The following is a 230,686-nucleotide window of genomic DNA, read 5'->3' as shown; positions in this document are numbered from 1 at the left end:
TCGGCACGATGCCGGTGCCCTGCGGTCCGTCGACCGGCATGTGGGTCGAGCAGACCACGGCCTCGGTGGGGCCGTAGTGGTTGCGCAGTTCCGCGTCGAACTGGGTGGCGAACCGGTCGGCGACCTCGCCCGGCAGCGCCTCGCCGCCGACGGGCACGTGGCGCAGCGTGCGCCAGTCGTTGACCTCCGGCAGCACCAGGAAGGTGGCCAGCATCGAGGGCACCATGTGCAGCACCGAGATGCCGTGGCGGGTAACCAGATCCGCGACGTACGGAATGTCGCGGTAGGCGTTCGGCTTGGGCACCACGACCCGCGCGCCCGCCGCGAGCGTGACGAAGATGTCCATCAGCGAGGCGTCGAAGCTCACCGAGGTGGACTGCAACACCCGGTCCTGCGGCGTCAGGTCCCATTCGGCGTTGAAGCAGGCCAGGTGCTCGGCGATGGCGTCGTGCGGCACCGGAACGCCCTTGGGCTTGCCGGTGGAGCCCGAGGTGTAGATGACGTAGGCGCTGTTCGACGGGCGCAGCGGCGATCGGCGATCGCTGTCGGACGGGTCGGCCTCGGAACGGTCGGCGGCCTTGCCTTCGGCGTCGGCGAGTGCGTCGGCGTCGAGCACGAGCTCGGGCTCGGCGTCCGAGAGCAGGTACTCGATGCGGTCGGCCGGGTAGGCAGGGTCGATCGGCAGGTAGGCCGCGCCCGCCTTGAGCACCGCGATGGACGCGACGATGAACTCGACGGAGGTCGCCATGCGCAGCGCGACGATGTCCTCCGCGCCGACACCGAAGCCGATCATCCAGTGCGCCAACCGGTTCGCGCGCCGGTTCAGCGCGTCGAAGGTCAGCTCGACGTCGTCGGAGACCACCGCGACATGGTGTGGCGCCGCGGCGACGCGCTCTTCGAGCACGGCGACCAGGGTGGTCACGGGCGTCTCGACGAGCGGGCCGTGCGAGGCGGCCAGCAGCTCGGCGCGGTCGGCGTCGCCGAGAATGTCGATGTCGCGCAGGCGAAGCCGGGGATCCCGCAGCGCGCTGTCGAGCAATTGCACGTAGTGGTCGAGGAATTGGGCGACCAGGTGCTCGTCCAGCACGTCGACCAGATAGGTCGCCTCGACCCGCGCGCCCGCGCTGTCGAGCACCACCATCAGGCCCAGTTCCTCCTGGGCCACGCCGCTGCCCAGCGGCAGTTCGGCGGATTCGACACCAGCCAGGTCGAAGCCGTTGGCCTCGCCGCGCACGCTGAAGCTGAGCTGCACCAGCTGCGCCATGGCGTCGCGACCCGCGACGCGCTCCGGGCCGACCTCGCGGACCACGCGGTCGATGCCCACGCCCTGGTGGCCGAACGCGCCGACGCACGCGGCGCGGGTCTGCTCCAGCAGCGTGGCGAAATCGGCGGAGCTGTCCAGGTCCGCGCGGACCAGCACGGCGTTGCCGAAGTAGCCGATGAGGCTTTCCGCGCCCGCGCGCCGGTTGACGACGGGCACCGAGACGAGGAAATCGGTCGCGGCGGTGTACCGGTGGACCAGCGCCTCGAACGCGGCGAGCAGCACCGTGAACGGCGTGGCCGAGTGCTCGCGCGCGAGCTCGACGACTCGCGCCATCAGTTCCGGCGCGAGGGGCCTCGTGCGCTTGTCGGCGTTCTTGGACGGGGTGGCCACCGCCGCTTTGCTCGGCAGTTCGAGGCGCTCGGGCAACGGCGTCAACGTCTCGCGCCACCAGGCCAGATCGGCATCCGAGCCACCGTCCGCGCCGACCTCGACATCGATGTACTGGGCGCGCGGTTCGGGCAGGTCCGCGCCGCGGTAGGCGGCGTTGACCTCGGCGAAGAACACCGGCCACGAGTCGTCGTCCCAGCCGACGTGGTGCACGACGAGGATCAGCACGTGCTCGTCGGCCGCGGTGCGCGCCAAGGTCGCGCGCAGCGGCAGGTCGGTGGTCAGGTCGAAGGGGCGCGCGAACTCGCGGCGCGCCAGCACCTCGACCCGCAGGTTCCGGCTCGCCTCCGGCAGCGCGCTCAGATCGTGTTCCTGCCAGGGCAATTCGACGTCATCGCGGGACACCTGGAACGGCTCACCGTCCGCGTCGACGCCGTAGGTGGTGCGCAGCACCTCGTGGCGGGCCAGGACGGTGGCGCAGGCCGCGCGCAACCGCTCGGCGTCCAGCGCTCCGGTCAGCCGGTAGGCGACGCAGACGTTCAGCGTGGTGTCGGCCGGTTCGAGGCGCTGCACGAACCACATGCGGCGCTGGGCGTCCGACAGCGGACTCGGCTCGCCGCTGACGCGGGTACGCACCGGGGCGGGCGCGTCGGCCTTGACGGCGTTTTCGCGCAATCGGCGCTGCAGCAACTGCTTACGACGCTCGAGAATGTCCTCTGACATGGTGGTCCTTCGATTCGGCTGACGGTCTTGGGGTTCCGGGTTCACGCGGGCGTCGCGGGCGGTCCACCGACGGCGACGGGCGCGATCGCGCGCGCCAGCGCCGCGATGGCGGCGTGCCAGATCTCGGCGAGCCGCGCCACTTCGGCGGCGGTGAACAGGACGTCGCTCCACCGCAGGAGGGTGACCAGCTGCGGTCCGGCGTCGGTGGGCTGCACGCCCGCGATGACGTCCATGGCGTACCGGAGGGGGAAATCGGGTTCGGGCGCGGTCGGCAACTGGGTGAACAGCTCGACCTCGTGGACCGGCGACCATGGCTTACGGGTGACGGCCAGGTCCATCCGGCCCAGGTAGTCGAACAGCACCTGCGGCTCGGGAGCCGCGGCGAGTTCGGCGTCGGCCTGGAGATAGCGCAGCACGCCGTAGTCGACGCCGTTGTTCGGCACCGCGGCCAGCGACGCGGCGACCGAGGCGAGCAGTGCCCGCGCCGCGGCCGGGTCCTGTTCCGCGGCGGCCACATCCACCGCGTCCGCGCCCGCGCCGAAGCGCGCGGGGAAGACACTGGTGAACCAGCCGACCGTCTGGGCGGTGTCGACGTCGGCCCCGAGCACCTGATCCTCGCGACCATGGCCCTCCATCGCGAGATACGCTCCGCCGCTGGCGTCCTGGCCGCGTTCCCGGCGCCAGGTGGCCAGCGTCGCGGTCAGCGCGGCGAGCAGGAACTCGCGCGCGCCGAGCTCGCCGGTGAGTCCGTCGAGCACCGCCGCGGTCGTCTCCGGCGCGGTGAACAGCGGCTGCACCCGGTAGGAGGACCAGGTGTCGGTGCTCGGATCCGGCCGCCGGGCGGCCAGCACCGGGTCCGGCGCGGTCGTCTGCGCGATCCAGTAGTCGCGCTGCGCGGCGACCTCCGCGCTGCCCGCGCGGGCACGAGTCAGCTCGGCCCAGGTGCGGTAGGACGTGTACTCGACCGGCGGAGCGAGTTCCGACGCACCCGCCGACAGCTCCTCCCACGCCGCGGCCAGGTCCGCGCAGATGATGTGCCAGGAGACCGGGTCCACCGCGAGGTGGTGGATGTTGAGCAGCAGCAGGCCGGGGCCGTCGGCGCGGGTGAACCAGACCGCGCGCACCAGATCGCCGGTGAGCGGGTCGATCTCGTCGGCCACGGCCAGCGCGTGCGCACCGAGTTCCGTCGGGAAGTTCGGTCCCGCTTCGATTCTGGTCAGGATGTCCGCGGCGCGCACCACACCCGGCTCGCGGGTGACGACGTCGTATCCGGCCGCCGTCTCGACGAAACGGGCGCGCAGCATGTCGTGACCGTCGAGCAGAGCTTGCAGCACCGCTTCCAGGCGCGGGCCGTCCACCTCGGCGGGCAGTTCCAGCAGGGTGTTCAGCGCGAGCCTGCGGTAGTTGCCGTGCTCGTGCATCCAGGACAGGATCGGCACTTGGCCGACCGCGCCGTATTCGGCGACGGCGCCGCTCTTTTCGGTACCCGCGCCCGCGTCGATGGCCGCCGCGAGTTCCCGGATCGACCCCGCGGTCAGCACCGCGCGGGGACTCGTCGCGATTCCCTTGCGGCGCAAGGCATTCACCAGCGAGATGGCAACGATGCTGTCCAGACCCAATTCGACCAGGTGCTCGTCGATACCGGGTTCGGCGCCGCCGGTGAGTTCTGCCACGGTCGCGCACAGCGTGCGTTCGGTGTCGGAGGTCGGCGCGGTACTCGCCGCCGCGCTGTCCAGCGCCGTGGTCGCCAGCGCCTCGAGCTGCCGCGCGTCGAGCTTGCCGTTGCCGGTGACCGGCAGTCCGCCGACCGCGAGGATGCGGTGCGGGACCATGTAGCCGGGCAGCCGTTCGGCGAGTTCGGCGCGCAGCCGGGCGGATTCGAGTTCCGCGCCCACCGCGAAGCCGACGAGCACCGGCCCGCTCGGGCGGCGCAGCACCAGTACCGCGGCCTCACGGACGCCGGGCAACGCGTGCAGCGCGGCCTCGATGTCGCCGATCTCGATGCGGTAGCCGCGGATCTTCACCTGGTCGTCGGCGCGGCCGAGGTAGGCGAAATCGCCGGAGGGCAAGCGGCGCACCAGGTCTCCGGTGCGGTACATGCGCTGGCCCGGCCGGAACGGGTCCGCGACGAAACGCTCGGCAGTGATGGCCGGCTTGCCCGCGTAGCCGCGCGCCAGCTGCGCGCCGGAGAGGTAGAGCTCGCCGATGACCCCGTGCGGCGTCGGACGCAACCGCGAATCGAAGACGTAGCCCGTCATTCCGGTGGTGGGCGAGCCGATGGTCGGCGTCGCCTTCGGGTCGGCGACGGAGGCGACCACCGCTTCGACCGTGGTCTCGGTGGGGCCGTAGCAGTTGTGCACGGCGGTGTTCGGCAAGGCGCACAGCTGTTTCCACAGCGGCACGCCGATGGCCTCGCCGCCGAGGGCGAGCACCGCGAGGTCGGAGCCGCCGTCGTGCACCAGGCCCGCGGCGGCCAGCTGGGCGAACATCGACGGCGTGGTGTCGATCATGTCGATGCCGTGCCTGCCGATACCGTCCACCAGGCGCTGCGCGTCGCGCATCTCCTCCGCGTCGAACAGGTGGATCGACTGACCGTCCAGCAAGCCGATCATCGGCTGCCAGGACGCGTCGAAGCTCAGCGACCAGGCGTGCGCGATCCGCAGCGGCCTGCCGAGCCGAGCCGTCGCGGGCCGGTACACCCGGTCGCGGTGGTCGGCGAAGTAGGAGGCCAACGCGGCGTGGGTGCCCATGACGCCCTTGGGTTCTCCGGTCGAGCCGGAGGTGAAGATGAGATACGCGCACTGTTCCGGGTGCCCGGACACCGGGGCCGTGAGCGCCGCGGAGTCGGTCACCACCGCGCCGAACGACTCGACGGGAGGCAGCGACTCGATCTCGTCGAGCGCGGGCACACCCGCGCCGTCCACCACGATCAGTCGTGGGTTCGACTGACGCACAATCGATTCGATCCGCGCGGCGGGCAGCGTGATGTCGACCGGCACGTAGGCCGCGCCAGCGGCGAGCACACCGAGGATGGCCGCGATGGACTCGGCCGAACGCGGCATAGCGAGGGCGACAACGTCTTCCGAACCGATGCCGCGCGCGGCCAGACCACCGGCCAGGCGCAGTGCGGCTTCGGAGAGCTCCCGATAGGTGTAGCGCTCGTCTTCGGTGCTCAGCGCCAAGGCGTCCGGCGTCGCGGCCACCTGGCGGGCGAACAGCTCCGGCACCGTCACGCCCAGGACGTCGGCGGCGGGCGACACGGGCGGTCGCGGCCGCTCTCCCGGCAGCAGCACGTCGAGCGAATCCTGGCCCGCGTCACCGATATCGGGCAGCTGGCGCAGTACCTCCACCAGGCGAGCGCCCAGGTCGGCGGGCGAGATCTCGCCGAGCACCGCCTCGACGGCCTCCACCACCACGGCCAGCTCGCCGTTGAGCAGGTAGGAGACGACCGCGAGCGGGTAGTGGGTCAGGCTCTCCGACGCGGTCGGCCGGAAGGTGGTGCCGTCCGCGGTGCTGATCGCCTGGAGCACGTCGGCGACCGGCGCGTTCTCGTAGACGAAGAGCGTGTCGAACAGGGCGCCGCGCCCGGTGGCCCGCTGAATGGCGGACAGGCTCAGATATCCGTTGTCTCGCATGGTCGCCGACGCGCGCTGCAACTGGGCGCAGCCTTGCGCCACCCCGCCCGCCGCTTCCAGTTCGTCGAGCCGGATGCGCACCGGAATGGTGTTGATGAACAGGCCGATCATGGTCTCGACACCGGCCAGCTCGTCCGGCCTGCCGGAGACGGTGGTGCCGAAGACGACGTCGGTGCGGTCGGTCAGCCTGCCGAGCACGATCGCCCACGCGAACTGGACGACCGTGTTCATGGTCAGCCCGTTCGCGCGGGCCCAGCGCTGCACCCGGTCGGTGTCGGCGCCGTCGAGGACCACCTTGTGGATGGTCGGCACGATCGTGTTCACCGCCGCGTCGGCGCGGTCGGCGAGAATCAGCGGGTCCACCTCGGCGAGGTAATCGGCCCAGCCGCGCAGGGTGGCCTCGTTGTCGCGGGCGCCCAGCCAGCCGATGTAATCGCGGTAGGGGCGCGGCGCGGGCAGTGCGGCCGCCGAGCCGCCCGCCTCGTAGACCGCGAAGAGTTCGCGGAAGAACACACCGAGCGACCAGCCGTCCATCAGGATGTGGTGGGCGGTCACGATCATTCGGTGCGACCCGTCGGGCAGGGCGACCATCGCGACGCGCAGCGCCGGACCGCGGGACAGGTCGAAGCCGTGACGGGCCTCGGAGGCCACGATCGCTTCGAGTTCCCGTTCGTCGGCTGTCCGTTCGAACCACGGCAGCTCGACCGAGGTGGGCACGATCTGCACCGGCTTGGGCACGTCGCGGTCCCAGAACGCGGCGCGCAGGTTGGCGTGCCTGCGCAGGATCGCCTCGACGCTGCGGCGCAGCAGCGCCACGTCGACCGGGCCCGCGACCTCGATCACGAACTGCATGTTGTACAGGTCGTCGTCACCGGCCAGCTTGGCGAGCGAGAACAGGCCCTCCTGCAACGGGCTGAGGGCGAGCACGTCCTCGATCTGCGGCGGCGCCGCCTTGCGCTCGGTCGCCTGCGTGGTCTCCGACATTCCAGCGGACTCCTCAGCCTTTGTTCTCGGACATCAGCGACACGACGTCATCCAGGGACGCGCCGCCGAGAATGGCGGCGACCGGAAGGTCGCGGTTCAATTCGGCCTTGAGCCGTTTGCGCAGATCGAGCGCCTGCAACGAGTCCATGCCCAGCGAGACGAGCGGGACCGAGCCGTCGATGGCCTCGCCGCCGTCGGAGAGCATGACGCGGTCCAGCTCCTTGCGGATGCGTTCGGCGAAACCCGCTTCCGGAACAGACGGCGCGGAAATCACTGGGGCCGATACCGTCTCGGCGCGCATCGGCTCGGCGGCCGGTGCGGTCGTCGGCTCGGGAGCCGGAGCCAGTTTCGCGAGCACGTCGAGCGCGGGTGCGAAAACCTGTTCGAGCCCGACGGTTTCGGTGACGCCGCGCAGCTTCGACCAGTCCGCCGCGAGGACCAGGCTGTTGGCGGAGGTGTCGGCCAGCCCGGCCGCCACCGCGTCGGCCGCCGCCATCGGCAGCAGACCCGAGCCCTCGATCCTGGCCTCGACCGCCGCGTCGGCCTCGGCGGGCAGCACCCACAGCCCCCACTGCACCGACGTGCACGCGCGGCCTTCGGCGCGCAGCCGCCAGGCCATGGCGTCGAGCATGCGGTTGGTGCCCGCGTAGAGCGCCTGGCCCCAGCCGCCGAGGGTGGCGGCGAAGGACGAGCACAGCAGCACGGTGGCCGTGGGCGTCGTCGGCAGGGTGCGCAGCACCTCGCCGAAGCCGACCACCTTGGCCGCGCCCGCCTGGGCGACGGCCGCGGCGTCGGCGTCGGACGCGGCGGAGTACACGTAGTCCACGGCCGCGTGCGCCAGCAGGCTCACCGGGCGGTCCGCGTACCGGGCGGCCAGCTCGACGACCGCCGCGGGATCGCTGATATCGCAAGCGAACACGTCGATCTCGGTGTCGGCCAGCGCGCGGACGGGGCGCAGCCGTTCGGTCAGCGCGGCCGTCTCGCCGCCGCGGTTCACCAGGGTGATCCGGCGCGCGCCGTCGCGGACGAACTGCGCGCAGAACTCCAGGCCGACGTGCCCGGTGCCGCCGAGGATCAGCACCTCGCTCAGGTCGGATGCGGCGGCCGTCGGGGCCTGCTCGGCCACGGCGAGTCGCTTGGCGTGCAGCTTGCCGTCGCGCATCGCGAGGTCGGGCTCACCCGCCAGTTGCACGGCTTCCAGAATCTTGTCGGCGGGCAGCTTCTGCTCCAGCGCCGGGTAGTCCGCGGGCAGGTCGATACGGCGGAAGGTGACGCCGATACGCTCCAGCGCGACGCAGCGGAAGGCCGCACCGGCCGCCGCGGCGGCGAGCGCGGGAATCTCGTTCTCGCCCACCGCTTCCGCGCCCGCCGTCACCAGCCAGCACTCGGTGACGCGCGGGCCGAGCGCCGCGAGCCAGCCCTGATCGGTGGCGAAGTCGGCGAACTCGGCGACCGCGGCCGCCTCGTCCTGCGCGCTGCTCGGGGGCAGCAGCACCACGACCGTGTCGGCCTGCTCGACGGGCGAACCGTCGAACATCGTCACCGTCGCACCGTGCCGTTCGGCGCGCTCGCGCAGCGCGGCGGCCAGCTCGGCGCAGCGACCGTCACGGTCGACGAGGGCGACCGTGCGCGGCGGCGTCAGCGTGCGCCGGGAGAGCCGAGTCCAGTTCTCCACCAGACGAACCGGCGCGACCTCGGCCGGACCCGTCGTCTCAACGGACCGGTACGGCGCCCACAGCCGCTTCGGCGACATCTGGGTGTGCGGGAAGTTCGGCAGCGGGAGCCGGACGGCGGAGCCCGCCACGCGCAGGCTCTGCCAGTCGTAGTTCAGGTCGTGCACGGCGAGGGTCGCGAGGTTGCGCGTGAAATCCTCCAGCCCCACCGCGGTGCGCCGCGAGGTGCCGAGCACCTGGAAGTCGCGCGGTCCGGTTGCCGGGTCGTCCGGCACGGTGGCCAGGTTCTCCTGTAGCGCCAGTTGCAGCGTGGGGTGTTCGGCCACCTCGATGAAGGTGTCGACCTCGGCGGTGGCGGCCACGACGGCGCGGTCGAAGCGGACCCGGTTGCGCAGGTTCCAGTACCAGTACTGCCGGTGCGTGATGTCCGGTGTGATCGGTCCGCCGAGAGTGCCGCCGTAGCAGGTGATCTCGGTGGGCGAGAAGGTCGGCGCGCTCATCTCGTCGCCGAGCACCCCCTCCATCTCCTTGCGGATTTTGATCAGGAACGTGGTGTGCGCCGGGTAGGCGACCTTGATCTCCTTGGCGAACTTCCCCTCGGCGTTGGCCATCGCCACCATGTCGGCGACGGTGTCCTGGTCGCCGGAGATCGCGAGAATGTGCGGCGCGTTCACGACGGCGAGCTCGGCCCAGCCGGAATGCCTGGCCAGCATCGCCTCGCACGCCTCGCGGTCCATACCGAGCACGGCCATCGAGTACTGCTCGGGGTAGACGATCTCGTCCACGAACCGCGCACGGTGGGTCACGGCCAGCACCGCGTCGCGCCGGGTCATGACGCCCGACACCCAGCCCGCGGCCAGTTCGCCCTGGCTGTGGCCGACGGTCGCGACCGGGCGCACCCCGTACGCCTGCCACATGGCGGCCAAGCCGGACATGTGGAACATCAAGGCGGGCTGCACTTCCCAGACGGTGTCCTGGTATTCGCCCTCGTTGCCGAGCAAATAGTGGAACGGCGCGATGTGGCCGTAGCGCTGCTCGTGGATCTCGACGCAGGCGTCGACCTCGGCGCGGTACTCCGGTGAGTTCTCGTAGTAGGAGCGGCCCATGCCCGGCCGCTGACTGCCCTGACCGGGGAAGACGAAGCCGACACGGCGCGGCGAAGCGAGTCCGACGGTGCTCACCACCGCGGGGTGCGGGGCATCCGCGACGACGGCGCGCAGCGCGTCGAGCAGGTCGTCGCGGGTGCGCGCCATCGCGAGCGCGCGGCGGCGGCGCGCGATCCTGGTGCGGAAGAGCATGTCCGCCACGGCATCCGGCGTCACGCGCTCGTGGCGCTCCAGGTAGGAGAGCACGGCGGCGGCTTCGGCGCGCAGCCCGTCGGCGGTGTCGGAGGACAGCAGCACCGGAACGGCGCCGTCCGGGAGACGGTAATCAGGCATCGATATCCTCCAGAACCGGCATGGCCAGGATGGCGTGCGCGTTCGTGCCCGCGACGCCGAACGACGAGACCGCGGCGTAGCGGACGCCCTCGTGCGGTTCCCACGGCTCGAACTCCGTGGCCAGACGCAGCCCGGTCGCGTTCCAGTCCACCGCGGCGGCGGGGTCGTCCGCGTGCAGTGTCGGCGCGATGTGGCCGTTGGCGCCGCACAGCAGCACCTTGATCAGCCCGAGCATGCCCGCGGCGGCCTGCGCGTGGCCGACATTGGTCTTCACCGAGCCCAGCCGGGGACCGCGCTCCGGGTCGGCGCCGTAGGTCTTGCACAGCGCGGTGAGCTCCAGCGGGTCGCCCACCGGAGTTCCGGTGCCGTGCCCCTCGACCAGGCCGACCAGGCTCGGGTCGATGCCCGCCGCGTCGATCGTCTTGCGCACCAGCGCTTCCTGCGCCTGCGCGCTGGGCACCGCGATCGGCGCGCCCTTGCCGTTGTGGTTGACCCTGGTGGCCAGCACCCTTGCGTACACGCGGTGGCCGAGTTCGCGGGCCCGCGACTCGCGTTCCAGCACGACGACTCCCGCGCCCTCACCCCACAGGGTTCCGGTCGCGCTCGCGGAGTAGGCGCGCAGGTGACCGTCCACGGCCAGCGCGTTGTTCTTGGCGAACTCGTAGAACGCGGCGGGCGAACCCATCACGCTCACGCCGCCCGCGAGCGCCCAGTCGCACTCGCCGTTGCGGATCGCGGCGGCGGCCTGGTGCACGGCGGTCAGCGACGACGCGCACGCGGTGTCCACGGTGATCGACGGACCGACCAGACCGAGACCGTGCGAGATGCGCCCGGCCACCGCGCCCAGCGCGGTGCCGACGGCGCGATAGCCGTTGTACTCGTTGACTTCGCCGGCGCGCGGGCCGTATTCGATGAACGAGGCGCCCATGAAACAGCCCACCTCGTCACCGGCGAGTGCGCCGGGGTTGATCCCCGCGTGCTCGAGCGCGCGCCAGGCCACCCGCAGCGCGACCCGCTGCTGCGGATCCATGGCGACCGCCTCGCGCGGCGTGATCCCGAAGAATTGCGGATCGAATTCCGTTGCCCCGGTGAGGAATCCACCGGCGTCGGGCACCGAACCCCAGCCTTCGTCGCGGTGCAGGGAGAAAACTTCCCGCAGCGGCCATTCCCGGTCACGGGGAAAAGGACCGATCAATTCTCGCGATTCGGCGAGTGCCGACCAGAAATCGTCCAGATTGTCGACGCCCCCCGGCGCCTCCACCGCCATACCGGCGATGACAATGTGATCTTCTTCCCCCGAAACAGCGCGTGCCATGCCAAACCTAACGTGCGAATTCGCGAACTATCTCGCGGAAAGAACTTCGGACGTCAGCAATTCAGCGATGCCGTCCACGTGGTCGTTCAGGTAGAAATGTCCGCCGTCGAAAAGGGTGACGGTGATGTCCTGCTCGCTGTGCGTCGCCCACTCCTGCAGGTGGCGCGCGGTGACGTGCTCGTCGTCGGAGCCGCCCATGACGTGCAGCCTGGCGCGCAACTTGACCTCGGGCCCGCACACGTAGCGGTCGAACGCGGCGTAGTCGGCCTTGAGGGCGGGCAGCGTCATGCGCATGATCTCGCGGCTGCCGAGCACGTCCGAGCCGGTGCCGTTGAGCCCGGCGAGATGATCGAGCAGCGCCTCGTCCTCGGTGGGATGCTGCGGCATGTCGACGACGCGGTACGGCGCGACCGCGCCCGATGCGCCGAACAGGTTCACCTCGACACCCGCGGCCTCGGCCTGGCGGACGAATTCGAAACCGACCATCGAGCCCATGCTGTGTCCGAAGACCGTGACCGGTTCGCCGCGGTGGTATTCCGACTCCAGGAACGCGCTCAGCGCGCCCGCCGCCACCTCGGGCAGGGTCGTCGGCATCGGCTCGGCGGCCCGGTCCTGACGGCCCGGGTATTGGAAGACGATGACGTCGAAACTCTCGCTGAGCGCCTTGGAAAAGGTGCGGTAGGCGGAGGCGCCGCTGCCCGCGTGCGGGAACATCAGCAACGTCGGGCTCGAGTCCGAGCTCGGCTTGTGGAATTTGCGAATCCAACCAAGGGTTTTCGGCATTACGGCTCCTGCATCACGGTATCGCTGCGCTAGCCGCTCGACTCCGTCCGCCAACTGGCGACGGGCCGGGCTACGCTAACCCAGCGACGTTAGCATAGGGTAACCTTACCGATGTAAGCCTAGGGTAACCTTACGACGCACTGCGCCGAAAAGCCGAGCGAACGGGAGCCCTAGCACGATGAACCAGACCGGGACGCCGTACGTCCTCAAGCGCGAATTGACCGATGTCGCAGAGGAGGTCCGCAGCGCACCGGCCCCGGTTGTTCCCGGCTTCGACGAGCCCTTCGAGCTACGGCTCGCCGATCCCGAGGGCGACGATCCGCAGATGCTCGCCGAGTGGATGGCGCTGCCGCACCTGCTGGAGACCTGGGAACAGGACTGGCCCGCGGACCGCCGCAAGCTCGACTTCCTCGCCCAACTGGCCGGAACCTATTCGCGGCCCTGCATTCTCAGCTACGACTTCGCCGCGATCGATCGCCCCGACCTCGGCCGTCGTGACATCGCGTACGTGGAGATCTACCGCGCGGCCAAGGACGAGAACGGCCGCCTGTACGACGCGGACCCGCTGGACATGGGATTCCACGTCGCCACCGCGGATCTGAATCTGATCGGACGCGGCATCATGTCGGGCTGGATGGACCAGCTGGCCGCCGCGCTGTTCGCCGCCGAGCCGGAGTGCAGGCGCTTGATCTGCGATCCCGACTACCGCAACGCCCCGATGCGCAAGGCGCTGTCGAAGAACGGCTGGGTCGAACTCGGCGAGTTCGACGTGCGGCCGGACCGCCGGATCGCGCTGCACATCCTGCCGCGCACGGCGGCGGACATGCCCGCGATCCGGCTCTGAATCTCAGCCGAAGGCCCGGTCCCGGTTTCTCGTCGCCGCGGACCGGGCCTTCGCCGATTCGGTGCGCAGCACGCGGTCCGAGAGTTCGCCGAGGCAGCTGAGATTCGGGAAACCCGGTCCCTGCGCCAGCGCGGCCAGGTTCGGCAGGTACAGCTTCGCGTCCAAGCCCGAGACCGCGAGGTCGTAGCCGATCGACGCCTCGATCCTGGCTTGGGTCAGCTGTCCCCCGACCGCTAGTTCCAGCAGATCGGCGGCGTTGGCGTCGAACATCTCCAGGAACCACAGCGGCTGTCCGCCGGTCGCGTCGATCACCAGGTCGAAGTTGTGAATCTGATCGGGGCGCATCTCGTTGCGCAGCGTCAGCGCGACGCCGTCGCCGAGGTCGGCGACCCGCACGACCCGGCCCTGCATGTGGTGCACCCGGTTGTCGGCGAGCAGGCTCTCCTGCACGCGCACCGAGAACACACCGCGGTCGGTGCGCCTGATGACGTCCCTGCGCTCGTCGGTGCTCAGCGATCCCCACTTGATCGGATCGCTGAACAGCGAGTTCTCGAAATAGCTTTCGCCGCGGGTGTAGATGGTGGCCATCGGGGAGATCACCGAGATGGACAGCATGCCGTGGCGGACCAGTTCGTCCAGCGCCGAACCGGCCGTCTCGCCGCCGCCGATGACGGCAGCGCGCGAGGAGACGGGCAGCTTGCGCTTGCCCGCGAGGTCCCAGAATTCCGCGACGCTGAGCACCTTGGGGTGCTTGGCGAGCGCCTTCTCGCTGCGGCCGGGACCGGTGATCATCAGTGCGTCGGCGTCGATTTCGGTCGGAATGCCGTCGGCGTCGACCGCGGTGATCAGCCAGCCGTCGGCCGCTGCGGCGATGGTGCGCACGGTGCCGAGGACGAGCTCGAAATCGGTTCGCGCGGCGACCCACTGGAGGTACTTGGCCCAGACGTGATGCTGCGGACTCGGACGCCCACGGTCGATCCACTCGGCGTAGGTGCCCTGGTCCACCAGGAAGGAGGTCCAGCTGAACGCCGTCATGGCCTCGTTGATCGCGCGGTTGTGGCCACGCGCCCAGGTGGAGTGGTACGGGAAGCCCACGTCCTTCTCCGGGCTGGTGCCGAGCCGGTGCTGGCCGTCGGTCCAGCCGCCGCTGGGCAGCCAATTGCCGCCCACCGTCTGCGCTTCCACCACGACGACCCGCGGCGCGGGCAGCCCCAGTCCGCGCAGTACGTGCGCCTTGGCGGCGACGGCCATCGCCTTCGGACCCGCGCCGATCACCACAAGTGTTTCCACCGGTTCTCCCACTCTCACATCGCGCGTATCCGTGTTCGCGCCCACATCGACGAGCCCCCGCCTTCATGTTTGCATAGGCTTACCTTACAGTGAACCGCAGTGTCGATCCCCACAGCGGGGAAGCACTCCGGCACGAGAACGATGGGAAGTACTTTCATGATCAGCACCCGAAAGAAGCTGGGCGCGGTCGCCTTTGCCGCCGCCACCCTGGTCGGCGCGTTCGGCACCGTCACCACCGCCGCGATCGCCGAGGCCGCGCCGATCACCGCCCCGCTGCGCGCCAACGCGCCGAGCACCGGTGAGCTGCGTGCCAAGATGGCGCTGCTGTTCAACGCGGGCGCACCGCGCGCCGCGCGCGCCGCCGAGCTGGAGACCGGCGCGGCGGGCCTCGGCGTCTTCGACACCGCGGCCACGCTGATCGCCATCGCCCCGCCGAGCTGGCGCTGGGACGTCACCGGCCCGGTGACCGTCAACGGCGACACCCTTTCGGCCGTGCTGTACACCGCCACCGACGGTTACGAGCCGTGGACCTTCGACCTGACCTGGAAGCAGATCGACGGCACCTGGAAGCTGAGCCGCGAATCCGTCTGCACCATCGGCAACTTCGTCGGCCAGGGCTGCTGAGCGGTCCCGCGCGATTCGGCCCCCGCTTCGGCGGGGGCCGCTGTCGTTTCGCCGCGGTCGTGACATTCGACTCAGCTTAGGCTAACCTCACTTTATGGGCAGAGGTTTCAACGGCGTCATCGTCAAGGCGTGGGGCGGTCAGGACTACCGGCTCACCGTCACCGCGACCGAATACGTCACCGACAAATACATTCGGCTCGGCTTCGACGCGGGCGGGCTGCTCGCCGACCATCCGGTGCACCCCACCCAGTGGATCCGCCTCTGGATTCCCGACCTCGAGACCGAGAAGCTGCACCACCGTGGCTACACGCTGGTGGACCCCGACCCCGAGGGCGACAAGTTCGCCATCGAGTTCGCCGTACACGACGGCCCCGCCGCGCAGTGGGCCGTCAACGCGACGGTCGGCGATGTGCTGGACGCGACGGTGCTCGGATCCAGTTTCGAACTCCCCGAAACCGCGCCGAGCGAATACCTGATGTTCGGTGACACCGCCTCGCTGCCCGCCATCAACTCCCTGCTCGACGCGATCGGCGACGCACCCGCCCGCGTCTGGCTGGAATGGCAATACGAATCCGACCAGACCCTGCCCGTGCGCAACAAGCCACACCACCAGGTCACCTGGCTCCAGCGCATCGACGACGGCCGCCTACTGCGCGAACAGTCACAGGAAATCTCCTGCGCGGCAGACGCTTTCGCCTGGGTCGCCTGCGACGGCCACACCACCCGATCGATCGTCAAAACCCTCGAGCAGACCCACAACCTGCCGAAAACCCAGCTGAAGTACCAGGCCTACTGGAAGTAAGGGCGCACCTCCGCCTCCGCTCCTGCCATGCGCGACTCCGTCCGGCAGCGTGAGATTGCGTACTCGCGGTCATTCGTTCGGATGATCACGTCGCGACCTGCTGCCGACGCGCGATGACTCGATCACGCGTCAGGCTCGACCTCGAATCCGTTGTCCGAGCGGAAGCGAGGCAGGTATGTCGCTCATCGACGCGTTGATCCCGATGGCCACGATCGGGTGCGCGGTGTTCGTACTGTGCACCGGCCGGATCGGGCGCGCGCCCGCGTTCGCCGTGCTGGGCGCGCTTGCGCTCGGGGCGGCGATTCAGTTGCTGCTCGAAGGGTTCTACTGGCAGTTCGTTCCGACCTACCTGCTGGTGGGCGCGACCGCGTGGTTCGTGGCGGCGCGGCCGAGCGGGCGGGTCGGCCGGATCGCGGCGCGCGCTGGGATCGGTTTGCTCGTCGCCGCGGCGGCATTCGCGTGGGTGCCAGTGCCGGTACCGACGCTGCCCGCGCCGAGCGGGCCGTATCCCGTTGGCACCGAGACGTTTCGCTGGATCGATCCGGACCGGCCGGAAACCGCGACGGACGACCCGGCCGATCGCCGCAACGTCATCGCGCAGGCCTGGTATCCGGCGGCCGAGCCGACCGGGAACGGCTCGCGTTATCTCGACGGGCTCGACAGGCTGCCGAGTCGAGTCGCCCAAATTCCCAGCTTCCTCATGCGCGGCTACGACCGCATCGACACGCACGGCGATCACCGCGCGTCGCTCGGGCGGGACCGCGATCGCTGGCCGGTGGTGCTGTTCTCGCCGGGCTACGGTGCGCCGCGGGCGTTCTACACCGGACTGGTCACCGACCTGGCCAGCCGCGGGTTCGTGGTGCTCGCTGTCGATCATCCCTACGAGGCGGACGTGACCGAGCTCGCCGACGGACGGATCGCGACGCCGGTACAGGACTTTCCGGCCGACGAGGCCGAGGGTGAGCGGTACATGATCGAGCAGCAGGCGGTGCGGGCAGCCGACCTGCGGTTCGTCATCGACCAACTCGACCGGCCCGGCGCACTCGGCCCACGGCTCTCCGGTCGTCTCGACACCGAACACCTCGCGGCCATCGGGCATTCGTTCGGTGGCGCCGCCGCTGCCGCCGCGGCCGCCGACGACGAGCGCGTCCGCGCCGCCGCGAACATCGACGGCACCCTGTACGGCGACCTGCCCGGACGCCCACTGCGCCAACCGTTCCTGCTGGTGCAGAGCGAGTACGCCGAGACGGGACACTCCCCGCAGTTCTTCGATCGCAATGCCGCGCTGCTCGGCGGGCTGCGTTCGGGCGGCTTCCGTTTCGAGATCGGCGACGCCAATCACTACAGCTTCACGGATGTTCCGCTGTTCCTCGCCGCACCTGGGCGGTTCGCGCTGGCGCAGATGATCGGCGGATCGCGCGGCCCCGTGGCGACACAGCGGGTGACCGTGGACATCTTGGTCGCGTTTCTGAGCGGGCCGCTCGGTGGATCAGACGCGGACGTCGTGGCGGCGGCCGGGAAACACCGCGATGTTCGCGGCCGGCCTGTCGGGCGCTGAGCGGGAGTTCGGCCGGGATGCGCCCATTCCGTACCCAGCGGGCGACAACCGAGTTTCGTTAGGCTAACCTCATATCTCATGGGAAGAGGGGCGAACGGCGTCATCCTGAAGGTGTGGCGTGCCGATGACTACCGACTGCGCGTGACGTCGACCGAGGCGATCACCGACAAATACCAGCGGATCGGATTCACTGCGGGCGGGTTGCTCGCCGACCACCCGGTGCACCCGACGCAGTTCATCCGGCTGTGGATCCCGGACGCGGAGACCGACAAGCTGCACCACCGCGGCTACACGATCGTCGACCAGGATCCCGAGGGCGACCACTTCTACATCGAGTTCGCCGTGCACAGCGGCCCGGCCAGCGCGTGGGCGCAGCGGGCGAAGGTGGGCGACGAGATCGAGGCGTCGGTGCTCGGGTCGAAGTTCGAGCTGCCGCAGACGGCGCCGAGCGAATACCTCCTGTTCGGCGACACCGCCTCGCTGCCCGCCATCAACTCCCTGCTCGACGCGATCGGCGACGCACCCGCCCGCGTCTGGCTGGAATGGCAATACGAATCCGACCAGACCCTGCCCGTGCGCAACAAGCCACACCACCAGGTCACCTGGTTGCAGCGTGTGGACGACGGCCGCCTACTGCGCGAACAGTCACAGGAAATCTCCTGCGCGGCAGACGCTTTCGCCTGGGTCGCCTGCGACGGCCACACCACCCGATCGATCGTCAAAACCCTCAAGCAGACCCACAACCTGCCGAAAACCCAGCTGAAGTACCAGGCCTACTGGAAGTAAGGCGTATCCGAACGGGCCGCCGCGGAACATCCTCCGCGGCGGCCCGTTTCGTTGTCGCCGGATCAGACGGCGGCCGGTTCCAACCGCCATCCCGACGCGCGACTGCGCTCGTTCCAGAAGTCGGCGTAGCGACCGCCCCGCGCGAGCAGCTCGGCGTGCGTGCCGCGTTCGACGATGCGACCGCCGTCGACGAACAGGATCTGGTCCGCGTGGGCGATGGTGGCCAGGCGGTGCGCCACCACGATCACCGTCTTGCCCCTGGTGAGCTCGTGCACGCCGCGCACCACCACGGCCTCGCTGTGCGGGTCGAGCGCGCTCGTCGCCTCGTCGAGCAGCACGATCGGCGCGTCTTTGAGCAGGGCGCGGGCGATCGAGACCCGTTGTCGCTCACCGCCGGACAGCGCGGCGCCGCCCTCGCCGACCGCGGTGTCGTAACCGTCGGGCAGGCGCTGGGCGATCTCGTCCACCCGCGCGGCCTCGGCGGCGCGCAGCACCTCGGCGTCCGTGGCGTCGAGGCGGCCGATCCGGATGTTGTCCGACACCGACCTGTCGAACAGGTAGACGTTCTGGAAGACCAGCGACAGCTGGTTCAGCAGCGTTTCCGACGGCTGTTCCCGCACATCGTGTTCGCCGACGGCCACCCGCCCGGCGTCCACGTCGTAGAACCGCGCGGCCAATCGCAGCAGCGTCGTCTTGCCCGCGCCGCTCGGTCCGACGATCGCGGTGGTCGTCCCGGCCGGGACGCTGAAGGTGATGTCGGAGAGCACCGGCTCGCCGGGCCGGTAGCCGAAGCTCACGTTGTCGAAGACCACGGTCGGCACACCCGGCGTCACCGGCGAATCGGCCTCGGGCAGTGACTTTTCCGCGAGCAGACCCGTGACGCGGTCGACGGCGGCGGCCGCCGAACGCAGACCGTTGCCCAGTTGCGCGGCCTGGTTCAGCGGCTCGATGAACCGCGAGCTCACGGCGATCAGCGCGATCGCGACGGCCGTCGAGACGGCGCCGTCGGTCACCCTCGCGATCACCACGTAGACCAGGACCAGGAACACCGCCTGCACGAACAGCGCGAAGACGATCAGGCTCGGCACCGACGTGAAGACCATCCTGGTGTTCGCCGAACGCTGCTGCCGCAGGGCGCCGTCCAGCGCCTTGTTGCCCGCGCCGACGGCGCCGAACGCGCGCAGCACCGGCTGCGCCTGCGCGAATTCCACCACGCGCGAATCGGCTTCGACCGCGGCGGCGTGCAGGCCATCGTCGGCCCGCTGGTACGCGCGGTGGGCCAGACCGTTGACGAGGAAGAGCACCGGAGCCGCGAGCAGCATGGCCAGCGCGATCCGCCAGTCGATGAACAGCATGCCGACCGCCACACCGAGCGGGACCACGATGCCGGTGACCACCTTGGCGACCAGATAGGCGACGGCGCCCTGGATCTCGCGCACGTTCTCCACCGTGATCCGCGAGAGCGGCCCGGCGCTCCGGGTTTCGAACCAGCCCAGCGGCAACGCGTTCAGATGGTCGCCGAGCCGGGTTTGCAGACCGCGCTGCATGCCGATCGCGATACGCAGCCCGAGCGCGACCTGGAGGTAGCCGAACACCGCGACACCACCGACGGCCACGAGCATCAGCAGCGCCCAGAACCAGGCTCGTCCGAGGTCGTCGTCGAACAGCGCCTCGAGCACCGGAACCAAGAGCAGATAAGCGACCGCCTGGCTGATCGCCTGGCCGAGGATGGCGGCGAGCAACCGCGGTGTCAGCGGGGCGAATTCGGTGGGCACCAAGCCCAGCAGTTTGCGAATCATCGGGCCGCCTCACTTTCCACGAGCGAGACCGCGCCGAGGGCCGCCTCGTTGATCTCCCAGAGTCGCTGGTAGGTGCCGCCCGCCGTGTGCAGGCTGCGGTGGTCGCCATGCTCGACCAGGGTTCCGTTCTCCAGCACCAGAATCCGGTCCACGCCGGTGATGGTGTGCAACCGGTGCGCGATGACCAGCACGGTGCGTCCGGCCACCAGCGCGGCCAGGGCGTCCTGCACCGCCGCCTCGGACTCCGGGTCGGCGAAGGCCGTCGCCTCGTCGAGCACCAGAACAGGTGTGTCGGCGAGCAACGCACGCGCCACCGAAAGGCGTTGCGCCTCACCACCGGACAGTGTCGCGTCGACGCCGATCTCGGAGTCGTAGCCGCGCGGCAGCGTGAGAATGCGGTCGTGGATCTGCGCGGCGCGGGCGGCCCACTCCAGCGCGGCGTCGTCCGCGTCCGGGGCGGCCAGCCGCAGATTCTCGCGGATGCTGCCGCGGATCAGCCGGACGTCCTGGAAGACGAAACCGACGGTGCGGTAGAGCTCGTCGCTCGGGTAGTCGCGAATATCACGGCCACCGATGGTGATTCGACCCGAGCCGACGTCGTAGAAGCGGGGCAGCAGCTTGGCCAGCGTCGACTTGCCCGAGCCGCTCGGTCCGACCAGCGCCGTGATGGTGCCGGGCCGCAGCTCCAGGTCGATGTCGCGCAGCACGTCGTGGCCCTCGCGGTAGCCGAACCCGACGGACTCGAAGCGGACCAGGCCCGGTTCGGCACCCGCACTCGGCTCGCCGGGTTCCGGTGCGCCGGAGGCGAGTTCGGGGCTCTGCTGCAACTCGTACAAGCGCTCGGCAGCCGCTCCTGCCGCGCGCAGGGCCTGTCCCCCGTAGCCCAGACCCATCAGCGCGCTGCCCAGGCCGAGGCCGACCAGCAGGAAGGGCAGCATGTCGAGCGGAGCCAGCCAGCCCCAGCCGACGCCGGCCAAACCGGCGGCCACGATCACCAGCATGACGCAGACCGGCGAGATCACGATGTCGGCGACCGCCTGGAGCCGGATCATCGGTGTCTTCCAGCGGCCGAAACTGTCGGCTTGGCCGTCCACCGCGTCCTGGAACTCGCGGTGCGCCTTGCCCGCCTGACCGAATGCCCGCACCACCTGGATGCCGTCGACGAACTCGATGGTCGCCTGCTGCACCCGGCGCTCCCAGCGGGTGTAGACCGCTAGGCGGTCCATGTTCTCGCGGTCCATCATCTTGCGGAAAGCCAAGGCGTAGGCGATCAACGGCAGCAGCAGGACCAGCGTCAGCCGCCAGTCCACGGTGAACAGATAGCCGAGCGAGACCAGCGGCACCAGCAGCGCCCCGACGAACTCGAGCCGCGCGTGCGCCACCAGGTAGTGCAGCGCCTCGACGTCGTCCTGGAGGTACTTCTTCACCTCGCCGGAGCCGTGCTCACCGAACCAGCCGAGCGGCACCCTGGTGAGCTTGGCCGCGAGCGCGCGGCGCACGGCGAGCTGGTAGCCGCCGTCCACCAGGTGCGTCCAGGTCAAGGCTGCCGCCTGCAACAGCGCGCGCACCAGAAGCACCAGCATCGCCAGGCCGAACAGCCGCCACACCCGATCGGTGTCCACCGGATCGTCGAGCAGTTCGCGACATGCCTCGACGATCAGCACGAACGGCACGACGGTGCAGACCGAGGCGATCGCCATCACGACGCTGGCGAGCGTCAGCGCTCCCCGCACTGGCGCGAGAATCTCCTTGCGCGCCGTGGCCTGCTGTTGCTTGCGCTGTTTCGCCACCGCCCGCGGCGGCCGGTTCCCCGTCTCCGCCGCTGCGTGCGGCGTGACCTCCACCGTCATATGTCCTCGCCTTTCGACATCCCTGGCGCATCTCGCCGGAAATCCGCCCCATCATCACACAGGAAAATAGGTAAGGCTAACTTTCCCCGGCCCTAGGACGAACGGACGCCAGGCGAACGGCGGTCGACCGCCGGTGGCGGCACGAGACCTGGCCTTCCGCTGTTCGACGCGGCGTGGAAGCTTGCGTGCACACCGCTTCGTCTCGACTCCGAAACACCAACGCGGAAACTAGGTTTGCTCGTCATCTACCCGTCTCCCGAGTTGCATGACGCTCGGCGAACGCGCCGAGCCCTGATCTCCCGACCGGTTTCCAGCCGACCGGAATCGCGGCGCCTGTGGCGGTGTTGTGCCGGACATGACCACAACAGCATCCGATCGTCCCACCGCACCTGTCCTCGACACCGGCACCGAATTCGGCGCCAAAGTCGCCGAACGGCTCGGCCGCGAATCCGTCATCTGGCTCACCACAGTCGGCCCGTCCGGCACGCCGCAGCCCAACCCCGTGTGGTTCCAGTGGCGCGACGGCGAATTCCTGCTGTTCAGCCAGCGGGACAAGGCGAAAGTGCGCAACATGGCCCGCAACCCGCGCGTCTCGCTGAATCTCAACAGCACCGAGTCCGGCGGCGACGTCATGGTGTTCACCGGTACCGCGCGGATCGTCGAGGAGTGGCCGTCCGACGACGAAATCGCCGCGTACAACGAGAAGTACGCCGGGGGGTACGTCGAAATCGGGATGACGGCCGAGGAGTTCTACGCCGAATACTCGGTGCCCGTGCGGATCACGCCGGACCGGTTGCGCGGCTTCTAAAGGAGACCACCCGCCGTCCGTCGCGCCGGGCCGGGTTACACGAGCCCGGCGACCTCGGCTGGCCGGGGCAGGGAATCGACGGAGTCATATGGTCGCATCGCAAGGCGGCCATCTGACTACCGTCGGATCCGGCGGCTCGGAGATCTGGGGCGACGCGGGCCCGGTGAGCAGCGGCGATTAGAGTTGTCGCCGATGAGACGAAGGCAGCAGCCGCCGCTGCCCAAGCGGTACGGCTTGGATCCGGCCCGGCTGCGACTGCCGGAGACGGGCGAGTGGGCGACGATTCGCGACCACCTGGTCGAGCGACTTCCCCGTGTCGCGCCGGAACGCATCGATGAACTCCTGCACGCGGGCGACATCGTCGATCTCGAAGGGCCCATCGCGCCGGACGCGCCTTATGCCCCCGGCGGCGCGGTGTGGTTCCACCGCGACCTGCCGGACGAGACCGACGTCCCGTTCGACATCACCGTCGTACACCGCGACGAGAACCTGCTCGTGGTGGACAAGCCACACTTCCTCGCCACCATTCCGCGCGGACAGCACATCCGGCAGACGGCGCTGGTCCGGCTGCGCGAGGAGTTGGGCCTGCCCGATCTGGTGCCCGCGCACCGGCTCGATCGGGTGACTGCCGGGCTGCTGCTGTTCATCGTCAACCCGGCTCGCCGCGGGGCTTACCAGACCATGTTCCACCGCCGCGCGGTACGCAAGGAGTACGAGGCGATCGCCCCCTACCGGCCCGACCTCGAACTGCCGCGCACGGTGCGCAGCCGCATCGTCAAGGAGAAGCAGGTGCTCGCGGCCCAGGAGGTCGAGGGCGAGCCCAACGCGGAGACCGTTGTCGACCTGGTCGAGCACCGCGACGGACTCGGCCGCTACCGACTGCGGCCGCTGACCGGGCGGACCCACCAGCTGCGCCTGCACATGAACGGCCTCGGCGTGCCGATTCTCGGCGACGATTTCTATCCGGTCCTCACCGACAAGCCGGTGCACGATTTCACCCGCCCGCTGCAACTGCTCGCCGCGTCGCTCGAGTTCACCGATCCGGTCACCGGGGAACCGCGACGGTTCGAGACGACCCGCAGTCTGCAGGCGTGGACCGACCACGCCTCGTGGTCGGGCTGACAAAAGAAAGGGGGCCGGTCGACGGAACAGGGGATGTCGACCGGCCCGAGCGCCCGCGGTGGTGGCTACGGCACCGCGAGCGCGGCTCTCAGGAACCCATCCAGGCCAGGGGTCCGGCGCCGCAGGTGGCGCTGCCGGTGAGGGTCGGTTCGGCCACGTTCACCTTGATCTCGTAGGCGAGGCCTTGCAGCGCGGCCAGGGTGTGGGTCCCGGACTTCTTCGGCTTCCATTGGATGGTGGCCTCGCCGTTCACCGGCTTGACCGGGCTGCCCGCGATGACGAGCGCGTTGTCGTAGAACCAGACCTCGAACCAGTGGTTCACCTTCGCGGTGATCTGGTAGGTGCATCCCGCCTGGAGGTTGTTGGACGAGACGGTGAGGTTGTCGACCGTCGCGGACGCGTAGGGCGCGGTCAGCACTGCCGCACAGACCGCCGCGGCCAGCGTCGTGAGGCCGACGCCCAGGCGACGACCGGCCCGGTTCTGGGATCTACTCATTCGGATAACTCCTCTTCGAAACGCACATCGGTGCGAATGAGCGGACTGTATCGACCGTTCATTTCCCTGCGGGCCGGTTTCCGGAAAAAACTGAAACATGTGTCATTCAGATGCGGAACAGCGCCGCCGATTCGATCTTCGCGGGGTATTCGGCGGCTGTGATCAGGCGCTCAACCGGCGGCGAGCCGCATGACCCGCCCCTACACTGGGCCGGGTGTTTCGAACGGACCTCGAGGAAGCGGCCCAGGCCCGCGGCAAACTGCATGCCTATATCGATGTAGCGGTCGTGATCGTCGTCCTGGCGGGCACCAACCTGATCGCGCACTTCACCACCGCGTGGGCCAACATCGTCACCGTTCCGATCGCCGCGATCGTGCTGCTCGTCCTGGTCCGCAGACGCGGGCTCGGCTGGGCCGAACTCGGACTCTCCCCCAGGCATTGGCGGCGCGGGTCGCTGTACGCGCTGGCCGCCGTCGGCATCGTCCTCACGGCCGTGGCCATCGGCGCGCTACTGCCGGTGACGCGCCCGTTCTTCCTCGCCGACCGGTACGCCACCATCTCCGGCGCGCTCATCGCGTCGATGATCGTCATCCCGCTACAGACCGTCATCCCCGAGGAACTCGCCTTCCGCGGCGTGCTGCACGGCACCCTCGACCGCGTCTACGGCGCGCGCGGAGTGTTCGCGGCCGGTTCGCTGCTCTTCGGCCTCTGGCACATCGCCTCGTCCTTCGGCCTCACCACCAGCAACCGCGGACTCACCGGATTCCTCGGCGGCGGTCTCCTAGGCCAGATCGTCGGCATCCTGCTCGCCGTCGTCGCCACCGCCGCCGCGGGCGTCGTCTTCACCTGGCTGCGCCGCCGCAGCGGCAGCCTCCTCGCCCCCATCGCCCTGCACTGGTCCGTCAACGGCGCGGGCGCCCTCGCCGCCGCCCTCGTCTGGCACACAACCCTGGCCTAGCGCCACGGGCGTGTCGGCCGACCACGGAATATCGTAGTGACCATGACCGCGACGTACGCCTACGACGATCAGCCGAGCAGCGGCCACCCCCTGCGTCCGGGCGCCTCGCCGCATGCCATCCGAGCCGGACTACTGCCGGACGACCGCCCGAGTTTCGACGAAGCGTACGAACACGCGCTGACGGAAGCTCGCGAGACGCTCGACCTCACGGGACTGTTCCGAGTTCTGGAGCATTGGCGTCGCGTCGCCTTGATGCAGAGCGACCGCGACGCATACCGCCGAGCGGTGCGCCGGGCGGCGAAATTGGCCACGGGCGAAGAGAGCCCGACCGACGAGCCATTGTCGGTCACCCGGACGAAAGCCGGGATGTAGGTGTACCGAGTCCACACGGATTCAGACGTTCACCAGCAAATTGAAGCCCTTCCCCCAAGCGCCCTACCCAACTACGCGGAGGCGTGCACCTTCCTAGAACTCAGTCCATGGAACGGCGATTCGGTCAATGCCGGAAATCCGGACGCACCGGTTCGCAACATGGTTTTCGGCACGGAGAACGACGGTCTGATCACTTACCTGATCGTGGAGGAGCGCCGGGAAGTTCACGTGCTGATGGTCCAGTGGGTCGGCGGCAGCTGACACTTTCGCTCGGCCGTTCGACCTCGGCGCATGACGCTTCGCGTTGACCGCGGACGGCCGTCGGTTTAGTCTCATCGCGTTCACACATATGTTCGAGCACACTTGTCGACGCCGAGTGATCGGCCCGATATCGGCTCCAGGGAAGGCTCGCGATGCCCGACGAACCGTCGACCGGCAATTCCGAGATAGCGGCACTGGCACAACGGGTCGCGACGGCGCGCGGGAAACTGCCGCTGCAGCACGACACCGCCTTGGTCGAGGTGCTCTCCGATGCCGAGATCGCCGCGGAACGTGAACTCGCCGAGTGGATCCGGGCCCAGCGGCGCGGCCAGCGACGCCGCGCCGTCGAGGACGAGCTCGCCGCCGAAAAGCGCGATCGGCGCACCTCGGCCGCCATCCGTCGCGCCGACGAGGACGACGCGCGCTGGCACCGCCGCGCCCTGGCGGCTCGCCGCCGCGTCGCCAATCAGGATGCGCGACTTGCCCAGCTGTACCGCCGCGCCGAATGGTCCTCGCGAGCGTTGATCGGCGTCGTCATCCTCGGCATGGTGTGGGCGGGCGTCAACGTGCAGCACAACCTCGTGCCCAGCGGCGACATGTCCGATCCGCTGTACTGGCTCAGCTACGGCATCGAGGCGATGATCTCCATTCCGATCATCACCATCATGGTGGTCGCGACGACCGCCGCCCGCTGGGGACGGGAACTGCCGCGCGGCAAGGTGATCGTCTTCGAGGCGGCGCTGCTCGGCACCACCATCGCACTCAACACCGGGCCGCACTTGGCCGCAGGCGATCTCGGCAGGGCCGCCGAGTACGCGATCGCGCCCGCGATGGTCGGCGTGGTGATCTGGTTGCACGCGTGGGTCGCGGCCCGATACGCGCAGCTCATCGATAGCGTGCCGATCGTCGACGACACCGCGGTGCCGAAATTGCGCGGGTCTTATCAGGCCGAGGAGTACCGGAGGGCCGTCGCGGAGCGGGAGGGACTTGCGCTCGGCTCCAATGGATTCGGTGCGGGTGACCTGTTCCAGGTGGGCCACTCCCTCGAGTCGGAAAGTGCTGTCGGCGCCGAAACTGCCACGGCGAGAGGCGGAAACGATCCGCTCGGTGTGCGCGGCGAGACCCGGCTGACATCCTCGAGTAGCGCTACCGCGCCGTCTTCGGGCAGTGAACCGGCATCCACACTTGGTCGAGCCGACCGTCCTTCCGAGAACGACGCGACCGTACCGACCTCGGCGGACGGCAACGGCCCGTCGAGCCGCCCAACCGGTCGACCCGCCGAGAGCGACGCGCCCATACCGGCTTCGGCGAACAGCCACCCCGATCTGTCGATCGGCCGAACCGATCAGCCTGCCGAAAACACCATAAGCACTTCGGCCGACGACGACTTGCCGGATGCGAACCGGAGAGTCTTCTCGCCGACCGCAGGAAGCGTAACCGGCCCGATGTCCGCGAGCGACCGCGCTGGCGGCGAGCCTGCCACTGACCATGCTCCCCAACCCTCGGCAGCCGATGCCGAGTTGGAAGCCGACGAGAGCCCCAACGCGAGCGAGGATTCCGACACCCCCGCTCCTGGACGAAGCATCTCGTACGCCGTCCCGCTCTCCCTGCTGACCGGCGGACTCGCCGAAGAGGACGACGTCACACCACCTTCTCACCGCCGCAACGGTTCCAGCAACGGACGCGCCAATCACGCTGCCGCCCAAGCGGTTCCCCTGTCCCAACCGCGACTTCGACCGATCAACGGCACCGGTCGCACCAACGGCAGCGGCCACACCACGTCGATGTGGGCCGGATCCCACGCCCTGAACACCATCGCGTATCCCCAACCGGACGCTCCCGAAGCAACGGATGCCCTGAGCACCGCGGATGCCGTCGATCTCGCCGAGCAGCTCACCTTGGAGCCCGAGCCGGAACCCCACCGCCCACGCAGCACCGAAATCATCCTCGCCACCCAGCGCGCCATCGCCGAGGAGGACGCCGAGGACGACTTCGACCAGGAACCGGACAGCGCCGAGGACGAGGTCCGCATGGTCGCCAGGAGCATCGCCGAGCAGGGCCTGTCCAAGCTGCCGGTCGAGCAGATCGCCGACATCCTCACCCTCGCCGACCAATCCTGGTCCGGCACCGGCATCGCCAAGGAAGTGGGCGTTTCCAGTTCCGCGGTCGCCCGCGTCATCGACTCCGCCCACAAGGTCCGCCGCCCCTACGCGACGAACGGCTGAGGCCTGTCCCGCGGCGGATCGACCCGCGAAGACGTCCGCCATGCCCCACCGCCCAAGCCGAAAGGGCTGTTCGCCGAACACTTTCGACGAACAGCCCTTCGGTCCACAGCTAGCTATCGATCGAAGACCGCTTCCACCCGCGTGGCATCGGCGGAGGTCGTGTAGTACGACCCGGATTCGTGATCGGCGCCCTCCGAGCCGCCCGACTTCCCGCCGCGGTCACCGTGTCCCGGCCACCAGGCGCGGTGGCCGAGCAGCGCGGTGATCGCGGGCGTGAAGAACATCGCCATGACGAAGGCGGCGATGGCGATGCCGACCGAGATCGCGAAGCCCATCTGGGAGAGCATGCTGTTGCCCGCCAACATCATCGCGGCGAAGGTGCCCGCCAGGATGACGCCCGCCGCGGCGACCGTCGGACCCGTGTGCCGCAGGCTCAGCGCCGCCGCCTCGCGCGGGTCGCGACCCTCGCGGGTCTCCTCGCGGAGCCGGGCGATCATCAGGATGTTGTAGTCGGTGCCGAGCGCGACGACGAACAGATACATGATCACCGGCAGCGTGAAGATCAACCCGGAATCGCCCTGGATGTTCTGGAAGACCAGCACCGTGGCGCCGAGCGTCGCGGCGAAACCGAGGAAGACCGAGGCCATCAGATACCACGGGGCGACCAGGCTGCGCAGCAGCAGTGCCAGCACGATCATGATCAGGATTGCCGCCACCGGGAACACGATGGCGTAGTCGCGGTTCATCGCGTCCTGGAAGTCCACGAACACCGCGGTGATTCCGCCGACCGCCGTCGTCGTGCCCGCGGGCGCCGCGTCGTGCGCCGCCGTGCGCAGCGGTCCGCGGACGGTGTCCAGCGCGGCATCGGATTCCGGCGCGTCGGCGAGAGTCACCTGGAAGTTCGCGATGGCTCCGTCGGCCGACAGCAGCGGCTCGCCGACCATGCCCACGCCGGGCACCTCGGCCAGCGCCGCGCGGTATCCCCGCAGCTGATCCTGGCTCAGCTGTCCGTTCGGCGCGTGCAGCAGCACGTCCGAGGGCTGGGTAGCGCCCGCGGGCATGCCCTTCAGCAATTCCTTGTTGTAGACGACGGATTCGGATGCGTCCGAGGTCGAGCCCGAGCCGAGGTCGAAGGTCGGGTTGAACCCGATGGCGAAGACGCTCAGCGCCACCAGCACACCGCCGGAGACGACGGCGAACACCCCGGGCCGGCGCCCCATGGCCGCGCCGATCGCGGTGAACCGCGCGCCCTTCGGCTCCACCTGCCACGCCTTCGACGGCCAGAACACCTTCGTCCCGAGCAGCGACACGATCGCGGGCACCAGGGTGAGTCCCGCCGCCAGCGCCACAGCGACCGCGATCGCCAGCGCGGGGCCGAGCGAACGGAACAGGCCGAGGGTGGAGAGGGTCAGCGCCATGAAGGCGATGATCACCGCACCCGCCGCCGAGGTGATGGCTTCGCCGACCCTGGCGACCGCGCTGACCATCGCGGTCTTCGGATCCTCGCCAGCGCGCAGCCGCTCCCGGTACCGGAACATCAGGAACAGGATGTAATCGGTGCCGACGCCGAACAGCACGACCACCAGCATCGAGTTGACCGAGGTATCCATTTCCAGGTCGAATGCCTTGCTCACCATGGCGATCAGGCTGCCGACCATGCTGGAGATACCGCCGATCACGATCACCGGAAGCAGCGCGATCACCGGACTGCGGAAGATGATCAGCAGCAACACCAGAATCAGCAGGATGGTCGCCACGCCGATGATGGCCATGCCCTTTTCGCCGGACTCGGTCTGGTCCAGGGTCTGCGCCGCGGCTCCCGTGATGCCGGCCTTCAGATCGGTGTCGCGCACCTGCTCTTTCAGGCTGTCGCGCAGGCTCTTCACCGCGTCGCCCTGGGTCTTGTCGGAGGCGTTGGTGACCTTGGTCATCTGCACGGCGATGACCTGGATCAGGCGATTGTCCGAGGGCGGCGTCGCCTGAATCCCGGTGACGCCCTTGATGTTCGCACCGCTGAGTTCCGTCGCCGCGGCCGCCACCGCCGCCGAGTTCTGCTCGGTGAGCGGCCCGCCGTCCGCGCGGGCGAAGACGATCAGCGCCGCCGGCGCGGAGTTCTGCGGAAACGCCTTCTCCTGCAACTCCATCGCCTTGATGGACTCGTAATGCGAAGGCAGGAAGCTGGATTGATCGGTGGTCGAGGTGAATTCGGGGGCGGAAGCCACCACCGCTATGGCGGCGATCAGCCACAAGCCGATCACCTTCCACGGGTGGTGGACGACGAGACGCCCGAGACGGCCGAACATGCGAGTTCCTTTCGTTGAACCGGGAGCGGCTCAGATGTCGAGGTCTTGGTGACGGCCGTGCTGGGCGATGTCGGCGACGGTGCGGTAGACCCGCACCACCTCGGCACCGTCCTTGGTGATCTGCCGCGCCTCGGCGAGCCGCCGACCGTGGAAGCGCTGGAGGCGCCCGCCGCCCGGCCCGGCCTTCAGCACGATCTCTTCCAGATCGTCGGATTTCTCCATGTCGATGGGCGCGGCCTCGATGAGGGCAGGCTCGGCGACTACGTCGTCAGCCTGCTGATCGTTGGTCATGATGTCCCCGTTTTCATTCGTGAATGCGCATACAGGCATGGTTCAACTAGCGGCGAACCCCCATTCGGTCCGTCGTAGTCGGCTGCTGTGCGGTTGTGGATGACGTCGTGCGCGTTCCCGGCACTCGGTACCGACATACTATAAGTAGATGTATACGTATAGCGCAAGAGGTGTGCGATCAGGGCAGATCCGGGCACCCACGCCCGAAGCCCTTACGTCGGACCGCAGCCCGGCCACCAAGCACCACAGGCGAACTCACAGCACACGCCAACGCGCCCACCGCAGCCAAATGGCGGCCAGGCAGGCTGGATTCTCGCCTCGACGAAGTACGAGCTATCCGAGGGCGCGCGCTGCAAGAAGTACGCCGTAAGCGGCTGGTAAACGATGGGATCGAGGCCACTGTCGAGACAATCGGCTCGACATGACTAGAGGCCGACACGAACTCGACCGGCCTGCCGATCGCCCATGACCTTGCGGGCTATGGGCACAGGTCATCCGGCAAGATGCGGAATGCAGGATAGTGATCGAGGGGGCGGAGGGCGCGGAAGTCCCGTCGGTCGAGGGTAAGGATCGCATCGGTATCGAATTCGTCCGCCAGGGCCACACACATGGCATCCACCATGTCGAGGTCCAGACCGTCGTATTTCGTCCTGACGCTGAGAGCCGTACGAATCTGCGCAGCATCGACGTTCGCCACGACCACACGGGTAGCCGCAACTCGATCGGCGAGCAGACCGAGGATGCCGTCGGCCACTCGGCGCCCAGCGCGCACGCTCGCCACATGGTGCACCTCGGTCAACGCAAGCGGACTGATGACGAGTGCACTGGCTGAATCCGCCGCCCGACGCGCGCCGAAGTGGTCGGGATCGGAGCGGTTGAACAAAGCGAGGATTCCCGATGTGTCGGCTACGACGATCATGCGGATCGGTTCATCGCGTCGCGAATTTCTTCCTTGCCGATAGGTCCGCCAAGGTCGAAAGTTTCATCATCGCGGAGCAAGGGCTCATTCCACTTGCGGTGGCGCATCAGGTACGCGCGTACGGCATCGCGGGTGATCTCGTGCTTCGAGCGCCCCTCGGCTTCGGCTTGCGCATTGAGCGCCGCCTCTTCGTCCTCGGGAAACCGCATGGTCCACGCCATGTGGTCATGGTATCAGTGGTGATACCAGAGAGGCCAGGACGACTCCGAAAACGACGACGGCCCGCTTCCCAAACGGGAAGCGGGCCGTTGTGCTTCGACTCTCAGCCGTGGAGCAGGCTTACTTCGCCTTCTCCAGAACCTCGACCAGACGCCAGCGCTTGGTGGCCGACAGCGGGCGGGTCTCCATCAGCTGAACGCGGTCGCCGATGCCGGCGATCTCGTTCTCGTCGTGGGCCTTGACCTTCGAGGTGGTGCGGATGATCTTGCCGTAGAGCGGGTGCTTCACCCGGTCCTCCAGCTCCACCACGATGGTCTTGTTCATCTTGTCCGAGACGACGTAGCCGATCCGCACCTTGCGGCGGCCGCGCACCTCAACGTTCTCGCTCATGCCGCATCTCCCTTGCCAGCGGGTCCGGTGGCCAGACCGAGCTCGCGCTCACGCATGACCGTGTAGATGCGCGCGATCTCGTGACGGACGACGCGCAGACGACGGTTGTTGTCCAGCTGACCCGTCGCCATCTGGAAGCGCAGGTTGAACAGCTCTTCCTTCGACTCACGCAGGCGGGAGACGAGTTCCTCTTCGGTGAGCTCGCGGAGCTCTGCGGCCGGTGTACCGGTAGCCATCAGAACTGCTCCTCCCTGGTCACGATCCTGCACTTCATCGGGAGCTTGTGCATCGCGCGGCGCAGCGCCTCGCGAGCGATCTCCTCGTTCGGGTAAGACATTTCGAACATCACGCGGCCGGGCTTGACGTTCGCGACCCACCACTCCGGCGAACCCTTACCGGAACCCATGCGGGTCTCGGCGGGCTTCTTGGTCAGCGGGCGATCCGGGTAGATGTTGATCCAGATCTTGCCGCCACGGCGGATGTGGCGAGTCATCGCGATACGCGCCGACTCGATCTGCCGGTTGGTGACGTAGGCAGGCTCGAGCGCCTGGATACCGAAGTCACCGAAGGCCACCGACGTGCCGCCCTTGGCCATGCCCGAACGGCTCGGGTGGTGCTGCTTGCGGTGCTTGACCTTGCGAGGCATCAGCATGCGTCAGCCCTCCTGATTCTCTGCCGGAGCGTCCGCCACCGCGGTAGCGGCGGAGCGCCCGGCCTCGACACCGGTCGCGGTGGTGCCGGCGGAACCGGAACGACGCGGGCGGCTCGGCCGCTCCCGGCGCGGGCGATCGCGATCGCCGGCCGGAGCGCTCGCGGCGGTCAGCTCACGCTTGCCACCGACGATGTCGCCCTTGTAGATCCAGACCTTCACGCCGATGCGACCGAAGGTGGTCTTGGCCTCGTAGAGGCCGTAATCGATGTCGGCGCGCAGCGTGTGCAGCGGCACCCGACCCTCACGGTAGAACTCCGAGCGCGACATTTCGGCGCCGCCGAGGCGGCCCGAGCACTGCACACGGATGCCCTTGACGTTCGGCGAACGCATGGCCGACTGGATGGCCTTGCGCATCGCGCGACGGAACGCCACGCGGTTGGACAGCTGCTCGGCCACACCCTGGGCAACCAGCTGCGCATCCGACTCGGGGTTCTTGACCTCGAGGATGTTCAGCTGAACCTGCTTCTTGGTGAGCTTCTCCAGCTCGGCGCGGATGCGATCGGCTTCCGCGCCGCGGCGGCCGATCACGATGCCCGGACGCGCGGTGTGGATGTCCACCCGCACGCGGTCACGGGTGCGCTCGATCTCGACCTTCGAGATGCCCGCCCGCTCCATGCCGTTGGCCAGCAGCCGACGGATGGCGACGTCTTCCTTCACGTAGTCCGCGTACTGCTTGTCCGCGTACCAACGCGACTTCCAGTCGGTGGTGATACCGAGGCGGAAGCCATGGGGGTTGATCTTCTGTCCCATTTACTTTGCCCCTCCCTTCCGGCGGCTGCGAGCAGCACCGGCGGTGGGCACGCTCTCGACCTCGATGGTGATGTGGCTGGTGCGCTTGCGGATCCGGAACGCGCGGCCCTGGGCACGCGGCTGGAAACGCTTCATGGTGGCGCCCTCGTCGACGTAGGCCGTCGAGATCACCAGCGTGGCCGGGTTCAGACCGAGGTTGTTCTCGGCGTTCGCCGCGGCGCTGGCGACGACCTTCGCGACCGGCTCGCTCGCGGCCTGCGGCGCGAACTTCAGGATCGCGAGAGCGTCCTCGACTCGCTTGCCGCGGACCAGGTCCACGACGCGGCGAGCCTTCATCGGGGTGACGCGCACGTGCTTGGCGGTCGCCCGGGCAGTGGGGTTCTGAGTCTCAGTCGTCGTCATCGCCGCTTGCTCTTCCGGTCTTCCTTGACGTGGCTCTTGAACGTCCTGGTCGGCGCGAACTCACCGAGCTTGTGTCCGACCATGGACTCCGAGACGAACACCGGGACGTGCTTGCGGCCGTCGTGCACCGCGAAGGTGTGTCCGATGAAATCCGGGATGATGGTCGAACGACGCGACCAGGTCTTGATGACCTGCTTCGTGCCCTTCTCGTTCTGCACGTCCACCTTCGCGAGGAGGTGGTCGTCGACGAACGGGCCCTTCTTGAGGCTGCGTGGCATTTCTTACCTCCTCCTTCAGCGCTTCTTGCCGGTCTTACGACGGCGGACGATGAGCTTGTCGCTCGGACGGTTGGGCTTACGGGTGCGGCCTTCCGGCTGACCCCACGGCGAGACCGGGTGGCGACCACCGGAGGTCTTGCCCTCACCACCACCGTGCGGGTGGTCGACGGGGTTCATGACGACACCACGGACCGTGGGACGACGACCCTTCCAGCGCATGCGGCCGGCCTTGCCCCAGTTGATGTTCGACTGCTCGGCGTTGCCGACCTCGCCGACGGTGGCGCGGCAGCGCACGTCGACGCGACGGATTTCACCGGAGGGCATACGCAGCGTGGCGTAGGGGCCTTCCTTACCGAGCAGCTGGATGCTCATGCCCGCGGAACGGGCCAGCTTGGCGCCGCCGCCCGGACGCAGCTCCACCGCGTGGATGGTGGTACCGGTCGGGATGTTGCGCAGCGGCAGGTTGTTGCCCGGCTTGATGTCGGCCGTCGGGCCGGACTCGATCGGGGTGCCCTGCTGGATACCCTTCGGCGCGATGATGTAGCGCTTCTCGCCGTCCACGTAGTGGAGCAGCGCGATGTTGGCGGTCCGGTTCGGGTCGTACTCGATGTGCGCGACCTTGGCGGGGATGCCGTCCTTGTCCAGACGACGGAAGTCGATCAGACGGTAGGCACGCTTGTGACCGCCACCGCGGTGGCGAGTCGTGATGCGGCCGTGCGCGTTACGACCACCGGTCTTGGTCAGCGGACGAAGCAGCGACTTCTCCGGGGTGGACCGGGTGATCTCGGCGAAGTCCGAGACGCTGGAGCCACGGCGGCCCGGCGTTGTCGGCTTGTACTTGCGAATTGCCATGAGTTCTTCTCTGCTTTCTGGATTCCCGCTCGCTTACGCGACCGGGCCTCCGAAGATCTCGATGGGCTTGCTGTCGGCCGAGATGGTCACGAGCGCACGCTTGGTGTCCTTGCGCTTGCCGTAACCGAAGCGGGTCCGCTTGCGCTTGCCCTGACGGTTGGCGGTGTTGACGCTGGTGACCTTCACACCGAAGACCTTCTCGACGGCGATCTTGATCTGCGTCTTGTTGGAGTCCGGGTGCACCAGGAAGGTGTAGGTGCCTTCCTCGATCAGTCCGTAGGACTTCTCCGAGATGACCGGCGCCAGCAGGATGTCGCGGGGGTCGGCGATGGTGGTCACTTGCTCTCCTCCTGTGCCGCCTCGGCGGGACCGTGAACGAAGGCGTTCAGGGCCTCGACGCTGAACACCACGTCGTCGCTGTTGAGGACGTCGTAGGTGTTGAGCTGATCCGGGGCGATCGGCTGCACGTTCTGCAGGTTCGCCACGCTCTTCCACGCGGCGATGTCCTCGCGGCCGACGACGACCAGGAACTTCTTGCGGTCCGACAGCTCGGCCAGGAAGGTCTTGGCGGTCTTGGTCGACGGGGTCTGACCCGCGACCAGTTCGGTGACCACGTGGATGCGCTCGTTACGGGCCCGGTCCGAGAGGGCGCCACGCAGGGCGGCGGCCTTCATCTTCTTCGGGGTGCGCTGGCTGTAGTCGCGCGGCTGCGGGCCGTGCACGGTGCCACCGCCGGCGAACTGCGGCGCGCGGGTCGAACCCTGGCGGGCGCGACCGGTGCCCTTCTGGCGGTACGGCTTCTTGCCACCGCCGGAGACCTCGCCGCGAGTCTTGGTCGCGTGGGTGCCCTGACGGGCCGCGGCCAGCTGCGCGACGACGACCTGGTGCATCAGCGCGATGTTGGCGGTCACGTCGAAGATCTCCGCGGGGAGGTCGACGGTGCCGTTGGTCTTGCCACCGATCTCTTTGACCGGCAGCGTCAGGTTGGCCTTCTTCTCGAGGCTGGTCATGCGTGCGCACCACCCTTCACGGCGCTCTTGACGATCACGACGCCGCCCTTGCGACCCGGGATCGCACCCTTGATCAGGAGCAGGCCGTTCTCGGCGTCCACCTTGTGAACCGACAGGTTCTGAGTGGTGACGCGGTCGTTACCCATCCGACCCGACATGCGCATGCCCTTGAACACGCGGCCGGGGGTGGCGCAGCCACCGATGGAACCCGGGCGACGGTGCACGGCCTGCGCACCGTGCGAGGCGCCCTGACCGGCGAAGCCGTGACGCTTCATGGTGCCGGCGAAGCCCTTGCCCTTGCTGGTGCCGGTGACGTCGACGTAGGCGCCCTCTTCGAACACGTCGGCGCTGATCTCCTGGCCGACCTCGAAGGTGGAGGCGTCCGCGACGCGGATCTCGGCGACGTGGCGGCGCGGGGTGACGCCGGCCTTGGCGAACTGGCCGGAGGTCGGCTTGTTCACCTTGCGCGGGTCGATGGCGCCGAAGGCGACCTGGACGGCGCTGTAGCCGTCGCGCTCCACGGTGCGGATCTGGGTGACCACGTTCGGGCCCGCCTTGACGACGGTGACCGGGACGACGCGGTTCTTCTCGTCGAAGACCTGGGTCATGCCGAGCTTGGTGCCCAGGATGCCGGCCGCGGGCCGGTTCTTGTTGTCAGTCATGTCTCGAGTCCCCGTCACTGAATGTTGACGTCGACGCTGGCCGGCAGGTCGATGCGCATGAGCGCGTCGACCGTCTTCGGCGTCGGGTCGAGGATGTCGATGAGGCGCTTGTGCGTACGCATCTCGAAGTGTTCGCGCGAGTCCTTGTACTTGTGCGGCGAACGGATGACGCAGTACACGTTCTTCTCGGTCGGCAACGGCACCGGCCCGACCACGCGGGCCCCAGTGCGGGTCACCGTCTCCACGATCTTGCGCGCAGACGCATCGATCGCCTCGTGGTCATAGGCCTTGAGCCTGATGCGGATCTTTTGTCCCGCCACGCTAAGTGTCCTTTTCTCCGCTTTCCTTCGTGATCCGGAAGCCGGGCTTCCGCACCACCCTCAATTTGCACAGCCCGAACACACGAAGACGTCTCAGTTGGAGACCACGACCGGGCACGCCCGATCCTCGCCGCTGTTCATCTGTCATGGTTCTCCGGTCCACGCGGTCGGGCGTGTCGCCTTCCCGCTTATTCCTCGGCCCGGATCTAGAACTTCATCTCAGGCTCGGAACAACGTCCCGGACGTACTCACACCGGGAACCGGTGAAGCACTCGATTGGGTACTGCTCGCCTCGCCGGTCACGCCCCGTTTCATCCGAAACAGGCACGACCCCGTGCAAGGCAACCCGAACAGTATGCCCGAGACCCCCGAGCCACTTCAAATCGCCCCCGCTGTCGTCCGCGTCACCCCGGCGCGGGCCGCGACTTCGCAGGTCGCCCGTACGCCGCGCAGAGGTTACCGGCCCTGCCAGGCGTCCCGAAAACTCTGCGAGAAACCCGAGCAGCACAGAACTTACTTTTGAGTAATATAGCGGCATGAGCAAAGAGACCGCGACTCTGCGCGGGTGGAAGAAGCTGCCGGACAACCGGCTGGGGCACGCGCTGTTCTCGCTGGGAATGGTGGCAAGGGTGCCGTACTTCGGCACGGTGCTGCCCAACGTCGTGCGGCTGGAGCCGGGACTGTGCGAGGTGACCTCGCCGAAGTGGTTCGGCATCCACAATCACCTGGGCACCTTCCACGCCATCGCGGCGTGCAACCTGGCCGAGGTGGCCATGGGCATGCTGAGCGAGGCCACGGTGCCGACCACGCACCGCTGGATTCCCAAGGCGATGAACGTGCAGTACCTGGCCAAGGCCGAGACGGGTCTGCGCGCGGTGGCGAAGCTGCCGGAGGTTCCGGACTTCACGAAGATCACCGAGGGGCGCGACCTGGTGGTGCCGGTGTCGATCTACGACAAGCAGGGACTCGAGGTCGTGCACGCGGATATCACGACTTGGGTCACGCCCTGTTAGTTGGCGCGCGCGTGTTCGTAAGACTCGCCTCGGGGTGGCTGGGAGCGCGGGGCGGTTCGACCTTCGATGCCCGCAGGGCTAGCACGGTGGAGATGGACACTGGCGAACCCCTGATTGGTTGCACCGGGGTCAGGGCAGCGGATTGAATGCGGATATGAGTGGCGGTGCGGTCCAGGCGGCCGATCTGTGCGTCGTCGGGCTCGGTCCGACCGGGCGGGCGCTCGCCCACCGGGCGATGCGGGCCGGGCTGCGGGTCATCGCGATCGACCCGCGACCGGAGCGGCTGTGGCCGCCCACCTATTCCTGCTGGATCGATGAACTGCCGAAGTGGTTGCCGCCCAGCGCCATTGGGTCCCGCATCGAAACACCGACGGTGTGGACGAAGACCGAGCACCGCATTCCGCGGCCGTACTGCGTGCTGTCCAAGCAGGGTCTGTACGACGCGCTGCCGCTGGACGACGCCGAGGTGATCGCCGGACGCGCCACCCGCGTCGACGCGCACGAGGTGGAACTGGCCGACGGCACGGTGCTGCGGGCCGACACTGTCTTCGACACCCGCGGCCTGCCCGCGCTCGGACAGCGCAGGGCGGCCAGCGCGCACGGCATCTTCGTCGACGCGGAGACGGCCGCGCCGATGGTCGCCGAGGGCGAAGGGCTGCTGCTGGACTGGCGTCCGGAGAACGGCGCGGGCCAGGACGCGCCACCGTCGTTCCTCTACGCGGTGCCGATCGGCGACGGCACGGTGATCTTCGAGGAGACCAGCCTCGGCCTGCGCGGCGGCATGCCGCAGCACGAGCTGCGCGCACGGACGCTGAACCGGCTCGCCGCGCACGGCATTCGGCTCACCGGCGCGGAACCGACCGAGGCCGCGCACTATCCGCTCGACCAGCCGCCGCCGAAGAAGGGCGTCGCGCGGGCGGTTCCGTTCGGATCGCGCGGTGGCATGATGCACCCCTGCACCGGCTACAGCGTCGCCGATTCGCTCGCCCTGGTCGACACCGCGGTCACGGCGTTACAAGAGGGTCGCGACCCGATCGAGGCGCTGTGGCCGTGGCGGGCCCGGCTGGTCTACTGGATGCGCATGCGCGGTCTGTGGGGCCTTGGCAGGCTGACCACCGAGCAGTCGATCGCCATGTTCGAGGCGTTCTTCACCGAATCCGAACGCGGCCAGCGCGCGTTGCTCACCGCGCACGACGACTACGCCGCACTCGGCGCGGTGCTGTTCAACACCGTGGCGCACACCTGGCCGTTCCGCTGGCGCTACGACCTGGTCGGCTGGACGAACCGAAACCGCTGGGTAAGTTACGGATTTGCTGCGACCGCCGATCGCGAGCAACATCGCGCCCATTGATTCATCGCAGGTCGCCGGTCTCGAGCGTGAACGAGAAAGGGCCAGGGAGATCAATCGGCTTTCCGAACGGCACGCGGACGTCCTGCCGGTAGTCGATCAGGTCGGCGGCGCCACCAGGCTCGGCGAAAAGCGTGACGGTTTTCTCTACTCGATCGATCAACAGGTAGAAGGGCACCCCGCCGCGCGCGTAGCAATACCCCTTGGCCTTGCGATCGCGGTCCGGCTTCGAACTGGTGACCTCCACCACCATCACGACCTTGTCCACCGCCATCCACGACGGCTCATCCCAAAACGAGTCCGCATAGGCGACGACGACATCCGGGATCAGACGGTTCTTCGGGCAGAGTCCGCCACGATCCAGCAGTAGCCCCTTGTTACCCGAGAAGTCCAAATCCTCCGCTGATTTTCGGATTATCTGACGAACGATCGCGGAGATATTGCCCTCATGATTCCCCTCGGGCGGCGGTGACACGACGATCTCCCCCTCGATCAGCTCGGCTCGGAATCCTTCAGGAAGCTCCAGCGCTTGGAAGCCCTCGAGCAGCACATCCGCAGGGTCCCTCGGCGGCTCGTGCGCGGCTGCTGCGGTCACTGATGACACCTCCTCTGCTCCTGTCACACAGCATACGGACCAGGGTCGACCGGAATCGCGGATCGAAGCCCGCCTCACGCCCCGGTTTCGGCGGCGCGGCGGTAACCGCGGATCGCCGGGTACGCGAACACTGCGACCATCCCGACGGTCCACGCGATCGTCTTCAGCAGCGGTTCCGCGACCGGCCCGCCGTAGGACAGACCGCGCATGGCATCGATGGCCGTGCTCATCGGCTGATTGCCGACCACGTCCTGCAACCAAGTCGGGTAGGCGAACACCGGAACGAAGCCGGTGTTGAAGAACATCAGCAGCGTGTTGACGATCGTGATCAGGCTGACCAGCAGCACGCCCTCGGTGAGCGTCGCGAGCGCCGTGCACAGCACCGCGAAGCCGATGCCGAACAGCACCGGGATGCAGATCAGCGCCACCGCCGCGAGCGGCCCCTGGCCGAACCGGAAGCCGAGCGCCATGCCCACCGCGATGACGAACAGCGTGGTGATCAGCACCCGAACCGCCTCGGCGAGCAGCCGTCCCGTCAGGCTCGCCGCCCGGTTCATCGGCATGGTCCAGAACCGGCTCAGCAGGCCGGTGGCCTTCTCCACCTTGAAACCGAGCGCGCTCACCACCGCGCCGGACATGGCCGCCACCAAGGTGATCAGCGGCACCTGACCGTAGATGGCGTCCATACCGGTGTTCCTGGTGATGGTCCCGCCGAGCACGACGTCGAACATCAGCAGGGTCAGCGCCGGATAGACCAGCGTCTGGATGGTGGTCGCGGGATCGCGCATCCACCCCATCAGCAGTCGCTTGCACTGCAACAGGCTGTGCTGCGCCCAGGTGCCGATCGCCTGCTCCGAGCGCGGCGTCACCGTCGGCAGCGGCGCGAACTCCGTGCCCTTCTCCTCGGACTCCGTCGTCACAGTCATGACCGCCTCACACTCGCCCACACCGCGAACGGCGTGAACACCACCGTCAACCCGATCAGCCACAGCAGCGGCACCCACAGCACGCCCCAGCTCACCCCGTCGCCCGCCATGTCGCGCAGCGCGAAGGAGAACTGCGAGATGGGCTGGTTGCGCACGAACGGCTGGATCCACTCGGGGAAGCTCTTCTCCGGCACGAAGCCGCAGGACAGCATGCCGAAGATCAGCGTCGGCAGGGTCAGCGCCTGACTGAGTTGCTCCGGACTCTTGGTGAGGCTGCCGAGACCGTCCGCGCCGATGGCGAGCACGGTGCCGATGGCCAGGGAGAACGCGCAGAACAGCACGGCTTGGCCGAATCCGGCGCTGAATTCGAAGCCGATCAGGTACCCGAACAGCACGGCGCCGGTCAGCGAGGTCACCGAGCGGACCAGACCCGCGCAGATCCGTGAGGTGAACGGCACCAGCGTGCCGATCGGCATGGTCTGCAGGCGGCTGCTCAGGCCGGTCATCGCCTCGAACGCGGCGAGCTGCGCGTTGGACAGCATGGTGAACGCCATGGTCTGCAGCACGATGATCGGCATGACGAACTGCGCGTAGTCGATGCCCTGAAGCTTCATCACGAAGCGCAGCGGCAGATAGAAGCCGAGGGTGAACACCAGCGGCGTCACGAAGGCGACGATCAGCTCGCCCTTGGTGGCCATGGTCTTCACCACGCGACCGGTCAGCGCCTGCCACTGCGCGAAGGAGGACGGCCGGGCCACGGGTAGCTCGGCGAAGAGTGCGGCCCGGTGGTCCGGTTCGGTGGCGCTCGCGGTCACGAGTGGCCGCCCGAATGGCCGGTGAGGGAGAGGAAGACGTCGTCGAGCGAGGGCCTGCGCAACGCGATGTCGGCCAGCGTGACTCCCGCGCTGTCGAGCCTGCGCAGCGCCTCGGACAGGGTGGTCGCGCCGTGCGGGGCGGGGAACGAGAGCCGGTCGCTGCCGTCGAGTTCGGCCATGACGGCGGCGGGCACCAGGTCGCCGAGCGCGTACCCGGCGGTGAGCACCTGCTTCGGATCGAGCGGCACCACCTCGCAGTAGCTGCCGCCGGTCTTCTCCTTGAGTTCCTCGGCGGTGCCCTCGGCGATCACCGTGCCCTTGTCGATGACGATGATGTTGTCGCTGAGCACGTCGGCTTCCTCGAGGTACTGCGTGGTCAGCAGCACCGTGATGCCCTGCTCCTTGAGCACGTTCACCAGATCCCAGACGCCTTGGCGGCTGCGCGGATCCAGACCGGTGGTCGGCTCGTCGAGGAACACCACCTCGGGACGCACGACGAGGCCGCAGGCGATGTCCACCCTGCGCCGCATGCCGCCGGAGTACTGGCGCACCGCGCGCTTGCCCGCGCTCACCAGGTCGAACTCCTCGAGTAGGGTGTCGGCGCGCTTGCGGGCGGCGGACCTGCCCAGACCCATCAGCCTGCCGAACAGTTCGAGGTTCTCGCGGCCGGAGAGGTTCTCGTCCAGCGCGGCGTACTGCCCGGTCATCATGATCGAGCGCCGCACGCCCGCCGGATCCTCGCGCACATCGTGGCCCGCGACGACGGCGGTGCCCGAGTCGGGGCGCAGCAGCGTGGAAAGGATCTTGACCGTGGTGGTCTTGCCCGCGCCGTTGGGGCCGAGGATGCCGAGCACACTCGCCTTCTCGGCGGTGAAGCTGATCCCTTGCAGTGCGTGCACGTCGCCGAACGACTTGCGGACGTCCTCGACGCGGACGGCAGGCTCGTGCTCCGTCGCTTTCGATTGACGTGCCGGCGATTCTGCTTGGTTCAAGCTCGGCATCAACTCTCCACTATCGGCCGGGGGCGGCGATCCGATCGCCGAACGCACACGAATGCGTCGGGGTGGTGATCCCTGCCGCCTGGCGTGATGTTACCGGCATCGCGCGTCCCGGAACGACGACTGCTCAGTACCCACTAGCGAACCCGGATAAGTGTGTGCTTCATCACATTCCGAGCCTCGTGCGCACGCCACGCCCGATCGGCGCTGGTCGAGGCGTGACAAGGGCAGTGCAAGGGCGGTGACGCAGTCTTGTCGGCCGGGGGCGACCGACCATAGTCTGCTGAACGGGGGCATACACGCACTCACTCGTCTGTGGCGGGACCGCGCTGGGAGCCGGTCCGTCAGGGGTCGGCTCGATTCGGGTGGGAGCAACGCGGGTCGAGACTGCGAAGAGGTGACCATGGCCGAGTCCGCGCAGCCACGTTTGGCAGCGCATCCGGGAGGAACGGGCCGATCGAACGTGCTGATATCCCATGATCCGCGCACCGGGGAGGTAGTCGGGAATTACGCCGTGATGGGCGGCGGCGAACTCAATCGCACCGTCCGCGCCGCACGCGCGGCCGAAAAATGGTGGGCCGATTTGGGTTTCAGCGGCCGCAAACGCTGGCTGCTGGACTGGAAACGCAGCATCGCAAGGCGGGCAAGCGAATTGGTGGAGCTGGTCTCCGAGGAGACCGGAAAACCCGCGGCGGACGCCGCGATCGAGGTGATGCTCGCCATCGAGAATCTGGATTGGGCCGCGCGCAACGCTTCTCGCGCGCTGCGGCGGCGCAGGATCGGTTCGAGCTGGCTCAGCCGCAATCAACAGGGTTCGGTGGGTTATCTGCCGCTCGGCGTGGTCGGGGTGCTAGGGCCGTGGAACAACCCGGTCTTCACGCCGATGAGCTCGATCGCCTACGCCATGGCGGCGGGCAACGCGGTGGTGTTCAAGCCGCACGAGCTGACCACCGGCGTCGGGGTGTGGCTTGCCGAGAGCTGGGCCGACCTGGCCCCGAACCAACCGGTGCTCCAGGTGGTGACCGGCGACGGCGGCACGCGGACCGCGCTGTGCCGGGCCAAGCTGGACAAGATCGCCTACGCGGGCTCGGAAGCGGGTGCGCGGGAAGTGATCTCGTTGTGCGCGCAGACCATGACGCCGGTCGTCGTCGAGCGCGGCGGCAAGGGCGCGATGGTGGTGCACGTCGACGCCAAGCTCGACGAGGCCGCCGAGGCCGCGGTGTTCGGGGCGATGGCCAACGCGGGTCAGAATCCCTCCGGCTTGCAGCGGGCCTACGTGGCGGATTCAGTGTACGACAACTTCCTCGGGCTGGTCGTCGAGCACGCCGAGCGGCTGCGTCCCGGCGCGGACAAGCGCGCGTCCTACGGTCCGATGATTCTGGAAGCCCAGGTCGACGTGGTGCGCAGACAAGTGCGCGATGCGCTCGCCAGGGGTGGTCGCGCGGTGGTCGGTGGGCTGGAATCGATCCGCGAGCCGTACGTCGAGCCGATCGTGCTCGCCGAGGTGCCGGAGGAGAGCATCGCGGTCACCGGCGAGGCGATCGGACCCGTGCTGATCGTGAACCGGGTGCCGAATATCGAGGAGGCCGCCAAGCGCATCAACGCCACCGGCAACGGTGTGGCGGTCTCGGTGTTCACCAGGGACGTGCACAGCGTGGAGTCCTTCGCGGAGACGCTGCGCGTCGGCGTGGTGACGATCAATTCGACCACCGCTCACCTCGGCATTCCCGCGCTGCCCATCGGCGGCGTCGGCGAATACGGCCAGGGCCACAGCCACGGCGACCACGGGCTGCGCGAGTTCAGCAGAACGCTGGCCGTCGCCCGCAAGCGCTATCGCGCGCCGATGAACCTGGCCACCTTCGACCGGCACCCGCGCCATCTTCGGATGGCCAAGGCGCTGTTCCGACTACGCCACGGACGCCCCGGCTGAGCGAGATTCGCGCCTCGAGTTCGCGCAGGCAGGCCACGGACAGGGATGGGGCGGTGTGGAAGAGCCTCGCCCGCCGGTCCATCCGCGGCGTCTGCGCGGACGGCGGCGACCTCAGCCGAGGAGAACCGCGTCCATCAGCGCCGTCACCCTGGCCAGCTGGGCCGGGCGGGCGTCGAAGCGGATGAGCCTGCCGATGTCGATGACCTGGCCGATGGCGGCGTGCACGCGGAAGCGGGCCTCGACCGCGTCGCCGTCGAGCAGGTTGGCCCACTCCAGGACGTTCTGGCGCTGGATGGCGCGCAGCTTGTGTTGCTCGGCCTGCGGCAGGTTACTGAACTCCGCGTAGTAGACCGGCATGATCTCCGGGGTGGAGAAGGTCAGCTTGGCGTAGCGCGCGGCGATCAGGCGCACGGCTTCGGGCCTGCTGGTCGCCTCGGCCAGCGCTTCGGTCATGGCGACCGAGACACGGTCGCCGGTCCGGTGGAACGCGGCGGCGAGCAGATCGGACTTGCTGCTGAAGTACCGGTAGACGCTGGACGCGTTGATCCCGACCGCGGCGCCGATCTCCTCGATGCTCGCCTCGTGATAGCCCTGGCGACCGAAGATCCGGATGGCCTCGGCGAGCAGCTGTTCGCGCTTGGAGGTGACCGGCAGGCCGCGCGCGACGGGCCCCTGGTCCGGTTGCGTCGGCGCGGGCGGCAGCTCGGCGCGCAGGACCGACCAGCACATGTCGCGCAACAGCGGAAGCAGCCGCGCACCGGACAGCGCCGAGCGGTGCGCGGAGATGCTGGCCACCACGCTGAGCACCGAGGCGGCGAGCATCCGCAGGTCGGCCTCGGGAGCGTCCGGCCGGAGTTCGGCGATGGGCGCGGCGATGGTGTCGTTCAGATCGTCGTAGATCTTGCGGATCCGGATCCGATCTTCACGCTCCAGGTAGCGGCGCTCCCACCGGTACAGGCCCGCCTCGCGCCGGATGTCGATGGTGTGTTCGGCGATCGCCTTGATCAGTCCGTCGAGCCGCGGTTCCGGGTCCAGCTCGGGATCGTCGGCATTGCGCGCGACGGTGAGCAGGTGTCGTGCGCCCTCCTCGGCGGCGGCGACGAGCAGCGCGTACTTGTTCGCGAAATGCCGGTACAGGGCGGGGCCGGAAATGCCGACGTCGGCGGCGATCTCGTCGACGCCGACCGGGTAGTACCCGCGCTCGCTGAAGGCGCGCGCGGCGGCCCGGATGATCTGCGCCTTGCGGTCCTTGGGGCGGCGGCGAACACCGGCGTTCTCCGCTCCGGCCCTTCCCCCGTTTGGTTCGGGCCGCGCGGGCGCGAGGTCTACCTCGCCGTGTTCCGCGACCATGCACCTCTCCGTTCTGGGACGGCGCCGCCTGGTTGACAGCGCCGGACAAGTCCACATAAGTTAACCACAATTCGCAAAGTTAACCACCATTCACAGCCCGGCGTCCGCCGAATCGCTGACCAGGAGCGAAAAATGAGCAATACCGATTCCGCATCCGCCGCGACGGCTCCCGCCGGCTTCACGGCGGTGCAGGACGGCAAGGTACTGCGTATCACCCTCACCAAGCCCAAGCGCAAGAACGCCATCGATTACGACACGATGGTCGCGCTCGGCGACACCTTCGTGGCCGCGGCCGAGAACCGCTCGGTGCGCGCGATCGTGCTGACCGGCGCGGGCGACGACTTCTGCACCGGCGCGGACTTGGCCGCGGGCCCCGGCGAGGCGCAGCGCGGCATCACCTCCGACATGGTGATGGACGCCGCCAACCGGTTGGTGCGGGCCATCGTGGACGCGCCGGTTCCGGTAGTCGCGCGGATCAAGGGCGCGGCGGCCGGTGTCGGCGTCGGCATCGCGCTGGCCGCCGACCTGGTCTACGCGAGCGAGGACTCCTACCTGCTGCTGGCGTTCATCAACATCGGCCTGATGCCCGATGGCGGCGCGGCCGCGCTGGTGGCGGCGGCCGCGGGACGCCCGCTGGCCGCGGAGATGGCACTGCTCGGCGAGCGCCTGCCCGCGCCCGCCGGGAAGCAAGCCGGACTGTTCACCGCCGTGCTGCCCGACGAGGAGCTCGACGCGGCGGTGGAGGCCGCGGTCGCCAAGCTCGCCGCGGGCCCGCGCCGCGCGCTGGAACTCACCAAGAAGGCGCTCAACCAGGCCACGCTGACCGCACTGGACGCGGCGCTCGCGGCCGAGAAGACCGGCCAGAGCGAGCTGCTCGCCTCCCCTGATTTCCGCGAGGGAGCCACCGCGATGCTGACCAAGCGCAAGCCGGTCTTCGCCGACTGAAAATGCCTCTCGGCGCCGCGGCGATCCCGCGGCGCCGACGGAAATCCCGGACACAGCTGGGTGCGCGGGAACGGTCGTTCGCGGGTGGCAAACCGGTAGCTCGGGCCCGCGAACACCACCCTCCCTCGGCAAGGTGCCCATGTGCGTAAACGGCGCACAAAGCAGACACGGCATTTTCCGTTGGCAGGTGCTCACACGGACAACCCCAGGCACACCGCTCCCAGCAGGTCCCTATATGCGTAGACGGCCCACGAACAACCCGGTCATATCCGTTGGCAGGTGCTCACACGGAGAACCCCGCCATGGGCAGGCACACCCGCCCCCACTATGTTGATCCGCTATGACTTACCTGGTTACCGGAGCAACTGGGTTCATCGGTCGTTTTCTGATCCCCCAGCTGCTCGAGCGCGATACGGACATCCACGTGCTGGTCCGGCCCGGTCAGCAATCGGCCGACCGGTACGCCTGCTGCGCCAGGGAATGGGACGCGGGCGATCGGGTGCGTCCGGTCCGGGGCGACCTCGGCGCGCCGAGCCTGGGCATCGACAGCAACTGGCTGGCACAACACCGCGGCGCCATCGACCACGTCTTCCACCTGGCGGCGGGCTACGACCTGACCGAACGCGGAGCGGGCACCCGCAATGTGGTCGACGCCGCCGAGGAACTGGGAGCCGGTCTGCTGCACCATGTCTCGACCGTCGAGGTGGCGGGCTCGTACGAGGGCTTGTTCACCGAGGAGATGTTCGACAAGGGACAGGCGCTGACAACTCCGTTGCAGCAGGCCAAGTTCGAGGCGGAACGCATCGTGCGGGACTCGAATCTCGCCTGGCGGATCTACCGGCCCTCGATCGTCATCGGCCACTCCAGGACCGGCGAGATCGACCGCATCGACGGTCCCTACTACTTCTTCCGTCTGCTGCGGATGGCGGCGCAGCTGCCGCGCATTCTCCCGGTGCTGGTGCCCAAACTCGGCGAAACCAACATGGTCCCGGTCGATTTCGTGGCGCGGGCCCTCGACCACATCGCGCACCAGCCGGGCCCGGCGTCGAGCACCTACCATCTGGTCGACCCGCGCCGGATGAGCGCGGTCGAGGCGCTGAACCTGTTCGCCGACGAGGCGGGGGCGCCGCATCTGGTCGAGGTGATGCCCAAGCGCGCGATGAACATGCTGCTGCGGGTGCCGGGCGCCAACTGGATGTTGCCGCGCGTCGGCGTCCCGCTCGACGTGCTCGAGCACAGTGAGTTCACCTGCTGGTTCGACGCCAAGCGCGCCACCGACACGCTGGCGGGCACCGACATCAAGGTGCCGCCGCTCGCCGCGTACGCCCCGCTGATCTGGAAGTACTGGATCGAGAACTGGGTGTAGCCGTAAACACGACCGCCCTGGTCACACGAGGGGTGTGACCAGGGCGGTCGATGCGAAGCGGGTGGTCTCAGAGACCGAGGCCCTTGGCCAGCACCGGCCAGGAGCGGGGGAACTCGTCGTTCCAGTAGCCCCACGAGTGGGTGCCGGTCGGACGGAAGTTGAAGGTCGCCGGGATACCCAGCTCGTTCAGCTTGGTCTGCAGGTTGTGCGTGCAGTAGTTGGTGCCCGCCTCGATCACGCCGCCGATCAGGACCTGGTTGGCCAGACCGTAGGCGCCGGGCAGGGCGTACTCACCGTTCAGCACGTCGTGCTCGCCGGGAATACCGGTGCCGGTGGAGATGTAGAGCTCGAGACCGCGCAGGCCCTCGGCGTTCACGTACGGATCGTTCTTGACCCATCCCTCCGAGCCCTGCGGACCCCACATGTTCTCGGTGTCGCCGCCGCCCCAGGTCTCGACGGTGAGCTTCACGAACTCCGAGCCGACCGGGTCACTGGTCTGGGCGCAACCGCTGTAGGCGGCGGCCGCCTTGTACAGGCCGGGCTTGGCGATCGGCAGCGCCAGCACGGTGGTGCCCGAGGTGGACAGGCCCGCGATGGCGTTCACGCCGTTGGTGCCGAGCGCTCCGTCGACCAGCGGCGGCAGCTCCTCGGTGAAGAAGGTCGTCCACTTGTTGCGGCCCAGCGTCGGGTCGTCCTTGATCCAGTCGGTGTAGTAGCTCCACTTGCCACCGATCGGCTGGATCACATTGACGTTCTTGTCCTTCAAGAAGTCCAGCGCTTCGGAACGGGCCACCCAGGACGCGTCGTCCTCGCCGCCGCCCGCACCGTTGAGCAGGTACAGGGTCGGCCGCGGCTCCGAGGCGTCGGCCGGACGCTGCACGTCGATGATGACGTTCTCGTCCATCGCGGCCGAGTACACGTGCAGCCGGATGTTGCGGGAGTCCTTGATTTCCGCCTTGACGATCTTCGAGCCGTCGGAGGAGACCGGGTTGGCCAGCAGCGCCTTCGACTCGATGATCGGGTCAGCAGTGGCCGAGGATGCGCCGAATCCGGACATGAGTCCCGCGAACACCGCAGTAGTCGCGATCATCGCCGCGGCACGCGTGCCACGGCGCCGGGTCTGTCGACGTATCAATTTCGCACCTTCACTTCGTATCGGGATCACGGATGGGCTTCCCCTGGCCGCCGGACGTCCACGCGTTGGCGCCACGCCCAGACCATACGGCCTATGTAGTCGTCAGAACAGGGGGCATTGTTACCTACCCGTTGCCCCATCATGCCTGACCAGCCGGATTGTGATCTTCTCCGGCCCCGGGAACCAATGACGAAAGTCTCGGTCCGATCTCGGCTAGCGCCATCTGCGAGGTCATCTCGTCGTGCGTCGTCTGAATCGGGTGATCGGCGACGACGCCGTCGACGAACGGTTGCCACTTGTTCGCCGAGGTCTCCGGGTCGATGCCGTGCACCAGGTTCGCCCCGAGGATCCGGGCGCTGAAGTACTCCAGCCTGCCCCGGAACACGCCGGGCCGATGCTCGGCGATCAGCTCCGCCGAACGGACCGCGCTGCGGTAGATGCGGCGCAGCCGTTCCGGCGTCAGCACGGCCAGCTCCGGCGGGATGGTGGCGTGCAGCGCGGCGAGCGAGGCATCGCTGAGATCGTGCACGTCACCGCCGCCGAGCAGGTCGTCGGCGCCGATGCCGATCTCGGCGAGCGCACCACGCAGCGCGTCGCGGAAATCACCGGCGCCGATGTCGTGGTGGCTGTCCAGCATGGCGAGCAGCGCGACCCGCTCCCCCGCCGCCTGCAACCGCACCGCGACCGCGTGCGCCAGGATGCCGCCGAGCGACCAGCCGAGCAGGTGGTACGGGCCCTGCGGCTGGACCGAGCGGATCTCGGCCAGGCAGCGCGCCGCCATCGCGTCGAGCGACTCGGGCAGGTAGTCGTCCTCGGAGAGCGCGGGCGACTGGAGACCGATGATCGGACGCGACCGATCCACGTACGGCACCAGGCCGGCGTAGCTCCACGAGAGTCCGGCCATCGGATAGAAGCAGAACAGCGGCTCCGCCGAACCGGTGCCGCGGATCGGCAGCAGCGGGCCGAGGGCGGCGGCCGAATCGGCCGAGTAGTCGACGCCGTTCTCCTGCGCGGTGCTGATCTTGGCGGCGAGCGCGGCGACCGTGGAGTCGGTGAAGAACCACTGCACCCGCACCTCGGCGCCGGTCAGCCCGCGCAGCCTGCCGACCACGCGGGTCGCGACCAGCGAGTTGCCGCCGAGATCGAAGAAGTCGTCGTCGGCGCCGACCCGGTCCACGCCGAGCACCTCGGCGAAGACCGCGGCGACGGCCTGCTCCATCGGCGTCGCCGGTGCGCGGTAGTCGCGGGACGCCAGCTGCGGCTCGGGCAGCGCCCGGCGATCCAGTTTGCCGCTCGCGTTCAGCGGCATCGCCGTGAGCGGCACGATCGCCGAGGGGACCATGTACGCGGGCAGCGCGGCGCGTGCGTACGCGAGGAGGTCATCGATGTCCACGGCCGAGCCGGGCACCGGAACGACGTAGGCGACCAGCCGATCGCCGGTGGCGAGCCGGACCAGCGAGACCGCGACGTGGCGCACCTCGTCGTGATCGGCGAGCACGGCCTCGATCTCGCCGAGCTCGACACGCTGACCGCGCAGCTTGACCTGGAAGTCGCTGCGGCCCAGGTATTCCAGCGCCGCGCCGTCGCCGACCGGACGCCAGCGCACCACGTCGCCGGTGCGGTAGAGCCGCTCGCCGTCCTCGTGCGCGACGAAGCGTTCCGCGGTGAGGGCGGGCGCGCCGTGGTAGCCGCGGGCCAATTGCACACCCGCGACGTACAGTTCGCCCGCCGCGCCGAGCGGCACCGGGCGCAGCTGGCGGTCGAGCACGTGCACCTTGGTGTTGGCCACCGGCGTACCGATCGGCACGGCCGAACCACCGTCCGCGTGGCCGGGGTGCGCGGTGACGACCGTCGCCTCGGCGGGGCCGTACCAGTTCACCAGCTCGGCGTCGGGCAGCGCGGCGGCGAAGGCCTCGGCCGTCTCCGCCGAGAGCGCCTCACCGGCCGCGAAGACCCGGCGCAGCGCGGGGAGATGGGCGTCCTCGTCCGCACCGTCCAGGAACGCGTCGAGCATCGAGGGCACGAAATGCACCGTGCTGACGCGATGTTCGGCGATGACCCGTGCCAGGTAGGCCGGATCGCGGTGCCCGTCGGGCTCGGCGATCAGCACCGCGGCGCCGGTCTGCAACGGCCAGAACAACTCCCACGTCGAGATGTCGAAGGTGATCGGCGTCTTGTGCAGCACCACGTCGGAGCCGTCGTGCGGGTACGCGCGCTGGGCCCAGCGGAACTGGTTGGCCATCTGCCGGTGCGTGATCGCCACGCCCTTCGGGCGGCCGGTCGAACCGGAGGTGTAGATGACGTAGGCGACGTTGTCGGCCCGCACCGGCGCATCGGCGGTCGCGACAATGCTCGGGGCGTACTCGAGCGCGTCCACCGCGACCACCGGCACACCGGTGGCCGTGCCGAAACCGGTACGCGCCGTGGTCAATACGCACACCGGCGACGCGCCCGCCAGCACGTACTCGCTGCGCTCCACCGGATGGTCCGGGTCGACCGGCACGTACGCGCCGCCCGCGCGCAGCACGGCGTAGATGGCGACGACCAGGTCGACGCTGCGCCGCATGGCCACGGCCACCAGCGATTCCGGGCCGACGCCGCGCGCGGACAGCTCCCGCGCGAGCCGCCGCGACCTGGCGTCGAGTTCGGCGTAGCTGACCTTGGTGTTGCCGAAGATCAGCGCTGTCGCGTTCGGTGTCTTGGCGAGCTGGGCGTCGAACAGCGAGAGCAACGTCGAATCGTCCAGCAGCTCGGGCACTTCGGTGGCATTGCGGGCGGTCAGCGCGGCTCGTTCCTGACCGAGCAGCGCGTCGACCTCGGCGACCCGCGCGCGCGGCTCGGCGACGAACGCGCCGATCAGCGCGGCGAGCCGGTCGGCGAGGGTCCGCGCGGCGGCCTCGTCGAACAGGTCGCGCAGGTACTTGATCCCGACGTGCAGCTGCTCGCCGAGCGCGACGATCACCGACACCGGGTAGTGCGTGCCGTCGGCGACGTGCACGCCGCTGACGCTCATGCCGTCGATCGCACTGGCGCGGCGCAATCCCTCCCGGTCCACCGGGTAGGACTCGAACACCACGAGCGAATCGAAGAGGCCGTCCACACCGATGGTGTTCTGGATCTCGCTCAGGCCCAGGTAGTGGTAGTCGAGCAGGGCCGCCTGCTCGTCCTGCAGCGTGCGAAGCAGCTCGGCGAGCGTCTGCGTCGCGTCGAGGCGCACCCGCACCGGAATGGCGTTGAGGAACAGGCCGACCATGGTCTCCACGCCGTCCAGCTCGGCGGGTCTGCCGGAGACGGTCGCGCCGAAGACCACGTCGTCACGGTCGGTGACACGGCCGATGAGCAGCGCCCACGCCGCCTGCACCACGGTGTTCACGGTGACGCCCGCGCGCGCGGCCGCGCCGGTCAGTGCCGCGGTCTGCTCGGGCGAGAAGACGAAGTCGACTTCGCCGATGCCCGCGGCGATCTCGCGGTTCGCCGCGCCGACCAGCGGGGTCGGTTCGGTGACGCCCGCCAAGGCCGAGCGCCACGCCTGGCGCGCCGCGTCCGGATCCTGTGCGACCAGCCACTCCAGGTAGTCGCGGTACGGCCGGATCTTCGGCAGATGACGGGAGCGGACGCCGAGCGCGTAGACGGTCAGCAGCTCACGCATCAGCAGCGGCACCGACCAGCCGTCGAGCAGGATGTGGTGGCTGGTCACGATCAGGTGGAACCGCTCGGTGGCCGTGCGCAGCAGCGTGAAGCGCAGCAGCGGCGCGGTTCGCATGTCGAAGTGCTGCGCCATGTCGGCGGCCTTGATCCGCTCCGCCTCGCTCGCGGCGACGGCCGGATCGAGGTGGTCGAGCGCGATCTGACGCCACGGCGCCTGGACCGAATCCGGCACCACCTGCACCGCGCGGCCGTCGCCGGTGTCGGCGAAGGCGACCCGCAGGTTGGCGTGCCGATCGAGCAGCGCCTGGGCCGCGGCGTGCAACCGCGCCGCGTCCACCCTGCCGTCGAGGTCGAGCACGAACTGCAGCATGTACGCGTCGATGGAGGCGTCGGCGAGCTGCGCGTGGAACAGCATGCCCGACTGCAACGGCGTCATCGGCCAGACGTCGCCCAGTTCGGGGTACGCGCCGCCGAACCGGTCCAGATCGGACTGGGTGAGCCGCACCAGCGGGAAGTCCGACGGCGTGTAGCCGCCCGCGCCGGGGCGCAGGGCGTGCTCGGCGAGACCGCCGAGGGCCCTGACCCAGTGCTCGGCAAAGGTTTTCACGTCGTCACCGGCGAAAACGGCTGCGGCGAAGTCGAACCTGGCGCGCAGGCCCTCGCGGGTGGCCTCCACGACGATGTCGAGCAGCAGATCCTCGGCCGCGGCGTCGGTGTGCATCTTCGCCGGGCGCACGTCCCGGTAACGCAACCGAATCAGGCCCGCGGCGGGCAGTTCGGCCGCGCCGTTGAGGTAGCGCAGCAGGCCGTAGCCGACACCGCCCGAAGGCACCGAGCGGCGCAGCTCCTTGATCTGCCCGAGCGCGACGCCCGCGGCCGGACCGCCGACCAGTGCGTCGGCGATGTCGACGCCGGACAGCACCAGCGGCAGCGGGTAGTCGGTGGTGAAGCCGCCGACCAGGTCCGAGTGCGCCCGATCGCGTGCGTCGGCGGTGAGCCGGACCACCGGACCCGCGGCGCGCGCGAGGGTTTCCTTCCCTGCCGTGCGCATGGCGATGGCCAGCGCGGTGAGCAGCACCTCGTCGACGGTGGCGTGGTAGGCCTGCGCCATCGTCGTCACCGCGGCCGCACCCTCGGAGGTGATGGTGAGCGAGACGCGCGAGCGAATCGAGAGATCGGCTCCCGCAGGCGGTTCCGCCGTCACATCCGCCAAGGTCTGCTGCCACCAGGGCAATTCGGCGAGCGTCGCCGGGTCCTCGGCCTTCGCGGCGAGGGCGCGCAGCACCGTGCCGAGACCGGATTCGGTCGCCTCGGGCGCGGCGTGGCGGTGCCGCGACCAGCCCGCGGTGAGCTGATCGATGACGGTGCGCCACGAGTGGTCGTCCAGCACGAGCCCGTTGGCGACGACGACCAGTTGGGCGGCCGTGTCCGGACCCATGCGGACGAACCGGATGTTGCGCCCCTGCGTCGGGTCGAGCGCCGCGGCGGCGGCCTGCACCACGTCGTCCAGCGGGACGGCGGCGGCCGCGGTGTCCTCCAGCAGGTAGAACGGCTGGTCGTCCGGCGTCGGCGCGGCGGGCAGGTCGAAGGCCGCGGGAACGCCGTCGGCCGCCGGGCGCAGCCGCACCCAGAGCATCGGATTCTGCTGCAGCACCGCGTCGATCGCGGCCCGCACCATCGGCACCGGGCGGTCGGCGGGCACGTCGAGCACGATCGCGCGCACCTCGACACCGTCCGGCCGCGCCGCGAGCAGGCGGGCGGCCTCCGGGGTCAGCGGCAGCTCGCCGGTCTGCTCGGCGACGGCGGCTGCGGCCGAGGTGGCGACCGTGGCGAGCGCCGCGACGGTGCGCGCCTCGAAGACGTGGCGTGGGGTGAACAGCACGCCCTTGGCCCGCGCCCGCGCCACCACCTGGATGGAGACGACGCTGTCGCCGCCGAGGGCGAAGAAGTCGTCGTCGACGCCGACGCGCTCGATGCCGAGCACCTCGCCGATGACCGACGCGATGACCTCTTCCTCCGCCGTGCGCGGCGCGCGGTACTCGCGGGTCGGCAGCACCGGCTCGGGCAGCGCCGACCGGTCCACCTTGCCGACCGAGGTGAGCGGCAGCTCGTCGAGCACCACGACCGCCGCGGGCACCATGTAATCCGGCAGCTGGTGGCCCAGCTGCGCGACGAGCGCGTCGGGGTCGAGCCGCGCGCCATGGAGCGGCACCACGTAGGAGACGAGAGTCGTCGCGCGCCCGCCGGTTTCGCGGCCGACGGTGATCGCGAAGTCGACGCCGGGCTGCGCGGTGAGCGCGGCGTCGATCTCGCCGAGCTCGATGCGGAAACCGCGGACCTTCACCTGGAAGTCGGTGCGGCCCCGGTACTCCAGCTCGCCGTCGGCGTTCCAGACCACCAGGTCGCCGGTGCGGTACATCCGCGCGCCCGCGTCGCCGGAGACCGCCGCGGCGATCGGATCGGCGACGAAGCGGTCGGCGGTGAGACCGGGACGCGCGAAGTAGCCGCGCGCCAATTGCGCACCGGCCAAGTACAACTCGCCGGGCACGCCCGCGGGGACGGGGCGCAGCATGGCGTCGAGCACGTAGACACGGCTGTTCCACTCCGGCACGCCGATCGGGACGGAGCCCGCATCGGCATCGGTGACCGGGTGGTTGGTGATGGACACCGCCGCCTCGGTCGGACCGTACAGGTTGAACAGCTCGGTGCCGCCCGCGCGGACCCGCTGGGCCAGCGCGGCGGGCAGCGCCTCGCCGATCGCCAGCACCCGCCGCAGCGACTCGGGCAGCCGCCCTTCGGAGTCGGTGAGCAGCGCGTCGAGCATCGACGGAACCACATGCAACGTGGTCACACCCGTCGAACGCATCAACGCGTTCAAATACGACGGATCCCGATGGCCATCGGCGGAGGCGACGACGAGGCGACCACCGCTGACCGCCGCGGACCAGAACTCCCACACCGACAAGTCGAACGTCGCCGCCGTCTTCAGCAGCACCACGTTCTCGCTGTCGAGACCGAATTCGTCCGACTTCCACAACAACTGGTTCACGATCGCCGCGTGCGGCACCGCCACACCCTTGGGCTGACCCGTCGAACCCGACGTGAAGATCACATACGCCGTATTCGCCGCAACCAGAACACCATTGCGCTCGTTCGCCGCGATCGGCGCGGGTGAGAAGGCCGTCAGGTCCAGCGTCTCCAGCGACACGGTCGCCGCGGCGGTGCTGGCGAAGCCATCGGCCGCGGTGGTCAGCACGCAGCGCGGGGCCGCGGTGTCCAGGATGTAGTCGACACGCTCGGCGGGCTGACCCGGATCGATCGGCACGTACGCCGCACCGGCCTTGGCCACCGCGTACATCGCGATCACCAGATCCGTCGACCGGCGAATGGCCAACGCCACCCGATCCTCCGGACCCACACCACGACCGATCAGATACCGCGCCAACCGGTTGACCCGAGCGTCCAGCTCGGCGTAGGTCAGCTCGAGCAGGCCCGCGCCGGTGTCGGCGACGAGCGCGGGGGCATGCGGCGAACCGGCCACGGTCGCGTCGAGCAGCGACACCAGGGTCGCCGCGGAATCCACCGGGTGTCCGGTGTCGTTCCAGGACCGCAGGATTCGCTCGCTCTCCTCGGCGGAGAGCAGATCGATCTCGCCCACCGACACCGCGGCGTCGGCGATCACGGCATCCAGCACGCGCTCGAACCGCTCCGCGAAGCCGCGCACGGTGGCCTCGTCGAACAGGTCGGTGGCGTAGCTGAAGTCGGCGACCAGCTCCGCGGGCGCGCCGTCCACGGCGTAGCGGTCGGTCACCGTCAGCTGCAGATCGGTCTTGGCCAGCCTGGCGTCGAAATCCACCGCGCCGACCGTCATTCCGGGCAGCTCGAAGGTGGACTCGGCGAGGTTCTGGAACGAAAGACCGATCTGGAACAGCGGATTGCGCGCCGTCGACCGCGCCGGGTTGAGCACCTCGACGAGACGCTCGAACGGCACGTCCGCGTTGGCGAACGCCTCCAGGTCGCGTTCGCGGACCTCGGTGAGCAGGTCGGCGAACCGCTCGCCGGGGCGCACCTTGGTGCGGAACACCACGGTGTTGACGAACATGCCGATCAGGTCGTCGAGTTCGCGCTCGCCGCGACCCGCGAGCGGGGTGCCGACGGCGATGTCGTCGGTGCCCGAGAGCCGCGCCAGCAGCACCGCCAGCGCCGCGTGCACCACCATGAACAGCGAGGCGTGGTTGGCACGCGCCAGCTCGTGCAGCGCGGCGTGCCGGTCCGCCGGGATCACCGTGCGCAGCGTGGCGCCGCGGAAGGACTGCACCGGCGGCCGCGGACGGTCGGCGGGCAGCTCCAGCTGATCGGGCAGCCCGGCCAGCGCCGTGCGCCAGTAGGAGATCTGCTGAGCGGCAATGGATTCCGGATCGCTCTCGGAACCGAGCACCGCGTCGTGCCACAGCGCGTAGTCGGCGTATTGCAGGGGCAGCGGCGCGAAGCTCGGCGCCGCGCCCGCCGCTCGGGCCGCGTAGGCCGTCATGACGTCGCGGGCCAGCGGGTTCATCGAGGCGCCGTCGGCCGCGACGTGGTGCACCACGATCGCGAGGACGTGCTCGGTGGGGGCCAGCCGGAACAGCGTCACGGCGAACGGCACCTCGGTCGTCACGTCGAAGGTGGTCAACGCGAAATCGACCACCGCGGACTGCAGATCGCCCTCGGTGATGTCGATCGGGACCAATTCGGCGGGCTGCTCCGACGCGGGATGGACGAGCTGGCGCGGCGCCTCGTCCGAGCCGGGGTAGGTGGTGCGCAGCACCTCGTGCCGCGCCACCACGTCGGCGATCGCCTGGCCGAGCGCGTCGACGTCGAGCGCACCGGTCAGCCGGACCGCGAGCGGGATGTTGTCGACGGCCGACGCGGCGGTGTCGAACTGGTTGAGGAACCAGTAGCGCCGCTGCGCGGGCGAGAGCGGAATCCGCTCCGGGCGCGGACCGGCGACCAGCGCCGGTCGAGCGGGTGCGGCTCCTGGGCTCTGCGCCAGCCGCGCGGCCAGACCGGCCACGGTCGAGGCGTTGAACAGTTCGCGCACCTCGAGGCGGCCGCCGAGCGCGCTGCCGAGGCGGGCCATCACCTGGGTAGCGATGAGCGAGTTGCCGCCGAGCGCGAAGAAGTCGTCGTCCGCGCCGATCGGCTCCTCGGAACCAAGAGCCTCGCCGAACAATTCGGCGATGAGCTGCTCCAGCGGCCCGCTGGGCGCGCGGAACTCCTTGATCTGCAACTGCGGTGCGGGCAACGCGCGACGGTCCAGCTTGCCCGCCGGTGTCAGCGGGATCTCGTCGAGGACGGTGATGGCGGTGGGCACCATGTGGCGCGGCAGCGTCTCCTCCGCGAACGCGGTCAGCGTCGCGACGTCCACCAGCGCGCCGGGCGCCGCGTGCACGTAGGAGGCGAGAATCGTGCTGCCGCTGTCGAGTTCGTGTCCGACGGTGACCACGAAGTCCACGCTGTCGTGCGCCGCGAGCACCGCGTCGATCTCACCGAGCTCGATGCGGAAGCCGCGGACCTTGACCTGGAAGTCGTTGCGACCCAGGTACTCCAGATCGCCACGCGAGGTCCAGCGGACCAGGTCGCCGGTGCGGTACATGCGCGAGCCGCCCGCGGCGAACGGATCCGCGACGAAGCGGCTCGCCGTAAGGCCGGACTGGCCGCCATAGCCGCGCGCCAGCTGCGCGCCCGAGACGTACAGCTCACCCGCCACGCCGGTCGGCACCGGGCGCAGCCGCTCGTCGAGCACGTACGCGGCGATGCCGCGGATCGGCGCGCCGATGGTCACCGGCAAGTCCGGCATCATCGACGACGTCACGTTGGTCATGACCGTCGCCTCGGTCGGACCGTAGGCGTTGAAGAACTGCCGCATGCCGTGCGCGACCGGAATCACCCAGCGCCGCACCAGTTCCGGCGGACACGCCTCGCCGCCGGTGATCAGCACGCGCAGTTCGTCCAGACCGGCCGGGTCCATGGACGCCAGCGCCGCGGGCGTGACGAACGCGTGCGTCACCCGCTCGCGGCGCAACAGCTCCGCGAGACCGGCGCCGCCGTAGACCTCCGGCGCGGCGACCACCATCGTCGCGGCGCCGCCCACCGCGAGCAGCAGCTCGAGCACCGAGGCGTCGAAGGACGGGGACGCGAAGTGCAGCGTCCGCGAACCGGGCGTCACCCGGTAGCGCTCGCGCTGTTCGTCGCAGAAGCCCGAGAGACCGGCGTGTGTGACGACGACACCCTTGGGCGTGCCGGTCGAGCCGGAGGTGTAGATGACGTAGGCCGGGTGCTGGGGCCGCAGCGGACGCACCCGGTCGGCGTCGGCGATCGGCTTGGCCGAGTACACCGCGAGCCCGCTGACGAATTCGATGTCGTCGAGCAGCAGCCATTCGACGAGCCCCGGCAGCGCCCGCTGGGCGTCGGAGACCGTCAGACCGAGCACCGCGCCCGAATCCTTGACCATGTGGCCGATGCGCTCGGCCGGGTAGTTGGTGTCCACCGGCACGAAGGCGGCGCCGGTCTTGGCCACCGCCCAGACCGCGAGCACCGACTCGACCGAACGCGGAATGCCAACGGCCACCACGTCGTCCGGGCCGATGCCGCGATCGATGAGCAGCCGGGCCAGCAGCGTCGAGCGCAGATCCAGGTCGGCGTAACGGAGTTGGGCGTAATGCTCGGCGGCGTCGGCGACCACGACGGCGATGCCGTCCGGGTTGGTCTGCACCGCGGTGCGCAGCAGCTGCGGCAGCGTGATGTCGCGCGACACCGGAATACGGTTGGGGCGCAACCGGTCCCGCTCGACCGGCTCGAGCAGGTCGATCGCGCCGACGCGCTGGTGCGGGTCGGCGGCGACCGCGCTGGCCACCATGGCGAGGCGGCGCGCGAACGAACGCACGGTCGCCTCGTCGAAGATGTCGATGGCGTAGGTGAAGACGGCGGCCAGCTCGGCGGGCGAACCGTCCTCGCGGTGGCGCGGCTCGACGTTCAGCAGCAGGTCGAACTTCGCCGCGATCGACTCCGAGTCCAGCACGCCAACGGTCAGGCCGGGCAGCTCCAGGGTCGGCCGCTCCAGGTTCTGGAAGGCCAGAACCGCTTGGAACAGCGGGTTGTTCGTGCCCGCGCGACCGGGTGCGACGGTCTCGACGACGCGCTCGAACGGGATGTCGGCGTTGGCGAACGCCGTCAGATCCGTCTCCCGCGCCGCCTGGACCAGTTCGGCGAAAGTGGCGTCGGGATCGACGGCGGTGCGCAGCGTCAGGGTGTTGACGAACATGCCGACCAGGTCGTCGAGCGCGCGGTCGCCGCGGCCGGCGATCGGAGTGCCGATGGCGACGTCCGAGTCGCCGGTGAGGCGCGCGAGCAGCACGGCGAGCACGGCGTGCAGCACCATGAACAGCGACGAGTTCTGCTCCCGCGCGAGGCGGGCGAGTTCGCCGTGCACGTCCGCGGGCAGCCGGAAGCCGACCGAGGCGCCGCGCATCGACGGCACCGGCGGGTGCGGGCGGTCCTGCGGCAGCGCCGCGGCGCCGGTGAGACCGGCGAGCTGTTCCGACCAGTACGCCAATTGCCGTGCGGCGACGGAGTTCTCGTCCTCCACCACGCCGACGACTTCGCGCTGCCACAGCGCGTAGTCGGCGTACTGCACGGTCAGCGGCGCCCAGCCCGGCGCCTCGCCCTCGGTGCGGGCGATGTAGGCGGTCATGAGGTCGCGGGCGAGCGGCGCGAGCGAGGCGCCGTCGGCGGCGATGTGGTGCGTGACGAGGACGAGCAGGTGCTTGTCCGGAACGCCGCCGTTGAGCAGCGCGATCCGCACCGGCGGCCGCTCGGTGACGTCGAAGCCGCCCGACATGAGTTCGACGACGCGGCCCATGATGTCGGTCGGCTGCTCCACCGCGAGCCCGCCGGGCAGCGTGTCGGCGACGGTCGAGATCTCTTGGTGCGGAAGCTCGCCCGCGGCGGACACGGGGTAGCTGGTGCGCAGCGCCTCGTGCCGCTCCAGCACGTCGAGCACGGCCTGTTGCAGCGCGGCCACGTCGAGCCTGCCCGCGAGCTGGATGGCGAACGGGATGTTGTAGGCCGCCGAATCCGGGTCGATCTGGTTGATCACCCACATGCGCTGCTGGGCGAGCGAGAGCGGCACCAGGTCCGGACGGACAGCGGCCACGAGCGGCGGCCGGGCGTCGCCGGGCTCGCCAGGCACGACGCGCGCGGCGAGCGCGGCCACCGTGGGAGCCTCGAACAGTTCGCGGACCTCGATGTTCGCGTCCAATGCCGCGTTCAGCCTGGCCACCACCCTGGTGGCGAGCAGCGAGTTGCCGCCGAGCGCGAAGAAGTCGTCGTCGAGGCCGATCTCGTTCGCGCCGAGCAGGGCCGCGAACACCTCGGCGACGGTCTGCTCGATGGGCGTGCTGGGCGCGCGGAACTCCGAGCCGCCGCCGAACACGGGCGCGGGCAGTGCCTTGCGGTCCAGCTTGCCGGAGGGGTTCAGCGGGAAGGCGTCCAGCACGACCAGCGCCGCGGGCACCATGTAGCCGGGCAGCACGGCCGCGAGCTCCTTGCGCACGGCCTCGGCTTCGAGCGACGAATCCGGCTCGGCGACAACGTAACCCACCAGCTGATCACCGGCGTGCGGATCGGTGCGCAGCACGACCACCGACTGTGCGACACCCGGCTGCGCCAGCAGCGCCGCCTCGATCTCGCCCAGCTCGATACGCAGACCACGCAGCTTCACCTGGAAGTCGGTGCGGCCCAAGTACTCCAGCTCACCGTTCGCGTTCCAGGTCACCAGGTCACCGGTGCGGTACATACGCGAACCAGCGGCGCCGTAAGGATTGGCGACGAAGCGATCCGAAGTGAGGTCGCTGCGGCTGAGGTAGCCCAGCGCCAGCTGATCGCCCGCCAGATACAGCTCACCCGCGACACCCGGGGCGACGGGGTGCAAACGCGAATCCAGCACGTACAGCTGGGTATTCCACACCGGACGGCCGATCGGCACCGAGGTCTCGTCGGCGTCGATCACCTCGTGGTAGGTGACGTCGACCGCGGCCTCGGTCGGGCCGTACAGGTTGTGCAGGCGCGCACCGGTCAGCTCACGCAGGCGCTGTGCGGTCGGCGCGGGCAGGGCTTCACCCGAGGCGAACACCTGACGCAGCGGCGGCACCGGCGCACCGTCGGCCAGCGTCGAGACGAACACCGAAAGCATGGAGGGCACGAAATGCGCCGTGGTGACGTTCTGTTCGAGCATCACCGTGGCCAGGTACAGCGGGTCGCGGTGACCGTCCGGCTTCGCCACGACCAACCGCGCACCGACCTGCAAGGGCCAGAAGAACTCCCACACCGACACGTCGAAGGTGGCCGGAGTCTTCTGCAACACCACGTCGTCGGCGCCGAGCGGGTACTCGTACTGCATCCACAGCAGGCGGTTCACGATCGCGGCGTGGGTGACGGCCACGCCCTTCGGGCGGCCGGTGGAACCCGAGGTGAAGATGACGTACGCGGTGTCGCCCGGCCGAATCGGGCGCGCCCGTTCGAAATCCGAGATCGGCGCGGATTCGTAGCCGTCGAGTTCGAGCGCGTCCACCGCGAGGACGGGCGCGGCGGAGGTGTCGAAACCGTCCCGCTGGGTGGTGAGGACCAGGGCGGGACGGGCCGTCTCCAGGACGTAGTCCACGCGCTCGGCGGGCTGGTCCGGGTCGAGCGGAACGTAGCCCGCGCCCGCCTCCAGCACCGCGTACATCGCGACGACCAGCTCGGTCGAGCGTCGAATAGCCAGCGCCACAAGCGAACCGGGACCGACACCGGCGGCGAGCAGCAGCCGGGCCATGCGGTGCACCCGGGCGCCGAACTCCGCGTAGGTAAGCCGCTCGTCCTCGAACACCAGCGCGGTCGCGTACGACGTCGCGGCCCGGCGGCGCTCGAACAGCGAGACCAGGGTGGCGGCGGGCACCGGGTACGCGGTGTCGTTCCAGCCGGTGAGCACCGCGGCGCGCTCCTCCGGCGCGAGCAGGTCGATGTCGCCGATCACGGCGGTGGGATCGCCCGCGATCGCCGCGAGGACCAGCGCGAATCGGTCGGCGAACCCGCGCACCGTCGCGGGATCGAAAAGGTCTGTGGCGTAGGTGATCTCGGCCGAGATGCCCGCGGGGGCACCACTGGAATCGACCCGCTCGGCCATCGAGAGTTGCAGATCGAACTTGGCCAACGGCACCGTCATGTCCACGCCGGACACGGTCAGGCCGGGCAATTCCAGTTCGGTGCGTGCCAGATTCTGGAAGGTCAGCATCACCTGGAACAGCGGGTGCCGCGCCGCCGAGCGCACCGGGTCGAGCAGCTCGACGAGCCGCTCGAACGGCAGGTCGGCGTGCCCGAAGGCGGCGAGATCGCCCTGCCGGACCGCAGCGAGCAGCTGATCGACCGTCGCGGCCGGGTCGACATCGTTGCGCAGCACGAGCGTGTTGACGAACATGCCGATCAGATCGTCGAGCGCGGCGTCACCGCGGCCGGCGACCGGCGTGCCGATGGCGATGTCCCTGGTGCCCGACAGCCGAGCCAGCAGCACCGCCAACGCGCTGTGCACCACCATGAACAGCGTCGCGTGATGGCGTTGGGCCACCCCGGCGAGCGCGGTGTGCAGTTCGGCGTCGATCTCGAAGCGCAGCACATCGCCGCGGTAGGAGGCGACCGACGGACGCGGACGGTCCGCGGGCAGCTCCAATTGTTCGGGCAGCCCGGCCAATTCCGCGCGCCAGAACGCGACCTGCTCGGCGAGCACCGATTCCGGGTCGTCCTCCGCGCCGAGCACCTCGCGCTGCCACAGCGTGAAGTCGGCGTACTGCACCGCGAGCGGCGCGAGCTGGGGCGCGCGCCCGGCGACGCGGTCCGCGTAGGCGGCCATCAAGTCGCGGGTCAGCGGGCCCATCGAGAAACCGTCGCCCGCGATGTGGTGCACCACGCAGACCAGCACGTGCTCGGTCTCGCTCAACGCGAGCAGGCGCAGCCGGATCGGCGCCGCCGCGGTCACGTCGAAGCCCTCGGTCACGGCCGCCGCCACCAGGTCGAACACCTCGGCCTCGGTGGCGGTCTCGGCGACCAGCTCGGGCAGCGCGCGCGGGTCGTCGGCGGGCAGCACGAGCTGGTAACCGGCGCCGTCGAATTCGGGGTAGACGGTGCGCAGCACCTCGTGCCGCTGCACGAGGTCACGCACCGCCGCGCCGAGCGCGGTCACATCGAGCGCACCCGAAAGCCGCACGGCGACCGGGATGTTGTTGACCCCGCTGGCCGGATCGAAGCGGTTCAGGAACCACATGCGCTGCTGGGCGTACGACAGCGGGATCCGCTCCGGACGCGGCTGCGGCTCCAGCGCGCGGCCGAGCGCCGACCCGGCATGCTGCTCCAGCAGCGCGGCAAGCCCGGCCACCGTGGAGGCGTCGAAGAGCAGCTGCATCGGCACCCGCGTCCCGAGGGCCGTGCCGATCCGCGCGATGGCCTGGACGGCGAGCAACGAGTTACCGCCCAGGTCGAAGAAGTCGTCGTCCGCGCCGACGCGGGCGTCCGGGTCGTCCGTCAGCAGCAGGGCCGCGAACACCTCGGCGACGATCTCTTCGGTCGGGGTCGCGGGCGCGCGGTACTCCTTGACCGCGAAGACGGGCTCGGGCAACGCGTTCCGATCCAGCTTGCCGACCGGCGTGAGCGGGATCTCGTCGAGCACCATGATCACCGCGGGCACCATGTAGCCGGGCAGCGACCGGCCGACGAACTCCGTGAGCGCGTCGGTGTCCACGCTCGCGCCGGGCCGCGCCAGCACGTACGACACCAGCGCGGTCGCGCCCGAGGGCAGCGACCGGCCGAGCGTCGCGGCGAAGTCGATGTCCGGGTGGGCGGTCAGCGCGTTGTCGATCTCGCCGAGCTCGATGCGCAGGCCGCGGATCTTCACCTGGAAGTCCGAGCGGCCCAGATACTCGATGGTGCCGTCGATCTCACTGCGGCGCACCAGGTCACCGGTGCGATACAACCGCGAGCCCACCGGATCGGACTCCCCGCCGAACGGGCTGGCCACGAAGCGTTCCGCGGTGAGGCCGGGACGGTTCAGGTAGCCCTGCGCCAGCGCGGGGCCGGAAAGGTACAGCTCGCCGACGACACCGGCGGGCACCAAACGCATCCCGCTGTCCAACACGAACGCGCCCATCCCGGAGATGGCCGAGCCGATGGTGATCGGCGCGTCGGCGTGCAGCGGCGCGGTGCTGGTGGCGACGATGGTGGCCTCGGTCGGGCCGTAGGCGTTGTAGACCTCGCGCGTGCCGTCGGCCCAGCGGGCGACCAGTTCCGGGCCGATCTTCTCGCCGCCGGCGATCACGACGCGCAGGTCGTCGAGTCCGGTGGGGTCCACCGACTGCAACGCACCGGGGGTCATCAGCATGTGCGTGACACCCTCGCGGCGCAGCAGATCCGTGAGTTCGTCGCCGCCGTACACCTTCGGCGGCGCGATCACCAGGGTCGCGCCCGCCGCGAAGGTCAGCAGCATTTCGAACACGGACGCGTCGAAGTTCGGCGACGCGACGTGCAGCATCCGCGAGTCGCCGTCGAACCCGAAGTGGTCGCGTTCGGCGGCCACCAGACCCGCGAGACCGGTGTGGGTGACGACGACGCCCTTCGGCTTACCGGTCGATCCGGAGGTATAGATGATGTAGGCCGGGTGGCGCTCGTCCAGCGCGCGAACCCGGTCGGCGTAGGTGATGGGCCGCTCTTCCCGGTGCAGGATGCGCTCGGCCACCACCGGGTCGTCCAGCTCGATCCAGTAGACGCCGGTGCCTAGCGCCCGTCGGTGCGCCGAGGTGGTCAGGCCGAGCGCGGCCCCGGAGTCGGAGACGATGTGCGCGATGCGGTCCGGCGGGAAGCTCGGATCCACCGGAACGTAGGCCGCGCCGGTCTTGGCGATGGCCCAGACTGAGAGCACCGACGCGACGGACCGCGCGATACCGATGGCCACCACGTCGCCGGGGCCGATGCCCCGCTCGATCAGTTCCCTGGCCAGCCGAGACGAGTCCTCGTCCAGCTGACGGTAGGTCAACTCGACTGCGGTCTCGGGGTTGTTGGCGGGGTCGAAACGCACCGCCACCTCATCGGCCGCGGACTCCACCGCGGCAGTGAGCAACTGCCCGAACAGGAGACTACCTGGCCTGCGGCGACGACTACCACGCGTAGAGCGACGGGCAGTTTCCATTCGAGCGTATTCACCTCTCGCGTCGAGCTATCACCGCACGACCGAAAGCAGATCAGTCCCCGCCCATCCTGAACTGCCGTGGGTCGGCGCGGTCCGAGCAATCACATCAGTGTAGGCGGGCGGCCGCAACAGGCCGACCGGTCTGATCTACTCGGTTACCAGACCAATCGTTGACGCTTGCGCCGCGTTACACCCTGGTCGAGGCTACCTTCACCCTTTTGTGGCAGCTCACAGCCACCCTCGGCGGGTGGCTTGTACACCGGCCTGGAAGCGAGTACTCGCACCGAGGCGTTCCAACAGGCGGGCGGTGCGGCGGACCACCGTGCGGCGGGACATGCCGAGCCTGCGGGCGATCGTGTCGTCGGTGGCGCCGAGGCCCATGAGGGTGAGGATCGCTTTGTCGCGGTCGTCGAGTTCGTCGGCGCTCGGGTTCACCGAGATCGGCGCGGCCAGTGACCACAGCACGTCGAAGGTGCGCACCAGCAGGCGCAGCGCCGGGGATCCGGTGAAGCGCAGACCCATCGGGTCGGGACGGCGTTCGTCGGCGTGCAGCACCAGGTTCGCCCGCTCGTCGTCGACGATGATCAGTTTGAACGGCGGTTCGGGCAGCGTGCGCGCTTGAGCGCCGCTTGCGTTGGTGGACAGCGCATGCCGTAGTCGTTCCGCGTCCTGGTAGATCGTGTCCTGGTAGAGGGTCTGATAGCGGATGCCCTCGCCGAGCCTGGCCCGCTTCAGCAGGTATTGCTGGTTCTCGCGCTCGATGTCGCTGAGGTAGGGGCCGCGTTCGATGATCTTGACCGAGGTGCGCGCCGAGGTCTGCATCTCCTCGAAGTCGGCCAGCATCTCCAGGCGTTCGAAGACCGGGACCACAGATCCGTTGCCGCGCGGCGAACGTCGCACCGAGCGGAACGTCTCGCTGAGACGCGCTGCCGCGGCGTGCATCTGGTTGATCTCGTGCTGGCGGCGCCGAGCCTCGGTCTCGGACAACGATTCCGGGGCGTGCGCGTCCCAAACCGGTTCACCTTCGGCATCTTCGAGCCGGACCGCGGCCTGCAACGCACAGAGAAGTTCGAGGGTGGCGGCGGCCTCTTCCGGCGTCACGTCGAGGTAGCGCGCGATATCGGCGAGGCCGGATCGGGGGTGGTGCACCAGCACGGCGTAGGCGCGCCCGTGCGGTGATCCCGGCTCGAAGATATCGCCCAGATCGGTCACGAAGCGAGCCTAACGGGCGCTGTCGGACGCCAGTCCGACGTCAACCGGCGCACGGCCAGAGCGAAGGCGGCGGTACCCCAAATCGATACTGCCGAACGCCGATCCGTCGTCAATCCGCGCATGGCCGCAGCGAAGGCGGAAGTACGCCCGACCGGCGCTGCCGACGGCGGGATCAGACCGCGGATGGCCGCGGCGGAGGCGGAGCTACGCCTGAATCGCACTGGTGGACAGCGGAATCAGTGGGCGGAGGGGCCCCAGTGCATCGGGACGCCCTTGGAAGCGAGGTACGGCAGCGGGTCGATCTTCGCGCCGCTCTGGTCCCAGATCTCCAGGTGCAGGTGCGGGCCGGTGGACTGGCCGCGGTTGCCGACGGAGGCGATCACGTCGCCAGCGCGGACCCGCTGGCCCTCGGCGACATACATGTCGTTGACGTGGCCGTAGACGGCGGTGGTGCCGTCGTCTTGCAGCACCCGCACCCACAGGCCGAAGCCGGAGGCGGGACCCGCCTCGATGACGGTGCCGTTGCTGACCGAGTGGATCGGCGCGCCGAGCTGGTCGGCGAAGTCGATGCCGTAGTGGAACTGGCCCCAGCGGGTGCCGTAGCCGGAGCTGATCGCGCCGGCGACCGGGCGCACCGCGGGCGCGGGAGCGACCTGCTGGTGCACGCCCTTGAGGATGTCCTCGACCTGGGCCAGCGGGCCAGCGATCTCGGGCGGCAGGTTGTTGAAGCCGAACGGGGCGGCGACGGGCGCGGCCACCTGGGTCGCCTCCGGCGCGGGGGCAGCGATCTCGGCGACCGGCGCCGCGACCTGCTTGGCCGCCGCGACGTTCTGGATCTCGGCGGTGCCCTTGAAGGTGATCTCGTCCGCGGCCTGGTCGGCGTCACGCGAAGGCGCCAGCGGGGAGGCGTTGGCGATGGCCGGGGCGACCTGGGCGACACCGCCGATCAGCGCACCGGCGGCGACGGCCGCACCCGCGGCCGCACGAACCCGCTCGACCTGCGACGACTCGGCGCGGTGCCGCGTCGGCCGACCCGTCACGCCATCGCCGATGAGGCTCTCGACCGTAATGGAACTGGGGCCTACCCGGTGCTGCGACAATGCTTCGTCCTAGCGTCCGACTACATTTCGGAACGAAGGCCGCCGCGTCGCGAACGAGATACCGGTGAAGTCGTGAGGCCCGAGGGCTCAGATTTCCCGGTGACCGAAGTTTGTAACGTTTCGGCATCCGTTGTGACGGGAACTCTACCCTGTCGTGACCATTCCGCAACCTTCGATCGCGAAGTCGCAGGTGAGGGCTGGATCACAGGTCTCGATGGGCGAGACTTGGACCGTGATCATCGACGAATTGCGCGTCCCGATCGTGCTCGCCCCGATGGCGGGCGGCCCGTCCACCCCCGAGCTGACCGCCGCGGTCGCGGAAGCGGGCGGACTCGGCGTGCTGGCCGCCGGTTATCTGAGCGCGGCCGACACCGCCGCCCGGATCGCCGCCACTCGCACCCTGACCGACGCGCCGCTCGGCGTGAACCTTTTCGCGCCGGGACCGCCGACCCCGCCCGCCGAGTACGCGGACTACCTCGCCGAACTCGGCGCCGACCACGAGCTCGGCGCGGCGAAGCACGACACCGACGACTGGGACGCCAAGCTGGACCTGCTCGTAGAGTCGCCGGTCGCGGCCGTCACCTGCACCTTCGGCTGCCCCACCGCCGCCGAGGTGAACCGGCTGCACGCGGTGGGCTCGGAGGTCTGGGTGACCGTCACCTCGGTCGCCGAGGCCGAGACCGCGGTGGCGGCGGGCGCCGACGTGCTGATCGCCCAGGGCGCCGAGGCGGGCGGGCACCGCGCCACCTTCGTCGACCGGGTGGCCGACGACGCCGCCGATCCGCTCGGCCTGCTCGCCCTGCTGCAACTGCTCACCGCCGCGGTGGACCTGCCGATCGTCGCCGCGGGCGGCATAGCGACCGGCGCGGGCATCGCCGCCGCGCTCGCCGCGGGCGCGTCGGCCGCGCAGCTCGGCACCGTCTTCCTGCGCTGCCCCGAGGCGGGCACCAACCCGGTGCATCGCGCCGCACTGCCGAGCACCGCCGCGACCATGCTGACCCGCGCCTTCACCGGACGGCGCGCCCGCGGCCTGCGCAACGAGTTCATGGACTCGCACAGCGCGACGGCGCCCGCCGCGTATCCGGAAATCCACTACGCGACAGGGCCGTTGCGGGCCGCCGCTCGCGCCGCGGGCAACCCCGAGGAAGTGAACCTGTGGGCTGGCCAAACCCAAGCGCTGACGCCGGAGCTACCCGCCCGCGAACTGATCGCCGAGCTGGCCGTCGCGACGAAAACCGCACTGAACTCGGCACTTTCGCGACGAATCCAGGATTGTTGACAACCACTTTCGATTAGACTTCAGGGGCATCGCACCGCCATCCACCCCTTCCCAAGGAGGAGAGCGCTATGTCCCTCGATGTTCCCGCCGCACTGCTCGAACGCGCCGAGCGTGGCGAAGTCGACGACGCCGAATTCGTCGAATGTGTCCGGAACTCGCTGCCCTACGCCTGGGAAGTCGTGAGCCGGGTGGCCGGTGAATTGAAGTCGGGCGCGGCCGAATTCGCCGACAACGTGGTCCCGCCGCCGGACGAGGTGGCCCGGGGTCAGCTGCTGCGCGCCCTGGCCTCGGACGCCATCCGCGGCGGCCTGGAGCGGCACTTCGGTGTGAAACTCGCCTTCCAGAACTGCCACCGGGTGGCGGCCTTCCCGATCGCGGCGGTGGGCGGCGAGACCTACCGCACCTTCATCGGCACCAGGGCGCAGCTACTCAACCAGAGCCCGGAGCTGCGCAACTGCTGAGGTGTCGCTCGGGGCAGTCCTCCGTGACGCGCGCATGGCGGGATCGGAGGAACGCCTGGAGACGTGGCGCTGTCGGCGGTTGGGGCCGACAGCGCCCGTCGGACAAGGGGATTCGCCCCCGCTCGGTCGGTGCAGGAGGACGACCGAACGGGGGCGTTTCGCGTTCAGACGCCGACCCGAGCCTCGTCGTAGTCGGACGGCTCGAAAGTCCTTGTCTTCCAGCGATACAGGACCGTGGCCCCGGGCCAGTTGTTGGTGATGCGCCCCGCCGCGTTGCGGTACCAGCTGGAGCAGAAGTTCCACGGGGTGTCCTTCAGCCGCCGCTGCAGCCAGTCGTCCCACCGCTGTTCGACCTGCGCGCTGGCGGCGAGGAAGCGGCCGGGATGCTCGGCCAGATATTCCACGACCTGCCGGATGTAGCGGGCCTGCGACTCCAGCATGTAGATGATCGAGCCGGAGCCGACATTGGTGTTCGGCCCGTACATCATGAACATGTTCGGGAAGTTCGGGACCGAAAGGCCCAGGTACGCACGGGCTCCCGCGTCACCCCAGACATCGGCGAGCTTGCGGCCGCCGAGGCCGTAGATGTTCATGGGGGCAAGGAACTCGGTGCCCTTGAAACCGGTGCCGTAGACGATCACGTCGACCGGGTGCTCGACGCCGTCGGCGGTGCGGATGCCGGTCGGCGTGACGGCTTCGATCGCCGTCGTCTCCACCGTGACATTCGGCTGCGCGAGCGCGGGAAAGTACTCGTTGGAGAACAGGCCGCGCTTGCAGCCCGCCGCGTAATCGGGGGTCAGCTTCGCGCGCAATTCCGGGTCGGGGACCTGCTTTTCGCGGTGCCGGTCGGCCAGCGCGATCACCGGGGACTTGATGGCCGGGATGTCGGTCAGCGCGAGTGCGAGCACCTCGAAGAACGACCAGATCGCGAACCGCTCGGCCCACCGGCTCGGCGGAAAGTACTTGAACAGCGCGTGGTGCAGCCCGTTGTACTCGACATCCGGCTTGGGCAGCACCCAGGCCGCGGAACGCTGAAAGAGCGTGAGGTGCTCGACCTTCGGCTGGATGCGCGGAATGTATTGAATCGCACTGGCTCCGGTGCCGATGCAAGCCACCCGCTTGCCGGTCAGGTCGACCTCGTGGTTCCACTCGGCGGAGTGGAAGGCCACGCCGGTGAAGGTGTCGATGCCGGGCAGGTTCGGCAGCGCGGGCCGGGACAGCTGGCCGACCGCGGGAATCAGGACGTCGGCACTCAGCTCCGCGCCGTCCGCGGTGGTGACCCGCCAACGGGCGGTGCCCTCGTCGAATTCGGCGTCGGTGACCTCGGTGCCGAAACGGATGTAGCGGGCCAGGTCGTGCTTGCGCGCGACGCCGCGCATGTAGTCGTGGATGTCACGCTGTTCGGAAAAGCGCCGCGGCCAATCGGATTTGGGCTCGGAGGACCACGAATACAGCGGTGAGGGCACATCGCAGGCGGCGCCCGGATAGGTGTTCTCCCGCCAGACCCCACCGAGATCGGCGGCCCGTTCCAGGATGGTGAAGTTCTCCAGCCCGGCGCGCCGCAGCTCGAGCGCCATGCCGAGCCCCGCGAACCCGGCCCCGATGATGATGATGGACGGCGTTGACATGCTTCGAGGGTAAAGCGGGCGACGTCCGCCACCGAGGCATCAGCGGTCACCAAATCGACATTTTCGGCCACGCTGTCCATGGCCGCTGGGGACATGCTGTTCTATTATCTGCGTATGAATGCAGATAGCGACCAATCGCGGTTGCCGCTCGCCGAGGACCAGGTCGGGCTGGTCGTCGAGGTGTTCCGGATGCTGGCCGAGCCGACCCGCGTGCAGCTGCTGTGGGCGCTGGTCGATCGCGAGCTGTCGGTGAACGACCTGGCGGGCGCGGTCGGCAAGCCCGCCCCGTCGGTCTCGCAGCACCTGGCGAAGCTGCGGATGGCCCGGCTGGTGCGGCCGAGGCGGGCGGGCACCACGATCTTCTACAGCTTGGAGAACGAGCACGTCCGCCAGCTGGTGGTGGACGCTGTGTACAACGCCGAGCACGCCGGACCCGGCATCCCGCCGCACCACCGCGGCGACGGCGCGGTGGTCGAACTGCCGAATCGGAATCGAGCGGCGCGGTGACTCATACGAAACGGCAAGCGGGACAGAGCTCGTCGGCGGCCACCGGCGAGAACCGTGAGGCCGAGCGCCACGGGCACGAGCACGGGCCTGGGCACGGCCATGAGCACGAGCACGCCGGCGGCCCCGAGCACCGGCGCGAGCATGAGCACGACGACAGCCCCGAGCACCGGCGCGAGCACGAGCACGACCGCGAGCACGGGCACGGGCACGGGCACGGGCACGGGCACGGGCACGGGCACGGCAACGAGAACGGTTACGACCACGGTGACGAGCACGGGCACAAGCAAGGCCACGGGCATCGGCGCGGCCACGGGCATCGGCACGGCCACACGCACGCGCACGGCCACACGCACGAGGACGGCCATGGGCATGTAGGCGGCCTTCGGGGCGCGCTCCGGGAGATCTTCGTCCCGCACAGCCACGACGCCGCCGACAGCATCGACGACGCGCTCGAGGCCAGCGCGGTCGGCATCCGCGCGGTCAAGCTCAGCCTCGCGGTCCTCGGACTCACCGCCGCACTCCAGGCGGTCGTCGTCGCGGCCTCCGGGTCGGTGGCGCTGGCCGCCGACACCATTCACAACTTCTCCGACGCGCTCACCGCGGTGCCGCTGTGGATCGCGTTCGCACTCGGCAGGCGCGCGGCCACCCGCCGCTACACCTACGGCTTCGGCCGTGCCGAGGACCTCGCCGGGCTCTTCGTCGTCGCGATGATCGCGCTCTCGGCGCTGATCGCCGGGTACGAGGCGGTGCGCAGGCTGATCAATCCGGTGCCGATCGACCACCTCGGCTGGGTCGCGCTGGCCGGGCTGATCGGGTTCCTCGGCAACGAGACCGTGGCGCTCTACCGCATCCGGGTCGGGCGGCGCATCGGGTCGGCGGCCCTCGTCGCGGACGGATTGCACGCGCGCACAGACGGTTTCACCTCGCTGGCGGTGCTATTCGGCGCGGGCGGTGTGGCACTGGGCTTCCCGCTCGCCGATCCGATCGTCGGCCTGCTGATCACGCTGGCCATCCTGGCCGTGCTGCGCACCGCGGCGCGCGACGTCTTCCACCGGCTCATGGACGGGGTCGAACCGAGCCTGGTGGCGAGCGCGGAGCGGGCGCTCGCGGCCGAGCCCGGCGTCGAGGGCATCCGCAGCCTGCGCATGCGCTGGATCGGGCACCGGCTGCACGCGGATGTCGAACTGGACATCGAGCCGACTATCACCCTGGCCGACGCGCACCGTCTCGCGCACGAGGCCGAGCACACCCTCACGCACGCCGTGCCGAAGCTCGACACCGCCTTGGTACACGCGTATCCGGCCCATATCCATTGACAGCTCACGCTTTTCGACGGCCGCGCTGACCTGGGAAAACTGAGGGCATATGCCCCGGCTTTTGATTTCGGTCACGGCCGGTCGCGGTGTGACGACGGTTCGGTAGCATCGCCGATGTGACGTGGCTCATGCCGGCCACGAGGATAAGGAGTACCCGATGTTGAGCACCATGCAGGACGAGCCGCTCTCGCTCGCGACGCTGCTGAAGTACGCCGCTACCTTCCAAGGCGACAGCACCGTGTCCACCTGGACCGGCACGGGCGTGCGCACGATGACCTACCGCGAGATGGGCGCCGAGGCGGCTCGGCTGGCGAACGCGCTGCGCGGGTTCGGCATCGGCGTCGGTGATCGGGTCGGCACCTTCATGTGGAACAACAACGAGCACATGGTCGCCTACATCGCCGTGCCCGCCATGGGCGCGGTGCTGCACGCGCTCAACATCCGGCTGTTCCCCGAGCAGGTGGTCTACGTGGCCAATCATGCCGAGGACCAGGTCGTCATCGTGGACGGCACCCTGGTGCCGATGTTCGCCCAGCTTCTGCCGAACCTGAAGACGGTGCGCCACGTCATCGTCGCCAACGGCGACGCGTCCGCGTTGCAGGCTCCCGAAGGCGTGCAGGTGCACTCCTACGCCGAGCTGCTCGCCGCCCAGCCCGACACCTTCGACTTCCCGGTGATCGACGAAAAGTCCGCCGCCGCAATGTGTTACACCTCGGGCACCACCGGTGATCCGAAGGGCGTCGTGTACTCGCACCGCTCCAACTGGCTGCACGCCATGCAGGTCTGCTCCCCGATGGGCATGGGCTTCACCGGAGCCGACTACGTGCTCGCCATCGTGCCGCTGTTCCACGCCAACGCCTGGGGCCTGCCCTACGCGGCGCTGATGTCGGGCGCGAACGTGCTGATGCCGGACCGTTTCCTGCAGCCGGGACCGCTGCTGGAGATGATGGCCGACCAGCAGCCGACCTTCGCCGCGGCCGTCCCGACCATCTGGGGCGGCGTGCTGGCGGGTCTGGCCGCCAAGCCGCAGGACATCTCGCACCTGCGCACCGCGGTGGTCGGCGGTTCGGCGGTGCCGCCGTCGATGATGCGCGCCTTCCAGGAACAGCACGGCATGCGCATCCTGCACGCCTGGGGCATGACCGAGACCTCGCCGCTGGGTAGCGTCGCGCACCCGCCCGCGGGCGTCACCGGCGAGCAGGAGTGGGAATTCCGTTACACGCAGGGCCGTTTCCCCGCCAGCGTGCAGGCCCGGCTGGTCGGCGACGACGGCAGCGTGGTGCCCAACGACGGAGAATCGCTGGGCGAGTTGGAGGTTCGCGGGCCGTGGATCACCGCCTCTTACTACTCCCCCGACGGCGGGGTGATCGACCCGGACAAGTTCGACGACGGCTGGCTGCGCACCGGCGACGTCGGCAAGATCAGCCCGAACGGCTACCTCACGCTGGTGGACCGCTCCAAGGACGTGATCAAGTCCGGCGGTGAGTGGATCTCCTCGGTGGACTTGGAGAACGCCGTCATGGGCCACCCGTCCGTCGCCGAGGCCGCCGTCATCGGCGTGCCGGACGAGAAGTGGGACGAGCGGCCGCTGGTCGCGATCGTGCTGAAGGAAGGCACCGAGGCCAAGGCCGAGGAGCTGCGCGACTTCCTCGCCGACAAGTTCGCCAAGTGGCAGCTGCCCGAGCGGTGGACGTTCATCGCGGAGGTGCCCAAGACCAGCGTCGGCAAGTTCGACAAGAAGCGCCTGCGGGCCCAGTACGCGGATGGTGATCTGACCGTCACCACGCTGTCCTGAGTTGGTCGCGAAGCCCGGTTCCGTTGTGCGCCAACGGAGCCGGGCTTCGCGCTGGCAGCGAGAGGTTCCGCCCCCCGCGCGCGATCGGAATCCGGCTTCGCTGCGTGCCACCAATCAGGCCTCGCGCGGTCAGGAACCCCGGTCTCGCTGCGCGCCACCGGGTCGAGCCTTGCGCTAGTGCCGCGTCGAGAATGGCCGCGTTGCCGACCGAAGGCCCCTTCATCCCGCCAAACCGACTGGAGTGACCTTCATTCACCCGCCTGCGCGCCCCACGAATTGGCCGAGGGCGACCTTCACCGCCGTAACCGGAGCCTGTGCAAGTCGCTGAAAGCGGGCAAAAGGCTGTCAGGGCGCTGGATCGGCTCCGACTCGACGGGCGCGTTTGGCCTGGGCGCGGTCGATGCGCGGATCTTCCGTGACCTCATAACGTTTCAAGTACAGGCTCACGAAGGACTGCACGGTGGCGGTGGCCGGGATGGCGAGCAGCGCACCCACCGCGCCAAGCAACGCGCCACCCGCGAGCACGGCGAGCAGGGCGACGGCCGGGTTGACGTCGACGGTGCGCGCGGTGAGCTTCGGTTGCAGCACGTAGTCCTGGAACTGCTGGTAGACGATGACGAACAGAATCACCCAGACCGCGTCCAGCGGCCGGATCGTGAGCGCGACCAGCACCGGAAGCACCCCGGCGAGATAGGTGCCGACGGTCGGCACGAACGAGGCGACCACGCCGAACCAGACGCCCATGGCGATCGCGTTGGGCACGCCGAGCACCGCGAGGAAGACGCCGTGCGCGATCGCGGAGATCACCGCGAGCAGCGCGCGGGAGTAGAGATAGCCGCCCGTCTTCTGGATGGCGAGATCCCAGGCGCGCAGCACCGCGTCCTGCCTGGTCGGCGGCAGCAGCGAGCACAGCGACCGCCGCAGCCTCGGCCCTCCCGCGGTGAGATAGATGCTGAACAGAGCGATCAGCAGCAGTTTGGCCAGCCCGCCGACGATCGTGGCGGACAGGCCCCAGGCATGGTTGGCCGCGCGCTCGGCGTAACCGGTGAGGGTGTCGGTGTCCTTGGTCAGCTGTTCGCGGAGCTGGTCGAGGGTGAAGTCCTGGTCGAAGGTGCGGTTCACCCAGTCGACCAGGTCGTCCACCAGCCGCGGCAACTCGATCACCAGGTCGTGGACGGTCTCCACCAACAGGATTCCGAGCGCGAAGACGAACCCCGCGACGAACAGGAACACCAGCACGAACACCACTGCGGTGCCGAGTCCACGGGACATGCCGCGCGCGTCCAGACTGTCCACCGCGGGTTCCATCGCCAGCGAGACGAAGAACGCCACGAACAGCACGAGGAACAAGCCGATCAGCCGGTGCGCCGCCCAGTCGAGCAGTTGGAAGGCCCCGAGCAAGAGGAAGGCGAGCACCAGCGCCCTCGGCAGCCAGGCGGGCATCCGGGCACGGTCTCGCGTGGAAACCGGCTCCTCGCGCGCCGCGACCTCGGAGCCCGTGGGCTCCGATGCCTCGGGACCCGGCTCGGCGTCGGGCGGGTGGGCGGCCACGAGCCCAGTGTTGTCCATCCCGCCGTGAATCCCGGGTTGCGACCCGCGCCGGATTCGGGCCGTTCGCTTTAGCTGTGCTGTGTCCCTTGGCCGCTATGCGGTGTGGTTCAGCGCTGGGCTCTGTCGCCCGTCAGGAATGCGGAGATGGCCGCGCCGACCGTATCGGGTTGGTCGAGCATCGACAGCACGTAGGCGTCCTCGATCTCGATCAGCCGGGCGCGCGGGATCAATTCGGCCAGACGGCTGCCGTGCTCGCGCGGCATCACCTTGCCCGCCGAGGACCACAGGATGAGCGCGTCGCCCGAAAAGTTGCGCAGCGCTTCGGTGTTCGCGATGAGATCGGGCTTCGGGAAGCCGGATTTGGTGTAGGCGAGCAGGTCCCGGCGGATCCGCTTGTCGCGCAGGCCGGGCTCGGTCCAGCCGCGCATCAGTTCGTCGGATAGTGGAGTGCGCGCCATCCAGCCGAACAGCAGCGGCGAGGCGCGAAGCCACGGTACCCGTAATTGCCGCAGCGCCAGCGTTATTCCGCCGGGCACAGCGGTCGCGAGGGCGGCCATCTTGCCGGGCAGGCCGGGCGGGAAGTTGTCGAACGCCTCGCACGGCAGCACGATCAACCTGCCGACCCGCTCGTCCAGGCCGTAGGCGGTGAGGAACAGGCCGCCGCCCCAGTCGCTGTGCACGAGGGTCACATCGCGCAGGTCGAGCGCGGCGAGGAAGTCCGCGATGAGCTGATTCAATCCGCGCAGACTCAGGTCGACGCCCGGCTTCAGCGGAATCGGATGCGCGCCGAGCGGCAGGTCCGGCAGCACGTACCGGAACCCAGCGGGCAGCCGGTCGAGCACCGAGTCCCAGACCGTGTGGTTCATCAGCAGCCCGTGCAGCAGCACCACCGGCGGCCCGTCGCCGCGCTCCACATAGTGCAGTTGACCAGCGGGAAGATCGACCGTCGGCATCGGTTTCCTCCATTCGAGCGATCGCTCTAGAGTATTTGCTCTAGTCTGGAACGGTGACCGAGAAGATGTCAACAGGCACCCGCGACCGCCTGGTCACGGCCATGGCGGAACTGATGCGCACGCGCGGCTACAGCGCGACCAGCGTCAAACAGATCACCGTGGCAGCAGCCGCGCCGATGGGCTCGCTCTACCACCACTTCCCCGCGGGCAAGCCGCAAATCGCCGCCGCCGCCCTGCGCACCTCCGGCGCCGCCTACATCCAGCTACTCCCCCTGCTCATGGACCCCTACGACGACCTACGCGTAGCAGTGCCCGCCGCCTTCACCGCCGCCGCCGAACAGATCGAGCAGACCGACTGGATCAACATGTGCCCCGTCGGCACCGTCGCGGGCGAGATCGCCGACAGCGAGCCGGAATTGCGCGAGGTCGCGGCGGAGGTCATCGGATTCTGGATCGAGAAAGGGACGGACTACTTCGTCCGCCGCGGCGTCGACACCGGCGCGGCCCGCGACCTGATCCTTGCGATCCTCGGTGCGCTGGAGGGAGCTTTCGTGCTCAGCCGGACGCTGCGATCGGCGGAGCCGTTGCATTCGGCCGGGCGGGCGATGGGGGCGCGGGTGGAGGAGATGCTGGCCCAAGCAGGTGCGGCGGCCCGGCCACAGTAGGAGCACGTCGGCGGCGGTTTGCGACGTCGTTCATGCCAGACCGGTAGGCCGCGCAGCCCTCGGGCCGAAATTGATGCAGTCGGCGGCTGCCGCGATCCCACCAACATCGATGCGGTGGAGCGCAGGACGTCCCTCCCCACTTTCCGCCAGGCCTCGGGCAGCGCGCGAATCGGCGGCAATCCGGTGGTCGGCGGTCAAGCCTCCCGTAGCCATGGATCGCCGATCCGCAGGATTCGCGGCCGGTCGTCCAGCAGTATGCATTTCGTTGGGTCGAAGCCAACTAAATGCACACTCTCTGGGGAAAGGTGTGGCTGGGCGTCGTAGCTCCTTGTTGCCCAGTGAATCTGGCGGGCACCGTTGCGGACCGTGCGGCCGCAGGACTTGGCTGGCATCTACGCTCAACCGCGGCCCGAGGTCGCGTGGTTCGTCGACCAAGATGTGCTGCATCGCATTGCTCTGGCTGCCGGGGCTCGAGGTGGCCGCCGCAGGTATTGCGTCGTCGTTTTACGGGCGGATCAGGCGATTGTCATGGGCATCAGCGCAGCGCGCATGCCGGGAGCCATACCTCGTGCGCTTGCGAACGCGGTGATCGCGGTTCCGAGTCAGCACAGGCCGATCAAACTGACCGACCGCTCGGCACAGGTTCGTTTCGTCCGTCGCGATACCGACGCACTCGATGCTGAGCGCGTCGAAACACCACTGGACCCAGCGCTGGTCACTACTCCGGAACAGACCGTTCTCGATCTTGCCCGTCGCTCGGAGCTGGGCAATGCCGAGGCGGCGGTTCATTCGGCGATCGCGACGCTCTACCGTCATAGCGATTCGTCGAGACTTACACAGCTCGCCGCAGATCAGCGTCTAGGTGCGGCACTTCGACGTGTGGAACGTTGGGTGGGGCATGAGCATCGACGAACGTGGCAGTGTCGCAGTTCGATTCGGCGTTTCCCCGGAGCAGGTCGAGCGTGTGTTCGCCCGCAAAATGAACCGTTCGGTGTGACGGTTGGCCAGCGATGATGAGGGGAACGAGCGATCGCTTCAGCGACCTTGGGTCCGATTGGGTCGGCTTTCGTGGCCCGGGCAAGGTTGGCGTGGTGGATCAGCCCCACGCAGGGCGTCGGCGATCTGGGCGGGCCAGCGCTACCTCGGCATCCCAAGGCTGGTTGCCCATGAGATGAAAGCACCTTCTTCATTAGATTTTGGCGTCAGCGGGCGTTTGCAGTAGTTGAGGATGTTCACAGCCGGGCCAAGTGTCGCGCCCAGCATTGCCTTGAAAGCAGCGTTTTGGGATGAGAAGTATTCGTTGAAGATGACCAGCGTGGTCTTCTCGAAGACTTCGAGGTCTATCTCGTACATATCGCTGGCGATCGCCGTTAGGCCAGTTGCCACGTTCAAAACCGAACAAATATCGGTGTGTATACGTACGAACAGTTCGCCCACCCGCAATGCCGGGCTCCATACTGTCTGGTCATCGACGTCGAATACGTAGCTCATAATGTCCTAGCTGACTAGCCCCGACCGCGAACAGTGCATCACACCCCAGGCCATTGGCGAAGCCGCAAGGGGCGGCGGTGGGCGTCCTGGAGACGATCGGGTACGGATGTCCCGTTGACCGATGCGTTTCCATGTTCGCTGTGCCCTACCACTCCACAGGGGTGAACGCGACTGACCGGGGCTTTCGTGATGAGACTTCCTCGGAATCACGAAGTAAGAAGCCGATGACCTGAGGAAATCGTTGTCATAGGTTTGTGCCCTCGGCAGGATTCGAACCTGCGACACCCGCTTTAGGAGAGCGGTGCTCTATCCCCTGAGCTACGAGGGCTGACCTGGTGGTGGTGTGCCGACCCGGACGGCGGGGAGTCTACCGGGTGGCGGGCTGAGGAACAGCATGGGCTTTGGGGCGGGACGCGCTTGGCGATGGCGTGTTCGAACTCCGGGCCGATGGCCGCCGGTTCGGATTGGTCCCGTTTTGGTAGTCGCGCGGTGGCGCCGCGCGACTACCTTCGGGTCAGTCCAGGAGTTCGGCGAGGCGCGGGCCGATGACGGCCAGCGCTTCCGGTGCCGTCATTCGCCAGTGGGTGACGGGGACCTGTTCGACGTGGACCGGGCCGTCCACCGCGTCGCGCCAGCTGGCGGGGCCGCGGGTGGCGGTCGGGTCGTCCTGGGCCGCGTTGAAGTACAGGACTTCACCGCGATAGGGACGGGGGCGGTAGGCGCTGCTCAGCTCGAGGGATCGCACCGCGGCGTCGATGACTCGGTCGAGGCGGGCCGCGCCGAAGGAGGCGAATGGTTCGCCCAGTTCGGCCAGCCTTTCGCCGAGCCCGTCCCCATCGAGGGTCGCGTCGAAGTCGGCCGCGTGCTCGCCGAGCAGTCCACCCAGCAATTCGGTGACGGTCGTCTCGGTGCCGCCGATCGGCTGGGCCTCTGTCGCGGCGGGCAGGTGGCTGTCCAGCATGACGAGCAGCGCCACCGACTCCCCCTCGTCGCGCAGTTGCACCGCGATGGCGTGGGCGAGCACGCCGCCGAGCGACCAGCCGAGCAGGTGGTACGGCCCCTCGGGTTGGACCGAGCGCATCTCCTTCACGTACAGGCGCGCCCACTCCTCCACCGACTCCGGCATGTCCTCGTCCGCCAAGGCGGGCGACTGCAAACCGAAGATCGGGCGGTCGGGGTGGATGTGGGCCGCGAGCCCGGCGAACGACCACGAGATGCCGCCGACCGGGTGGATGCAGAACAGCGGTTCGCGCGTCCCGGCGCCGCGCAGCGGCAACAGCATGTCGAACGCCGTGGTGGTGTCGATCCCACCGGCGGGGCGCAACCGGTCGGCCAGGGCGGCCGGGGTTGGCGCGAGGAAGATGTCCATCACCGTGACCGGACGGTCCAGGTCCGCACGGAGGCGAGCGACGAGAGTCGTCGCGGACAGCGAGTTGCCGCCGGACTCGAAGAAGTTGTCGTCCAGGCCGAGACCCTCCGCAATGCCGAGGACTTCCGCGAAGGCGGCCACGACGGCGTGCTCGACCGGCGTACTCGGGGCGCGGTATTCGCGAGCGGCGAACTCCGTCTCCGGCAACGCTTTACGGTCCAGCTTGCCGTTGACGTTCAACGGCAGCGCGTCCAACACCACGAACGCCGACGGCACCATGTACGACGGCAACGCCGCCGACAACGCCGACTTCACCTGCGCCACATCGACATCCGCGACACCAGGCACCAGATAGGCAACCAACCGATCACCCATGCGCTGATCGGACTTGGCCAACACCGCGGTCTGGGCGACCTCCGGCAACGCCAACAACGCCGCCTCGATCTCACCCAACTCGATACGGAAACCACGAATCTTCACCTGGAAGTCCGTACGACCCCGATACTCCAGCTCTCCATCGCCGCGCCAGGCCACCAGATCACCGGTGCGATACATCCGCTCACCCGCCGCGAACGGGTCTGCCACGAACCGATCCGCGGTCAGCTCCGCGCGACCGAAATAACCGCGCGCCAGCTGAGCACCCGCGAGATAGAGCTCACCCGAAACCCCGTCCGGCACCGGTCGCAACCGACCATCGAGAACATAGACCCGGCTGTTCCATTCGGGCGCGCCGATGGACACCGAACCGGTGTCGGCCTCGGTCACCAGATGGGACGTGATCGACACGGCCGCCTCGGTCGGACCGTACAGATTGAACAGCTGCACGTCCGGGTTCGCCGCACGGAATCGCTGCGCCACCGACGACGGCAACGCCTCACCGATCGCCAGCACACGCCGCAACGAATCAGGGAGCACTCCACCGGATTCGACCAACAACGCATCCAGCATCGACGGGACCACGTGCAACGTCGTCACCCGCTCACGAGCCATCAACTCGTTCAGATAGCTCGGATCACGATGACCCTCAGCCGAAGCGATCACCAAACGACCACCCGACACCGCGGCCGACCAGAACTCCCACACCGACAGATCGAACGTCGCCGCGGTCTTCAGCAACACCGCGTCGTCCACGTCGAGATCGAATTCCGCTGCCTTCCAGAGCAACTGGTTGACGATCGCCGAATGCGGCACCGCCACGCCCTTCGGGCGCCCCGTCGAACCCGACGTGAAGATCACATACGCGGTATTCGACGAACGCAACCGCGCGACCCGCTCGAAGTCGGTGACCGCGCCGCCGTACACACCGGACAGATCCAGCTCGTCGAGCGAGATCAGCGGCGCTACCTCGGTGGCGAAGTCCGCTGCGGCATTGGTGAGCACACACACCGGCTCGGCCGTCTCGAGAATGTAGGCCGTACGCTCGGCGGGCTGATCCGGATCCACCGGCACATACGCACCGCCCGCGACGGACACCGCGTACATCGCCACGACCAGGTCCACCGAACGCCGCAACGCCAGCGCGACGCGCTGCTCCGGACCCACACCCAGCGAAATCAGGTGCCGCGCCAGGCGATTCACCCGCCGACCGAGCTCGTCGTAGGTCAAGGACGGGCCATAGGGCCCGACCAGCGCCACCGCGGTCGGCTCGGCCGCGACGGTCGCCGCCAACATCGACGCCAACGTCGCCCCGGCGTCGGTCCGGTGCGCGGTCGCATTGCGAGCCGTGAGCAGCTCGGCCCGCTCGGCCGCGGCCAGCAGCTCGATGTCGCCGACCGGCGCCGTCGGCGCAGCGACGATCTCGCCGAGCAGTCGCACGAACCGATCCACGAAACCCTGCACCGTCTCGCGCTCGAACAGGGCCGTCGCGTAGGTGACCGAGCCATCGATGCCGCACGGCGCGCCCGACTCGTCATAGTGATCGGCCACGATCCAGTGCAGATCGAACTGCGACACATCGGCCAGCGCGTCCACACCGGACACGGTCAGGCCGGGCAGCTCCAGGCTGGACCGCACGAGGTTCTGGAACGACAATCCCACCTGGAACAGCGGGTGCCGCGCCATCGAACGCGCGGGGTTGAGCACCTCCACCAACCGCTCGAACGACACATCGGCGTGGGTGAACGCCTGGAGGTCGCCTTCCCGCACCCGTGCCACCAGATCGACGAAACTCTCGGCCGCGTCGACCCGCGTGCGCAGCACCAACGTGTTGGCGAACATGCCGATCAGATCGTCGAGTTCACGCTCACCACGCCCGGCGATCGGTGTGCCGACGGCGATGTCGTCGGTGCCCGACAGCCGAGCCAACAGCACCGACAGCGCGGCGTGCACCACCATGAAGATGGTCGCGTTGTGCGCGCGCGCCAATTCCGTGAGCGCGGCGTGTGTTTCGGCGTCGACTCGCACCTCGACGCGCTCGCCCGCGAAGGACTGCACCGCGGGACGCGGCCGATCCGACGGCAGCTCCAGCTGGTCCGGAAGTCCGGCCAGAGCCTGCTTCCAGTAACCGAACTGCTTGGCCGACAACGATTCCGGATCGCGCTCGTCGCCGAGCAGCTCGCGATGCCAGACGCTGTAATCCGCGTACTGCACGGGCAACGGAGCCCATCCCGGCTGCGCACCCGCCGACCGCGCCGCGTACGCGACCATCAGATCGCGGGTCAGCGGAGCCACCGACGAACCGTCGGCGGAGATGTGGTGGACCACCATCGCCAGCACGTATTCGTCCGCCGCGCCGTCGATCTGGAACAACTCGACCCGCAGCGGCACCTCGGCGGTGACGTCGAAGACGGTGGCGCCCAGCTCCCGCACCGCACGCTCGATCTGGTCGGCGGGCACCACACGTACCGCCAACTCGGGGACCGAGTGCCCCGGAGACAGAATCGACTGCACGGGCCCACGGTCGGTCTGCGGGTACACGGTGCGCAGGATCTCGTGCCGGGCGATGAGATCCGCGACCGCGGCACGCAGGGCGTCGACATCGAGCGCACCCGACAACCGCACCGCCACCGGGACGTTGTAGGCCGCGGAATGACCATCGAGCCGGTTCAGGAACCACATGCGCTGCTGCGCGGGCGACAACGGAATGAACTCCGGACGAGTGACCGACGTCAACGCGCGACGTCCGCCCGCACCGGCCAGCTTGCCGACCAGCACGGCGAGCCCGGCCACGGTGGAGGCCTCGAACAGCGCCCGCACCGGCACCCGCGTATCCAGCGCCGCACCGATGCGCGCGGCCACCTGGGTGGCCAGCAGCGAGTTGCCGCCGAGACCGAAGAAATCGTCGTCCGCGCCGACCCGGTCGCCGCCGAGCACGTCCGCGAACACGCCCGCCACGATCTCCTCGATCGGAGTCGACGGTGCGCGGAAAGCCGTCGACTCGAACTCCGGCTCCGGCAACGCCTTACGATCCAGCTTGCCATTGACGTTCAACGGCAGCGCGTCCAACACCACGAACGCCGACGGCACCATGTACGACGGCAACGCCACCGACAACGCCGACTTCACCTGCGCCACATCGACATCCGCGACACCCGGAACCAAGTAGGCCACCAGACGATCACCCGTGCGCTGATCCGACTTCGCCAACACCGCCGTCTGCGCGACCTCCGGCAACGCCAACAACGCCGCCTCGATCTCACCCAACTCGATACGGAAACCACGAATCTTCACCTGGAAGTCCGTACGCCCCCGATACTCCAGCTCACCGTCACCGGTCCAGGCCACGAGGTCACCCGTGCGGTACATACGGGAACCGTCGCCCTCGAAGGGATTCGCGACGAAACGATCCGCGCTGAGGTCCGGGCGGGCGAAATAGCCGCGTGCCAACTGCGCACCCGCGAGGTACAACTCGCCGGATACGCCTACCGGCACCGGCCGCAGCCGGGCATCGAGGACGTACACCCGACTGTTCCATTCGGGAGCACCGATGGACACCGAACCTTGATCCGCGTCCGAGACCAGATGCGAGGTGATCGACACTGCCGCCTCGGTGGGGCCGTACAGGTTGAACAGCTGAGCGTCCGGGTTCGCCGCACGGAACCGCTGCGCCACCGACGACGGCAACGCCTCACCGATCGCCAGCACACGCCGCAACGAACCAGCCAGCGCCCCACCGGATTCGACCAACAACGCATCCAGCATCGACGGCACCACGTGCAACGTCGTCACCCGCTCACGCGCCATCAACTCGTTCAGGTATCCGGGATCGCGATGCCCATCGACGGACGCGATCACCAGACGACCACCGGATACGGCCGCCGACCAGAACTCCCACACCGACAAGTCGAACGTCGCCGCGGTCTTCAGCAACACCGCGTCATCCGAACTCAAACCGAAGTCCGCGGTCTTCCAGAGCAACTGGTTGACGACCGCCGAATGCGGCACCGCCACACCCTTCGGCCGCCCCGTCGAACCCGACGTGAAGATCACATACGCGGTATTCGACGGAAGCAACGGCGCGATCCGGTCGGAATCCGTAATCGGCTCAGCGGCAAAGGATCCCAGATACAACTCGTCCAGGCGCACGACCGGCGCGAGATCGGTCGCGAAGCCGGACGCGGTATCGGTGACCACGCACACGGGCGCGGCGGTCTCGAGGATGTACCCGGTCCGCTCGGCGGGCTGATCCGGATCCACCGGCACGTACGCACCACCGGCGACCGACACCGCGTACATGGCCACCACGAGATCCACCGAACGCCGCAACGCCAACGCCACGCGCGTCTCCGGCCCCACGCCCACCGAAATCAGATACCGCGCCAGGCGGTTGACGCGATTCCCGAGTTCGCCGTAGCTCAGCGCGAGCGTCCCCTCGGACGTGTCCGCCGCCAAGGCCACCGCGTGCGGTGTCGCCGCGGCGCTCGCCGCCAGCAGCGACGCCAGAGTCGCGGAGGTGTCCACGGCCTGTGCCGTGTCGTTCCAGTGGTCGAGGATGCGCACACGCTCGTCCGGAGCAAGCAGTTCCAGCTCACCCACCGGCGCGTCGGGCGCCGCGACAATGGCCTTCAGCAGCCGCGTGAACCGATCCACGAAGCCCTGCACCGTATCCCGGTCGAACAGCGCGGACGCGTAGGTGACGGCGCCGCCGATACCGCGCGGCGCGCCGGACTCGTCGTAGCCGTCCGAGACGACCCAGTGCAGATCGAACTGCGAGATGTCCGGGAAGATATCGAGCCCGGACACCGCGAGCTCCGGCAGTTCCAAGCTGGACTCGGCCAGGTTCTGGAAGGACAGACCCACCTGGAACAGCGGATGCCGCGCGGTGGAGCGCACCGGGTTGAGCACCTCCACCAGACGCTCGAACGGCACGTCGGCGTTGGCGAAAGCCTCGAGGTCCTGTTCGCGCACCCGCGTCAGCAGAGCGGTGAAACTCGCCCCCGCGTCGACCTGGGTGCGGAAGACGACCGTGTTGACGAACATGCCGATGAGGTCGTCGATTTCGCGTTCGCCGCGTCCGGCGATCGGGGTGCCGACGGCGATGTCATCGGTGCCCGAGAGCCGGGCAAGCAGCACCGACAGCGCGGCGTGCACGACCATGAACATGGTGGCGTTGTGCTTGCGTGCCAAATACGCGAGCGCACCGTGGATTTCGGCAGGTACCCGCACCTCGACACTGCCGCCGTGGAAGGATTGCGCGGCCGGGCGCGGACGGTCGGTGGGCAGTTCGAGCTGATCCGGAAGTCCGGCCAGCGCCTGCTTCCAGTAGCCGATCTGCTTGGCAGACAGCGACTCCGGATCGCTCTCGTCGCCCAGCAGCGCGCGCTGCCAGATGCTGTAGTCGGCGTACTGCACGGGCAGCGGCTCCCACGCGGGTTCCTGTCCGGCGGCCCGCGCGGAGTAGGCGACCATGAGGTCGCGGGTCATCGGCCCCGAGGAAGAGCCGTCGCCCGCGATGTGGTGGATAACCATGGCGAGCACGTATTCGTCGGCGGCGTCCTCGATTCGGAAGATCGCGACGCGCAGCGGAACTTCGGCGGTGACGTCGAAGGTGGTGGAGAACAACTCCAGCACAGCCGATTCCAGGTCCGCGGCGGCCACGGTGTGCAGCGGAAGTTCGATGGCCACCTCGCCGACCGGCAGGATCACCTGCACCGGCCCGTCCTCGGTCTGCGGGTAGACGGTCCGCAGGATCTCGTGGCGGGCGATCAGATCCGCGAGCGCGCCGCGCAACGCGCCGATATCGAGCGCACCGGTCAGGCGCACCGCGACGGGCACGTTGTAGGCGGCCGAGGTGTCGGTGTCGAACTGGCTCAGGAACCACATGCGCTGCTGCGCCAGCGACAGCGGAATGCGCTCCGGGCGCGGCCCGGCCACCAAGGCCTTGCGATCACCGGCGCCGGCCAGCTCACCGAGGCGAGCCGCGAGCTCGGCCACCGTGGCGGCCTCGAACAGCAGGCGCACCGGCACCCGGGCGTCGAGCTCCGCGCCGAGTCGCGCCATCACCTGGGTGGCGATGAGCGAATTGCCGCCGAGTTCGAAGAAGTCGTCGTCCGCGCCGACCGGCTCGGTGCGACCCAGCGCTTCGGTGAAGACCGCCGCGACCCGTTCCTCCATCGCCCCGCTGGGAGCGCGGAATTCCTTGGCGCGCAGCACAGGTGCGGGCAGCGCGGCGCGATCCAGCTTGCCGACGGGGGTCAACGGGATCTCGTCCAGCACCGTGACGACGGTCGGAACCATATGGGCGGGCAGGCGGCCAGCGGCATGCTCGGTGAGCTCGTCGGCATCGGCCCGCGCACCCGGCGCGGCATGGACGTAGGACGCCAGAATGGTCGCGCCGGTCTCGAGGGTGTGCCCGATGGTGACCGCGAAGTCGACGCTGTCGTGTCCGGCCAGCACCGCGTCGATCTCGCCGAGTTCGATACGGAAGCCGCGGATCTTCACCTGGAAGTCGTTGCGCCCCAGGTAATCGATCTCCCCACCCACGAGCCGACGGACCAGATCTCCGGTGCGGTACAGACGGGAGCCGGGCGGTCCGAACGGATCGGCGACGAAGCGCGCGGCGGTCAGGCCGGGCCGCTCGTGGTATCCGCGCGCCAGCTGCGCGCCGGAGATGTAGAGCTCACCCGCGATCCGGTCGGGCACCGGATGCAGCCGGTCGTCGAGCACGTACTCGGTGATCGCGCGGATCGGCGCGCCGATGGTCACCGGTTCACCCGGCGTCAGCGGCGCGCTGATGTTGGTCATGATGGTGGTCTCGGTGGGCCCGTACCCGTTGAAGAACTCCCTGGTACGGCGACCTGCGGGAATCGCCCAGCGCCGCACCAGTTCCGGCGGGCACGCCTCGCCACCGGCGATCACCACGCGCAGCCGGTCCAGCCCCTCCGGGTCGACCGAAGCCAGCGCAGCGGGCGTGATGAAGGCGTGCGTCACCCGCTCCCTGCGCAGCAGCGCGGCCAGATCCGCGCCGCCGTAGACGGTGGGCGTGACGACGACCATGGTGGCCGCGCCGCCCACGGCGAGCAGCAGTTCCAGCACGGAGGCGTCGAAAGACGGCGACGCGAAATGCAATGTGCGCGAACCGGTGGTGACCCGGTAGCGCTCCCGCTGCTCGGCGCAGAAGCTACTCAGACCGGACTGGGTGACCACTACGCCCTTGGGCTTACCGGTGGAACCGGAGGTGTAGATGACGTAGGCCGGGTGCGCGGCGCGCAGCGGGCGCACCCGATCGGCGTCGGTCACCGGTGTGGCCGGATAGCCGCCGGTGTCGGCGGCAACGATATCGATCCAGTCGATGCCCTCGGGCAAGTCGGCGCGCACCGCGCCGACGGTGAGCCCTAGTACCGCACCGGAATCCGTGACCATGTGCGCGACGCGGTCGGCCGGGTAGTTCGGGTCCACCGGTACGAAGGCCGCTCCGGCCTTGGCGACCGCCCACACCGCGAGCACCGATTCGATCGAGCGCGGAATTCCCACCGCCACCGTGGTCTCCGGGCCGACACCGCGGTCGATCAGCAGTCGGGCCAAACGGGTCGACTGCTCGTCGAGTTCGACATAGTCGATCTCGGCCAGGGTTTCGGTGGCGTCGGCGAGGATCACGGCCACGCCGTCCGGGTTCTCCTCTACGGCCGCCTCGAGCAGCTCAGGCAACAGCCGTACCGGCGCGGATTCGACCGGGACACTCGGTGCGACGGCGGCCGAAGCCGGACGGCGCTCCTGGGCGTCGAGAATGTCGATGTCGCCCACCGCGATTCGCGGGTCGGCGACGACGGCCGTGAGGATGCGTTCGAAGCGGCGGGCGAAAGCGCCGACCGTCGATTCGTCGAAAAGGTCGGTGGCGTAGGCGAAGACGACAGCCAATTCGCCCGTAGCACCGTTGGCGCCGAGACGGGGCTCGACATTCACCTGAAGGTCGAACTTGGCCGCGACCTCGCCCGTATCGAGGGCGGCGACGGTCAGGCCCGGCAGTTCCAGGCTCGCCTGTTCGGTGTTCTGGAAGGCCAGCATCACCTGGAGCAGTTGGGCGCCTGCGCGATCGGGAGCTACCGCCTCCACGACCCTCTCGAACGGAACGTCGGCGTTCGCGAAGGCGTTGAGGTCGATATCGCGAACCTGCTCCACCAGTGCGTCGAAGGAGGCAGCGCGGTCCACCTCGGTACGCAGGGCGAGTGTGTTGACGAACATGCCGACGAGCTCGTCCAACGCCCGCTCACCACGACCCGCGATCGGGGTTCCGATGGTGATGTCGGAAGTCGCCGAGAGGCGCGCCAGCAGCACCGCCAGCGCGGTGTGCACGACCATGAAGAGGGTCGAGTTGTGCTCGCGGGCGATATCGGCCAGTCCCGAGTGCACCGGCGCGGGCACCGTGAATTCCACCGCGGCGCCGCGCATCGAGGCGACGGCGGGGCGCGGCCGGTCCTGCGGCAGCGGAAGCAACTCCGGGATCCCGGACAGCTGTTCCCGCCAGTACGCCAATTGCTGTGCGGCGACGGAGTTCTCGTCGTCGTAGGAGCCGAGCACCGCGTGCTGCCACAGCGCGAAGTCGGCGTACTGCACCGAAAGCGGCTGCCAGGCTGGAGCGGTGGCCGCGGTGCGAGCGATGTAGGCGGTGACCAGATCCCGCGCCAGCGGAGCCAGCGAGGACCCGTCGGCGGCGATGTGGTGCACCACGAGCACCAGCAGGTGGTCGCCCACGGCCGGATCGGTGAACAGCGCGACGCGCAGCGGCGGTGCGGTGGTGACGTCGAAACCGCTCGCCATCATGGCGGCCACGGCCTCCATGACGTTCGCGACGCCGTCGTGCACCGGCAGTCCGCCGGGCAGCGTGTCGGCAACCGACAGGATCTCCTGGTGCGGCGAGCCCGAGTCACCCGCGGGGAAGCGGGTGCGCAGCGCCTCGTGTCGTTCCAGCACATCGGCGACCGCCGCGCGCATCGCGGCGGCGTCGAGCGCGCCGGTGAGCCGAATGGCGAAAGGCAGGTTGTAGGCGGGCGATTCGGGGTCGATGCGGTTGATCACCCACATGCGCTGCTGGGCCAGCGACAGCGGCAAACGGTCGGGGCGCGGCGCCGCGACCAGGGGCGGCCGGGCGTCGTCACCCGCGCCGGGCACGATTCGGGCCGCGAGCGCGGTCACGGTGGAGGCTTCGAACAGCTCGCGCACGGCGACCCGCGCGCCGAGCGCCTCACCGATGCGCGCCACCACGCGGGTGGCCAGCAGCGAGTTGCCGCCGAGAGCGAAGAAGTCGTCGTCGGCACCGACCTGCTCCACACCCAGCAGCTCTGCGAAGACGTCCGCGACGGCCTCCTCGACCGGTGTCGCGGGAGCACGGAACGCACGGGCCGCGAAGGTCGGTGCGGGCAGCGCTTTGCGATCCAGTTTGCCGCTCGCGTTCAGTGGGAACGCGGCGAGTGCCACGATGGCGGCCGGAACCATATAGGCGGGAAGGACTGTCGCGATAGCGGCGCTCAGCTCGGCCTGATCGATGACCTGTCCCGGCGTCGGCACCGCATACGCCACCAGCTGCTCGCCCAGCGGCGTGGCCACCACGAGCGCGGCGGCCTGGGAAACCGAAGGCTGTGCCAGCAACGCGGTTTCGATCTCGCCGAGCTCGATCCGCTGGCCGCGGAACTTCACCTGGAAATCGGTGCGGCCGATGTACTCCAGCCGCGGAGACAGGTCGCCGCTCTGCGCCCGCCACACCACAAGGTCGCCGGTGCGGTACATGCGCGCACCGCCGCCGAACGGGTCGGCCACGAAGCGATCCGCGGTCAGATCCGGGCGGCGCACATAGCCGCGCGCCAGCTGGTCACCGGCCAGGTACAGCTCACCGGGGACACCGGCCGGAACCGGGCGCAAGCGCGCATCCAGCACGTACACCCGGCTGTTCCACTGCGGCAAGCCGATCGGCACGGTACGGGTGTCGCGGCCGTCGGCGAGCCAATAGGTGATCGACACCGCGGCCTCGGTGGGGCCGTACAAGTTGTGCACACGAGCCGCGGACATGGCATGCACCGCGGCCACCGTCTCCGGCGGCAACGCCTCACCGATGACGAAGATGTCGCGCAGCGTCGGCACACTGCCCGCCGGAACGTGCGCGGCGAAGACCGTCAACATCGACGGCACGAAGTCGGTGACAGTAACACCTTGCGCGGCAATCGTTTCGGCGATGTAGGCCGGATCGCGGTGACCGTCGTGGGTGGCCACGACCAGTTTCGCGCCCGCCCGCAGCGGCATGAAATAGCCCCACAGCGAGACGTCGAAGGTGGTGGCGGTCTTCTGGAAGTACACATCCGAAGGACCGAGCGGGTACTGCGCCAGCATCCATTCGGTCTGATTGTGGATGGCGGCATGCGATACCGCCACGCCCTTGGGGCGACCGGTCGAGCCCGACGTGAAGATCACGTACGCGGGGTTCTCGGGGCGGACGGGGCGCAGCAATTCCTCCGCCCGTACCGGAGCGGCGTCGACGACGGCCGTATCGAGGGTGTCCAGGTAGAGCACCGGCGTTTCGTCCGGCATCGCGACGGCGTCGGCGGTCGTGGTCAGGACGCAGGCGGGCCGCGCGGTATCGAGGATGTGCGCGATGCGCTCGGCCGGATGATCCGGATCCAGCGGTACGTACGCACCACCGGCCGTCACGATCGCGTACATGCCGACGACCAAATCCAGCGAACGCCGAACGGCCAGACCGACCAGCGATTCGGCGCCGACGCCCTGGGCGATGAGCACCCGAGCCAGGCGATTGACCCGCTCGTCGAATTCCCGGTAGGTGAACTCACTGCCCTCATAGGCCACCGCGATACGGTCCGGATGAGCCGCCACCGCCCTGCGGTAGCCGTCCAACAGCAGTTCCGGGACGACCGGATGACCAGTGTCGTTCCAGCCCACCAGCATTCGCTCGCGTTCGGAGTCGGCGAGAAGTTCCAGGTCGCCGATCGGACGCTCCGGCGTGGCCGCCACGGCGACGAGCAGGTCCCGCAGCCGCCGCGCCAGCAGGGCCACGGTGGTTTCGTCGAACAGGTCCACCGCGTAGGTGATGGACGCCGACATGCCCTCGGGCTTGCCGTCGGTCTCGCGCGGCGCCACCGTGAAGTCCAGATCGAACTTCGCCAGCGGCACGTCCATGTCCACACCCGTGACGGTCAGTCCGGGTAGTTCCAGTTCGGTGGGTGCGAGGTTCTGGAAGCTCAGCATCACCTGGAACAACGGGTGCCGAGCCGCCGAACGGGCGGGCTCGAGCAGTTCCACCAGTCGCTCGAACGGCACGTCGGCATGGGCGAAGGCGGCGATGTCCGCGCGGCGCACCTCGCGCAGCAGTTCGTCGAAGCCGAGCGCCGGATCCACCCTGGTGCGCAGCACGAGGGTATTGACGAACATGCCGATGAGATCGTCCAGTTCGGCTTCGCCGCGACCGGCCACCGGGGTGCCGATGGCGATGTCGTCGGTACCCGACAACCGAGCGAGCAGCACCGACAGCGCCGCGTGCACCACCATGAACAGCGTCGAATTGTGCTGCTGCGCCACGGCGGACAGCGAGGCGTGCAGATCGGCGTCGATCTCGAAGTCGAAGGTCGCACCGCGCCCGGACGCCGTCGCGGGCCTCGGCCGGTCCGACGGCAGATCCAACTGCTCCGGGACACCGGCCAGCTCATCGCGCCAGTACGCGATCTGACGGGCGAGCAGCGAGCTCTCGTCGGATTCGGACCCGAGCGCCTCGCGCTGCCACAGCGCGAAATCCGCGTACTGGATCTCGAGCGTATTCCATTGCGGCGCAACATCATTCGTGCGCGACGCATACGCCGTCATGAGGTCGCGGGTCAGCGGGACCAGCGAAGCGCCGTCACCGGCGATGTGGTGCACCACGCACACGAGGACGTATTCGGTGTCGTCCAGACGCAGGACGCGCAGCCGGACGGGCGGCGCGGCCGTGACGTCGAAGCCCGCGACGACGGCGGCGGCTATCCGTGCCCCCAACTCGTTCTCGGCGCAATCGATGACCGAGATATCCGGCCCCGCAAGGGGATCCGAGGCAGCCAGGACCTCCTGGAACCCCTCGCCGTCCACCTCGGGGTAGCGGGTGCGCAGCACTTCGTGCCGCTCGACGAGATCCGAGGCGGCGGCACGCAGCGCCGCCAGATCGACCGCGCCGGAAAGCCGCACGGCCAGCGGGATGTTGTTGATCGCGCTGGCCGGGTCGAAGCGGTTGAGGAACCACATGCGCTGCTGCGCGAACGACAGCGGAATGCGTTCGGGGCGCGGCATGGGTCGCAGCGCAGGACCCGAGGCGGTCTCCTGCGCCTCGGCGTAGCGCGCCAGCGCCGCCACCGTGGACACGTCGAACAGGGCATGGACCGGCACCTGGACGCCCAGCGCCGTCCCGATCCGGGACACGGCCCGGGTCGCGAGCAGCGAGTTGCCGCCCAGTTCGAAGAAGTCGTCGTCCGCGCCGACCCGGAGCGGGTCCGCGCCGGGCGGGGTGAGCAGCGCCGCGAAGATCTCCGCGACGACCGTCTCGGCCGGGGTGGACGGCGCACGGAACTCGCGTGCCGCGAACACCGGTTCCGGCAGGCGAGCACGGTCCAGCTTGCCCGCCGGGGACAGCGGGATCTCGTCGAGCACGATGATCGAGGCCGGAACCATGTAGGCGGGCAACGATTCTCCGACGAAGGAGGCGAGCGCCGCCGGATCGACCTCGCCGCCGGATCGCGGCAGCACGTACGCCACCAGCGCGGCGGCGCCGGTGGGCAGGGTAACGCCCAGTGTCACAGCGAAATCCACATCCGGATGCGCGGTCAGCGCGGAGTCGATCTCACCGAGTTCGATGCGCAGACCGCGAATCTTGACCTGGAAGTCGGTGCGGCCCTGGTATTCGAAGACGCCGTCCTCGGTACGTCGCACCAGGTCACCGGTGCGATACAGCCGCGAGCCCGGCTGCTCGAGCTCCGCGCCGAAGGGGTTGGCCACGAACCGTTCTGCCGTCAGGTCGGGACGGTTCAGGTAGCCGCGTCCCAGCGCCGCACCCGTCAGATAGAGCTCGCCGACCACGCCCGTCGGCACCGGACGCAGATGCGAATCCAGCACGAACGCGCCGATTCCCGGCAGCGCGGCGCCGATGTGCGTGCCCTCGCCGGGCCGCAGCGCGTCGGTACCGGTAGCGATGACGGTGGCCTCGGAGGGGCCGTACTCGATGTGGAAGGCACGGCCGTGCACCGCCCAGCGGTCCACCAGCGTGGGGCTGACGCGCTCGCCACCGCTCATCACGACCCGCAGGTCGTCGAGCCCGGCCGGATCGAGCGATTCGAGCGCGGCCGGGGTGATGCACAGGTGCGTGATCCGCTCCCGCCGCAGCAGCTCGGCGAGTTCCTCACCGCCGAAGACGGTGGGCGGCACCACGACCAGCGTCGCACCCGCCGAGAAGGTGTACAGCAGTTCCACGATGGAGAAGTCGAAGCTCGGCGTGGTCAGGTTCGTCAGCCGCGACTCACCGGTCACCTGACGGCTCTCGCGCTGCGCCGCCAGCGCGCCGACACCGGCATGGGTGATCGCCACGCCCTTGGGCTTACCTGTGGAGCCCGAGGTGTAGATGACGTAGGCGAGGTGCTGCTCGTGCAGCGGCCGCACCCGGTCGGCGTAGGAGATGGGATGCGCGGGCCGCGCCGCGATGCTCTCCCGTCGCACTGGATCGTCCAGTTCGATCCAGTCGATCGAGGAGCCGAGCGAGCCGCGGTGCGCGGAGGTGGTCAGACCGAGGGTCGCGCCCGAATCGGTGAGGATGTGCTCGATGCGGTCGGCCGGATAGTTCGGATCCACCGGCAGGTAGGCCGCGCCGGTCTTGGCGATGGCCCACACCGAGAGCACGAATTCCACGGAGCGCGCGATGCCCATGGCGACCAGGTCACCCGGGCCGACTCCCCGCTCGATCAGCTCGCGCGCCAGCTGCGAGGACCGCTCGTCGAGTTCCCGGTAGGTGAGTTCGCGTTGGTCGGCCGGGTCCCCCGTGGGGTTGTACCGGACCGCGATCGAGTCCGCCGCCGAGTCCACCGCCGCGGTGAGCAATTGCCCGAAAGACAGGGTGCCGGAACGGCGACGCCTGGCTCCACGCGCGGAACGGCGAACAGTACTCATCAGGTGTCACTCCTTGATTTCCCCATCCCCCGCCAATGGCGCAAAGCCACGGGGTACCCACAAATCCTATCCAGGACACTTGACGACGCGACCAGCGCGTCCGGGCCGTCGCCGGTAGGTACACATACGCTGGGGAAACGATGTTGATATGACATGCATCACACGCTGAGCGAACATGCGCCGTATGGAACCGCGTACCGGCGGCGTGCTTTCGAGCAGGTTAGCGAGAGACGCACCGGTGTGCGACTCGACACTCCGGCTCGCCGTCGATCACTCTCGGCCACGAGCATCGGGTTTTCGAATCGGCCCACCCGACGAGGATGCGCCGGTAACACGGCCTTTGGCGGCGCTGCTTACGAGAACACTTGTGTAGCAACAGATTTCGCCCGACACGTTCGGCGGGGCCACGACCGGCGCCGCCACCGCAGCGGACGGCGACACGATCCAGGGTGCCCTCGGCAGGATTCGAACCTGCGACACCCGCTTTAGGAGAGCGGTGCTCTATCCCCTGAGCTACGAAGGCCGATTAGGCGGGACGGTCGCAGTCTACCGGGTCGGACGCTCGGGAACAGCATCGCGCCGCTCGCGCCGCTCAGAATCCGCCGTCGAAGCCGCCGCCTCCGTCGAAGCCCCCGCCGTCATAGCCGCCACCGTCGTAGCCGCCACCCTCATACCCGGCGTCGTATCCGCCCCCGTCGTACGGCGCGGTATCCGATCCCCACTCGTCACCCGCCGCGACGCCATCCTGGTAGCCCTCCCCGTAACCGCTCTCGAATCCCTGCGCGCCGTATCCCACGCCCGACATTCCCGCGAACAGCGAGGTGAACAAGAGCACGGAGCCGATTCCCCACGCGCCGCCGATGAGCGCGGGCTTCCACCAGGGTTCGGAGTACCAGCCCGCGGGCACCGGCCGCCCGGCGACGCGGCCGCCGGGATAGTAGTTCGGCGTGGCCGAGGACGGATTGGGTGATGCGGCGATCTCTCTGCCCTCGTAGGCGATGACCCGATCCTCGCTCACCCGCCCGGCCACGGCCTGGCCGTCGAGCTCGGGAATCGACGGGCCCGGGTCCATTCCCATCGCGGAGCGGGCGGCCCGGATGTAGTAGAGGCCTTCGAGTGCAGTCTGTTTCGCGAGTCTGGCCTGGGCGGGCGTTGCGGCCTGGTCCAGCTGCGAACCCGCGGCGGCGTATCGCTCCGAGGCGTCCACGAGAGCTTGCTTCGCCGCATCGTTGCTGGCGCTCAGGTGGTAGATCTGACCCCCGAGCCGCTCGTTCACCTGACGGGCGTCGGCGAGCGCGTCGGCCAGCTCGGTCGCCGTCCGTTGCTTCCCCTCGCGCCCACGCATGAGCAGCAAGATCGCCACGGCCACGACCACTATCAGAACCAGCAGCCACTCCATCGTTCGCCCGCCTTCCGTATACGGATGGCCCCGAAATCGAGTTTACTGACGGCTTGCCGATTGGGGGGTTGGCGTCCACGCCCCGCACTGCCCACAAGCCGAGCCACCAGGCGACCATCAGTATCGGCGGGCGCCCGCGTAGGGCATCGAGGAGATCGGCGACATCACGACACCCGTGCCGTACGTCGACGCGTGGATCACTTGACCGTCCCCGGCGTACAGGCCCGAGTGGCCGCCGCCGTAGAAGGACACCATGTCACCCGGTTCGAGTTCGTCTCGCGACACCGGCGTGCCGGAGGACAACTGTTGATAGCTGGTGCGCGGCACGTCCACGCCTGCCTGCTCATACGACCACTGCACGAGGCCGGAGCAGTCGAAGGCGTCGGGGCCTGTCGCACCCATGCTGTAGTTCGAGCCGATCTTGCTGCGCGCGGCCTCGACGGCGACCTCGCCGGGCGACGGCTCATCGACGACCTGCGGCGCGAATGGGGCGAACGGCGCGGGCAGCACCGGTTCGAGCAGTTCGGCGAGGTACGGGAGATGGGTGCGCAACAGATCGACGGGCGTCGTCGGCGCGGTCTCCGGTTTCGCCGGTTTCGCGGGGGACCCCGGGGTGGCCGCGAATTCGATCACCGCGATCGGCGTGGTGTAGACGACCTCGGCGGGTTCGACGAGGGCGGGCGCCGGTGTCACCGGCAGGGCTGGCGGTTCCGCCACGTAGATGATGTCCGGCATGACCACCGCGCCCGGGAGGTCGGCGGCCGGGATCTCGATCAGCGTCGGAATATCGGTGGAGCGATCCACGACGGCCGGAACGACGACGGCCGGGTCTACCTGAATATCGGGGTAATCGATTTGGGAGAAATTCGGTGGTACCGGAATGACATCCGGAACTTCGAAAGCTCCGATGCCGGGAATTTCGATCGGTTTGGCCGATGCCTGTCCGGCGCCCAGGAACAGGGCGCCGATCGCCGCCGCGGCGGCAGCCAGGCTCCAGAAAATCGCGCGTCGCATGAAGCGCGAATATCGACCCTCAGCGGTTGATGCCATGATGCGGTCCTCCGATGCTCATATCGAAGACCTTCGGCTCAGGCCGTGCGGCGCCGGTGCTCCGGCGGGGCAGGACATCACCCAGACCTTCGAATTCGATTCGAAAAACATCACGGTGTTCAGTCCAGCGGATCCGAGCGTCCATCTTTCACAGATAAACGGTGTTCGTAAACCCCAACACGCAAATTGATGATAACAAAACAATAACCAAGAGAAACAATTTCTTCGCCACCGAAATACGACGGCGCCCCGCGCGGAATTGGTAATCCGTAGCGGGGCGCCGTTTCGCGAGGAATCAGGCGGTGATCTGCTCCTCGATTTGTTCGGCGAGCGTGCGCAATCGGGCCGCGAATTCGCGGGCCGCGGCCGGATCGCCGCTGGAACCCTTCACGACCCGCCTGCTCAGCGCGACCAGCCGTGATTCCATCGTGGAGAACAGATCGACCGACCGATCGCCGCCCGTTTCGATCACTTCGCCGCGCAGCCAGGCCTGCAATCGCTCGACCACCTCGGCCTCGTCGAAACGCTCCGGCAGCAACGCGATCGCCTCGCGCAGCTTGCCCGCCGTGACCTTTCCGCCCGGGCCGCCCGCGATCGTGGTGTACACGGTGACCGCCGCGTCCTCGCCGTGCTCCGCGGCCACCGGGAGCAGCTCGCGAACCTGCCCCTCGTTGATCGTCGGCGCGACCGGGTGCAGCCGGGCGGCCAGCGGCCACGCGCGAATCAGCTTGTGCGCGTACGACCGCTGCATATCCCAGCGCTGCTCGACGTAATCGTCGAAACTGGAGTACCGAGCGCGGTAGAGACGCCCGTCCCGCACGATCTGCAACGCGCGGCCCGCCGCCCAGAACGCGATGCGCAGCGAGTCGATCGAGGACTCGCACGCGCTGAGCTGCTCCTGTTCGCGCCGGTTCAGCGGACCGTCGCCCGCGGCGGGTAGCGGCATGGTGAGCACGTCGGCCAGCTGCTCCGTCGCCGTCGACATCGGATTCGCGACGACCGGTTGCACCGACGGCGAATTCGCGGTCCCGACCACATGCGGTTGCGCCGCAGGACTGTTGGGTATGGGCGCGGCCTGCCGGAGCGATTGCGCCGTGCCGGGCAGCTGCGCCTCCGGCCCGCGGGACGGCGAATCCGGGACAACCGGCGGTGTTTCCGTGCCGCGCGATTCCGTGAGCACCTCCGCGACCGGCCGGAGCCGCTCGGACCGCCATTCGGCGTCGCGCAGCGGCGAGACGGGCGGTGTGTGTTCGGCGTTGTCGGACAGTGGATTAGCGGACCCGCCGATGGAACCCTTCCTACGTTGCGGAGGCATCAGGCCGGCACCTCCACCGCGACCCGGTACGGAGCGACGAGTTCGTCTCCGACCTGCCGGTACTCGCCGAGATCCGCGATCGGGTTCTCGGCGCCGTCGCCGACCTCACCGTCGGCGGCCTCGCGATACCACTTCCACGCGCTCAGATAGGACGCGAAGACGTCGTACCCGGCGTCTTCCAAATTGCCGCGCTGCGTGCGGTATTCGGTGGAGACGTTGACGCCGTTCTTCATGGTGACCGGCACCTTCGTCATCAGCACTCGCACCCGGATCTCCCGGTCGGTCCCGGCGGCGGCCTCCGCGGCGGCCCGATAGGTACTGGGCACGCGCTTCACCTCCGACGGACTCACACTGGTCAGCAATACCAATTCGTCGCTGGCCGGAATGGCCGCCTTGAATATCTCGGCCGATTCACCGCCCGCGTCGACGATGACGACGTCGTATTTGTTCGCGTTGTCGTGAATGCAGTCGTCGACGTGCCGGGACGGAAAGGCGATCAATTCGAACGGCACTGCGACCCGCCCCTTGAGCAGCCTGCGATACCAGGAATAGCCGGTCTGGCTGAGCGGGTCCGCGTCGATGACCAGCACCCGCAGCTCGTGCACTCTGGCGAAATAGCACGCCAAGAAGAAGGCCGAGGTCGTTTTTCCGACACCGCCCTTGAGATTCCCCAATGTGATCACCAGGGGTTTGGGCAGTTCTAACGGCGCAACAGAATTCGTCATGGACAGTCCTCCGAGTGTGAGGAGTGCAAGAAACTCTGGCGGAACGAGTCTTACACAGTTCGAGCGAAGTACCGTTGATTTGAGGCACTTCTTTTTCGGAGACCGTGTCCAATTGGACACAGCGGCCCCGGCGGCCGGTCCGCGATCGGAGTGGCCGGAAACTGCCCGGCGGACACCGCCGAGGGAATTTAATTAGCAAAGCTAATAATATCGGTCTATCCCCAGGTCAGCCAGCGATTAGCCCGCTACGCAGCGGGTAGCTCCCGATCATGGACCACTCACAAGCTCCCCTGGTGGACGCACTCGCCGCGTATCACCGCGTGGGCCGGTACGGGTTCACCCCGCCGGCTCACCGGCAGGGACGCGGCGTCGACGAGCGCGTGCTCGACGCGATCGGGCGCGACGCGTTCCGCTCCGATGTGCTGGTCGGGCCCGGTCTGGACGACCGACTGGCCCGCGGCGGCTATCTGAGCAAGGCCGAGGAACTGATGGCCGACGCGGTGGGCGCCGACACCGCCTTCTTCTCCACGTGCGGCAGCTCGCTGTCCGTGAAGGCCGCGATGATGGCCGTGGCGGGCGGCCAGGGCGGCGGTTTGCTGGTGGCCCGCGACAGCCACAAGTCCATCGTCGCCGGGCTGATCTTCGCGGGCGTGCGGCCGCATTGGATCACGCCGCGCTGGGACGCCGAGCGGCACTTCTCGCATCCACCGTCGCCCCAGCAGGTGCGCGAGGCGTGGGAGCGCAATCCCGACGCGGCGGGCGCGTTGATCGTCAGCCCGAGCCCGTACGGCACCTGCGCCGACATCGCGGGCATCGCCGCGGTCTGCCACGAACGCGGCAAGCCGCTGATCGTCGACGAGGCGTGGGGCGCCCACCTGCCGTTCCATCCGGAGCTGCCCACCTGGGCCATGGACGTCGGCGCGGATCTGTGCGTGGTGAGCGTGCACAAGATGGGCGCGGGCTTCGAACAGGGTTCGGTGTTCCACCTCCAAGGCGACCTGGTCGACTCGGCACGGCTCAGCGCCTGTGCCGACCTGCTGATGACCACCAGTCCGAGCGTGCTCGTCTACACCGCGCTCGACGGCTGGCGCAGGCAGATGGTGCAGCACGGGCGCGAATTGCTCGACGCCGCGCTGCGCGTCGCCGACCAGGCCCGCGTCGAGCTGGACCGGATACCGGGCATCGAGGTGATGGAAGACGAACTGCTCGGCGTGGAGGCCTCGCACGATTTGGATCGGCTCCAGGTGCTGATGGATGTATCCGGCACGGGCGCAATGGGTTACGACGCCGCCGACTGGCTGCGCGAACACCGGAACATCGATATGGGACTCGCCGATCATCGCCGGGTCCTCGCGACGCTGTCGATGGCCGACGACAAGGACACCGTCACCGCGCTGGTCGAGGGCATGACCGCGTGGCGCGACCAGCTGAAAGACCCGCGGCCGCCGCAGATCCGGCTGCCCTCCCCCGAAGAGTTGCAGCTCGAAACCGTCGAACTGCCGCGCGACGCGTTCTTCGGTGAGGTCGAGGTCGTCCCGATCGAGAAGGCGCCGGGCCGGATCGCGGCCGAGCAGCTCACACCGTATCCGCCCGGTATTCCGGCGGTGGTGCCCGGCGAGCGGATCAACGAGGCGGTGATGGACTATCTGCGGTCCGGTCACGAAGCCGGTATGAACGTCCCGGACGCCGCCGACGGCAGCCTCGACACGGTGCGCGTCGTTCGCGAGTGAGACGCCGCGCCAGGAGGGATTTGCCGCATCGGGTGCCCACGCACGGTTGGCACGACGCCCTCCGCGCGCTCCTGTGACGTCCCCCAACGCTGCGACTATGGCCTCCACCGGCGCGCGGCGTGGCCGTAAGGTGGCGATCATGTCGACGACCGAGATTTCCGAGCTCGTCCAGTCCGTCGTGGAGGCGCACCTGCTCGACGGCGAGCGCAAGTACAACCGCGCCGAGGTGGCCGAGCGGTCCGGGGTGTCGCCGTCGATCTCCAAGCGGTTGTGGACGGCGCTCGGCTTTCCCGAGAATCCCGACAACGCAGTCGATTACACCGATGCCGACGTCGACGCGGTGCAGCACTTCCGCGGGCTGAAGGTGGTCGCCGCCTCCGATGTGCGTCAGCAGGCCGCGGCGGCGCGCACCCTCGGTCAGTCCATGGCCCGGCTCGCGGAATGGCAGGCCGACCTGGTGCTGGCCGAGATCGCGGCCAAGGTCGCCGACGCCTCCCGCGACGGCGCGACCGACCCGGCCGAGATCGCCAGGATCGCCACCCAGGAGACGGTCTCGGTGCTCGAGGAGTTGCAGACCTACGCCTGGCGCAGGCACCTGGCCGCCGCGCTGGCCCGCTCCTTCGACAACGAGAGCCCCGCCGAGGATTCCACCCGGGAGCTCGCGGTCGGCTTCGCCGACATGGTCGGATACACCAGGCTGACCAGGCACCTGCACCCCGACGAGCTGTCCACGCTGCTCGAGGCCTTCGAGTCGACGACGACCGAGGCCATCAGCGAGAACGGCGGCTGGGTGATCAAGCACGTCGGTGACGAAGTGATGTTCGCGGCGGAGACGGCGCAGGCGGGCGCGCGCATCGCGCTGGCCATCCAGGAGTCGACCATGATGGTCGGCGGCACCCCGGATTTGCGCGTCGCGCTGGCTTACGGCCCGGTGCTGCAACGCTTCGGCGACTTGTACGGCTCGGTGGTGAACATCGCGTCGCGCCTCACCGGCGTCGCCCGCCCCGGCACCGTCCTCATCGACGACTCGGCCGCGGCGCAACTGGCCGACGACCCGGAATTCGCTGTGCGCCACCTCCGCAGCGTCCGAGTCCGCGGCTTCAACCGCCTCCGCCCCCACGCCTTACGCCGCCCCTGAGCCCGCGCCCGGCCGAGCCCCACCTCGGAGCACTGGCTGCGGCCGGATACCGCCCGGCGGCTGCGCGTTGCGGCGGCCCGAGCACCGAGTACCCGGCCGAGCACTGCGCCGCCGCCGAGCACCGCCATGCGGCTTAGCACACTGCGCCGCAGCCGCGCTCAGCCTGCGGCAGGGTGCCGCGCGGCAGTCGGCTCCGCCCGCAATCGGACACAGCGCGGCAATTCGGCACAGCAAGCACCACTCCGGCACCGCCGCCGAACCCAGGCCTGCGGTCGGACACAGCCCCGCAGCCAAGCACTACCCGGCACCGCCGCCGAACTCAGGCCCGCGGTCGGGCACAGCCCCGCAGCCGAGCACTACCCGGCACCGCAGAGCTGAGCTGGCGGTCGTGCACCGCCCAGCGATCGGGCACTGCCGCGGCCGAGCGAGGCACCGCGGCCGAGACCCGCGAACGCCGAGCGAGGCACCGCGGCCGAGACCCGCGAACGCCGAGCGAGGCACCGCGGTTCAGCACCGTGTCGCGGCTGGGCGTCGCTACCTTTCCCTATCGCGGCACACCGCCGAAGCCTGAATGCCGCGTATGCGCGACGGGTGGGGGCGGCGGGGCGACGTAAGGTCGTGCGGGTGGAGACCGATTGGTTGCGGTTGCGGGAGCGCTGCTCGATCGCGGAGGACGAGGCGATCCTCGCGCTGAACAAGCCCGCGGGGATCTCGGTCACCGGGGAGCGGCACGACACCGACATCGTGGAGCTGGCGGCGGCGACCGGCGAGACGCTGTACCCGGTGCACCGGATCGACAAGGTGACCTCCGGGTTGGTGCTGCTGGCCAAGGAGCTGGGCGCGCACGGCCAGCTGACCAGGCAATTCAACAAGCAGACGGCGGAGAAGACGTACTTGGCGGTCGTCGATTCGACCGGGTTGCCCGAGCACGGTGCCATCGATCTGCCGTTGAGCGTCGGCCGGAAGAACCGGGTGCGGATCGCCGCGCCACGCGAAAGCATCAAAGCTGAAGACGACCGCTGGTTCGTCGACGACGCCGACCTGCTCGACACCAAGAACTATCCGTCGCTGACCCGCTTCGCGACCGTGTTGCGCACCGAGCGGCGCACCGTCCTCGCGCTGCGCCCGGTGACCGGCCGCCGCCACCAGATCCGCGTGCACCTGGCCTGGATCGGCCACCCGATCCTCGGCGATCCGCTCTTCGACAAGTCCGGCGCCTATCCTCGCGCCCATCTGCATTCATGGCGACTCGGACTTGCCGCGTCCTGGCGCACCCCGCCCGAACTGAATTTGGACGCTCCGCCCGGCGAGGACTTCTGGGCCCCGGTGTCCCCGACCGATCCCGGCGAACTCCTCGACCGCGCAACGGAATTGCTCCGCGCGAATTCCTGACCGCCCGGCACAAACCGGGCCCACCTTCATCGCCTACCGGAGGCCGCGCCAGTGCTTGCGCAGACGACGCCCGAGGCGGCCCCTGGCCTCGGTCTCCCCCACCGATCTCGGCGAGCTACTCCCCACATCGGAACTCCCCCGCGTGAACTCCTGACCGCCCCGGCACAAACTGGGCAGACCTTCGCAGCCGACCGAAGGTCGCGCCAGCACGGGCTCAGACGCCCGAGGCGGCCCCTGGCCTCCGTCTCCCCCACCGATCCCAGCGAACACCTCGACCGCGCATGCAACCTGCCCCGCGTGCATTCTCGACGGAAGCTCGCGGATTTACGCGCGCGCTGAAGTCGGCGTCCACTCGGGCGAGCGGCCGAGCTGTCGCAGCACCCGATCCATGGGCGAACCCGAGTCGGCCCCCGCGACCACCGGCGCGAACGCCGCGCCCGGCTCCGATCGGGAAGGCCCGTGCGGAACCGCCTCCGCGATCTCCAGCGCCATCAGCGCCACCTCCGGGTCCGGGTCGATCGTCTCGCCGATCGATCGCGCGACGTCCCACGCGTGCACGACGCTGTCGACCAAGTGGAACCCGATGACGGTTGCGGCGGGAAAGCGGTGCTCGCTCGACAGTTCCGCCAGCAGCACGGTGCGCTCGAAGACGTCGGGCTCGGCGAATGCGGCGACTACCTCGTCCGCGGCCGCGAGGTAGTCGGCGACCGGATCCGCCGCGACCCGCACCTCCCACGCGCCAGGGTCCTCCGAACCGCGCGCCGCCCCCGCGAATCCGCGGTCCTGAGTCGCCATGTGCGCCAGCAGGGCGCGCAAATCCCATTCCGAGCATGGCGTTTCGACCGAGAGATGGTCGGGTTTCACCTGCGAGACGGCTTCCGCGCACAGCCGGACGGCACTGGCGTGCAGTCGGCGGAGCCGCTCGTTCGATTCGGTCGTGCTGGCATCTTGTTCGAATATCGTACTCATGCGCTTATCGTAAGCATCTACATATCATCTGCCAAGCACTATTTTCTAGACATGCCAGACCCTGACCGACCCGATCTCGCGGCAATGGTTGTTCCGCTCGGCCGCGCCCTCGTCGCCGCGGAACTACCCGTCCTGGAACGCAACGGCCTCACCATGTGGGCCTACGGAGTGCTGCTCGGCCTGGAACCGGAGCCGGTGTACACCCAGGCCGCGCTTGCCAAATCCATCGGCGCGGACAAGACCCGGATCATCGGCGTCCTCGACGACCTGCAACGCCGCGGCCTGATCGAACGCTCGCCCGACCCCGCCGACCGGCGCGTCAACCTCGTCTCGCTCACCGAGGAAGGCAAGGCGGCCCTCGCCCGCGCTCGGCACGAGATCCGCGAACAGGAGGACGAGCTGCTGGCGGCACTCCCCCAGGCCGACCGCAAAGCTTTTCTCCGCGCCCTGCACACCCTGTGGTCGAATACCACCGCCGAGCGCGGCTCATAGGCGTATCTCCGCCCTCGCTCCGGCAATGCGCAGTTCGATGGCGGCTGTCGCCCGCCCGCACCGGTCGGGCGTACCTTCGCCTTCGCGCTGGCCATGAGCAGCCGAGGTCCGACCGGCCCGGAAGCATCCATTCAGGCGTACCAATTGTGACCGTCACCACTGCGGAACGAGGTCCTCCCATGCGGTGGCGAGCCTCATGGAGACGGACAATGCGCAGGTCATCTAGCCTGAGAAAGTGCCGGGCACACGATGCGGGCACCCTCTGACGCAACGGAGCGATCCCTCAGAGAAAGCGAACGCCGATGATCCTGGTGGCTCAGGTCAGCGATACACACTTCGATCTCGGCACCCGCAACGCCGAACGCGTCGAGCGGGTGATGGCCTTCCTCGCCGACCTGCGCCGCAAGCCCGACGCCATCCTGGTGACCGGCGACATCACCGACTCCGGTAAGGCCGAGCAGTACGCCGAGGCGCGCGTCGCGCTGGCCGCCGACATCCCGGTCTTTCCGATGCCGGGCAACCACGACGACCGCGCCCACTTCCGCACCGCGCTGCTCGGCGAACCGGCCGCGATCACCCCGATCAACAACGCCCACCGGATCGGCGAATTGACTGTCGCCCTGCTGGATTCGAGCGTTCCCGGGGAAGCGGGCGGCGCGTTGAGCGAGGAGACCTACGACTGGCTGGGCGGCGTGCTCGCGGACGCGCCCGCCGACGGACCGATCCTGCTCGCCATGCACCATCCGCCGGTGCACCTGCACAGTCCGATCATCGACGGCATCACCCTCGCCGACCCCGAGCGCCTCGCCGCGCTGGTGGCCGGGGACGACCGCATCCTCGGCGTGCTCACCGGGCATGCCCATTCCGCGGCGACCACGACATTCGGCGGCCGCCCGCTGCTGGTCGCGCCGAGCACGGCCTCGGTGCTCGGCGGCGAATGGGAGCTCGAATTGCCGCATCACGTCATGGATTACGCGCCGGACCCAGCCGTCGCGCTGCACCTCATCGACGAGAACCGCAATCTGACAACACATTTCCGCCCGGTCCCGATGGGCGGCTATCTCGGCGTTCAGCCGGACTGACTCGGCGTTCAGCCGGATCGCTCAGCGCAGCGAAATCCGTTCGCGCCGATACGCGGCGGGTGTCACCCCGGTCCAGCGCTTGAAGGCGTAGATGAAGGTCGAGGACTCGGCATAGCCGAGTCGGATCGCCACGTCGCTCACCGAAAGCGGTGTGGCGGTGAGCATTTCCTCGGCGAGCGCGCGGCGTACCTCGTCCAGCAGGGCGCGATAGCTGGTCCCCGCGGCGTCGAGGTGCCTGCGCAAAGTCCTGGTGCTCATGTTCAATTCGCGCGCCACCAGATCGATGCCGGGTGGCGCGGCGAAACCGTCGGCGCCGCCGGGCACCAGCAGTTCGCGCACCTCCGCCGCGATGCCGGTGCGGGCGCGGCGGCGGTCGACCAGCTGACGGCACTGCGCGAGGCACATGGCCCAGGTGTGCTCGTTGGCCTGCGGCAGCGGCTGTTCCAGCATCTCCGGGTCGATGGTGAACACGTTGTGCGCGCGGCCGAAACCGGGGCGGACGCCGAACACCTCGGTCATCCGGTCGGCGTATTCCGGTTCGGCGAAACGGAATTCGGCGCGCAGCAGCGGCACCTGGCGTCCGAGTAGATCGCTCATCACCTGGTACATGGCCGTCACGTCGCGCTCGACGAGGAACTGACGCACGTCGGCGGGCACCGACTCGTCGTGCACCCGCGCGACGAACTCCCCCGCCTCCCAGTGCGCGACCGGCAGGCAGAAAGTGAAACTCAGATCCAAGAAGCGCAGCGCGAAGGAGATCGCCTCGCCGAGCGTCGGGCTGCTCACGCAGGCGAAGCCGAAGATGCCGAAGGTGGTGATCCGGTATCGCCTGCCCAGCTCGACGCCCAGCGCGGGCGCGTCGACCTCGCGGACCAGATTGCGGATCACCGCGAGTTCGGTGTGCGCGTCGATCTGGGCGTCGGGATCGCGCAGCAGGGGCTCGGTCAGTCCGGTACCGGCCAGCATCCGCGCCGCGGGCACCCCGCGCTCGCCCGCGTACCCCACCATCAGGGCCACGCTGGCGATGCCGCGCGGGAAGTTCCAGTCGCGGATTCCGGTAGCCAGTACCCGCTCCACAGCGCACATTATGGCCGAAAGTCTCGATGCACCCGGTGGCACCGGTTCTAGAGTGGAGTTCATCGAACGTGGTGAGGAGTGTCACATGACAGCTGGTGACCGGCCGTCGGTTCTCATCATCGGCGCGGGTTTCGGCGGCATCGGCATGGCGATCGAGCTGCGGCGCAACGGGGTCCGCGACATCACGATCCTGGAGCGGGCCGCCGATCTCGGCGGGGTATGGCGGGAGAACACCTACCCCGGCGCGGCCTGCGACGTGCCATCGCCGCTCTACTCCTTCTCCTTCGAACCCAAGCCGGATTGGCCGCAGCGCTACTCCGGCCGCGAAGCCATCCACGACTATCTGCGCGGCGTCGCGCGCAGGCACGGGCTGCTCGCGGACATCGTCTTCGGCGCCGAGGTGACCGACGCCGAATTCGACGAGCGAACCGGCCGCTGGACGGTCCGCACCGGCGACGGCACGGCGCGGACCGCCGACGTGCTGATCTCCGCGGTCGGCCAGCTCTCCCGGCCCGCGCTGCCGGACATTCCCGGCATCGACACCTTCGCGGGCGCGTCCTTCCACTCCGCCGAGTGGAACCACGACGTGGAACTGGAGGGCAAGCGGGTCCTCTGCGTCGGCACCGGGGCGAGCGCCATCCAGTACATCCCGGAGATCCAGCCGAAGGTCGAGCACCTGACGCTGTTCCAGCGCACCGCGGCCTGGGTCATCCCCAAATTCGACACCGACTACAGCCCGCTCCAGCACAAGCTGTTCGCCAAGGTGCCCGGTGCGCTCCTGGTGGAGCGGTTCGGCTGGTGGTCGACCGGGGAGTTCGTCTCGCTCGGGCTCGTCGAGTTCCCCGCGATCGCGCGCGGCGTCGCCAGGATCGCCGAAAAACACCTGCGCATGCAGGTCCCCGATCCGGAGCTGCGGGCCAAGCTGACCCCCGACTACCCCATCGGCTGCAAGCGCGGGCTCTTCTCCAACGATTACTACCCCGCGCTCACCCAGCCCAATGTCGCGGTCGAGACCACCGCGATCAGCGAGATCGTGCCCGAGGGCGCGCGCACCGCGGACGGACGACTGCACGAGGCCGACGTGATCATCTACGGCACCGGTTTCAAGGGCACCGAATTCCTCTGGCCGATGCAGATCTACGGCCGCGGCGGTCGCAAACTCGCCGACGCGTGGGCCGACGGCGCGCACGCCTACCTCGGCATCGCCGTGCCCGATTTCCCGAACCTCTTCCTGGTCTACGGTCCGAACACCAACCTCGCCGCGGGCTCGATCATCTACATGATCGAATCCCAGGCCCGCTACATCCGGCAGGCCGTGCGGCTGCTCGCCGAGCACCCCGGCCACTGCCTCGAGGTGCGCGGCGAGCAGGAGCGCGAATTCAACGACGCGCTCCAGCGGCGCCTGGCCCGCACGCCGTGGAACTTCTGCACCAGCTGGTACCGCACCGCCTCGGGACGCATCACCAACAACTGGCCGGGGACGGTGTCGAGCTACCGGCGCCGCACCCGCAGACTGAACCGCGACCACTACACCCTCACCAGGGCCGCCTGATCCGGCGAACCCGCCCTCCGCCGCCACCCCTGGCAGACTTGTCACGTGAGTGATCTGCCCACGGCCGACGGCCGGACCGGTTTCGAGGAGCGCGGGCCGCTGCGCCCGATCGAACTGGCCACCGGCGCGGTACTGGGCGGCGTGACGGTCGGGTTGGTCACGGTCGGGTCCGTTGTCCCGCTGGCAGCGGCCCTGCAAATCGTCGCGGCCGTGCCGATGGGGATGCTCGCGCACCGCTACCGGCCGCGCGTGCTCGTCGCCGCGACCGCCTCCGCCACCCTGGTCACCTTCGTCGCGGCGGGCGTCATGCCCGCGCTCGGTGTGATCGCGGCGGCGACGATCGGCGGCATCATCGGCGGGGTCAAGCGCCGCGGCGGCGGGCTGTTCTCGGTCTTTCTGCTCGCGTCGCTGGCGGGCACGCTGTGGGGCGCGTTCAGCATCGGCTCGCTGCTGGTGGCCGGGCGGACCCGCGAGCTGCTGTTCGACGCCATCCGCAACACCGCGAACGGTGTGCAGCGGATCGCCGCGAGACAACCCGCGCTGGAGCCGCTCGGGCGGGCCGCGGCGGATGCCACCGACGCCGTGCTCGCCTGGTGGTGGGTCTATGTCGGCGGCGGCGTCCTGCTCAGCGTGGTGGTGAGCGCGCTGTTCTCCTGGTTCGTGCTGGGCTCGGTGCTGGACCGACTGGCCTGGCTGCCCACTCGGGACCGTCTCGACGCGCCGGTGGACGATCGACCGATCGCGCCGCTTCCGGTGACGCTGCACGCGGCGGGTTTCCGCTACCCGGGCGCGAACACCGACGCACTGCGCGACATCGACCTGAGCGTGCGGGTCGGCGAGTTCGTCGCGATCGTCGGCCACAACGGCTCCGGCAAGTCAACCCTCACCCGGCTGCTCGCGGGTCTGCCGCCGACCTCGGGCACGGTCCAGCGTCCCGGCTCCGCGGGCCTCGGCCACCTCGGCGGGACGGCCCTTGTGCTGCAACGACCCGAGAGCCAGACCCTCGGCGTCCTGGTCGCCGACGACGTGGTCTGGGGGCTGCCGCCGGACCTGGCCGCCGAAGTCGACACCGAGGCGCTGCTGGGCGAAGTCGGCCTGGCAGGCATGGGCGACCGCGAGACCGCCACCCTCTCCGGCGGACAACAGCAGCGCCTCGCCGTGGCGGCGGCGCTGGCCCGTCGCCCCGCGCTGCTCATCGCCGACGAGGCCACCTCGATGATCGATCCCGAGGGCCGCCGTGAACTCGTCGCCCTGCTCGGCGAACTGCCGCGCCGCCATCCGATGGCCGTGGTGCTGGTGACCCACCACGAGGCCGACGCCGCGGCCGCGGACCGCGTGGTGCACCTGGCGGGCGGCCGCACCGTAGAGCACTTGCCCCGCTGGCCACAGCCGGTGCGCGACGCTCGCCGCAGGCCCGTCGGGCAGACGATCCTCGAACTGCGCGACGTCCGGCACACCTACAACCGGGGCACGCCGTGGGAGGCGCCCGCCCTGCACGGTGTCGACCTGGTGGTGCGCCGCGGCGAGGCGCTGCTGGTCGTCGGCGGCAACGGGTCCGGTAAATCGACGCTGGCCTGGATCATCGCGGGCCTGATCCACCCGACCTCGGGACGCTGCGATCTCGGCGGCCGCCCGGTGACGCGCCAGATCGGCCGGGTGGAGCTGGCCTTCCAGCACTCCAGGCTGCAATTGCAGAAGCAGACGGTCGGCGCGGAGATCTCCGACTGGGGCGGGCGTGCCACCGGGTCCGGCGCGGTCGGCCGTGCTCTGGACGCGGTCGGCCTGGACCGCGCGCTGGCCGCCCGCTCCATCGAGGAACTCAGCGGCGGGCAGGCCAAGCGCGTGGTGCTCGCCGCCATCGTGGCGAGCCGCCCGCAGGTCGTCGTGCTCGACGAACCGCTGGCCGGTCTGGATCCGGAGGGCCGCGCCGACATCGTGGAACTGCTTGCCCGCCTGCGTGATTCCGGGCTGACGCTGATCGTCATCTCACACGACGTGGCGGACATGGCCGCCGTGTGCGATCGCACCGTGCACCTCAGTTCGGGTCGCATCCTGGAGACGCAGCCGGTCTCCGACGCCGCGCCCGCGGCGCATCGCTTCGATCCGCGGTCGGCCGCACCGCCACGGCCGGGCGACCCGGCGTGGCGCTTCGGACACGGGGGTGCGGAATGAGCGAACGCAGTGAGCGAATCATGTGCCAGCGCGCCGTGCGCATGCCGGAGCCGAGCGTCAGCGAGGCGCAGGCATGAGCACAGTCCTGCTTCGTCAGGTGCCGGTGTCCAGCCCGGTGCACAACCTCTGGGCAGGCACCAAGATGATCGCCGCGTTCCTGATCAGCCTGCTGCTGATGTTCTGGCCGACCTGGCCGGTGCTCGGCGCGATGGTCGTCTTCCTGCTCGCGATCGGCCTGCTCGCCCGGCTGCCGCTCGGCACTCTGCCCAGGCTGCCGTGGTGGTTCTGGGCGCTGCTCGGCGCGGGCGCGCTGATCAATCTGCCGGTGGGCGGCGCCGCGTTGCTCCGCTACACCCAGGTGGTGATCTTCGGCCTGATTCTGGTGGCCGCCTCGTTCTTGATCGCGTGGACGACGCCCATGGGCGAGATCGCCCCCGCACTGGCCAAATTGGGCGCGCCGCTGCGCAAACTGAAAATCCCGGTGGACGAATGGGCCGTCGTGGTGGCGCTGACGCTGCGCGGACTGCCGCTGCTGCTCGAGGAGATCCGGGTGCTGCGCGCGGCCCGCAAACTGCGGCCCAAGGACCGGTTGCTGGACCGCGCGTCCGACAGCCCGATCATCGACATCCTCACCGCGGCCATGGCCGTCGCCACCCGCCGCGCCACCGAACTCGGTGAGGCCATCACCGCCCGCGGCGGCACCGGGCAGCTGACCGCCCGGCCGAGCGCGCCGGGCCGCCGCGACGCGGTCGCGCTGAGCCTCGTCGTGCTCGTGTGCGCGGGCTCGGTGCTGCTCGACGTGCTGATCTGAGCGGCCTCGGAGGCTGGGACGACAGCGCGAACCGCGACACGGCAGACTGAGGGGAACCGATCATCGGCGCGGCGCGTCGAAATCCATGACGGACCGGAACTCGAACGAGCGGGGGTGGCCGATGCCCGACAGTGAACGCGCGGCGCAGCTGGCGCGCAACGAGGCGCTGCGCGGCGAGATCGACGACCTGATGGAGGTTTTCGAGCAGCAGCGCAGGGAGCTGGCCGAGGCGAGCGCGCGGCTGGCCGCGGCCACGGTGACCGCGTGGTCCTCGGACAATCTGGTCCGGGTCACCAGCAATTCCGCGGGTGTGCCGGTCGAGGTGCACGTCGAGCCGGACGCCTTCAAACGCTCGACGCCGCAGAAGCTCGGCGCGGCGATGACCGAGGCGACCCAGGCCGCCGCCCGCTTGGCCAGCGAGGAAGCGCAGCGCACCTTCGGCGCGTTCGAGCAGGTGGGCGCCGACATTCCCGATCTGCCGGACCTGGTGCCCGGTGCGCCGAGCATCAAGGACCTGGTGAATTCCCTGTTCCCCGAACCGGTCTCGGTCGAGGCGACGGTCCAGCCCGCCGAGCTGGACGACGAAGCCGAGGACGAGTACTACCGGAACCGTGGGTATTTGGAGGGCGGTAGATGAGTAGCTTGCAGGTCGACCCCGATGCCCTTCGCTCCACCAAGCCCGGCTTCGCCGCGGCCGCGGAAAAGGTGCTCGAGGCGGTAAAGAACGTGCAGACCACGGTCGCGGCCGAGGGCGAGTGCTGGGGCGGCGACGAGATCGGCCAGAACTTCGCCAAGGAGTACACGCCGGGCGCCGAGGACGGCATGAAAGGCATCGAGGGCCTCGGCAAGTCGATCGAGGCGCTCAGCGGCGGCGTCGACGCGATCGCGTCGGCCTTCCAGCAGCAGGACGAGCTGAACGCGAAGGCGATCGAGAAGATCAAGAGTTCCGTCGAATAGGAGCTCTCCGCATCGGCGAGTCACGTACCGCCGGTTGTAGCAAACCTCCAGTGCGACATACCTTCACGCGGCTTCGGCCGCGTGCGCCTTCGACGGACTTCGTTCGTAAAGGCGCACTGGGCCAGGGATGACGCTTTGACGTGCCCGTATAGCCAAGTGGCATAACACCTTCGGCAATGGCGCGACAACCGATAGCGATAAGAAACGGGAATACCCCCCAATTTCAGGGTCCAAACGGGCAATCGCCCAGTAGTGTGGCAGACGGCGCAGCTGTTCTCTGGATCACATCAAGGCTTCGCACGCGTTGAGGGGGAAGGTTTTTCGGCGTGCGGGGCGTTCGTAGGGCATGAAAACCTGATGCAGATTGGAACTCTGGAAATGATTCTCCGCAAGATCACCGCGGCAGCCGTACCGCTCGTCGCCGCCGTCGCCGTCGGCGCGGGCACTGTGCACGCACAACCGGCCGCCGCCCCCGTCCCGAACATCGGGTACGAGGCGAAGCTGGTCGGCGACAAGATCATCACCACCCTCACGGACGGTTCTTTCGAACTGACCGGCAACTCCGTGGACATCAACGACTCCGCCGGGAACGCGGTCCTCACCCTGCCGCTCTCGGTCCGGCAGGACGGGCTGGAATTCCCGCTGCCGCACGAGATCCGCGACGGCGGCCGGGTGCTGGAGCTGACGGCGGTCGCAAACGTCGCGCAGGCGCGTCCGGCGCAGGTGTTGCCCGTAGCTTCGCCTATCGAGAACCAGCGCGCCATGGACTCGTTCCTCTCCCAGTTCAGCATCGCGACCGCGATCGGCAGCTTCATCGGGTTGGTCATCGGCGGCGCCGTTGGACTGATCGGCTTCGCGGGCGGTGTGCTCGGCATTGCCACGGTTCCCGTCGCCGCCGCCATCGGCGCGATCATCGGCACCATCGCGGTCGGCGGACCGACCTTGCTCGTCGCGGGCATCGACCTGATCAACACCCTGAATGCCCCGCCGGGCACCACCAAGTGGGCGGAACAGGCCGGATCCCCGGCCAACTGAGCCACCCTTCCCGAACGCGGCGCGCACCGACGACCCCTCGAGTCGGTGCGCGCCGCTCTTCGTCCAGCGTCCTCAGCGAGGGTGGCACCCCGCCGCTACCGGTACCCCCGCGAACCGATCGGCGAGATAGTTCATCGCCCCGATCGCCTCGACGATCGCGGTCGGATTGTGGCCGGGCAGCGTCGAATGCGTGAAGGTGATGTCCGCGCCGAGCGCGCAGTAGCGGTCCAGCAGCGCGGTGAAGCCCGCGACGGGAATCACGTCGTCGGTGGTGCTGTGGTAGAGGTAGGACGGTACCCGCGGCGGGCTCGCGCCCAGCTCCTGCGCGTCCGTCGCCGCGCGGAAGGCCGGATGCGCCAAGAGGTCCGGCTCGATCGTGAAGTCGTCGACGCGCGTGCCGTTGTACTTCAGTATCAGGTCCAACCCGCAGGCCGAGCCGTCCTCGGCCAGCATCGCGTGCCCGCGCTCGTTGAGCAGCTCCGCCACGCCGTATCCCGGATGGTCGCGGGCGATCGCGAGCACGATCAGCAACGCCAGCCCGGCCTGCACGCCGCCGTCCACGCCGCGGGCGATGGCGGGCCAGTCGGCGGGCACTCCGCCGGAGGTGATCCCGGCGAACGCGACGTCCGGTGCGTAGTCCGGTTGCAGCTGCGCGGCCCACAGCGTCGCGTAGGCGCCGCCCGAATACCCGTACGCGCCGATCGGACTCGTCGGCCCGACGCCGCCCGCGCCGAACGCCCTTGCCGCCCGGATGCCGTCGAGCACGCCACGCCCTGAGTTCACCCCGTCGAGGAAGCGGGACCACGGCCCCTCGTAGTCACTGACCACCACCGCCCAGCCGCGGCGCAGCGCGTCCGCGAGGAAGGGCGTGTCGATATAGGTGGTCACGCCGCTCAGTTCCCACCCGCCGCGCAGCGCGTAGGAGGGCGCGCAGTGGCTGCCGAGACTGTCCTCGGGCACTTGATAGGACAGCAGCGGTCGCTCGCCCTGGCCCCACCACGGCAGGATCGGGGCCAGCACCGTGGCCATGCCGGGGATGGGCTCGTCGTTCGCGTCGTTGGTTCGGTACTGCACCTGCCAGGCCGAAATCGGCAGCGGCAGACCGAGCGGCGCGATCGGCCGGGATCTGATGACGGCGCCCGCGGGATACGCGGCGAGATCGGCGGGCGCGGCGTAGAACGGGTCGGCGTCGGGCCGTGGAATCGCCGCGCTCGGGGCGACATGCGCGAGCAGACTGAGCGACACCATCGCGGCGACCGCGAATCCCCGCAGCAGCGCGCCGAATGCCAGGACCGAACGGCCGTTCTTCGTCCTCATCTCGAGCTCCAGGTTTCACCGAGGCGCACCCGACCTCGCCTCGAGTCAATCGACGGTACTGCCGCGGCGGCCGCCCGGCAACATTCTTGGCGCGCGTGGTTACAGTGGTGCGAAAGTGCCCTCAGCGCAACCGAATCGCCGCTCAACACGGCCCGGCGACGCGGTCATCGAGAAGGAGAGCTGACCATGCGGTACGGCAACGGACTGGACATTCCCGAGGGGCTCGCCGATGTGTGCGGTCCGGACCGGATGGCGGTGATCGTCTACGACATGCAGGTGGGCGTGCTGTCGCAGCTGCCGGACGGCCCCGAGATCATCCAGCGGGTGGTGCCCGTGGTCGAGGCGGCGCGGCGCGGCGGCTACCCGGTCATCTTCCTGCGGCACTTCTTCCTGCCGCACCGGCTCAGCGGCAAGTTCGCGCTGCGGATGGCGATGAGCTGGCAGGGGGTCGACTCGGCCGACGAGGTGAAATCCATTCTCCAGCGCGATACCCCGCCCTTCGAGCTGGTGCCGGAGCTGCGGCCACGGCCCGACGAGGTGGTCTTCGACAAGACCTCGATGTCGGCCTTCGAGGGCACACCGCTGGCCAGCACGCTGCGCGACCTCGGCATCGGGGCGTACGCCATCATGGGCGTCGCGATGGAGATCGGCATCGCGCCGACCATCACCCACTCCACCGATCTCGGGTTCGTCCCGGTGGTGATCAGCGACGCGTGCGGCGGCCGGGATCAGGACGCGATCGCGCGCGCCTACGCGGATTTCGAGTTCCAGGGGCACGCGATCGTGACGGATTCCGCGACCATCACGCCGCTGCTGGCGGGCGAGAAGGAGTGAACCGGACCCTGTCGGCCCGGCGCGCGCCGGGCCGACAGGTATCGGTCAGCCTTCTTTCCGAACGGCCTTCTTCGCGGCATCCTGGGCCGAGTCGACCTGGCCAGGCCTTGGCAAACCCTTAGCGAACGGCGTCACACCGTCATTCGGATTCACCGGCCCAGCCCGGATGCCACAGCCGTCCGGTCTCGGTCCAGTTCATGAAGCGCACGGTGCCCACGATCTTCGGCGACACCCACACCGCTTCCTTGCGTTCCTCGGCGGTCAGCGGATTGTCGAACGGACTGGTCTTGCGTTCCAGCTTGCGCAGTCGTGCGGCCAAGTCCCGCATCCCCGCGTCGTCGAAACCGGTGCCGACCCGGCCCACGTAGATCAGCCGGTCCTGGTACGGAATGCCGACGAGCAGCGACTTGAACTCGCGCGCCTCGCTGCGCCGCCAGCCGCCGACCACGACCCGCTGGGTGCGCCAGTTGCGCTGCTTGACCCACGAATGTCCGCGCTTGCCCGGCAGATACACCGAGTCCTTGCGCTTGGCGACGACGCCTTCCATGCCGTGCTGCTGGCTGTAGCGCAGGGCGGTGGCGCCCGGACCGTCCAGCCGGGGCGGCACGCGCAGCGACGGCGCGTTCGCGGCCAGCGCCTCCAGCACCCGCCGACGATCCGAATAGCGTTTGCGGACCAGCGAGGTGCCGTCCAGATACAGCACGTCGAACGCGACGAAGACGGCCCGGGCGGCATCCGCTTGCAGCAGGCCCAGATTCGCGACGCCGTGATCGTCGAACACCACCGCCTCGCCGTCCAGGACGACGCGGTGACCGTCCAGCTCCTCGGCCAGCACCCCGATGCCGGGGTAACGGGAGGTCACCACGTTGCCCGCGCGGCTGCGCAAAAGCACCGCGCCGGAGTCGATCTCGGCGATGAGCCGGAAGCCGTCCCACTTCGTCTCGAAGCACCATTCGACCTCGTCCAGCTCGGCGACGTCACCGGAGACCGCGAGCATCGGCGCGAGACCGCGGGGAAAGGGCGCGGAACCGCCCGCAGGTACGGCCGTTTCGATCGGTGCCCTGTCGGCCGATTCGTCCGCGGGGCCGGGCTCGCCGCGCGCACCGTCGGCCGACTCGGCAGCCGAATCCGGCTGGTCCGCAACGGCTTCCGCGCCCTGCTGCTGATCGCGCATGAGGTGCATCAGCCACTGGTTGCCGTTGGTCTGGATGAGCGCGTAACGGCCGGTGAGCCGTTCGCCGTGGAAGCGGACGATCACCTCGTCGTCGCGCCACTTCTCGGTCTCGTAGGTGCCGGTATCCCAGATGGTCATCTCCCCCGCGCCGTACTCCCCCTTCGGGATCTCGCCGTGAAAGTGCAGGTACTCCAGCGGGTGGTCCTCGGTGTGCACCGCGAGCCGGTTCTGCCGCGACGAGGTCGGCGGACCCTTCGGCACCGCCCAGGACACCAGCACGCCGTCGCGCTCCAGCCGGACGTCCCAGTGCAGCCTGCGTGCGTGATGCTCCTGCACCACGAACCGGTCTCCGGCGCCCGGTGCGGGCGGCGCGGACGGCACCGGCTCCGGTGTGCGCGCCGGATCGCGCATCGAGCGGTACTTGCTCAGCGCGTCGGTGCCGCCTCGGGAATCCGGCGGGTCCATCTCGGCGAGCAGATCCCCGTCGTCCCGCCAGCGCGCGAGCACTTCCTCGAAACGCAAGTGCCGCAGTTTCTTCCGGTTCTCGATCTCGGCCCAGGTGCGTGGCGCCGCGGCGTTGGGCTCGGCGCGGCCGCGCAGCGAATAGGGCGCGATGGTGGTCTTGGCCGGGTTGTTCTGGCTCCAGTCCAGGAAGACCTTGCCGCGCCGCACGGATTTGGCCATCGTCGCCGTGACCAGTTCCGGGTGCAGCTTCGCCAGATTGGTGGCCACCTGTTTGGCCACCGTCGACGCGCCACCGGAACTCAGCACCCGGTCCAGCGGGACGTAGAGGTGAATGCCCTTGCTGCCGCTGGTGACCGGGAACGCGTGCAGTCCGATCCCCTCGACCATCTCCCGCACGGCGAGCGCGACCGTCGCGCATTCCGGCAGACCGGCTCCGGGTCCCGGATCGAGGTCGAAGACGATTCGGGTCGCCGGACCCATCTCGTCGCCGTCGAAGCGCCATTGCGGCACATGGACTTCCAGCGAAGCCTGCTGCCCGATCCAGGCCAGGCCGGCCTCGGAGTCGATCAGCGGATAAGCCACCCGCCGATCGGAGTGCGCGAGCGTGCGGCGCTCGATCCAGGACGGTGCGTGTTCGGCGAGGTTCTTCTCGAAGAAGGAGGGTTCGTCGACCCCGTTGGGCCAGCGCTTTCGGGTCACCGGACGCCCGGCGATATGCGGCAGCATCGCCGGGGCGATGGCCGAGTAGTAGGCGATCACCTCGCCTTTGGTGGTCCCGGTCGCCGGATACAGCACCTTGTCGAGGTTGCTGAGTTCGACCTCGATACTCGGTCGGCCAGGACCACCACCGAATGCACGGCGGGACACCATGACTCGATACTACGGCCGGGGACCGACAGGTGGGCGGTCCCCGGCCGTGCGTCCTCAGGCCTTCGGTGTCGGACCCGGCTGGCCGGGCTGCCCGGGCTGGCCGGGGTGTTCGGGCGGCACCACCTTCTTGGCGGCCTCCTTGCCCTTCTCGATCTTGTCCGTGTACTTCCCGTGCGTCTTCTGGTCGATGAAGTCACCGGCCTTGTCGACCGCCTGGTTGATCTTGTCGGCGTTCTTGGCCGCCGCGTCCTTTCCCTTACCGACCAGGCCTTTCAAAGTGTCCGCCAGGCTCATCGCCGTCGTTCCTTTCCTGTCGCCAATCGGGATGTCGGAGATACCGACAGGTCAACCTACATTTTCCCACCACGAATCGCGGGGAGGGAGGGCATGCGGCAACAAACGCTGTCCCGGCATCGGCACCGCGACCGAGGTGCCCGCCCGCTGCGCCGCGTCGACCATCCGGTGCACCGGCTCCGACCATCCGTGGAAGGCCAGATTGAACGTCGCCCAGTGGATCGGCACGAGCAAGCCGTGGCCCGGATCATCGACGCACAGGTCGGCGTGCGCGCGCACCGCCTCCTCCGGGTTCATGTGCACGTCGGCCCAGCGCTCGTCGTACGCGCCGATGGGCAGCAGCGTCAGATCGAACGGCCCCAGCGCCGCGCCCGCCTCGGCGAACGCCTTGGTGTAGCCGGTGTCGCCGCCGAAGTAGACCCGCCGGGTCGGACCCACGATGGACCAGGACGCCCACAGCGTGGTGTTCCTGACCAGTCCGCGGCCGGAGAAGTGCCTGGCCTCGGTGCAGGTGAGCACCAGATCGGTCCCGTCCCGTTCCCGGCCCAGGGCGGCGAGGGAAACCGAACCGCCCCAGTCCAATTCGACGATGCGATGCCCGGGAACGCCCCAGTGCCGCAGGTGCGCGCCGATACCCATCGGCACCAGGAACGGCGTGGACTGGCCGACCACCAGCGCCCGGATGGTCTCCTTGTCGAGGTGGTCGTAGTGATCGTGCGAGATGATCACCGCGTCGACCTGCGGCAGGTCCGCGAGCGGCACCGGAACCGGATGCAGCCGCGCGGGCCCGATCAGCGGGGAGGGCGAAACCCGTTCGCTCCACACGGGATCGGTGAGAATCCGGTATCCGTCCACCTCGATCAGCGCCGACGCGTGGCCGTACCAGGTCACCGCCAGATCGGCGGCCTCGGCGGGCGGCTGCGGCTTCTGCAGCGGAACCACCCCGCGCGGGCGGCCGATATTGCGCTTGGTGAACGCCGAATACAGCAGGGAGGGAACCGAACCCGCGACGATCTGGGTGCTCGGCTCCCTGTTGTGGAATTGGCGATCGCGGTAACTCACCGATCCGGCCGCGTATGGCTGGATGGCCGACATGGAGGCGCCGATCGCTGACGGTATGTCCCACGCGGCACGCACCACCCAGGTGAGCCCGACCGCGCCCGCCGCGTAACCGAGCAGTCGTTTGATCCGCATCATCGCCCCACGAACTTCGCCGCGCGCTTCTCCTGCCGTGCCACGCGCCCTTCCTCAGCATCGGCGCTGGTCCACGCGGCCTCCAGGGCGGCGCGCTGCTGCGCGGACTCCGGATCGCGGGTGCCATCGTCGTTGAACACCAACTTCAGGTGCCGCAGCGAGAGCGGCGCCAGATCCGCGATCGACTTGGCCCACGCCTGCGCGTCGGCCAGGGTGCCGATCTTGTTGGCGAAACCGAACGAGTAGCAGTCGGCGGCCTGAATCGGTTCGGCGCCAATGAGAATGGTGCGCGCCGGGCCGCCGCCGATCAGCGAGACCAGCCGCCGCACGGTCCAGCGGTCCACGGTGATGCCGAGCTTGGCGGCCGGGATGGCGATGTAGGCGTCCGGCGAGATCACCCGCAGGTCCGAGGCGAGCGCGATTTGCACGCCCGCGCCGAGCGCGCCGCCGTTGATGGCGGAGATGATCGGCACCGGGGCCGACTCGATCGTGTGCAGCATGTCGAGCAGGCCGGAGAGGAAATCGTCGGAGTAGACGCCGGACAGATCGGCGCCCGCGCTGAAGATCGGGCCGCGCCCGGTCAGCACGATCACCCGTGCGCCATCGGCGACGGCGGCTAGGACGGCCTCGCGTAGCCGGGTCACGAGTTCGCTGTTGAGCGCGTTGCGTCGCTCCTCGCGTTGTAATTCGATGGTGACGACATCACCATCTCGGCTAACACCGAGCATGCATCCTCCCCAACTGAACGTGTCGTTTGGTTACTCTCACTCTGCCACAGGCGGCCGCGGGAGACGCCGAAGGCGATACGATCGGCGGCTGTGCCGACCGACTTCGACATCCTGGTGATCGGCGCTGGTCAGGCGGGGCTGTCGGCCGGCTACCACCTCCGCCGCCTCGGGTTGCGCCCCGAACGGGACTTTCTCATCGTCGACCACGCGCCGGGACCCGGCGGCGCCTGGCAATTCCGCTGGCCATCGCTGACGCTCACCACCGTCAACCGGGTGCACGACCTGCCCGGCATGTCGTTCGCCGAGACCTTGCCGCCCGGCTCGGAAAGCGCGCCCGCCGCCACGGCCGTCCCGCACTATTACGAGCTGTACGAGAAGCGCTTCGATCTTCGGGTGCGCAGGCAGGTGTCGGTCGACGTGGTCTGCGACCGCACCGAGGACGGGCAGCGCTGCGACGGGCGCGGCGCCGTGCTCAACGCGGAGACCGACAGCGCGGGCACGCTCCGGGTGCGCGGGCTGATCAACGGCACCGGAACGTGGGAGCGGCCGTTCGTCCCGCGCTACCGCGGTCAGGAGAGCTTCGCGGGACGTCAGCTGCACACCCGCGACTATCGGACCGCCGAAGAGTTCGCCGGGAAGCACGTCGTGATCGTCGGCGGCGGTATCTCGGCGGTGCAGTTGCTCGACGAGATCTCGAAGGTCACCGCGACCACCTGGGTCACGCGGACCGAACCGGTGTTCCGCGACGCGGAGTTCACCGACGAGGCGGGCCGAACCGCGGTGGCGATGGTGGAGGACCGCGTGCGCGACGGGCTCCCGCCCGGCTCGGTGGTCTCGGTGACCGGGCTGCGCTGGGACGATCGCCTGCGCGCCGCCGACGCGCGCGGCGTGCTGCGCAGGCGGCCGATGTTCGACCACATCGAACCCGACGGCGTGCGCTGGGCGGACGGAACTTTCCAGCGGGCCGATGTCATCCTGTGGGCCACCGGTTTCCGCAGCGCGCTGGACCATCTGGCCCCGCTGCGGCTGCGCGGGCCGGGCGGCGGGATCACCATGACCGGGCGGCTCGCGACGCAGGTTGCCGTCGATCCGCGCGTCCACCTGATCGGCTACGGCCCGTCGGCGAGCACCATCGGCGCGAACCGCGCTGGTCGCGCCGCCGCCGTCGAGCTGACGGAGTTTCTTTTCAGAGACCGGCGGTGAAGGTGTCCGGGTTCGGACCGATTCGGCCGCCGCGGTCGAGTTCGTTGATCGCGTCCATCTGCTCGGGTGTGAGCTCGAAGCCGAACACGTCGAAGTTGGCGGCCATCCGCGACGGGGTGACCGACTTCGGAATGACGATGTTGCCGAGCTGCAAGTGCCACCGGATGATCACCTGAGCGGGCATGCGGCCCAGCTCGGCGGCGATCGCGGTGATGGTCCGGTCTTCCAGCAGGGTGCCCTGGCCGAGCGGGCTCCACGCCTCGGTGGCGATCGCGTTCTCGGCGTGGAAGTCACGCAGCTCGCGCTGGACGAGACCCGGATGCAGCTCGATCTGGTTGACCGCCGGGATCTCGCCGGTCTCCTCGATCACCCGGCGCAGGTTCGCCACGGTGAAATTGGACACACCGATCGACCGGACCCGGCCCTGCCGCTTGAGCTCCTGGAAGGCGCGGAAGCTGTCGACGAACTTGCCGGCGATGGCCACCGGCCAGTGGATCAGGTAGAGATCCAGGTAGTCCAAGCCGAGCTTGTCCATGCTCGCGTCGAAGGCGCGCAGCGTGGCGTCGTAGCCCTGATCCGAGTTCCATAGCTTGGTGGTGACGTAGACCTCGTCGCGCGGCAGCCCGAACGCGCGAATCGCCTGCCCCGTCCCCTGCTCGTTGTGGTAGGCGGCGGCGGTATCGATGCTGCGGTAGCCCGCCTCGAGCGCGGCGGTCACGACATCGAACACATCCTCGGGCGGCACTTGGAACACGCCGAATCCGAGTTGCGGGATGACGTTGCCGTCGTTCAACACGATCGACGGCACGGCGGAGGTCTCGCTTCGGAAGCTCACCCGATCGACCGTAGAAGTGCGGGGGCGAACCGTCAACGACGCTTATGCGCGTGTTGACACCCGGTTCAAAACGCGTGCACCAGCCATTTCGCTCGACGGTTCGGGTCGAATGGGTCGTCTGGGCCTCGGTCCGGGGGTGGTTCAGCGGCCCGCCGGAAGGCCGAGTCTGCGGTAGCGCTGGTGCCGTGCGCGTTCGAGATCGTGCAGGGGCAGGCCGCGCAGGAGGCTCAGCTCTTCGCCGATGGCGGCGACCATGCGGCGGGCGAAGTCGACAGGTTCGTCGGCGGCGTCGGGATGTTCCGCAACGATGCGGTCGACGATGCCGTCGGCGAGCAGCGCGGGGGCGCTGATGCGTTGGGCGGCGGCGAGTTCCGGCGCGTGTTCGGTGTCGCGGAAGACGATCGCGCTGGCGCCTTCCGGGGGCAGCGGGGCCAGCCAGGCATGCGTGGCGGCCAGAACGCGGTCGGCGGGTAGCAGCGCGAGCGCGCCGCCGCCGGTGCCCTGGCCGAGCAGCACCGAGACGGTCGGAGTGTCCAAGGTCACCAGATCGGCTATGCAGCGGGCGATTTCCGGGGCGAGTCCGCGCTCCTCGGCCTCCTTGGACAGCGCAGCACCGACGGTGTCGATCACCAACACCAGCGGTATCCGCAACTCTTCGGCCAACGCCATGCTGCGCCGCGCCTCGCGCAGCGCGGCCGGTCCCATCGTCTCGCCGAGGCGTCCGGCGCGATCGTGCCCGAAGACCACGCACGGCTGTCCGCGGAACCTGGCGAGCGCGTGCACCACGCTGCGATCGGTCTCACCCTGTCCGGTGCCGCTGAGCGGAACCCGTTGCGTGACATGGCGCAGCAGATCGCGAAGGCCGGGGCGGGCGGGGCGGCGGGATGCCCGCACCGACTGCCAGGCGGCGTCGGCGGTCGAACCGGCTCCGTCCGCTGCCGATTCGGGCCGTCCGCTCGAGCTCGCGCGTGAGACGGCGCTCTCCCCCGAGGAGGACAGCAATGCGTCGGGCCGCCCGATCGTCACGGTCGGTTCCGCGTACCGAGGATTGTTCGCGATCGCGTCGTCCGCCCGCACTTCTCCGCTGAGCACGCTCAGCGCGCGATGGGCGATCCTGCGGAAGACGTGCACCGGCACCACGCCGTCGATGACGCCGCGGTGGTACAGGTTCTCCGCGATCTGCACGCCCTCCGGGAAGTCCTTGCCGTACAGCGCCTTGTAGACGCGCGGACCGAGGAACCCGATCAGCGCGCCCGGCTGGGCGAAGGTCATGTGGCCGAGCGAACCCCACGACGCGAACACACCGCCCATGGTGGGGTCGCGCAGGTACACGAGATAGGGGTGTCCGGCGGACTTGTGCGCGGCGACCGCGCCCGCGATCTTCACCATCTGCACGAAGGCGACGGTGCCCTCCTGCATGCGAGTGCCGCCGGAGGTCGGTGACGCGACGAGGGGAAGCCCCAGCTCGGTCGCCCGTTCGACGGCGTCGACGATGCGTTCGGCCGCCGCGACGCCGATCGAGCCCGCGAGAAAGCCGAACTCGCAGGCGATCACGGCCACCCGGCGGCCGCGCAACAGTCCTTCCCCGGTGAGCACCGACTCGTCGGTGCCCGCCGCGGCGGTCGCCTTGCGCAGATCCTCGCGGTAACGCGGGGACGCGGCCACCTCGAGCGGTGGCCGATCCCAGCTGACGAAGGACTCCGCGTCGAGCAGTTGCCCGAGCCACTCACGCGCCGAAATCCGCATCGCGCGAGCATATCGGCACGATCGGACGGCGTAGCCGCCCGCTGCGGAACGGTCGGTGAGAGACAGCCGCGGTGAGCCGCGGCCGCCCCCGCGATCAGTAGCCCTGCATCACCTTGCGCAGGGCGTATTCGGTGAGCGACACCAGCGCCTGCTTGGCGGGCTCGCGCCGACGCGCGTCGATGGACAGGATCGGCACATCCGCGGGCACCGCGAGTGCCTGACGGATGTCCTCGATCGGGTATCGCGGTGCGTCGTCGAACTCGTTGAGCGCCACCAGGAACGGTAGGTTGCGCGCTTCGAAGTAGTCGACGGCCGCGAAGCTGTCCTCCAGCCTGCGGGTGTCGACGAGGACCACGGCGCCGATGGCGCCGCGGATCAGGTCGTCCCACATGAACCAGAACCGGTACTGGCCCGGCGTACCGAACAGATAGAGCACCAGATCGTCCGCGAGGCTGATCCGGCCGAAGTCCATGGCCACCGTGGTGGTGGACTTCATCGGAATGCCGGTCAGGTTATCGATTCCGGTACTGGCATTGGTCACCAATGCCTCGGTACGCAGCGGAACGATCTCCGAGACAGCACCGACCAACGTGGTCTTGCCGACACCGAAGCCACCAGCGACCACGATCTTCGCCGACGTGGGCTTGCTGGTGCGGGTATCGACCTGTGCCGTCGAATCAAATACGCCGGAGTCCACTGAGAACCCTTTCGATCAGCTCGCGACGTTCATCGTCGCTGGAATCGTCTTTCAAAGTCGCGGAAACGCGTACATGACCGGCCTCGATCAGGTCGGCAACGAGTACTCGTGCCACACCTATCGGAATTCCCAGTCGAGCCGCTACTTCGGCAACGGACGGCGATTCTCTGCACAACTCCACGATTGACGTTTCGATGTTGGTCAGTTCGAACTGCCGCTCCAGGGCGACCGGATGCGATGCGACGAGCGCCTCCAACGCCAACTCGACCGTGGGCCTGGTACGGCCCGCGGTCAACGAGTATGGGCGAACGAGGCTCGGCTCGGCGCTCCCCACGCGGTGATCTTCTATGTCCATCCCACCATCAGGAACCCATCGTGACGCGTGGCGTGGCCTGCACAGTCTGGCCAACACGCTCGACCAACAGAGCCATCTCGTATCCGACCTGTCCGATGTCGCAGGACGTGTTGGTCAGTACCGCGAGATAGGAGCCGTCGCCCACCGCCATCAGCAGTAGGTATCCGTGTTCCATCTCGACGACCGACTGCAGCACCGTACCGCCCTCGAACAGGTTCGAGACGCCGACGGAAAGGCTGGCGAGGCCGGCGGTGACCGCCGAGAGCTGTTCAGCGCGGTCGACGGGCAGCTGGGCACTCGCGGCCATGAGTAGGCCGTCAGCCGAGACCAGTACGGCATGAGCTACGCCAGGAACCTCGTTGGCGAAGTTCGAAACCAGCCAATCCAGCTGACGATTCGTACCACCTAGATCGGGGTTCATCGGTCTCCTTTGTCTCCGGTTAGGTTCATTTCTCTCATCGCACGGCCATCCCGGACGCCCTGCTGGTGACGGCTCAAGCTGGACCTGATCGATTCCGGATCTCGGCTAGGCGCTCGATCCGCGGAGCCGCTGACGGCGCCGGGGACCAGCCTCCCGCCCGGATTGCGTTGAGGCAAGCCCGCAGCCGTTTTTGTTTCGGCTTGCGCCTCACTGGCCCGTCGTGCGGCCTGCCAACCCTCGTCGCCCGGCGACTCGAAGGAGGCCGCGATCTGGGACCGATCCGGGTTCGGATCGGCCAGCCACGCCGACATCATCTCGGCGAAGATCGGGCTGTCCATCGGCGACCCGGTCTCGACCGCGGGCTGCAGGCGAGTCTGGAAGAACGACGCCGTCTTGGACGGGTTGGATTTGTAGCTGTGCTTGCCGGGATCGCGACCGCCCTGCGGCGTGCTCGACTCGGCTTCTTTCTGGTCCGAGCTGGTCGCGGCGGGCTGCACGGTGCGTTCCCGTTGCGGCAGGCCGACTCCCGGCGGCACCTCGCGCTGCGGCATCACCGTCGCGCCGGGATCGCGCTGCGGCAGACCGCCGGGCGACGGCGCGGCCGACGGACGCTGCGGCAGACCGCTCGGCGCCTCGCGCTGCGGCAGGCCGGTCGACGCGGCGGGCCGCTGCGACAGACCACCAGGCGCCTGTTCCCGGCGCGGAGCGCCACTGGCGCCCGGTTCGCGCAGGGGCAGTCCGTTGCCGGTCTGCGGACGCTGCGACAGACGGTTCGCGGCGGGATCGCGCTGCGGCAGACCACCGGAAGCGAAATCACGCTGCGGCAAGCCACCGGCGGCCGACTCACGCTGCGGCAGACCACCCGACGCGGACTCACGCTGTGGGAGACCACCCGCTGCCGAATCACGCTGCGGCAGACCACCGGAGGCGGACTCACGCTGCGACAGACCGGCGAACGGATCGCGTTGCGGCCGACCCGTTGCCGAATCGCGCGACGGCGCACCGTTCGTACCGGGCTCCCGCTGCGGCAAGCCGTTCGGTGCCGCGTCGCGCTGGGACAGACCGTTCGCGGCGCTCTCGCGCTGCGGCAGACCCGGGGACTGACGCGGCGGCATCCCGTTGGCGCCGGGCTGGCGCTGCGGCAGACCACCCGCGGCCTGATCGCGCGGCGGCAGACCGCCCGAGGCGGACTCACGCTGCGGCAAGCCACCGGGCGCGGCATCCCGCTGCGGCGGTTTGACGGCACCGGAATCACGCGGCGCCAGGCTCGACGAAGCATCCCGTGCGGGCGCACCGTTCGTGCCCGGCTGGCGCTGCGGCAGACCCGTCGTGCTCGGCTTCGGCGCACCGTTGGCGCCGGCCTGACGCTGCGGGAGATCGCCGGAGTTCGGCGTCTCGCGCTGCGGCAGCGACCCGCTGCCGGTGTTCGCGTTCGTGCCGGTCGGCGGCGTGGGCGGCCGCTGCGGGCCGCCCGGGCCTAGGCTGCGCTTGGGCAGGCTCGCCGCGGCGAGCTTGCCGCGCTGCGGGCCGCTCGGCGCCTGGCCGGGCTGTGGGCGCAGGGTCGGACTCGACTGGGCCGAGTCCTGGCGCAATCCGGTCGCCATCGAGTTGCCCGGCTGCCGCTGCGGAAGTCCCGCGTCGCCGCTCGGGTCGGCGGGCGTCGCGGCCGGGATCGGTCCGCTCACGCCGGGATCGACGGTGACCATCATGTTGCCGCCTGGCGTACGGGTGATCGAACGCATCTGCATCGACGACTGCGACGACTGGCGCTGCGGCGCGGCGGGCGAGGGCGTCGGCGTCACCGGCTGCGCCGTGATCGTCTGCCCTGCGACGATCAGTCCCACCGGCACGTGCACGGTCACGGTCACGCCGGGATCGCGCGCGGTGTCGAAGGTCGGGCGCAGTCGCACGGTCAGGCCGTGGCGCTCGGCCAGGCGGCCGACCACGAACAGACCCATGTGCCGCGCGGTGTCGGGACCCGGCTCGGCGGTCTGCTCGAGCTTCTTGTTGATCTCGGCCATCTCCGACGGGGGCATACCGATGCCGCGGTCGGCGACCTCGATGAGCATGCCCTGGTCGTGCGCCTGCGCGAAGGTGAACTTCACGTCGGTCTCGGGCGGCGAGGCCCGCAGCGCGTTGTCCAAGAGCTCGGCGAACAGGTGCGCGAGGTCGGAGGCGGCCGGTTCCTTGAGCGAGCCGCGCGGCGTGGCGCCGAGCTTGACTCGCTCGTAGTCCTCGACCTCGGAGATCGCGGCGCGCAGGACGTCGGCGATCTCGACGGGCGCGGACTTGCCGCGGCGCTGCTTGGTGCCCGCCAGAATCAGCAGGTTGTCGCCGTTACGGCGCATACGGGCGGCGAGGTGGTCCAGCCGGAAGAGGTTCTCCAACAGGCGGGGGTCCTTCTCGTCGTACTCCATCGCCTCGATGAGGCTGAGCTGATGGTCGACCAGCGACTTGGAGCGTCTGGCCAGGGTCTCGAACATATCGTTCACCTGGCGACGCATCTGCGCCTGGTCGCTCGCGAGGCGCAGCGCCTGGCCGTGGATGTCGTCGACAGCGCGGGCCAGCTGGCCGATTTCCTCGGTGCTTCGCACCGGCATCGGCTCCAGCGGCACGTCCTCCGGCTTCGCGCCGTTACGCAGCTGGGCGACCTCGTGCGGCAGATCGCTCTCGGCGACGCGCAGCGCGGCGAGGCGAAGGCGGTGCAGCGGCACGATCATCGAGCGCGCGACGAACACCGCGAGCAACAGCGCCGCGAGGATGGTCGCGATGACGATCGCGGTGTAGCTCCACGCGTCCCGGTTGGCCGTGGCGGCCAGCGAGTCCATCGCGCTGTCGATGTCCTTGGTCGCCTTGGCGACCACGAGCTCGTAGACGTCGACGCTGCCGGTCAGCGAGTTCTTCAGTTCACCGATCGGGATCTTGCCCGCCTGCGCCTCCGGGCTGTTCAGCAGCGAGACGCGGTTGTCGATGCCCGCGCGCAGATCCGCGATCGAGGCGTCGCCGTCGGGGAAGCGGTGCGCGAGCACGTTGAGCAGCTGGCGCTCGGAGTTCGCCGCGATCAGGAAGGACTGGATGCCCGACTCGGTGCTGTGCAGCACGTCGTTGAACGCGGCCAGCTCGCTGACCAGGGTGGCTCGGGTGTTGAGCGAGTCGACCAGACGCAGCTTCGCCGCGTCCAGCGCCGGGTCCGAGACCTGCGAGACCGTGCTCTCCACGATGCTCACGCTGTCGTTACGGATCCGGTCGATCCCGCCCAGCGCCTCCGCCGGGTCGGCGGCGGCCTTGCCTCTGGACAGGATCGCCTTGGCCTCGGTGATCATGTTCTGCAGCGCGGACTCGGCCTTCGGCTGACCCGACAGCTTGCTCACCGCGCTCTGCGCAGCACTGATCGCCTTGTCGAGGTCGCTGAGGTTCTGGTCGGTCACCACGCTCTGGCCTGGCAACAGCGAGACCATCTGCGAACCCGCCACCGTGGCCGAGTTCGCACTCAAGCCGGTGACGGCCGGGATCGCCTCGATGTTCGAGGCGACCCCTTCCAAGCGGTTCGCCTCGGTGAACTCCGAGGTAATCCTCGACACGCCGAGCCCCACCGCGACCGCCAGCGGCACGGCCAAAACCGCCGTAACCTTCCAGCGCAGGTCCCAATTGCCGAGCGCCCAGCGCTTCTTGCCGGACCTAGCGGCGTCACGCATCTCCCACTCACTTTCCAAACTGGCCCCATCCACGCGCCATCAGCGAACCTCCACAATCGCATGCTGGCTCGACGGGTGGAGCTGGCCGAGAACTGCGGCTGGCCGAGAAATTGCGTCTACGACGGCCCAAATAAGTGACATCAGATTCTAACGGATCAATAACAGCTTGGGTGACATCGAGTATAGCTACGGGCCTTGACCTGCCCGTTCCAGGCAAAACCAGAGGTCGCGGCACCCACCCGGGCGTCGCGTGAAGTCTGCCACAATCATGCAGATCTATCGAGGCGGGCATCGAGGCAAGCTAGGGAGTCACGGGTTTGAGCACAGCATCACAGGGTGATTCGGTGGGGGGCGGTGGCCGGGGACACGCGAAGCACGACTACCGACCGGTCTATCAGACCAGCCTTGTCGATCCCGCCGTGTTCTGGGCCGAAGCGGCCGAAGCGATCGACTGGGAGGTGCCCCCCGGCCAGATCGTCGACACCACCGCTCGCCCTGTGGCCAGGTGGTTTCCCGATGCGAGCCTCAATACCTCCTTCAATGCACTCGACCGCCATGTGCGCGGTGGCACCGCGGACGAGGGAGGTCTGGCCGATCAGCCCGCCCTAATATACGACTCCGCTATGACCGGTGCCAAGGTCGTTTTCAGCTACGCCGAACTGCTCGCCGAGGTGGCGACCTTCGCGGGCGCGATGACCAGACTCGGCGTCCGCAAGGGCGATCGCGTGGTCATCTACCTGCCGATGATCCCGGAAGCCGTGATCGCGATGCTCGCCTGCGCGCGGATCGGCGCGGTGCACTCGGTGGTGTTCGGCGGCTTCGCCGCGCCGGAGCTCGCCGCGCGCATCGATGACGCCCAACCTGTGCTCGTCATCACCGCCTCCGGCGGCATCGAGCCCGGCCGCAAGATCGAATACCCGCCGATCGTCCTGCAGGCGCTCGACATCGCCGAGACCACCGCGCCGCGGCACGTGATCGTCAAGCAGCGCCCCGATCAGTTCACCCCGATCACCTTCGCCGCGCCGCAGGACGCCACCGAGACGCTGCCGAGTTCGGCGGCGACCGTCGCGGCGCAATGGCTGGACTGGGAAGACGCGGTGCGCGACGCGGAACCCGCCGACCCGGTGCCGGTCGCGGCCACCGATCCGCTCTACATCCTGTACACCTCGGGCACCACCGGGAAGCCGAAGGGCGTGGTGCGCGACAACGGCGGGCACGCGGTCGCGCTGGCCTGGTCGATGCGCAACATCTACGACGTCGGCCCCGGCCAGGTGATGTGGGCCGCATCCGACGTCGGCTGGGTGGTCGGCCACTCCTACATCGTCTACGCGCCGCTGCTCGTCGGCGCGACGACCCTGCTCTACGAGGGCAAGCCGATCGGCACTCCCGACGCGGGCGCCTACTGGCGTGTCATCGCCGAATACGGCGTGCGTGCGCTGTTCACCGCGCCGACTGCGCTGCGCGCCATCCGCAAGGCCGACGCCACGGCGAAGCTGGCACGCAACTACGACCTGTCCTCGCTGCGCGCGCTGTTCTGCGCGGGCGAGCGGCTCGACCCGGCCACCTACGAGTGGGCCACCGAGACGCTGCTCGCCGACCGGCCCGACTGCCCAGTCGTCGACCACTGGTGGCAGACCGAGACCGGCTGGCCGATCTGCGCCAACCTGCTCGGCTTGCAGGAACTGCCGATCAAACCCGGCTCGGCCTCGGTTCCGGTGCCCGGCTACCGCCTGCGAGTGCTGGACGCCGAGGGCAATCCGGTCCCCGTCGGCACCGAAGGCAACATCGTGATCGGGCTTCCGATGCCGCCCGGCACGCTGACCGGGCTGTGGCAGGACGAGCCGCGGTTCATCCGGTCCTACATGTCGGCCTTCCCCGGTCACTACCTGACCGGCGACTCCGGCTACTTCGACGAGGACGGCTACCTCTACGTCCTCGGCCGCAGCGACGACGTGATCAACATGGCCGGGCACCGGCTGTCCGCGGGCAGCATCGAAGCCGCCATCTCCGGGCACGAGGCGGTGGCCGAGTGCGCGGTGATCGGCCTGCCCGACGAGCTCAAGGGTCAGCGCCCGATCGCCTACGTGGTGCTCAAGGAAGGCGTCGAGGTCGACCCGACCCGGTTGCGCGAGGAACTGGTCGAGCGGGTGCGCGAGCAGATCGGCGCGATCGCCACGCTGCACGACGCGGTGATCGTGGCGGGGCTGCCGAAGACCCGGTCGGGCAAGATCCTGCGCAAGACCATCCGGCAGATCACGGCGGGCGACACCTACGACATGCCCTCCACCATCGAGGACCCCGCCGTGCTCGCGGCGCTGGAGGATCAGATCATCACCACGCGAGCCGACGAGGAGGCGAACGCGGCGGCGGACAACGGCGACGCGACCGTGCCGGACTCCGATCCCGTCGCGCCGTCCTGACGAATCGCGCTGCGCTGTCCGGCCCCATGGCGTCGTGCGTCCAGACGAATCGCTATGCGCTGTCCGGCCCCTTCGTGCTGTGCCGTCCAGACGCATCCCGTCGTGCCCGTCCGCGACGCATCGCATCGTGGCCCTCCCGACACATCGCGCTGTGCCGTCCCGCCCATCGCATCGTGTCGTCCCGGCGCAACACCCCTCAGAGCTTTCTCAGGGATCGTTCACACCCGTGCCAGCGCTTCGCAATAGCGTCGGATGCGCTTCTATCCCTCGAAGAACTGGAGGCATTCCCGATGCACTCTTTCCGTCGCCGCACCGGTCTCGCCGCACTGGCCGCGGGCAGCATGGCCACGGTGGCCGTGCTGCTCTCCCCGGCCGTCGCGTCCGCAGACCCGACGGAACTCGCCGGTCCGCTGCTGAACTCGGACTGCACCTTCGCCCAGGTCGACGCCGCCCTGCACGACCAGGCGCCGCAGCTGGCCGCGATGCTCGACGCGAACCCGACCCAGAAGGCGGAATTGCAGCGCCGTTTCGACCAGCCGGTCGAGCAGCGCCGCGCCGAGTTCCAGCGCCTGCTCGCCGAGAACCCGGAGGCCGCGCGCGAGGCGGAGAACGATCCGCGCGCCGCCGGACTGCGCCAGACGATCGAGGCCGTCGCGGCGACCTGCCACAACTACTGATCGACTCCTGACCGACGACCGCACCCGCGAACGGCAGAATGAACGACGTGACCCCCTCGACGCCGACCGTCCTCGTTGTCGACGACGACGAGGACGTGCTCGCCTCTGTCGAACGCGGGCTGCGGCTGTCCGGCTTCCGGGTGCTGGTCGCCCGGGACGGCGCCGCGGCGCTGCGCAGCGTCGGCGAGCACGCTCCCGACGCCATCGTGCTGGACATGAACATGCCGGTGCTGGACGGCGCCGGTGTGGTGACCGCGCTGCGCGCCATGGGCAACGAAGTGCCGATCTGCGTGCTCAGCGCCCGCGCCTCGGTGGACGACCGGATCTCCGGCCTGGAATCCGGCGCCGACGACTACCTGGTGAAGCCGTTCGTGCTCGCCGAACTGGTGGCCCGCATCCGCGCGCTGCTGCGCCGCCGCACCGACGCGCCCGCCCCGGCAACACCCGGTGCGATCACCGTCGGACCGCTCGAGGTCGACGTCGCCGGTTATCGCGCGCTGCTGCACGGCACCGAGATCGAGCTCACCAAGCGGGAATTCGAGCTGCTTTCCACGCTGGCCCGCAACGCGGGCGTGGTGCTGAGCCGGGAACGTCTGCTGGAGCTGGTGTGGGGCTACGACTTCGCCGCCGACACCAACGTAGTCGACGTCTTCGTCGGCTACCTGCGCCGCAAGCTGGAGATCGGCGACACTCCGCGGCTGCTGCACACCATCCGCGGCGTCGGATTCGTGCTGCGAGCGCCGAAATGAATCCGAAGCTGCCATGAAAACACAAGGGCGCAGGACCTTTTCGCTGCGCACCCGGGTGGCGGGTGCGGCAGCGGCCGGCGCCGTCATCATCGTGACCGCGCTGAGCGCCATCACCGTGCAGGCGATCGAGCGCACCAACCTGCAACAGAGCGATCAGCAACTCTCGGTGGCGTCCCGCCTCGTCCTGCTCGACCCGGTGATCGCGGTGGGTGTGCTCGGGTTGACCGGGCTCAACGACGACATGGCGATCACGGTGCGCGACAGCGGGTCCGTGGTGGCGAGCAGCCCGGTCCAGCTGCCGGACCTGGCCACCGGATCGCGCACCGTCACGGTGGGCGGCGTCCCGTACCGGGTGCTCACCACGACGGAGAACCAGCCGCCGGATCGCACTGTCTCCCTTGGTATTCCGGCCGACGAAGCGGCCCGTGCCACCGCCGAGCAGCAGCGCTGGGTGATGGGCGGCGCGCTGCTCGCGGTGGCCGCGGCGGGCGCGCTCGGCTGGTTGCTCGCGGGCCGCGCGGTGCGCCCCATCGTCGACCTCACCCATCAGGTCGGCACGCGCAGCGCCTTCCCCGACCCCGACAATCCGCAACCCCCGGTCGACGGAAAAGGCATGCGCGAGGCCGAGAAACTCGCCGACGCGGTGAACCGCATGCTGCAGCGGGTCGACCAGGCGCAGGAGGAGACCGCGGCCGCGCTGGAGACCGCGCGCGATTTCGCCGCCGTGTCCGCGCACGAACTGCGCACCCCGCTCACGGCCATGCGCACCGACCTCGAGGTGTTGCGCACCCTCGACCTGGACGAGGCGCAGCGCGCCGAGATCCTCGCCGACCTGCAACGCAGCCAAGGCCGGGTGGAGACCACGCTCGCCGCGCTGGAGCGGCTCGCCACCGGCGATCTCACCAACGAACGCGACCACGTGGACACCGACGTCGGCGACCTGTGCGACCAAGCCGCGCACGACGCCATGCGCCACTTCCCCGGCCTCACCGTGCGCATCGAGACCGACGCGGAATTGGTGACCCGCGGCCTGCCCGCGGGTCTGCGCCTCGCGGTGGACAACGCGCTGGCCAACTCGGTGAAGCACGGCCGTGCCACCGAGGCGCTGGTCTCGGCGCACCGGACGCCGCACGGGCACATCGTGATCGCCGTCGACGACAACGGGCACGGCATCCCGGTCGAGGAGCGGGCCGCGGTCTTCGAGCGGTTCTACCGGGGTAGCCAAGCGAGCAAAGGCGGCTCCGGACTAGGGCTCGCGTTGGTCGCTCAGCAGGCCCAATTGCACGGCGGGCGGGCGTATTTCCAAGACAGCCCGCTGGGCGGCGCCCGGTTGGTCCTGGATTTGCCGGAGCGGCACCGTATGGATCAGTCTCCCTCGACCGGGTCCCGCGCCCGCTGAATTCGCTGCCGGATCCCGGCATACCGCCGGAGCCGCGGGCCGCGCGTATTCGTGCCTGGAGCGACACGCATCGCGAGGGACGCGCCCCGCGCAACGGAAGTCCTCGTGCCCTTACCGAACTCTCAGAGAAACGCCAATGGGGCCGTTAGCGGCGGTCCTTAGGGTCGGTGATCGTGATCGGACATCGCGCCCGCTGGGGCTTGCTCGCCATTGGCATCGTCACCGCGGGAGCGATCGGGGGTGGTGTCACCGCCTGCGCGGGCTCGGAATCAGCGCCGTCGGGGATCGCCCTGGTCAACGCCGACACCGGACCGACGGGCGCGCGGATCGTGCAGGCGCTCGAGCAAGACGGCGCGGGCTACGAGTGGACGATGGTGAAACCGGGCGAGGCGAACACCGACGACTACGCGGCCGTCATCACGCTGCCCGCCGACCTCACCGAGTCCATGGGCACGCTGGCCGGTCCGGTGCCGCAGCGCGCCATCGTCACCGTCGCCGCCAACGACGACGCCGACGGCGACCTGGTGAACGGGGCGATCCAGGCGGTGACGCACCGCATCGGCGCGACCGGGGTGGACGCGGCGCTCGCTGCCGTCGCCCAAGCCCGCAGCCAGCTCACCGGGGTCCAGTTCACCGCCCAGCTGCTCGGCGCGGGCGTGAACGCCGCGGCCTCGGGCGCGGACCAGTTCAGCGCGGGCGCCGACCAGCTGCTCGGCTTCCTGGATTTCGCGAAAGAGGGCTCCGCCCAGCTGACTTCGGCCATCGCCATGCTCAACGACACCGTCGACGGCGCGGCCGTGCAGGCGAATCAGCTTGCCGACGCGCTGGATTCGACCGGCATCACGATCGCGCAGGTGCAGCAGACGGCAGGCACCGTCAGCTCCGGCCTGGACCAGATCCTGCCGCTGCTGCGTGCGCTGCCCTTCGCCAACGATCCGGCGCTGGCCGACATCATCGGCAAACTCGAAGCGCTGCGGGCCGTTTCGGGTCAGGCGGGGTCCCAGCTGGACGGCCTCGACCTGCTGGTCGGCGGCGCCGTCGACCCCAACACCGATCTCGGCGCCCTGCTGCGCACCGTTGTCGGTCGTCTGCAATCCGCGAGCGCCCAGCTCAACGAAGGCGCCAAGCTCGCCGAAGGCCTCCCCCAGCTCGCCGAGCAGGGCGGCGCGCAGCTGGTCGACGCGATCGGCCAGCTCACCGGCGGTGTCACCCAGCTCCAGCAGATCGTGACCAACCTGAACACCCAGACCAACAAGGCCATGGACGCGCTCCCCGTCCGCAGCACCACCCAGCAGTCCGCGATCGCGCTGGCTCTGACCGACCCGGTGGAAATCGTCCGCGAATGAGGCTGGCGCGCTTTGCTTGTCAGCCGCTCCGGATGCCTACCAGCCGTTCCGGCGTGGTGCGCCGAGTTGCTCGTCCTCGGCGTCCCGCAGTCGTTGCGCGGCGCGGTCGAGCCAGGTCGCGAACGTGGTCGCGAGGTCGGCGGGCGTGGTCGGTCGCACGCTGACGTGCTGGGCGCGGATCTCCGTGTAGCGGCCGTCCTCGGCGATGTCGTACCACTGCACCGTGTCCTCCGCTTCCGGGCGGGTGTGCAGCGGGCCGACGCGCAGCCCGGCCGAACCGCCGCCGTCGGCGGGCCGTCCGAGCAGCCGCTGGTACTGCTCGCGCGGGGTGTTGCGGGCGTTGTCCCGCAGGTAGGTATCCCGGTTCGGACGCAAGTCGTCGGGGTGGAAGGTGGCGGGCGGCCGCTTGCCCGGCGGGCAGGGCGGAAGTGATTTCACGATTTGGACGGCCAGCGATTCCGGACCGCAGGTGCGCAGCCGGATCGGACCGTTCTCCTCGGCGCGGACGGTCTGGAACGCGACCACCGCGTGAGAATGGTTGCGGGCGCCGATGATTCGGTACTGCTTGACGTCACCCGTGCTGTTCTTGTGCTTGCGCGAGCCACCCAGGATCTCGATGCGCATATCCGAGGTGGACAGCGTGTGCATGGCGAGTTCGATCTCCTCGAGCTCGTCGCCGGAGTAGCTCGCGCGCACCCGAAGGCGGTGCTGGTCGAAATCGTCCTGCACGGCGAAACGGCTGAGGTACTTGAGCGGGCGCGGGAACCGGTCGTTGGCGTCGCTGTACCAGAGCGCCGCGAAATCCTCTGGGTCCCAGTTCCATTCGGGCATTGTCGGGTCCGTTCGTTCGTGCGAGTGATCGGAAGCGTGGCGGTCGACCATGGGGTCGGGGACGAGGTGGCGGGCCGATCGTGCGCGAGGTTCGGGCGCGGAGGGCCGTGCGCCGCGAAGGTTGGCCGCACACGCAGGGGCTGTGCGCGCCCGGCGACGGTTGCCCACGCGGGTCACTCCTCGGGCGGATGCTCCCCGATCACGCCGCCCGGCAACGTCTTCGGCATCTCGCCGAGCAACTCCTCGGTGTTCTCCATGGTGATCAAGTACTCCGGGATCTTGTGATCGCCGTCGTCCTCGGACTTGCCGCCGGGGCGCGCGCCGAGTCCACCCATACCGGGCATACCGGCCATACCGCGGCCGGGGGTGGTGGCCGCCGCCGCTGCTCCGGCCGGATTCGTTCCGGGAGCGCCCGGGGCGCCGGGGATACCGCGACCAGGAGATGGCGTCCCGGTACCGGGTCCGGGGCCGGGGATGCCGGGGCCCGGGCCGCCCGGTGTTCCGGCGGGGTTGGTGCCCGCGGGCACGGTGGGCTGATTGGCGCCGGGCTTGGTCGGGTCGGTACCGGCCGGGGTCGTCGAACTCGGCGTGGTGTCCGTGGAACTCGGGTCGGTGGAGGTGTCGTCGGTGGTCGACTCGTCGGTCGGCTCGTCCTCGGCGCCCGGGTCGTCCGTGGTGTCCTCGGTGGTCGCCGGGTCGTCCCCTGGGTTCACGCCCGTGTTCGTCCCGTTCCCATTGCCGTTGCCGTTGCCGTTCCCATCGCCGTTGCCGTCGCCGTTCTTGGTGGGCGCCGAGATATCGAGCGGGTTGGTCGGATCGATCGGCTGCGGAAGGACCGGGATCTTGCCGTCGAGACCGACGAAAGGCGTGACGTAGTAGTCCTTCATCACCGCCTGGGCTTCCTCTTGGCGGTCCTCGATCACACCGTCGCGATTGGTGCCGACCCAGGGCCAGGAATCCTTGTGCCACCAAGCCTTTTCCTCGACAGGTTCGGGGAGGCGGCTGTTGGTGTCGGCGATGGCTTGGGCGGCTTCGCCGACTCGGGTGCCGAGGTTGGTGAGCGGAGTGGTCAGATCTTGCGCGGACTTGGTGTAGCGCTTGATCGCGTCCAGGGCCTTGTCGGCGGCGTTGCCATCCCAAGCGCCATCGATCGATTTCTTGATGCTCGAGTAGAAGACTTCGACGCCCGCTTCCCACTGCGTGGCAAGGGTTTTGTAGCGGTCCGCGATGCCGTGCGCCAGGGTCGGCTGGAGCGGGTTGAACGCGCCGCTGATTTCGACGTGCTTGTACTTCTTCGGTAGTTCGCCACCACCGGTGATGCGGGCCGGTTCGTTCTCGTTCACGACGGAGTCCCCTGTGGCGAAAGTACTTCGGGCTGACCGACACCGGGCTGACTCTGCGCGGGATCGATGGGGGTCGGCTGCTCGGGGAGCTGGGCCAAGAGGTTGTTCACGCGCGCCGCGAAGGTGGCGTCGGTGTCCACATAGCGCTGGCGGATCTCCCGGTGGAGAGTTTGGATGTCCTCGACGATCCGGAAGTGGTCCTCGAGGATCGCGTGGATGCTGTTGTCGGAACCTTTTCCCTTGGTGCGGAACCGGTCGACCAGGGTTTGCGCTGAGGTAAGAATCGCGTTGTCTGCGCCGATACCCCACTGTTGTTTTTCGATCTGCGAGATCGCTTCCGCCTCACCCTGCATGGTGCGAATCAACCGTTTGAATCGCTCACAGTCACGGTCGATATAGACGAAATCCTCAGGCTCGATTCGGAGCTGGAGTCGTCCTTCTCTGGCTTCCGTTATCAGATTTGCGATCGGCCGCGGCGCGGTATCCTCCGCCATCCTGTTCCCTCCCTTTGGTTCTGCCCGCGTGTCAGGCACCCGCAGGTAGCGTTGGTACTACTTTCTCCGCTAGGGCCAAGCCCAACTGACATGTATCGATGTGTCCGGTGTCGCGATTCGACCGCGGGTTGTCCAACTGGAATTCCAAGGACCCGCCCTTGATCTCCACGTTGACGTTGCAAACTTCGCTGGGACGGGTCTCGTTGCGTCGTGTAGCGATTGCTGGCCGACCGGCGACGGTGAGCTCCTGCACCCCATTCGTGTAGTGCTCGCGAACGTACGGAATGGTGAGATTTGATGCCTGAATCGCGACTGAGTAGCCGCTGCCACCGGCGACCCAACGGCAGCCTCGCCACTTTGTGCCGTTAGGCCCATCCGCGTTCGCCTTGTTGTCCGCGACGCCTTTGACCAACCGCTCCGACTTCAAAACACTCTCCGGCACATCCGTACACGGGTTGTAACTCTGCGGCACATCCACCGCCAACTCCGACGCCGTCGTCGCGCTGGTAGCCGCGGAACTCGGCCGTGCCTCCCCCTCGGTCGACCCCCCACACCCCGCCAGCCCGACCCCCGAGGCGAGCACCCCCACCATCAGCACGGCCTTGTCCATCGCTCGCATGCTCACCCTGCTTCCCCTCCGCGCGTAGGTCTTCCGGCGACTATAACCAACGCCCACACCGCGAGCCGGTCCGATGACGGCGGCTCGGAGCGCAGGCGGCGGCCGCCCTCGTCCGAGAAGCGACGGCGCCGAACAATGCCCACACCCTCTTCGACGCATCGAAACGCGTTCTGGTTCCACCGACTCGAGCCGGATACGACTGTGGCCCGCACTCCGGGGGAGTACGGGCCACGATTTCGTCGCTTACGACAAGACGTCGATCAGGTCGATCACGAAGACCAGGGTCTTGCCGGAAAGATGGTGACCCGCGCCGGCCGGGCCGTAGGCGAGCTCCGGCGGGATGGTGAGCTGGCGGCGGCCGCCGACCTTCATGCCGGGGATGCCGTCCTGCCAGCCCTGGATCAGGCCGCGCAGCGGGAAGCTGATGGATTCGCCACGCTTCCACGACGAGTCGAATTCCTCGCCGCTGTCGAATTCGACTCCGACGTAGTGCACCTCGACGGTGCCACCGGGCACGGCTTCCTTGCCCTCGCCCACGGTGAGGTCCTTGATCACGAGCTCGGTGGGCGCGGGGCCCGCTTGGAATTCGACAACCGGCTTGGTCATTCGGCTATCCCCTTCGATAGGTGGGTTGGATTGTCAGCGGTTGGTGATCTCGCGGTAGTCGCGCGCGCCGTAACCGGTGTAGATCTGGCGCGGACGACCGATCTTCAGCGGCTCGCTGTGCATTTCGCGCCAGTGCGCGATCCAGCCGGGCAGCCGGCCCATCGCGAACAGCACGGTGAACATGCGGGTCGGGAAGCCCATGGCCTTGTAGATGACGCCGGTGTAGAAGTCGACGTTCGGGTAGAGCTGACGCGAGATGAAGTAGTCGTCGGTCAGCGCGGCCTCTTCGAGCGCCTGCGCGATGTCGAAGAGTTCGTCGTCGCCGCCGAGCTTGCGCAGGATCGCGTCGGCGTGCTTCTTGGCGATGGAGGCGCGCGGGTCGTAGTTGCGGTAGACGCGGTGCCCGAAGCCCATGAGCTTCACGCCGTCTTCCTTGGCCTTGACCTTGCGGATGAACTCCTTGACGTTGCCGCCCTGAGCCTTGATGTCGTCGAGCATTTCCAGGACGGCCTGGTTGGCGCCGCCGTGCAGCGGGCCCCACAGCGCGTTGATGCCGCCGGACACCGAAGTGAACAGGTTGGCGTCCGAGGAGCCGACCAGACGCACCGTCGAGGTGGAACAGTTCTGCTCGTGGTCGGCGTGCAGGATCAGCAGCATGTCCAGCGCGGCGGCCACTTCGGGGTCGACCTCGTAGGGCTCGGCCGGGAAGCCGAAGGTCATCCGCAGGAAGTTCTCCACCAGGCTCAGCGAGTTGTCCGGGTAGAGGAACGGCTGGCCGACCGACTTCTTGTACGAGTAGGCCGCGATGGTCGGCAGCTTGGCGAGCAGCCGGATGGTGGACAGCTCGACCTGCTCGGGGTCGCGCGGGTCCAGCGAGTCTTGGTAGTAGGCCGACAGCGCGTTGACTGCGGAGGAGAGCACCGGCATCGGGTGCGCGTTGCGCGGGAAGCCGTCGAAGAACCGCTTCAGATCCTCGTGCAGCAGCGTGTGGCGGCGGATCCGGTCGGTGAACTCGTCGAGCTGGGCCTGGGTCGGCAGCTCGCCGTAGATGAGCAGGTAGCTGACCTCGATGAAGGTCGAGGAACCGGCCAGCTGGTCGATCGGGTAGCCGCGGTAGCGCAGGATGCCCGCTTCGCCATCGATATAGGTGATCGCCGACTTGGTCGGGGCGGTGTTCATGAAGCCGGGGTCGTATGTGACGTACCCGGTGCTGGCCAGCAATTTGCCGAGGTCGACACCGTCGTTGCCTTCGGAGGCTTCGGTGATCGTCATGGCGTATTCGCCACCCGGGTAGCTCAGCACCGGTTTGGCGTCGTTGATGTCGTTCTCGGGCACGGAAGGATCCCTCTCAGGCTAGGACCGTCGGCATCGGAGTGCGGTCGGCACGGCGGTGCGATTACCTAGACGCTAGTCGCTGTCCACGCGGCCCGACCACGAGGGTGCCCACCTGACGACCTCACAAACGCCGTGTCGTCACGTGAGGTTTCGTCGGTCAGGCGGGCAGCGATTCGGTGTGCGCGCGGGCGACCCGGTAGCGAACGAAAGCCGGGAAGGCCAAGGCGGCCAGCAGGACCCCGATCACCACGAGAACTCCGCCGCCCGCCGCGGCCACCGCGGTACCCAGGCTCGCCGCGGCAAAACCGTGGGCAACATCACCGATCCGCGGGCCGCCCGCGACCACCACGATGAACACGCCTTGCAGCCTGCCGCGCATCTCGTCGGTGGCGACGGTCAGCAACATCGTGGTGCGCAGCGCGGCGGAGACCATGTCGACCGCGCCGCCGAAGGCGAGGAACGCCACCGCGATCCACAGCCAGACGCCGAGACCGAACAGGTGACCGGCCAAGCCGACCGCGAGCCCGAAGCCGACCATCGCGACGCCCCACAGCGCGATGCAGACGACGACGGCGAGCCCTTGGCGGCGGAGGCGCGGAATCCAGCCGGAGAACACGCCGCCGAGCACCGCGCCCGCCGACATGGCCGCGAACAGCAGGCCGAGCGCGACGCCGCCGGTGGCCGGGTCGCCGAAGGTCTCGTGCGCGATCTGCGGGAACAGCGCGCGCGGCATGCCGAACACCATCGCGATGACGTCGACGAGGAACGAGGCGAGCAGAATGCGCTGGGTGGCCAGGTAGGTGAAACCGTCCAGGACCGTGCGGAATCCGGCCCGGCGCGCGTCGCCGGTCGGCGGGAACGCGGGCAGCCGCCAGACCGCCCACAGCGTGACGAGCAGTGCGATGGCGTCGACGAGATACAAAGTGGACAGCCCGATCAGCGGGATGAGCGCACCCGCGAGCACCGGTCCGGCGATGGCGCCGACCTGCTGCACGGTCATGCTCAGCGAGCTCGCGGCGGCGAGTTGCTCGGGCGGCAGGATGCGGGAGATGGCCGCGCTGCGAGTTGGCTGGTTCACCGCGAAGAACGCCTGTTGCAGCGCGAACAGGATCAGCACCACCCAGACGTTGTCGAGCCCTGCCGCGGCCTGCGCCCAGAACAGCACGGCGGTGACGCCGGTGCCCGCGGTGGTGATCACCATCAGCTTGCGCCGGTCCATGACGTCGGCGAGCGCGCCGCCCCACAGCCCGAACACGATCAGCGGCACCAGGCCGAAAAGTCCGGCGAGGCCGACATATCCGGAGCTGCCGGTGATCTGGAAGATCTGCTGCGGCACCGCGACCACCGAGAGCTGGGCCCCGATGACGGTGACGATGTTGGTCGTCCACAGCCTGCGGTAGTCGGGGTTGCGCAGCGGGGTGGTGTCGGCGAGCAGCTTCACCGGCCGGAGGTTAGCGAGTTCCCGGTCGGCGAGACGACGCGAGATTCATCACATGATTCATCTGTTGTCACGGTTGCAGCCGGTCGACGCGCATGCGTCCCTCGGCGACCCGCACCCGGATCCGGTTGTGCAGCCGACCCCTTCGGCCCTGCCAGAACTCCACCTCGTCGGGACGCAGCAGATAGCCGCCCCAGTGCGGGGGCACCGGGATCACGTCGACGTCGGCGAAGCGCGCGGTGGTCTCGGCCAGCGCGCGGTCCAGCTCGGCCCGCGAGCCGATCGGGCGGGACTGCTGCGAGGCCCAGGCGCCGAGCTGCGAGTCGCGCGGACGCGAGCGCCAGTACACCTCGGTCTGCTCGACGGAGGACTTCTCGACCGGTCCGCGCACGTGCACCTGTCTGCCGAGCGCGGGCCATAGGAACGTCGCCGCGGCGAACGGGACCGCGGCCAGTTGCGCGCCCTTGGCGGAGTCGTAATTCGTGTAAAAAGTCACACCCTCCGGCGAGAGTCCTTTACACAGCACCGTTCTGGCGACCGGTCGCGGCGTGCCGTCGACGAGCGACACCGTGGCGAGAACCATCGCGTTGGGTTCGGCGATGCCGACCGCGGTGGCCTGCTCGATCCAGTGCCGGAGCAGCGGCTCCCAGCCCCCTGCCAGCCAGGTTTCGTCCAGGTCGATGTCCTCGCCGGAGCCGAACGGCGCGCCGCCGTATTCCACTCGCATCGCGGACAGATCGGAGCTCACCGGGAGCTCCATCGCGTCCCCGTTCGCGTCCGGCGGGAACAGGGCGGGATTCGACGCTGAATTGTCCAGGTCACGCATGGGCCAGACGTTACTCCGCGGTAGCAGGGAGCTAAGGTTTTGGTGATCGGCATGTGCTCGGCGGAGCGACACCCTCGGCTGTTGTTTCCAGCGACCTGCAAGCAGTCGCTAGCGGCGTTGCTTCGAGCGGCCTGCAAGCAGTCGCAAGCGGCGAGAACTCGTGCGACCCGAAGTGCAAGGAGAGTCACAACATGACTACCAGCCCCGCTGTTCCCGGTGGCCAGGCCACCGTACCGAGCGATTTCGTCAGCGGCCTCGAGGGCGTGGTGGCCTTCACCACCGATATCGCCGAACCGGACAAGGACGGCGGCGCGCTGCGCTACCGCGGCGTCGACATCGAGGACCTGGTCGGCGGCCGGGTGACCTTCGGTGACGTGTGGGCGCTGCTGGTCGACGGGGAGTTCGGCCACGGTCTGCCGCCGGCCGAGCCGTTCCCGCTGCCGGTGCACACCGGCGACGTGCGCGTCGACGTGCAGGCCGGTCTGGCCATGCTCGCGCCGATCTGGGGCTACCAGCCGCTGCTCGACATCGACGACCAGGAAGCCCGCGAGAACCTGGCCCGCGCCTCGGTGATGGCGCTGTCCTACGTCGCGCAGTCGGCGCGCGGCATCTACCAGCCCGCGGTGCCGCAGAAGAAGATCGACGAGTGCACCACGGTCACCGAGCGCTTCATGACCCGCTGGAAGGGCGACCCGGACCCGCGGCACACCGAGGCCATCGACGCCTACTGGGTCTCCGCCGCCGAGCACGGCATGAACGCCTCCACCTTCACCGCCCGCGTCATCGCGTCGACCGGCGCGGACGTGGCGGCCTCGCTCTCCGGCGCGATCGGCGCGATGTCCGGCCCGCTGCACGGCGGCGCACCGGCCCGCGTGCTGCCGATGATCGAAGAGGTCGAGAAGACGGGCGACGCCCGCGCGCTGGTCAAGGGCATCCTGGACCGCAAGGAGAAGCTGATGGGCTTCGGCCACCGGGTGTACCGGGCCGAGGACCCGCGCGCCCGCGTGCTGCGCGCCACCGCCAAGCGTCTGGGCGCCCCGCGCTACGAGGTGGCGGCGGCGCTGGAGCAGGCCGCGCTCGCCGAGCTGCGTGAGCGTCGTCCCGACCGCGCCATCGAGACCAACGTGGAGTTCTGGGCCGCGGTCATCCTCGACTTCGCCGAGGTCCCCGCGCACATGATGCCCGCCATGTTCACCTGTGGCCGGACCGCGGGTTGGTGCGCGCACATCCTGGAGCAGAAGCAGCTCGGCAAGCTGGTGCGTCCGGCTGCCATCTACACCGGCCCCGCCGCGCGCAAGCCGGAAGAGGTCGCGGGCTGGTCCGCCATCGCCCACCTCTGAGCATCGAACACGTTCGCGAGCCGGACGCCTCGACGGGTTGACTTGCCCGTCAAGGCTTCCGGCTCGTGTCGTATCCGGCGACGCTGGAGAACGGCTGTTGTGACGCGGTCTAGCGCGCGCCGATCGGCTTGCCGAAGAACGACGCGACGGTCTCACCGAAGACCGAGGCCAGGAAGGGCAGCTCCCCCGGAGTCGCGAGCATGGTCGGCATGTCGGTGGTGGCGCAACCGGACGCCGCGGGCACGCCGTTCAGCCGGTCCCGCAGCCACAGCAGCGCCGCCGGTCCGCCGGTGACCTCGGCGAGGATGTGTTCGCTGGCGTGGTCGCGGGTGTACTGAACCCGCGCGTCCGGGTTCTGGCAGTAGGTGTTCACCAACTGGTCGGTCGAGCCGAGCGGCAGGATCTCGTCCCACGCTGAATGCCAGAGGAACATCGGCATGTCCGGCACGGTCTTGCCGAGCTTGGTGTCCTCGAGCATGGCTTGGACCACGGGGTCGTGCAACGGGTCCCCCTGCGTCCGCAGCAGGCCCCTCATGTTCAGGAACGGGAACAGCGCCGACTGGTATTGCACGCACAGCGGCGCCTTCAAGGCCATCAGCGCACGACCCAGGGGGTCGATGTTGCGGTCCAGGAACGCCGCGAAGTCGGGGTACTCCCGCGCGAGGCCCATCACCGCCGCGAAGACCAGTCCGGACGTCGCCTGGTTGTTCGCCATGTTCAGCGTCGCGCCGAGATCGGCGCCGACGCCGCCCTGCGCCGCGGCGACGATGTTCAATTCGGGCGCGTAGGTTTTGTGCAGCTCGGCGGCGTGTCCGGTCGGCATCGACCCGCCGGAGTAGCCGTACATCCCCACCGGCGCGTCCGGTCCGACGCCGAGCGGCTCGAAGGCCGTCGCGGCGCGGATGCCGTCCAGGGTGATCCGGCCGCCGAGCGGCCCTGCGGCGTACGCCGAGTTCGGGCCCTGGTGATCGGGGATGACGACCGCCCAGCCCTGCTGCAACGCGGCCTGCGCGAAGACGAACTCGCCGGGCGCGACGATCTGGCCGACCAGCGGCGCGATCGATAGGTGCTGCAACGCGTACGACGGGGTGCAGTAGCCCGCCGTCGAGTCCTCGGCGATCTGCACCGAAAGCAGCTTGCGCGGTTCCGGCGCGACGCCGCGCGGCTTGATGAGCGTGGCGACCGCCGAAATCGGTTGGTCGCGACTGTCGTTGGAGCGGTAGGACACCTGCCAGGCGTCGACGTTGAGCGGGATCAAACCGAAGTTTGCGACGTTGACCTGGCGTACCGCGATCACCTCGCCCGGTGCGGTGGCGGCGAGCACCTCCGGTGGTTGGCGATAGAAGCCCGGATCCAGCTCGGGCGGCAGCGGCAGCACCCGCGCGGCCTCGATGGGCGGAGCCTCGGGCGCGCCGGGCTCGGCGCCTGCCTGCGCCCCAACCCCCGCGACCGCCGCGGCCATCGTCAACACCGCCCCGGCGCGCATCGACACCGCCCCGGCGTTCATCAACACAGTGTGGAACCGGCGCGTCCAGCGCGATCCGGTGACGGTCCTCATCGACCCACATCCTTCGGGTTCACGATTGAGACTCCCGCGTCTCAACGTGGGCCACACTATGGCACGAACGTGGTGTCGATCGCAATCAGTTGGCCGGGCCCTCTGGCAACGCGAGTGCTCTGAGCAGGGTGGTCAGCACGTCGACGAGGACGTCCACCGGCGGACGCGGCTCGTCCAGGCTCCACTGGTGCACCACGCCGTTGACCGCGCCGATGAACGCGGCCATCGCGACGCGCCAGCCGCCCGGCGGGGTGCGCACATCCGGCAGCGCCGCCGCGGCCACCTCGACCACCGCGCCCCATTCGTCCCTGACCCGCGCGCGATGCAGCTCGACCGCCTCGCTGACGCCGACGATCTCTACGAAGGCCACTTTCGCCTTGCGGATGTCGCCGACGACCGCTCCGACATAGGCCCGAATGCCCGCGTCGAGCAGCGTGCGCGTGTCGGTGGTCCCGGCCGCGGCGAGCGCCTCGGCGACGGCCGCGCGCGCCTGCGCGTGGATCCGGTCGTAGACCTCGACGAGCAGTTCCTCCCGCCCGGAGTACTGCTCGTAGAACTGCCGCCGCGACAGACCCGCGGCGGCGCACAGATCGGTGATCGAGCTCTGCGCGTACGTCTTCTCCGCGAAGACGGTGAGCGCCGCCTCGACGAACAGCGCCCTGCGCTCCACCTGCCGCTCCGCGACCGACTGCCCGGAATAACTGTGTCTGGACCGCGCCGCACTCACACCGGCGACCCTAGTGCGGGCCATTACAACCGAGGCGTCTCAGCCAGCGCACGCCGGAATCCCCCGCAGCGGCGGGCTACTCCTCGCCGAGCGAGGCGGCCCAGTCCACCGCCACGGACTCGCCGTGATCGACGGCGAAGAACGCCACCTCGAGATGCTGACCGAGATCGACGAGGCCGATCGCGGCCAGCGGCAGCGGCTGGATCAGGCGGACCCGCCACGGCCGCGGTTCGTCCCAGGCCCGCAGCTCGAGATCGAGGCGAAGCACCGGATCGTCGTGGCCCGCGTAATCGGCCGCCACCGGAGCGGCGGCGAGCACGGTGGCGTCGGCCCTGCGGCCGTCGGCGAGAATCTTGGCGATGCTCACCCTCGTCGCCTCGTCCGCGTCGGGGATGTAGAGCACCAGCCGGTCCCGGTCTCCCGGATCGACGCGGCAGGCGACGACGTCGCCGGGTTGCATCCACTCCAGGTCTTCCTCGCGCGTGCGCTGCCGAACCCGGGTCTCGTACGGGACCGCACCGTCGATCTGCACCCGAACCCAGAAGACGTGGCCGGGCTCCCGCCGCGGCTGCGGTCCTGGGCCACCGAACGTCCTGGCGAACGACGGCGACGAGATCTTGCGCCCGAGGATGGTCGCCGATCCCGCCGTGCCGTGGATCAGCAGTTCGCGCCGCGCCGCGCCCGACAGCGCGCCCGCCCGCAGGCCGAAATTCCGTGATCGCCGTGCCCGCAACCGCCACCCCGAGTTAGCCGACGCCATGCCCATGGCCGAAAAGGGTAGCCGCACTGTGTCGTACGCCACAGCAATACGGCGTGCCTATGAGTAATTGATCACACCTTCGCCGATTTGCAGGACGTGACGGCCCTGCGGCACCCACCCGCACGAACCGAGCAGGTCGGACACGCTTTACCCTATTGGCCATGACCACTGCGTTCCCGACCATTCCCGACGACCTCAAGCCCGCCGACGGACGGTTCGGCTGCGGCCCCTCCAAGGTGCGCCCGGAACAGCTGGAGTCCCTGGTAAAGGTGGGGGCCTCGGTGTTCGGAACCTCGCACCGGCAGAAGCCGGTCAAGGACGTGGTCGCGCGCGTGCGCAACGGCCTGCGCGAGCTCTTCGGCCTGCCGGATGGTTACGAGGTCGTGCTCGGCAACGGCGGCACCACCGCGTTCTGGGACGCCGCCGCGTTCGGCCTGATCCGCGAACGTTCGCTGCACCTGACCAACGGCGAGTTCTCCAGCAAGTTCGCCGCCGTCGCCAAGGGCAACCCGTTCATCGGCGACCCGATCGTCGTCTCGTCCGAGCCGGGCAGCGCCCCTGAGCCGGTGGCCGACCCGTCGGCCGACCTCATCGGCTGGGCACACAACGAGACCTCCACGGGCGTGGCCATTCCGGTGCAGCGTCCGGCCGGTTCGGAGCACGCGCTGATCGCCATCGACGCCACCTCCGGCGCGGGCGGCCTCCCGGTGAACATCACCGACGCCGACGTCTACTACTTCGCTCCGCAGAAGTGCTTCGCCGCCGACGGCGGCCTGTGGGTCGCGCTGATGAGCCCCGCTGCGCTGGCCCGGGTCGAGGAGATCAAGAACAGCGGCCGCTGGACCCCCGAGTTCCTCTCGCTGCCGGTCGCGATCGACAACAGCACCAAGGACCAGACCTACAACACCCCGGCGCTGGGCACCCTGCTGTTGTTCGCCAACCAGATCGAGTGGCTGAACGGCAACGGCGGCCTGGACTGGGCGGTCAAGCGGACGCTGGATTCCTCCTCGCGGCTGTACTCGTGGGCCGAGTCGAGCGAATACGCCACCCCGTACGTCACCGATCCGGCGCACCGCTCGCAGGTCGTCGGCACCATCGACTTCGCCGACTCGGTGGACGCGGCGCAGGTCGCGAAGGTGCTGCGGGCCAACGGAATCGTCGACACCGAGCCCTACCGCAAGCTGGGCCGTAACCAGCTGCGCGTCGGCATGTTCCCGGCGATCGATCCGGACGACGTGAGTCAGCTCACCCGCAGCATCGACTGGGTAGTCGAAAAGCTGTCCTGAGCGAATTCTTTCGATGCCCGTGGTTTCACCGAGACCACGGGCATCGTGCTCTGATCACCCACCGAGAGCCGCACCCTCGTAAAGACCACTGAACACCCGCGCTACCAGCCTGGATTCGTGAACGATCAGATTATCGAGCGGTCCAGGCGCATGCGCGACGGGCGCGAGTCTCGACCGCTCGAAAACGCGACACGACAGGTCGCGCACCCGCGCACAAAGAGGACACATTAGCGTTTTCCGTCTGGGGGCGGCAGATTTTGGTGCAGCGTGTCTTGCCTCGAGATCATCGAGTGTGCACTACTGTTTCGGAAAGTGGGCGGTGTCGCGAGCCGACGCGATAAGGAGGTAACGGTGCGTGAACTTCGAGTGATCGGGGTGACGCCCGACTCCACGCACATCGTGTGCATCGACACCGAGTCCGGCCAGAAGTTCCGGCTGCCCGCAGACGACAAGCTACGAGCCGCCGCGCGCGGAGACCTTGCCCGATTCGGCCAGATCGAGATCGAAATGGAAGCTTCTATGCGTCCTCGCGATATCCAGGCTCGTATCCGCGCCGGAGCCTCCGTCGAACAGGTCACCGAAGAATCCGGCATGCCCGCCAGCCGGGTCGAGCGTTTCGCGTATCCCGTGCTGTTGGAGCGCGCCCGCGCCGCCGAGCTCGCCCAGAAGGCGCACCCGGTCCGCCCCGACGGCCCCGCCGTGGAAACCCTGATCGATATCGTCACCGCCGCGTTCACCGAGCGCGGGCACACGCTCGAGAACGCCGAGTGGGATGCGTGGAAGGACGAGAAGGGCTTCTGGGTCGCCCAGTTGCAGTGGCAGAACGGGCGTTCCGAGATCGCCGCGCACTGGCGCTACCAGCCCGACGCGCACGGCGGTTCGGTCTCGCCGCTCGACGATCCCGCCGCGGATCTGATCGATCCCGATTTCGGCCGTGCGCTGCGCGGTCTGGCGACCGTCCTGCCGCCGCAAGCCGAGCTGGAGGCGCCCGCGCCGGCCGAACCCGTCGTCGAGCCGCGCAAGGAAACTCCCCCGGCGCCCACCGCGCGTCCCGCGACGGCCCGGCAGCCGCAGCCGACCCTGGACGAGTACTTCGAGCAGCGGGCAGTGGCCGCGGGCGGTAGCGCGGCGACGATCCCGGCCGCGAGCACCAGCACCGCGACACCGGCGGCGAGCACCAACACGGCGCCCGCGCCGAGCGCCAAGACCACTCCCGCGGCGAGCGCCAAGACCACTCCCGCGACGAGCACGACCGCCACCCCGGCGGCGAGCGCTCCCACCACCAGCGCACCGGCCGCCGCCGCGAACACCTCGGCTCCGGCCGCGAATGCCGCGCCCGCCGAGGAGAACACCAAGCCCGGCAACGCAAAGTCCGCGCCCGCCAAGCCGAACCGCACCAAGCGCGGCAAGGCGCCCATGCCGTCCTGGGAGGACGTGCTGCTCGGCGTGCGCAGCTCGGGTCACTGACCGTCCGCGCCGCGGTTTTCGGCGCACCCGGAAGTTTGCTGAATCGCTAGTCGAGGTTGCTGGATCACAGTTCCACCCCGAAAACTCGATTGCGCCCCGAAATTCTCTTCGCGCTGGCGTGTTCCGTTGCCGAAGCTGCGTCGCGGGTCGTCCGAGGCGAGTAGATTTTCCGATGTGTCGAAGACGACGTGCGCCGTCATCCGACACGGACGGTAGCTGGAAGTTCGCGGAATAGTTTCGTGCGACCATCGGGAGGTGCCGGAAATGCTGTCCAAAGCCTCGTCTCTCTGGTATGTCGACGCCCCCGACCCGTTGGCGGTACTGCGCGCCGATCACGACCCGGAGCCCGAGGCCGCGCTGGCGCTCGCCAAACAGCTCTACGGCGACCACGACGTGGTGCCGAAGATGGTCGGCACGCTCGGCGGCTGCGCGGGCCCGGACACCGACGAGGTGTACATCGGCTGCTATCCCGGTGTCACAGTTGTGTGTTCGGCACAGGCCGCGCTACCGAGGCCGACACGATTGCCGGAGCTGCTTGTTCGCCCGCTCGCCTCCGACCACACCTATCTGATCTCCTTCGACACCCTCATCGGCTGGGGCGCGTTCGCGCACTGGGAGCGCGGGGAATTCCGCCGTGCGTTCAGTTCGACCAGGGTGAACATCCTGGAGGACGAGGGACTTCCGCTGGTCTGGGAGCGGTCGTACTGGGCGGGTGAGCATCCCGTTCGCTGGCATGCCGGAGAATTGCCGGACCCGCAGACGCTGCCCTTCGACCCGCCCGATTTCGCCGACGCCGCCAACAACGAATGGCTCGGCTTCCACTACCGGGCTCCCTCGCCGCAGGGCGCGCTGGCGCCGGGCGATATCGCGGTGTGCGGATTCACGCTGTACCCGAAAGGCGAGGCGCCGGATCGCTCGAAGTCGATCGGCCCGGAAGTGATCGAGCCCGCGATCAAGCCGAGGCGTGGGCTGTTCGGTTGGCTGCGCGGCGGAGATCGCGTCGGCTGAGGGCGATCGTCTCGGCCGCCGAATGTCCCGGCGCCGGATCACTCGCCGCCGGAGTCACAGCGCCGGATCGTCCAGCGCCCCGGCATCACAGCGCCGACAAACCCTCGACGATCAGCGCGAACCACCCGAGCACAACGCCGACACCGCAGCCGAGCAGCACCCATCTGGTCACCGGCGTGAAACGCGAGCGCCACGCGGTCGGCGCCGCGCCACCGGCGGCGACCAGGTTCACCGCGACGGCCAGCAGCGGATGCACCTGGGCGAGGGCGATCCCGAACGCGTAGACGGCCACCGCCGCCAGCAGCGCCACCATCACCACCACAGTGATGCCCGCGGCCCACGGCGTCGGGTCCTGCGCGGGCGGATAGCCGCGGTACGCGCCGTTCGTCGGGTGATCCACCATGTCCTCGTCCCTCACGACGTTCTCACTCGTTCATAGAACGCCATGGCCGCGGCCGTGGCCACATTCAGCGAATCGGTGCCCGGCGACATCGGGATGCGCGCGCGGATGTCGGTCGCCCGCATCGCTTCCTCGGTGAGTCCGGGCCCCTCCGCGCCGAGCAACAGCGCGACCCGCTTGCCCGTCATCGCGGCGGCCAGATTCGGCGCCGTGGGGTTCGGGGTGAGCGCGATGATCTGAAATCCTTTGCGCCGCAGTAGTTCCAGGCCGTTCGGCCAGTCCGGCACCGACGCGAACGGCACCCGCAGGACATGCCCCATCGACACCCGGACCGCGCGCCGGTACAGCGGATCGGCGCACCGGTCCCCGAACAGGATCGCCTCGGCCCCCAGCCCCGCCGCATTGCGGAACATCGACCCTAGATTCTCGTGATCGTTCACGCCCTCCAAGACGGCGACGGTTCGCGCGCCCTCGGTCACCTCGTCGAGCGTCAGCTCGGCGGGCCGCCGCGCCACCGCGAGCACCCCGCGATTGAGATGGAACCCCACGATCTCGGCCATGACCTCGGCCGTAGCCCGGTAGAACGGCACGTCCACCCCGGCCAGATCCTCGGCCAACTGCTCGTACCTGCGCGCGACCCCCATCAGCGCGCTGGGCCGGAAGCGCGAGTCCAGCATCCGTTGCACGACAACCACGCCCTCGGCGATCACCAGCCCCTTGCGCCCCGGCAGGTCGGGCCGCCGATCCGCCGACGCCAGGTCGCGAAAATCGTCGACCCGGGAATCGCTGGGATCATCGATATCGATCACTTCGGCCACCGCCATATCCTGCCCGCCCCCGGACCCCGACCAGAAACCGCCACCCGCGAATCGTTCCCTCCCGGTCCCAGGCTGCCGACCGGCGCGGTGACGCAGCGAAATTCCGGTGCGCGGCGGTGTTCATACATGGGACGATCTGCCCATGACGCTCGTACCCGGCATCACCATTCGATCGGCGACCGAGGCGGATGCCGCGGCGATCAGGTTGCTGTCCGAGACCTCGTTCGGGGTCCGGCAGGACGATGCGTGGCTGGAACGGGCGGTGCGATTGTTCGCGCCGCTGGACACGATCGTGGCGGTGGACGGTGATCGCGTAGTCGGGCAGGTTCACTCGCGAGAGATGATCCTGACCGTGCCGGGCGAGCGAACGGTCTCGGCCCGCGGCATCGCGGGGGTCAGTGTGGCGCCGACGCACCGCAGGCGCGGCATTCTGCGGGCGATGTACGTCGAACAGCACCGGCGCACCGAGGCGCAGGGCCTGCCGCTGACCATTTTCACGGCCAGCGAGGGCGGCATCTACGGTCGGTTCGGCTACGGCCCCGCGGTGCGCCAGAACGCGGTCACCATCGACCGCAGGTTCGCCGAATTCCTGCCGACCACACCGGATCCGGGTGGCGTCGAGCTCGTGATGCTCGCGAGTGTCACCGACCGGGTTCGCGAGATCTACGACCGCTGGCGCAGGCTGACGCCGGGCGCGCAGGTGCGGCCGGACGCGTCGTGGGGCAACCTGTTCGCCGATCCGGAGCGGTTCCGCCGCGGCGGCTCCGACCTTTTCACGCTGCTGCATCCGGACGGCTACGCGCTGTATCGCTACCACCACGAAGTCAGGGAGATGACCGTCGAGATCGACGAGATGCGGGCGGTCACCGCCGACGCGCACGCGGCGCTCTGGCGCGCGCTGTTCGGTCTGGACCTGGTCACCCGGATCAAGGCGGAGCTCAGCGACAACGACCCACTCCCCTATCTGCTGAAGAACCCGCGGCTGGTTCGCACGACCGCCCGCTACGACGGCCTCTGGCTGCGTCTCATGGACGTCCCCGCGGCGCTCGCGGCCCGCGACTACCGGACCGATCTCGATGTCGTCCTCTCCGTCACCGATCCCTTCCGCGACGCGGGCGGCGTTTTCGCGCTCACCGTGCGCGACGGACGCGCCGAGTGTGTGCCCACCGACCGGGCCGCCGACATCGAACTGGGCATCGACGTGCTCGGCAGCATGTACCTCGGCGCGTACCCGGCGCGCGCGTTCGCGGCGGCGAATCGGTTGCAGGCCAAGGATTCCGCCAAGCTGCGCGCGCTGGAGGAGGCGTTCGGCGCCGATCGCGACGCGGTGCTGGGTTGGTTCTTCTGACGAAGGGGCCGGTTCTCCCGGCCGACGCGCCCGGCCGGTAACTTCCCCGCGGCCGGGCGCTGGCTGGCATCCTGGAGATATGAAGCCGCTTCAGCTGGTCCTCAACATCATCTGGCTCATCTTCGCCGGGTTCTGGATGGCGCTCGGCTACATCCTGGCCGGGATCATCTGCTGCATCCTGATCATCACGATCCCGTTCGGCATCGCCTCGTTCCGCATCGCGGCCTACGTGCTGTGGCCGTTCGGCCGCACGACGGTGGAGAAGCCCGGCGCGGGGGCGGGCTCGCTGATCGGCAACATCATCTGGTTCATCGTGGCGGGCTGGTGGCTCGCGCTCGGCCACCTGCTGACCAGCATCCCGCTGTTCCTGTCGATCATCGGCATCCCGTTCGGCTGGGCGAACCTGAAGTTCATTCCGCTCTCGTTGTTCCCGCTCGGACGCGAGATCGTCGACAGCGACCAGCCGTTCGCCGCCAGGTAGGGAAGCACCACTCGCGATCCCGCGCGAAGCGGACTACTCCGATTCGGAGACGATCTGCTTCATGATGGCGACGGCTCGGGTGAGGATCTCGAGCTGGTCGCCGGTGAGGGTGGAGAGCTGTTCGGTCATCCAGGCTTCGCGGGCGCTGGCCTCGTCGGCGATCAGCGCCCGGCCGGATTCCGAGAGAGAGACGATGATTTGGCGGCCGTCTGTCGGGTGCGGCTTGCGCTCCACCAACTTCAGATCGGTCAGCGACGCGATGACCCTGGTCATCGACGGCGGCTGCACCCGCTCCTTGGCGGCCAGCGCGCCGGGCGTCATCGCGCCCTCGCGCGCCAAGGTGGCGAGGGCGGAGAGCTGGGTCAGCGAGATCTGTGAGTCGGCGCGTCGCCCCCGCAGATGTCGCGTCAGCCGAACCACCGCCAGCGAGAGTTCACCGGCGAGGGCTCTAACATCCGATGACGTTGTCACAGTGGCAAACGATACGGGACCCGCTGGGTGCGGCATGCCGGTTCCCGCAGCTACGCTGAGCCCGTGACCCAGAAAGTGCCGGAGATCCCGCCGCGGCTGACCGATCCGCGGCCGGTGCTCGTCGTCGGCAGCGCGCTGTGGGTGGTCGCCACCATCGTCGTGTGGGCCGGACCCGAGAGCTGGGAGCCGGCGCTTCCCGTCTGTCTGATGGGTCTGGTGGTCGGCCTCATCGGCTCGACCATCTTCCTGATCCAGCGCCGCGGCGCCCGGCGCGGCGACAAGGGCGCGCAGACCGGTCTGGAGTGATCAGCTCACCTGGAATTCCGCACTCACCCCGGTGAAGGGGCGCAGCACGCCGTCGGCGCCGAGGCTGTCGGCGAAGTGCACGAAGCGGTACTGCCCCGGCTCCGCGTCGGCGGGAACGTCCCAGGTGAACCGGGCCACCGATTCGGCGGACCCGCGCTTGCTCCAGTGATACCGCACCGCCCACTCCCCCTCGTTGGCAACGCGCACCCAGCCGGTTCCGGTGCTGCGCTGCACCTCGAGGAAGGTGCCGTTGCGTCGCGGGTTGTGCTTCGGGTGGGCCGAAACGAACTCGGCGACAACGCGTTCGCCGCGTGCGCAGGAGGCGGGCTGGGTCAGCACGTCGCCGAAGCCACGGCCCGGCGGGGTGGCGTCGGGACCCGGCGCGGGCACGAAGTTCGGCTGGAGGTTCGAAACGTCACGCGGCGCGGGTCCGCGCGCGACCGTCGCCCCGGCCGCCAAAGCCGTTGCCAGGCGGTGGAATTCCTGCTGGTAGGCGGGCAACGTGTAGCGGCCGTAGAGCGTCGAGGCGCCCTCGTACTGCTGGGCGTCGTATTCCTCTGGGGTGGTGACGTATTCGTGGTAGGCATTGGCGTAGCCCTGGAGCAGCACCTGTTCCACGTCGACGCCCAGCGCCTCCGCCACGGCCCTGCGCACCCGCAGCCCGGACACGATGGTGAACTCACCGCCCGCGGCGGCCAGGTACAACTCGCCGATCCGCATCAGCTGGATCGGCACCACGCTCGGCACCCACGGCACCGGCGGAAGCAGACCGAGCGGCGCGGCAATCGCCTTGGGCGCCTGGGCATCCGCTAGCCAGGCCGGTGCGGGCTGGTTCGGATCGCCGAGCGCGCCGAGGAACGGGTTGCGCACGCCTTCCGGGATCGGGCCGCCCGGCAGACCGGGGCCGTCCTCGACGCTGCCCGCGATCAGCGAGACGCCCGCGGCGGCCGGAGCGGTGTGCCGCGGTCGACCGTCCGGGGTGAATCGCCCGTCGACCGCGATGTTCGCCAGGTCGATGTAGCAGAGCAGGGAGTCGACGGGTCCGCTCAGCGAGCGTGCCGCGTTGAGCGCGTCCTCGGCGGCGTCGTGTTGGCGTTCACCGATGATCCGGGTGTTCTCGAACTCGTCCTCGGTCGGTCCCGATCCGGGGCGCAGATTCAGGTTCGGCGACATGTCGCCCGCGTTGGTCTGGGCGAAGGCCGACACGAAATCCGGTGCGCCGTCGAGGTATCGGACGCCGTGGTCGGTGTGTTCGTGGGCGAAGGAGGCGTAACCCTTGTTGTCACCGCTGATCAACCGGTTGGCGTTGGTCATCGACGTGTTGTGCGTCGCGAACCAGGTGATCGCGCCGATCCGCTTGCCGCCCTTGGCAATCGAGAGCGCGGTCACCGCCGGGTCGATGGCGTCGGGGAAGTAGGCGCGATCGGCGGCCGGGTTGCGGTCGAAGGCGACGCGCGAGCGGTTGACGCTGGCGTCGTGCAGTTCCGCGCGGCCGAGCGCGAGCGACGCGGGCCCGAGATCGGCGTGCGCGGCCGCGACGGCCTCCACGATCCCGTTCACCTCGGCGTCGTACACCTGCTGTTGGAACCCGAGGATGGACAGGTTGTAGGCGTAGTCGTGACTGGAGCCGCCGCAGGTCGCGTGCGAGTGAGTGGAGGTGAGCAGCACGTTCTGCTCGGTGTAGAGATCGCCGAACCGACGGGCCAGCTCGAGCAGCACGCCGCGGTGCACCGACTGGAAGATCATGCCGTTCTCCGCGACGACGAACACGACGCGCCGCCCGCCCGCGGCGATCACGTACGCGCGCGCCCGCGGGCGCAGGTGGATGCCCGCGGTGGTCTGCTCCAGCTGGGAGTAACCCATCATTCCGCACTCGGCGGCCGGGCCGGTGATGTCGGAGATGCCGACGCCCACCTGATAGCCCGAGTCCGGCGCGGCGGCGGCGGGACCCGCGGTCGGCCCCGATCCGATCGTCGTGGCGGCGGCGAGCGCCGCCGACCCCGCCGCGGTTCGGGCGAGAACCGTTCTGCGTGACACCGGCATCCGAGCCTCCCTTCGTCCGTTTGGCAGCGAACCACACAACTGGACGCGCGTCCAGTCCAGATTTTTCGGCGGCGCGAATTGACTGCACGCGCCGCGAGCGCTTAACTCGCTGAGGTGTCCTCCCGATTGAGCGTCGAAGAACGACGGGCCCACCTTATCGAGGCCGCTATCGGCCTTGCCGAAAAAAAGGGCGTGGCCGGTGTGACCACGCGCGATGTGGCTCAAGCAGCCGGTGTCTCACTCGGTGTGGTGCATTACTGTTTCGAAAATAAGGACGCGCTGATGACCGAGCTGGTCAAGGCGTTGTCGATGGAATTACGCGATTCCGTCGACGCCAATGAAACAGTTTGGCAAGACGTCGAAAGTGGAAAAGAAGCGCTTCAAAAATTGGTGCGCGCCGGACTCGAACTGATGTGGCTGAACATCGAAGCCACACCGGAACGACAACTGCTCACTTACGAAACAACCACATATGCGTTGCGCGAAGGGGAACAGACCCCGAAGAAACTCGCGATCGCGCGCGAACAGTACGCCTTCAACGACTCCACGGTCGCCGACATCCTCGATCACGCGCGCGACGCCACGGCCACCTCGTGGTCGGTGCCGGTGCAGACACTGAGCCGGTTCACCCTCAACGTGATCGACGGCGTCGTGTTGCGCTGGCTGGTCGACAACGACAGCGAAGCGGTGCGGGCGCAGCTCGATCTGCTGAGCGAGATGCTCGCGGGGTACGCGACCTAGGCCCTCCGCTGTTCGTAGCGTCTAAGGTCTCTCGAACGTCGTTCCGTCGATGATGCTTTCGGGCGTCGTCGTGTCGATGAGGCTCGGGACGCGGATGTGCGTCTCGGTCCCCACGCGCCACCAAGGCACCGACACCGTCCCGGTCACCGCGCCGGACAGCCGCACGCGCAGGTCGTCGTGCAGCACCAGCTCGCCGTCCTGCGGTGCGAGTGAGAACAGTTCGCGCAGAACCACTCCCAGCGGGTCGGCGGACCACGAGGTGCGGCGGCCCGCGCCGAGTACCTCGGCTGTCACCGACTCCGAGACCAGCGGCAGGTCGAGCAGGGTCGCCAGGCTCGGTGCGGTCTCCTGGTCGCCGAGCACCAGGCGATCCGGGGGCAGTGCGAGGCCGAACCACGGCAGGTCGAGCACCATCGCGTCGGCGGCTTGCACCGCGTCGCCGGACAGTACGCGCACCCGTTCCGGCAGCACCAGCTCGGTGAGATCGAGACGGGACGCCGCGGCGGCCAGGTGGCGGTGCGCGCGCGAAACGATCTGCGGCTCAGGGTTGTTCGCCGGATCGGCCAGCGCCGCGAGCAGCGCCTCGGCGAGGTCCGGGGTGATTCGCTCCGGATCCGCGAGGACCGAGCGCAGTACCGCCAAGTCGGCGTGGCTCAGGCCGGGAATCGCGAACTGTGGGAGCAGCCCGGTGAATTCGGTGTCGTCGGGATGCAGGTGGTGGCCGAGCGGGATGCCGTCGAGGCGGGCATGCCTGCGCAGCCACCACGCGGTGTAGCCGTCCGGGTCGGCGAGCAGACGCCTGGTCTTCGGTTCGGCGAGCAGCTGGTGCAGAGCGTCCGGCCAGGCGATGTCGTCGATCAGGTCCAGGTCACGGACGGCCGCGAACTCGGCGGGCTCCTCGGGCAGGCTGGCCCACCAGGACTCTTCGTCGTCCAGATGATGATCGGGCCCGGTCGGGTCGGACTCGGAGACGACGCCGAAATCCCAGCCGACGCCCACGGCCCGCAGCGCCTGCGCGCCGTACTCGTCCACGATTTCCTTGGCGACGGTGCCCAGCGGCGCGTCCTCGACGAGCAGCGCGTACAGCGGCGCCTCGGGCAGCAGCAGCTCGTCGGCGGGCAGCAATTCGCCTGCGGTGTCCGGCAATTCGATCGAGCCGAGCCAGGGCGGCAGCGCGTCCGGATCGGCGTACGCGGCCAAACGGAGCACCGCGTCGACCAGGTCGGGATCATCGGGGTGGTCTTCCAGGTCCGCGTGCAGCGCCGGATCGGCGAGCAGGTCCGCCGCGGTGGCCGAGCGCGCACCGAGCCTGGACAGCAGTGGGTGCGCGGCCTCCGGATGGACCAGGCGCGCCCAGTGCAGCGGGATGGCGACCTCGAGCATGTCGTCGAGGACGACCGTGCGCGGACCGGTCACCAGGCGGCCGTCGGCCAGCGGAACAGCCAGCGCGCCGAGCTCTTCGGCGGACAGCGGGTCGACCACGAACGGCTCCAGCGCCGCATACCAATCCCGCCACCAAGCGGGCGGGCGCTCCACACCGGCGGAGAGTTCGGCGAGCCGGGCGAGGCCGAGGCGGTGCACGTCCAGTACCGCGAGGGCCTCGGTGTGGGCGCGGCCCGAGAGCTCGGGGATGACCAAGGGGCCGACGATGTCGTCGAGGAGGTCGGCCAATTCCGGTGTGAGGTCGGGGAAGACGCTCGCGCGGGCGGGTACGGCCGCGGGAATTTCATTTGCGGCTGGTCCGACGGCAGGGTGCGCGCCGGGCCCGGACTCCACGGCAAGACCAGATGCCGGGCCGGAGTAAGTCCCCGCTGCGACGGTGGACGCAGCACCGGAACTGGACTCGGCGCCGACGTTCGGGTCGGCGTAGAGGTCCAGCTCGGCAGGGGTGGGCCCAGCGGCGGAGTCGGCAGCCGCTTCGAAGCTCGACCCCGCGACGGCGCCCAACCGGGCGGCGGAGTTCGGCGCGGCGTCGAGATTCAGCTCAGCGGCAGGGCCAGCTTCGGTGACGCGGCCCGGCTCGGCGGCGGGACCAGGCTTCGAGGGTGCGCCGACCACCGGCAGCCAGGGGTGCGTTTGCAGTTCGCGGATGAGGGCCTCACGGAGCAGGCCGTCGGTCTCGCTGCGGGCGAACCCTGGTGTGGGGACCAGGACGAGGCGGTCGGTCGCGGGGAGGGCGCGTGCGAAATCGGCGTAGCCGGAGGCCAGTTCGGTGATGCGGGCGCCGGGTAGCAGGCGGCGCCGGTCCGGTTGCATCGGAATGTCGGCGATCAGCAGGGCCGGGAGGGACAGTTCCTCGTCGGAGCGCGTGGGCGCGCGAAGGACGTCGTGCGGTGCGGCGTGGGGTTTGCCCTCGCGCAGCGGCAGCAGCCATCTCGCGCGGGCGGTGCGGAACTGCCACCACGTTCGGCGACGATCATCCGGACCCGACACCTGTAGTTCCTGGAGGCCGCCGCCGAGTTCGCGCACCGCGGAGGTGAACTCGTCGTCGCCGATCCGAATGGATTGCAGGGCGGGCAGTTCCAGGAGCAGATCCGCGGCCTCGTCGCGCAGGGCGGCGAGCAATGCGTCGGCGTCGATGTCGGCGTGCAGGCGCAATACGACTTCGGTGTCGAACCCCGGTGTGGGACCTGCCTCCAGCGGCCAGGTCAACCGAAGGGCAGGAGGTTGGAAAGCTTGCGCGGCGTCGTTCGGAACCGTGTTGCCCGCCGAACCGGCCGTACCGTCGCTCGGCGCAACGGCGGTGTCGTCGCTCGGCGCAACGGCAGTACCGTCCCTCGACACAACGGCCGAACGGTCGCCCGACACAGCGGCCGAATCATCGCGCGACGCAACGGCCGAACGGTCGCCCGACACAGCGGCCGAATCATCGCGCGACGCAACGGCAGTACCGTCGCCCGACGCAACGGCCGAACGATCGCCCGACACAACGGCCGAATCATCGCGCGATGCAACGGCCGAATCATCGCGCGACGCAACGGCAGTATCGTCGCCCGATGCAACGGCCGGATGGTTGCGCGGCGCGTCGGCCTGACGATGGTGATCGGCGACCAGGCCCGGTGTAGCTATCCCATACTCGCGCAGGGCCTCTCGCGTCCTGGCGCGGGAGAAGTGCAGCGACCCGGTGGTGGAACGGAATTCGATGTCGTCGCTCACCGCGAGCACGGCGGTGAAGCCGACGCCGAACCGGCCGACGGAGGTCGGCTCGGCCTTTCCGGAAGCGCGCAGGGCGGTGAGCGCGTGGACGCCGGAGAGCTCCAAGGGCGCACCGGTGTTCGCGATGTACAGCGTGCGACCGTCCAGCCGAACGGAGATCCGACCCGCGGCACCCGCTTTGGCCGCGGCGTCGGCGGCGTTCTGCGCCAGCTCGGTCAGCAGGCGATCGCGGTAACCGGCCCGGACCAGATCCGCCTCGGTGGCGGCATCCTCCCGAAGCCGGGTCGGCGAATCACGCCAGGAAGCGAGGACGGCGGCGCGCAGCCCCTCGGTGCCGAACGGGTCGGCCGAGCCCGTCAGTTCCGCGGCGATGACCCGGACTCCGGTCCCGCGTCGGTCGCCGAACCCGGCTCGGCGGCAACGTCAGTCGCAGCCGCGTCGGTCTCACCCTCCGCCGCATCGTCAACCGTGGCGATTTCACCCGACGGCTGCTCCGCGTCGGTCTTCGAACCGAACTCGGCGGCGACATCGTTCGCGGCACCTTCGGCCTCGTCCTCGGCCGCGGCGACATCCGCGGCGAGGAGGTCGCGCGGCGTCGACGGTTCCGCCGCATCGGCAACGGCCGACTCGGCCGCCGTCGCGTCGGCGATCGCCTCCGGCTGAGCCCCGGTCGCGGCAGCTTCGGCGACCACTTCCGCCTGCTCGACTCCCTCGACGCCGGTCGCGGCTTCACCCTCGACAGCGATTCGCTCGTCGCTGCTGGCCACGGCATCGGTGACCGCCTCCGACTCCGCCTGTTCGACGCCCACAGCGCCGGTCGTGGCTTCGCCGTCGACAGCCGTCTGCTCGTCGACCACGGCATCGGCCTGAGCATCACCGCTCACGGCGGCACCATCGGCGCTCAGCTCGGTTGCGGTCGAAGCCGTTTCGGCCAGAGCGGCCTCGGCACCGGTCGCTTCCGCCTGCCCAGCGTCCGCGGTCTCGACTCCCGACTCGCCCGCATCGGCCGACGGCGCTGTCTCAGCGCTCACATCCACATCGGCGGCCGTCTCCGAGGGCACCGACGGGTGTACCTCGGCGCTCGTCTCGGCGGCGTCCGCCTCAGCGGCGACGGCCTCCGGCTCGGACCGGACGGTCTCAGCACTCACGTCGGCAGCGCCGTTCTCCGGGGTGACGGCAGCCTCTGGCACCGACGGGGCGCTAACAGCGCTCGCGTCGGCAGCGCCGTCCTCGATCGCGATGGCGGCTTCCGGCACCGACTGGGCGCTTTCGGCGCTCAGGTCGACAGCGGCCGCCTCGGACGCATCGGCCGCTTCCGACACGGATGGAGCAGTGCTCCCGGCACCGTCCTCGGTCACGGCGGCCGTCTCTCCTACCGACGAGACGCTTTCAGCGCTCGACTCGCCAGCGGGAACCGACGCATCGGCCGTCTCCACTTCAGCGGAAACCTCTTCGTCCGCAACCTCTTCGGCAACGGACCGCTCGGCGTCTTTGCCCAACTCCTCCGGCGCGATCACATCGAACGCCGCGTCGTCGTAGGCCTCGTACAGCGGCGAACCGTTGCCCGTCGGTGCGACGACGTCGGAATGCGCGCCGCATCCGTATTCGACGTGCACCACGTGTCCGTCCGCGCCCATCGCGTTGCCGCAGACGCCGAAAGCGGCGCGCAGGGCACCGGCGAGCGGGACGTAGAAGCCGCACTTGCCGCAGGTGGACGGCGCGGCCTTGGCCATCTCGGTGTCGGGGCCGTATTCGGAGTACCAGCGTTCGGCGGCCTCGATACGGCCTTCCTCGCTGAGCACCTTGGTGCGGCCGAGGCCGATCTCCAGCGCGACCTCGTCGACCTCCGGGTCGCCGCTGCGCACGTAGCCGGGCACCAGCCGGGGGTCGTCCTGTGGCGGGGCGAGCAGGTCGCCGGGCGCGAGATCGCCCGGCCGGATCCGCTGGTCCCACGGCACGAATTCGGGCGCGACCAAGGCGTCCGGACCGGGCAGCAGCGCGGACTCGCTGACCGTCGCGCGATCGGCGCCGGGTGGGGCCGCCACGACGACGGCCCACTGCCAGCCGCGATAGCCGGGCAGGGTGGCCTCGAAACGGTGGGTCGCCGCGCTCTCGTCCTCGACGCTGATGCCGAGGTGCGCGCCGACGGCGGAGGGCTCCAACTCCAGGAGCGCACGGCGGGCCAGGTCCGCGGCTTCGGCAAGGACCGGCCGGACGTCGGACTCCGAAACAGATGCTGCGCTCACGGCCTACATTTTGCCGTATGGAGCGGAATCGGCGTGCGTTGGCCATCGGTGTGCTGGTCGGTCTGCTCGCGACGTGCGGTTGCGGCGCCGAGGAGCCCGAGCCGCCGCGGCTGCGGATAGAGGTCGTCGGCACCCGGCCGCACGATCCGAAAGCCTTCACCCAGGGCCTCGAGGTGCACGGCGACGTCCTCTACGAAGGCACCGGACTGCGTGGTCGCTCCACCGTGCGCGCGACGGATCTGCGGACCGGCGCCGAACTGGCCCGCGCCGAAGTCCCCGCCCCGTATTTCGGCGAGGGCATCGCCAGAGCGGGCGACACGCTGTGGCAGCTCACCTGGCAGGACGGCATCGCTTTCGCGCGCGACCCGGTCACCCTCGCAACCCGGGCCGAGGCCGCCTACCAGGGCGAGGGCTGGGGCCTGTGCGCGCGGGACGGCCGGTTGGTCATGAGCGACGGCTCGAACACGCTGACCTTCCGCGACCCGGCCACCTTCGCCCCCACCGGTTCGGTGACCTTGAAGAACCGCAGCGGCGCGCACCTGAACGAACTCGATTGCGCAACGGACGGTTCCGTCTACGCCAACGACTACCCGACGAACCGGATCCTGCGCATCGACCCGGACACCGGCGAAGTGCTCGGCGTCGCCGACGCCGCCGACCTGCTCACCCGCGAGCAGCGCGCCCAGGCCGACGTGCTCAACGGCATCGCCCAGCTCCCGGGCACCGACCGCTTCCTGATCACCGGGAAATACTGGCCGACCGTGTTCGAGGTCCGTTTCGTGCCCGCCTGAATCGCGGCGGGACGCGAGGAACGTCACTTCTGCCCGGCAACGAGGAGCGCCGGTGCGTTCCTCTCGCCGTAGTACGACAGAATTGAGTGGTGACTACTCCGCGCGATCCCTTCGGTCCCGAGCGTGGTCCATGGGATGGCGAGGAGCCGCCGATCGAACGGCATCCCGGCTACGACCGATATCCCCCGCCCAACGCGCCCGCCCGGCGCAGGCCGCTGCCGCCGCTGGATCCCGGCCGCAACGCACCGCAGCGCGGTCCGCTCGGCCCATTGCGCAAAACGCCGCAGGAGCCCGACCCGCGCGCTCGAACACGCGAGCTCGGCCGCCGAGGGCAGGACGACGAGCCGACACGGAAGACCTCGCGCCGCGTCTTCCCGCGGCGGCCCGCCGACACCAAGCGCTTCGAGGCGCCGGACCTGCCGCCCGAGCCGGCGCAGCCGGAACCGGCCGCACCGCCGCCCGAACAGCGCACACCGCGCAAGCTGACCGTCACCAGGGTCGCCGCGCTGCGCGGCCGGGAGCTGACCGAGAAGGGCATCGCCACCTTCCAGCGCGCGGCCAAGGCCGACGGCGCGGACAAGTCCGGCCTCACCGCGCTGACCTACGCCACCATGGCGAACTTCGCGCTGGACGCCGCGATCGCGGTGGCGCTGGCCAACACGCTGTTCTTCGCCAGCGCCACCGCGGAGAGCAAGTCCAAGGTCGCGCTGTACCTGTTGATCACCATCGCGCCGTTCGCGGTGATCGCGCCGCTGATCGGCCCGCTGCTGGACCGATTGCAGCGCGGCCGCAGGCTGGCACTCGCCACCTCGTTCGGCGCGCGCGCCGTGCTCGCCGTGGTGCTGATCTTGCAGTTCGACACGTGGGCGCTCTATCCGCTCGCGCTGTGCATGATGATCGGCAGCAAGTCGTTCTCGGTGCTCAAGAGCGCCGTGACACCGCGCGTGCTACCGCCGGATATCGACTTGGTGCGCACCAACTCCCGGCTCACCGTCTTCGGTCTGGTCGGCGGCACCATCGGCGCGGGCGGCATCGCGGCGCTCGTCGCGGCGATCACGAGTTCCACGGGCGCGCTCGTGCTCGCCGTCCTCATCGCGGGCGCGGGCGCCTATCTGAGTCTGCGCATCCCGCGGTGGGTGGAGGTGACCGAGGGCGAAGTGCCCGCGACCCTGAGCTATCACGGCGACGACGCGAACACCGAGGTGCTGCGCGAGGGCGCGCAGTCCGCCGTGCCCGCGCGCAAACGCAGGCAGCCGCTCGGGCGCGCCGTCGTCACCGGACTGTGGGGCAACAGCGCCATCCGCGTGCTGACCGGCTTCCTGACCTTCTACGTGGCGTTCGTCGCCAAGGCGACCGAGCACCGGCCGGTGCAACAGGCGGCGATGCTCGGCGTGGTCGGCGCGGCCGCCGCGATCGGCAACTTCACCGGCAACGCCACCGGCGCCCGCCTGGCGCTCGGCAGGCCCTCGCTGATCGTGCTCGGCTGCACCGCCGCGTGCACCGGGGTCGCGGTGTTCGCGATCTTCGCCGACAACCTGCTCGGCGCGGCGGTCGCGACCCTGGTCGCGGCGGGCGCGAGCGCGCTGGCGAAGGTGTCGCTGGACGCCTCGATCCAGGACGATCTGCCGCCGGAGTCGATCGCCTCCGGCTTCGGCCGCTCGGAGACCGTGCTGCAACTGAGCTGGGTGGTCGGCGGCGCGGCGGGCGTGCTGCTGCCGACCGACTACTGGAAGGGCTTCGCGGTCGTTTCCGGAATACTCGTGCTCGGACTGATCCAGACCTTCGTCAGCTACCGCGGCCATTCGCTGTTGCCCGGCTTCGGCGGGAACCGGCCGCAGCACGCGGAACAGGAAGTGCCCGCGGCGCGGAAACCGCACGGCGACGGCATCCAACGAGAAACGGGAGATCCGATCTGGTGAACAAGCTCTCTGGCCGCACAGTCGCCGCGCTGGTCGGTGTCGCGCTGACGCTCGTAGTCGCGGTTACCGCCGTCGTGGTGATCGTGGCGGTGCGCAACGCGCCCGAGCACGACCCCGAGATCACCGCCTACGCGTACGGCAAGTCGGTCACGGTGCCGCCGTACCAGTACTGCGACATCCGGATCGTCGGCGACGACCAGCTCGACCTATCCAATTGCCGCCAGGGCGAATCCGTCGATCTCGAGGTGCCCGCGGGCTACCCGCTGCAACTGTCGCTGCCGCATTCGATCGCGGAGGCACCGTGGCTGGCGCAGCTGGTCTACGCGCTGCCGAACGGCGACATCGTGGATCGGGTCATCAGCCACAACGACTACCCCGACGGCACGCTGGCGCTGACCATCGATTCGCGTCCGCTGCCCGAACTCCGCCTCATCGGTGTGGAATTGCAGCTGCCGGTGCCCGCGATCGACGAGAGCGGCAGGGAGACAACCGTTCCGCACGCCGCCTGGTCGATCCGCACGGCCTGACCGCTCGATCCGCCGGGCGCGCACGGCATCCCGGCGGATCGGTCGAAATGCGTATCGCCGCCTTCGCTCCGGCCGTGCGCGGGGCTATCGACCTGTGTCGATCAGTGGTCGAGTTCCCGCGCGACGGCCCGGACGACCTCGGAAATGGTGCGCGCGGACTTGCGATCCGGGTACCGGCCCTTGCGCAGGTCCGGCTGCACCTTGGTCTCCAGCAGGGTGATCATGTCCTCGACCATCCCGTGCAGTTCGTCGGGCGTGCGGCGCGGACCGGCGGGTTCCTTGCGGTTGCCGCGATCGCGTTCCTGGCCCTGCCGCACCGACGGCAACGCCTCGAGCAGCTTCAGGCTCAGCGCCTGCGGACCGCGACGGCCCGCCGCCATGCCGAATTCGACGCGCTGCCCGGGCTTCAGGCCTTCGACACCGTCGGGCAGCGCGGACGAGCGGACGTAGACGTCCTCACCCTCGTCCTGGGAAAGGAAGCCGAAGCCCTTTTCGACGTCGTACCACTTCACCCTGCCGGTCGGCACTGCGCTCACCCGTTCATCATCGACACCCGGACCCGGACGGTCCGAGCACATCCGTCTGCTCGAAACTGCGCGGCGAATTCCCGCCGGGAGCAGCTCCTGTCAGTTTGCGAAAAGAACGCGCCCCACAAGCCTGTAGGACGCGATTGTCATCGAGTCTACCCCGGTGGCAATAACCGAAGCACATCAGTTTTACGGTCGAGAGGTGACGAACCCTTCCGCGCCGCCGCCGCCGAGCGACTCGCCGCGCCGCTCCGGAGATTGGTTGTTGAAGCTCGCGCTCGCTCTGTTCGCGATCGGATTGCTGGCGGTCATCGCGATCTTCCTGACGCCGATCCTCACCGACGGCCTGCCGGGACTGTGGCTGTACCTGCTCGCGATGCTCGCGCCCGTCGGCTTCCTCTGCGCGCTGATGTTCGCGCTGTGGTCCGGCCGCCGGTCCAGATGACCGCGAACTGAGTACCCGACCGGTTCGTTACCCACTCCAAGGTGTGATCCTCGTCACATCACGGGAAGGTCACGGAGGGGCAACAGTGCTAGAGCAGCGTCGTGTCGCGCCTCCTAGCTGCGCGGAAGCGGTCACGCACCCACCGAGACCACATCGAGACCCGCGCGTACACGCCGGTTACCAAATAGTGATTTTTCGCGCGGATCGACGTACGGTCTATCCCAGCCGGGACACCCGGCACCACCGGCCCGCCGCACCGAACCTCGCCCCGCGGGTACCGGACCCCGACGGATAACAGGGGCGAGGGCGGGACGGACGACCTCTCAGTCCGAACCCGAGCGAAACCTCGCAGGTGCGGACGAGAGGAAGACACCCGATATGAGTGGACGCCATCGCAAGCCGACCTCCACCGGGCGCACCGTAGCCAAGGTCGCCGTCACCGGCGCGATCTTCGGCACCGCAGGTGTGGCCCTCGCTGGAAACGCCAGCGCGGCTCCCGACTCCGACTGGGATCGCCTCGCACAGTGTGAAGCCGGCGGCAACTGGGGCATCAACACCGGCAACGGTTTCCAGGGCGGCCTGCAATTCTCCCCGAGCACCTGGAACTCGCACGGCGGCCAGGAGTTCGCGGCCACCGCCAACCAGGCCTCCCGCGAAGAGCAGATCGTCGTCGCCGAAAAGGTCCTGGCCTCGCAAGGCTGGGGCGCTTGGCCGTCGTGCTCGGCCAAGCTGGGGCTGAAGAGCGCCCCGACCGAGCGCAGCGCTCCGGCCAGCGCGGAGGCTCCGCGCTGGAACCCCGAGCCGTCCGCACCGCAGGCCCAGGCCCAGGCCGCCGACGCCAACCAAGAGATCTTCCAGGCCGTCGACCGCGCGATCGCCGCGGTGCAGCAGCAGGGCGTGCAGATTCCGCAGCCCGCACTCGATTTCTTCAACGCCGCCAAGGCGAACGGGGTCACGCTGGATCCCGCCGTCGTGAACTTCTACGAGGCGAACAAGGGCCTGCTGCCCTCCTGAGTCTCGTTTCACGAACAAGGCCCCCGCATCAACGAGGATGCGGGGGCCTTGTTCGTACCTGCGGCCGCGGTCGGCCGAGATCAGCGGTTGATCACCGTGTGCGGGTGCACGTAGGCCAGCTGCTCGGCCGGAACCGGAAACTCGGTGTCCTCGCCGTAGGGCGACAGGCCACCGGACCGGGTCGAGGAGAGCTCGGTGACCGCGTGATCACCATCGGCCACCTGGGGCCAACCGTTGTCGACATAGGGCTTCTTAGATTTGTTCACCACGCCCCTCATGCTAGCTCCCCCGCCTCTCCGCGTTTCAGGCCAGACCTAGGTGCGGGGCCGAGCAGCGTTGGCGGCCGGCGGTTGCGACGAGGGTGACGTCAGCCCGTCCCCGGTGAGTTACCCGGGCCGTGCGAAAGCTGTCGTCGCGTCAGGCATATCGGCATCTGCGACGGAACAAAGTGTCCTGGTCCGGCGAGCGGCCTGGCATCGCACTAGGCTGGATCGGATGACTCTGACCAGTGCCCTTGCCGCGTGGCTCGGGGCGCGCAGCGACGACCAGCTGGTGCGGCTGTTGCAGCTGCGGCCCGATCTCGCTGTGCCGCTGCCCTCCTCGATGGCGGTGCTGGCGGCCAGGGCCGAACAGCGCGCGTCGGTGCTGCGCGCCACCGACGATCTGAACACCCTCGACTTCGCCATCGTGGAAACGCTTGCCGTGCACGGCGCCTCGAGGGCGCCGGGCGACGGCACGCCGCTGACCCGAAAAGCGCTGCACGCGCAATTGAAAGGACGCGCGACCAAGGCCGCGATCGAGGAGTCGCTCGACCGTCTGACCGCCCGCGCGCTGGTCTGGCTCGACGGTGACGATCTGCACTCGAGCGCCGCGGCGGCCGAAGCCCTGCCGTGGCCGATCGGCAGCACCACCGAGTTGCCCGACGCGCTCACCGAAGCCGAGGTCGTCACGGCGCTTGCCGCGGTATCCCCCGCCGAACGCGCCCTGCTGGAGAAACTGGCGAGCACCGGTCCGCGCGGTCGCACCAAGGACGCCGCGCCGGGCACCCCCGCCGACCGTCCGGTTCAGCAGCTGCTCGCGCGCAGGCTGTTGCACCGGATCGACGACGAGACCGTGGAACTGCCGATCACGGTCGGCCAGGTGTTGCGCCGCGAGCCGGTCACCCATCCGCACGCGCTCACTCCCCCGAAGCCGGAGCCGGCCAAGTACGCGCCCGCCGACGTCAACGCCGTCGCGGCGGGCGAGGTGGGCGAGCTGCTGCGCCATTGCACCGACATCCTGGAGGCGCTGGGGCAGACGCCCGCACCAGCACTGCGCGCGGGCGGACTCGGCGTACGGGAGTTGCGCCGGGTCGCCAAGCAGACCGGCATCGATGAGACGCGAGCAGGCCTGCTCGTCGAACTGCTGGCGGCCGCGAAGCTCATCGAGAAGGGCCAGCCGGACCCGCCGCCGGATTTCGACTCGGTGGACGACTACTGGGCGCCGACGCCCGCCGCCGACGCCTGGCTGGAAGGGCCCGCCGCGCGGCGCTGGACCGTGCTCGCGATGGTGTGGCTCGATCTGGACCGGATGCCGTGGATGATCGGTATGCGCGACGCCAACGACAAACCGCTGGCCGCACTCTCCCTGGAGCTGCGCACCCCGACCGCGCCACGGGACCGGCGCGCCATTCTGGAACTGCTCGCCGAATTCCCGTCCGGCAGCGCGCTCGACCCCACCGACATCGGCCGCATCCTGGCCTGGCGACAGCCGCGCTGGCGCAGGCACTTCCGGCGCGAGGCGATCGAGAACACCGTGCGCGAGGCGGCCGAGGTCGGTCTGATCGGACGCGGCGCGCTCGGCTCGCCCGGCCGCGCGCTGCTGCACGGCGCGGTGACCAGCGCGGCCGACGCCGAGGCCGCCATGGAGGAGGCGCTGCCCGCCCCGGTCGACCACGTCCTGGTGCAGGCCGACCTGACGGTGATCGCCCCCGGCCCGCTGACGGCCGAGCTGCAACAGCGGGTCGCGCTCGTCGCCGACGTCGAATCAGCGGGCGCGGCAACGGTCTATCGGATCGGCGAGGACTCGGTGCGGCGCGCGCTCGACGCCGGGCTGACGGCCGCCGAGCTGCACACGCTGTTCACCACGCACTCCCGCACACCGATCCCGCAGGCGCTGACCTATCTCATCGATGACGTGGCCCGCAGGCACGGCAGGCTGCGCGCGGGCATGGCGCAGTCGTTCGTGCGCAGCGACGATCCGACGCTGCTCGCGCAGGTGCTGGCGGCGCCGGTCGCGGGCGCGCTCGCGTTGCGTGCGGTGGCGCCGACGGTGGCGATCTCGCAGGCGCCGCTCGGCGAGGTGCTCGAACAGCTGCGTGCGGCCGGATTCGCGCCCGCGGGCGAGGATTCGGCGGGCGCGATCGTGGATCTGCGCACCCGCGGCGCGCGCATCTCGGTGCGGCCGAACGCGCGTCAGGCCTACCGGCCGTCGCCGCCGAGTACCGAACAGCTCGAGCTGCTCGTCGCCGAGCTCAGGGCGGGCGAGCGCGCGGCGAGCGCGCGCTCGGGTCAGTCGGTGCGCACGGACGGCACCAGAACGAGCACGGCCGCCACACTCGCGCTGCTGCAATTGGCGGCACGGGTGCGGCGGCCGGTGAACATCGGCTACGTCGACGCCTCGGGCGTCGCGTCCCAGCGCGTCGTCGAGCCGTTGAAAGTCGGCAACGGGCAACTCGACGCGCTGGACCCGGTGACAGGCGCGGTCCGGCACTTCACGTTGCACCGGATCGCGTCGGTCGCACTGCTCGAGTGATCAGCTGTTGGGCTTGCCTACGCAGAACAGGGTCTTCGGGTCGGAGACGGTGATGAACTCCGTGGCGCTCTCGCACAGCAGTTCGTCGGTCTGGCCGTCGACGCGCTGCAGGACCTTGAAGGTCGCCTCGGTCGAGGTGCAGTCGACCCACTTGTACGGCGAGGTCGCGACGTCGTTGTAGCAGGCGCCCTGCGCGAAGTTCGGCGCCAGGCACAGGAACGCGGTGCCGCCGCTGGCCAGCTCTTCGGTGTAGCTGGTGTACTCCTTCGACGCGCATTCGGTCTTCTGGTCGAAGCTCTGGTGCACCTTGTACACAGCCTTGGGCGAGGAGCACTCGACCGGCTCGCCCTTGGTGGCGGTGGGCGAGTTGTCGGTGATGTTGATGCAGTCACCGACCTTCGTCTTGGCCACGTCGGACTTGGTTGCGTTGTCGATCGTCGAACAGCCGGTCACCGCGACCGCGAGGGCGGCCACCGCCAGGAGGGCGAGCACGACACGTGCCAGCAGCCTCGTTCCTGGGAACTTCACGGGAAAACCTCTCTCACCGAATACGTTCACGGGCGTGAACGCGGTGAGGATACCCGCACGATCGCGGTGACCGCATCAACTCGGTCCGGCGCGCGGCCTGGGCGGGTTCAGAGAATGGTGCCGTACATCCCGAGGATGGCGAATCCCAGCACGCGGGGGAGCAGTTGACCGAGCATTTGCAGACCAAAGTAGTTCACTGACAATGCCTTCCGCAGATCGCCCACTTGGTGGACGTTCGTCCAATACGTCGACTGTGTCGTCGGCGCACGGCGAGTCGTTACGCTTGGCAGGTATGACGCTCGAGGACGTCGCAGGCGACCTGTACGCAGTGGAGCCCTCCGAGTTCGTCGCGGCGCGCGCCGCACGGGTCGCCGAGGCCAAGGAGTCCGGCGACAAGGAGCTCGCGGCCGCCATCGGCAAGCTGCGCAAACCGACCCTCACCGCGTGGACGGTGAACCTGCTCGCCCGCTCGGTACCCGACGAAGTGGATGCCCTGCTTCGGCTCGGCGACGCCCTGCGCACGGCGCAGCGCCAACTGTCCGGCGACCAGCTGCGCACGCTGACCACCCAGCGGCAGCAGGTCGTCAACGCGCTGTCCCGACGGGCGGGGGCGCTGGCCGCCGAGGCGGGCAAGCCGGTGAACGAGGGCGTGCTGCGCGAGGTAGGCCAGACCCTGACCGCGGCCCTCGCCGACCCGGAGGTGGCCGATCAGGTGCGCACCGGCACGCTGGCCACCGCCGCGAGCTACGAGGGATTCGGTCCGGCCGGGCCGGAGCTGGTCGCGATCGACGGCAAGGGCTCCGCGAAGAAGCAGGCGCGCAAAGAACAGAAGGGCAAGGAACCGAAGACCGAGGAACCCGACGCGGAGGCTCGCCAGGAACTGGAAGACGCCCGCGCCGCGCTCGAATCAGCTGACGCCGCCATGGATTCGGCGCAGCGGGAGGCCGACGAGACGGCCGCGCGGCGCACTGAGATCGAGGAGCGGATCACCGCGCTGCGCGCCGAGCTCGAGCACGCCGAACAGGAGAAACAGTTCGCCCGCACCGCAGAACGCGGCGCGCAGGACGAGTTGCGTTCGGCGCAGCGGCAACTCGATCGGGTGCGGCGCTGGGTGGAACGGGCGCGGGCGCGCGTGGAGGGCTGAGCTCAGAGCCGCAGGTCGCCAGGGAAGAGGTACTCGTCGGCGGGCGGTGCGGTCTGGTTCAGCCACGCGTCGAAGAATCCGCGCAGATCCGTCCCGGTCTTCGACTGCACGAACGCGCGGAACTCGGGCATCGAGGCGTTGCCGTAGGCGTGTTGGGCGAGGAATTCCCGCAACGCGCCGAAGAATACGTCGTCGCCGATTTGCTTGCGCAGGGCGTGCAGGAAGAGCGGGCCGCGGTAGTAGACCGAGGTGAACTCGAAACCGGCGCCGGGGTTTTCCAGCGGGATATCCCAGAAGGTCTGTTCGTCGTACCACTTCGCGATGGTCTCGCGGTACTGGGCGTCGACGTCCTTGCCCTCCATCCGCTCCGGCCACAGGTAGTCGGCGGTGTAACTGGCGAAGCACTCGTTGAGACAGATGTCGGACCACTGCCGCACCGATACCGCGTCACCCCACCACTGGTGCGCGATCTCGTGCACCACGGTCTGCAGATCGGTCCACGGCGCGTAGATCGGGCGGGTCTGGGTCTCCAAGGAGAACACGATGTCGGCGTCGACGTAGATGCCGCCCGCCGCGTCGAACGGGTACGGGCCGTAGAGCTGCTCGGTGAAATCGAGGATCTCGGGCAGCCGCGCCTCGAGCTCGCGGTTGTGCTCGGCGTCGGGGGCGAAGGCGCTCAGCAGCGGCATGCCGTTGGCGCGCTGCTGCTCGAGGTAGGAGAAGTGGTCGATCGCGACGGTGGTCAGGTAGCCGAGGACCGGAGAGCGCGATTCCCAACTGACCGTGCGCTTGTCGGCATGCACCGAGTTCCGGGTGCGGTATCCGTTGGACATGACCTCCCACTCCGCGGGCACGGTCGCGTGCAGCGCGAAGGTGGCTTTGTCCAAGGGGGTGTCGTTGAGCGGGTACCAGGTGGTCGCGGAGTGCGGCTCACCGGCGACGAACGCGCCGCCGCTCGGCGCGAAGGTCCAGCCCTCGCCCACGGTGCTTGTCATCTCGCCCGCGTAATCGACGGTCACGGTGAACGGCAAGCCGGGCAGGATCGGCAGCAGCGGGGTGACGGTGAGTTCGTGCTCGCCGTTGCGGTCGAAGGAGGCGGGCTGGTTGTTCACCGAGACCATCCGCACGGGCGGCCCGGCGAAGTCGAGATTGAACGCGCGCAACGCCTGCGTCGCGACGGCGTCGATGCGGGTGCTGCCGTCGAGCAGGCGACTCGGCGGGTCGTAATCGATGGTGACGTCGTAGTGGCGGACGTCGTAGCCGCCGTTGCCGTCCATGGGGTAGTACGGATCGCCGAGCCCTGGCGCACCGACGAACGGGTCGGCGTTCGCCGGTCCCGCCGCCGTCAGCACGACCGCGGCGACCGCGGCACTTACCAAGCCGGACAACCTCATTCGACAACCGCCCCTCTCACCGCACCCCATACCGGTACCGGCGTACCGCGCAGGTGGATGGTAGCCGGTTCAGTCCGCGGTGCCGCTGAGTGCCACCGACGCGCCGAGTCCGACGATCATCGCGCCGCCCGCTCCGCCGACGGCTTCGAGCCTACGCGGCGACTTGGCGAACCAGCTGCGGGCCGAGGCGGCCAGCAACGCCCACGCGCTGTCGGACACCAGCGCGATGGCAAGGAACACCGTCCCGAGAACGACGAACTGCAAAGGCAGCGACCCGGTCGCCGGATCGATGAAATGCGGGAGCACGGCGGAGAAGAACACGATCCCCTTCGGGTTGGTCACGCCGACGAGCACGCTCTGCCGGAAGACGCGGCCGTCGGCGCCGGTGTCCACGCTCGCGCCGAGCGCGTCGCGCAAAGCCTTGCGTTCGCGGATCGCCTGCACGCCCAGGTAGACCAGATACAGCGCGCCCGCGAACTTCACCACGGTGAGCGCGAGCGACGAGGCGGCGAGCAAGGTGCCGAGCCCGATCGCGACGAAGACCAGGCAGATCAGCACGCCCGCGCAGTGGCCGACGGCCGAGATGAGCGCGGCCCGCCTGCCGAGGGCGAGCGCCCGCCCGACGGTGAACAGCACACCGGGGCCGGGGATCACGACGATGAGGGTGGCTGCGGCCATGAACGCCAACAGGTTGGTCATGGGAACCATCACGGCAGTGTATTTCGCCGCGGACGGCACACGGCGTGTCGCGCGAAGGCGGCGCGCTCAGTTGCCGAGATCGTCCGGCAGCTGCTGCGGATCGAGCAGCAGGCGCTTGGCCGAGGTGCGGCGCACCTGCGCGGCGAGCGCGAGATTGTCGGTGAGCAGCCGCCATTCGACCTCGCTGATGGCGGCGCGCGCCTTGGCGATGACCCGGTCGTCCCTGGTCCCCCAGGCGATCGGCATGGCGCTCACCGACTGCCAGCGCTCCCCCACCTGGCGCGGCGCGCGGTCGGTGCGGATCGCCACCGACGGCACCCGCTCGCCCGCGCGCTTCTCGTGCCCTGGCAGATCGCGCACCTTGCGGATCACCAAGGCGTAGCGCGGATCGGTCGCCTCGGGCGTCGACACGTCGACGAGCGCGAGCAGCACGACGCCGGTCGGATAGGTCTCCGAGACGACGGCGGGCACGAGTTCACCGTCGGCGTAGAGGCGATCGATGCTCGACCGGTGCGGCGACCACAGCGCCACCCACAGCGCGGTCACCGTGCCGAGCGCGAAGGCGACCGCCAGCAGATAGGACCACGGGTGGTTCAGCCAGATCAGATAGGCCGTCACGGTGGCGGCGATGACGGCGGCCGCGATCGCGGCGATGCGCAACCGGCGTAGGTCGGCGAACACTTCGTTCACCGCATGGGCGTGCCTGCGGTCCACCGCGAATTCGAAGCGTCGCACGTCTCTTTCCTAGCACACGTTGCGGAGGATTTGCCTCCACTTATCCGATGGCAGGACCCAGCAAGTCGTCGGCATCCGTAATGCGATACGCATACCCCTGCTCGGCCAGAAAACGCTGCCGGTGCGCGGCGTATTCGGCGTCCAGCGTGTCCCGGGCGACCACCGAATAGAAATGCGCCTGACCGCCGTCGTGCTTGGGACGCAACAGCCTGCCCAGCCGCTGCGCCTCCTCCTGGCGCGAACCGAAAGTTCCCGAAACCTGCACCGCCACCGAAGCTTCCGGCAAATCGATGGAGAAATTCGCGACCTTGCTCACCACCAGCACCGGAATCTCACCGCGCCGGAACGCGTCGAAAAGCTCTTCGCGCTCTTTGGTTTTCGTCGAACCCTGGATCACCGGCGCGTTCAAGTGCTCGCCCAATTCGTCGAGCTGTTCCAGGTACGCGCCGATCACCAGGCTCGGCGAATCCTTGTGCTTGGCCAGAATCGATTCCACCACCGCGATTTTGGTGCGCGCGGTCGAGCACAGCTTGTAGCGCTCCTCCGGCTCGGCGGTCGCGTATGACATCCGCTCGGCGTCGGTGAGCGTCACCCGCACCTCGATACAGTCGGCCGGGGCGATCCAGCCCTGCGCCTCGATGTCCTTCCACGGTGCGTCGTAGCGCTTCGGGCCGATCAGCGAGAACACGTCGCCCTCGCGGCCGTCCTCGCGCACCAGGGTGGCGGTGAGGCCGAGCCTGCGCCGGGACTGCAGATCCGCGGTCATCCGGAAGACCGGCGCGGGCAGCAGGTGCACCTCGTCGTAGATGACCAGGCCCCAGTCGCGGCTGTCGAACAGCTCGAGGTGCTTGTACTCACCCTTCGTCCGGCGGGTGATCACCTGGTAGGTCGCGATGGTGATCGGCCGGATCTCCTTGCGCTCGCCGGAGTACTCGCCGATCTCGTCTTCGGTCAGCGAGGTGCGGGCCAGCAGCTCGCGCCGCCACTGCCTGCCCGCGACGGTGTTGGTCACCAGGATCAGCGTGGTCGCCTTGGCCTTGGCCATCGCCGCGGCGCCGACCATCGTCTTGCCCGCGCCGCACGGCAACACCACGACGCCAGAGCCGCCCGCCCAGAACGAGTCCGCCGCCATTTGCTGGTAGTCGCGTAGGTGCCAGTGGCCGCCGGCGTAGTCCAGCTCGATCGGATGGGCCTCGCCGTCGACGTACCCGGCCAGATCCTCGGCTGGCCAGCCGATCTTGAGCAGCATCTGCTTGATCCGCCCACGCTCGGACGGGTGCACCACCACGGTGTCGTCATCGATGCGCGCGCCGAGCATCGGGGCGATCTTCTTGTGCCGGAGCACCTCTTCCAGCACCGCGCGGTCCAGGCTGACCAGGGTGAGGCCGTGCGCGGGATGCTTCACCAGCTGCAACCTGCCGTACCTGGCCATGGTGTCGACCACGTCGACGAGCAGCGGCTGCGGCACCGCGTACCTGGAGTAGCTGACCAGAGCGTCGACCACCTGCTCGGCGTCGTGCCCGGCCGCACGCGCGTTCCACAGCGCGAGCGGCGTCACCCGGTAGGTGTGCACGTGCTCGGGCGCGCGTTCCAGCTCGGCGAACGGCGCGATGGCCTGACGCGCCGTGTCGGCCAACTCGTGGTCGACCTCCAGCAGCAGCGTCTTGTCACTCTGAACGATCAGCGGACCGTCGGTCACAGTCTCTCCTCGTATCGGGGGCAGGTGAACCCGCAGATAGGGTGCTTCTCCGCGTGAGTGCCTGGCAACGGGAAGACAGGGTCTGCTTGGGCGCCGTCTCCGCACAAGTACACCTGCCGAATACGGACGTGCGCTCATTCCATTCATGCACGGTCGTGCGCCTGCTCGGCCCATTCTTCCCGAGGCCACCGACAACCCGCAGGCCGCGGTGGGTGCGCGCGGCGGCTTCGGCTCCTGATCTACCAGCGTCCGGCACGGGCGTTTTGTTCCGTTGCGCCGGTCACGGTGGGGGTCCAGCGGAGTCGAAGTGGACCGAGACGGGGTGGGGCGCGGTCGGCGACGATCGGGGGCATGATCGAGACGGCGGCGATTGTCGGGGTGGCGGCGGCCGCGCTCGGCATGGTGCTCACACCCGGGCCCAACATGATGTATCTGGTTTCTCGGACGGTATCCCAAGGGCGGCGGGCCGGGCTGGTGTCGCTGGCCGGGGTGGCGGCCGGTTTCGGCGTGTATCTCGCCGCGGCGACGGCCGGTATCACCGCGGTGTTCGCGGTGGTGCCCGGGTTGTATCTCGCGGTGAAGCTGGCCGGGGCGGCGTATCTGTTGTGGCTGGCCTGGCAGGCGCTGCGACCTGGCGGCGTCTCGGTGTTCGCGCCCTCGGAGCTGCCCGCCGATCCGGCCCGGCGGCTGTTCACCATGGGCCTAATCACCAACCTGCTCAATCCGAAGATCGCGATCATGTACCTCGCGCTGATCCCGCAGTTCGTCGCGCCCGACCGGGGTCTGGTCTGGCTCCAGAGCTTGTCCCTCGGCTCGATCCAGATCGCCGTCGCGCTCACCGTGAACGGACTGATCGTGCTCGCCGCGAGCTCCATCTCCGGCTTCCTGACCGGTCGGCCACTGTGGTTGCGCGCGCAGCGGTATGTGATGGGCACGATGCTCGGTTCGGTCGCGGTGCTGCTCGCGACCGACCGCGCCCGCCCGGCACCGGCCTGAGGCGCGGCTCGTCCTACCCCGGCGCGTCCCATCCCGGCGCGGGACCAGGCTCGTCGCGGTCCCCGGTTCCGCTCGGCGCGGGCCTTACTCGAGTCGGCTCGGCGGGCACACCGCTACGTCCGCTCCGTCCCGACGGCATCGACGGGCCTGATCTCAGGCCGGTTTTCGGGCCTCGATCAGTACGCGCGCCGAGTAGGCGACGAACGGTCCTTCGGTTTCGATCTCCCGATGCAGCTCGAGCAGCCGGTCCCGATACTCGGCAGCGAAGGGCAACGGTGGTTCGTCCGAGTCGGCGACCACCACGACGCCCATCGGGTGCGGCAGGCCGGTGGCCTTGGCGACGTTGGGCGGCCACGATTCGGCGGACGAATCGCCACGCGTTTGCGACCGCTCGCCGATCGGCAATCGGGTGTCGCGGAACTCACAGCGCAACCGACGTGCAAACCTGCTGAGCGAAGAAGGGGTGAAAGGAGCGGTTCCATGGTCGCCGGGTTGGACGTCATGGCCACGCAGCTGGATTCCGCCGTGAACGCCGCCCAGCGCATGGGCGAGTTGCTCGGGGTGGTCTCGTTCGCGGCCTCGGGCGCGCTGCTCGCCGTCCGCAAGAACATGGATGTCTTCGGCATGGCGGTGCTGGCCTGTAGCACCGCGCTCGGCGGCGGCGTCATCCGCGACCTGCTCATCGGGCGCACGCCGCCCGCCGCCTTCACCGACCTGACCTACCTGTGCGCGTCCCTGCTGACGGCGCTGGTGATCTTCTTCAAGCACCCGTCGCACCGGCTCACCGGCCCGCTCGAGGTCTTCGACGCCGTCGGGCTCGGCCTGTTCTGCGTGACCGGTACCGCGGTCGCCTATGCCCAGGGCGTCGGCGCGCCGACGGCCGCGCTGCTCGGCATGGTCACCGCGATCGGCGGCGGTGTCATCCGCGACGTGCTCGGCGGCGAGGTGCCGCGGGTGCTGCGCCCGGACCAAGAGCTGTACGCGGTGCCCGCGCTGCTCGGCGCGGCCGCCACCGCGACGCTGCTGCACTTCGACGCCTACTGGGCGTGGACCGGTCTGCTCGCCGCCTTCCTCGCCATCGCCTTCCGCCTGCTGGCTCGCCGCTACGGCTGGCACGCGCCGCAGGCCCGGCGCAACACCGGCCGCCTCGATCGCTCTCCCGACTGACAACGACGCGCAGCCGAAAGGCCATGGCGACCCGGGCCGAACCGACGCGCGCCCGCGCCCAACGAACCCAGCGCCCCACGGCCGATGAACTCAGCGCCTCGCGCCCAACCAACCCAGCGCCCCACGCCCAACCAACCCAGCGCCCCACGCCCAACCAACCCAGCGCCCCACGCCCAACGACCCCAGCGCCGCTGGACCGAAAGAGACATGGCGACCTCCTGCGCCCACCCGTAATCTCGGAAACGTGACGGCCACCGAGCTGCGGCAGGACCTTCCCCCGGCGCGCGATCGCCGCCGAATGACTTGGCTCGCCGTCGAATTCACCGCGCTCTACTTCGGGCTGGTCGGCGGCTACGCCGCGCTGGGCAGTCCGGGCAGCCCCATTCCGTTCCTGATCGTGCTCGCCGTCGGCGCGCATTTCTGGCTGCGCGAACAGCGGGTGCCCACCTACGGGCTCCGCGATCACTTACGCTCGCTGCGCGCCGTGCTGCCGTCGATGCTCGCCCTGTGGGTCGCCGCCGCCGTCGCCATCGGTGTCGCGCTCGCCGTGCTCAGCCCGGACCGGCTTTTCGAGCTGCCGCGCACCGAACCGCTGCTGTGGGCGATGGTCATGGTGTTCTATCCGCTGTTCTCGGTGTATCCGCAGGAACTGATCTTCCGGAAGTTCCTGTTCCAGCGGTACGCGCCCGCCTTCGGCACCGGGTGGGCGTTGGTCGCGGCGAACGCCGCCGCATTCGGCTTCGCGCACATCATCTTCGGCAACTGGATCGCTGTGGCGCTGACCTTGGTCGGCGGCGTGCTCTTCGGCTACCGGTACCGGCGGACCGGCTCGCTGCTGGTGGTGTCGGTCGAGCACGCGCTGTACGGCTGCCTCGCCTTCACCATCGGCCTCGGCGGTTTCCTCTACCACGGCGCGAGCTGATTCGACCGAGTTCAGCTCAGGCGGTAGGTGAGCCGACGATCCAGATGTTCCGCTCGCCCGCCGCCTCGGCCATCAGCTCGTGCACCGGCTCGACGGCACCCGAGACACGGTCTCGATCCTCACATCGAAACCTGACACCTTCGGTCAGCGTTTGCCGGTCATCGTGACGGCCGCGCGCAGACGCCGCACGCCCTCGTCGAGGGTTTCGTCGCGCTTGCAGAAGGTGAAACGCACCAGGTGATTCCACGCGGGCTTGTCGTCGGCGAAGACGCTGACGGGCACCGCGGCGACGCCGATCAGTTCCGGGATCTCCCGGCAGAACTCGAGTCCGTCGGCGCGGCCGGTCGGCCTGAGGTCGGCGCAGACGAAATAGCCTCCGCCACTGACCTTCACGTCGAAACCCGCGTCGGCGAGGGCGGCGGAGAGGCGAAGGCGCTTGTCGGAGAGAACATCTCGCAACCAGGCGACCCATTCGAGCTCGTTGGTCAGCGCGTGCGCGACAGCGGGCTGGAACGGTCCGCCGCCGACGAAGGTGAGGAACTGCTTGGCGGCGAGCACGCCGTCGATGAGGTAGGCGGGGCCGCACGCCCAGCCGATCTTCCAGCCGGTGACGCTGAAAGTCTTTGCGGCGCTGGACACCACGACGGTCCGCTCGGCCATGCCGGGCAGCGTCGCCAGGCTGATGTGCTCGTTGTCGTCGTAGACGAGGTGCTCGTAGACCTCGTCGGTGAGCACGATCAGGTCGTGCTCGCAGGCCAGTTCGGCGATCGCGGTCAGATCGGCGCGGTCGAGGACGGTGCCGGTCGGGTTGTGCGGCGAGTTGACCACCAGCATCCGCGTCCGCGAGGTGATCGCGGCGCGCAGGCTGTCCAGATCCAACACGAAACGATCGCCGTCGGCCACCAGCCGAGCCGTGCGCCGCTGCGCGCCCGCCAGCGCGATCGCCGCCGCGTAGGAGTCGTAGTACGGCTCGATCAGCACCACCTCCTCACCCGGCTCGACCAGCCCGAGCATGGCGGCGCTGACCGCCTCGGTCGCGCCGACGGTGACGAGCACCTCGGTGTCCGGGTCGTATTCGGTGCCGTAGCGGCGGGCCCGGTCGGCCGCGATGGCGCGGCGCAGCACCGGCATGCCGCGCCCGGGCGGGTACTGGTTGACGCCGTCGGCGATGGCCTGCCTGGCCACCTCCAACATGCCCGCGGGCCCGTCTGTGTCGGGAAAGCCCTGACCGAGGTTCACCGCCTCGTGCCGTACGGCGAGCTCGGTCATCTCGGCGAAGATCGTGGCGGCGAAGGGGCGGAGGCGAGCGACGGTCGCGGGGCGTGCGGGCATACCCCGGAGAGTAGCGGAGCGATCGCCATTGTTGCCATTAGATAGCGAAAGGCTATGTTTCACTTTCTTTTTGATGCTCCTACCTGCGCTGTTGTGCGTTCTCCCATGGGCAGCTAGCCTCGCCGTGTTCTATCTCACAAGCCGCCGCCCCGCGGCGGTGTCTCGAAAGGGGCGCTCATGGCCTCGTATCTCGACCTCGTACTGCATCCGGCCGCGTCGGAGGTCGCCGGAACCGTACTCGGTCTGATTCGCGAAGTGGCGCACGATCTGATCGCCGGCACCGGTGATTGGTTCACCGGATCGTCGACCGGCGACTGGTTCACCGGATCCACCACCGGCAACGGCGGCACCGGATCCTCGACGGGCGACTGGTTCACCGGTTCGACGACCCCCTGACCCGTCCGATCCGCCGGGTCGGGCGATGAGGGTCCGGCCCGGCGGTTCAGGCCAGCCGCACGCCGGTCAGCTTGGCGGGGTTGGCGTGATCGTAAGTGCCCCAGACCAATTCGTCGCGCACCGTGAAACCGACGACCCGCGCCGGATGCCAATCCTGTTCCTCGGTCTCCGAGTCCAGATTCATCACGAGCCCCAATTGCCCGTTCACCGTGGCGAATTCGTAGCGAGTCGCGGCCTGATCGGTGTCGCCGATGCCGTACTTGCGAACCAGACCCAGCATGAAGCGGGCGATCTTCTCCGCGCCGCCGACGATGTTCACCGCCGTGGAGGTGGTGCCGTTGGCGTCGCCGATGAGCACCGAATCCGGGTGCAGCGCACGAGCGACCGCGGCGACGTCGCCGGTCGCCAGCGCCGCGAGCAAGCGACGAACGGCCGCCTCGTGCTCGTCGTCCGATACCGGGGCGGGCACGCCATCGACCGCCTTGCGCGCCCGAACGGCCAACTGCCGCGCGGCATCCGCGGAGACGCCGAGAACTTCGGCGATCTCGTCGAACGGCACCGCCAACCCGTCGTGCAGCACGAACGCCACCCGCTGCGGCGGAGTGAGGGTATCCAGCACGACCATCGCGGCCATGCGGTATTCCTGCCTGCGCACCACCGATTCCAGCGGATCCGGCGTACTCGACGGCGTGACGCCCGTGACGATCGGCTCCGGCAACCATTGCCCCACATAGGTTTCCCGGCGCGACGCCGCACTGCGCAAGTGGTCCAAGCAGATTCGGCTCACCACGGTGGTCAACCAAGCCCGCAGATCGTCGATCTCGGACTGGTGGGTCCCCGCCAACCGCAGAAAACTCTCCTGCACCGCGTCCTCGGCGTCGCCGACGCTGCCCGTCAGCCGGTAGGCGACGGAAAGCAAATGAGCCCGATGCGATTCGAACAAGTCGGCGAGAAGAGCGGCAACCATCGGGCCGATTCTACGGTCCGCTTGGTCGGGCGATCACCGCGGTATCCATCCGGTCATCCGATAACCGGATGCCCCCGTCGACCCGTCCGTGTCACGATGGCTCGATGGAGATCCGCACGCTCTCGGACGGCGCGGTCTGGCTTTCCCCGCCCACCGCGGCCGATACCGATGTCATCATCGCCCGCTGCCAGCACCCGTCCATCGGCGAGTGGACGACGATCCCGGTGCCGTACGGCCCGGCGGACGCCGAGAAATTCTTCGCCGACTTCGTCGTACCGGGCTGGGCCGCGCGCAGCCCGACCTGGGCGCTGCGCCTCGCGGCGGACGGACCCGTCATCGGCATGATCGGCCTCGAGCAAAAAGACCCGACCGCGTGCGAGATCGGTTTCTGGCTCGGCCCCGAGCACCGCGGCCGTGGCCACATGTCGCGCGCGGTGGCGATGGTCTGCGCATTCGGCTTCGCCGCCGACGGCATGGGACTGGCCCGGATCAGCTGGCGCGCGTTCGTCGGCAACTACGCGTCGGCGGCCACAGTGCGCCGCAACGGGTTTCGCTACGAGGGTCTGGCGCGGCTCGGGGGGTGGCAGCGCGGCGTCCGGCGCGACGAGTGGCTGGCGGCGCGCCTGCACAGCGATCCGCCGGGCCAGGTCGCCGATTGGCCCGCGGAGTTCCCGGCGCTCCGCGACACTGTCCCCCATGGGTGATGACGGGAATCGCTGGTTCGTGAACGCCCCGGCGCTCGGACCCGCAGACGACAACGCGCGAGCCGAGGGTAAAAGGACGGTCGGCCGTGGGTGACGCACGCTTCCACTGGTTCGCCGACACGATGACGCTCGGGCGCGCGGATCGGGTCCTGGAGATCGGCCCCGGCGCGAGCCCGTCGCTGTCGCTGCTGGCCGACCGAGTGCCCGAGGGGCGCGTCATCGGCGTCGAGCGCTCCGCGACGGCGATCACTCGCGCGGCGGAACGGTTGCGCGCCGCCGGGCTCGATCCATCGGTCCACGGCGCACCGCCCGGCGAGAGCACCCGCGCCCGAAGTTCGCGCACAGGCGGCACCGAGCCGCGCGAAGGCGAAGCGTCGCATGGTGATCCGGGCCGCGTCGGTCTGGTGCACGCCGAGCTGACTGGACTGCGACCGGAACAGGTGCTCGACGATTTCGGGATCGACGCCTTCGACAAGATCCTCGCGGTCAACGTCAACCTGTTCTGGACCAAACGGCCCACCGCCGAACTCGCACTGATCCGGCGCCTGCTCGCGCAGGGCGGCGTGCTCTACCTCTGCTACGGATACGGCGATCCGGATGGTGCGGCGGCATCGCCGAAGCCGCCGCCGGGGCGGCTCGGTGAACACTTGGCCCAGGCCGGGTTCACCGAGCGCACCGTCGCCTCCGGCGATCTGCTCTGCGTGATCGGCGAGCTGGATTAGTGGCGCGTCCGGAATGCTCGGCGCGGTAACCGACCGAAGGCCACCTATATCCGGCATCGGCTCGACACCCCCCTTTCCCACGCCTCACAGGCTCGCTGGCGCTGTGAGGCGTCGAAAGGATGGTCAGCCCGCGCGGCGCTGAGCGACGGCGTCGGCGAGGCGGTCCAGCTGGGCCGCGGTGGTGGACCAGTCGATGCAGGCGTCGGTGATGGACTGGCCGTAGGTGAGGTCCGCGGCGCGGCCGAGGGTGAGATCCTGACGACCCGCGACCAGGAAGCTCTCCAGCATCACGCCGACGACGCTGCGCTCGCCACCGGCGATGCGCTCCGCGATGTCGGTGACCACGTCGACCTGCTTGTTGTGGTCCTTGTTGCTGTTGCCGTGGCTGGCGTCCACCACGATGCGCTGCGGCAGGCTCGCCTTCTCCAGGCGCAGGCAGGCCTCGGCGACGGAGGCCGCGTCGAAGTTCGGGCCGGTGCTGCCGCCGCGCAGGATCACGTGGCAGTCGGGGTTGCCGGTGGTGCGGATCAGCGCGGAACGGCCGTCGAGATCGGTGCCGGGGAAGACGTGGCTGGCCGCCGCGGCGCGCACGCCGTCCACGGCCACCTGCACGTCGCCGTCCGTGCCGTTCTTGATGCCGACCGGCATGGACAGCGCGCTGCTCAGCTGACGGTGCACCTGGCTGGCCGCGGTGCGCGCGCCGATCGCGCCGTAGGAGACCAGGTCCGCGATGTACTGCGGGGTGATCGGGTCGAGGAACTCACAGGCCACCGGCAGACCGAGGGCGGTGATGTCGACGAGCACCTTGCGACCGATGCCGAGGCCGGTGTTGACGTCGAACGAGCCGTCCAGGTGCGGGTCGTTGATCAGGCCCTTCCAGCCGAGGCTGGTGCGCGGCTTCTCGAAGTAGACGCGCATCACCACGTGCAGCCGGTCGCTCAGCTCGGCGGCCTTCTCGGCCAGCCGCCGCGCGTAGTCCAGCGCCGCCGCGGGATCGTGCACGGAACACGGGCCGACGATCACCATCAGGCGGTCGTCGGCGCCGTCGAGCACGTCCACCGTGGCCTTGCGGCCCGCGCGGACGGTGTCGGCCAGCGCATCGCTGATCGGGTGCACCATGCGCACCTCGGCCGGCGAGCGTAACGGGCTCACGGACAGGGTGCGCTGGTCGTCGAGATCGGAATGCCGCGCGTCGACGTCGGCTGCGGTTGTCATCTGTGTGGGTTCCTTTTCGTCAAGGCCGACCCACGGACATGAATACCGTCGAGCCGGTCCATCATCCGGCTCGGGGTGGAAGAAGTCAGCGCATGTGGTTGCCGCAGACCGACCCACCCAGGGCCGGCTTGCTAAACCAGAAATACGCGCGCTGCACGTCGGTCACTGTACCAGGCGTTGGCAGCCGGGTGACGCAGGGGCCAATTTCCATGATCGAGACGGCGTCGGTCGTCACATCGATACTCGTCGGCTACCGGCCCCGAGGCCAGGAACGTGATCAGCTCCACTGATCCGGCTGCTACCCGCCCGCGACGACGTTCATCCGGTTGTCGACGTCGATCAGCGCGATGAGCCCGGCGCGATCTGGTCGGCGTAGCGCGTCCACCGTCAGGAGAACGAGTAGGTGACGCCCGTGAGCTTCTCCGACAACTCCCACAGCCCCCTTGCGACGGCCTCGTCGCGGGACTGCTTGGTCGAACCCGAGATGCCCGGGTAGCCGCGCATGCCGCCGAGCCCGGTGGGGCCGTAGAACGCGCCCGGCTCGATCGGCGTGACGGTGGCGGCGTAAAGCTCTGGCAGCGCGCCCATTTCGGCGCTCTGCGCGAACAGCCGGTTGCCGACCGACATGATCGGGTCGAGCAGCGACTCGGTGTGCGACTGCAATTCGGTCGCGGCGTAGCCGGGGTGCGCGGCCACCGAGATCTTGCCGGAACCGGCGGCGGTCAGCTTGCGCTGCAACTCGTAGGCGAACATCAGGTTGGCCAGCTTGGCCCGCCCGTAGGCGGCCCAGCGCTGGTATTTCCTGCGCTCCCAGTTCAAGTCGTCCAGGTCGATCCTGCCGATGGCGTGCGCGCCGCTGGACACCGTGACCACCCGGTCCGAGACCTTGTCCAGTAGTAGGCCGGTCAGCGCGAAGTGGCCGAGATGGTTGGTGCCGACCTGCATTTCGAAGCCGTCTTTGGTGCGCCCCTCGGGCACCGCCATGACGCCCGCGTTGTTGATCAGCACGTCGACTCGGTCCACCGATTCGGCGAACTCGCGCACCGAGGAGAGATCGGCCAGATCGAGCGCGCGCACCGTGGCGCGCTCGCCGAGCTCGGCGGCGACCTTCTCCCCCTTGGCGACGTTGCGGCAGGCCAGCACCACATCGGCCCCCGCCCCGGCGAGCGCACGCGCCGCCACCGCGCCCAAGCCGCTGTTCGCGCCGGTGACGATGAACGTCCGGCCGGTCTGATCGGGGATGTTCGAGGCGTCCCAACGGGTCATGCCGGGAAGTTTAGTCCCGGAAGCGCGACCCGTCGCCCCGATCGAATCGAGGCGACGGGAAACCGCGTCAGGCCTGGGCGAGGATCTCCTCGTCGGTCATGGCCGCGACCTCCAGATACAGCTTGGCGACCTCGTCCAGCCGGTCCGGCGTGCCCGCCTCGGCCTCCTTCGCGAGCAAGCGCTCGGCCAGCCCCGCCACCGTGCGGCCGACGAGGATGTCCGCGACCAGCGCGTGCTCCGCGTCGAGCCATTCGCGGACCCGGGCGATCGCCGTCGTCGCGAGCACCGAGTCGCCGCCGAGCCCGAAGAAGTCGTCGTGCACGCCGAGCCGCGGCACGCCGAGCACCTCGGCGATGATGGCCGCGAGCGCCGACTCCAGCGGCGTGCGCGGCGCGAGGTCCGCGGTGTCCTGCGCCGAGGGCTCGAGCAGCGCGACGACCGCGCGGCGGTCGAGCTTGCCGTTGTCGGTGAGCGGCATGTCCTCCAGGAGTTCGATGCGAGTCGGAATCATGTAGCCGGGCAACAGATCCGAGATCGCGCCGACCAGATCCACAGTGCTGCCCGGGAACCCGGCCACGGCCGCGACCAGCTTCGGCGCACCCGTTCCGACCACGGCCGCGACCGCGTGCCGGACGCCCGGCGCGGTGCGCAGCGCGCTCTCCACCTCACCGAGTTCCACACGGTAGCCACGGATCTGCACCTGGTGGTCGGCGCGGCCGAGGAATTCGATCGTGCCGTCCGGCCAGTAGCGGGCCATGTCGCCGGTGCGGTACCAGCGGATGTCGTCGTGCGTCACGAACCGTTCGGCGGTGCGCTCGGGATCGTTGCGGTAACCCGCGGCGACGTTCGCGCCGCCCACCCAGAATTCGCCCGGCACCCAGTCCGGGCAGTCGCGGCCCGCCGAATTGACCACGCGGCAGCGCACATTGCGCAGCGGAACGCCGAACGGCACCGTCGTCCAGTGCGCGGGCGGATCGCTGACCTCGCAAATGGTGTTGTGGATGGACGTTTCGGTCGCGCCGCCCAGGCCGGAGAAGCGGCAGCCGGGCACTTGCGCGGCGAGCCTGCGCGCGAGATCGGCGCCGACCCAGTCGCCGCCAAGGGTCACCGCGCGCAGCGAGTCGCCCAGTTCGTCGCCGCCGATCTCGAGGATCATGTCGAGCATGCTCGGCACGCAGTTGAGGATGGTCACCCGGAAGTGCCGCAACAGCTCGACCCAGGTGGTCGCCTCCTCGCGCTGCCTCGGATTCAGCGCGACGACGGAGCCGCCGACCGAGAACATGCCGAAGATGTCGTAGACCGAGGCGTCGAACTCCAGGGCGGACAGCCCGAGTACCCGGTCGCCGGGACCGACCCCGAACCAGTCGTTCACGGCGTCGATGGTGTTCATCGGGCCGCTGTGCGGTAGGTCGACGCCCTTGGGCACGCCGGTCGAACCGGAGGTGAACAGCACGTATGCGATGGCGGAGGTATCCGGGATCACCGGCGCGGCAAGCGGATTCGGGTGCTGTGCGGCCTGCGAGACCGGCACGCAGGCGATCTCGGGACTTCCCATGTCCGCACCGTCGACGGTGAGCGCGGCCACCACCTCGCCGGTGCGCAGGATTTCCGCGCGCCTGCCCACCGGCTGGTCGAAGCCGATCGGCACGTAGGTCGCGCCCGCCGCGAGCACACCGAGCACCGCGAGGATCTGATCCGGGCCCTTCGGCAACTGCACCGCGACGGTATCGCCCTGCCGCACGCCCTGATCCCGCAGCGCACCGGCCACGGCCAGTGCCTGCGTGGCCAATTCGCCGTAGCTCCATCCGCCGTCGACGCCGTCGGTCTGCCACAGCACCGCGGGCGCGTCGGGCGTCGCCGCGGCGTGCTGGAAGAAGCCCTCGTGCAGCGCGCGGCCGGTCACCGGTCCGTCGGTCGCGTTGACCTGCGCGCGCACGGTGGCCTGCGCGAGCGGAAGACGTACCGCCGCCTCGGCATTCCACCCGGCCTCGCCCGCGCCGAGCCGCGCGATGGCGTCGGTGTAGCTGGTGAACATCGCGTCGATCACGCCTTCGGGGAAGGCGGATTCGCGCACGTCCCAGTTCAGCAGCAGGCCGCCGCGCACCTCGGTGACCTGCGCGTCGAGCAGCACCTGCGGGCCCTGCGAGATGATCCAGACCGGCTCGCCGAAGGTCTCGGTCACCGAATCGGCGAACAGCTCGCCGAGATTGAGCGCACTGGTGTAGACGATCGGCGCGAGCACCGGCTCGCCGCGGTGGCGGCCGAGGTCGCGCAGCACCTCGAGGCCGGAATAGGCGGTGTGCGCGCCGCTTTCGTGCATCGAGCGCTGCAACGCCCGAGCACGGTCGGCGACCGTCAAGTCCGCGCTGACATCCACCTCGAGCATGATCGACGACGTGAAATCGCCGATCACGCGATCGATGTCGGGATGCACCGGCTCACGGTGGAACAGCGGCACGTTCAACAGGAATCGGCTCTGCGCGGACCAGCCGCCGATGGTTTCGGCGAACACCGCGGCCAGCGCCATGGCCGGGGTGATGCCGCGCGCGTGCGCGGCGTCCAGCAGCCGCTGCTTGGCCTCCGGCTCGAGCCAGTGGTTGTAGCGGACGGTCCGGTGCGGGTCGGCGCGCTCGCTGACCGGAATGGTCGGCAGCTCGGGCGAACCGGGCAGCCGAGACAGCCGTTCCTGCCACCACTGCTTGTCGCGCTCCCGCGCGGCCGCGTCGATCTGACGTTCGGTGCGGTAGCGGCGGTAGCTGTAGGTCTCGGCGGGCAGCGACCCGCCGTGGTAGAGCTCGGCCAGGTCGGAGATCAGGACGCGGTAGCTCATGGCGTCGCCCGCGAGCATGTCGACGTCGAGGTGCAGGCGGGTGCGGTCGTCGGCCAGCAGGCTGAGCGTCACGTCGAGGACCTGCCCGGCCTCGATGTCGAGACGCTGGTGGGTCTTGCTGTCGCGCAGGCGTTCCAGCTCGGCGGCCGCGGCTTCGGCGGACTCCGCGCGCAGGTCGACGACGGAGAACACCGGACGGCCGGGCGCGGGCATCGTCTGCTGCGTTCCATCCGGCAGCACCCGGGTGCGCAGCATCGGGTGCGCGGCGACCAGGGCCGCGACGGCGCGCTCGAGCCGCTCGGGATCGACGGCGGAACCGTCGAATTCGACGTACAGGTGCGCGGCGACGCCGCCCAGATCCTGTTCGTCGGAGCGGCCGATCCAGTAGGCGTGCTGCATGGTCGCCAGCGGGAAGGGCTCGGATTCGTCCCCGGCCTCGGCGGATTCGACCAGTGCGGTGGCCGACTCGACGGGCGCTGTACCGGATTCGGCGAGTGCCACGGCAGATTCGCCCGTCTCGGCGTCCGACTCCGCGGCTGCGGCTTCTGCGGGTGCGGCGCCCGCGCCGAGCAACCGGGACCATTCCGCGACGGTCGGCGTGGCGGCCAGCTGGGCGAAGTTGACGTCCGCGCCGCGCTTGCGCCAACCACCGGCCAGTTTCATGGTCCGGATGGAATCCAGGCCCAGCTGGATCAGATCGTCCTCGTCGGCGATCGCGTCGATATCGATGCCGAGTTGCCCGGCGATCGCGGCGCGGATCTCGTCCCGGCCGATCACCGCGTGCGCGGCGCTCCCCGCTCCGTCCCCCGGTCGCTGTGCTGGCTCCATGTGCCGCTGTACTCCTTGTTCGCCGCCGCATCCGGCGGATCGAGACTGCTCGGCGATAGCGTATCGCACTGAGATAGGGTTGCCTAACCTACATAAAGAGACCCTAATTACTAGATCCGAGAACTACCCGTTCCGACTTTGTGAGGCGGCCCGTGACCACCACATCCAGCACCCACCGAGAGGGCTACGTCCCCTTCCCCGCCGACGCGGCCGAGAACTATCGGGCCGCCGGCTACTGGACCGGCCGCGCGCTCGGCGACCTGCTGCGCGAGACCGCGCGCAAGGAGCCGGGGCGCACCGCGCTGATCACCGACGCGGGGGAGCGCAGTTACGCGGAAGTGGACGCCGAGGCCGATCGGATGGCGCACGGTCTGCTCGCGCTGGGCATCGTGCCGGGCGACCGCGTCGTCGTGCAGTTGCCCAACGTGCCCGAGTTCCTGACGGTGCTGTTCGGTCTGCTGCGGGCGGGCATCATCCCGGTGCTGACGCTGCCCGCCCACCGCAGGGCCGAAATCGAGCATCTGGCCGCGCTTTCCGAGGCGGTGGGTTACGTCATCGTCGACCGGCACGGCGATTTCGACTACCGGGAACTGGCCGCGACGGTGCGCGAGTCCGTGCCGAGCTTGCGCCACGTGCTCGTGCTCGGCGAGCCGGGCGCGTTCACCGACCTGAATTCGGTCCCCTGCGACGGCGCTGGGTTGTCGCTCCCCGAGGTCGACCCGAGCGACATCGCGCTGATGCTGGTCTCGGGCGGCACCACCGGCCTGCCCAAGCTGATCGCCCGCACGCACGACGATTACGCATACAACGCCACCGCGAGCGCCGCGGTGTGCGAGCTCACCGCCGACGACGTCTACCTGGCGACGCTGCCCGCCGCGCACAACTTCCCGCTCGCCTGCCCCGGCATCCTCGGCACCGTGAGCGTCGGCGGCACGGTCGCGTTCGTCACCGATCCGAGCCCCGAGAGCGCCTTCGCCGCCATCGAGAAGCACCGGGTCACGGTCACCGCCGTGGTGCCGCCGCTGGCCCAGTTGTGGTGCGCGGCAACCGAATGGGAGGACGCCGACCTCGCCTCGCTGCGCCTGCTCCAAGTCGGCGGCGCGCGTCTGGCCGAGGTGAACGCCGTCGAGGTCACCCCCGCTCTCGGCGCCACCTTGCAGCAGGTGTTCGGCATGGCCGAGGGTCTGCTCAACTACACCCGGCTCGACGATCCGGCCGAGCTGCTGCACACCACCCAGGGCAGACCGCTCTCCCCCGCCGACGAGGTGCGGGTGGTGGACGGCGAAGGCAACGACGTCGCGCCGGGCGAGGAGGGTGAGCTGCTCACCAAGGGCCCCTATACGATTCGCGGCTACTACCGCGCGCCCGAGCACAACGCCCGCGCCTTCACTCCCGACGGCTACTACCGCAGCGGCGACCTGGTCCGTCGCCTCCCGTCCGGCCACCTCGTGGTCTCCGGCCGGATCAAGGACGTGATCAACCGCGGCGGCGAGAACATCTCCTGCGACGAGCTCGAGGAGCACCTGCTCGCCCATCCGGCCGTCCGGCACGCCGCCGCGGTCGGGCTGCCGGACGCGGCGCTCGGCGAAAAGGTCTGCGCGATACTGGTCGTCGACGGCGCGATGCCGACCCTGGCCGAAATCAAGACCTTCCTCACCGACCGCGGCCTCGCCACCTACAAGCTGCCCGACGTGCTGCGCCAGGCGGACGAGCTGCCGATCACCGCGGTCGGCAAGATCGATAAGAAGGCGCTGCGCGCCCAGTAGTACGGTCGCGCGACTCGACATGCCGGTCGCGACTCGTCCAGGCACGGATCCGACGACACGGGCCGCCCACCGAATGGTGGGCGGCCCGTTGGTCTTTCGACGTGCGCTCGACTCTCGGCGTCCGCTACGCCTTGACGACGTACGGCGCGACGCTACCGAGCTTTTCGCAGGTCTCCTCGAATTCGCGCTCGGGACGGGACTGTCCGACGATGCCCGCGCCCGCGCGCAGCCAGGCGCCCTCGGTGGTCTGGTAGACCGCGCGCAGCACCAGCGTGGCCTCCATCGCGCCGGTCGGCGAGATCGTCACCACCGCACCGGAGTACAGCCCGCGCGGCGCACCGTCGAGGCGGAAGACCGAGTCGACGCCCTCGCGCTTGGGGATGCCGGACGCGGTGACCGACGGGAAGAGCACCTCGAGCGCGTCCCAGCTGGAGCGATCGGCGGCCAGCCTGCCGCGCACGGTGGAGGCGAGGTGCTGCACGCTGCCGCGCTCGCGCACCGCCATGAAATCGGACACCGCGGGCGTACCGGGATCGGCGACCGCGCTGATCTCGGCGAACGAGGTCTGCACCGAAATGGCGTGCTCCACGATCTCTTTCGGATCGCTGACCAGATCGGCGCGGGCCGCCATGTCGACCTCCGCGCCGAGGCCGAAGGCGCGGGTGCCCGCCAGCGGCTCGGTGGTGACCACCCGGTCCTCGTCGACGGAGGCGACCAGCTCCGGGCTGAAGCCCGCGGCTTCGAGACCGCCGAGCCGCAGCAGGAAGGAGCGGGCGGGCGTGTTGTTCGCCCGGCCGAGCCGGTAGGTGGCGGGCACGTCGACCGCGAACGGCAGCTCGACCTTCCTGGAGAGGATGACCTTCTGGTAACGGCCGGAACGGATTTCCGCGACAGCCTCGGCGACCCGGTCGCGGTAACCGGTCGGATCCACCCGGATGTCGGCCGGGTGCGGCGTCGGCAGGTCGCTGCCCTGCGCCTCGGCGATGAGATCGTGGATGTCACCGGTCTCGCTCGGCGTGGCGCCCGAGATGCGAATACCGGATTCGTCCACACGGACCTCGATGCGCGGAATCATCAGGTGCGCCAAGGGCGTCCGCTCGTCCAAGTGCGCGGTCGCGTCCAGCGCCCACGCGCAGAACTCGAATCCGATCCAGCCGTAGGCGCGACGGCCGTCCAGCGGCAGCAGGCCGAGGGCCTCGTCCAGAGCTCGCGCGGGCGTGCCCGTCCAGCTCGTGGTGGTGGTCTTCCCCTCCCAGGTGACGCGCAGTTCGCGCACGTCGAGTTCGATGCTGCCGATCGGATCGGCCGCGAACACCCACTCCCCCGGACGTTCGTACATCACGTACTCGCCGAAACTATCCGCCGCAGCCAGCCGTGACATCGCTGCCGCCGGATCGGTTACATACTCTACGCGCAAGCGCTCGTCCGTGGTCGACAACGATCCTCCAAGGTAACCCTGACCTAACTTCGAGAGGTAAGGTTAGCATTACCTCGGCACCGCGAAAGTGTGCTCGCGACCACATGATGTTTATTGCGGCAAACGCCCTGGGCGACACCGGTTATCCGGCCGCAACGGCCGCCGCGCACTGTCGGACACTCCGCCGCGCGCTTCCCGCGACCGCCGCTCCCCGCCTGCCGCGCCCGCGTTCGAGGGCAGCCCGCTGCGCGCGTTCACCGCACCGGAATCGAACTCGCCGCGCGGAGTGCCTGCGCACAGCGGCGCGGCAGGCTTGAATGAAGGAAGCGTCACCTGCGGAGGGAAGAACATCGATGATCGATCACCGCGGCGGCTCGCCGACGAAGTCAGCTACCGCGCCCCGGTCGGTGGTGGCGCTGGTGGACGCCACCTCCGGGGTCGAGCGCGAACTGGTCGGCGCCTGGCTCGGCGACGGCGGCATCGCCAAGGAGATCGGCACCGACGCGCCGATCACCCAGCTCGACCTGGACTCGGACGCGATCGCGGACAGGCTGGTCGGTCGCCGCGACGACCCGCTGGTGGTGCCGATCCGGGTGCTCTGGCTGCCGCCCGAGCGCGACGGCGTGCGCCGGATGACCTTCGCCGATCTGGCGATGCTGACCAATCCCCGCAAACCACACTGGCTCGCGCAGCGCAAGCTGGTGCGCAAATCGCCGGACCGGCACGTGATCCTGACCGGGCAACCCGCTCTGCTGAGCGAGCTGCGCGTCAACAATCCCGAGGCCTCCGCGCTGCACGCGGCGGGAACCGCCGAGCCGTTCGCCCGCGCCATCCTGCGCGCCGCGGTGGTCGCGCTGGAACGCGCGGAGCGGTCCATCATCGGCGACCGATACAAGGTGCCCCGGCTGGTGGCCGAGGAGATCCTCGACTCCCCCGACTTCTTGCGCAGGCTGGAGCTGATCGCCGACCGGATCGGCGCGGATCCCCAGGAGGTGTATCGCCGCGCGGAGCGGGCGCTCAACGAACTGGTCGCCGCGCAGAGCCGGACGGTCTCGGATCTGTTCACCCAGGCCATGCGACCGGTGCACGCCTCGACGTGGAAAGTCGACACCGACGACTCCGGCCTTGCCGCGCTGCGCGCGCTCAACCGCCGCTATCCGCTGGTCTTCCTGCCCTCGCACCGTTCCTACGTGGACGCGTTCGTGCTCGGTGACGTGCTGGCCCGCAACGACTTCCCGCCCAACCACGTGATCGGCGGCGCCAATCTGCGGTTCTGGCCGCTCGGCCCGATCGCGCGGCGCACCGGCACGGTGTTCATCCGGCGTAGCTTCGGCGACGACGAGGTCTACAAGGCGGTGGTCGAGGAGTACTTCGCCTACCTGGTCGCCAAACGCTTCAACCTGGAGTGGTACTTCGAGGGCGGCCGCACCCGCACCGGCAAGCTGCGCCCGCCGCGTTACGGCCTGCTCAACTACCTCGCCGCCGCGGTGCGCGCCGACCGCGTCGACGACGTCATGCTGGTCCCGGTATCGATCACCTACGAGCGGCTCAACGAACTCGGCGCCATCGCCACCGAACAGGCGGGCGGCACCAAGAAACCGGAGGGGCTGGCCTGGATGGCGCGCTACATCCGCAGCCAGCAGCATTCGGCGGGCCGCGTCTACGTCCGCTTCGGCGCGCCGCTCTCGGCCCGCGACCGGCTGGCCGCGCACGGCGACCCGCTCGCTCCGCCGCGGATCTCGATTCCCTTGCACCACACCGAATCGGTCGCCGAGCCGGTCGCCGACACCGATCCGGAGACCATGGAGCGCGAGCGAAAGGCCGTGCAGCGCCTGGCTTTCGAGATCGCCGTCGGGATCAACACGGTCACGCCCATCACCGTCAACTCGCTGGTCACACTGGCCCTGCTCGGCGTGGACGAGCGCGCGCTCACCCTCGGCGAGGTCCGCTCGCTGCTCGCGCCGGTGCTCGGCTACATCGAGAAGCGCGAGCTGCCCAGCGGTGAGCTCGACGCGCTGCGCGACGAACCGAACCTGGCCGTTGTGCTGGAACAGCTTTCGCTGGCCAAGGTGGTGACCGTCTATCGCGGCGGCCTGGAGCCGGTGTATTCGATCGAGAGCGGCGCGCACCTGGAGGCCGCGTTCTACCGCAACAGCGCCGTGCACTGGTTCGTGAACCGGGCGATCCTGGAATTGTCGATCCTCGCCGCGGTGGATTCCGGTGCGCCCGACCAGCTTCGGACCGGATGGGACGAGGCGTTCCGGCTGCGCGACCTGTTGAAGTTCGAGTTCTTCTTCCCGGACCGCGCGGAATTCACCACCCAGATCACCGCCGAGATGCTGCTCGTCGATCCGGAGTGGAACGGACGCAGCCGCAAGGACACCCTCGGCACCGACATCCTCGGGAAGCTCACCGCCTCCGGATTCATGATGGCCCACCGCGTGCTGCGCTCGTTCTTCGACGCGCAGCTCGTCGTCGCCGAGCGGTTGGCCGCGCGCGATCCCGGCGCCGCGATCGACCGCAAGGAATTCCTCGACGAATGCGTGTCAGTGGGCAGGCAGATGCTGCTCCAGCAGCGCCTGCACAGCCCGGAATCGGTGTCCACCGAACTGTTCGGCAGTGCGCTGAAACTGGCCGACAACCACGGGCTGCTGCGGCCGGTATCGGGGACCTCGGCCAAGGACCGCACCGAATTGATCGCGCGCCGTGCCGAATTCGCCGATCGGCTGCGCGGTATCGGGGCCCGCATCGCGCAGGCCGCGGCCCTCGACCCGTCCAACATCCCGGGGCTGGGGGCGCGATGAGCCAGGCCGCAGCCCCGCGCCCGGCCGCCGATGATCGAGGCGGACCGGGGGATGCGCCCGCCGATCTCGGCGCGATGTTGTCCGCCATCCGATCCGGGCCGCAGGGACCCGAGATCGCCGCGGTGTTCGACTTCGGCGGCACTGTCGTGGACGGGTTCCCCCGGCCGCCGCTGTATCGCAGGGCGTTGGGCGGCGGCGCGCGCGGCCTGTCCGCGACGCTGCTCGGCAGCATCCGCAACGGGCTGACCGACGGCGAGTACAGCCGCTTCCTCCAGCAGGCCGCCCAGGTGCTGGCCGGGCGGACCGAGGACGAGCTCGACGAACTAGGCGTCCAGCTGTTCCGCCGCGCCGTCTACGGGCACCTGTATCCCGAAGCGTGGCAATTGATCCGGACGCACGAGGCGGCCGGGCACACCGTGGTGCTGACCAGTTCGCTGACCAGGTTCCAGGTCGCGCCCGCCGCCGCCGCGCTCGGCGTCCGGCACGTGCTCTGCACCGAGATGGCCACCAGCGACGGCCTGCTCACCGGCTACACCGCGGGGAAGACCCTGTGGCGGCACGGCAAAGCCGACGCCGTGCGCACGTTCGCCTCGGCCAACGGCATCGACCTGAGCCGCAGTTACGCCTACGCCGACGGTGTCGCGGACCTACCGGTGCTCGCGCTCGTCGGCCACCCGGTCGCGGTCAACCCCGAACGCAAGCTGGGCGCGATGGCGACCGACAACGCTTGGCCGTCGCTGGCCTTCCGGCCGCGCAGAGCGCCTCGGCCGCTGGACTACCTGCGCACGATCGCCGGTTTCGCGGCGCTGATCGGCGGCGCGGTGTTCGGCGTGCTCGCCAAGTCGTACACCGGGCAGCGCAGGAAGATGGCCGACGCGCTGATGGCGTACGGCACCGGCGCGACGCTGCGCGCGCTCGGCGTGCGCGTCCGGGTGACCGGCGCCGAGCACGCGCGAGGGCCGCGCCCCGCCGTCTTCCTGTTCAACCACCAGAGCCAGTTCGACGTGATCATCGTGCCGAACGTGATCGGCGGCGGTGTCACCGGCATCGGCAAGAAGGAGTTGACCCGCAACCCCCTGTTCGGTCCGCTGATGCGCTTCGTCGGCGTGACCTTCATCGACCGATCGGACACCCATCGCGCCAGAGCGGCGCTGGCGCCCGTGGTCGAGACGCTGTGCGGGGGGCTGTCGATCGCCGTCTCGCCGGAGGGAACCCGTTCGTACACACCGGAAGTCGGGCCGTTCAAGAAGGGCGCCTTCCACATCGCGCACCAGGCGGGCGTTCCGGTGATCCCGGTGGTGATCCGCAACGCGGGCGAGATCTCCTGGCGCAATTCGATGATCGCGCGGCGCGGGACGGTGGACGTCGCGATCCTGGCGCCCATCGATGTGCGCGACTGGGATCCGGCGGCGATGAACGAGCAGGTCGAGACGGTACGGCAGCTGTTTCTTGCGACGTTGCTCGACTGGCCGAACACCGGATCGAGTGATATGGAACACACTGCGCCGCAACGCGATTGACCTAAACAATTCTTGAGGTTTCAAGATGAGTCTCACAACGAATTCACAGCTTCGCCTCAGGAGACCGGAACCATGTCTGTCGCACACGCCACCACCGCACCCACCATCCAGATCCCCGCCGTGAACCGCCCGGTCGCCGTCCTCGGCGCGGTCGCCGCCGGCGTGCTGGCCAACCTCGTCGTCTGGCTGATCGGCGCCGCCGCGGGCGGCTCCTTCGTCATTGTCGACGGCACGACCACCCAGGACGTCGCGCCCGGCGGCGTGATCGTCATGTCCGCCGTCCCGCTGGCGGTCGGGCTGACCGCCGCCGCCCTGCTGTCCTACCGCTGGGTGGGCGTGCTGCGGATCGCCGCGGTGGTCGGCTCGGCGCTGAGCCTCGCCACCATCGTGGGCACCGTCGCCGCCAACTTCGACACCGCGTCCACCGTGGCGCTGTCGATCATGCACGTGCTGCTGGTGCCGGTCATCGTTGTCAGCATGGAGGGCCTGCGCAAGCACCTGATCGAGCGCTGAGCCCGGCCGAATGAGCACCGAACACAACAGAGCCCCGCCTCCGTTTCCCGGACGCGGGGCTCTGCGGTGTGGTCAGACCGAGCGGCCGAACAGCAGCTTCCACGGCATCAGCGCCGACTCCAGCTGCACCTTCAGACTCATCTTCGAGGCGCCCAGGGTGCGCTCCTCGAACCGGATCGGCACCTCGGCGATCGCGATGCCCCGCTTGACCGTCCGGTAGTTCATCTCGACCTGGAACGAGTAGCCGTTGCTCCGGATCGAGGCCACGTCGATGGCGCGCAGCGTGTCGGCCTTCCATGCCTTGAAGCCCGCGGTGGCGTCCTTGACGCCCAAGCGCAGGATCAGGTTCACGTAGAAGTTCGCCCACGCCGAGAGCGCCTTGCGGTACCACTTCCACTCCTCGGCGGTAGAACCGCCCGGGACGTACCGCGAGCCGAGCACGACGCCCGCCTCGGTGTCGCGCAGCTTCTCCAGCATGGCCGGAATCACCTCGGCCGGATGCGAGAGATCGGCGTCCATCTGAATCACCACGTCGGCGCCTTCGTCCAGCGCCCGGGTGATACCGGCGACGTAGGCGCGGCCGAGTCCGTCCTTCTCCGTGCGGTGCAGCACGCCGACCACGTTCGGCAGCTCGGCGGCCAGCTTGTCGGCGACCTCCCCGGTGCCGTCCGGCGAGTTGTCGTCGACGACGAGGACGTGCAGGTCGGCCACCGGCAGCGCCGTCAGCCGCTCCACCGCCACCGGCAGATTCTCCCGCTCGTTGTAGGTCGGCACAACAACGGTAACCCTCAAGGGTCGCCCTCCCTGCTCACCTGGTCCGGCCCGCAGCCCACGCCGGACCGCCGAGCACTCGTTCGATTCTGAGAAACCGTACTCGATCGACCTGATGGGCACCTGAGCGGCCGGACGCGGCGTCGAGGGTATTACGCGCCGTGATCCGGACCAAGATCAAGTCGCGGACCTGCGGCGACGGTCGCGCCGCCGCGCGTTCCCGCGCCGCGCGAACGAAATCTGTTGTCGCGCAGGAAGGGTTTCAGTCGCCGTCGCGCCAGGATCGGTCGCGTGCGTCCTCGCGCTCGTTGCGCGCCCGGACGATCTCCAGCGCGCGTTCGGCCGTGGCCTGGTCCGGATACGGGCCCATCCGGTCCCGGAACCAGCACTGGCGGCCCTTCTCGGCACGCTGGTGCTTCAAGCAGTAGTACCACCGTTCAGCCATGCCCCCAGCATCCCACCTCGCCGACCACCCGGCCCACGTTTCCGGACGGGACCGGGATACGCCAACGCCCGCGAAACGAAAAATCCCCCCGCCGGACCGGCGAGGGGATTGTGGTGGCCAGGGCCGGGATCGAACCGGCGACCTTCCGCTTTTCAGGCGGACGCTCGTACCAACTGAGCTACCTGGCCGCAGGCACCCGTTCCGAATGCCATACGCTAAACGCCGGATTGCTCCGGCGCTTATTTGCGACCCTGACGGGACTCGAACCCGCGACCTCCGCCGTGACAGGGCGGCGCGCTAACCAACTGCGCCACAGGGCCTTGCTCTGCTACCAACGGTCCGAAGACCGTACCCCCTACGGGATTCGAACCCGCGCTACCGCCTTGAAAGGGCGGCGTCCTAGGCCGCTAGACGAAGGGGGCTCGTCCCGGATTTCTCCGGACCGGCTTTTCAACGGGTATCCGTTGGGAGCTCGCATAGCTTATGACAGTCTCGCCGAGTTTCCCAAATCGGCTGGTCAGAGGCCCAGACCGAGCTCTTCCAGCCGTGCGGACGCGCGCCATCCGTCGACCCGGAACTTCGCGCCCCACTCCGGGGTGGACATCGCATCGACCACGACCTCGAGCACCTCCTGGAAGCGCGAGCGCAGATCGGTCGCGCCGCCCAGCAGATCGAGCATGTAGCGCTGCCCCGCGAGACCGGCCGCCAGCGTCCTGGTGAACCGGTCCGGATCGGCGTCGGCGCGCAGCTGTCCGTGCTCGATGGCGCGCACGGCCAGCACCCTGGTCGCACGGCCGAGGATGCGACCGCCGCCGGTTTGCACGTCGCGATAGAAGTCCGGCTCGATGATCAAGCGGTACTCCGCCTGCACGATGATGTCGTGCTCGAGCCGGAGCGCCATCTCGTCGATCATCCCGTGCAAGGTGTCCAGCGGGCCGAGATCCGTTCTAGCGAGCCAGCGTTCGGCCGAGGACCGATACCGCTCCACCGCCGTCTCCAGTACCGCGCGTGCCAGATCTTCCTTGGAATCGAAATGGAAGTACATCGCCCCCTTGGTCGCGCGCGATCCCTCCAATATGCGGTTGAGCGATGCAGCGGCATAGCCGCTCTTCCCGAACTCAACGGCGGCGGACCTGATAATCGCCGCACGTGTCCGGCGGGCCCGCTCTTGCTGCCGTGCCATGCTCGAAACGCCTCCGAAGCCTACTCGCCGCCAATCGGTGCCCCCCATAGGAACGAACCCTTGGCGCGAAGTTATGAGTTTTATCAATACTTCAAACCGGGTTTTCGCCCAGTTTCAAACTTTCGGTACGAAAACTTGCGAAAAACCTGAAACACACCAGCTGGTATAGTTTGCCTGCCCGGGTGCGCCGCAGGGGGTGCGCACCCGGGCAAACATCGTCTCGGATCAGCCTCCTGCGGCATCGACTCCTTGTTCGCCACGATCGGCCGTACCGTTCGTGACACGTTCGGGCACAACAACGATAAGCCGAATTCCAGTTCGCCGGGTGTGGCGGCGATTCTTCCGGAATTCACCAAGGCGTCACCGTACCCGGAAACTCCTTGCGACACGCGGCAAACCGAAGAGTCAGATAGCCGCCGGACTCGGATATCTGTTACAGCAAACATCTCGCAATCAGAATCGGGCATCGCCCCGATTACCGAATTCGGCAGCGTCGCAGGGCTGTTCACCCGACCCGACCGGCAGGCTCGACGCCCGTCCGCCATCCGCGCGACCATCGCCCGCGCCGTCCACGCGCTCCCCCGAGCTTCGGTCTCCCGCCCTCTGCAAATCCAAAGTCCCTGGAAGCCAACATGATTGGATGATATCCAGTTCTACGCGGAATGAACAAAGCTGGGTGCCAAATGTTTACCGGCAGCATCGCCTCGCCCGCCTCCCTTGTTACCGCACGCGCCGCCACCACTCGAACCGCGCCGCCGACCGCCCGGCCGCACGCCCCCCGACCCACCCCCGCCCGGGTTGGGCGATACGGACCCCGCGCACTACACTTTCCCTTCGCGCCCCTATAGCTCAGTTGGTAGAGCTACGGACTTTTAATCCGCAGGTCGTAGGTTCGAGCCCTACTGGGGGCACACCGCCGCAGGCGCCCGGATCCATCCGGGCGCCTGCGGTTCTTTCTGTCCGGAGAAGGCCGAGGATGCCTCGGCTCTCGTCGGCACTTGGGGCAGATCCGCCCCGGCGTGGGGCGCGGTGCTGCCTCAACCGACGGAAAGGAAACGCCACTGCTGTATGTCGGCCCCGTTTTGGGGAAGCAGCGTGAGCTTCCATCCCCCCTGCCCGTTGGTAGGGGTGAGGGCCATGCCGTCGTAGACGATCGGCGATCGCTCGGAGTCACCGTCGATGGTCCACAGGAGGTCACTGAACCCGCACTCGGCCTGCCCGCCCTCCGACGGTTTGTCCAGCACGAGCGGCATGTTCGAGCCCTGGTTGAAGACCACGTAGACCCCGTCGCCGAGCCCATCGAACCGCCACTGCTGCCGCGGGCCGCCGTCGGCGAAGTCGACCATTCCCACGCTCGCCCCGTCGTCGCTGGTGACCGCCATCACGGATCCTGGGTCCGCGCAGTTGAATATCAGGTATATCCCGCTGAAAATCTCGGCCATGGTCTGCGTCCTCACTGTGTGAGCGCACCGCCACTGAGCTTCGAACTTCCCGGTGACGCCGCGCTGCTGTCGTAGTCGTAGGCGAATCTCCGAGTTCAGTAATCAGCATCGCATCAGGACCGGATTCCGGTGCCGAGATCACCTAGGGCAGGCGGCGGCCGAGACCGGTTGCTCGGCGCGGCGGTGCCTGAGCAGATCGGTTGCGGCACAGCGTCGAGCGGTCGCATAGCGCCTCCCAGCGCGGCGACGCAGGAGGACATCGCCACCCGGCGCTAACGCCGAAGGCCTCGCGACGATAGACCAGACGCTGCGGGCCGACGTGTCTTCTGTCACCGGACGCCAGGCTCGACGCGGCTTACACTCGGGGGGTGCGCCGAGCGTCAACGACGACGTATGAAGTGCATCACCGGGCGCCGATTCTCAGCTGGATGCGTTTCGCATCACACCTACGGTGCCGTAAGGTATGGCCGCATCAGCACGGTCTACCCGGGGGGACGACCTGCAAGCGTGCACGCACTCAATGAAGGGCTATTACATGGCAAGGGATCTGACTCAACTCGAGCTGCTCACGGAGTTGGAGCCGGTTGCCGAACAAAACGTCAACCGGCACCTCTCCTTGGCAAAGGAATGGCATCCCCACGACTACGTCCCGTGGGACGAGGGCCGCAACTTCGCGGCACTCGGGGGTGTCGACTGGGACCCGGAGCAGTCCCGATTGAGCGAGGTCGCCAAGGCGGCCATGATCACGAACCTGCTGACCGAGGACAACCTCCCCTCCTACCACCGCGAGATCGCCGAGAACTTCTCGCAGGACGGCGCGTGGGGCACCTGGGTGGGGCGCTGGACCGCCGAGGAGAACCGGCACGGCATCGTCATGCGTGACTACCTGGTGGTCACCCGCGGCGTCGACCCGGTCGCACTCGAAGAGGCCCGCATGGTCCACATGACCAACGGCTTCGCCTCCCCCACCGAGGCCGACGCCGGCTTCCTGCACTCGGTGGCCTACGTGACCTTCCAGGAACTCGCCACCCGCGTCTCGCACCGCAACACCGGCAAGGTCTGCGACGACCCGATCGCCGACCGCATGCTGCAGCGCGTCGCCGCCGACGAGAACCTGCACATGATCTTCTACCGCAACATGTGCGGTGCGGCCCTCGACCTGGCGCCCGACCAGACCCTCGAGGCCATCACGCTGATCCTGGAGAACTTCCAGATGCCCGGCGCGGGCATGCCCAACTTCCGCCGCAACGGCGTGCTGATGGCCAAGCACGGCATCTACGACCTGCGCCAGCACCTCGAGGACGTCGTGGAGCCGGTGCTGAAGAAGTGGAACATCTTCGAGCGCGACGACTTCACCCCGCGCGGCGAGGCCGTCCGCGAGCGGCTCGGCAACTTCCTGGAAAAGCTCGGCAAGGACGTCGTGAAGTTCGAGGAGCAGCGCGACCGCATGCTGGCTCGCGAAGCCAAGAAGCGCGAACTCGCAGGCGCCGCCGCGATCTGATCGCACGGTAAAAGCAAGCGCCGCCGCTGGAATCATTCCGGCGGCGGCGCGCTTTTGTCCGAACCGTATTCAGTTCAGCGGCAATGCGCCGTCGGTGCCGCCGACATCGGTGATCTTCCAATCGGAGTTCTCATCCAGCGTGACGTTGTAAGTCACCGTGGTTTGCGCGCCTTCCGGGCTCTGCGCATTCGTCGAACTCACGTTCACGAAGACATTCACCTTGTAGACGCCGTTGTCCTCGGAAACGACCTTCGCGGAAATGGGCGAGGCGGTGGACGTCCACTTCAGCGGGACCAGAATCTGCTCCAGCTTGGGCGCTGTGGCGTCGAATTTGTTCGCCAGCTGGGGAGTGGTGTTGGCCTTCAGCTTTCCGATCCACGCGTTGATGTCCTGATAATTCACCGTCGCCGCGCCGACCGCGTAATCGGTGGCGACCTGTTCGGCGCGGCGGTCCTCGGCGGCGCGCTGAGCTTGTTCGTCGAGATCGCTCTTGGCCGACCACCACAGCACGCCGAACAGCACGGTCAGCACGGCGAGGACGCCGACGGCCGCACCCCACAGCACCGACGTCACCGGGATGGAGACAGTGGCGCCGGACTTCGGGGCGGGGGCGGGATCGTCCTTCTTGTCGAGACGCACGTCCGACGTGCTCGCACTCTGTTCCGGGGTGGCCTTGTCGTCGGCAGGCAATGGGTACTCCGATGTCGTATTGATGATGCGTTCGCGCTATAACCGCCGGTCACGGTAGGCGTCACAGCAAGGTCGCCGATATCGCCGCTGATCGGGAGTGCGAGCGGCCGTGGTACGGCCCCCGCGATCCCACTGTCCCAGACTAAGGCGTCGAGCGCATTCGGCCGCGCGCGAGGTGCCGCCGAAGTTACCGTGGGGTTGGAGCTCATCGAGGGAGGCCATCATGGCTGCGGGCGTGGTTCTCGCTGGCAAGGTCGTGGCGATCACGGGTGGCGCCCGCGGGATCGGGCGGGCCACCGCCGAGGCGTTCCTGGCGGCGAAGGCCGCCGTGGCGATCGGGGACGTCGACGTCGAGCTGGTCGAGAAGACCGCGGCCGAGCTGGGCGCCGACCCGGACGCCAAGGTCGTCGGTCTGCCGCTGAACGTCATCGATCGCAACTCCTTCGCCGCCTTCCTCGACGCGGTGGAAGCTCGGCTCGGGCCGCTCGACGTCTTGGTGAACAACGCGGGGATCATGCCGACGGGGCTGTTCGCCGACGAGGACGAGGTGATGACCGAACGGATCATCGACGTCAACCTGCGCGGCGTCATCCACGGCAGTCGGCTGGCCACCGACCGATTCCTGGCGCGCGGCCACGGCCACCTGATCAACATCGCCTCGCTCGCCGGGACACAGGGCTTCCCCGGCCTCGCCACCTACAGCGCGACCAAGCACGCGGTGGTCGGCTTCACCTCGGCGCTGCACCTGGAGTTGAAGGAGCAGGGCGTGCAGGTGAGCGCGGTACTGCCCGGCATCGTGCGCACCGAACTCTCGGCGGGCGCGAACATGCCGAACTGGATCGAGCCGCTCACCACCGTCGACCCGGAACAGGTGGCCGCGGCGATCGTGGACACCGTGCGGCGGGCCCGTCCGCTGGTGACGGTGCCGCGCAGGCTGGCGGCCGTCATCAAGTCCACCCAGCTGATGCCCTACCGGGTGCAGCTGGCCGTGGCCAAGCTCACCGGCGCGACCACGGCGTATACGGAACCGGACCCGGCGATACGGGAGATCTACCACCGGCGACTGCGCGGGGAGTGAATCGGCGCACGTCACGCCACGGTGCCGCCGGGTCGGGCATGCCCTGATGAGACACTGGAACGCGTGACGATGACTACCGAGGCGCCGACGACGCTGCGGATCGGGCCGTATCCGGTCGACCCGCCGGTGGTGCTCGCGCCGATGGCGGGCATCACCAACCTCGCCTTCCGCAAGCTGTGCCGCGAGTTCGGCAGCTCCACCTCCATCTACGTGTGCGAGATGATCACCGCGCGCGCGGTGGTGGAGCGCAACGAGAAGACGCTGCACATGATGTCCTTCGACGAGGACGAGCACCCGCGCTCGATGCAGCTGTACGGCGTCGACCCGGCCACGCTGGGCGAGGCGGTGCGCATCATCGTCGGCGAGGGCTGGGCCGATCACATCGACATGAATCTCGGCTGCCCGGTGCCGAAGGTCACCCGGCTGGGCGGCGGGGCGGCACTGCCGTACAAGCGAGCGTTGTTCAGCAAGATCGTGCGCGCCATGGTCGCCGCCGCCGAACCAGCGGGTGTGCCGGTGACGGTCAAGTTCCGCATCGGCATCGACGACGAGCACCTCACCTACCTGGACGCGGGTCGCATCGCCGAGGCCGAGGGCGCCAAGGCGGTAGCGCTGCACGCGCGCACCGCGGCTCAGCGCTACTCCGGCCAGGCCGACTGGTCGGCCATCGCCCGGCTCAAGGAGGCGGTGACCACCATTCCGGTGCTCGGCAACGGCGACATCTTCTCCGCCGACGACGCGGTCCGCATGATGGCCGAGACGGGCTGCGACGGCGTCGTCGTCGGACGCGGCTGCCTCGGCAGGCCGTGGCTGTTCGCCGAACTGCAAGCGGCGCTGCGCGGCGAGGCACTGCCTGAGCCGCCGAATCTCGGACGCGTCGGCGAGGTGCTGCACCGGCACGGCGCGCTGCTGTCGGACCATCTCGGCGAAGAGAAGGCCATGCGCGATCTGCGCAAACACATGGCCTGGTACCTCATGGGCTTCCCGGTCGGCGCGGATCTGCGCCGCGCCTTCGCCACCGTGTCCAGTCTCACCGAACTCGGCGACCTGATCGGCAAGCTCGACCCGACCGCGCCGTTCCCGAAAGACGCCGAAGGACCGCGCGGACGGCAGGGTTCGCCGGGCAAGGTCGCGCTGCCGCACGGCTGGCTCGACGATCCCGACGACCCGGCGGTGCCGACGGCGGCCGATGTGATGCACAGCGGAGGCTGATCGGAGGCGGCTCCGCCGTCGCGGTCACGGGCAAACCGACACACGTCGGAATCGTCCGAGGACCAGCTGTTTCACCAGTCTTTTCGCTACTATCCGGTTACCGATCAACAGCGAATTGGGATACGGCTTTGCGGCAATTCGATTTCGCTCCGGGCTGGCCCGCCGTGGCGGAATCGTTATCATTGGCGAAATCGGTCATGCTGGTCGAGCTCGGCGCCGGCGGGCAGCAAAGACGAAAAGCGAGGTTCGTTGGTGGGTGACGATCGGCACGGGCGCGCGCCACGGCCCGGAGGTCGCGCCCCGTGGGAGCACCATTCCACGGGTGAGAACACCGAACGAGATGGCGCACGCACGTCCCGCCGCTCCCGGCACGCCGATGCCGCGGCCGACTCCGGCTCCGCGCCGCTGACGGTCCAGGATCTGGTCGAGAAGGTCGACAACGAGCGCACCGGCCGCAGGCGCCGCGCCGACAACGCCGGCGGGCACCCGAGCCGCCGCGCCGAGACCGCGCCGGAGCACCCGGCCCGCGCCGCCGCACCGGCCCATCCCGCCGAGCCTCCGCGCCGCGCGCCCGAGAGCCCCGCCCCACATCAACGCCGCGCGCCGGAGGCTCCGCACCGCGGCACACACCAGGCTCCGCAGCACAAAGCACCGGCAGGTCCCCAGCGCGGCGTGCCGGAAGGTTCACAGCGCGGCGCGCTCGAAGGTCCGCAGCGCGGCGCGCTCGAGGGGACACAGCGCGGTGGGGCTCCACAACACAAAGCTCCCGAAGGTCCCCAGCGCGGCGCGCCGGAAGGTCCGCAGCGCGGCACGGCCAAGGCTCCGCAACGCAAAGCACCAGAGGGAACCCAGCGCGGTACCCCTCGAGCTCCCCGTGCCGTAGAAGGTGCCCAGCGCGGCGCTCCTGACGCTTCGCTGCGCAATGCCACGCAGGCACCCGCCCGCCGGGCCCCCGAAGCCGCGCCCACGCGGTCCGCGCCAGGCGCCAGCCCCGACGAGAAGCGCCGCGCGGCGGCCACACCGGCCCGGCAAGCGACGCAGCGCCGCGCTCCGTCCGCCGTCGTCGACGACATCACCGGCGCCACACCCGCCGCCCCGCCGCGGCGCGTCGCCGAACCGGCCGAGCCCGAAGAGGTCACGGACGTCCTACCGCCGCTCGACGAGCCGGAGAAGCCCGAGACCGCCACCACGAAATGGCCGACGACCGAGTCCGCCGCGGCCCCCGCCGCCAAGTCGGCCTCCAAGATCGCGGCGCCGCCCAAAGCCGTCGGCAGCCCGCCGCTGTCCCGGCTCGCCGCCTCGAAACAGCGGCGCAACCGCCGGATGAAGACCGCGGGCCGGGCGGCCGCCACCCTGGTCGCGGTGCTGGTGCTGCTGATCACCGGCGGTGGCTGGAGCTACGTGCGTTCGACCACCAACAACTTCACTCAGGTCTCCGCCCTCGACGAGAACTCCGAGGACATCGTCGATTCCAACGCCCAGCTCGGCGACGAAAACTATCTGCTCGTCGGCAGCGACACCCGCGCGGGCGTCAACGGTCAACTGGGCGCGGGCACCCTGGACGACGCCGAGGGATCCCGCGCGGACACCACCATGCTCGTGCACATCCCGAAGGCCCGAAACCGAGTTGTCGTCGTGTCCTTTCCGCGCGACCTGGATGTGACAAGGCCGCAGTGCAAGGGGTGGGACAACGAGAAGGAGGCGTACACCAGCGAGACCTTCCCCTCCGCGATGGGCGACAAGCTCAACGCCGTCTACAACCTCGGCGGACCGAAGTGCCTCCTCACCACGATCCAGCGACTGACCGGCGCCTCGATCAATCACTTCATCGGCATCGACTTCGCCGGCTTCGAGACCATGGTCGACACGATCGATGGCGTCGAGGTCTGCGCGACCAAACCACTCGTCGACGATGTCCTCGGCACCATCCTGGAGAAGCCTGGCAAACAGCGCATCGACGGTGAGACGGCGCTGAACTACGTGCGCGCCAGGCACGTCTACGGTGAGGAACGCAGCGACTACGACCGCATCAACCGGCAGCAGCGCTTCCTGGCCTCGCTGCTGCGCGGCGCACTGTCCAGCAAGGTCCTCTTCGATCCGGGCAGGCTGAAGGACTTCATCGACGCGTTCAGCAAGCACACGTGGGTAGACGCGGTCGAACCCAACGACCTGCTGATGCTGGGACGTTCGCTGCAGAAGGTCGACGCGGGCGCGGTCACCTTCATCACCGTCCCGACCGCGGGCACCACGGCCTACGGCAACGAGATCCCCCGCGAGTCCGACATCAAGGCCATCTTCAAAGCCATCCGCGACGATCAGCCGTTGCCGGGCGAGAAGCCGACCGTGCACGACGATGCGCCGGCCAGCACCTCCGCCGCGCCGGAGCCGCCCAAGTACGTGGCAGTCGACCCCGGTACCGTCTCGCTGCTGGTGTCCAACGGCTCTGGGTACGACGGTCTCGCCCGCACAGCGGCCACCAAGCTGGACAACCAGGGCTTTTCGATCTACAACGTCACCAACTACGTCAACGGCACCTCCGCGACCACGAAGGTCCGCTACGGCGCCGGCCTCGAGGCCGCGGCGGCTACCGTGGCCACCGCGATCCCCGGCGCGACCATCGAAGCCACCGAGGACCTGGGCGGCATCGTCGAGGTCGTCATCGGAGCCGACTCGGCGAACGGCGTGACCGTCAAGGCGCCGACGCCGGTCGGTGACCAGATCACCAACGTCGTGACGAGCGCCTCGACGGATTCGACGCCTGCCGAACTGCCCTCGGACCTGGAACACGTCAACGCGGCCGACGAGATCTGCAAGTAGGTAATGCAGCGCAGCGCAGCGGTGACACGAGTCACTCTCGCTCGGGTCTGAAGCACATCGACATCGTCCGCCGGCGCGTTCGGTGTAGCTGCGCGGACGCCGAGGCACCGGCCATTCACCCTCCGTTGGTGACTTGGACAGCGCCGGGAACTAGTGTCTGGTTTTATGCGTGTCATCTACAACGAGCAAATGGCCGAGCTCGCCCACCTGCTGGGCGAGATGGCCGGTCTCGCGGGTACGGCCATGGACCGGGCCACCCAGTCGCTGCTACAGGCCGATCTGGCGCTCGCGGAGCAGGTGATCACCGAGTCCGACCGGATCGCAGAAATGATCACCGACGCCGAGGAGAAGGCGTTCGCGCTCCTCGCGCTGCAGGCTCCGGTCGCGGGCGACCTACGCCAGGTGGTCAGCGCCATCCAGATCGTGCAAGACGTGAACCGGATGGGCGCGCTGGCCCTGCACGTCGCCAAGGTCACCCGCAGGCGTCACCCGAACCACGCGCTGCCGGAATCGGTGAACGGCTATTTCGCCGAGATGGGCCGCATCGCGGTGAACATGGGCGCGGGAGCCAAAGAGGTGCTGGAGACGCGTGACCCCGAGCGCGCCGCGCAGCTCAACCAGGACGACGAGGCGATGGACGACCTGCATCGCCACCTGTTCACCCTGTTGATGGACCGGGACTGGAAGTACGGCGTCGCCGCGGCGGTGGACGTCACCCTGCTGGGCCGCTACTACGAGCGTTTCGCCGACCACGCGGTGGAGATCGGCCGCCGGGTCATCTTCCTCGTCACCGGCGTGCTCCCCGCGGACCCCGACACCGAAGCGTAGAACGCGCCGCCCGACGCGCACTGCTGCCGGGCAACAGCAGAGGGCACGCGCGGATCGCGAGCACTTCTCGGCCCCGGCGAAACACGCCGGGGCCGAGTTGTATGCAGCACGAGGACGCCTACCGCCGACGGTCGGCGGGGCGTGCCGACCGGGACAGACAAGGGATCCTCGGCCGGGATAGGTGCGACGCCGCACAGCCGCGCGAACACCGCTTCGGAGAACGGCCGCAAGGCCTGCCCAACGAGTTGAGCAGGCCTTGCGATGCCAATCGCCAAAATTAGGCGAGGCGTGATCAGGAAGTGGTTACCCGAAGCGACCGGAGATGTAGTCCTCCGTCGCCTTCTGGCCGGGGTTGGAGAAGATCTTCTCGGTGTCGTCGATCTCGATCAGCTTGCCCGGCTTGCCCTGCGCCTCCAGGTTGAAGAAGCCGGTCTGGTCGCTCACGCGCGCGGCCTGCTGCATGTTGTGCGTGACGATGACGATCGTGAATTCCTTCTTCAGCTCGGTGATCAGGTCCTCGATCGCGAGCGTGGAGATCGGGTCCAGCGCCGAACACGGCTCGTCCATCAGCAGCACGTCGGGCGAGACCGCGATGGCGCGGGCGATGCACAGACGCTGCTGCTGACCGCCGGACAGGCCGCCGCCCGGCTTGTCGAGGCGGTCCTTGACCTCGTTCCAGAGGTTGGCGCCGCGCAGCGAGCGCTCGGCGACCTCGTCGAGCTCCTTCTTGTTGCGCACGCCCTGCAGCTTCAGCCCGGCCACCACATTGTCGCGAATCGACATGGTGGGGAACGGGTTCGGCCGCTGGAACACCATGCCGATGGTGCGGCGCACGCCGACCGGGTCGACGGTGGCGCCGTAGATGTCCTCGCCGTCGAGCAGCACGGCGCCCTCGACGCGGGCGCTCGGGGTCACCTCGTGCATGCGGTTCAGCGAACGAAGCACGGTGGACTTGCCGCAGCCGGACGGGCCGATGAAAGCGGTCACGCTGCGCGGCAACACGGTGAGCGAGACATCGGCGACCGCGTGGAACTTGCCGTAGTAGATGTTCAGGTCTTTGACGTCGATGCGCTTGGCCATCTGAATATCCGTTCGCTTCTATCGGTTCCGCGTGAGCAGCTTGTTGACGCCCGCCGCTGCCAGGTACAGCAGCGCGATGAGCAGGATCAGCGTGAGCGCCGCGCCCCAGACTCGTTCGCGGCCCGCCGCTTCGGGGTTGGCCAGCTCTTGGTAGATCAGCAGCGGCAGCGAGGCCATGTTGCCGTCGAAGAGGTTGGTGTTGATCGACTTCGCGTAGCCGACCAGCACGAGCACCGGCGCGGTCTCGCCCATGACGCGGGCGAGAGCGAGCAGGGTGCCGCTGATCATGCCGGGCGCGGCGGTCGGGATGACGATCCGCACGATCGTCTTCCACTTGGGGATGCCGAGGGCGTAGGAGGCCTCGCGCAACTCGTCCGGCACCAGCTTCAGCATTTCCTCGGTGCTGCGCACCACCACGGGCAACATCAGCAGCACCAGCGCCAGCGACACCGCGAAGGCGCTCTGCGGCGCGCCGAGCGTGGCGATCCACAGCGCGAAGATGAACAGCGCCGCGACGATCGACGGCACGCCGGCCAGGATGTCGACCATGAACGTGGTGACCTTGGCGAGCCTGCCTCGTCCGTACTCGACCAGGTAGACCGCGGCCATGATGCCCAGCGGCACGGCGATGATCGCCGCGACCGCCGACTGGACGATGGTGCCGTAGATCGCGTGGTAGACACCGCCGCCGAACTGATCGGGCAGGATGCCCTTCTGGGACTTCTGCCACCAGTCGACGGAGGCGATCGCGCCGATGCCCTTGCTGATCACCATCCACAGCACCCAGCCGAGCGGCACGAGCGCGATGGCGAAGCAGGCGGTGACCAGGCCGGTGGCGAGGTGGTTCTTCACCCGCCGCGCGGGGCTCACGTGCCGGAAGGTCGGGGCCTTGACCGGCTGGTCGAACTTCGTCAGCGTTGTCATCAGCCGTTCACCTTTCCGCCTGCCGCGAGCCGGGCCAGCGCGTTGACCACGAAGGTCAAGGCGAACAGCACGAAGCCCGCGGCGATGTAGGCGCCGGTCGGCAGCGGCGAACTGAATTCCGATGCCGCCGAAGCGATCTTGGAGGCGAAGGTGTAGCCGCCGTCGAACAGCGACCAGCCACCCGCCTGTGCCGAGGTGCGCAGCACGACCAGTACCGCGATGGTCTCGCCGAGCGCGCGGCCGAGGCCGAGCATCGAGCCCGCGATCACACCACTGCGCCCGTAGGGCAGCACGGTCATCCGCACGACTTCCCACTTGGTCGCGCCGAGCGCCTGGGCGGCCTCGATGTGCGAGACCGGGGTGAGGTTGAAGACCTCACGCGAGACCGACGTGATGATCGGCAGGATCATCACCGCGAGCACCACGCCCGCGGTGAAGATCGTGCCGCCGCCGGAGATCGAGACGTTGCCGTCGTCGAAAAGGAAGAACCAGCCGAGGTTCTCGTTCAGGAAGCGCTGCACCGGCTCCAGCTCCGGCGCGAGCACCAGGAAACCCCACAGACCGAAGACGATCGACGGCACCGCGGCGAGCAGGTCGACCAGCATCGCGAACGGGCGGGCCAACCCTTTCGGCGCGTAGTGGGTCAGGAACAGCGCGATGCCGACGCCAATCGGCACCGCGATCACCAGCGCGAAGACCGAGCTCAGCACCGTGACCATGAGCAGGTCACGGATGCCGAACCGCAGGTTGTCCGCGTTGCTGGTGCTGAACTCCGTGCTGGTGAAGAAGTTCACCTGGTCGGCCCTGAGCGAAGGTACCGCGCGAATCAGTAGGAACAGCGCGATCAACGCGATGGAAGCGACGATGATCGCGCCCGCGGCCGTCGCGAGCGAGCGGAATACGACCTCGGCGCGTTGGCTGTGGGGCGGACGGCTCTTCACCGGGGCCGGCTCGGTGTTCGTATCACTCGGCATCTGCGCAGTATCTCCAGCCGCCGACGGGCCCGTCGAATCCGACGAGCCCGGGGCGGTCACCTCAGGGTGCACGGTCATGGTTGTGCGATCAGGAGATGGCGTTGATCGCGGTGGTCAGGCGGGTCTTGAACTGCTCGGGGATCGGGATGTACCCGCCCTCGTCCAGGCCCTTCTGGCCGTTGGTGACGGCCGAGGTCAGGAACGCCTTGACAGCCTCGCCGACGGCGGCGTCGCTGTACTTCGAGCAGACGATCTCGTAGGTCGCCATCATGATCGGGTACGAGCCCGCGGCGGTCGGCTTGTAGAACGAGCTGGTGTCGAGGACCAGGTCGTTGCCCTCGCCCTTGATCTTCACGCCGTCGATGGCCTTGCCCGCGGTCTCGACCGACAGCTTCACCGGGTCCTTACCGGCGGAGGTGACGATCTGCGCGACGGAGAGGTTCTGCGACTTGGCGAAGGACCACTCGTTGTAGGTGATCGAGTTCTTGGTGCTCTTGATCGCGGCCGAGGTGCCCTCGTTGCCCTTGGCGCCCTCACCGACGCCGCCGTTGAAGGTCTTGCCCGCGCCCTTGCCCCACGCGCCGTCGGAGGCGGCGTCCAGGTAGAGCTGGAAGTTGTCGGTGGTGCCCGACTCGTCGGAGCGGAAGATCACGGCGATCTTCTCCGAGGGGAGCTTGGCGTTCGGGTTGAGCGCCTTGATCTCAGGCGCGTCCCAGGTGGTGACGGAGCCGTTGAACACCTTGGCGGCGGTCGGGCCGTCGAGCACCAGGTCGGTCACGCCGTCGATGTTGTAGGTGATCGCGATCGGGCCGAAGACGGTCGGCAGGTTCCATGCCGGGGCGCCGCAGCGCTCCTGAGCCTTGGCCGGCTCTTCCTTCTTCGAGCTGAGCGGGGAGTCGGAGCCGCCGAAATCGGTCTGGCCGCCGATGAACTCGTTGACGCCCGCGCCGGAGCCGCTGGAGGTGTAGTTCAGGGTGTAGCCGTCGCAGTTCGCCTCGTAGGCGGCGATGAAGCGCTCCATCGCGTTCTTCTGCGAGGACGCGCCACTGGCCTTCAGCGACGTCTTGCCGCCGCAGGCGACGCTGGTGTTGGCGGCGTTGCTCGGGTCGCCGGTGGTGTTGTCGTCGCTGCCACAGGCGGCAAGGGGCATGGCGACGGCGGCCAGCACACCGACCAGGGCGCTGCTGCGCTTGAGATTCACTATTCCTCCGGGAATCGCGTCCGACACGCCCGGTCCCTCACCGGCCCGGGCGGGTGTTGTGGTGCTGTTCGCGGGGAACTCGCGCACCAGGCAGCGGCTGCACTGCCCTTAAGTAACGTAAAGTCGCCCGGTTGACAGTTGGACCAAGCTGAGTGAACGCGAGGTGAACACACCGGCGCGATTGCGTCTGTTTTGTGTGACATTTGCCGCAGCTTTACTGGACAGCCCCGACAGGTCACTTTCGCGCCATGCGCCGTTCGGGATTCGGCCGAATTGCGTCAGGCGCCCGACCCGCTTCGCGATCGGCGACGCCGTTCGATCCATCAGGTCCGGTCGGATGCCGGCACCGCGTAGGCGACGTCGACGTGGGCGGTGGTGAAGCCGAGGCGGGTGTAGGTGTGGACGGCGGCGGTGTTGTCGGCTTCCGTGTACAGCAGGACCTCCGGGAGGCCGCGGTCGCGCAAGTGGTGCAGGCCCGCGAGGGTGAGGAGGCGGCCGAGGCCACGGCCTTGGGCGGCGGGATCGATGCCGACGATGTAGACCTCGCCGACCGGCGGATTCTCCTCGTGGTGCACCTTGGTCCAGTGGAAGCCGAGAACGCGCGAGGGATCGTCGGCGGCGGTGGCGATGAACAGGCCTTTCGGGTCGAACCACGGTTCGGCGCGGCGCATTTCGATATCGCGCTCGGTCCAGCCGCCCTGCTCGGGATGCCAGTGGAAGGCGGCGTTGTCGACGCGCAGCAGTTCGGCGTCGTCGGCGGGGCCGGAGTAGGTGCGCAGCACGATTTCGTCCGGCACCGTCAATTCGGGTAGCTCGGGCGTTGCCAGCGGGCGGCGCATCTGCCACAACTCGCGCGCGGTCACCAGGCCCAGCCGCGCCGCGACCGCCTTGGCCGCGGGCCGATCGCCGTGCGCCCACACCCGCGCCCCCGCCCCGCCTGCCGCCAGCGCGGCCCGCACGAGTTCGGTTCCGACACCGCTCCCCCGTGCCTCCGTATCCACGGCCGCTTCCGCCATCGCAGGGTGCTCACCGTGCGCCGCAACGAGATTGGCGTATCCGACGATCGCGCCCGCCCGCTCGGCGAGCAGATGTCGCGCCGCGCCTTTTTCGTGCAGCGAGAGCACGGCCTGCTCGGAGACGGGGGCGACACCGTCTGCGGCGGTCGCCCGCCCGAGCAATTCGCGCACCGCCAGCGCGGTGCGGTCATCCAGCTCGTCGGCCCATCGCACGTCGACCACAACTACCCCTCTCCGATCCGACGCCACCCAGGATGCCATCGCGCGCGGAGCCAGCTCGACCCCGCGTCGACCGAAGGCGCCCCGAGCCGGTCTCACCCACTGAGGGTGACATTCGGTCCACCGCGTGGACTACTGCACCGAACCGTTGACCGGCGTCAGGGCGGAGTCGTCGCCCTCGCTGTCGTCGTCGGGGAACGTGACGGGCTCGCCCTTGGCGGCGGTGCGGGCAGGGCGGACCGCCTTGTAGCCGACATTGCGGACCGTGCCGATGAGCGATTCGTATTCGCTGCCGAGCTTGGCGCGCAGGCGGCGGACGTGCACGTCGACGGTGCGGGTGCCGCCGAAGAAGTCGTAGCCCCACACCTCTTGCAGCAGCTGGGCGCGGGTGAACACCCGTCCCGCGTGCTGGGCGAGGTACTTGAGGAGTTCGAACTCCTTGTAGGTGAGGTCGAGCGGGCGCCCGCGCAACCTGGCCGTGTAGGTGCCCTCATCGATGACGAGCTCGCCGAGGGTGATCTTGCCGGTGTTCTCGGGGCTCGCCACACCGCCGTTGCGGCCGACGAGCAGGCGCAGCCGGGCGTCCAGTTCGGCGGGGCCGGTGCCGGGCAGCAAGATGTCGTCCAGACCCCAGTCCGCGTTCACCGCGACCAGGCCGCCCTCGGTGAGCACCGCGACGACCGGCACCGACGAGCCGGTGCTGCCGAGCAGGCGGCAGAGTCCGCGCGCGGCGGCGAGGTCGGTGCGGGCGTCGACCAGCGCGACATCGGCGGTACCCGCCTCCAACAGCGACGCCACCTCGGTCGGGGCGGGCCGTACGTTGTGCGCGAGCAGCGCGAGCGACGGCAACACCGACTCGGGGTTGGGGTCGGAGGTCAGCAGGAGCAGCTCCACAAGCCCTCCTCCCATCTCGTAGCGCCGGGGCAACAGCAGCGTTGCCGAAAGCCACATCGCTAATCCATAGGTAATCGAGTGCAAGATTAGCGCGTCGACCCCGATGACCTCGCCATCCGGGTGACCGGTGAGACCGTCGCGACCCGCGCGGCGCCACCGCATTACTGTTCATGGCATGCGCAAGCTGATCATCGGACTGCTGTGTCTCGCGGGTTTGGCGGTCGTCGTCGATTTCGGCGCCGCCGCCTACACCGAGTACCGCGTCTCGCGCACCCTGCGCGAGGGAGCCGATCTCAGCGCCGACCCCGAGGTGACCATTCACGGCTTCCCGTTCCTCGGCCAAGCCCTCGACGGTCGGTACCAGAACATCGTGATCCGCGCGGCCGTCGTCCGCCCCGACATTCCCGGCGAGATCTCGGTGGACGCGACGCTCACCGGCGTGCATGTGAGCATGAGCGACCTGGACGACGGCAACGTGCGCAAGGTGCCGGTGGAGAAGGTCCAGGCGGCGATGCGCATCGAACCGGTCGAACTCGGTCGCCTCTTCAATATCCCCGACCTGCAAGTGCATTCGCGCCCAGCGGACAAATCGGACGGAACGGGCGGCTCCGGTGGCACCGGCATGACGACCGAGGGCGCGCTGGTGCTCACCGGCACGCTGCCCGGCAGCACCGCGCAGCCCGGCAAGTCCGGCGCGCAGAACGGTGACAAGGTCGCGGTGCAGGCCGAGCTGACGCTCGACGACGACCAGGTCAAGATCGTCGCCACCGGCTTCTATCGCAGCAGCGACACCGACCTCACCACCACGGCCATCGTCCCCGAAGCCGATCGCCCCGCCGTCCTCGCGCGCTTCACGCGCACTATCGATACGAAGGACCTGCCCTTCGGCGTGCGCCCGACGAAGGTGTTCGCGCTGGGCGGGCAGATCCTGGTCGAGGGCAAAGGAGAGAACGTGACGATCGACCTGGACCGACTGCAGAGACCATGACCGAAATCACACTGCTCGCACTCGTTCTGATCACCGCGCTCGCCGTCGGGCTGGCGCTGCGCGGCCGCCACGGCAAGCTGCGCGCCGCCACTCCCGCCGCCGATGCCGACTCCGCGCGCGCCGATCTGCTCGCCGCGGTGGGAGTAACCGGTTCGGGTCCGGCGGTGCTGCACTTCTCCGCCGACTGGTGCGGACCGTGCGCCGCGGTTCGCCGGGTGGTTGCCGGAGTCGCTACGGATCTGGCGGAGACCCCGCGCCCGCCGCAGGACATCGAGGTCGACATCGACGCCGAGCCCGCGCTGGCCAAGGAGCTGAACGTACTGTCGCTGCCGACGACCTTCGTCTTCGATATCGAGGGCAAGGAGCGCTTCCGTATTTCGGGCGTGCCGAAGGCGGGCGATCTCCGCTCCGCGTTGGCCCCCTTGACGGGGCAAAACCAGTCCTGACGCCGCCGGATGGCGACTGTGACGTACCCCGGGTCCAATTCTCCGTCCCAATTGGGTAAACTGCCTCTCGTGCAAGCCAACCACGAGCTGATGCTCACCCGACGCCGCACAGTTGATCTGTGTCGCCTCGGTGGTTGTTGCTGCCTGTGCCGCTGATCGGTCGGCTTTCCAGTCTTTCCTGACGCCGACCGCTGCCCGCCGCGCGAGTGATCTCACGATCCCCCGGCGAACTGGCAACTTTCCAGCCAATCAACGCATTCAGCGCAGGAGTACGCACAATGTCCACCGAAACCCGGAACACTTCCGGATCCCGAGCCATTCCCCCAGCGATCGACCGCGTCGACGTGCGCGGCCCGCGTTTCGCCGCCTGGGTCACCACCGCCGTTCTCGTCCTGGTTCTGGTTGCCGCGGCCGTCTCGCCCGTCGCCGCTGGCGTCCTGATCGCGCTGCAGGCGGTCGTCTTCGCGATCGGCGCGGCCGCCGGTCCGCGCAAGCACCCGTACGGCCGGATCTTCGCCGCCTTCCTCGCGCCGCGCCTCGCTCCCACCAGCGAGACCGAGCCGACGCCGCCGCTGCGATTCGCGCAGCTGCTCGGCTTCGTGTTCGCGGCCGTCAGCCTGCTGGGCTTCGCGCTCGGCTCCACAGTCGTCGGCGCGGTGTTCGCCGGCTTTGCCCTGTTCGCGGCGTTCCTGAACGCGGCGTTCGGGATCTGCCTGGGCTGCCAGATCTATCCGCTGGTCGCCCGCCTCCGCCGGAACAGAGTCCACGGCGCCGTCCGCGGGCCCTCCGTGGTCACGCAGGCTTCCGCCTCCGGGCCTGACGCTCCCACCGCGGTCTCGGCACCGAACTGACCCTGCAAGTCATATCTGAAAGGAACACAATGGCTCGCTCCGATGTCCTGGTCTCCGTTGACTGGGCCGAAGAGAACCTCAACGCCCCCGGCGTCGTCTTCGTCGAGGTCGATGAGGACACCTCCGCCTACGACGGCGGACACATCGAGGGCGCCGTCCGGCTCGATTGGAAGAAGGACCTGCAGGATCAGGTTCGTCGTGACTTCGTGAACCAGGAGCAGTTCTCCGATCTGCTCTCGGCGCGCGGCATCTCGAACGACGACGAGGTTGTCCTCTACGGCGGCAACAACAACTGGTTCGCCGCCTACGCCTACTGGTACTTCAAGCTGTACGGCCACAACAACGTCAAGCTGCTCGACGGCGGCCGCAAGAAGTGGGAGCTGGACGGTCGTCCGCTGTCCACCGAGGCCGTGAACCGTCCCGCCACCCAGTACAAGGCCGCCGCGCCGGACCTGACGATCCGCGCGTTCCGCGACGAGGTCATCGCCGCCATCGGCACCAAGAACCTGGTCGACGTGCGTTCGCCTGACGAGTTCTCCGGCAAGATCCTCGCTCCGGCGCACCTGCCGCAGGAGCAGAGCCAGCGTCCCGGCCACATCCCGGGCGCCATCAACGTGCCGTGGAGCAAGGCGGCCAACGAGGACGGCACCTTCAAGTCCGACGCCGAGCTCACCGAGATCTACAAGGAAGCCGGTCTGGACGGCGAGAAGGACACCATCGCCTACTGCCGCATCGGCGAGCGTTCCTCGCACACCTGGTTCGTGCTGCAGGAGCTGCTCGGCCACCAGAACGTCAAGAACTACGACGGGAGCTGGACCGAGTACGGCTCCCTCGTCGGTGCACCGATCGAGTTGGGAGCGTAATCAACATGTGTGCAGCACCTACCCAGGGTCAGGCCATCCCCGCAGGCGTCGACGTGGAGAAGGAGACGGTCATCACCGGCCGCGTCCTGAGCACCGACGGTCAGCCGGTCGGCGGCGCGTTCGTGCGGCTGCTCGACGGCAACGGTGACTTCACCGCCGAGGTCGTCGCTTCCGGCACCGGTGACTTCCGCTTCTTCGCGGCTCCGGGCTCGTGGACCGTGCGTGCGCTGTCGTCCGCGGGCAACGGCTCGGCGGAGGTCCGCCCCGAGGGCGCCGGCATCCACGCCGTGGACGTCGCGGTCGCCAAGTAAGGCACGTCGAACACCAACGGCCCCGGCGCTTCCCTTCGCGGAAGCTCCGGGGCCGTTGTGTTGCCCGGAAGTGGCGCTCGTTAGACTCCGAGACGTGGTCCTCTTCTTCGAAATTCTGCTGGTCCTGGTGTCCGTGCTGATCGGCTGGTTCGGTCTGTACGTCTTCTACCGGCTGTTCACGGAATCATGAGCGACCTCGCGAGCGAAGGTTCCAATTCGGCCGAGCGAGCGAGTGAACAGATGAACGGCAGCGCTCCCGCCGGGAACCCCGAGCGGGGTGACGACGTGACCCGCCGCAGCGGCGACCAGGCCGTGGCCGAGGCCGCCGAGCGCGCGAAATCGACCGGCGCCCGCAACATTCCGGTGCTGCCGGACCTGCCGCTGCCCGAGGACACCGCGAACCTGCGGCTCGGTCCCGATCTGAGCGCCTCCATGCTGGCCCTGCTGCCCATGGTCGGCGTGTGGCGCGGTGAAGGTGAGGGCAACGACCCCGAGCGCGGGGACTACCGCTTCGGTCAGCAGATCGTCGTCTCGCACGACGGCGGCGACTACCTCTCCTGGGACTCCCGCTCCTGGATCATCGAGGACGACGGCGGCTACGGCGGACCCGATCTTCGCGAAAGCGGATTCTGGCGGGTCGGCATCGACGGCAACGACGAGGTCATCGAGCTCCTGCTCACGCACAGTTCCGGCATCGTCGAACTCTTCTACGGCACCGCGCTCACCCAGTCCTCTTGGGAGTTGGCCACCGACGTGGTGATCCGCAGCCAGTCCGGCGTCGTCGTCGGCGGAGCCAAGCGCCTCTACGGCATCATCGATGGCGGCGACCTCGCCTACGTCGAAGAACGCGTCGTCGCCGACGGCCCCCTCGAACCCCGCCTCTCCGCCCGCCTCCAGCGCTACATCGGCTGAACCGGCCCGGACGAACTTCCCGGCCGTGGTCGGCGGCCCGCCGGTCGTTGTCAGAGGTCGGAGCCGCCGATCTGCGGCGATCCACGCGGCGTATGGACGCGATACTCGGCGTCCGAGACGTCACCGAGGCGGCGGGCTCAGCCCCGTTGCCCGATCGTCGTCAGGTCGATGTCGATCGGGAACGGCACGCTGATCTTCAGCCGGTCATGGAAAATCCCGGTGGCGACATAACGGCGCGTGGCTGGGTCGATCTCGTAGACGTACACAACAACAGTGCCGTCTCCCTGCTCGGTCCGCCAGTAGTGCGGAATCCCAGCGTTGGCGTACTTCATCGGCTTTGTTTCGCGGTCACGCTCTTCAGAGTCCGGTGAGACCACTTCGATAGCCAAGACAAGGTCCTCGGCGAAGTAATAGGTGTCCGGGTCCGCTCGGTTCATTGCTTCGAGCGTCACCACGATGACGTCCGGCTCCGGCATCTGGCGTTTCCCGAGCTTGACTGCCATCTCACGGTCGGCCCGGAGATGCGGAGGTGCCTGTAGAGCCAGTTCCGTCCGGAAGAGGTCGACTACCTGCCGGTGCCACTTCCGCTGCGGGCTAACGAAGATGAGACTCCCATCGATCAGCTCGGTGTGCTTCGGGAGGCCGCGCATCCGCAGGAACTCCTCGACAGTGAAACCGTTGGCAGGCGGAATCACCCAATCGGGAAGCGGCTCAACGGTCATTCGCCCAGCGTAGAGTCCCGAGGCAACAATCGTCACCATAAACGGAACGACCCCCGAGCCGTACCCGGCGGGTTCGAGAACCTGCGCGGGTCCCGGTCGGACAAGACCGGGGGCTCGGGGGTCGGGTGACTGCCTGGTATTCGCTCGGCGCCTCGCGCGGGCGGATACCACCTGCAGCGGTGGCGCTAGCGGACAGCCACCTCACGTGTCCTGGAATTACTCATTCTTCGAACCACCTCCTTCCTGTGTACTGACGAAATTAGCGAAGGATCGGCAGGTCGGCAATGGATTTTCGCGCGGGGCGGAATCGGCCGGATATTCGACCGTGACCTGGGCTGATACGTCGACGTGGACGACCGCGTCGGCGCGGTGCCCGTCCGGCAGCTGATGTGTGACGACCACCACTGTCCGGTCCGAGTCGACCAGTCCGCTCGCGGGGTCGAGCAGGGCCCGGAGCAGGTCGGCGCCGTCCTGGGCCTCGAGGTGTTCGGTGGGCTCGTCGAGCAGCAGGACACGGGCCGGTGCGAGCAGCGCGCGGGCCAGCAGGAGGCGGCGGCGCTGTCCGCCGGAGACCGCGGCCGCCCCGCCGACCAGCTCGGTGTGAATACCGTCCGCGAGCGAATCCAGCCAGTCGCCCAGACCGACCGCGCGCAGTACCTTCTCGGCCTCGGCTTCGGTGATATCGCCGCGAGCGACCCGCAGGTTCTCCAGAACGCTTGTGCCGAACAGGTGCGCGTCCTCGGCGAAGAAGGTGGTGTCGGGCCGAGGGGTGTCGAACAGCCCGGCCCACGACATGAGCAGCGTGGTCTTGCCCGCACCGCTCGGACCGACGACCGCGATGCGGCGTCCGGCGGGCAGCTCGGGCAGCTGGTGCGGCAGGCCGGACTCCCGGCGCGGGTCGGCGGCTTCGGCGGCCGAGAGCCTGCGCAGCGCGGCCCGCGCGGTGGTGATGGCCTGCGCGGCGGCCGGTAGGGGCCCGACCGCTTCGAAGGCGGAGAGCGGCAGCAGCACGAGGATGGTGAGCGCCATGGGCGTCATGGCGCCGGGCGCGCCGCCGTTCGGGCCATAGATCGCGATGCCGATGAGCAGGGCGCCGAGCACGCTGGCCCCGATGGCGAGCGGCGTCGCAGCGGCGGCCGAAGCGGTGTGGGACGCGGCCTTGTCCTCGGCGGCGACCGCGCGGTCACCCGCCTTCTTCGCCGCGGCCAGCGCCGCGTCGAGTCGTCCGGCGACGCGCAGTTCGGCCGCGTGGTCCAGCACGGTGAGCGCCTGCGCGGTGAATTCGGCGCGGTCGGCGCGCACCGCGGTCTCGGCCTCCCGCGCGGCGCGCGCCGAGAGCCAGGGCGCGAGAATGCCCGAAACCCCGAGCGCCACGGCGAGAATCACCGCCGCCGCGACGGAGATCGTGGCCAGCAGTCCGATCGCGGCGAACGCCAGCACGATGGCGACCACGATCGGCACCAGCGCCCGCACCACGACCGCACCGAGATCGTCGATATCGCTGCCGATCCGGACCAGCAGATCACCGCGTCGCAACCGCGCCGCGCTCCGCGGCTCGGTCTCGGTATCGCGCGCCCGGCGCAACCACACGTCCGAGCCCGCCAGGGTGCGGTAGACGCTCGTGCGCGCGATGGTCATCGACCGCAGCGCGACGTCGTGCGTCGCAAGCCGTTCCAGATACCTGCACAGTCCGCGCGAAATACCGAGCGCCCGCACCGAGACCACCGCGACGCTCAAATCCAGCACCGGCGGCATCTGCCACGCCCGCGCGATCAACCACGCCGCCAGCGCCGCCAGCCCGAGCCCACTGCCGAGCGCCAGCACGCCCCACCCGACCGCCACCGCGACCCGCCACGGGGAGAGTTCCAGCAGGCCCCACATCCGGCGAAAGTCGCCGCTGATCGACCCGCCCGCAGGACGTTGGTCTTCTTTGCTCACGCCGGGATCGGTGAATGCGGCCCCGGCGTGCACATCCGCAGCGCTCATGATCCGCTCACCGTCCGATCGAAGACCGAGGCTCGCACGGACACAACGTGGTCGGCGGCGGCCAGGATCGCGGGGCGGTGGCCGATGACGACGACCGTGGCGCCGTCGCGGGCTTTGGCGCGGAGGGCGGCGAGGACCGCGGACTCGCTCGCCGAGTCGAGGTGGGCGGTCGGCTCATCGAGCAGGAGTACGGGGCGGTCGGCGGCGAGCACCCTGGTCAGTGCGAGGCGCTGGCGCTGGCCGAGGGACAAGCCGGTGCCGCCCGCGCCGACGACGGTGTCCCAGCGCTGTGGCAGCTCGTCCAGCACAGCGTCGAATCCGGTAGCGGCGCAGGACGCTTCGAGGACCGCCCCGCGATCCGAATCGTCGGCGGCCCGCGCGCCCAGCAGTTCCAGGTTCTCCCGCAACGTGCCCGGCACGAGCACCGGCCGCTGCGGCAGCCAAGCAACCCGCCCCCACCACGCTTCGGGGTCCAGCTCGCGCACATCGGTTCCGTCGACCAGCACGCACCCGTCCTCCGGCCGCACGAGACCGAGCATCGCGAGGAACGCCGTCGATTTGCCGCTCCCGTTGGGCCCGGTCAGCACGGTCACGGCCCCCGGACGCAGCGCGGCCGAGAGCCCATGCGGCGCCAAACCGTCCCGCGCCCGCACACCGAGTTCGCGCATCTCGATGCGGCCGAGCGGCTCCGGTCGCGCCGCACCGCGTCCGGCCCCTTCGGCTCCGGCACCCTCGACCGCGCCGGGCGATCCGCTCTCGGATCCCGCCATCTCAGCGCTTTCGTCCGCACCGACAGCCGCCTCCGACCGGTCGGGCACCTCCCCCGGCTCGAGAATCGCGAACGCCTTGTCCGCCGCCGCCATCCCGTCCTGCGCCGCGTGGAACCGCTCCCCCACCATCCGCAGCGGCAGGTACACCTCCGGCGCGAGAATCAGCGCGACAAGCCCGGCGTACAAATCCATCCCGCCGTAGACCAACCGCAACCCGATCGACACCGCGATCAGCGCCACGCTGAGCGTCGCGAGCAACTCCAGCACCATCGAGGACAGGAACGCGATCCGCAAAGCGCGCATCGTGCGCGAACGCAACGCGTCACCGAGATCGCGCACCCGGTGCGCCATGGTGCGAGCCCGCGCCGCATCACCGCCCGCACGATCCGTATTCGCCGCCGATCCCGTGCCTTGCCCGCCTTGGCCCACGGCGACGTCCGCATCCCGTGCCGTCGCCGATCCTGCGCCCTGAGGCGCCTGGGCGGCCGAGCCACTTCCCACCCGAGCGGCACCAGCACCTCGCTCCCGTACGGAGCCGGACCGGGCGGCATTCGCGCCCTGCTCGAAACCGGACCGCTCGGCAGCGCTTCCTTCCCTCCCCAACGCGCGCAACGTCGGCATGCCCGCGAACAAATCCAGCAACTGATCCGACAGCCGAGTCGTCGCCTCCAGCGTCGCCGCCGCACGTCCCTGCGTCAGCCACCCGATCAGCACCATGAAGATCGGAATGAGCGGCAACGTCACCACCGCGATCCCCCCGGACACCGGATCGTGCATCGCGATGACCGCCAACACGATCGGCGGCACGAGCACCGCCAGCAACAGCGCGGGCAGGTAACCGCTCAGATAGCCGCGCAACCCCGACAGACCGGTCCCGACCACCACCGCGAGTTCGGTTCTCCGGCTCTCCAATTCGCGCGGCGACAGCCGTGCACCGGCCGCGAGCACCGCCGCCTCCAGCTCCGCGACCACACCCGCCCCGGCCCGATGCGCCACCCTGGCTTGCACCCAGCTCGCCGCCACTCGTGCGGCAACGGACGCGGCCAGCACCGCGAGTTCGGTTGTCCACGAGCCGAACCCGCGCGCGCCAGGATCGGTGATGACTCCGGCCAGCACCCGAGCCAGCGTCACCGCGGTGACCACGATCGACGCGGTGATCACCACGGAGAGCCCGACGCTCAGCACCAGATACCGGCGTGCCGAGCGGGCATACCGCCACAGGCGCGGGTCGACGGGCGGACGTGCCATGGCCGTCAGTCCTTGCCCGGCCTCAGCGGCAGGCCGATGTGCCCCGGAATGTGGTCCACCGTCAGGCGTTTGCGGAAGACCCAGTAGGTCCAGCCTTGGTAGCCGAGCACCACCGGCGTGACGATCACCGCCGCCCAGCTCATCACCTTCAGCGTGTACGGCGTCGACGACGCGTTGTCGATGGTGAGGTGGAAGGCGTCGCTGATGGTGGAGGGCAATACGTTCGGGAACAGCGAGCCGAACAGCAGCACCGTCGCGGCCGCGATGGCGAAGGTGGTTCCGGTGAACGCCCACCCGTCGCGTTCGGCGAATACCGCGACCGCCGCGACCACGAGCCCGAAAGCCGCGACGCCCAACGCGATCCAGGTCCACCCGGCCCCGTAGGCCAGCTGCGTCCAGAGGCCGAACCCGCCGACGACGAGCGCGGTCGGGGCGAGCAGCAGCCGCGCGATGCGCACCGAGTCGGCCCGCACCTCGCCGCCGGTCTTGAGGTTGACGAAGATCGCGCCGTGCAGCAGGAACAGCAGGCCGGTGGTCAGCGCGCCGAGCAGCGCGTACGGGCTGAACAGGTCCGCCACCGTGCCGACGATCTGCTTCTCCTCGTCCAGCGGCACACCGCGCACGATGTTGGCGAACACCCAGCCCCACGCGAACGCCGGTAGCCAGGAGCCGATACCGATACCGATGTCGCAGCGCGCCCGCCAGACCGGATCGTCGATCTTGGCGCGGTATTCGATGGCGCAGATGCGCAGGATCAGCGCGATCAGGATCAGCAGCAGCACGAAGTAGAAACCGGAGAACAGGCTCGCGTACCACTCGGGGAACGCCGCGAACATCGCGCCCGCCGCGGTGATCAGCCACACCTCGTTGCCGTCCCACACCGGGCCGATGGTGTTGAGCACCACGCGCCGCCGGGTGTCGCTGCCCTTGCCGAGGATCGGCATCAGCATGCCGACGCCGAAGTCGAAACCCTCCAGCACGAAGTAGCCGGTGAACAGGACGCCGATCAGGACGAACCAGAACTCTTGCAGACTCATCGTCGGGCTCCTCAGTACGCGAACGAAAGCTGTTCGACGGCAGGTTCTTCGGCGCGCTTGCGCTCACCGGGGCCGCCCGCGTCGTCCGGGCCCTCCGGTTCGTGCGCGTGCGGTTGCTCCGGCCCGGCGATCACGTACCGCCGCATCAGGTAGAACCACACCACCGCGAGCACGCCGTAGAGCAGGGTGAACACCACCAGCGAGGTGATCACGGTGCCCGCCGAGTGGTCCGAGACGCCCTGCTGAACGGTCATCCGCAGGGCGGGGTCGCCGGTCGGGTTCGGCACCACGACCCACGGCTGCCGGCCCATCTCGGTGAACACCCAGCCCGCGCTGTTCGCGAGGAACGGCGTCGGGATGGCCAGCAAACTCAGCCACGAGTACCAGCGCTGGTCCGGCACCCGGCCGCGCCTGGTGAGCCACAGCCCGGCGAGAACGAGCAGCATCGAGCCCGCGGCGAGGCCGATCATCGCGCGGAAGGACCAGTAGGTGACGAAGAGGTTGGGCCGGTAGTCGCCGGGACCGAACTTCTCGATGTAAGCCTTCTGCAGATCTTGCACACCATCGAGCGTGACGTCGCTGAACTCGCCCTTGGCCAGGTACGGCAGCACGTACGGCACCTCGATGACGTGGGTGACGCTGTCGCAGTTGTTGTGCGTGCCGACGGTGAGCACCGAGAAGTGCGGATCGGTCGCGGTGTGGCACAACGATTCCGCCGAGGCCATCTTCATCGGCTGCTGCTCGAACATCAGCTTGCCCTGGACGTCGCCGCTGAGCACCAGTGCGAGACCCGAGACCACGATCACCCACATGCCCGCGCGCCCGCCCGAGCGCCACATGGTGCGCGCCTCGGCCGCCTTTTCCGGGTCGCCGCTGCGCGCGTTGCGCACCATCCACCAGCCAGCGATGCCCGCGACGAAGGTGCCCGCGGTGAGGAACGAGCCCGCGACCACGTGCGGGAAGGCCGCCAGCGTCGTGTTGTTGGTGAGCACCTCCCAGATGCTGGTCAGCTCCGCGCGCCCGCGTTCCGGGTTGTATCGCGCGCCGACCGGGTGCTGCATGAACGAGTTGGCGGCGACGATGAAATACGCCGAGGCGTTCACGCCGATCGCGACCATCCAGATCGCTCCGAGGTGCAACAGTTTCGGCAGTCGTGTCCAGCCGAAGATCCACAGACCGATGAAGGTCGACTCGAGGAAGAAGGCGACCAGCGCCTCGAGCGCGAGCGGCGCGCCGAACACGTCGCCGACGAAGCGGGAGTACTCGCTCCAGTTCATGCCGAACTGGAATTCCTGCACGATGCCGGTGGCGACGCCGAGCGCGAAGTTGATCAGGAACAGCTTGCCGAAGAATTTCGTCAGCCGGTACCAGTGTTCCTTGCCGGTGATCACCCAGGCGGTCTGCATACCCGCGACGAGCGG

At 69.1% G+C, this 230,686-nt stretch carries 176 protein-coding genes, 6 tRNA genes and 4 pseudogenes (2 of these 186 running past the window's edge); 77 read left to right on the top strand and 109 right to left on the bottom strand.

Translation table 11 applies throughout. From position 1 onward, the window contains the following. The 5 genes in view from T333_RS06965 to T333_RS06945 are tightly spaced (at most 41 nt apart) and all read right to left on the bottom strand, a layout consistent with a single transcriptional unit that may run on beyond the window. On the bottom strand, positions 1-2,374 hold the start of the coding sequence (locus T333_RS06965) for an amino acid adenylation domain-containing protein (protein WP_496423951.1). The gene continues 2,660 nt to the left of window position 1, outside the view; 2,374 of the gene's 5,034 nt are visible here — the first part of the coding sequence; its start codon is at positions 2,372-2,374; its stop codon lies off the left edge, out of view. A 41-nt stretch (positions 2,375-2,415) separates the two neighbouring features. Beyond that, positions 2,416-6,993, bottom strand: coding sequence for an amino acid adenylation domain-containing protein (locus T333_RS06960; protein WP_496423950.1), 4,578 nt, complete (start codon positions 6,991-6,993; stop codon positions 2,416-2,418). Between the two features lie 13 nt (positions 6,994-7,006). Further along, positions 7,007-10,105: a nocobactin polyketide synthase NbtC gene (gene nbtC, locus T333_RS06955; RefSeq protein ID WP_496423949.1), complete on the bottom strand. Its 3,099-nt coding sequence runs from the start codon at positions 10,103-10,105 to the stop codon at positions 7,007-7,009. Further along, entirely contained in the window at positions 10,098-11,420 is a 1,323-nt protein-coding gene (locus tag T333_RS06950) for a beta-ketoacyl [acyl carrier protein] synthase domain-containing protein (RefSeq protein WP_357245947.1), read from the bottom strand. The genes nbtC and T333_RS06950 overlap by 8 nt, the downstream gene beginning before the upstream one ends. 27 nt (positions 11,421-11,447) lie before the next feature. Next, on the bottom strand, positions 11,448-12,203 hold the full coding sequence (locus T333_RS06945) for a thioesterase II family protein (protein WP_496423948.1): 756 nt from the start codon (positions 12,201-12,203) through the stop codon (positions 11,448-11,450). A 178-nt stretch (positions 12,204-12,381) separates the two neighbouring features. On the opposite strand from T333_RS06945, the gene T333_RS06940 reads away from it, so the two are divergent. Then, entirely contained in the window at positions 12,382-13,047 is a 666-nt protein-coding gene (locus tag T333_RS06940) for a GNAT family N-acetyltransferase (RefSeq protein WP_357245953.1), read from the top strand. 3 nt (positions 13,048-13,050) lie between these two features. Here T333_RS06940 and T333_RS06935 read toward each other — a convergent pair whose 3' ends face one another. Next, positions 13,051-14,337 (bottom strand): SidA/IucD/PvdA family monooxygenase, encoded by a 1,287-nt coding sequence (locus tag T333_RS06935; RefSeq protein WP_357245956.1) that lies wholly within the window; start codon positions 14,335-14,337, stop codon positions 13,051-13,053. A 156-nt stretch (positions 14,338-14,493) separates the two neighbouring features. Between T333_RS06935 and T333_RS06930 the strand changes: the two genes are divergently transcribed. The 4 genes from T333_RS06930 to T333_RS06915 all read left to right on the top strand — a co-directional run bounded on the left by T333_RS06930 (position 14,494) and on the right by T333_RS06915 (position 18,107). Beyond that, entirely contained in the window at positions 14,494-14,961 is a 468-nt protein-coding gene (locus T333_RS06930; protein WP_357245959.1) for an MTB12 C-terminal domain-containing protein, read from the top strand. A 94-nt stretch (positions 14,962-15,055) separates the two neighbouring features. After that, positions 15,056-15,763 (top strand): siderophore-interacting protein, encoded by a 708-nt coding sequence (locus tag T333_RS06925; RefSeq protein WP_496423947.1) that lies wholly within the window; start codon positions 15,056-15,058, stop codon positions 15,761-15,763. A gap of 175 nt (positions 15,764-15,938) precedes the next feature. Beyond that, positions 15,939-17,321, top strand: coding sequence for an alpha/beta hydrolase family protein (locus tag T333_RS06920; RefSeq protein ID WP_496423946.1), 1,383 nt, complete (start codon positions 15,939-15,941; stop codon positions 17,319-17,321). 78 nt (positions 17,322-17,399) lie between these two features. Continuing rightward, positions 17,400-18,107, top strand: a complete 708-nt coding sequence (locus tag T333_RS06915) for a siderophore-interacting protein (RefSeq protein WP_355000168.1) — start codon at positions 17,400-17,402, stop codon at positions 18,105-18,107. 62 nt (positions 18,108-18,169) lie between these two features. Here T333_RS06915 and T333_RS06910 read toward each other — a convergent pair whose 3' ends face one another. Beyond that, positions 18,170-19,906, bottom strand: a complete 1,737-nt coding sequence (locus T333_RS06910; protein WP_496423945.1) for an ABC transporter ATP-binding protein — start codon at positions 19,904-19,906, stop codon at positions 18,170-18,172. Continuing rightward, positions 19,903-21,756, bottom strand: a complete 1,854-nt coding sequence (locus T333_RS06905) for an ABC transporter ATP-binding protein (protein WP_496423944.1) — start codon at positions 21,754-21,756, stop codon at positions 19,903-19,905. The genes T333_RS06910 and T333_RS06905 overlap by 4 nt, the downstream gene beginning before the upstream one ends. Positions 21,757-22,111: 355 nt before the next feature. Here T333_RS06905 and T333_RS06900 point away from each other — a divergent pair, with 355 nt between their 5' ends. Next, entirely contained in the window at positions 22,112-22,564 is a 453-nt protein-coding gene (locus tag T333_RS06900) for a TIGR03667 family PPOX class F420-dependent oxidoreductase (RefSeq protein WP_496423943.1), read from the top strand. A 192-nt stretch (positions 22,565-22,756) separates the two neighbouring features. Next, positions 22,757-23,686 (top strand): RluA family pseudouridine synthase, encoded by a 930-nt coding sequence (locus T333_RS06895; RefSeq protein WP_355000172.1) that lies wholly within the window; start codon positions 22,757-22,759, stop codon positions 23,684-23,686. Positions 23,687-23,774: 88 nt separating this feature from the next. On the opposite strand, the gene T333_RS06890 is transcribed toward T333_RS06895, so the two are convergent. Next, positions 23,775-24,182: a hypothetical protein gene (locus T333_RS06890; RefSeq protein WP_496423942.1), complete on the bottom strand. Its 408-nt coding sequence runs from the start codon at positions 24,180-24,182 to the stop codon at positions 23,775-23,777. Between the two features lie 214 nt (positions 24,183-24,396). On the opposite strand from T333_RS06890, the gene T333_RS06885 reads away from it, so the two are divergent. The 3 genes from T333_RS06885 to T333_RS06875 all read left to right on the top strand — a co-directional run bounded on the left by T333_RS06885 (position 24,397) and on the right by T333_RS06875 (position 27,998). Beyond that, positions 24,397-25,140 carry a CPBP family glutamic-type intramembrane protease gene (locus T333_RS06885; RefSeq protein ID WP_355000174.1) on the top strand — a complete coding sequence of 248 codons (744 nt, stop codon included), beginning with the start codon at positions 24,397-24,399 and terminating at the stop codon, positions 25,138-25,140. A gap of 42 nt (positions 25,141-25,182) precedes the next feature. After that, the gene (locus T333_RS06880; protein ID WP_355000175.1) at positions 25,183-25,512 is read left to right on the top strand and encodes a DUF6247 family protein; all 330 of its coding nucleotides are present in this window, start codon (positions 25,183-25,185) and stop codon (positions 25,510-25,512) included. Between the two features lie 413 nt (positions 25,513-25,925). After that, positions 25,926-27,998: a hypothetical protein gene (locus tag T333_RS06875; RefSeq protein ID WP_496423941.1), complete on the top strand. Its 2,073-nt coding sequence runs from the start codon at positions 25,926-25,928 to the stop codon at positions 27,996-27,998. Positions 27,999-28,111: 113 nt separating this feature from the next. Here the strand turns inward: T333_RS06875 and T333_RS06870 are convergent, their stop codons facing one another. From T333_RS06870 to rpsJ, 15 genes are all read right to left on the bottom strand, one after another. Further along, complete coding sequence (locus tag T333_RS06870; protein ID WP_496423940.1) at positions 28,112-30,301, bottom strand: MMPL family transporter; 2,190 nt, start codon at positions 30,299-30,301, stop codon at positions 28,112-28,114. A gap of 30 nt (positions 30,302-30,331) precedes the next feature. After that, complete coding sequence (locus T333_RS06865; protein ID WP_496423939.1) at positions 30,332-30,592, bottom strand: hypothetical protein; 261 nt, start codon at positions 30,590-30,592, stop codon at positions 30,332-30,334. 478 nt (positions 30,593-31,070) lie between these two features. Continuing rightward, on the bottom strand, positions 31,071-31,511 hold the full coding sequence (locus tag T333_RS06860) for a type II toxin-antitoxin system VapC family toxin (protein WP_496423938.1): 441 nt from the start codon (positions 31,509-31,511) through the stop codon (positions 31,071-31,073). Continuing rightward, positions 31,508-31,732, bottom strand: coding sequence for a ribbon-helix-helix domain-containing protein (locus tag T333_RS06855; protein WP_496423937.1), 225 nt, complete (start codon positions 31,730-31,732; stop codon positions 31,508-31,510). Before T333_RS06855 ends, T333_RS06860 begins: the two co-directional genes overlap by 4 nt. A 118-nt stretch (positions 31,733-31,850) precedes the next feature. Continuing rightward, the gene (rpsQ, locus tag T333_RS06850; protein WP_355000181.1) at positions 31,851-32,120 is read right to left on the bottom strand and encodes a 30S ribosomal protein S17; all 270 of its coding nucleotides are present in this window, start codon (positions 32,118-32,120) and stop codon (positions 31,851-31,853) included. Then, positions 32,117-32,356, bottom strand: a complete 240-nt coding sequence (gene rpmC / locus T333_RS06845; protein WP_011207272.1) for a 50S ribosomal protein L29 — start codon at positions 32,354-32,356, stop codon at positions 32,117-32,119. Before rpmC ends, rpsQ begins: the two co-directional genes overlap by 4 nt. Continuing rightward, positions 32,356-32,772, bottom strand: coding sequence for a 50S ribosomal protein L16 (rplP, locus tag T333_RS06840; protein ID WP_067785334.1), 417 nt, complete (start codon positions 32,770-32,772; stop codon positions 32,356-32,358). Before rplP ends, rpmC begins: the two co-directional genes overlap by 1 nt. A gap of 3 nt (positions 32,773-32,775) precedes the next feature. Continuing rightward, on the bottom strand, positions 32,776-33,582 hold the full coding sequence (rpsC, locus tag T333_RS06835; RefSeq protein WP_355000183.1) for a 30S ribosomal protein S3: 807 nt from the start codon (positions 33,580-33,582) through the stop codon (positions 32,776-32,778). Next, positions 33,583-33,984 (bottom strand): 50S ribosomal protein L22, encoded by a 402-nt coding sequence (rplV, locus tag T333_RS06830; protein ID WP_141807402.1) that lies wholly within the window; start codon positions 33,982-33,984, stop codon positions 33,583-33,585. After that, complete coding sequence (gene rpsS, locus T333_RS06825; protein ID WP_067785343.1) at positions 33,981-34,262, bottom strand: 30S ribosomal protein S19; 282 nt, start codon at positions 34,260-34,262, stop codon at positions 33,981-33,983. The genes rplV and rpsS overlap by 4 nt, the downstream gene beginning before the upstream one ends. 15 nt (positions 34,263-34,277) lie before the next feature. Then, on the bottom strand, positions 34,278-35,114 hold the full coding sequence (gene rplB, locus T333_RS06820) for a 50S ribosomal protein L2 (protein ID WP_067785345.1): 837 nt from the start codon (positions 35,112-35,114) through the stop codon (positions 34,278-34,280). 33 nt (positions 35,115-35,147) lie between these two features. Then, the gene (gene rplW / locus T333_RS06815) at positions 35,148-35,453 is read right to left on the bottom strand and encodes a 50S ribosomal protein L23 (protein WP_014981657.1); all 306 of its coding nucleotides are present in this window, start codon (positions 35,451-35,453) and stop codon (positions 35,148-35,150) included. Beyond that, entirely contained in the window at positions 35,450-36,124 is a 675-nt protein-coding gene (gene rplD, locus T333_RS06810) for a 50S ribosomal protein L4 (RefSeq protein WP_357246012.1), read from the bottom strand. The genes rplW and rplD overlap by 4 nt, the downstream gene beginning before the upstream one ends. After that, positions 36,121-36,786, bottom strand: coding sequence for a 50S ribosomal protein L3 (gene rplC, locus T333_RS06805; RefSeq protein ID WP_355000185.1), 666 nt, complete (start codon positions 36,784-36,786; stop codon positions 36,121-36,123). Before rplC ends, rplD begins: the two co-directional genes overlap by 4 nt. A gap of 14 nt (positions 36,787-36,800) precedes the next feature. Continuing rightward, positions 36,801-37,106: a 30S ribosomal protein S10 gene (gene rpsJ / locus T333_RS06800; protein ID WP_003938093.1), complete on the bottom strand. Its 306-nt coding sequence runs from the start codon at positions 37,104-37,106 to the stop codon at positions 36,801-36,803. Between the two features lie 536 nt (positions 37,107-37,642). On the opposite strand from rpsJ, the gene T333_RS06795 reads away from it, so the two are divergent. Both T333_RS06795 and T333_RS06790 read left to right on the top strand, forming a co-directional pair. Next, positions 37,643-38,119, top strand: a complete 477-nt coding sequence (locus tag T333_RS06795; RefSeq protein ID WP_357246015.1) for a hotdog fold domain-containing protein — start codon at positions 37,643-37,645, stop codon at positions 38,117-38,119. Positions 38,120-38,273: 154 nt separating this feature from the next. Continuing rightward, positions 38,274-39,470 carry a lycopene cyclase family protein gene (locus tag T333_RS06790; protein ID WP_496423936.1) on the top strand — a complete coding sequence of 399 codons (1,197 nt, stop codon included), beginning with the start codon at positions 38,274-38,276 and terminating at the stop codon, positions 39,468-39,470. A gap of 1 nt (position 39,471) precedes the next feature. Here the strand turns inward: T333_RS06790 and T333_RS06785 are convergent, their stop codons facing one another. The 4 genes from T333_RS06785 to T333_RS06770 all read right to left on the bottom strand — a co-directional run bounded on the left by T333_RS06785 (position 39,472) and on the right by T333_RS06770 (position 42,804). Then, a complete protein-coding gene (locus T333_RS06785; protein WP_496423935.1) occupies positions 39,472-40,062 on the bottom strand; it encodes a Uma2 family endonuclease in 591 nt (196 codons plus the stop codon). 74 nt (positions 40,063-40,136) lie between these two features. Continuing rightward, complete coding sequence (locus T333_RS06780) at positions 40,137-40,988, bottom strand: ABC transporter permease (protein ID WP_496423934.1); 852 nt, start codon at positions 40,986-40,988, stop codon at positions 40,137-40,139. Beyond that, positions 40,985-41,803: an ABC transporter permease gene (locus T333_RS06775; RefSeq protein ID WP_496423933.1), complete on the bottom strand. Its 819-nt coding sequence runs from the start codon at positions 41,801-41,803 to the stop codon at positions 40,985-40,987. The genes T333_RS06780 and T333_RS06775 overlap by 4 nt, the downstream gene beginning before the upstream one ends. Beyond that, positions 41,800-42,804, bottom strand: coding sequence for an ATP-binding cassette domain-containing protein (locus T333_RS06770; RefSeq protein ID WP_355000190.1), 1,005 nt, complete (start codon positions 42,802-42,804; stop codon positions 41,800-41,802). The genes T333_RS06775 and T333_RS06770 overlap by 4 nt, the downstream gene beginning before the upstream one ends. 400 nt (positions 42,805-43,204) lie before the next feature. Here T333_RS06770 and T333_RS06765 point away from each other — a divergent pair, with 400 nt between their 5' ends. Then, positions 43,205-44,731, top strand: a complete 1,527-nt coding sequence (locus T333_RS06765; RefSeq protein WP_496423932.1) for an aldehyde dehydrogenase family protein — start codon at positions 43,205-43,207, stop codon at positions 44,729-44,731. A gap of 111 nt (positions 44,732-44,842) precedes the next feature. Here the strand turns inward: T333_RS06765 and T333_RS06760 are convergent, their stop codons facing one another. Further along, the gene (locus T333_RS06760) at positions 44,843-46,081 is read right to left on the bottom strand and encodes a TetR/AcrR family transcriptional regulator (RefSeq protein WP_355000192.1); all 1,239 of its coding nucleotides are present in this window, start codon (positions 46,079-46,081) and stop codon (positions 44,843-44,845) included. 132 nt (positions 46,082-46,213) lie between these two features. Between T333_RS06760 and T333_RS06755 the strand changes: the two genes are divergently transcribed. Both T333_RS06755 and T333_RS06750 read left to right on the top strand, forming a co-directional pair. Continuing rightward, positions 46,214-47,026 (top strand): enoyl-CoA hydratase-related protein, encoded by an 813-nt coding sequence (locus tag T333_RS06755; protein ID WP_496423931.1) that lies wholly within the window; start codon positions 46,214-46,216, stop codon positions 47,024-47,026. A gap of 340 nt (positions 47,027-47,366) precedes the next feature. Beyond that, positions 47,367-48,392, top strand: coding sequence for an SDR family oxidoreductase (locus T333_RS06750; RefSeq protein ID WP_355000194.1), 1,026 nt, complete (start codon positions 47,367-47,369; stop codon positions 48,390-48,392). Positions 48,393-48,459: 67 nt separating this feature from the next. On the opposite strand, the gene T333_RS06745 is transcribed toward T333_RS06750, so the two are convergent. From T333_RS06745 to T333_RS06730, 4 genes are all read right to left on the bottom strand, one after another. Then, complete coding sequence (locus T333_RS06745; protein ID WP_496423930.1) at positions 48,460-49,482, bottom strand: alpha/beta hydrolase; 1,023 nt, start codon at positions 49,480-49,482, stop codon at positions 48,460-48,462. Positions 49,483-49,666: 184 nt separating this feature from the next. Continuing rightward, on the bottom strand, positions 49,667-66,424 hold the full coding sequence (locus T333_RS06740; protein WP_496423929.1) for an amino acid adenylation domain-containing protein: 16,758 nt from the start codon (positions 66,422-66,424) through the stop codon (positions 49,667-49,669). Positions 66,425-66,652: 228 nt separating this feature from the next. Beyond that, the gene (locus T333_RS06735) at positions 66,653-67,636 is read right to left on the bottom strand and encodes a LuxR C-terminal-related transcriptional regulator (RefSeq protein WP_355000197.1); all 984 of its coding nucleotides are present in this window, start codon (positions 67,634-67,636) and stop codon (positions 66,653-66,655) included. A 236-nt stretch (positions 67,637-67,872) separates the two neighbouring features. Next, positions 67,873-68,676: a M23 family metallopeptidase gene (locus tag T333_RS06730; protein WP_496423928.1), complete on the bottom strand. Its 804-nt coding sequence runs from the start codon at positions 68,674-68,676 to the stop codon at positions 67,873-67,875. A 274-nt stretch (positions 68,677-68,950) separates the two neighbouring features. On the opposite strand from T333_RS06730, the gene T333_RS06725 reads away from it, so the two are divergent. Then, entirely contained in the window at positions 68,951-70,015 is a 1,065-nt protein-coding gene (locus T333_RS06725) for a nitronate monooxygenase (RefSeq protein ID WP_496423927.1), read from the top strand. Between the two features lie 68 nt (positions 70,016-70,083). Next, positions 70,084-70,476, top strand: a complete 393-nt coding sequence (locus T333_RS06720; protein WP_496423926.1) for an SCO5389 family protein — start codon at positions 70,084-70,086, stop codon at positions 70,474-70,476. A 164-nt stretch (positions 70,477-70,640) separates the two neighbouring features. On the opposite strand, the gene T333_RS06715 is transcribed toward T333_RS06720, so the two are convergent. Further along, positions 70,641-72,104 carry a flavin-containing monooxygenase gene (locus T333_RS06715; RefSeq protein ID WP_496423925.1) on the bottom strand — a complete coding sequence of 488 codons (1,464 nt, stop codon included), beginning with the start codon at positions 72,102-72,104 and terminating at the stop codon, positions 70,641-70,643. A 114-nt stretch (positions 72,105-72,218) separates the two neighbouring features. On the opposite strand from T333_RS06715, the gene T333_RS06710 reads away from it, so the two are divergent. The 3 genes and pseudogenes from T333_RS06710 to T333_RS06700 all read left to right on the top strand — a co-directional run bounded on the left by T333_RS06710 (position 72,219) and on the right by T333_RS06700 (position 75,722). After that, complete coding sequence (locus T333_RS06710) at positions 72,219-72,611, top strand: ArsR/SmtB family transcription factor (protein ID WP_496423924.1); 393 nt, start codon at positions 72,219-72,221, stop codon at positions 72,609-72,611. Between the two features lie 320 nt (positions 72,612-72,931). After that, a pseudogene (locus T333_RS06705) lies at positions 72,932-73,927 on the top strand (cation diffusion facilitator family transporter); the annotation flags it as partial. Positions 73,928-74,084: 157 nt separating this feature from the next. Further along, the gene (locus T333_RS06700; RefSeq protein ID WP_355000204.1) at positions 74,085-75,722 is read left to right on the top strand and encodes a long-chain fatty acid--CoA ligase; all 1,638 of its coding nucleotides are present in this window, start codon (positions 74,085-74,087) and stop codon (positions 75,720-75,722) included. Between the two features lie 345 nt (positions 75,723-76,067). Here T333_RS06700 and T333_RS06695 read toward each other — a convergent pair whose 3' ends face one another. Continuing rightward, positions 76,068-77,291 carry an AI-2E family transporter gene (locus T333_RS06695; RefSeq protein ID WP_496423923.1) on the bottom strand — a complete coding sequence of 408 codons (1,224 nt, stop codon included), beginning with the start codon at positions 77,289-77,291 and terminating at the stop codon, positions 76,068-76,070. A gap of 89 nt (positions 77,292-77,380) precedes the next feature. Continuing rightward, positions 77,381-78,226: an alpha/beta fold hydrolase gene (locus T333_RS06690; RefSeq protein ID WP_496423922.1), complete on the bottom strand. Its 846-nt coding sequence runs from the start codon at positions 78,224-78,226 to the stop codon at positions 77,381-77,383. 53 nt (positions 78,227-78,279) lie between these two features. Here T333_RS06690 and T333_RS06685 point away from each other — a divergent pair, with 53 nt between their 5' ends. Together T333_RS06685 and T333_RS06680 are read left to right on the top strand one after the other, a co-directional pair. Next, positions 78,280-78,891: a TetR/AcrR family transcriptional regulator gene (locus tag T333_RS06685; protein WP_496423921.1), complete on the top strand. Its 612-nt coding sequence runs from the start codon at positions 78,280-78,282 to the stop codon at positions 78,889-78,891. A 366-nt stretch (positions 78,892-79,257) separates the two neighbouring features. Beyond that, positions 79,258-79,905, top strand: a complete 648-nt coding sequence (locus T333_RS06680; RefSeq protein WP_496423920.1) for a type IV toxin-antitoxin system AbiEi family antitoxin domain-containing protein — start codon at positions 79,258-79,260, stop codon at positions 79,903-79,905. A gap of 123 nt (positions 79,906-80,028) precedes the next feature. Here T333_RS06680 and T333_RS06675 read toward each other — a convergent pair whose 3' ends face one another. From T333_RS06675 to T333_RS06640, 8 genes are all read right to left on the bottom strand, one after another. Next, entirely contained in the window at positions 80,029-80,382 is a 354-nt protein-coding gene (locus T333_RS06675) for a DUF6086 family protein (protein ID WP_355000208.1), read from the bottom strand. A gap of 255 nt (positions 80,383-80,637) precedes the next feature. Continuing rightward, positions 80,638-80,710: transfer RNA gene (locus T333_RS06670), tRNA-Arg, on the bottom strand. A gap of 186 nt (positions 80,711-80,896) precedes the next feature. After that, positions 80,897-96,313 carry a non-ribosomal peptide synthetase gene (locus tag T333_RS06665; protein WP_496423919.1) on the bottom strand — a complete coding sequence of 5,139 codons (15,417 nt, stop codon included), beginning with the start codon at positions 96,311-96,313 and terminating at the stop codon, positions 80,897-80,899. 450 nt (positions 96,314-96,763) lie between these two features. Further along, positions 96,764-96,836: transfer RNA gene (locus T333_RS06660), tRNA-Arg, on the bottom strand. 69 nt (positions 96,837-96,905) lie between these two features. Next, entirely contained in the window at positions 96,906-97,712 is an 807-nt protein-coding gene (locus tag T333_RS06655; RefSeq protein ID WP_355000210.1) for a DUF1542 domain-containing protein, read from the bottom strand. Between the two features lie 117 nt (positions 97,713-97,829). Next, positions 97,830-98,267, bottom strand: a complete 438-nt coding sequence (locus T333_RS06650) for a C40 family peptidase (RefSeq protein WP_496424158.1) — start codon at positions 98,265-98,267, stop codon at positions 97,830-97,832. Between the two features lie 790 nt (positions 98,268-99,057). Further along, positions 99,058-100,077 (bottom strand): hypothetical protein, encoded by a 1,020-nt coding sequence (locus T333_RS06645; RefSeq protein ID WP_496423918.1) that lies wholly within the window; start codon positions 100,075-100,077, stop codon positions 99,058-99,060. Beyond that, entirely contained in the window at positions 100,077-100,802 is a 726-nt protein-coding gene (locus T333_RS06640) for a ParA family protein (RefSeq protein WP_355000212.1), read from the bottom strand. Before T333_RS06640 ends, T333_RS06645 begins: the two co-directional genes overlap by 1 nt. Positions 100,803-101,071: 269 nt before the next feature. Here T333_RS06640 and T333_RS06635 point away from each other — a divergent pair, with 269 nt between their 5' ends. The 3 genes from T333_RS06635 to T333_RS06625 all read left to right on the top strand — a co-directional run bounded on the left by T333_RS06635 (position 101,072) and on the right by T333_RS06625 (position 105,062). Next, complete coding sequence (locus T333_RS06635) at positions 101,072-102,532, top strand: aminotransferase class I/II-fold pyridoxal phosphate-dependent enzyme (protein ID WP_496423917.1); 1,461 nt, start codon at positions 101,072-101,074, stop codon at positions 102,530-102,532. A 136-nt stretch (positions 102,533-102,668) separates the two neighbouring features. Next, on the top strand, positions 102,669-103,670 hold the full coding sequence (locus T333_RS06630; RefSeq protein ID WP_496424157.1) for an adenylate/guanylate cyclase domain-containing protein: 1,002 nt from the start codon (positions 102,669-102,671) through the stop codon (positions 103,668-103,670). Positions 103,671-104,294: 624 nt separating this feature from the next. Continuing rightward, the gene (locus T333_RS06625) at positions 104,295-105,062 is read left to right on the top strand and encodes an RluA family pseudouridine synthase (protein WP_496423916.1); all 768 of its coding nucleotides are present in this window, start codon (positions 104,295-104,297) and stop codon (positions 105,060-105,062) included. Positions 105,063-105,386: 324 nt separating this feature from the next. Here T333_RS06625 and T333_RS06620 read toward each other — a convergent pair whose 3' ends face one another. Continuing rightward, the gene (locus T333_RS06620; RefSeq protein WP_496423915.1) at positions 105,387-106,031 is read right to left on the bottom strand and encodes a TIGR03086 family metal-binding protein; all 645 of its coding nucleotides are present in this window, start codon (positions 106,029-106,031) and stop codon (positions 105,387-105,389) included. A 51-nt stretch (positions 106,032-106,082) separates the two neighbouring features. Here T333_RS06620 and T333_RS06615 point away from each other — a divergent pair, with 51 nt between their 5' ends. Beyond that, positions 106,083-106,523 (top strand): MarR family winged helix-turn-helix transcriptional regulator, encoded by a 441-nt coding sequence (locus T333_RS06615; protein WP_496423914.1) that lies wholly within the window; start codon positions 106,083-106,085, stop codon positions 106,521-106,523. A 302-nt stretch (positions 106,524-106,825) separates the two neighbouring features. Then, positions 106,826-107,605: a metallophosphoesterase gene (locus tag T333_RS06610; protein ID WP_496423913.1), complete on the top strand. Its 780-nt coding sequence runs from the start codon at positions 106,826-106,828 to the stop codon at positions 107,603-107,605. Positions 107,606-107,626: 21 nt separating this feature from the next. Here T333_RS06610 and T333_RS06605 read toward each other — a convergent pair whose 3' ends face one another. Continuing rightward, a complete protein-coding gene (locus T333_RS06605) occupies positions 107,627-108,682 on the bottom strand; it encodes an AraC family transcriptional regulator (RefSeq protein ID WP_357246081.1) in 1,056 nt (351 codons plus the stop codon). An 85-nt stretch (positions 108,683-108,767) separates the two neighbouring features. Here T333_RS06605 and T333_RS06600 point away from each other — a divergent pair, with 85 nt between their 5' ends. The 6 genes from T333_RS06600 to T333_RS06575 all read left to right on the top strand — a co-directional run bounded on the left by T333_RS06600 (position 108,768) and on the right by T333_RS06575 (position 115,209). After that, a complete protein-coding gene (locus T333_RS06600; RefSeq protein WP_496423912.1) occupies positions 108,768-110,234 on the top strand; it encodes a flavin-containing monooxygenase in 1,467 nt (488 codons plus the stop codon). Positions 110,235-110,279: 45 nt separating this feature from the next. Then, a complete protein-coding gene (locus tag T333_RS06595; protein ID WP_496423911.1) occupies positions 110,280-112,406 on the top strand; it encodes an ATP-binding cassette domain-containing protein in 2,127 nt (708 codons plus the stop codon). Positions 112,407-112,479: 73 nt separating this feature from the next. After that, the gene (locus tag T333_RS06590; protein ID WP_496423910.1) at positions 112,480-113,217 is read left to right on the top strand and encodes an energy-coupling factor transporter transmembrane component T family protein; all 738 of its coding nucleotides are present in this window, start codon (positions 112,480-112,482) and stop codon (positions 113,215-113,217) included. A gap of 121 nt (positions 113,218-113,338) precedes the next feature. After that, on the top strand, positions 113,339-113,854 hold the full coding sequence (locus T333_RS06585; protein ID WP_496423909.1) for a YbaB/EbfC family nucleoid-associated protein: 516 nt from the start codon (positions 113,339-113,341) through the stop codon (positions 113,852-113,854). Then, positions 113,851-114,174, top strand: coding sequence for a WXG100 family type VII secretion target (locus tag T333_RS06580; RefSeq protein WP_355000223.1), 324 nt, complete (start codon positions 113,851-113,853; stop codon positions 114,172-114,174). The genes T333_RS06585 and T333_RS06580 overlap by 4 nt, the downstream gene beginning before the upstream one ends. A gap of 357 nt (positions 114,175-114,531) precedes the next feature. Further along, complete coding sequence (locus tag T333_RS06575; RefSeq protein ID WP_357246093.1) at positions 114,532-115,209, top strand: DUF8020 domain-containing protein; 678 nt, start codon at positions 114,532-114,534, stop codon at positions 115,207-115,209. Between the two features lie 72 nt (positions 115,210-115,281). On the opposite strand, the gene T333_RS06570 is transcribed toward T333_RS06575, so the two are convergent. Beyond that, positions 115,282-116,526, bottom strand: a complete 1,245-nt coding sequence (locus T333_RS06570) for a lipase family protein (protein WP_496423908.1) — start codon at positions 116,524-116,526, stop codon at positions 115,282-115,284. 186 nt (positions 116,527-116,712) lie between these two features. On the opposite strand from T333_RS06570, the gene T333_RS06565 reads away from it, so the two are divergent. Continuing rightward, positions 116,713-117,360, top strand: a complete 648-nt coding sequence (locus T333_RS06565) for a cysteine hydrolase family protein (RefSeq protein ID WP_355000226.1) — start codon at positions 116,713-116,715, stop codon at positions 117,358-117,360. 139 nt (positions 117,361-117,499) lie between these two features. On the opposite strand, the gene T333_RS06560 is transcribed toward T333_RS06565, so the two are convergent. The 4 genes from T333_RS06560 to T333_RS06545 are packed head-to-tail and all read right to left on the bottom strand — an operon-like array spanning position 117,500 to position 122,085. After that, complete coding sequence (locus T333_RS06560; RefSeq protein WP_355000227.1) at positions 117,500-119,869, bottom strand: ATP-dependent DNA ligase; 2,370 nt, start codon at positions 119,867-119,869, stop codon at positions 117,500-117,502. Positions 119,870-119,923: 54 nt separating this feature from the next. Beyond that, entirely contained in the window at positions 119,924-120,163 is a 240-nt protein-coding gene (locus tag T333_RS06555) for an antitoxin (protein WP_355000228.1), read from the bottom strand. Between the two features lie 51 nt (positions 120,164-120,214). Further along, a complete protein-coding gene (locus T333_RS06550) occupies positions 120,215-121,357 on the bottom strand; it encodes an MBL fold metallo-hydrolase (RefSeq protein WP_496423907.1) in 1,143 nt (380 codons plus the stop codon). After that, a complete protein-coding gene (locus T333_RS06545) occupies positions 121,357-122,085 on the bottom strand; it encodes an enoyl-CoA hydratase (protein ID WP_355000230.1) in 729 nt (242 codons plus the stop codon). Before T333_RS06545 ends, T333_RS06550 begins: the two co-directional genes overlap by 1 nt. 90 nt (positions 122,086-122,175) lie before the next feature. On the opposite strand from T333_RS06545, the gene T333_RS06540 reads away from it, so the two are divergent. Further along, positions 122,176-123,288, top strand: coding sequence for an NAD(P)-binding domain-containing protein (locus T333_RS06540; RefSeq protein WP_355000231.1), 1,113 nt, complete (start codon positions 122,176-122,178; stop codon positions 123,286-123,288). Here T333_RS06540 and T333_RS06535 read toward each other — a convergent pair. The 6 genes from T333_RS06535 to T333_RS06510 form a co-directional block, all read right to left on the bottom strand. Next, positions 123,272-124,123, bottom strand: a complete 852-nt coding sequence (locus T333_RS06535) for an aldo/keto reductase (protein WP_496423906.1) — start codon at positions 124,121-124,123, stop codon at positions 123,272-123,274. The two genes, T333_RS06540 and T333_RS06535, sit on opposite strands and share 17 nt — an antisense overlap. A gap of 141 nt (positions 124,124-124,264) precedes the next feature. Continuing rightward, positions 124,265-125,869 (bottom strand): carboxyl transferase domain-containing protein, encoded by a 1,605-nt coding sequence (locus tag T333_RS06530; RefSeq protein WP_496423905.1) that lies wholly within the window; start codon positions 125,867-125,869, stop codon positions 124,265-124,267. 94 nt (positions 125,870-125,963) lie between these two features. Continuing rightward, on the bottom strand, positions 125,964-126,566 hold the full coding sequence (locus T333_RS06525; RefSeq protein ID WP_174414979.1) for a GTP-binding protein: 603 nt from the start codon (positions 126,564-126,566) through the stop codon (positions 125,964-125,966). After that, positions 126,547-126,921, bottom strand: a complete 375-nt coding sequence (locus tag T333_RS06520; RefSeq protein ID WP_067785475.1) for a DUF742 domain-containing protein — start codon at positions 126,919-126,921, stop codon at positions 126,547-126,549. The genes T333_RS06525 and T333_RS06520 overlap by 20 nt, the downstream gene beginning before the upstream one ends. A gap of 7 nt (positions 126,922-126,928) precedes the next feature. Then, the gene (locus T333_RS06515; RefSeq protein WP_011207200.1) at positions 126,929-127,342 is read right to left on the bottom strand and encodes a roadblock/LC7 domain-containing protein; all 414 of its coding nucleotides are present in this window, start codon (positions 127,340-127,342) and stop codon (positions 126,929-126,931) included. Continuing rightward, positions 127,339-131,037, bottom strand: a complete 3,699-nt coding sequence (locus T333_RS06510) for a sensor histidine kinase (RefSeq protein WP_496423904.1) — start codon at positions 131,035-131,037, stop codon at positions 127,339-127,341. The genes T333_RS06515 and T333_RS06510 overlap by 4 nt, the downstream gene beginning before the upstream one ends. Positions 131,038-131,381: 344 nt before the next feature. Here T333_RS06510 and T333_RS06505 point away from each other — a divergent pair, with 344 nt between their 5' ends. The 5 genes from T333_RS06505 to T333_RS06485 all read left to right on the top strand — a co-directional run bounded on the left by T333_RS06505 (position 131,382) and on the right by T333_RS06485 (position 137,628). Next, on the top strand, positions 131,382-133,457 hold the full coding sequence (locus T333_RS06505; RefSeq protein ID WP_496424156.1) for an AMP-binding protein: 2,076 nt from the start codon (positions 131,382-131,384) through the stop codon (positions 133,455-133,457). Between the two features lie 290 nt (positions 133,458-133,747). Next, a complete protein-coding gene (locus T333_RS06500; RefSeq protein ID WP_357246114.1) occupies positions 133,748-134,134 on the top strand; it encodes a hemophore-related protein in 387 nt (128 codons plus the stop codon). Positions 134,135-134,172: 38 nt separating this feature from the next. Beyond that, a complete protein-coding gene (locus T333_RS06495) occupies positions 134,173-134,883 on the top strand; it encodes a response regulator transcription factor (protein WP_355000236.1) in 711 nt (236 codons plus the stop codon). A gap of 13 nt (positions 134,884-134,896) precedes the next feature. Continuing rightward, a complete protein-coding gene (locus tag T333_RS06490) occupies positions 134,897-136,282 on the top strand; it encodes a sensor histidine kinase (protein ID WP_357246118.1) in 1,386 nt (461 codons plus the stop codon). 173 nt (positions 136,283-136,455) lie between these two features. Further along, positions 136,456-137,628: a YhgE/Pip domain-containing protein gene (locus T333_RS06485; protein ID WP_357246120.1), complete on the top strand. Its 1,173-nt coding sequence runs from the start codon at positions 136,456-136,458 to the stop codon at positions 137,626-137,628. Positions 137,629-137,664: 36 nt separating this feature from the next. Here the strand turns inward: T333_RS06485 and T333_RS06480 are convergent, their stop codons facing one another. The 8 genes from T333_RS06480 to pdxH all read right to left on the bottom strand — a co-directional run bounded on the left by T333_RS06480 (position 137,665) and on the right by pdxH (position 145,120). After that, entirely contained in the window at positions 137,665-138,459 is a 795-nt protein-coding gene (locus T333_RS06480) for an ESX secretion-associated protein EspG (protein WP_496423903.1), read from the bottom strand. A 173-nt stretch (positions 138,460-138,632) separates the two neighbouring features. Beyond that, a complete protein-coding gene (locus tag T333_RS06475; RefSeq protein ID WP_496423902.1) occupies positions 138,633-139,802 on the bottom strand; it encodes a WXG100 family type VII secretion target in 1,170 nt (389 codons plus the stop codon). Continuing rightward, entirely contained in the window at positions 139,799-140,296 is a 498-nt protein-coding gene (locus T333_RS06470; protein ID WP_496423901.1) for a hypothetical protein, read from the bottom strand. Before T333_RS06470 ends, T333_RS06475 begins: the two co-directional genes overlap by 4 nt. 31 nt (positions 140,297-140,327) lie before the next feature. Further along, complete coding sequence (locus tag T333_RS06465) at positions 140,328-140,906, bottom strand: DUF3558 domain-containing protein (protein ID WP_496423900.1); 579 nt, start codon at positions 140,904-140,906, stop codon at positions 140,328-140,330. 252 nt (positions 140,907-141,158) lie between these two features. After that, positions 141,159-141,521, bottom strand: coding sequence for an FKBP-type peptidyl-prolyl cis-trans isomerase (locus T333_RS06460; RefSeq protein ID WP_355000243.1), 363 nt, complete (start codon positions 141,519-141,521; stop codon positions 141,159-141,161). Between the two features lie 33 nt (positions 141,522-141,554). After that, entirely contained in the window at positions 141,555-142,856 is a 1,302-nt protein-coding gene (locus T333_RS06455; protein ID WP_355000244.1) for a citrate synthase, read from the bottom strand. A gap of 157 nt (positions 142,857-143,013) precedes the next feature. Then, the gene (locus tag T333_RS06450) at positions 143,014-144,297 is read right to left on the bottom strand and encodes an MFS transporter (protein WP_355000245.1); all 1,284 of its coding nucleotides are present in this window, start codon (positions 144,295-144,297) and stop codon (positions 143,014-143,016) included. 67 nt (positions 144,298-144,364) lie between these two features. Further along, on the bottom strand, positions 144,365-145,120 hold the full coding sequence (gene pdxH / locus T333_RS06445) for a pyridoxamine 5'-phosphate oxidase (protein WP_496423899.1): 756 nt from the start codon (positions 145,118-145,120) through the stop codon (positions 144,365-144,367). Between the two features lie 191 nt (positions 145,121-145,311). Here pdxH and T333_RS06440 point away from each other — a divergent pair, with 191 nt between their 5' ends. Beyond that, positions 145,312-146,460 carry a citrate synthase 2 gene (locus T333_RS06440; protein ID WP_355000246.1) on the top strand — a complete coding sequence of 383 codons (1,149 nt, stop codon included), beginning with the start codon at positions 145,312-145,314 and terminating at the stop codon, positions 146,458-146,460. Between the two features lie 109 nt (positions 146,461-146,569). Here T333_RS06440 and T333_RS06435 read toward each other — a convergent pair whose 3' ends face one another. The 3 genes from T333_RS06435 to T333_RS06425 all read right to left on the bottom strand — a co-directional run bounded on the left by T333_RS06435 (position 146,570) and on the right by T333_RS06425 (position 149,511). Further along, positions 146,570-148,018, bottom strand: coding sequence for a lipase family protein (locus T333_RS06435; RefSeq protein WP_496423898.1), 1,449 nt, complete (start codon positions 148,016-148,018; stop codon positions 146,570-146,572). An 85-nt stretch (positions 148,019-148,103) separates the two neighbouring features. After that, complete coding sequence (locus tag T333_RS06430) at positions 148,104-148,745, bottom strand: TetR/AcrR family transcriptional regulator (RefSeq protein ID WP_496423897.1); 642 nt, start codon at positions 148,743-148,745, stop codon at positions 148,104-148,106. 76 nt (positions 148,746-148,821) lie between these two features. Beyond that, a complete protein-coding gene (locus T333_RS06425) occupies positions 148,822-149,511 on the bottom strand; it encodes a hypothetical protein (protein WP_496423896.1) in 690 nt (229 codons plus the stop codon). 155 nt (positions 149,512-149,666) lie between these two features. On the opposite strand from T333_RS06425, the gene serC reads away from it, so the two are divergent. The 3 genes from serC (at position 149,667) to T333_RS06410 (ending at position 153,266) form a co-directional block, all read left to right on the top strand. After that, positions 149,667-150,791: a phosphoserine transaminase gene (serC, locus tag T333_RS06420; protein WP_355000250.1), complete on the top strand. Its 1,125-nt coding sequence runs from the start codon at positions 149,667-149,669 to the stop codon at positions 150,789-150,791. A 351-nt stretch (positions 150,792-151,142) separates the two neighbouring features. After that, complete coding sequence (gene sepH / locus T333_RS06415) at positions 151,143-152,258, top strand: septation protein SepH (RefSeq protein WP_355000251.1); 1,116 nt, start codon at positions 151,143-151,145, stop codon at positions 152,256-152,258. 264 nt (positions 152,259-152,522) lie between these two features. Further along, positions 152,523-153,266: a DUF6928 family protein gene (locus T333_RS06410; protein WP_355000252.1), complete on the top strand. Its 744-nt coding sequence runs from the start codon at positions 152,523-152,525 to the stop codon at positions 153,264-153,266. Positions 153,267-153,351: 85 nt separating this feature from the next. On the opposite strand, the gene T333_RS06405 is transcribed toward T333_RS06410, so the two are convergent. Further along, positions 153,352-153,669, bottom strand: coding sequence for a DUF2537 domain-containing protein (locus T333_RS06405; RefSeq protein ID WP_357246592.1), 318 nt, complete (start codon positions 153,667-153,669; stop codon positions 153,352-153,354). Between the two features lie 11 nt (positions 153,670-153,680). Beyond that, entirely contained in the window at positions 153,681-154,484 is an 804-nt protein-coding gene (locus tag T333_RS06400) for a TrmH family RNA methyltransferase (protein ID WP_355000253.1), read from the bottom strand. Positions 154,485-154,626: 142 nt separating this feature from the next. On the opposite strand from T333_RS06400, the gene T333_RS06395 reads away from it, so the two are divergent. Together T333_RS06395 and T333_RS06390 are read left to right on the top strand one after the other, a co-directional pair. Then, positions 154,627-155,832, top strand: a complete 1,206-nt coding sequence (locus T333_RS06395) for a GNAT family N-acetyltransferase (protein ID WP_496423895.1) — start codon at positions 154,627-154,629, stop codon at positions 155,830-155,832. A gap of 79 nt (positions 155,833-155,911) precedes the next feature. After that, positions 155,912-156,313, top strand: a complete 402-nt coding sequence (locus T333_RS06390; protein WP_355000255.1) for a YccF domain-containing protein — start codon at positions 155,912-155,914, stop codon at positions 156,311-156,313. 33 nt (positions 156,314-156,346) lie between these two features. Here T333_RS06390 and T333_RS06385 read toward each other — a convergent pair whose 3' ends face one another. Further along, positions 156,347-156,820 (bottom strand): MarR family winged helix-turn-helix transcriptional regulator, encoded by a 474-nt coding sequence (locus T333_RS06385; protein ID WP_355000256.1) that lies wholly within the window; start codon positions 156,818-156,820, stop codon positions 156,347-156,349. Between the two features lie 27 nt (positions 156,821-156,847). Between T333_RS06385 and T333_RS06380 the strand changes: the two genes are divergently transcribed. Next, a complete protein-coding gene (locus T333_RS06380; RefSeq protein ID WP_355000257.1) occupies positions 156,848-157,090 on the top strand; it encodes a DUF2530 domain-containing protein in 243 nt (80 codons plus the stop codon). Here T333_RS06380 and T333_RS06375 read toward each other — a convergent pair whose 3' ends face one another. Beyond that, entirely contained in the window at positions 157,091-159,133 is a 2,043-nt protein-coding gene (locus tag T333_RS06375) for a neutral/alkaline ceramidase (RefSeq protein WP_496423894.1), read from the bottom strand. 126 nt (positions 159,134-159,259) lie between these two features. On the opposite strand from T333_RS06375, the gene T333_RS06370 reads away from it, so the two are divergent. Further along, positions 159,260-159,874: a TetR/AcrR family transcriptional regulator gene (locus T333_RS06370; protein ID WP_355000259.1), complete on the top strand. Its 615-nt coding sequence runs from the start codon at positions 159,260-159,262 to the stop codon at positions 159,872-159,874. Between the two features lie 21 nt (positions 159,875-159,895). On the opposite strand, the gene T333_RS06365 is transcribed toward T333_RS06370, so the two are convergent. The 3 genes and pseudogenes from T333_RS06365 to T333_RS06355 form a co-directional block, all read right to left on the bottom strand. Next, entirely contained in the window at positions 159,896-162,526 is a 2,631-nt protein-coding gene (locus tag T333_RS06365) for an ATP-binding protein (protein WP_496423893.1), read from the bottom strand. A 405-nt stretch (positions 162,527-162,931) separates the two neighbouring features. Continuing rightward, positions 162,932-163,390: pseudogene (locus T333_RS06360) on the bottom strand (sacsin N-terminal ATP-binding-like domain-containing protein); the annotation flags it as partial. Between the two features lie 1,055 nt (positions 163,391-164,445). Further along, positions 164,446-165,276, bottom strand: a pseudogene (locus tag T333_RS06355) (DUF3027 domain-containing protein); the annotation flags it as partial. A 17-nt stretch (positions 165,277-165,293) separates the two neighbouring features. Here T333_RS06355 and T333_RS06350 point away from each other — a divergent pair. The 3 genes from T333_RS06350 (at position 165,294) to T333_RS06340 (ending at position 168,513) form a co-directional block, all read left to right on the top strand. Next, entirely contained in the window at positions 165,294-166,067 is a 774-nt protein-coding gene (locus T333_RS06350) for a glutaminyl-peptide cyclotransferase (protein ID WP_496423892.1), read from the top strand. An 89-nt stretch (positions 166,068-166,156) separates the two neighbouring features. Continuing rightward, entirely contained in the window at positions 166,157-167,986 is a 1,830-nt protein-coding gene (locus T333_RS06345) for an MFS transporter (protein WP_496423891.1), read from the top strand. Next, positions 167,983-168,513, top strand: coding sequence for a DUF2771 domain-containing protein (locus tag T333_RS06340; protein WP_355000262.1), 531 nt, complete (start codon positions 167,983-167,985; stop codon positions 168,511-168,513). Before T333_RS06345 ends, T333_RS06340 begins: the two co-directional genes overlap by 4 nt. Positions 168,514-168,614: 101 nt before the next feature. Here the strand turns inward: T333_RS06340 and T333_RS06335 are convergent, their stop codons facing one another. Next, a complete protein-coding gene (locus tag T333_RS06335) occupies positions 168,615-169,040 on the bottom strand; it encodes a cold-shock protein (protein ID WP_496424155.1) in 426 nt (141 codons plus the stop codon). A 202-nt stretch (positions 169,041-169,242) separates the two neighbouring features. Between T333_RS06335 and T333_RS06330 the strand changes: the two genes are divergently transcribed. Together T333_RS06330 and T333_RS06325 are read left to right on the top strand one after the other, a co-directional pair. Next, positions 169,243-169,485: a hypothetical protein gene (locus T333_RS06330; RefSeq protein WP_496423890.1), complete on the top strand. Its 243-nt coding sequence runs from the start codon at positions 169,243-169,245 to the stop codon at positions 169,483-169,485. Between the two features lie 378 nt (positions 169,486-169,863). Beyond that, on the top strand, positions 169,864-170,499 hold the full coding sequence (locus tag T333_RS06325; RefSeq protein WP_496423889.1) for a resuscitation-promoting factor Rpf1 domain-containing protein: 636 nt from the start codon (positions 169,864-169,866) through the stop codon (positions 170,497-170,499). A gap of 80 nt (positions 170,500-170,579) precedes the next feature. Here the strand turns inward: T333_RS06325 and T333_RS06320 are convergent, their stop codons facing one another. Then, positions 170,580-170,768, bottom strand: coding sequence for a hypothetical protein (locus tag T333_RS06320; RefSeq protein ID WP_067840224.1), 189 nt, complete (start codon positions 170,766-170,768; stop codon positions 170,580-170,582). Positions 170,769-170,994: 226 nt separating this feature from the next. On the opposite strand from T333_RS06320, the gene T333_RS06315 reads away from it, so the two are divergent. After that, positions 170,995-173,292 (top strand): helicase-associated domain-containing protein, encoded by a 2,298-nt coding sequence (locus T333_RS06315; protein ID WP_355000265.1) that lies wholly within the window; start codon positions 170,995-170,997, stop codon positions 173,290-173,292. Here T333_RS06315 and T333_RS06310 read toward each other — a convergent pair whose 3' ends face one another. Continuing rightward, positions 173,293-173,820, bottom strand: coding sequence for an LppU/SCO3897 family protein (locus T333_RS06310; RefSeq protein ID WP_355000266.1), 528 nt, complete (start codon positions 173,818-173,820; stop codon positions 173,293-173,295). A gap of 292 nt (positions 173,821-174,112) precedes the next feature. Here T333_RS06310 and T333_RS06305 point away from each other — a divergent pair, with 292 nt between their 5' ends. Next, positions 174,113-174,964, top strand: a complete 852-nt coding sequence (locus T333_RS06305; protein WP_496423888.1) for a hypothetical protein — start codon at positions 174,113-174,115, stop codon at positions 174,962-174,964. 2 nt (positions 174,965-174,966) lie between these two features. On the opposite strand, the gene T333_RS06300 is transcribed toward T333_RS06305, so the two are convergent. From T333_RS06300 to T333_RS06285, 4 genes are all read right to left on the bottom strand, one after another. Continuing rightward, positions 174,967-176,358 carry a M1 family metallopeptidase gene (locus T333_RS06300; protein ID WP_496423887.1) on the bottom strand — a complete coding sequence of 464 codons (1,392 nt, stop codon included), beginning with the start codon at positions 176,356-176,358 and terminating at the stop codon, positions 174,967-174,969. A 69-nt stretch (positions 176,359-176,427) separates the two neighbouring features. Then, positions 176,428-177,066: a LysE family translocator gene (locus tag T333_RS06295; protein WP_496423886.1), complete on the bottom strand. Its 639-nt coding sequence runs from the start codon at positions 177,064-177,066 to the stop codon at positions 176,428-176,430. A gap of 57 nt (positions 177,067-177,123) precedes the next feature. Further along, positions 177,124-177,792: a DUF3239 domain-containing protein gene (locus T333_RS06290; RefSeq protein WP_355000270.1), complete on the bottom strand. Its 669-nt coding sequence runs from the start codon at positions 177,790-177,792 to the stop codon at positions 177,124-177,126. A gap of 40 nt (positions 177,793-177,832) precedes the next feature. Beyond that, positions 177,833-179,491: a DNA repair helicase XPB gene (locus tag T333_RS06285; protein ID WP_355000271.1), complete on the bottom strand. Its 1,659-nt coding sequence runs from the start codon at positions 179,489-179,491 to the stop codon at positions 177,833-177,835. A gap of 351 nt (positions 179,492-179,842) precedes the next feature. Between T333_RS06285 and T333_RS06280 the strand changes: the two genes are divergently transcribed. Next, complete coding sequence (locus tag T333_RS06280) at positions 179,843-180,487, top strand: LysE family translocator (protein WP_496423885.1); 645 nt, start codon at positions 179,843-179,845, stop codon at positions 180,485-180,487. A gap of 153 nt (positions 180,488-180,640) precedes the next feature. Here T333_RS06280 and T333_RS06275 read toward each other — a convergent pair whose 3' ends face one another. Then, positions 180,641-180,919 carry a hypothetical protein gene (locus tag T333_RS06275; RefSeq protein ID WP_496423884.1) on the bottom strand — a complete coding sequence of 93 codons (279 nt, stop codon included), beginning with the start codon at positions 180,917-180,919 and terminating at the stop codon, positions 180,641-180,643. Between the two features lie 48 nt (positions 180,920-180,967). Between T333_RS06275 and T333_RS06270 the strand changes: the two genes are divergently transcribed. Both T333_RS06270 and T333_RS06265 read left to right on the top strand, forming a co-directional pair. Next, positions 180,968-181,654, top strand: coding sequence for a trimeric intracellular cation channel family protein (locus T333_RS06270; protein ID WP_355000273.1), 687 nt, complete (start codon positions 180,968-180,970; stop codon positions 181,652-181,654). Positions 181,655-181,898: 244 nt separating this feature from the next. Beyond that, positions 181,899-182,576: a CPBP family glutamic-type intramembrane protease gene (locus T333_RS06265; RefSeq protein ID WP_496423883.1), complete on the top strand. Its 678-nt coding sequence runs from the start codon at positions 181,899-181,901 to the stop codon at positions 182,574-182,576. 144 nt (positions 182,577-182,720) lie between these two features. On the opposite strand, the gene T333_RS06260 is transcribed toward T333_RS06265, so the two are convergent. Beyond that, a complete protein-coding gene (locus T333_RS06260) occupies positions 182,721-183,908 on the bottom strand; it encodes a pyridoxal phosphate-dependent aminotransferase (RefSeq protein ID WP_496423882.1) in 1,188 nt (395 codons plus the stop codon). A gap of 177 nt (positions 183,909-184,085) precedes the next feature. Here T333_RS06260 and T333_RS06255 point away from each other — a divergent pair, with 177 nt between their 5' ends. Then, a complete protein-coding gene (locus T333_RS06255; protein WP_355000277.1) occupies positions 184,086-184,304 on the top strand; it encodes a hypothetical protein in 219 nt (72 codons plus the stop codon). A gap of 46 nt (positions 184,305-184,350) precedes the next feature. On the opposite strand, the gene T333_RS06250 is transcribed toward T333_RS06255, so the two are convergent. Beyond that, positions 184,351-185,271, bottom strand: coding sequence for a sigma-70 family RNA polymerase sigma factor (locus T333_RS06250; protein ID WP_496423881.1), 921 nt, complete (start codon positions 185,269-185,271; stop codon positions 184,351-184,353). Positions 185,272-185,375: 104 nt separating this feature from the next. Here T333_RS06250 and T333_RS06245 point away from each other — a divergent pair, with 104 nt between their 5' ends. Both T333_RS06245 and T333_RS06240 read left to right on the top strand, forming a co-directional pair. Next, on the top strand, positions 185,376-185,975 hold the full coding sequence (locus T333_RS06245; protein ID WP_496423880.1) for a GNAT family N-acetyltransferase: 600 nt from the start codon (positions 185,376-185,378) through the stop codon (positions 185,973-185,975). An 86-nt stretch (positions 185,976-186,061) separates the two neighbouring features. Continuing rightward, positions 186,062-186,697 (top strand): class I SAM-dependent methyltransferase, encoded by a 636-nt coding sequence (locus tag T333_RS06240; RefSeq protein WP_355000279.1) that lies wholly within the window; start codon positions 186,062-186,064, stop codon positions 186,695-186,697. Positions 186,698-186,820: 123 nt separating this feature from the next. Here T333_RS06240 and T333_RS06235 read toward each other — a convergent pair whose 3' ends face one another. From T333_RS06235 to T333_RS06220, 4 genes are all read right to left on the bottom strand, one after another. Then, a complete protein-coding gene (locus T333_RS06235; protein WP_355000280.1) occupies positions 186,821-187,912 on the bottom strand; it encodes a 3-deoxy-7-phosphoheptulonate synthase in 1,092 nt (363 codons plus the stop codon). An 85-nt stretch (positions 187,913-187,997) separates the two neighbouring features. Then, positions 187,998-188,147: a hypothetical protein gene (locus T333_RS06230; protein WP_355000281.1), complete on the bottom strand. Its 150-nt coding sequence runs from the start codon at positions 188,145-188,147 to the stop codon at positions 187,998-188,000. 152 nt (positions 188,148-188,299) lie between these two features. Further along, on the bottom strand, positions 188,300-189,178 hold the full coding sequence (locus T333_RS06225; protein ID WP_496423879.1) for an oxidoreductase: 879 nt from the start codon (positions 189,176-189,178) through the stop codon (positions 188,300-188,302). 67 nt (positions 189,179-189,245) lie between these two features. After that, positions 189,246-192,836 carry a non-ribosomal peptide synthetase gene (locus T333_RS06220; RefSeq protein ID WP_496423878.1) on the bottom strand — a complete coding sequence of 1,197 codons (3,591 nt, stop codon included), beginning with the start codon at positions 192,834-192,836 and terminating at the stop codon, positions 189,246-189,248. Positions 192,837-192,988: 152 nt separating this feature from the next. Between T333_RS06220 and T333_RS06215 the strand changes: the two genes are divergently transcribed. Further along, on the top strand, positions 192,989-194,602 hold the full coding sequence (locus T333_RS06215) for a (2,3-dihydroxybenzoyl)adenylate synthase (RefSeq protein WP_496423877.1): 1,614 nt from the start codon (positions 192,989-192,991) through the stop codon (positions 194,600-194,602). Between the two features lie 124 nt (positions 194,603-194,726). Here T333_RS06215 and nbtS read toward each other — a convergent pair whose 3' ends face one another. Continuing rightward, the gene (nbtS, locus tag T333_RS06210) at positions 194,727-196,040 is read right to left on the bottom strand and encodes a nocobactin biosynthesis salicylate synthase NbtS (RefSeq protein ID WP_496423876.1); all 1,314 of its coding nucleotides are present in this window, start codon (positions 196,038-196,040) and stop codon (positions 194,727-194,729) included. A gap of 332 nt (positions 196,041-196,372) precedes the next feature. On the opposite strand from nbtS, the gene T333_RS06205 reads away from it, so the two are divergent. The 3 genes from T333_RS06205 to T333_RS06195 all read left to right on the top strand — a co-directional run bounded on the left by T333_RS06205 (position 196,373) and on the right by T333_RS06195 (position 200,856). Then, on the top strand, positions 196,373-198,823 hold the full coding sequence (locus T333_RS06205) for a glycerol-3-phosphate 1-O-acyltransferase (RefSeq protein WP_355000286.1): 2,451 nt from the start codon (positions 196,373-196,375) through the stop codon (positions 198,821-198,823). Beyond that, on the top strand, positions 198,820-200,343 hold the full coding sequence (locus T333_RS06200; RefSeq protein ID WP_496423875.1) for an HAD-IB family hydrolase: 1,524 nt from the start codon (positions 198,820-198,822) through the stop codon (positions 200,341-200,343). The genes T333_RS06205 and T333_RS06200 overlap by 4 nt, the downstream gene beginning before the upstream one ends. Before the next feature lie 72 nt (positions 200,344-200,415). Beyond that, positions 200,416-200,856: a DUF6069 family protein gene (locus T333_RS06195; protein ID WP_496423874.1), complete on the top strand. Its 441-nt coding sequence runs from the start codon at positions 200,416-200,418 to the stop codon at positions 200,854-200,856. A 72-nt stretch (positions 200,857-200,928) separates the two neighbouring features. Here T333_RS06195 and T333_RS06190 read toward each other — a convergent pair whose 3' ends face one another. The 6 genes from T333_RS06190 to T333_RS06165 form a co-directional block, all read right to left on the bottom strand. Next, the gene (locus T333_RS06190; RefSeq protein ID WP_355000289.1) at positions 200,929-201,648 is read right to left on the bottom strand and encodes a polyprenol monophosphomannose synthase; all 720 of its coding nucleotides are present in this window, start codon (positions 201,646-201,648) and stop codon (positions 200,929-200,931) included. Positions 201,649-201,889: 241 nt separating this feature from the next. After that, positions 201,890-202,072, bottom strand: coding sequence for a hypothetical protein (locus T333_RS06185; RefSeq protein ID WP_067790454.1), 183 nt, complete (start codon positions 202,070-202,072; stop codon positions 201,890-201,892). 111 nt (positions 202,073-202,183) lie between these two features. Beyond that, positions 202,184-202,260: transfer RNA gene (locus T333_RS06180), tRNA-Phe, on the bottom strand. A gap of 58 nt (positions 202,261-202,318) precedes the next feature. Beyond that, positions 202,319-202,392, bottom strand: a tRNA-Asp gene (locus T333_RS06175). 29 nt (positions 202,393-202,421) lie between these two features. Continuing rightward, positions 202,422-202,494: transfer RNA gene (locus tag T333_RS06170), tRNA-Glu, on the bottom strand. 95 nt (positions 202,495-202,589) lie between these two features. Then, a complete protein-coding gene (locus T333_RS06165; protein ID WP_355000291.1) occupies positions 202,590-203,255 on the bottom strand; it encodes a TetR family transcriptional regulator in 666 nt (221 codons plus the stop codon). A gap of 838 nt (positions 203,256-204,093) precedes the next feature. On the opposite strand from T333_RS06165, the gene T333_RS06160 reads away from it, so the two are divergent. After that, a tRNA-Lys gene (locus T333_RS06160) sits at positions 204,094-204,166 on the top strand. 126 nt (positions 204,167-204,292) lie between these two features. Here the strand turns inward: T333_RS06160 and T333_RS06155 are convergent. Further along, a complete protein-coding gene (locus T333_RS06155) occupies positions 204,293-204,697 on the bottom strand; it encodes an RICIN domain-containing protein (RefSeq protein ID WP_355000292.1) in 405 nt (134 codons plus the stop codon). Positions 204,698-205,232: 535 nt separating this feature from the next. On the opposite strand from T333_RS06155, the gene T333_RS06150 reads away from it, so the two are divergent. Beyond that, the gene (locus tag T333_RS06150; RefSeq protein ID WP_355000293.1) at positions 205,233-206,198 is read left to right on the top strand and encodes an acyl-ACP desaturase; all 966 of its coding nucleotides are present in this window, start codon (positions 205,233-205,235) and stop codon (positions 206,196-206,198) included. Positions 206,199-206,267: 69 nt separating this feature from the next. Here the strand turns inward: T333_RS06150 and T333_RS06145 are convergent, their stop codons facing one another. Beyond that, positions 206,268-206,888 (bottom strand): hypothetical protein, encoded by a 621-nt coding sequence (locus tag T333_RS06145; protein ID WP_496423873.1) that lies wholly within the window; start codon positions 206,886-206,888, stop codon positions 206,268-206,270. 235 nt (positions 206,889-207,123) lie between these two features. Between T333_RS06145 and T333_RS06140 the strand changes: the two genes are divergently transcribed. From T333_RS06140 to phoU, 4 genes are all read left to right on the top strand, one after another. Further along, positions 207,124-207,966 carry an SDR family oxidoreductase gene (locus T333_RS06140; RefSeq protein WP_496424154.1) on the top strand — a complete coding sequence of 281 codons (843 nt, stop codon included), beginning with the start codon at positions 207,124-207,126 and terminating at the stop codon, positions 207,964-207,966. A gap of 69 nt (positions 207,967-208,035) precedes the next feature. Beyond that, positions 208,036-209,178, top strand: coding sequence for a tRNA dihydrouridine synthase DusB (gene dusB, locus T333_RS06135; RefSeq protein WP_067790445.1), 1,143 nt, complete (start codon positions 208,036-208,038; stop codon positions 209,176-209,178). Between the two features lie 252 nt (positions 209,179-209,430). After that, the gene (locus T333_RS06130; RefSeq protein ID WP_496423872.1) at positions 209,431-211,995 is read left to right on the top strand and encodes an LCP family protein; all 2,565 of its coding nucleotides are present in this window, start codon (positions 209,431-209,433) and stop codon (positions 211,993-211,995) included. A gap of 165 nt (positions 211,996-212,160) precedes the next feature. Continuing rightward, positions 212,161-212,823 (top strand): phosphate signaling complex protein PhoU, encoded by a 663-nt coding sequence (gene phoU, locus T333_RS06125; protein ID WP_355000295.1) that lies wholly within the window; start codon positions 212,161-212,163, stop codon positions 212,821-212,823. Positions 212,824-213,126: 303 nt separating this feature from the next. Here phoU and pstB read toward each other — a convergent pair whose 3' ends face one another. From pstB to T333_RS06095, 6 genes are all read right to left on the bottom strand, one after another. Beyond that, positions 213,127-213,903: a phosphate ABC transporter ATP-binding protein PstB gene (pstB, locus tag T333_RS06120; protein ID WP_067790438.1), complete on the bottom strand. Its 777-nt coding sequence runs from the start codon at positions 213,901-213,903 to the stop codon at positions 213,127-213,129. A gap of 18 nt (positions 213,904-213,921) precedes the next feature. After that, the gene (gene pstA, locus T333_RS06115; RefSeq protein WP_355000296.1) at positions 213,922-214,827 is read right to left on the bottom strand and encodes a phosphate ABC transporter permease PstA; all 906 of its coding nucleotides are present in this window, start codon (positions 214,825-214,827) and stop codon (positions 213,922-213,924) included. Further along, positions 214,827-215,801, bottom strand: a complete 975-nt coding sequence (gene pstC / locus T333_RS06110) for a phosphate ABC transporter permease subunit PstC (RefSeq protein WP_355000297.1) — start codon at positions 215,799-215,801, stop codon at positions 214,827-214,829. Before pstC ends, pstA begins: the two co-directional genes overlap by 1 nt. 88 nt (positions 215,802-215,889) lie before the next feature. Beyond that, entirely contained in the window at positions 215,890-217,002 is a 1,113-nt protein-coding gene (gene pstS, locus T333_RS06105) for a phosphate ABC transporter substrate-binding protein PstS (RefSeq protein ID WP_496423871.1), read from the bottom strand. Positions 217,003-217,325: 323 nt separating this feature from the next. Continuing rightward, positions 217,326-218,231, bottom strand: a complete 906-nt coding sequence (mshD, locus tag T333_RS06100) for a mycothiol synthase (protein WP_496424153.1) — start codon at positions 218,229-218,231, stop codon at positions 217,326-217,328. A gap of 138 nt (positions 218,232-218,369) precedes the next feature. Next, positions 218,370-219,131 carry a winged helix-turn-helix transcriptional regulator gene (locus tag T333_RS06095; protein WP_355000299.1) on the bottom strand — a complete coding sequence of 254 codons (762 nt, stop codon included), beginning with the start codon at positions 219,129-219,131 and terminating at the stop codon, positions 218,370-218,372. Positions 219,132-219,306: 175 nt separating this feature from the next. Here T333_RS06095 and T333_RS06090 point away from each other — a divergent pair, with 175 nt between their 5' ends. The 6 genes and pseudogenes from T333_RS06090 to T333_RS06065 all read left to right on the top strand — a co-directional run bounded on the left by T333_RS06090 (position 219,307) and on the right by T333_RS06065 (position 223,502). Then, the gene (locus T333_RS06090) at positions 219,307-220,119 is read left to right on the top strand and encodes an LmeA family phospholipid-binding protein (RefSeq protein WP_355000300.1); all 813 of its coding nucleotides are present in this window, start codon (positions 219,307-219,309) and stop codon (positions 220,117-220,119) included. Continuing rightward, positions 220,116-220,565, top strand: a complete 450-nt coding sequence (locus T333_RS06085) for a thioredoxin family protein (protein ID WP_355000301.1) — start codon at positions 220,116-220,118, stop codon at positions 220,563-220,565. Before T333_RS06090 ends, T333_RS06085 begins: the two co-directional genes overlap by 4 nt. Positions 220,566-220,843: 278 nt before the next feature. Then, a pseudogene (locus T333_RS06080) lies at positions 220,844-221,317 on the top strand (DUF4395 domain-containing protein); the annotation flags it as partial. Positions 221,318-221,445: 128 nt separating this feature from the next. After that, positions 221,446-222,279 (top strand): sulfurtransferase, encoded by an 834-nt coding sequence (locus T333_RS06075; protein WP_355000303.1) that lies wholly within the window; start codon positions 221,446-221,448, stop codon positions 222,277-222,279. 5 nt (positions 222,280-222,284) lie between these two features. Continuing rightward, a complete protein-coding gene (locus tag T333_RS06070) occupies positions 222,285-222,590 on the top strand; it encodes a DUF1416 domain-containing protein (protein ID WP_063023277.1) in 306 nt (101 codons plus the stop codon). 186 nt (positions 222,591-222,776) lie between these two features. Beyond that, positions 222,777-223,502, top strand: a complete 726-nt coding sequence (locus tag T333_RS06065; protein ID WP_496423870.1) for a heme-binding beta-barrel domain-containing protein — start codon at positions 222,777-222,779, stop codon at positions 223,500-223,502. 137 nt (positions 223,503-223,639) lie between these two features. On the opposite strand, the gene T333_RS06060 is transcribed toward T333_RS06065, so the two are convergent. From T333_RS06060 to T333_RS06040, 5 genes are all read right to left on the bottom strand, one after another. Beyond that, positions 223,640-224,224: a Uma2 family endonuclease gene (locus tag T333_RS06060; protein WP_496423869.1), complete on the bottom strand. Its 585-nt coding sequence runs from the start codon at positions 224,222-224,224 to the stop codon at positions 223,640-223,642. Between the two features lie 216 nt (positions 224,225-224,440). Further along, positions 224,441-226,105 carry an ATP-binding cassette domain-containing protein gene (locus T333_RS06055; RefSeq protein WP_355000553.1) on the bottom strand — a complete coding sequence of 555 codons (1,665 nt, stop codon included), beginning with the start codon at positions 226,103-226,105 and terminating at the stop codon, positions 224,441-224,443. Positions 226,106-226,206: 101 nt separating this feature from the next. After that, positions 226,207-228,228 (bottom strand): ABC transporter ATP-binding protein/permease, encoded by a 2,022-nt coding sequence (locus T333_RS06050; RefSeq protein ID WP_496423868.1) that lies wholly within the window; start codon positions 228,226-228,228, stop codon positions 226,207-226,209. Between the two features lie 5 nt (positions 228,229-228,233). Beyond that, entirely contained in the window at positions 228,234-229,265 is a 1,032-nt protein-coding gene (cydB, locus tag T333_RS06045) for a cytochrome d ubiquinol oxidase subunit II (RefSeq protein WP_355000307.1), read from the bottom strand. Between the two features lie 11 nt (positions 229,266-229,276). Further along, a protein-coding gene (locus tag T333_RS06040) for a cytochrome ubiquinol oxidase subunit I (RefSeq protein WP_355000308.1) crosses the window boundary here: on the bottom strand, positions 229,277-230,686 show its 3' portion. 87 nt of this gene lie beyond the right edge of the window; only the last 1,410 of its 1,497 coding nucleotides appear in the window; its start codon lies off the right edge, out of view; its stop codon occupies positions 229,277-229,279.

It is taken from the genome of Nocardia sp. CNS-044 (assembly GCF_059570515.1).
Note: the sequence above shows the minus strand (reverse complement) of the source record. Positions and strands in the feature narration are given on the sequence as shown.

Excerpts from the sequence above, each read along its gene's own strand:
- T333_RS06960 (WP_496423950.1), bottom strand. The coding sequence starts at position 6,993 with ATGTCGGAGACCACGCAGGCGACCGAGCGCAAGGCGGCGCCGCCGCAG.
- nbtC (WP_496423949.1), bottom strand. The coding sequence starts at position 10,105 with ATGCCTGATTACCGTCTCCCGGACGGCGCCGTTCCGGTGCTGCTGTCC.
- T333_RS06950 (WP_357245947.1), bottom strand. The coding sequence starts at position 11,420 with ATGGCACGCGCTGTTTCGGGGGAAGAAGATCACATTGTCATCGCCGGT.
- T333_RS06945 (WP_496423948.1), bottom strand. The coding sequence starts at position 12,203 with ATGCCGAAAACCCTTGGTTGGATTCGCAAATTCCACAAGCCGAGCTCG.
- T333_RS06940 (WP_357245953.1), top strand. The coding sequence starts at position 12,382 with ATGAACCAGACCGGGACGCCGTACGTCCTCAAGCGCGAATTGACCGAT.
- T333_RS06930 (WP_357245959.1), top strand. The coding sequence starts at position 14,494 with ATGATCAGCACCCGAAAGAAGCTGGGCGCGGTCGCCTTTGCCGCCGCC.
- T333_RS06925 (WP_496423947.1), top strand. The coding sequence starts at position 15,056 with ATGGGCAGAGGTTTCAACGGCGTCATCGTCAAGGCGTGGGGCGGTCAG.
- T333_RS06920 (WP_496423946.1), top strand. The coding sequence starts at position 15,939 with ATGTCGCTCATCGACGCGTTGATCCCGATGGCCACGATCGGGTGCGCG.
- T333_RS06915 (WP_355000168.1), top strand. The coding sequence starts at position 17,400 with ATGGGAAGAGGGGCGAACGGCGTCATCCTGAAGGTGTGGCGTGCCGAT.
- T333_RS06910 (WP_496423945.1), bottom strand. The coding sequence starts at position 19,906 with ATGATTCGCAAACTGCTGGGCTTGGTGCCCACCGAATTCGCCCCGCTG.
- T333_RS06905 (WP_496423944.1), bottom strand. The coding sequence starts at position 21,756 with ATGACGGTGGAGGTCACGCCGCACGCAGCGGCGGAGACGGGGAACCGG.
- T333_RS06900 (WP_496423943.1), top strand. The coding sequence starts at position 22,112 with ATGACCACAACAGCATCCGATCGTCCCACCGCACCTGTCCTCGACACC.
- T333_RS06895 (WP_355000172.1), top strand. The coding sequence starts at position 22,757 with ATGAGACGAAGGCAGCAGCCGCCGCTGCCCAAGCGGTACGGCTTGGAT.
- T333_RS06890 (WP_496423942.1), bottom strand. The coding sequence starts at position 24,182 with ATGAGTAGATCCCAGAACCGGGCCGGTCGTCGCCTGGGCGTCGGCCTC.
- T333_RS06880 (WP_355000175.1), top strand. The coding sequence starts at position 25,183 with ATGACCGCGACGTACGCCTACGACGATCAGCCGAGCAGCGGCCACCCC.
- T333_RS06875 (WP_496423941.1), top strand. The coding sequence starts at position 25,926 with ATGCCCGACGAACCGTCGACCGGCAATTCCGAGATAGCGGCACTGGCA.
- T333_RS06870 (WP_496423940.1), bottom strand. The coding sequence starts at position 30,301 with ATGTTCGGCCGTCTCGGGCGTCTCGTCGTCCACCACCCGTGGAAGGTG.
- T333_RS06865 (WP_496423939.1), bottom strand. The coding sequence starts at position 30,592 with ATGACCAACGATCAGCAGGCTGACGACGTAGTCGCCGAGCCTGCCCTC.
- T333_RS06860 (WP_496423938.1), bottom strand. The coding sequence starts at position 31,511 with ATGATCGTCGTAGCCGACACATCGGGAATCCTCGCTTTGTTCAACCGC.
- T333_RS06855 (WP_496423937.1), bottom strand. The coding sequence starts at position 31,732 with ATGGCGTGGACCATGCGGTTTCCCGAGGACGAAGAGGCGGCGCTCAAT.
- rpsQ (WP_355000181.1), bottom strand. The coding sequence starts at position 32,120 with ATGAGCGAGAACGTTGAGGTGCGCGGCCGCCGCAAGGTGCGGATCGGC.
- rpmC (WP_011207272.1), bottom strand. The coding sequence starts at position 32,356 with ATGGCTACCGGTACACCGGCCGCAGAGCTCCGCGAGCTCACCGAAGAG.
- rplP (WP_067785334.1), bottom strand. The coding sequence starts at position 32,772 with ATGCTGATGCCTCGCAAGGTCAAGCACCGCAAGCAGCACCACCCGAGC.
- rpsC (WP_355000183.1), bottom strand. The coding sequence starts at position 33,582 with ATGGGACAGAAGATCAACCCCCATGGCTTCCGCCTCGGTATCACCACC.
- rplV (WP_141807402.1), bottom strand. The coding sequence starts at position 33,984 with ATGACGACGACTGAGACTCAGAACCCCACTGCCCGGGCGACCGCCAAG.
- rpsS (WP_067785343.1), bottom strand. The coding sequence starts at position 34,262 with ATGCCACGCAGCCTCAAGAAGGGCCCGTTCGTCGACGACCACCTCCTC.
- rplB (WP_067785345.1), bottom strand. The coding sequence starts at position 35,114 with ATGGCAATTCGCAAGTACAAGCCGACAACGCCGGGCCGCCGTGGCTCC.
- rplD (WP_357246012.1), bottom strand. The coding sequence starts at position 36,124 with ATGACCAGCCTCGAGAAGAAGGCCAACCTGACGCTGCCGGTCAAAGAG.
- rplC (WP_355000185.1), bottom strand. The coding sequence starts at position 36,786 with ATGACTGACAACAAGAACCGGCCCGCGGCCGGCATCCTGGGCACCAAG.
- T333_RS06795 (WP_357246015.1), top strand. The coding sequence starts at position 37,643 with ATGAGCAAAGAGACCGCGACTCTGCGCGGGTGGAAGAAGCTGCCGGAC.
- T333_RS06790 (WP_496423936.1), top strand. The coding sequence starts at position 38,274 with ATGAGTGGCGGTGCGGTCCAGGCGGCCGATCTGTGCGTCGTCGGGCTC.
- T333_RS06780 (WP_496423934.1), bottom strand. The coding sequence starts at position 40,988 with ATGACTGTGACGACGGAGTCCGAGGAGAAGGGCACGGAGTTCGCGCCG.
- T333_RS06770 (WP_355000190.1), bottom strand. The coding sequence starts at position 42,804 with ATGCCGAGCTTGAACCAAGCAGAATCGCCGGCACGTCAATCGAAAGCG.
- T333_RS06765 (WP_496423932.1), top strand. The coding sequence starts at position 43,205 with ATGGCCGAGTCCGCGCAGCCACGTTTGGCAGCGCATCCGGGAGGAACG.
- T333_RS06760 (WP_355000192.1), bottom strand. The coding sequence starts at position 46,081 with ATGGTCGCGGAACACGGCGAGGTAGACCTCGCGCCCGCGCGGCCCGAA.
- T333_RS06755 (WP_496423931.1), top strand. The coding sequence starts at position 46,214 with ATGAGCAATACCGATTCCGCATCCGCCGCGACGGCTCCCGCCGGCTTC.
- T333_RS06750 (WP_355000194.1), top strand. The coding sequence starts at position 47,367 with ATGACTTACCTGGTTACCGGAGCAACTGGGTTCATCGGTCGTTTTCTG.
- T333_RS06745 (WP_496423930.1), bottom strand. The coding sequence starts at position 49,482 with ATGATCGCGACTACTGCGGTGTTCGCGGGACTCATGTCCGGATTCGGC.
- T333_RS06740 (WP_496423929.1), bottom strand. The coding sequence starts at position 66,424 with ATGGAAACTGCCCGTCGCTCTACGCGTGGTAGTCGTCGCCGCAGGCCA.
- T333_RS06725 (WP_496423927.1), top strand. The coding sequence starts at position 68,951 with ATGGGCGAGACTTGGACCGTGATCATCGACGAATTGCGCGTCCCGATC.
- T333_RS06720 (WP_496423926.1), top strand. The coding sequence starts at position 70,084 with ATGTCCCTCGATGTTCCCGCCGCACTGCTCGAACGCGCCGAGCGTGGC.
- T333_RS06715 (WP_496423925.1), bottom strand. The coding sequence starts at position 72,104 with ATGTCAACGCCGTCCATCATCATCATCGGGGCCGGGTTCGCGGGGCTC.
- T333_RS06710 (WP_496423924.1), top strand. The coding sequence starts at position 72,219 with ATGAATGCAGATAGCGACCAATCGCGGTTGCCGCTCGCCGAGGACCAG.
- T333_RS06700 (WP_355000204.1), top strand. The coding sequence starts at position 74,085 with ATGTTGAGCACCATGCAGGACGAGCCGCTCTCGCTCGCGACGCTGCTG.
- T333_RS06695 (WP_496423923.1), bottom strand. The coding sequence starts at position 77,291 with ATGGACAACACTGGGCTCGTGGCCGCCCACCCGCCCGACGCCGAGCCG.
- T333_RS06690 (WP_496423922.1), bottom strand. The coding sequence starts at position 78,226 with ATGCCGACGGTCGATCTTCCCGCTGGTCAACTGCACTATGTGGAGCGC.
- T333_RS06675 (WP_355000208.1), bottom strand. The coding sequence starts at position 80,382 with ATGAGCTACGTATTCGACGTCGATGACCAGACAGTATGGAGCCCGGCA.
- T333_RS06665 (WP_496423919.1), bottom strand. The coding sequence starts at position 96,313 with ATGAGTACTGTTCGCCGTTCCGCGCGTGGAGCCAGGCGTCGCCGTTCC.
- T333_RS06655 (WP_355000210.1), bottom strand. The coding sequence starts at position 97,712 with ATGGAGTGGCTGCTGGTTCTGATAGTGGTCGTGGCCGTGGCGATCTTG.
- T333_RS06645 (WP_496423918.1), bottom strand. The coding sequence starts at position 100,077 with ATGCCTCCGCAACGTAGGAAGGGTTCCATCGGCGGGTCCGCTAATCCA.
- T333_RS06640 (WP_355000212.1), bottom strand. The coding sequence starts at position 100,802 with ATGACGAATTCTGTTGCGCCGTTAGAACTGCCCAAACCCCTGGTGATC.
- T333_RS06635 (WP_496423917.1), top strand. The coding sequence starts at position 101,072 with ATGGACCACTCACAAGCTCCCCTGGTGGACGCACTCGCCGCGTATCAC.
- T333_RS06620 (WP_496423915.1), bottom strand. The coding sequence starts at position 106,031 with ATGAGTACGATATTCGAACAAGATGCCAGCACGACCGAATCGAACGAG.
- T333_RS06615 (WP_496423914.1), top strand. The coding sequence starts at position 106,083 with ATGCCAGACCCTGACCGACCCGATCTCGCGGCAATGGTTGTTCCGCTC.
- T333_RS06610 (WP_496423913.1), top strand. The coding sequence starts at position 106,826 with ATGATCCTGGTGGCTCAGGTCAGCGATACACACTTCGATCTCGGCACC.
- T333_RS06600 (WP_496423912.1), top strand. The coding sequence starts at position 108,768 with ATGACAGCTGGTGACCGGCCGTCGGTTCTCATCATCGGCGCGGGTTTC.
- T333_RS06590 (WP_496423910.1), top strand. The coding sequence starts at position 112,480 with ATGAGCACAGTCCTGCTTCGTCAGGTGCCGGTGTCCAGCCCGGTGCAC.
- T333_RS06585 (WP_496423909.1), top strand. The coding sequence starts at position 113,339 with ATGCCCGACAGTGAACGCGCGGCGCAGCTGGCGCGCAACGAGGCGCTG.
- T333_RS06580 (WP_355000223.1), top strand. The coding sequence starts at position 113,851 with ATGAGTAGCTTGCAGGTCGACCCCGATGCCCTTCGCTCCACCAAGCCC.
- T333_RS06575 (WP_357246093.1), top strand. The coding sequence starts at position 114,532 with ATGCAGATTGGAACTCTGGAAATGATTCTCCGCAAGATCACCGCGGCA.
- T333_RS06570 (WP_496423908.1), bottom strand. The coding sequence starts at position 116,526 with ATGAGGACGAAGAACGGCCGTTCGGTCCTGGCATTCGGCGCGCTGCTG.
- T333_RS06565 (WP_355000226.1), top strand. The coding sequence starts at position 116,713 with ATGCGGTACGGCAACGGACTGGACATTCCCGAGGGGCTCGCCGATGTG.
- T333_RS06560 (WP_355000227.1), bottom strand. The coding sequence starts at position 119,869 with ATGGTGTCCCGCCGTGCATTCGGTGGTGGTCCTGGCCGACCGAGTATC.
- T333_RS06555 (WP_355000228.1), bottom strand. The coding sequence starts at position 120,163 with ATGAGCCTGGCGGACACTTTGAAAGGCCTGGTCGGTAAGGGAAAGGAC.
- T333_RS06550 (WP_496423907.1), bottom strand. The coding sequence starts at position 121,357 with ATGCGGATCAAACGACTGCTCGGTTACGCGGCGGGCGCGGTCGGGCTC.
- T333_RS06545 (WP_355000230.1), bottom strand. The coding sequence starts at position 122,085 with ATGCTCGGTGTTAGCCGAGATGGTGATGTCGTCACCATCGAATTACAA.
- T333_RS06530 (WP_496423905.1), bottom strand. The coding sequence starts at position 125,869 with ATGCGGATTTCGGCGCGTGAGTGGCTCGGGCAACTGCTCGACGCGGAG.
- T333_RS06520 (WP_067785475.1), bottom strand. The coding sequence starts at position 126,921 with ATGGACATAGAAGATCACCGCGTGGGGAGCGCCGAGCCGAGCCTCGTT.
- T333_RS06515 (WP_011207200.1), bottom strand. The coding sequence starts at position 127,342 with ATGAACCCCGATCTAGGTGGTACGAATCGTCAGCTGGATTGGCTGGTT.
- T333_RS06510 (WP_496423904.1), bottom strand. The coding sequence starts at position 131,037 with ATGCGTGACGCCGCTAGGTCCGGCAAGAAGCGCTGGGCGCTCGGCAAT.
- T333_RS06500 (WP_357246114.1), top strand. The coding sequence starts at position 133,748 with ATGCACTCTTTCCGTCGCCGCACCGGTCTCGCCGCACTGGCCGCGGGC.
- T333_RS06495 (WP_355000236.1), top strand. The coding sequence starts at position 134,173 with ATGAACGACGTGACCCCCTCGACGCCGACCGTCCTCGTTGTCGACGAC.
- T333_RS06490 (WP_357246118.1), top strand. The coding sequence starts at position 134,897 with ATGAAAACACAAGGGCGCAGGACCTTTTCGCTGCGCACCCGGGTGGCG.
- T333_RS06480 (WP_496423903.1), bottom strand. The coding sequence starts at position 138,459 with ATGCCCGAATGGAACTGGGACCCAGAGGATTTCGCGGCGCTCTGGTAC.
- T333_RS06470 (WP_496423901.1), bottom strand. The coding sequence starts at position 140,296 with ATGGCGGAGGATACCGCGCCGCGGCCGATCGCAAATCTGATAACGGAA.
- T333_RS06465 (WP_496423900.1), bottom strand. The coding sequence starts at position 140,906 with ATGGACAAGGCCGTGCTGATGGTGGGGGTGCTCGCCTCGGGGGTCGGG.
- T333_RS06460 (WP_355000243.1), bottom strand. The coding sequence starts at position 141,521 with ATGACCAAGCCGGTTGTCGAATTCCAAGCGGGCCCCGCGCCCACCGAG.
- pdxH (WP_496423899.1), bottom strand. The coding sequence starts at position 145,120 with ATGCGTGACCTGGACAATTCAGCGTCGAATCCCGCCCTGTTCCCGCCG.
- T333_RS06440 (WP_355000246.1), top strand. The coding sequence starts at position 145,312 with ATGACTACCAGCCCCGCTGTTCCCGGTGGCCAGGCCACCGTACCGAGC.
- T333_RS06435 (WP_496423898.1), bottom strand. The coding sequence starts at position 148,018 with ATGAGGACCGTCACCGGATCGCGCTGGACGCGCCGGTTCCACACTGTG.
- T333_RS06425 (WP_496423896.1), bottom strand. The coding sequence starts at position 149,511 with ATGGGCATGGCGTCGGCTAACTCGGGGTGGCGGTTGCGGGCACGGCGA.
- serC (WP_355000250.1), top strand. The coding sequence starts at position 149,667 with ATGACCACTGCGTTCCCGACCATTCCCGACGACCTCAAGCCCGCCGAC.
- T333_RS06410 (WP_355000252.1), top strand. The coding sequence starts at position 152,523 with ATGCTGTCCAAAGCCTCGTCTCTCTGGTATGTCGACGCCCCCGACCCG.
- T333_RS06405 (WP_357246592.1), bottom strand. The coding sequence starts at position 153,669 with ATGGTGGATCACCCGACGAACGGCGCGTACCGCGGCTATCCGCCCGCG.
- T333_RS06395 (WP_496423895.1), top strand. The coding sequence starts at position 154,627 with ATGACGCTCGTACCCGGCATCACCATTCGATCGGCGACCGAGGCGGAT.
- T333_RS06390 (WP_355000255.1), top strand. The coding sequence starts at position 155,912 with ATGAAGCCGCTTCAGCTGGTCCTCAACATCATCTGGCTCATCTTCGCC.
- T333_RS06385 (WP_355000256.1), bottom strand. The coding sequence starts at position 156,820 with ATGCCGCACCCAGCGGGTCCCGTATCGTTTGCCACTGTGACAACGTCA.
- T333_RS06375 (WP_496423894.1), bottom strand. The coding sequence starts at position 159,133 with ATGCCGGTGTCACGCAGAACGGTTCTCGCCCGAACCGCGGCGGGGTCG.
- T333_RS06350 (WP_496423892.1), top strand. The coding sequence starts at position 165,294 with ATGGAGCGGAATCGGCGTGCGTTGGCCATCGGTGTGCTGGTCGGTCTG.
- T333_RS06325 (WP_496423889.1), top strand. The coding sequence starts at position 169,864 with ATGAGTGGACGCCATCGCAAGCCGACCTCCACCGGGCGCACCGTAGCC.
- T333_RS06315 (WP_355000265.1), top strand. The coding sequence starts at position 170,995 with ATGACTCTGACCAGTGCCCTTGCCGCGTGGCTCGGGGCGCGCAGCGAC.
- T333_RS06305 (WP_496423888.1), top strand. The coding sequence starts at position 174,113 with ATGACGCTCGAGGACGTCGCAGGCGACCTGTACGCAGTGGAGCCCTCC.
- T333_RS06300 (WP_496423887.1), bottom strand. The coding sequence starts at position 176,358 with ATGAGGTTGTCCGGCTTGGTAAGTGCCGCGGTCGCCGCGGTCGTGCTG.
- T333_RS06295 (WP_496423886.1), bottom strand. The coding sequence starts at position 177,066 with ATGGTTCCCATGACCAACCTGTTGGCGTTCATGGCCGCAGCCACCCTC.
- T333_RS06280 (WP_496423885.1), top strand. The coding sequence starts at position 179,843 with ATGATCGAGACGGCGGCGATTGTCGGGGTGGCGGCGGCCGCGCTCGGC.
- T333_RS06270 (WP_355000273.1), top strand. The coding sequence starts at position 180,968 with ATGGTCGCCGGGTTGGACGTCATGGCCACGCAGCTGGATTCCGCCGTG.
- T333_RS06260 (WP_496423882.1), bottom strand. The coding sequence starts at position 183,908 with ATGCCCGCACGCCCCGCGACCGTCGCTCGCCTCCGCCCCTTCGCCGCC.
- T333_RS06255 (WP_355000277.1), top strand. The coding sequence starts at position 184,086 with ATGGCCTCGTATCTCGACCTCGTACTGCATCCGGCCGCGTCGGAGGTC.
- T333_RS06250 (WP_496423881.1), bottom strand. The coding sequence starts at position 185,271 with ATGGTTGCCGCTCTTCTCGCCGACTTGTTCGAATCGCATCGGGCTCAT.
- T333_RS06245 (WP_496423880.1), top strand. The coding sequence starts at position 185,376 with ATGGAGATCCGCACGCTCTCGGACGGCGCGGTCTGGCTTTCCCCGCCC.
- T333_RS06235 (WP_355000280.1), bottom strand. The coding sequence starts at position 187,912 with ATGACAACCGCAGCCGACGTCGACGCGCGGCATTCCGATCTCGACGAC.
- T333_RS06225 (WP_496423879.1), bottom strand. The coding sequence starts at position 189,178 with ATGACCCGTTGGGACGCCTCGAACATCCCCGATCAGACCGGCCGGACG.
- T333_RS06220 (WP_496423878.1), bottom strand. The coding sequence starts at position 192,836 with ATGGAGCCAGCACAGCGACCGGGGGACGGAGCGGGGAGCGCCGCGCAC.
- T333_RS06205 (WP_355000286.1), top strand. The coding sequence starts at position 196,373 with ATGATCGATCACCGCGGCGGCTCGCCGACGAAGTCAGCTACCGCGCCC.
- T333_RS06200 (WP_496423875.1), top strand. The coding sequence starts at position 198,820 with ATGAGCCAGGCCGCAGCCCCGCGCCCGGCCGCCGATGATCGAGGCGGA.
- T333_RS06195 (WP_496423874.1), top strand. The coding sequence starts at position 200,416 with ATGTCTGTCGCACACGCCACCACCGCACCCACCATCCAGATCCCCGCC.
- T333_RS06185 (WP_067790454.1), bottom strand. The coding sequence starts at position 202,072 with ATGGCTGAACGGTGGTACTACTGCTTGAAGCACCAGCGTGCCGAGAAG.
- T333_RS06165 (WP_355000291.1), bottom strand. The coding sequence starts at position 203,255 with ATGGCACGGCAGCAAGAGCGGGCCCGCCGGACACGTGCGGCGATTATC.
- T333_RS06155 (WP_355000292.1), bottom strand. The coding sequence starts at position 204,697 with ATGGCCGAGATTTTCAGCGGGATATACCTGATATTCAACTGCGCGGAC.
- T333_RS06150 (WP_355000293.1), top strand. The coding sequence starts at position 205,233 with ATGGCAAGGGATCTGACTCAACTCGAGCTGCTCACGGAGTTGGAGCCG.
- dusB (WP_067790445.1), top strand. The coding sequence starts at position 208,036 with ATGACTACCGAGGCGCCGACGACGCTGCGGATCGGGCCGTATCCGGTC.
- phoU (WP_355000295.1), top strand. The coding sequence starts at position 212,161 with ATGCGTGTCATCTACAACGAGCAAATGGCCGAGCTCGCCCACCTGCTG.
- pstB (WP_067790438.1), bottom strand. The coding sequence starts at position 213,903 with ATGGCCAAGCGCATCGACGTCAAAGACCTGAACATCTACTACGGCAAG.
- pstA (WP_355000296.1), bottom strand. The coding sequence starts at position 214,827 with ATGACAACGCTGACGAAGTTCGACCAGCCGGTCAAGGCCCCGACCTTC.
- pstC (WP_355000297.1), bottom strand. The coding sequence starts at position 215,801 with ATGCCGAGTGATACGAACACCGAGCCGGCCCCGGTGAAGAGCCGTCCG.
- T333_RS06090 (WP_355000300.1), top strand. The coding sequence starts at position 219,307 with ATGCGCAAGCTGATCATCGGACTGCTGTGTCTCGCGGGTTTGGCGGTC.
- T333_RS06085 (WP_355000301.1), top strand. The coding sequence starts at position 220,116 with ATGACCGAAATCACACTGCTCGCACTCGTTCTGATCACCGCGCTCGCC.
- T333_RS06075 (WP_355000303.1), top strand. The coding sequence starts at position 221,446 with ATGGCTCGCTCCGATGTCCTGGTCTCCGTTGACTGGGCCGAAGAGAAC.
- T333_RS06070 (WP_063023277.1), top strand. The coding sequence starts at position 222,285 with ATGTGTGCAGCACCTACCCAGGGTCAGGCCATCCCCGCAGGCGTCGAC.
- T333_RS06065 (WP_496423870.1), top strand. The coding sequence starts at position 222,777 with ATGAGCGACCTCGCGAGCGAAGGTTCCAATTCGGCCGAGCGAGCGAGT.
- T333_RS06060 (WP_496423869.1), bottom strand. The coding sequence starts at position 224,224 with ATGACCGTTGAGCCGCTTCCCGATTGGGTGATTCCGCCTGCCAACGGT.
- T333_RS06055 (WP_355000553.1), bottom strand. The coding sequence starts at position 226,105 with ATGTGGGGCCTGCTGGAACTCTCCCCGTGGCGGGTCGCGGTGGCGGTC.
- T333_RS06050 (WP_496423868.1), bottom strand. The coding sequence starts at position 228,228 with ATGGCACGTCCGCCCGTCGACCCGCGCCTGTGGCGGTATGCCCGCTCG.
- cydB (WP_355000307.1), bottom strand. The coding sequence starts at position 229,265 with ATGAGTCTGCAAGAGTTCTGGTTCGTCCTGATCGGCGTCCTGTTCACC.